Raw genomic sequence first — 223960 nt, forward strand, 5'->3', positions numbered from 1 at the left:
TTGTACAAGTGAACGTTCACACTTGTACAAGCGCAGGCTCTCGCAGCCGCAAGTGTTTTATCAGAATTACTTATACTCTTTTAATATTATAAAAAACATTTTCAGATACGTCCATTGTTCGGACTAACTTTTTTTATAACTTTGCCGCAGTTTTGGTTTCACTTCCCCTACGCTACGGGGTAAGTGATGAAAAGGGAATCAGGTGAAACTCCTGAACAGACCCGCTGCTGTAAGTTCCTTCCAAGTCTTGGAACACTCTGTGCCACTGTCCGTAAGTTGGATGGGAAGGCGTTCTAAGATGGAATAAGTCAGAAGACCTGCCAGAAACAACATAGTTTTAATGCTTTCGGGAAATAAAGCAACAAAACATCGAGTCTGGCATTCTTTATTCTGTCCATAAAGAAATCATTTCTCCTTGTACACATATTCCCGAAGGTAAGTCATAAATACCGTTAACAAGGATATAAATGAAAAAGATTGCATGTGTACTGTTGTTATTTACCTGCTTGTCACAGATAAGTATAATAGCACAGAATAAATTCACTCTATCAGGGAAAGTCACAGACCAACATGGTGCACCTTTAGCATTAGCAACCATTGCTATTGAGAATTCTTCATCCGGAACCTATACAGATGATAATGGCAGGTACTCCTTGAAAGTTTCACCTGGCAAACGCACATTGGTTGTATCCTTAGTAGGCTATCAAACTGTAAAAAACACCCTGGATATTCAGCAGGACAAAGTACTCAACTTTACATTACAAGAAAGTGCTGTTACTTTGAACTCCGTTGAGGTTTATGGAAAGACACAGACACAGAAAGTGAAAGAAGGAGTTTTTTCCGTCAATGCTCTCGATATAAAACCTATAGTAAATTCGCTAAATAACCTCAATGACCTGGTAAACCGTACAACAGGCATTAAGGTGAGAGAAGAAGGAGGTGTCGGTTCAGACTTTGATTTGTCTATAAATGGTTTATCCGGCAATTCTATTCGCTACTTTTTAGATGGAATGCCGTTGGACACTAAAGGAAGTGGAGTTTCACTTGCTAATCTTCCGGTGAATATTATAGACCGGATTGAAATATATAAAGGTGTGGTTCCTGCCAGCTTGGGAACGGATGCATTGGGTGGTGCCATCAATATTATAACCAAACAAGAAAAGAAAAATTATCTGGATGTCTCTTATGGCATCGGTTCATTCCATACGCACAAAGCAGACTTGAATGCACAATTTGTAGAACCTAAAACAGGACTGATTATCCGACCTACTGTGGGAGTAAATTATTCAAAGAATGATTATAGGATGAAAGACGTGCAAATGCGGGATGAGAGTGGTGACAATTTCATATATGGTAATCCTAAACGCTTCCACGATGACTATTTCTCCTTACTGGGGCAAATAGAGGTAGGAGTTGCCAACAAGTCATGGGCAGATGCATTCTTCGTTTCCGCTTCCTATTCCAAGACAGATAAAGAATTACAGACGGGTTCTGTTCAAGACAAAGTATATGGAATGGCAGAAAAGAACTCAGATGCCTGGAATATCTCAGCACATTACCAGAAACGTAATTTCATTCTGAAGAATATGCAGCTGAATGCTGCCCTCTCCCATACTTGGGATCACTCATTGACCGTGGACACCACCTACCGAAAATATTACTGGGATGGTGGATACATAGATGGCCAGCGTAATGAAATTATGGGCAAAGAACGATCCATGCGCCATTATAAGCGCCCACTGACTGTGGTTCGAGCCAACCTGGATTATAAACTGAACAATCATCATAACTTTAACTTGAACTATCATCTGAGTCGTACCGGCAACGACCGTTATGATGATTTGGATACCACTTTCGAGCCATCCAACGATGTTGTGACCAAACATATCCTAGGCTTTTCCTACAATCAGTCGTTATTGGATGGCAAGATAGAGAATGTGTTTTTCATAAAGGATTATATCAATCACCCGAATATCCGGCAGACCGATCAGCCTAGCGTGACCGGTTCTGAAGCGGTACAAGGTTCCACAACCAAGAACTATCTAGGCTACGGTGTCGGACTTCGGTACACTGTAGCGGAAGCTTTAGCCGTGAAAGTGTCCTATGAGCATAGTGTGAGACTTCCCATCGCACGCGAACTATTGGGAAACGGTACTAATATCTACGCCAACGTAGCACTGAAACCGGAAAACAGTGATAACTTCAATGCCGGTCTATTCGGTACGTGGCATCCGGGTACCGGACATACCTTCTACTACGAAGCAAGCGGATTCTTCCGCAAGGTTGACAACTATATCCAGAGCGAAGTTGCTGAAAAAGAAGGTACAATGAAATATACCAATGTACCCGCAGTCCACATTAAGGGTGTGGAAGGAGAGGTACGCTACGATTGGCAAGGCAAGCTGCAACTTGCCAGCAACGTCAGCTATCAAGATGCTCGCGACCAACAGAAGTACAAGAATGGCGGAAAACCATCGGCTACCTACAATAACCGTGTACCCAACCGTCCTTGGTTGTTTGGTAGTGCGGAAGCATACTATACTTTCCGTAAAGTGGCATTACCAGAAAGCAAGCTACGCCTAGGTTGCACTTATCAGTGGATACACTGGTATTACCTTTTGTGGGAGGCTTATGGTGCCACTGAAGGCAAGGCACGCATTCCGGCTCAACATATCTGCAATGCTGATATTACCTACTCATGGAAACGCGGACGCTACAACATTGCTTTAGAGTGTACCAATTTCCTCGACAAGACAGCCTATGACAACTATAAGTTGCAAAAACCCGGACGTGCTTTTTTTGCCAAGTTCCGATTATTCATTAACTAATCATTAATAATTATTCAAGATGAAAAAATTCAAATTTACACTCTTGGCCTTTATGGCAGCCATGATGGCAATCTCATTTACGGCTTGTTCTGATGATGATCCTACTCCTACTCCAGATCCGGGTATCAATGAAGGTGATTATCACTTCGACCTTTTTGTTACCGTAGGTAAGCATGGCGGTATGAGCAGTAAAAACAATACCATTGTCACCAACACCAGTACACTGACGGCTGACAAAGGTGTCATCAGCGTTGAAGGCGTAGGTTCGGAACTGGGAAATTACTCTATGGAGTCTATCTCAAAAGGGAAATACTACTATCAAATTCCTGCTACCGGCGACCGCTTCGTGAAGTATCAGATCAAGAATAATAAGATCAATGTGATTAAAGAACGCCCCTTTAAGACCAATACTTATAAGGTACGTTCCTACACACATGCTTGGATTGACGATAACACACTCGTTATCATATCTACCAACGGCGACAAGGATAAAGTTCTTTATACGAAACTGAAAGCGGACGATTTAACTATCCTTGATGAAGGTGAAGTAACTATACCCGCTCCTACCGACTGGACAAAGCTGACAAGTTCAGGTATTCTCACTTACCGCAAGTCAGACAATAAATTATATTACTTCTACTACTGGAAAGAAAAGGCAGGCCAAACTGTTGCTAGTGAACAAGAGCCTAATTTTCATGCAGCCATCATCAACCCATCAACTATGAAGGTGGAAAAAGATATTATTTCTCCCGTTGAAGGTGAAATGGCAGGAAGTGCTTACGGAGAATTGATGCAGGACTGTGTAGCGTATGACGAAGCTGGTAATCTTTATCTGGCTTGTTTCCATGAAGAAGCAAGCGGTCTTGAAAAAGGTATGTTGCTGCGTATCAAAGCGGGTGAAACAGAGTTTGATACCTCTTACAATGGTTATTCCAATGCAGATGGTAAGTTGATGACTGTTCAGTATTTAGGAAATAACAAAGCTCTGGTATATGCTCGCAACGATAATGCACCTATTAGCGACAAAGCTGCTGCTGCAGGAATAAAGAAACCTACAGCTATTGATGCATTCTCACATTACTATGCCATCATTGACCTTACTACTGGAACCAAAACTCGCCTGAGCTACAATGGCAAAGAAATTGCTTACAGCGGTGGCCGCTTCTCGCAACGTTCCGTTATCTTTAACGATAAAGCCTACATCGGTGTAGATACAGAAGAGGATGCCAATGCCATTATCTATATCTACGACATTAAGACCGGTACCGTAGAAAAGGGAGCAGAAGTGGAAGGTAAATTCTACTTCGACATGATACGTGTCGTTGAAAACGATTAATCATCATATATTCAGGTACAGGTTATACGATAACAAGAATCATTAATCTCTTTCTTGTAATTTTCGTATAATCTGTACTTAAAATATAAATTGACACATAACCTTTTTCAAAATATTTAAAAAGCATCATTTCTACCTTATGAAAAACCTATTTATCCTTTTATTTCTTTGCAACCTCACTTTCCTATGCTCTGCGCACGAGGGGGAAAACTTCGTAGCAAGCGATATGCTCGCAAGTATGAAATCCGGCGATAAAGCCGCCTTGCTGATGGTACACTTCGGTACTACGCACGACGATACCCGTGCCCTGACCATTGACGCTATCAATGCGAAAGCCCGCGAAGCATTCCCTGATCTGGAAATGCGTGAAGCCTTTACTTCCCGTATCATTATCCGTCGTCTTAAAGCACGCGGCATCGAGAAACTAACTCCGCTGGATGCTATGCTCCGTCTGCGTAGTGAAGGTTACACACATGTTATTGTGCAAAGCTCGAACATCATTGACGGCGTAGAAATGGAGTCACTTCGTCGAGATATGGAGAGTGTACAACCTTTCTTCAAGGAAATCCGTATCGGCACTCCCCTGCTCTATTCAGTGGAAGATGCAGAAAAGGTAGTTGAAATATTGAATAACAGACTCACTGATACGCAAAATCAAAAAGCATCCGTTAAGAAAGGTGAGCATTTCGTACTTGTCGGTCATGGCACCTATACTCCCAGCACCGCCATTTACAGCCAGATGGACTATATGCTGAAAGCTAACGGACTGAGTAACTTCCACGTAGGTACCATCGAAGGGTATCCTTCATTTGAAACAATGCTGGCACAGTTGAAAGTCGGAAAGGCGAAACAAGTTACCTTGGTACCATTTATGTTCGTAGCCGGAGATCACGCCAAGAATGACATCGCCGAAGATTGGAAAGAAGCACTCGAAAAAGAAGGCTACACCGTGAATGTCCGTATGGAAGGACTGGGACAAGTACCCGAAATACAGGAAATTTTCATCAACCATATCCGCTTTATGCTGAAACATCGCATACTGGATATCATGGAAAAGAAAGCCGGATATGCTGCCGGAAAAGATGTGGAATAACAGATGAATATCATTACCAAATTAATGTACTCTTTACATAGGATACTGGGCACACTGCTTTGTATCCTATTTCTTATGTGGTTCCTCTCCGCTTTTGTGATGATGTACCACCGCTTTCCACGTGTCAGTGCAAAGGAAAAACTACAAAAGCAAGAATTACTCTCCGCCTCAGGTGACTCACTGCCTGATATCACTTCTATCCTTTCACGTCTGCCCAAAGGAGAAAAAGTGAGAAAACTCACCTTAGACCGCAGCCTGGGGCAAACAATCTTCCATATCCGTACCAACAAAGGAATACATGAACTTCACCTGGACCCATCGGACACCTTGTCAATAATCGACAATGAACGTATCCGGCAAATAGCCGCCTTATGGTCCGCCTCCCCCATTGCATACCTACATACACTGGATCAGTGGATACCTTTCGGTGAACTGAAAAAGGAAATGCCCATTTATAAGATACACTTTGCTGATGATGCAAAAACACAGCTTTACATAAGTTCACAAAGCAGAGAAGTATTACAACTTTCCAACAGGAACGAACGCTTCTGGGCATGGCTGGGAGCTATTCCCCATTGGATATATTTCACTTGGCTACGGCAAGACGCCACATTGTGGAGTAAAACCGTTATTTGGTTATCCGGCATAGGTTGCCTTATGGTAATTGCAGGGATATGGGTTACAGTCGACGTATGGCACAGGACACGTAAGAGTCATCGCCAAGGGTTCTCACCTTACCGAAAAAAATGGTATCATTGGCACTATGTCAGTGGCATTTTTTTCGGAATATTCGTATTGACCTTTACTTTCAGTGGCATGATGTCCGTTGCCGACATTCCGGAATGGATTCATAAACCGGCTTTGAAGAGCAGTCCGCTACGTACACTGCAAGCAAAGGCGCCCCAACCAGAAGATTACACGCTGGATTATCGCACCATGATTACCAGTTTCCCGGAAGTGCGGCAGATAGAATGGAGCAATTTCCGGGAACATCCCTACTATACCGTTAAAGATGGAAAGGGAGAACAATATATTGATGCTACGGATAGTGTACCACATACTCTGCAACTTCAGGAAAAAGAAATTCGGGAAGGTGTGGAAAGTATATATGATACCGATAGCATTCCGGCACATCAACGTCCGGAGCTACACATGACACTATTGAACCATTTTGAAACTTATTACCGCGATATGAGTAGTATGTATCGTGGACGAAGTCAACTTCCCGTCTGGAAAATAACGGTGGATGATTCTGACCGGAGTGTTTTCTATATTCATCCAGAAACAGGTATCATCCGTTATGTCAATACCTCTTCCCGTTGGAAATACTGGAGTTATACGGCTATGCACCGGATGCGTCTGCCGGGCTTGAATTCAAATACCACTTTACGTAAGACAGTACTATGGATATTACTACTGGGTGGAACAGTAACTTCAGTAACCGGTATAGTGTTGAGCATAAATTATGTTCGAAGAAAATGTCGCAAAAAACAAAAACGCTTACTATGAACAAGAAAAGAACAGGAATAATCCTTGGCTGCATAATCGCCGTGGTCATCGCTTGCTTTGCAGCCTACAATTATTGGTGGGCACCTACCCGCATCCTCATCATCAATCCCCTGCCCGCACAAGCAGCAGACATCGCACTGAATAATGATTGCAGCCATATCCGCGTGAAGTGCATCAAGATGGAGGAAGTGAAAGACCTTTCCGGCTATGATGCCATCATGATGTACGGACGCGGATTGTTTCTGGACGAAACACAAGTAGCGGAACTGGAACGGGTAGCTGCCAAAGGTATTCCAGTTTTTACCAATGCGCTAAGACATTTCAACTTCATCGTCAACCACAATATCACCCCTGAACAACAGGAGACCCTGCAAATGTATTTCCAAAATGCTTGCAGACAGAACTACAGGAATGCTTTGCGCTATCTGCGACACATCTCCACTCCCCATCGACTGGGTGACCGTTCTTTTGAAAATCCCATAGAATTACCCAACAACCTGTTTTATCATCAGGAATACGGCCAATACTTCAAAACTCCACAAGAGTTGACTGAATATCTGAAACAAAAGCAACTCTATCACGAAGGTGGGCGCAATCTTGCTTTTATCTCAGGTATCAGTTTTCCGGTAGAAGGTACCCGCGCCCATGTAGATACCCTGATCTCCCGTCTGACACAGGCAGGTTTCAATATTTATCCCATCACCGGTAGCGGTAAGGGACGCGAAGACCTGATACGTACCCTTCATCCCGACGGATTGATTTATCTGCCTATGGGACGTCTGGGAAATGACTCGCTCATTAACTGGTTACATCAGGAAAATATTCCCCTCTTCATGCCTTTCCCACTGGTACAACCGCGTGAAGAATGGCTGAATCCCAACGTACCTGTAAGTGGAGGTACACTGACGGCACGTGTAGTAGTACCCGAAATAGACGGAGGCATGGCCCCCTTATGTATTTCCACACAAAATGAGAATGAAGAAGGATATATTCTGCACACACCGGAACCGGAACGGATGGATGCCTTAGTTGAGCATATCAGCAAATATATGTCTCTTCGCGATAAATCCAACAAGGACAAACGCGTCGCCATCTGCTACTTCAAGACACCCGGTAAAGATGCCTTGCTGGCAAGCGGCATGGAGGTGATTCCTTCTCTTTATAACTTCCTGAAACGCTTGCGCAATGAAGGATATGACGTAAGCAACCTGCCTGCCACCGTAGAAGAATTCGGAAACAGGATATATCGTGACGGCTCTGTCATGGGTTCGTATGCCAAAGGGGCACAGGAACAATTCCTGAAAACAGCACACCCTGTATGGCTGTCTACCGGACAATATGAAACCTGGGCAAAAGAAGTGATCCTGCCGGAAAAGTACAAGGAAGTGACTGACCGTTATGGAGACGCTCCCGGCAATTTATTAGCCACGGAAGACAGTATCGCCATTGCCTGCCTGCGATTCGGCAATGTGTTATTGTTTCCACAACCCCGTCCGGCATTGGGAGACGATGATTTCAAGCTGGTACATGGCATGCCCGTAGCACCGCCTCACAGTTATCTGGCACCTTATCTGTATATGCAGAAAGGTTTTAAAGCGGATGCACTGATACACTTCGGCACACATGGAAACCTGGAATATACCCCGGGAAAGAATGTGGGCTTATCACAGGCAGACTGGTCGGAAGCACTGGTAGGTAATCTGCCGCATTTCTATTTCTATACTACGGGAAACGTAGGAGAAGGTATTATAGCCAAACGGCGTACACATGCTGTACTCGTCACTCATCTGACTCCGCCTTATGCGGAAAGTGGCATGAGACAGCGATATAACCAATTACTGGAAGATATTCATAAACTTCTGGATGAAGGAACGGAAGGACATCGTATGCTGGGAATGCGCGTCAAGAAAGAGACTGTTCACCTGGGACTTCACCGGGACCTGGAACTGGATTCCGTACCGGACAACCCCTATACTGCCGAAGAACTGGAACGTCTGGATGCCTTTACCGAAGAAATAGCTAATGAGAAGATGCTGGGTGCATACTACACGATGGGTGAACCTTATTCGGAACGTGACTTACTGCAAACCACCCTTGCCGTCAGCGCAGATGCCCTGGCTTACGAAACGGCCAAAACTGACCGGGATAAAGGCAAGATTACTACGGAACAATTGCAAGACTTTACATATATAGCCCACCATTATCTGCCAACGGCAAAGAAACGACTGATGGCTATGTTACAGAATCCGCCTCGTGATACGGTTGCCATTGCCCCGGACCTTCGCCCCGCATTGCGCTATCGCGAACAACTAATAGCTTCTACCGCCAATGAATTCAACGCAATGGTGCGCGGCCTGAATGGAGGAACAGTTCTGCCTGCTCCGGGTGGAGATCCGGTATTGAACCCCAATGTATTGCCCACAGGAAGGAATATGTATAGCGTAAATGCTGAAACAACCCCTAATCCACGTGCATGGGAAGACGGAAAACGACTGGCGGAAGCAACCCTGAAACAATACACCGGCAAACATGGGGAATATCCGCGGAAAGTGAGTTATACTTTCTGGGCGGGTGAATTTATCACAACCGAAGGAGCCACGCTGGCACAAGTCTTCTGGATGTTGGGTGTGGAGCCTGTACGCGATGGACAAGGACGTGTAGTAGATTTGAGACTTGTGCCCAGCGAAGAACTGGGGCGACCACGTATTAATGTAGTGGTACAAGTCTCAGGACAGCTTCGCGACATAGCCGGATCACGTCTGAAGTTACTGACGGATGCGGTTCGCCTGGCATCGGAAGCAAAGGATGGAGCATATCCCAACTATGTGGCATCGGGAACAGTGCTACAGGAAAAGTTACTGGTGGAAAAAGGGACTTCTCCAAAACGTGCACGGGAAATGTCTGTGATGCGTGTATTCGGCCCTGTCAACAGTGGATACAGTACAGGAATCATGGGATATACCGAGCATAGCGGATCATGGGAGGATGAAAAGGAAATCGTCCAAGGGTATCTCAATAATATGGGTGCCGCTTATGGTGATGAAGATAACTGGGGTGAGGTTCAGAAAGATTTGTTTGCCTCCGCCCTCTCCGAAACGGATGTAGTGATTCAGCCGCGGCAGAGTAATACGTGGGGACCTATTTCATTGGACCACGTATATGAATTCACCGGCGGATTATCTCTTACTGTAAAAACACTGACGGGTAAAGAACCGGATGCTTATATGGCCGATTATCGTAATCGTACCAACCGCCGTATGCAGGAGACCAAAGAGGCGATTGCTGTGGAAACGCGGGCTACGATACTGAATCCGACATTCATACAGGAACGGATGAAAGGCGGTGCAGGTTCGGCACAAATGTTCGGAGAGATTTTCCGCAATATCTTTGGCTGGCATGTAATGCGTCCGTCGGCAATGGATAAGGAGATATTTAATGACCTGTACCGGATGTATATTCAGGATGAAAATAAACTCGGAATACAGGATTATTTTCTCCGGGTGAATCCGGCATCCTATCAGGCTATGACTGCGGTGATGCTGGAAAGTGCACGGAAAGGCTATTGGAAAGCAAGCCCTGAAGAGTTGAAAGCAACAGCTGCACTACATGCACAAATAACCCGTGAGAAGGGTGCCGCCTGCACGGAGTTTGTATGCGATAATGCCAAATTACAGTCGTTCGTTGCGGATAATCTGGATGCGAAAGAAAAACAGGAATTCAATCAGGATATGAAAGCAATATATGAAGCCGCTTCGGCCAATGGAAAAGATGTAGTATTGAAAGAAAAGAAGCTGACACCGGAACAGGTAGCGCAGAAACGTACAACAAACGGATTAGTGATTGGAGGCGTGGTACTGGTGGTGTTCATTGGACTGGTTGCATTAATCAAAAGAAGGAAAAGTAAATAACTTCATAATGATTAGTGTTTAGTGATAAGTGATTAGCACCATGCGGAGTAATAGCGCAGCCACTAATCACTTATCACTAAACACTAATCACTAACAATTTACCATTCACCCAATAACTATGAATTACGTCATTCCCATATTAGCAATCTTCATCACCCTCAGCTTCCTGCTGAAGGTCGGCTTCTACCCCCGTTGGGGAACGTGGCTGACAGCGTTATGTTGTGCCCTATTTGTTTTACTCATTACCCCTTGGGTAACCGAGCAATCTAAGACAGCAATAGCAGCCTTTTTTGCTTCCCGGGAGAAAATGCTAGATGTATCTGTTTGTATCACACTGGAAGCCGCCATCCTGATAACCTTTTGCTTCGACTGCTTCTCCGGAATGCGTACAAGAGACACTGCATTCAAACGAAGCGTCACCTTCCTGCTCCACCTTTACCCCGGTTTATTGATAGGTGGCGTACTATGCTATATACTGGCTGAATTATTATTCTCTTTTCCGGGCATTGATTTCAATATGCTCTCGTGGATAGTAGGCACCACCACATTCTTACTTATTGGTATCGGTGCCCGATTGCTACAAATCCTATTGGGAGATAAAGCCCTGCGCCTCGAAGTCCTTTTTATTGTAAACATATTCATAGTCGTACTGAGCATCATAGCTACCGGCTACTAAATAAACAGTAACTACTAAAATTATAAATATCATTATGGAAACCATTTCAAACTCACTTTTCTGGATATCCAACGGACTACTTGTTCCGGTCATCGTATTATTACTCCTGTTCTTCCTCCGCGCCATTATCCTTGCCGGAGGTTTCTTCGGAGAATTCTACCAACGGATGAAACTACAAAAGCAACTCTCCGAAATGTTAGAAACCATCACTCCTGAAAACATTAACGAACAGTTACAGAGCTTGCCCCAAGCCGGGAAACAACCTTTGCTCCGTTGCCTGAAAAAGCTTGCCGAACACCGCGATAACGCCGCCTACTGCGAACGCCTGCTTGCCAACTTCGAAGTAGACGCCGAAAAAGAACTGGGACGCTCGCGCACTTTCATCAAACTCGGTCCGATGCTGGGATTGATGGGAACACTGATTCCGATGGGTCCCGCCCTTGTCGGACTGGCTACAGGAGATATTTCCTCAATGGCTTACAATATGCAGATAGCCTTTGCCACCACCGTGGTCGGTATGGTGATTGCCGCAGTCGGCGTCATCACTCTGCAAGTGAAACAACGCTGGTATGCCCGTGAAATAAATGATCTGGAATATCTGGACAAGACTCTGCGAAACAAAACCAATGAATAACTCTCAGCCCCATAAAAAAATATGAAACGAAACAGACTGCTTCACAACCAAACGGACTCCGACCCGATGGGTACGGTAGCTAACCTTTTTGATGTAGCCATGGTCTTTGCCGTCGCACTGATGGTTGCCCTCGTCACCCGCTTCAACATGACGGAAATGTTTTCCAAAGAAGACTTCACTATGGTGAAGAATCCCGGAAAAGAGAATATGGAAATCATTACGAAAGAAGGACAGGAAATCAAGCGATACACTCCCAGCGAGGAACAGGAAACTTCCGGCAAGCGAGGGAAAAAAGTCGGTGTAGCCTACCAACTGGAAAGTGGAGAAATTATCTATGTTCCGGAATAATGATAGACATCCGTCACCCTTTGAATAAAAGTTAAAGAGTCCATACCTATAAACAAGGGTTTTTAACAATAGAAATACCCATCAGTGGGTATTTTCTTACCCTCATCTTCCCCATATCTTTGCATTTCCAAACAAACGATAATTTTATGATAAAGCAAAGATTCTTAACGACTCTCTTAATGGGAAGTATCGCTGCCGGTGCATGGGCACAGGCTGATAAAGGTGAAACTTCCGTAGATAAAACTGTGGATTTGAATCCTGTAGTAGTAACCGGTACGGGTACGCACCAGCGACTGAAAAATACTCCGGCACCGGTATCCGTCATCACCGCTAACGAAATAAAACGTGCCGGAATCACGGATTTCCAACAGGCCATGACCATGATGGTTCCTTCTCTCTCATTCTCCCCGAATGCCATGGGTTCGTATCTGATGATGAACGGACTTTCCAATAAATATGTACTGATACTGATTAACGGACGTAAAGTGACGGGGGATATCAGCGGTAATATCGACATCAGCCAGATAGACATGAGCCGTGTGAAGCGTATCGAAGTTTTAAACGGCGCAGCTTCTTCGCTCTATGGTTCGGATGCGATTGCCGGTGTTATCAACATCATCACCAACCAGCCGAAAGATGAAATCTCCTTCACCACCAACAGCCGTTATACAAGAAAGAATCAGTTTTCACAAGGTCTCAACCTGGACATTGCCAAAGGAAAGCTCGCCTCTTACACTGCTTATAAATACGATCACTCGGATGGCTGGCAGAACAGTGGCCTGACTGTAGACAAGAATGATGATCTGGTTGAAACCCTCGATCAGCTTTCCATCGGCTACAGCATGAATAACTTTTCGCAGCAATTCAACTATGATGCTACGGATAAACTCTCGTTCTATGCCAACGGCGGATATTATTGGCGTATGACCGACCGCCCTGCCAAACGCGACGGCATGACAGGCGGAAATGATTATAATACGCATTACGAAGGCTACAACTGGGGTACAGGAGCCAAGTACAGACTGAATAAACGTTCCTCCATCCAGTTGGATTATGTAGGCAACAATTATACTTCGCGCTACAAATACATGCTGGCAGCCGGTGATTACCAACCGGGTGACTACGCATTCACCAAAAGACAGAAGTTCCATGATGCCGAACTGAAAGGTATCTTCGGTTTCACCACCAACAGTACCACTGTCTTCGGAGTGGACTACCGCAAGGACATTCTTGTTCGTCCCGATGCCGATGTAGACAAGGGAGTATATACTTTGTCGGGCTACGGACAGCATGAGGTAAAACTGTGGGATCACTTCACGGGCATTGTCGGTGCACGCTATGACTATCATGAACAGGCAGGCGGACGTTTCACCCCGAAAGTGGCAGCCATGTACAATATTGGAAACTTCAACGTACGTGCCACGTATGCAGCAGGTTTCCGTGCTCCCGGCGTAGACGAATTGTATTACAGCATGTTCAAGAAAATGGGTAGCAAATACACTATCTCCATCGGTGATGCTGACCTGAAGCCTGAACACAGCAACTACTACTCCGTCAATATGGAATATCGCACCAACCGTTTCAGTGCCTCTGTTACGGGATATCTGAATTATCTGACAGATATGGTGTCTTCCAAAGTAACCGCATTCAATGATTTGTCCGCTGAGGCCCAGCAGCAACTGAAGGAAGAATTCCCCGAACTGGCAGACTTATCATCTACCAAGAATGTAAACCTGAAAGAATACATCAACTTTGAAAAGGCTACCGTCCGTGGTTTTGAGGTGAGTTTGTCAGGCAATCCGTTCGCCGGCTTTACGCTGAATGGTAACTATACCTACGCTTATGCCCGTGGTAAAGGTGAAGAAGGCTGGCAAAATATTCAACGCAGCATCCGCCACACTGCAACCATCAGCGGAAACTATGCACATTCATGGGGTGACTACACCATGAACCTCAACCTGAACGGTCGTCTGCAAAGCAAATGCTACTATCCGGGAGATGCCGACGGAGATGCTCCGGGTTACGGTATCTGGAACCTGAACACTCGCCACTCCTTCGACTGTTTCAGCAGTTTCTTCCTGGAACCCGGTATCGGTATCGACAATATCTTCAACAAGAGAGATATGAGACCTCTGACGAAGAACTTCACCCTGTACTCACCGGGACGTATGTTGGTGGTGAGTCTGACTTTAAAACTAAAGAATTAACGCATAACAACTTATTATTGATATGAAGCATCTTTTCATCACTTTTTGTTTACTGAGTGTGGCTCTCTTCTCCTCTGCACAGGGGGAGAAGACCGCCCTTCTCATTACCCATTACGGAAGTTCGGACCCTGATACGCGTGCACTGACGCTCGACGTAATCACCCGTGAGGCAAAAGAAACTTTTCCACAGTTTGAAGTGCGCGAAGCGTATATCTCTCCCATTGTTCGGCGCAGGCTGGAGAAGCAAGGCGTTCATAAAGACAGTCCGGTAGACGCACTGCTGAAACTCAGAAGCGAAGGATATTCGCACGTACTGATACAGAGTACAACACTGATTGAAGGAAGTGAAATGACTTCCGTCCGCCGCGATGCGGAGAGCGTGAAGCCCTTCTTTAAAGAAATAAAGGTGGGTAACCCATTGCTTTATACAGTGGAAGATTGCGAAAAGGTAATCGAAATTCTGACACAGGAACAGCCCGGAAAGAAAGAGGACGTCATCTATGTGGGACACGGCAATCAATTGCCAAGTACCGCCACTTACGCCATGCTGGACTATATGATGAAAGCCCACGGACTGAAAAACTTCCACGTCAGCACCATCGAGGGTTATCCTACACTGGACGCTACACTGGCACAGTTGAAGGAGACACGCCCGAAACAAGTGACACTGATACCGTTGTTGCTGGTATGCGGTAATCATACGAAAGAAGACATCGTCGGAGTATGGAAACCGGAAATGGAAAAAGCAGGTTATCAGGCCAATGTCCGTATGCAGGGATTGGGCGAACAACCCGCTATCCGGAAGTTATATATGGAACACATTGAGGCGTTGCTGAAATAGCTACACCCTTTCCCTCTTATGGCTACACCTTTTGCCCCGGATGGCTACACCATTCCAGGCAAAGGGTGTAGCCCTTTTTACACCCTTTTATACCCGAAATTTAGAGAATAGAATGTATCTTTGCACGATAGAAATATAAGCGATATGAAACAGCCAAAGATAATAGTTGCCGGCATCGGACCGGGCAGCGAACAAGACATTACGCCTGCGGTTCTGGAGGCGGTTCGCGAAGCGGATGTAGTAGTGGGATATAAATATTATTTCCGTTTTATCCAACCTTATCTCCACCCTGAAACAGAATGTATAGATACGGGCATGAAGCGGGAACGCACTCGTGCGGAACAGGCATTTGAATTGGCGGAACAAGGAAAAACGGTTTGTGTCATCAGTTCCGGCGACGCGGGGATTTATGGAATGACTCCGCTGATTTACGAGATGAAGCGGGAACGGAACAGCAACGTCGAAGTGATTGCTTTGCCAGGTATCAGTGCTTTTCAGAAAGCGGCTTCACTGCTGGGTGCTCCTGTGGGACATGATTTCTGTGTGATTTCCCTCTCCGACTTGATGACACCGTGGGAACGGATTGAGCGTCGCATCCGTGCGGCAGCCATGGCTGATTTCGTAACGGCTGTATACAATCCGAAAAGCGAAGGGCGGTATTGGCAACTCTATCGATTGAAAGAGCTGTTTCTCGCAGAAGGACGTGCTCCGGAGACTCCGGTAGGTTACGTACGCCAGGCTGGACGGGATGAACAGGAAGTGCATCTGACGACACTCGCCGATTTCAATCCCGAAGAAGTGGACATGTTTACGGTCATCCTGATTGGTAACTCGCAGTCTTATGCGTGGAACGGCAAGTTCATTACTCCCCGGGGATATTATAACCGTCCGGATAAAGATGAACAACCGACTAAGGGGATAGGTCAGGACATCATGATACAAAGTTTCCGGACCATTGAGTCGGAACTAAAGAATAAGAATATTCCTCTGGATCATAAATGGGCTTTGCTGCACGCCATCCATACCACGGCTGATTTTGAAATGGAAAAGCTGCTGTATACGGACAAAGGTGCTGTGGAAAAGCTTTATCAGAAAATAGCGGACGGTCGGTTGAAAACGATTGTTACGGATGTGACGATGGCTGCCAGTGGTATCCGCAAAGGAGCTTTACAACGGCTGGGGGTAGAAGTGAAATGTTATCTTTCCGATGAACGGGTAGCGGCAATGGCAGCGGAAAAAGGGATCACCCGTACACAAGCCGGTATACGTCTGGCGGTGGAGGAACATCCGGATGCCTTGTTCGTATTCGGTAATGCGCCGACGGCTTTGATGGAACTTTGTGATCTGGTACGTAAAGGAAAGGCTGTACCAAGCGGTATTATTGCTGCGCCTGTGGGTTTTGTACATGTACAGGAATCCAAGCACATGGTGAAGCCGTTCATGGAAATACCCAAACTGATAGTGGAGGGACGAAAAGGAGGAAGTAATTTGGCTGCAACGCTGGTGAATGCAATCTTGTGCTACAATGATGCGGAACAGTTAAGGCCGGGACGGGATGTTTAAATAGATACGCTATGATACGAAACTTTATCATCATAGGCATGGACGACAACCGGGAACCTTTCTTCCCGCCCGAAGTGCTGCGGCACATCCGGGAAGGAAAAGTTTTCTCCGGCGGCTTGCGGCATCGGGAGATTGTAGAGAAGTTACTTCCGGAAGGTGCGGAATGGATTTCCATAACAGTTCCACTGGATAACGTCTTTGCCCAATACGAAAATATTTTTGCAGACTTTGAGAAGAAGACTTCCGATGCATCGATTGTCGTATTTGCATCCGGAGATCCTCTGTTTTTCGGCTTCGCCAATACGGTAAAACGAAAACTGCCCGATGCAAAAATACGCCTCTACCCGGCTTTCAATTCCCTGCAAACATTAGCGCACAGACTGGTGATGCCCTACGACGATATGCGTACCGTCTCTCTGACAGGACGCCCGTGGCAGGAACTGGACAAAGCACTCATAGAACGTGCCCACAAAATAGGTGTACTGACAGATCGGGAGCATACCCCTGCCGCTATCGCCGCGCGAATGTTGGAATATGGATACAACTCCTACACCATGTACGTAGGCGAGCACCTCGGCAATCCCGAACGCGAGCGCATTCGCCGGATGAGTCTTGAAGAAGCTGAAAAAGAGACATTTGAGCATCCGAATAATTTGCTGCTCTGCTACGACACCCGTAGACGGTCAGCTACGGCACCCGTAGACGATCAGCTACGGCACCCGTATACGGTCAGCTACGACACCCATAGCAAGGAAGCTCTCCTCCCTATAGATAGTCAGCCCTCTATAACTGAACAGCCCCGCCCCTTCGGTCTTCCCGACGAACAATTTGCCCACTTGGACGGACGTGCCCGCATGATTACCAAAGCTCCGATCCGCCTCCTTACTTTGCAGGCATTGGAACTGAATCGCCGCCGTGTTTTTTGGGACATAGGTTTCTGCACAGGCTCTGTCTCCATCGAAGCCCGCCTGCAATTCCCGCATCTTACGGTTGTTTCGTTCGAGATACGTCCCGAAGGAGAAGAACTGATGCACATCAACTCCCACCGTTTCGGTGCGCCGGGAATCACATCCTTAATCGGAGATTTCCTGCAAACTGATCTGGAACCTCTCCCCCGCCCCGACGCTGTCTTTATCGGCGGACACGGTGGAAAATTAGAAAATATACTGGTACGCCTGAAAGAAGTATTGCAGCCCAACGGTTGCATCGTCTTCAACTCCGTGTCCGAAAGTAGTAAAGAGCTATTTCGTCAAGGAGTTCATGCCGCAGGAATGACCTTACATTCCTCCCTGCGTATCATCATCAACAATTTTAACCCTATAGAAATAATGAAAGCAACGATATGAAAACAGCTATCCTTTTAGTAACAGGCAACAGCCTCAGCCTGGCCGAGACACTGCACCAAGAAATGAACGACTCCGAAATATTCACACTCGAACATTTTCCCGGTTGCACTTATATCTCATCCCTTTCCGATTTCATAGAAGAGAATTTCGACGAATATGATGCATTCATCTTCATTTGTGCCATGGGCATTTGTGTCCGCACCATTGCCCCCCATGTAAAAGATAAGCACACCGACCCGGCCGTGATCTGCGTGGACAGCATGGGGCGCAATGCCATATCTGTATTGTCCGGTCACATCGGGCAAGCCAATAAAATCACCCAAGATGTCGCCCACATCTTAGGGGCGAATCCCGTCATCAGTACCTTGAGCGACAATAGCGGATTATGGGCTCTTGACACCCTCGGACAAGAGTTCGGTTGGGAGGTCTTGGTAGGTATGTCGCACGCATACTATAAAAATATAGAACTCCTCGAAGACGACGAAGAAGAAGAAAGCGATGAGGAGGAAGATTACAATGAAGAAGAAGAGGAATACGACGAAGAGGAGAAAGAGGATGACGAGGATGAGGATGAAGAGTACGATGAGGATGAGGATGAAGAGTACGACGAGGACGAGGATGAAGAGTACGACGAAGATGAAGATGAGGATGATAACAGTATCATACTTCAAATGAGGGACGGTACCAATTACAACGAGAGAACCAAGGAATTCAACGTCATCATTAACCTCTTCGTCAACAAATACCGTACCGCCCTATTACTAGAAATCCGCGATGAAGGCACTGACTACCTGGAACGTACCCGCCCCCAACACGTCGACGTCTATTACCATCGCAGCGACATGGATCTCAGCCAGTACAAACTGCTGATTATCGTCAGTCCCTTTATGTTCTTCGACCCCGCAATAGCCAACATACAGTATATTCCTAGAATATTGCATGTCGGCCTCGGGCTCGCACTCGATCCCCCCGAATTCGAAGAACTATTCGTCAACCTCGTTGTAGGCGCACCCGGTAAAAACATCTGCGCGCAAGCCATCAAAGAAGTAGCCACCATCGATGTGAAACGCAACGTAGAAGAGATAAAAATTTTACAGAAACTGGTCGACGTCCGCTTCTATACGGCCGAAGAACTGAGCCAGGTAGAAGTTCCCAATCCCAGCGCCACCGTACAAAAATACATGGGCACGCCCAGTGTATGCGAAGCAGCAGCCATACTCTCATCGCATCACGGCGTGCTATATGCCGAGAAATTCAAAGGCCTCAGCAATAAATCCACCTTCGCCATCGCCATCGAGAACGGATACCTGCGTCAAGGGCACATCGAAATCGTCGGCGCAGGTCCGGGTGATCCCGACCTCATCTCCGTGCGCGGAAGGCAAATGCTGGAAAAGGCAGATCTTATCCTCTACGCCGGCAGTCTCGTCCCCCGCGAACTGACATTCTGTGCCAAACCGGGTGCTACCGTCCGCAACTCAGCCTCTATGGACTTGGAAGAACAGTTTGCACTGATGAAGAAATTCTATGATGAAGGCAAATTCATCGTCCGCCTGCATACGGGTGATCCCTGCATCTACGGTGCCATTCAGGAACAGATGAACTATTTCGACCAGCATCACATGAGTTATCACATCACACCGGGCATTTCTTCCTTCCAGGCTGCTGCCGCTGCGCTGAAGTCTCAGTTTACCATTCCTGAGAAGGTGCAGAGTATTATCCTTACCCGCGGTGAAGGACGTACCCCCATGCCGGAACGCGAACAACTCCACCTGCTGGCACGCTCGCAAAGCACCATGTGTATCTTCCTCAGCGCCGGCATTGCCGAACAGGTTCAGGAAGAGCTCTTACAGGAATATCCCGAAACCACTCCCGTTGCCGTTTGCTACCACCTTACCTGGAAGGACGAACGCATCTATCGCGGAGAGTTGAAGGACCTTGCAAAGATTGTGAAAGAAAACAACCTAACGCTCACCACCATGATTGTCGTAGGTGAAGCCATCGACAACCGCGAAGGCCTTTCCCGGCTCTACGCCCATGAGTTCAAACATCTCTTCCGCAAATAACTGATAATTAATTGAAATATTGCAAATCATTTATACTGCCCATAAATAGAAGTATCTCAGTACTCCTCCTCCGACGGAGGAGGAGTACCCGTAAGGGGGGAGGTGGTAGATAAAGCAAAAATACCGATGAATCATAAAACAAAGGAACTCTTTTTCGCCTACCACCCCGCCCTACGGGCACCCCTTCCTTCCAGGAGGAGGGGAATTGAGATAGTCCCAATATAAACAGAACGTATCACTCAATAACTCAAAACAATGATATTAATACTAGGCGGAACCACCGAAGGACGCATCGCTGCCCGTACCCTTGAAGAAGCCGGAAAGCCATTCTACTACTCTACCAAAGGAGACGAACAGGAAGTAACTATGCACCACGGTATCCGCCTGCATGGTGCCATGGACGAACTGGACTTGGAGCGCTGTTGCCGGGAACATAACATTCAATTACTGGTAGATGCCGCCCACCCCTTTGCTATACAACTGCACCAGACCGTAGAGAAAGTAGCCCATACCCTGGATTTGTATGTCATCCGATTCGAACGTATTTATCCGCCACGCGATGAAGAACACATCACCTGGTGCGATGATTTTGAAGATGCCATTCGGCAAATCAAGAAAGAAGATATCTTCACCCTCCTGGCACTGACAGGCGTACAAAGCATCGCCAAGCTAAAGCCTCTCTGGCAGGAAAGTGCCTGTTGCTATTTCCGCATCCTTAACCGTGAGAGCTCCCGCCGTTTGGCCGAACGTGAAGGTTTTCCCGAGAAAAATCTGTATTACTACCATGCAGATGAAGACGAACGCATCCTATTACAGAAGTTGCGCCCCGAAGCCATACTGATAAAAGAAAGCGGACTGTCCGGAGGCTTCAATGAAAAAGTAAAAGCAGCCCTCGCAGAAGGCATCCGTATCTTTGCCATCCGCTGCCCGGACACGCCCGGAAGTTTCATCCCCATAGACGGCGAACACGGTCTGCGCCGAATGGTAGAAAATATTCTGCCCGACTTTTACCCCCTGCGTAGCGGACTCAGCACCGGGACTTGTGCCGCTGCTGCTGCCGTGGCCGCCACTTGGGACCTTTTCAACCTCGAACGGCGTCCACGCCCCGCAGTCTTTCCCGTTCTCCTCCCCAATGGCGAAACCATATACGTCCCCGTCGAAAAACAAAAATCCTGGCCCAACGCCGGTTTCCTGAACGGCAATTGGATGGCCGACGCTGAAGCTTCCGTCATCAAAGATGCAGGCGACGACCCCGACATCACCAACGGTATGGAAATCAGAGCCAACGTTGCCGTGCCCTTTCGCATGGACGATCCGGAACCCGAAGACACACCTGTAGATGACTATACGATCATAGTCTCCGGTGGCGAAGGTGTAGGCATCGTTACCATGCCCGGCTTGGGACTCGAAGTAGGTGGCCCCGCCATCAACAACACCCCACGCAAGATGATTGAGGACAACGTTAAGCTGTTCCTCAAGCATTTGAGAGTTCCTAAACAACCCAATCCTTTTGTTGTCACTATTTCCGTGCCGGGTGGCGAAGAGATAGCCCGGCGGACTTTTAATCCCCGTCTGGGTATAGAGGGCGGCATTTCTATCATCGGAACTTCGGGCATCGTGAAACCTTTCTCTTCCGAAGCATTTGTAGATTCCATCCGCAAATCCATGGAAGTAGGTCGGGCAACAGGAAGCCCGCGCATCGTCCTTAATTCCGGTGCAAAGAGTGAAAAGTATGTCCGGGGGTACTATCCCGAACTGCCTGCACAGGCATTCATTCATTACGGAAACTTCATTGGAGATACGATAAAGATTGCCGCAGATTTGGAAATTAAAGCGGTGACTTTGGGTATCATGATAGGAAAAGCCGTGAAGTTGGCAGAAGGCAATCTGGATACGCACAGCAAACAGGTGACGATGAATAAGGATTTCCTACGTGAAGTGGCCCTTTCTGCCGGATGCGGCGGGGAAACACTTGCAGTTATCGAAAAGATAACTTTAGCCCGTGAGCTATGGACATTGCTCTCTGCTGAAGATTTGCAAGCTTTTTGCTCCCGTTTACTCGAACTGTGCCATCAATATTGTGACCCGTTGCTGCCTGAAGGAGAACTAACGATTCTGCTCATTAGCGAAGAAGGGAAAATAATTACATAGAATAAAAAAACAAGTTTTACATGTAGTCTGTCAGGCTGAAAGCCCTACGCTATATAATGAAAGTCCTTCAGGCTATATGCGAAACTTAAATTAAAAACCTCAAATATGAAACACCCTCAAATAATCCTCGTCACCGGCGCTTCTTCCGGTTTTGGAAGAGTCATTGCTACACAGTTGGCTGCACAAGGACATATCGTTTATGGCTCCAGTCGGAAAGCAGTATCCAATAATCCCGGCTTCAAAATGTTGCAATTAGATATTACTGATCCTGCATCGGTATCCAACGCTATATCTACAATTCTAGAAGAGCAAGGCAGCATCGATGTACTTGTCAACAATGCCGGGATGGGTATCAGCGGAGCTATCGAACTCACTACCGAGGAAGAAATACAACGCCAGATGAATACGAATTTCACAGGTGCCGTCCGTATGTGTGCAGCAGTACTGCCTTTCATGCGCGAAGCCGGACACGGACGAATCATAAATATCAGTTCCATCGCAGGAGTTCTTGCCGTTCCCTTTCAGGCTTTCTACAGTGCATCCAAGTTTGCGATTGAAGGGTATAGTGAAGCACTTTATCAAGAAGTTAAGCCACTGGGTATACAAGTTTGCGTAGTCGAACCGGGAGATTTCCAGACTGGTTTCACAGCGCAGCGGCAAGTGAGCCAGACCACTCTCTCCCATCCACAATACGAAGAGAGTTTTGCAAAAGCCATGCGAAACGTAGAGCAATCTGAAAACAATGGTTGCCGACCGGAAAAGTTAGGCAAAGCAATCTGCAAACTAGTAAATAGCCGCCGCCCTACTTTCCGCACAAAAGTCGGTCCGTGGGAGCAAGTATTCTTTGCCCGCATCAAACCTATGCTGCCATTTAGTCTGGTAGATTGGTTGATCAGGAAATTCTATTAGTTAGTATAAGCTACGAGTGCCTTTCGGATATAACACAGCCACTCGTAGCCCGTAGCTTATAATATTCCCCCAACAGGAATTGTATGTAATCATATAATTTATATCTTTGCGAGCAAATAAACATCAACCCCTTACAAGGTTCAAGTAATGAAACAGACTATTCTCACTATTTTCTTTGCAATCATAGCATTGGGAGCAAATGCCCAATCCCCTATCTCCTTTCAGGTAAAAGCCGGAGTCGGTACCTCCAACTTCTATGGAGAAAATGTAGAAAGTGATACACGCATCGCCTACAAAGTAGGTGTCGGCATGAACTATGAGCTCAACCGCACATGGGTGTTTCAACCATCACTGAACTTTGTATCGATAGGTGCCCGTGAAGAAGTGGAATATGTAGGCAAAGTGAACATGAACGAGTTGTATATCCAGCTCCCCATCATGATGGCCGCCCGCCTCAACCTTGGAAAGAATTACAGTGCTTCCCTTAGTGCCGGTCCGTATATTGCCTATGGCGTAGGCGGAAAGACATCCGGTGAGATGGAGGAATATGATTACAGTAGTGAATACAACCCTAACAGAAGCTACAGATTCCGCATAGATACTTTCGGTAACCGGATAGATGACAAAATGGGAAACAAACGCTTCGACGCCGGCCTTATGTTCGGCCTCAACATAGAATATCACAAGTTTATATTCGGAGCAGAGCTTCAATTAGGAATGATCAAGGTAAACGACCAGCTGGATAACCTATTGCAATCATCCGGCATCGAGAAATTCTCTCCCAAGAATCTCGCTTCGTTCTTCACCGTAGGATACCGGTTCTGATTTACAACTGCTCCGCCTGCTTTCGTTTCATTTCGTTCAGTACACTGCATGTCAACGGTATGGCAAGAATGAACGTCAGAAGGTCAGCAACGGCCTGACACATTTCCACACCCTGCAACCCCAGATAGTGAGGCAGAATAAAAATCAGCGGAATAAAGAACAATCCTTGGCGGGCAGAAGAAATAATGGTAGCCTTTACCGGTTTACGAATCGTCTGTAACATCATATTGCTCATCACAATCCATGAACCCAACGGAAAAGTAATGAACTGCCAACGCAAAGCGGCAGCCCCTACTGCAATTACATCCGGGTCTCCTTTGCGGAACAAAGAAACAATCTCTTCTGCAAATCCCATGCCTGTCAGCGCACACACCAACAAGAAGATGAATCCCACCTTTACACAAAACCAGAATCCTTGACGGACACGCGCATACAATCCTGCACCATAATTGAAACCGCATACCGGCTGGAAACCTTGCCCAAAACCTATCAGAAATGCATTAATGAACATTGCGATACGGGTGACAATAGACATGCCTGCAATAGCCGCATCTCCATAAGCCCCGGCAGCCACATTCAGCAAAATAGTAGCTACACTCGCCAGCCCCTGACGGGCAAGCGAAGGAGTACCACCACCAATAATTTCCTTTATGAAAGCCAGTGAAGGTGTGAAGTTCCTGAAACGGATACGGATATTGCCCCCCTTTCTGCACATATACAACAACAGGGAGAAGCTACATATCTGACTGATGACCGTAGCCAACGCAGCACCCGATATCCCCATATCGAAGACAAAAATCAGAATAGGGTCCAGTATCACATTAATCACCGCGCCCGATACGATTCCTACCATCGCATACGCTGCATTTCCCTGAAAACGAATCTGATTGTTCAGTACTAACGAAGCAGTCATGAAAGGGGCACCCAGCAATATGATGCCCAGATATTTCTCCGTATAAGGCAGGATAGTAGGTGTAGAACCCAATGCTAACGACAACGGGGTAAGGAAGATAAGTCCCACCACTGCCAGAAATATACCCATAAACAACGCCCAGAAGAAACCGGTAGCCGCCATCTTCTCTGCATTCCCAGTCTCCTGCGCACCGAGTTTCCGCGAAATATAGTTCCCCGAACCGTGTCCGAAGAAAAAGCCCACCGCCTGAATTATGGACATGACCGAGAACACAATACCTACAGCCGCCGTCGACTGGGTATTGATCTTCCCCACAAAGTACGTATCCGCCATATTATAGAATGACGTAACCAACATACTGATAATCGTAGGTACAGCCAATGATACTATCAGACGGGGCACCGGGGTGGTAGTCAGATAGAGATAATTATCTTTTGTCGAATGTCTCATAGAATTTTCACAATCTCTGCAAGCAGTTCATCAATGGTTTGCACAGTCACCGCTTCGCCGTTTACCGGGTGCAGTACAAAAGTACCGTCCCCTTTCAAATTTCCCGTTTCAATATAAACGTCCGACTCCACGTTTCGGTTTGCCAGAATACCATTTCTTTGCAAAGCTTTCCGCACCATAGCATATTTTTGTCCATGCCCGACAATACGGATCTGGAAAGTATACTCATTGTTCACCCGGAATAATCCTGTCTCCAGATCAAACACAATTCCTTTACGGGCAAAGAAACTACTGAGCGTTCCATCCAGTGAAAGGTCTTCGGGAGTTCCGATAGTCACTCCGTTCACCTTATCCATCAACCAGATTTTATCCGCAATCTGCAAGGCAAGTTCCAGGTCATGTGTAGACAGGAAAATAGTCTTATCCGTCTGCCGACTCAGTTGATGGAGCAATTGCATCATTTCCACTTTACTCGGGAAATCAAGAAAGGCAGTAGGTTCGTCCAGGAAAATCACCGGAGTTTCCTGAGCCAGTGCCTTGGCAATCATCACTTTTTGTCGTTCACCATCACTCAGTGTATGCACCATGCGATGTGCCAGATGAGATATTCCGACCAGGTTGATAGCATGATCCACTACCTCTTTATCTTCTTTGGAGAGTGTTCCCCAGAAACCGGTATATGGACTGCGTCCCAGACCAATAAGTTCCACAGAAGTCATATTGCGGATGTCGCACTTCTCAGTCAGGACTACACTGATCACTTTTGAAAGTTGTTTGTCCGTATAAGAGCCAATCTCTTTTCCCTGTATACGTATTTCACCGGACAACTTCGGTTGAAATGCGGAAAGTGTACGCAACAATGTAGACTTCCCCACCCCGTTGGCACCCAACAGACAAGTCAACTCCCCGCTATTGATTCCGGCACAAATATCGCTTGCCACGACTTTCACATCTCCTTTACCGGGATAGCCAATGGATAGTTTCTCAATATGTATAGTTTCCTGTTTCAAGACCTCTTTATTTTCAATTCTCAATTATTCTTCCAGTTCCCCTTTACGCTTCCTGAAGAGCACGGATGCCACCACCGGAGCACCTACCAAAGCAGTCACCGAATTCACCGGTAAAGCTCCTTCAAATCCCGGCATACGGGCTATGAGGTTGCACACCAACGCCAACGAAGCTCCTACCAACAATGTGGCAGGCATCAGTATCCGATGATCGGATGTATGAAATATAGCCCGGCAAAGATGGGGAACAGCCAGACCGATAAACATAATCGGACCGCAATATGCCGTCACAATCGCTACCAGTACACCTGAACAGGAGATCACCAACAGGCGTGCCCGCTTGATGTTCAACCCCAGGTTCCGTGCATACCCATCGCCCAGCAGCAACAGGTTCATTGTCTTTATCAGCAGAAACGAAAGTGGCAACAAGACCGCCATGATACAGACAAACAGTATCATCTGATCCCCCGACACACGGGCAAAGCTACCCAGTCCCCAAATGACGTATGCACGAATATCTTCCTCCACACTGAAATATTTCAATACGCCGATAATGGCACTTGCCACATAACCAATCATCACACCGATAATCAGCAGCGTCACATTTCCCTTTACTTTCTGTGAAACGTATACGATAAGTGCCATTACGGACAGTGCTCCGATAATCGCTGCAATGGACAACGCCACTTCTCCCATATATCCGAGCTTGCTCAATGCCACACCGCCCATCGCTCCCGATAGCAATACCACACAGGCTACTCCCAGGCTGGCACCCGAACTGATACCCAACACTGACGGTCCTGCCAGCGGATTCCGAAAAACCGTCTGCATCTGCAAACCACTCACCGATAGCCCCGCTCCCGCCACCAATGCCGTCAATGCCTGCGGCACACGGGATTTCCAAATGATATTCTGCCAGATAATGGATTCATCCGTATTCCCCCATAAGATGTTCCAGACGGAACGAAAAGGAATATGGACAGAGCCTAACAGCAGATTCAGCAAGAAAAACAGGAATATAGATGCCAGTATCACCAACATCAGGAGCAGTGTCGGTCTTTTCATTGCAAACGTGCGTAGTATTTCGGTTGGTAATCAGGTAATAAATCGGGATGGAACGCATGGATCAGATCTTCCAGTACTATTTCCGGTTCCATCGGCATACTTTCGTAGAAAGGTTGCTCGCGCATATTGCAATAAATAACGCCTTTGTCACGGAATGCACGGAAGTCGGCATAACGGGGATCAAGGGACTTCAAAGCGTCATAAGAGAATGTACCGTCGTAACTATTCACAATACGCCAGTAATCGGCACTCTCCGCCTGACTGTATACTGTTTCAAAATCCAGTGTAACACCACCGGAACGGGGATCGTCTTTCAAGAAGTAATCGGCTCCTGCATCACGGAACAGTTCGGCCAGGAAGCTTTTACCACCTACTGCATACCAGTTTCCTCCACGTATCTCACCGCTGAATACTACCGGACGCTTCTTCACATCAGCAGCCAGTTGTTTCAGATCTTTATAATGCTTCTCTATAGCAGCAAATTTTTCATTTGCCTCCTCTTCCTGTCCAATAAACAAGCCGATGAATTTAATCCATTCCGCCTGTCCCAGCGGAGTCATTTCCTTATATCCCAGGTGCGGAACCAAAGGTATTCCGATTTCACGCATCGTATCATATCCGCCACGCTTAAAAGGGGAGATAAAGATGACATCCGGATTCACACTCATGATCACTTCATTATCAAAGTTACCTTCAATTCCTATTTTGGCAGTCTTACCCGACTTCAGGCGCTCATTCATTTCTTTGTTGAACAAATGGCGTGTACTGGTTATACCCACCACCTTATCGCAGGCTTCCAGTTTGATGAAATTGGATAATTGTAAAGAAGTCATGCAAATGGCACTGCGTACCGGTGTTTCAATCACGGTATAATCAGAAGGAATCCCTTCGGGTTTTGTTCCCCGGGGCACCAATGCATAATGGAAAGTATTACTACTTTCATTTTGAGGATCGCGCAAGTCCACCAAGCGGACATGATTGGGAAGATATTTCACCTCAAACCCTTGGGCATAGACCGGATAAATAGAGTCTGTGGCTGATGCAGAAGCTGTGGTAGCCTGTAGATCAGTAGAATTTTGTTTGTTTTTCGGGCCACAAGCTACACATAAAATACTTAAAAGGGAGACAGTTATTGCAGTAGTTCGTTTCATGACAATAAAAAGGTATAGAATTCGAGCACAATATTCGTCATTTTTGGGGAGATACGCAAATACCCGTCCTGTAATTTAACCGAATTTGTGCCCGAACACCTCTTATATAAGAATGTCTAAAAATTCATCAGATCATTCAATGCTTCGCTCATGCTGGGATGTGTAAATATATAATCACGCAAGAAAGTATATTCCTGTCCTGTTTTCATTACAATAGATACGATATTAATGATCTCACTTGTTTCCGGTCCGAACAGGGAACAGCCCAGAATCTTATTTGTATCGGCATCCACTACTACCTTAAACAACCCGTCAGTCTCACCTAAAGTACGTGCCCGCGGAATGGCTGCTACGGGAAGTGTATTCACCTTTATGTTCAGTCCTTTCTTACGGGCTTCCGTCTCACTCAACCCCACACGTGCCAAAGGAGGGTCCATAAATACCGAATAACTCACAGGCTCACGGTCATCTGTACGCCGTTCTCCTGCACCAAATAAATCCTCACGGATAATGCGGTAATCGTCCAATGAAATATAGGTGAATTGTAATCCGCCTTTTACGTCGCCAATGGCACGGATGGCCGGATTAGTAGTACGCAGCCACTCATCTACGATAATGGCCCCCCGTTCATTCACTTTCACGCCGGCAACTTCCAGATTCAACCCCGAAGTATTCGGACGACGCCCTGTTGCCAATAAGATAGCATCTCCTTCCAGATGATGGATTTCATGAGTTACAGCATCCTCATAAATCACTGTTGCACCGTCCACGGATTGTACCTTTGCGTTGAGATGGAATACAATGCCTTTCTTTTCCAACACGGTCTGTACGCTGGCGGCAATATCCCTGTCTTCGCGCCCAATCAGTTCCGGATACCCTTCGAGTACCGTCACCTTCGAACCGAAAGAGGCATACATGGAAGCAAATTCCAGGCCGATATAACCTCCACCCACAATCACGAGTCGTTCGGGAAGTTCTTCCAGTTCCATGATGGAAGTGCTGGTGTATACGCAGGGATTCTCTTTTATTCCATCAATAGGTGGTACGATGGTTTCCGCACCGGTATTTATAAAAATCTGAGAAGACTGCAATTCAATTACTTCCGTCTCCGTCCGCACTTCTACCACATCAGGACCGACAAACGATCCGACACCTGTATACACCGTCACATTAGGATTATCAGCCAGATTATGATAATTCTTATTCCGCAGGAAGGAAGTCACCTCTTCTTTACGACCAATGGCCTGACGATAATAGTCCTTCTTCTCTTCCCACGTAGCCTTTACCGGAGTTTCCTTAGCCAGATGTACCAACGTCTTTGTAGGAATACAGCCGATATTGATACACGTGCCTCCATACATACGATCTGAACGTTCTACTATGGCAACCGTCTTCTGACGTTTTGCAAATTCGGCAGCCAGGGTCTTCCCACCCTTGCCGAAACCAATGATAATGGCATCATACTTTTTCATATCTCTATTTTTTTAATTGTTCCAGTACGCTCTTCGCACTGTCTGCTAATATAACAATTGCGCCGGCCAAAATGGCTGTATCTTTTATAACTAATCTTCCTGCACCGGTCAATAAAGGGAAACCGAACTCTCCACTGCCCAGGTTGGGCACCCATACTTCGGGTGTGGTGACAAGGAAAGAAAGCGTTCCGAGAGTCATGATAATAGCAAGTCCCGCACCTACCAGTCCTACTTTCGGCCAAAATATGCCGAGGAATGTAAGGATACCGATGCTCATAATAAGAATACCCAATCCGTGAGAAAAACCATACGTATTATTCTCCTTGTGCCACTCATGCTTCGCGGCATCAAATTCTCCTTCTTTCAGCTTATACTCTTTATAGTCGGGAGCATCGTGTGTATAGAAGAAGCTCATAAAAGGGCTGTTTGCCACAAAAGGTACGATGCCTTCCGCTTCATAATTCCAGAACTTCAACCCACCGATCCAAACGAAAATAACCAGAATTGCCACACGGATAAGATTGATACCTAACTTTTGAGTAGATGCAGCCAGTGTCAGGGCTGCTACGAACATAGATTTTAATTTTGTTTCCATACGATTATTGCATTAATGAATTGTTTTGTTTTTCTGATGCAAAAATCGGGGTTTATGTCGGAGCTTGAAATGGCAATTCTGCCGTATCAGTTGGCAATATTTCCCGTTGTGTTCAATTTACGGAAATCGGATACACTTTCACCGGTCATTTTCTTGAAAAAACGGCTGAAAGTGGACAAATCCTCGAAACCCAGCAGTTCGCTGATTTCCTTGGCGCTTTTAGGGGTATAGAGCAGTAATCTCTTGGCCTCCGACTCTATCCGTTCATGGATAATGCGTAGCGGGGAAGGTACTCCGCAGGAGGCAAACAAATTGGAGAGTGTCTTTGGGGAACGGAATAACAGGTCGGCATAATCCTGTACCTGCTTCTTTTCGCGGAAGTGCTGGTCAACCAGAATATAAAAACGGCGGACGATATCAAAGGCTTTTTCCTGTTCCGGCGTGACGCCACACTTTTCACGGGCAATGCGGGTGCAGGTGATGATAAAACGTTTGAGAATGATACGTAACATTTCCTCTTGCAGATTATCGCGAACAGCGGACTCCTGCCGGAAGATACGAATAATGTCATTCAGGTTGGCGGATTGTTCCGGCGAAAGTTTCAGTTTCATCACCCGGGAAGAACCATGAAAAAGGAAACCGTTACAGGATACTTCGTCATCATGACCGAATATACAGTAGAAATTGCTGTTGAACAGGAAAGTGAGGTACTCTCCCTCCACCAATTTAATTTCAATATGCTGCAAAGGAGTAAGACTTATGATTTCGTCCTGTTCCAACTGTATGGGAATATGGTCTATCTCCAGAGTCAAATTTCCACTCCGCACCCAAATGAACTTATATAAAGTAGTATCCTGTTGCAGTGCTTTATTTTCGTGGAAACAAAAGGTCATTGCCAAGTTCCCGTTCAGGCGGGTATTTAATTGATAATCTATCATGATATGATTAGATAAAGTACGAAGAGATAGGCGACAGGCTGCGCATCAGGCCGATACGAACTTCCTGATTGGGTATATCGAGCAAGTAAAGGTCAGTCTCCTTATCGTGATTTTTGATAGTGAGATAGCCATTTTGATAAAGCAACGGAGTGGGATTATCCATTCGCCCCGTAGGAGCATCAAAATCGGAAAGAATCACCTCTTCACCCCCTATTGTGGAAGGAAGAACATTAAATTTCTTCAGCATTTCAATCAAGTAGGTAGGTGTTCCACTACCGAACCAGTAAGAGTCCATTTTACCATCGGCAAAGGCATTCAACAAGCTGAAGGGATTATAAATATCGGGCGACGGCCAGGTGAAATGATAACCGTCATAATTGCGCTTCAACTGTGCAAGAGCTTGCTCGCGGGGCAGTTCCATGCGTGTGGCCAGCCAATCGATGTCACTATCCATCTGTGTCAACATCTCTTCTTCCGTAATGCCGCAAATAGCGGAATACGAACTATCCATGCTGACATTTTTGATATTGTTCAGCTCACTGAAAATGGTCAACTGGGAGAACTTTGTGATACTGGTCAGGAAGACATAGCGCAAATAGGGATCACAGGCTTTCAGCGGGCTGTAGAAGTTACGCATCACATTCCGCAGAACAGGCAGATTCCTCTCTTCGTGAACCACATCGAGAAGGGGAGCGTCGTATTCGTCGATAAGGACGACAACCTGCCGACCGGTCTGCTCAAAAGCACGTTGTATCAAGCCGAACAGACGCTGGTTGGGTTTTATTTCATCCGCTTTCCCCACTCCATATATTTCTTCATAAATCGAGAGCTTCTGACTCAACTCCAATTCTAAATCTTCTCTATTCAGATGTTTGGCCGTACTCATGTCAAAATGCAGCACCGGATATTGCGTCCATTCCGCCTCCAGCCTCTCAATAGCCAATCCTTCGAACAAATCTTTCTGCCCATCAAAATAGCTATGAAGCGTAGACACCAGCAATGATTTGCCAAAACGGCGCGGACGGCTCAGGAATAGGTATTTAGAATCGGAATGCGTCATGCGATACATATATTCCGTCTTGTCAATATACAGGTAATTCTTTCTGCGGATTTCCGAGAAAGTCTGTATTCCTATGGGGTAAAGTCGTTGTTGCGGCATCATGTCTATCCTCCTTTTTTGTACATCGGTTCACTGGCAAAGGTACAACATCAATAAATATTTTCCTAATAAAATCCGCATAATTAGAAGTTCACGGACATAGTAAGCCATCGCCAATTACCGGTATCCCTGTTTTCCATTTTCCAGTTGAACACATAGCCTTTTAATTTCAAGCTTGTCACATTTTTTATTTTTATTAAATTTAGAAACACGACATAAATACAGAAATTAGTAGCTACTTGCAAAAGAAGGGAACTTTATTTTAAGTTCATCATCAATAATAAATCGAAACAAAAACAAGCACCCTATTAATAACCGTAAACAACGTTTTTAAAGAATAACAGGAACGTTTTTAAAGAATGTACCCAACGTTTATTAAAAACGTAAAAGCCATACTAATGAGCTAAAGAACGATAAATATCAACAAAAAAGGCGATAATCCTTATCAAGGAAGTATCGCCTTTATCGTTTTTCGCATGTTATTATTCCGGAAATGGATTTCCCTAATCCCCAATGATTAAATTATATTACTAAAACAAGAGAACCAGCAGCAATAATACATATCCGCCAAAGTCCGGGAAAGAAAAATTAGATTTTGTCATTTGCCAAGTTTTTTAGGTTTACTATTAAAGTTATGTTCTCTCCAAAGCCCTACAAATATACTACATCAGGAAGGCGAAATCAAGTCTTTCAACCGTTTTTTCCAACAGTTTTCAGACTTTACATGCTAACCTTTTCTGGTACAGGTCATTTGCTTCATTGATCGGCAGACAAGTATATTGATAGCATCAGGTTGGCAAGCAGGCTATTATTGCATTCGGTTCATTAAAAAGTACCGTTGCACCAGAGCGTTTGACTTTAGTAAGCAAGAAAAGGTAGATAAACAAGAAATCGGGTTTTATTTTGTTTTATATTCAGAAAATCCCCAATTTTGCACTCCCCATAAAAATTATTATGGGGGGGGTGCTTATCACTAAACACTAACCATTAATCACTAACAAAATGTCCAACCCCGTCATATTCGTATCCCTCGGTCCCGGCGAACCGGAACTTATCACCCTAAAAGGCTTGAAAGCCCTGCAAAATGCCGATTGTATCTTTTGTCCTGAAACTCGCACCACAAGCGGACAGATATTCTCGCGCGCTGCCGATATACTGCACGCGCTGGATATTCCAGATACCGCCCTCTCCCGCTTTGCATTGCCTATGAGCAAGAAACGGGAACAGGCTTTCGCAGCTTACGATAAAGTGTATAGCGAAGCTTCCTTTCTTCATAAAGAAAATAAAAAAGTCTGTATCGTTGCCGAAGGAGACGCAGGTTTCTATTCTTCGGTACACTATATCTTTGAGAAACTACAAGCCGACAATATTCCTGTGCAACACATTGCCGGTATCCCCGCCTTCATTGCAGCAGGTGCTTGTGCAGGACTTCACATTGCCAGCCAGGAGGAACGTCTGACCGTCATTCCCGGTATCATTACCGCCGAAGAAATAGAGAAATATATGGAGGAAAAGACTACCATTGTCATCATGAAACTTTCTCAATGTACCGAAGAAGTTCACCGTTGCATCCATCTCCATCCCGAATATAACTATCATTATTTCGAGAATATAGGCACGGAAAAAGAGAAATACCTGCATGATACAGAGCTGATTTCGGCACTTTCTTTCCCTTATTTTTCACTATTAATCATACGCCACAGCACCTTCTGAGGCGCATTTAATACTATTTCGCACATCATTGGATTAATTTTCACAAAAATGCCTTACCTTTGCCCACTGTGTAATACAAAAGATTTATAGACATGAAAAGACTTACATTGTATATGTTTATGCTCGTACTGAGCATTGGTTACGTTTCGGCACAGGGGAAAGCTGATATTAAGTTTGATAAGACCTCACATAACTTCGGTACGTTTTCTGAAAATGATCCGGTAGTAAGTTGTGTATTCACATTCACCAATGTGGGCGATGCTCCGCTGGTTATACATCAAGCCGTAGCTTCCTGTGGATGTACAGTTCCCGAATATACCCAGGAACCCGTATTACCGGGCAAAACCGGAACCGTTAAGATTACTTACAACGGAACAGGCAAGTATCCGGGACACTTCAAAAAGTCCATCACTTTGCGCACGAATGCCAAAACAGAAATGATGAGACTCTTTGTAGAAGGAGATATGACACCGAAAGATGCAAAATAAGCATCTTTATATATAAGAATAAAGGAGAATTTTTCAATTCTCCTTTTTTTTTGCTTTCTTTGAAGCTGATTTGGATAAAATAAACAATTAATTGACGACATAATAACTATAAAACATAAAAGCAATTAAGAAACTATGAAACAAGAAGAAGAGAAATTGACCGGTCTGCCGGAAAATGCATTCCGTGAACTGAAACCGGGCGAGGTCTACAACCCGTTGATGAGCCCTGACAAGAAGTACCCGGAAGTTAACCTCTGGTCTGTATTATGGGGTATCGCTATGGCTATCCTCTTTTCGGCTGCGGCAGCCTATCTGGGATTGAAAGTAGGACAAGTGTTCGAAGCAGCCATTCCTATTGCAATTATTGCCGTGGGCGTATCAGGCGCAGCCAAACGTAAGAATGCGTTGGGAGAAAATGTCATTATCCAATCCATCGGCGCCAGTTCCGGCGTTATCGTGGCAGGTGCCATCTTTACCCTGCCCGCCTTATACATTCTACAAGAAACTTATCCGGAAGAAATCACAGTTACTTTCACCCAAGTATTCATCAGCTCTCTGCTGGGAGGTGTGTTGGGTATTCTCTTCCTCATTCCATTCCGTAAATATTTTGTAAGTGATATGCATGGCAAGTATCCTTTCCCCGAAGCAACAGCTACCACACAGGTACTGGTATCGGGTGAGAAAGGCGGAAGCCAGGCCAAACCGTTGCTGCTGGCAGGTATTATCGGAGGTTTATATGACTTCATCGTTGCCACATTCGGCTGGTGGAACGAAAATTTCACCACACGTGTATGCGGCTTTGGTGAGATGTTGGCTGATAAAGCAAAACTGGTATTCAAAGTGAATACAGGTGCGGCCGTACTTGGTTTGGGCTATATTGTAGGTCTGAAATATGCTTCTATCATCTGTGCCGGTTCACTGGCTGTATGGTGGATTATCATTCCGGGAATGTCCATGATCTGGGGTGACAGTGTGTTGAACCAGTGGAATCCGTCAATTGTAGCTACCGTAGGCAGCATGGCTCCCGAAGAAATTTTCAATTATTATGCCAAGAGCATCGGTATCGGCGGTATCGCTATGGCAGGTATCATCGGTATCATCAAGTCATGGGGCATTATTAAGAGTGCTGTAGGACTGGCAGCTAAGGAGATGGGTGGAAAATCCAATGTAGAAGCCAGCATGAAGCGTACTCAGCGCGATATTTCTATGAAGATTATTGCTATCGGTTCTATTATAACGCTGTTACTGGTATTCTTATTCTTCTACTTCGATGTGATGCAAGGCAGTTTGCTGCATACTGTGGTAGCTATTCTGTTGGTGGCAGGTATCGCTTTCCTGTTTACGACTGTGGCTGCCAATGCCATTGCAATCGTAGGTACGAACCCGGTTTCCGGCATGACGCTGATGACATTGATTTTGGCATCGGTAGTGATGGTATCTGTTGGTTTGAAAGGTCCTGAAGGAATGGTAGCTGCATTGGTAATGGGTGGCGTTGTGTGTACGGCACTGTCTATGGCAGGTGGTTTCATTACTGACTTGAAAATCGGTTATTGGTTGGGTAGTACACCCGCCAAACAGGAAGCCTGGAAGTTCCTCGGAACGATTGTTTCAGCTGCAACCGTAGGTGGTGTAATGATTATCCTGAATAAAACATACGGATTTACCAGCGGACAACTGGCTGCTCCGCAAGCTAATGCGATGGCGGCAGTGATCGAACCGCTAATGAATGGCGTGGGTGCTCCTTGGTTGCTTTACGGCATTGGTGCAGTACTTGCTATCGTATTGAATGCATTCAAAATTCCCGCATTGGCATTTGCATTGGGTATGTTCATTCCGTTACAACTAAACATTCCTCTCGTTGTGGGTGGTGCTGTGAACTGGTACGTAACCAGCCGTAGCAAAGATGCTGCTCTTAATGCAGAACGTGGCGAAAAAGGTACGTTGCTGGCATCCGGTTTCATTGCCGGTGGTGCGCTTATGGGCGTAGTCAGTGCAGCAATGCGTTTCGGAGGTATCAACCTGGTGAATGATGCCTGGGTAAACAATACGTGGTCCGAAGTACTGGCATTGGGTGCTTATGCATTGCTGATAATTTACTTTATCAAGGCTTCGATGAAAACCAAATAATAAAAATACAATGAGAACAATTTTATTCATTACAGCACTGTTTATGTCAACTCTGCTATCTGCTCAGAAGCCCGTTGAGATACCCTTGTGGCCCAACGGTGCTCCTAATACGAATGGCCTGACAGGAGATCAGGAAGATTTGAACGGCGGCCGTGTGGCCAATGTCGTTAATCCCACCATCACGGTTTATCGTCCGGCAAAGCCGAACGGCATGACTATCTTGATGTGTCCGGGCGGCGGATATGCCCGCCTGGCCATGAATCACGAAGGCCATGACATGGCATCCTGGTTCAACACACAGGGAATCACGTATGCCGTCCTGAAATATCGTATGCCGAACGGGAACCGCGAAGTGCCCCTCTCAGATGCAGAACAGGCTATCCGCATTATTCGCCAGCATGCAAAAGAATGGGGTATCAATCCGAATCAGGTAGGCGTTATGGGTGCATCGGCAGGAGGACACCTGGCTGCTTCTCTCTCTACACTTTACAGTAGTGATGAAACGCGTCCGGACTTTCAGATATTACTTTATCCGGTAATCTCGATGGTACCGGGTATTACCCATGGAGGTTCGCGCAAGAACCTTCTTGGTGATAACCCGACCAAAGAACTGGAAGATGCGTATTCTCTGGAACGTCGTGTATCTCCCCGCTCTCCACAAGCTTTCATCGTACTTTCTGCTGATGATGGCGCTGTGCCGCCCATGAATAGTATTGGCTACTTCCTTGCTCTCAACCAACAGAAAGTTCCCGTTTCCATGCACATCTACCCCATTGGCGGACATGGCTGGGGCTTCCGTGATAACTTCACTTACAAACGCCAGTGGACAGAAGAACTGGAGAAGTGGTTGCGTGACGGGGTGAAATTCGAGAAAAATAATTAATATATCAACTCATGAAAAAATTGACTTTTATCACCTGTCTCGTATTACTACCCCTCGCCCTTCAGGCACAGGAAGACCGTTACGACCAGTTGACCAATCCGAAGTTGACCAGTATCAACAAGGAGGCTCCCCGGAGTACATTCACTTCTTATGCCACCGAAGAAGATGCTATCGTCAACGACCGGACGAACGGAGCCAGCCGCCTATCCCTCAACGGGAAATGGAAGTTCAACTATGTGGAAAACTTTGCCGACCGTCCCACAGACTTCATGAACGTGCGTACTGAGGTGAACCGTTGGCCGGACATCAATGTGCCGGGTAACTGGGAATTGCAGGGCTTCGGTACTCCGATCTACGTCAATCAGCCTTACGAGTTCTGTTCTAAGGGGTACGAACCTTACTGGGACAAGCCTAATCCGCCTTATGTACCCAAAGACTGGAATCCGACAGGTACGTATCGCCGTGATTTCGTTGTAGGTAATGACTGGGATGGAAAAGAAATCTTCCTCAGTGCAGACGGTGTGCGCGGTGCTGCTTTCTATTACATGAATGGCAAGTTTGTAGGTATGAGCAAGGATGCCAAAACTCCTGCCCGCTTCAACGTTACCGCCATGGTAAAAAAAGGCAAGAATATGATTGCCATTCAAGTACACCGTTTCTCGGATGCCAATTATCTGGAATGTCAGGACTTCTGGCGCATCAGCGGTATAGAGCGCGATATCTATCTCTATGCCACGCCCAAAATCCATATTGCAGACTTCAAGGTAGAGACTCCGCTGGATCCTTATTACAAGGATGGTATCCTGCAACTGAAAGTGAAGCTTACGAACGAAAGTGATATAAAGTCTCCTTATGTAGTTTCCTATCGTTTACTCGATGATCAGGATCAGCAAGTAACCCAATCCTCTACCCGTGTGGAAGGTGATCAGAATGAAGTAGAATTCACAAAGAAAACCCTCCGTGGTGTCAAGCATTGGACAGCTGAAACGCCTAATCTTTATACACTCGTCATCAGCCTGAAGCGCACCAATGGCGAAGTAATAGAAGCTACCAGTTGCAAGGTAGGTTTTCGTACGATAGAGATTAAGGATAAGCAACTGCTTGTAAATGGCGTGCCTATTCTTGTAAAAGGCGTGAATGTACATGAGCATAATGAATACACGGGACATTACGTTCCGGAAGATCTTATGATTAAGGATTTCGAACTCTGGAAAAAGTATAATGTGAACACCGTACGCACTTGCCACTACCCGCAACAGGAACGCTTCTACGAACTTTGCGACCAATATGGCATGTACGTAATTGATGAAGTAAATATTGAAAGCCACGGTATGGGTTATAACCTCAATGTAGGTGGTACTTTGGGTAACAATCCGTTATTCATGAATGCTCACCTCGACCGTACCATGAACATGTACGAACGCGATAAGAATCATCCGTCTGTAATCATCTGGTCACTGGGTAACGAAGCCGGAAACGGACTGAACTTCTACGTTACCTATAATACGCTGAAGATGCTCGATAGCCGTCCTATCCAGTACGAACGTGCCGGATTAGAATGGAATACGGATATTTACTGTCCGATGTACTCTTCTCCCCAATCTATTGAAAAGTATGCCCAGAATAAGGAAATGACTCGTCCGCTTATCCTGTGTGAATATGCTCATGCTATGGGTAACAGTCTTGGCAACTTCCAGGATTATTGGGATGTGATTGAGAAATATCCGATATTGCAGGGTGGTTGCATTTGGGACTGGGTAGATCAAGGCTTTGCCGCCAAAACCAGCGACGGACGCAAATACTGGAATTATGGTGGTGACTATGGTGATACCGGAACTCCTTCCGATGGTAACTTCTGCATCAATGGTGTAGTTTATCCCGACCGCAGTATAAAGCCCCAGACTATTGAAATGGGTAAGGTTTATCAGAACATTAAATTCATTAAGTTCGATCCGCAAACCTGCACGGTGCAGATACGCAACGACTTCTCATTTACTGATCTGAATAAATATGATTTCCATTATGTCGTTCGCGATCATGGAAAAGAGATTTATAAAGGTCAGATGGATAATATCAATGCTGCTCCGGGTAAGACAGCTACCAGTGCATTCCTGCAAGGTATTCCTAAAGAAAAGAATACTACGGGAGATGTACGCATCGAGTTCTATGCAACCATACGTAATGCAGAACCTTTCTTACCGGTTGGTACGGTAATTGCACGTGAACAAACTTATGTTCATCCGTTCTTTAAGAAAGAAGTGGTACGCATGGATCCCGCGAAAGTAGATGAAGTCTTTTCACAGGTTGTTTTCAGCGGTGATGATTTTAAGGCAACATTTGATAAACAAAGCGGCTTACTGACCTCTTATATCTATAAGAAGCAAGAGTATATCCATAACGGCCAGGGCCCGCAGCCTTTCTTCTGGCGTGCACCTACCGATAATGATTACGGAGCAAAACTTCCCACTCGCCTGAAAGCATGGCGCGAGGCCAGTTACCAGACACCTAAGGCAGAATCGTTCAATGTTTCTAAAGATGGTGACAAGTCTATTGTAAAGGTTACCTATCGTTTTCCGCAGGTAGATGCGCAGTGGGAAATTACCTATAAAGTCTTTGCCAATGGCATTATCAAAGTGGATAATCGCTTTGTAGCCGAAGGTACGGAAACTCCGATGATACCCCGTGTAGGTTTGCGCATGCAATTATCGGAAATATTAAACGACCTTACTTACTACGGCCGTGGTCCGGAAGAGAACTATCGTGATCGTCGCACTTCCCAGTTTATCGGAGAATATACTACTCCGATAAAGGACTTGTACGAACCGTATATCCGTCCGCAAGAAAATGAGCATCGTACGGATATTTACTGGTGTGCACTCACCACTAAACAAAAAGCCGGTTTACTCTTTATTGCCGACCGTACGTTTGAACTGAATGCTTCCAACTATCTGCTTGGAAGTTTGGATAGCGGCGAAACCATCGACAATGGTGCTCCACGTACCAACGAAACGAATCACCGTCACCTCACCGACCCACAACCTGTAAAACAGGTAGATATGTTTATCGACTATCGGATGATGGGTGTAGGTGGTGATAATAGTTGGGGAGCTATAGCACACGAACCGTATCTGATTCGTCCCGGTGTAGAAAATGCCATTGAATACGGATTCTCCATCGTACCATTTGACAAAAAGGCGGATTACAAAAATTTAATCTATCAATATTAAATTTAATCTGTCCAAATTAAGGATTAATGAAAAGGATGTCGTACTTTTGCGACATCCTTTTTTATTTATATTAATAAACGAAAGAACAATGAAAACAATGATTACCCTCCTGTTCAGTGCGCTTTGTGTAGCTACTGTCAGTGCTCAGACAGATGAAAAAGACAATGCCATGCTGAACAATGGAATAAATTTTCTGGATATTCCTTACGTAGCACATACGTTGGAAGTTACTGATGGCGAAGAAGAACTTATCATCAATTGTGATGAAGTAGATTGCACCACCTTTGTAGAATATACTCTTGCTATGGCCCTCTCTCCTACCGAAGACGGACAGGTAGCTGAAGGCGATTTTGCTACCAATCTGCAAAAGATCCGCTACCGTGATGGAAAAATCAACGGTTATCCTTCACGCCTGCACTACATTGCAGACTGGGTAAACAATGGTGTTCGTAACGGTTTCCTGGAAGACGTAACAACAGCTTACAGCCCATACACCCAGAAAGTTTCTCTTTCCTACATGTCTTCTCATCCGGAACTGTACAAACAGCTGAGTAATTCTCCGGAGAATGTAGCAAAAATGAAAGAGATCGAGAAGTCATTGAATGGTCAGGAATTTCATTATGTTCCCAAAGATAAGCTACCGTTTAATGGTCTGCCTTGGATAAAGAATGGTGATATCATTGCTATTACAACGAATACTCCGGGATTGGATGTGGCTCATATGGGTATTGCTTTCTATGTAAACGGCAAATTAAGTCTGCTACATGCTTCTTCTAAAGAAAAGAAAGTGGTGGTTTCGAAAGTGGCTTTAGGACAAATGCTACAGAATAATGATAACTGGACAGGAATCAGAGTACTAAGGATGAAGAAGTAAATCAGAGATGATTATACACAAAGGGAGTTCCGAATTTTTCGAACTCCCTTTTTTTTGTTACATCTTCACGCCAACCGTTCCCAGCACTAACCTCACTCCTCTTGCCGCAATAAAACAACACGGAATGCCCACCACACAAACCAATGCCAATTGCATCAATGGAGAGACCGGCAAAAGTTCCACAACAAATATGCAACCTACCACAACAACAGGATGAATAAAATAAGCCGCGTAACTATCAGTGGACAATTTCTGGACCAAAGGCATCGGTTTGTCCCAATGAGCCTTCCCGTATGCTAACAGAAAATAGCAAATACCCACACACATAACAGGTTCCCAAAGGGCATAAAATAAAGCCTGCAAATTCCATCCACCCGAGAATAAATCCATCTGTTCTGAAAAACTACTCATTACAATCAATAAAGAAGGAATGCCACAAAGAATTGCTATAAGAAACCAGGGAAGTGCATTCTTCACACAGATTTTATCCAGCCAATGATTACGATGCGCCACAATTCCCAACAAATACATACCTATATATAAAGGAAAGAACCCCAGCTGCAATCCTAAAACTTCACTTCCTACAGGAACATAAAGCCGAATGAGGAATGCTGCGGCACCCGTCATTAGCATAAATAGAAGAATACCCATTATTGCAGGATATTTCCAATTCAGTGCCAACCGCTTTGTACAAAAATGGCGATAAACAGCATAACTCAATTCAAAAATCAACAGCGTAAATACAAACCACATCGGTCCAAAACCCGGTCTACCCCATACACCGTATATCCAATATATTAATAGAGGATTGACTAGAAAACTATAAATCAAAAGAGGAATACCCAAACGGTTGAGACGATCGTATATAAAAGATTTCATTCCTTTACGATCAAAAGAAAAGGGCATCAGATAGGCAGAGATAAAAAAGAAAAGACTCATAAAATAGGATTGGTCAATGCCCATAGATGCTGAGAGCAATCCTTGAGTTAGGCCGGTAGTTGTTTCCTTCGATATGTAATACCATCCACCGGAAGCTCCGAAAGCAACCGCAGAATGATGATAGAACACCAGCATAGTAAGGAAAACCCGTAATAAGTCAAGATAATAAAAACGCGTCCGATTCATAGTATTTATATTTATGGTTAATTAAAATAGCTTGGAGATATTTTAAAGAATATCTCCAAGCCCCCAGAAAAACTAAAATAACAATCTGTTACCCTCGCATCAGCAATTCCGGGAATGTAAATCCTTGCATGGTATAGCAGATAAAGAAGATGGTAGCACTAACAATCCACAGAATGAGCAATGTCCACTTCAACCCGGAAACCATAGGTTGCCAATTGAACACCGGACGGAAGATTGCGAAAACAAGGCTAACCAGAGGAATACCCACTACGAGGATACCTGCAATATATAGTACGATGGCTGACAAAGGAGATGTAGATAATACAAAATCAATAGCCGGGAACCAAGACATCAACGCTGCCCCACCACCAATAGCAACTGCAATAGCGGCAAAGAGCAAAGCCACAAATACAATACCGAAAACAAACAGTACCGGGCTGCAAATGATAGCCACAATAATCAGACAAATCTTCAGGAACCAACCGACAATCATTAACAACGTATCACCGGTCCTTTGCATAGAAGTACGAGGTTTATCAGACTTCATATAATCGTTTACATTATTTGTAACTCTCTCAAAACCATCAGTTACAGTCTTTCCAATGTTCTCTACCGTAACAGCTTCACCACGCATGTTCAACTTCTCAGCCGCCGTACGAGCTTCAGGAATCACTATCCAGCAAATGATATAGATAGGGATCAAGAACTTGAAACCAAAAATTGCGCAAAAAACAAGAACCAAACGGAACCAAGTGGAATCCCAGCCTAAATAAACACTAAGTCCCCCTATCACGCCACCCAGCATTTTATCGTCCGGATTGCGATACAAACGGCGACGGGTTGAAGTATAAGAAGAATTATTATCACCATTCCAGGAACCGGAACCATAACCTTCACCGAAGGCGCCCTTCGTATTTCCGGAACCGGAAGCAGTATTCTCTTCCGTACCTGTTTCCATCTCTTCAGGTTTCCCCATACGATTGATTACTTCTTCTACATCGGTTATAGTGATCACTTGAGAGCCAGCAGTCAGCTTCTCTAAAAAAAGTTCAGAGATGCGAAGTTCGATGTCATTTACAATCTCGTCAGCACCGGCTTGTCTTCTAAAGTGCAGTTTCAGATTGCATAGATAGTTATCCAAAAGGCGATAGGCGTCTTCATCAATGTGGAAAACAGTTCCGCCCAAATTTACTGTTAATGTCTTTTTCATTGCTATTTGTTTTTAAAATTTATACTGATACGAGGTTTTTAATATCTTGAATCTAATAGTTGGCTATATGATTCACTGTTTCATTCAACTCACGCCAGGAGATTTCCAACTCTCCAAGAAAAACTTCCCCTTTCGGGGTGAGCTTGTAATATTTACGTGGTGGTCCTTGTGTGGACTCTATCCATTCGTAACTTAACAGATCGTCATTCTTCAGACGAGTGAGCAGCGGGTAAAGCGTTCCTTCCACTACAATCAGCTTGGCTTCTTTAAGTTTCTGGATAATATCCGAAGCGTAGGCCGGTTCTTTGTGAAGCAGTAGCATGATGCAATACTCTAACATGCCCTTACGCATTTGCGACTTTACATTATTTACGTCCATCTCTTATTGGTTTACGATTCGACAATTTTCTATTTTATAGCAAAGATAGCAACTGATTGAAATAGAGCTTTTCTTTGTATGACACAAATATATGTATTATCTTAGTACTATGCAATACAAAGTACCTTGTATTTTATTTGATTAACATTATTATCTATTCACACCTTATTAATAAAGCGCCAAGGGAGAGAATAACATATAAGAGAAAAATGTATCTTTGCGACCAAACTGTAAATACAACGAACTATGTTAACTATCAGAAAAGCAACTACAGCCGATTGTGAGCTGATTCATAAACTTGCATGGCAGATATTTCCGGAGACTTACAAGGACATACTTTCACCGGAGCAAAACGATTACATGATGGAATGGATGTACTCCATAGAGAACATCCGCAAGCAAATGGAAGAAGAAGGGCATGTATATTTCATTGGATACAAGGACAAGGAAGTGTGTGGTTATGTATCTGTGCAACAACAAGGTGAAGACCTCTTCCATTTACAGAAAATATATGTACTCCCCTCCTTTCAAGGATCACATTGCGGTAGCTTCTTATTCCATGAAGCCGTCAAATATATCAAGGAAGTACATCCCGGTCCATGCCTGATGGAATTAAATGTGAACCGCAACAACAAAGCGCTGAATTTCTATGAACGTATGGGAATGAGGAAATTGAGGGAAGGGGATTTTCCGATAGGAAACGGATATTATATGAATGATTTTATAATGGGGCTGGAGATCAATTAGAAATTGAAAATTAAAGGCTGCGCAGTTCAAAAGAGAACCTTGCGCAGCCTTTAATTTTTAATTTTTAATTTTCAACTTCTAATTATTCCGTTACTCGTTCCAACCATTTTACCATGCCGAACATAACACCCATTGACACAAGACAAATAACAAAGAACACAGTCCAGCACTGCCAGATAGGAATCTTATTATACATCATAGGACCAAGGAATAAGAATAGATTTCCTATCGCTGTTGCACCCAGCCACAAGCCTTGACACAAGCCCTGAATATGCTTGGGAGCTACCTTAGAAACAAATGAAAGACCCAGCGGCGAAATAAAAAGCTCAGCTACAGTCAGGAAGAAATAAACCACAATCAGCACCCACGGACCAGCCTTCAACCCTGCTTTGGCAGAGTCAGCCATCGCCTTAAACTCAGTGCCTGAAGGATAACCTTGCATTGCCGAATAAATGGTAAGGAATAAGAAGGCAAGTCCTGCAATACCCATACCAATGGCAATCTTCTTAGGAGTAGAAATTTGCTGACCACGACGGGAAAGCGCACCAAAGAAGAGCATGATGAGCGGAGTAAGTACTATCACAAAGAATGGATTCACAGCTTGCCAAATTTCGGGTGCAATACTATCGGTTACTACGAAGTCGCGGGCAAAAAGTGAAAGCGACTGTCCGTTCTGATGGAATGAGAACCAGAAGAAAATCACGATACCCAATACAGCAAACAGTGCATACAAACGTTGCTTTATCTCCTTTGCCATAGCTGCTTTCTCTGCAGGGGTATAAGTCACCGATTCTTGTTTTTCCTTCTTGCCCGGTGTAGGGAATACCTTCCGACATGCAATGAAGATGAAAAGAGAAATAAGCATAGCTACTACCGAAGCTATGAATGAATAGTGGATACCTGTATTGAATACGTCAAGATATTGGGTACAGAAAACGCTCAAATCAGTTGTTACCGTACCTCCTACTTTGACAACCAGCTCATTTAGGTTAGAGAGATTATCGGAAGCCATATCTCCACCTTCCTTAATATATTGATGGCACAATGCAGGCAGATCAGCATTATACATCATGCTATGAACCTTCAGCCACCATTCTCTAAGCAAGGGAGCAACAAAAGGTGCAATCAAACCACCAATATTGATAAATACATAGAATATCTGAAAACCAGAATCACGACGGCTCTTAGCCAGCTTCAAGGCTTCAGGTCCTTTTTTCTCAGCTTCTTTTTCAAGGTTGTCGTACATCTGACCTACGATAGCCTGTAAATTTCCTTTAAAAAGTCCGTTACCGAAAGCTATGAAAAACAAAGAGACACAAGTCAAAGGAAGCAACCAACCAATATTTTCAGTAGTAGACAGTACAGGAATAGATAGAATGACATAACCCAATGACATCACTATCAATCCTGACATGATTGTTCCTTTATAGTTTTGCGTCCTATCGGCAATAATACCGCCTACCAAACTCAGTACATAGATACCACAATAAAAGACCGAGTAGATAATGGAACTGGTTTCGTCACTCAGGCCGAATTTGGAGCAGAGGAACAGTACCAGTACGGCATTCATGATGTAGTAGCCGAACCTTTCGCCCATATTGGAGATAGCAGCTGCCAACAGACCTTTAGGATGATTCTTGAACATAGATATAAGTTTTTAAATTAGTAATTAGATTGATTTTCGTTTATTAAATGCAAATATATACATTTTGCTGAAATAACCTGTAAAAAAGTGAAATTAGTCATGAAAAAGGATGCAAACTTCAGCATGAACCTCCTTAATTAAATCATTTGGATCAAGTTTAAGCTGCAGGCCACGCTGACCTGCACTTATGTAGATATAAGGATAATTGAGACAAGATTCATGAATATATGTAGGAAAAGGTTTCTTCATGCCGATAGGAGTACATCCCCCACGAATATATCCCGTCAAAGGAAGTAATTCTTTCATCGGAATAAGATCACACTTCTTATTACCGGAAGCCTTAGCAGCCAGCTTCAGGTCCACTTCATGTTCGCCAGGAATGACGCAAACAAAATGACCATTCTTGTCACCATGCAGTACAAGGGTTTTGAATACTTGCTCGATATTCTCCCCCAAGCTATCAGCCACATGAATAGCACTCAAATCATTTTCATCCACTTCATAGGGAATCAGTTCGTATGCAATTTTGGCCTTGTCCAAAAGCCTTGCCGCATTTGTTTTATTGATCTTCATAATTTATCCTTTTAATTCTTCTTTCAGGAATTTAGGAGTATATCCCTTCTTACTTTTCGCCACTTCTTCCGGTGTGCCGCAGCTGAGGAGTTGCCCCCCACCCTTACCACCGTCAGGACCCATATCGATGATATAATCAGCCATCTTGATAACATCCAGATTGTGCTCGATGACAATCACTGTGTTACCTTTGTCCACCAGTTTATTAAGTACATTCATCAGTACACGAATGTCCTCAAAGTGAAGTCCGGTAGTAGGCTCATCAAGGATATAAAGGGTTTTTCCCGTATCTCGCTTGGAAAGTTCCGTAGCCAGTTTCACACGTTGGCTTTCACCACCGGAAAGTGTGGTGGAAGATTGCCCCAACTTTATATATCCCAGACCGACTTCCTGTATCACCTTAATCTTATTCAGAATCTGCGGCACATTTTCAAAGAACTCCACCGCACGGTTAATGGTCATATCCAGTACATCAGCAATAGATTTTCCCTTGAAGCGCACTTCCAATGTCTCACGATTATAGCGTTTGCCATGACAGACTTCACAGGGTACATATACATCAGGCAGAAAGTTCATTTCAATTGTTTTGTAACCATTTCCCTGGCATGCTTCACAACGTCCGCCACTCACATTAAAGGAGAAACGTCCCGGCTTATAACCGCGTATTTTGGCTTCCGGTAATCCTACAAACAAATTACGAATATCAGAAAAGACTCCCGTATAAGTGGCCGGATTAGAACGCGGTGTACGTCCCAACGGAGACTGATCCACATTTACCACCTTATCGATGTTTTCCAATCCTTCGATGCTATCGTATTCCAGAGGATCCTGAAGCGAGCGATAGAACTTCTGCGAAAGAATAGGTTGCAATGTTTCATTGATAAGCGTAGATTTTCCGCTACCGGATACACCGGTGACACAGATCAACTTACCAAGAGGAAATTCCACATCCACCCCTTTCAGGTTATTCCCCCGTGCACCACGCAACCAAAGGCTATGCCCATTACCTTCACGACGTTTTTGGGGTATTTCTATCTCACGTTCACCATTGAGATATTGTGATGTCAGCGTATGTGTCTCTAACATTTCCTTTGGAGTTCCTGCAAAAACAACCTCACCACCCAAGCGTCCGGCTTTCGGACCCATATCAATCACATAATCGGCAGCCATCATCATATCCTTATCATGCTCCACAACAATGACGGAGTTACCGATATCCCTCAGCTCCTTCAGAGAATGAATAAGCCGCTGATTATCCCGCTGATGCAAGCCAATACTCGGCTCATCAAGAATATAAAGTACATTTACCAATTGCGAACCGATTTGAGTAGCCAAACGGATACGCTGGCTCTCACCACCGGAAAGGGTTACAGAACCACGGTCAAGAGCAAGGTAATCCAGTCCCACATCCAACAGAAATTTCAAACGGGTGCGGATTTCTTTCAATATTTCGACAGCAATTTGTTTCTGTTTATTATCCAGATACTGATCGACATTCATCAGCCAGTCGTAAAGCTCATTGATATCCATACAAGACAGTTCATAGATATTCTTATCATGGATACGGAAATGAAGGGCTTCTTTATTCAACCTCGCTCCTTTACATTCAGGGCATACAGTAGTTTTAGCAAACTGTTCCGCCCACTTTTGCGCAGTAGCGGAAGCATCCTTTTCCTGTAACATCTGAATATACTTCACTACTCCCTCAAACGTTACAAAGTAATCGGAGGAAGTGCCGATAAGAGAGCTTTTAATCTTAATACGCTCATCCGAACCGTAGAGAATTTCATCAATGGCTTCATCCGGCAATTCCTTAACAGGAGTCTTCAAGGTAGCTTCATATTTTTCCAATAAAGCGGCAATCTGCCAGAAAATCATGCTATTCTTGTACTTACCCAATGGAATGACAGCTCCTTCGTATATAGACAGTTCCCGATCCGGAATCACTTTTTCCACATCAATCTGATTCACAACTCCCAATCCCTTACATTTAGGGCAAGCACCTTGCGGAGAGTTGAATGAAAAATTGTGGGGCGCCGGCTCACGGTAGGACAAGCCTGTAACGGGACACATCAACCGCTTGCTATAATGGCGCACATTTTCGGATTGCAAATCAAGTATCATTAACAAACCGTCACCTTGCTGCATCGCGGTAGCCACACTATTTTTCAGACGAACATCATCTTTATCCGTCACAATCAGTTTATCGATAACTACCTCGATATCATGGTTCTTATAACGATCCAGCTTCATGCCGGGCAATGCCTCACGTATCTCACCGTCTACACGTACATAGAGATATCCTTTTTTGCGTACTTGCTCGAACAATTCTTTATAATGTCCTTTACGGGTACGTACCAGTGGGGCGAGAATATAAATCTTCTTGCCCTTATAATCTTTCAGAATAAGATCGAGGATTTGTTCTTCAGTGTATTTCACCATTCTCTCACCCGAAAGATAAGAATAAGCTATACCGGCACGTGCATAAAGCAAACGCAAATAATCATAAATTTCTGTTGTAGTGCCGACTGTAGAACGGGGATTCTTATTCGTCGTTTTTTGTTCAATAGAAATTACCGGACTCAATCCCGTAATCTTATCGACATCGGGACGCTCCAGATTTCCCAGGAAATTACGAGCATACGCAGAAAAGGTTTCGATATACCGACGCTGTCCTTCGGCAAAAATCGTGTCGAATGCCAACGACGACTTGCCGCTTCCGCTCAGTCCCGTAATAACGGTAAGACTGTTACGGGGAATTTCCGCATCGATATTTTTTAGATTGTGCACGCGCGCACCATATACATTGATGTATTCTGTTTCTTCTGTCATTTATCTTAATATATTAATATCACTTTTAATCTTGTAATTAACTCCATCTGCTCCCTCCGCTTCTACCACTATAAAATAAACACCTTCAGGAACATTCTTTCCATGCGCAGTACCATCCCATCCTGCATCAATATTCTGTAATCCCCAGCGGTAAAGTTCCTGTCCCCAACGATTGAAAACATACGCATTGAAGCGAACCAGCGACTTATGCTTTACACGAAACACATCATTCACTCCGTCACCATTAGGTGAAAAAGCATTCGGCACTTTAAGTTCCGATTCGGTAATACGAATCATAAAAGTACCGGAGGTATTCGTTGCTTCTGTCTCAACATCCGTCATAGTCAAACGGACATAAAACATACCGGATTCCTGAAAACTATAAATAGTTTCAGCATCAAAGCGCGTCAGGAAAATATCATTGAAAGCTGCGTCGCGAGAGAAGTTCCATTCATAACGGAAGTTTGCAGTCTCATCCGATGGCTCCCCGGAGTCTTCATCTCTCCACATAAAACGAAATTCAAGAGGAGCGGCACCCGTATAGGTATCATCCGGAGAGATAGAAACGTTCTCTTCCGAAGCTGCTCCGTTTTCGGAAAGCAAAATAGCCACGGGAGCCACTTCCAAGAGTCCTGTCCTTCCCCCGTCAGCCCACACCGGTAAATACCCGAGCAACAGTATCGCCACACAACCGATATATGAAAACAATCCGCATCGCATAATACCTGCAAAAATAACGGTTTCCCAGCGAATATCAGCGGATACATAAGATTTTTCAGTTTTAAAATGCACAATATTATTTCTTAACGCATTCCTTTCGTTAAATTTAGGCAAAATCCTTACCTTTGCAGCTACTTTGGGAAATTGTAAACGTAAACCAACGATATCGAATGAGAACGATTAACCGGATTTTCTGCTCTTTGCTGCTCGCCGGTGCATGCAGTCTCGGAGCAATTGCACAAGAGAACCAGTCATATTTTCTGCATACCATTGAAAAAGGGCAAAGCCTTTATTCCATATCCAGTATGTATGGTGTCACACAGTCGGACATCGTAAAGTTGAATCCAGGAAGCGATGAAAAAATATTTGTAGGACGCACTTTACGCATTCCACGTACGGCTGCCAATACGCAAACTGAAACTTTTCATACTATAGCCCAGGGCGAAACCCTGTATCGGCTGACTGTAAAATATGGTGTATCTGCCAAAGCCATTTGTGATGCCAACCCCGGACTGAGTGCCGAGAACTTTCGCATCGGACAGGTAATACGCATTCCTTCCGCCAGCGAAGTAAGCATAGTTACTACAGAAACCGTTAATGAGCCTGCAATTCCCTTGATTCAGGGACCTGTACAATCTCGTTGCCGGGATATGCACAAAGTTAAACGGAAAGAAACAGTCTACAGTATCAGTCGCGAATATGGTATTTCCGAAGCAGAACTGATAGCAGCCAACCCGGAACTGAAAGGCGAAAACCAAATTAAGAAAGGTACTTTCCTCTGTATTCCTTATCCTACTGCGCAAGTAGAGAAGCCTACCCAACCACAGGTAGCACCCAGTGATACCGAATTATTCAGTGAGAACAAGAAAGCAACAGAACGTTTCAGCACTATTAAAGCTGCCTTGATTCTTCCTTTCCTGGATGTTTCCAAGAGCGAGGCTGCCCGTGTGATAGAATATTATGAAGGCTTCCTCATGGCAGTAGACAGTTTGAAACGCAGCGGAGTTTCCATTGATTTGTACGCTTATAATTCCGGTCCTGAGAATGCTTCTCTGAATCCAATCCTCTCTAAGAAGGAGATGAAGGATATGGATATTATCTTCGGCCCATTTTATCAACAACAAATCAAACCGTTGGCTGATTTTGCCCAAAAGAATGATATCCGTCTGGTAGTACCATTTTCATCCAAAGACAATAGTGTATTCCGTAACCCTACCATCTATCAGATTAACACTCCTCAGTCATATCTTTACTCAGAAGTATACGACCATTTTGTTCGCCAATTCCCGAATGCCAATGTTATCTTTATAGAGGCCAGTACAGGCACAAAAGATAAAGCTGAATTTATCAAAGGACTAAAGGATGAACTGAAGAATCGCTCCATTCCAATGAAATCCCTGAAAGAAGATGCAACGGCAGAATCCCTGAAAACCGTGTTACGTTCCGATCGGGAAAATATATTCATCCCTACATCGGGAAGCAATGTGACTCTACTAAAAATATTACCTCAACTAACCTTGTTGGTTCGTGAGAATCCGAAAAGTAACATTCATCTGTTTGGCTATCCGGAATGGCAAACCTACACCAAGGACCACTTGGAAACATTCTTTGAACTGGATACTTACTTCTATTCATCATTCTATACCAACAATTTATTACCTGCGGCTATCAGCTTCACCAAGAACTACCGCAGATGGTACGGTAAAGAGATGGATGAACGTTACCCCAAATACGGAATGTTAGGCTTTGATACCGGTTATTTCTTCTTGAAAGGTTTGTCACGCTATGGCTCTGAGTTAGAGAAAAATATGCAACGCATGGACCTCATTCCTATTCAAACCGGATTTAAGTTCCAACGCGTAAACAATTGGGGTGGCTTCATCAACAAGAAAGTGTTCTTTGTACGCTTCACCAAAAATTATGAGTTGGTGAAACTGGATTATGATTGATAACAGAAGTTTTTAAACTCAAAGACAATGAAGATAAAAAACATTATAGGACCCGTCCTGTTACTTACTGTATGGACTTTGCCCGGTCGTGCACAAATAGGCGAACAACGCAATAACTTAGCAGTAGGTTTCAATGGCGGTATCAATATCAATAGCGTCAGCTTCTCTCCTACTGTCCGGCAAAAAAACCTGATGGGCATCAGTGGTGGTCTAACAGCACGCTACATCTCTGAAAAGTATTTCAGTATGATTTGCGGCGCACAAGTAGAATTGAATTTCTCACAGCATGGTTGGAGTGAATTTGATGAAGACCATCCCGAACTGGAATATACACGTACAATGAATTATGTGGAAATCCCGCTTCTGGCACATTTGGCTTTCGGTAGAGATCGTGGAGTACAGTTTTTCATCCATGCAGGTCCACAGATAGGCTTCTTTATTAGCGATACCAGAAAGAAAAATGATGCGTGGGAAAATTTCACAACTCCGGAACAGCATGATAAAGATGTAGAGAATAAATTCGATTATGGTATTACGGGTGGTGCAGGACTGGAACTACGCACTAAAGCCGGAAATTTCCTCGTAGAAGGAAGATACTATTATGCCTTATCCGACTTTTATAAGAGTACAAAGAAAGACTATTTCTCACGTTCGGCACATGGCACTATAGTGGCTAAGATAACTTACCTGTTCGATCTCAAGAAATAATTCTAAGATAGATAAAAGAAAGCGTCCCGGGACTTTTATGCAGAAGTCCCGGGACGCTTTCTTTTATCTGATTTCTTTTTATCTCAATCGATCAGCTGCTTTCACCATTACCTCATCACGATAGATAGCACGGAAAGACAGATAATTTAAAATGATAGAAATAGCAGGAAGGCAAAGTGCCCAGCCTAACTGGAAAGTCATTGCATCCAAATCATCTTTTAGCATAAACATAAATACAAAAAATGCTGCATAATATCCGATCAATAAAATACTATTGAATACCGTCATACGAACCTGCAACATTCGGTTACGAAAGAGGAAGATAGTACAAAATGCCACGACTGTACTTAAAAATAAAATTCCGAATAAGCCCCATGTAGATTGAAATGCATCTTCCGTCAGCGTTACACCCAACGGCTTAAAAACATATGCAGTCACTCCGTCTGAAGCAATAAACTGTCCTACAGGCAAACACATGGCAGCTATCAGCAAGCCTGTCACTATCAATAAATAAATAGATTGAATACGTTGTATCATTGTTCTTTTCCTTATTAAAACAACAGAGGTGTGTCCAAGCAAACTTTACTTGAACACACCTCCGTAGTAATTTCATTTACTGTAATTTTTCTTTTTCCTTAGCCGGGTTACGATAGTAGATTTTACCTTCAACGTACTCTTGCGTTGCAATCAACGTCGGCTTCGGCAACTTCTCATAATAGCGTGAAATTTCAATCTGCTCCCGGTTCTCGAACACTTCTTCCAGATTGTCATTATAGGAAGCAAACTCTGCCAGTTTCTTAGAAAGATCATTCTTGATCTCTACACTGATCTGATTCGAACGCTTACCTATAATAGCTACGGTTTCATACACGTTACCGGTATCTGCACACAACTCCATCATGTCACGGGTAACCGTGGTGCCAGGAGCATTTGTCTTCTTATAATCCATAAATATCTAAATTAATATTATCCTATATCTGTTTGCTTATCCTCATTCAACATCTTCTCGGAATCCTTAAAGATTCTCTCGGCTTCCTTCATATATTTACTTTCAGGAAACTCATTCTTGAAAGCATAATATTCATCCACCGTTTCACGATAACGCTCTGCTCTCTTATCTTCCACACTATATATGGCCATTTCAAATTTGGCACGCAGAATAAGGATAGACAGATCTTCGCGAAGATTCGTATAAGGATAATCCTTCAAAGCATTTTGTGCAGTAATCACACAAGACTGATAGTTATTTCCCAAATAGTTACCCAAATTGTAATACATTCTGGCTGAAAGATACTCTTTCATCACCAACTTATCCTGCAATTTGAATATCATATCCTGAGCTTCATCTTTCTTTGAACTCTGCGGGAAGTACTCCATGAACATCTGCAACTGCTGAATAGCACTGTAAGTACCAGACTGGTCGAGACGAGGTTCCGGGGTATCCAGATACAATGCCTTACCTGCATGAAAACGTGCCAATTCTGCAAACGTACCACGGGGATATACATTATAATATTGGACAAAACTCTGAGCTGCCGTTTGGTAGTCTTTCTGGTTATAATAGCTCATACCCAGCATGTAGAGGGATTCCTCTGCTTTGTCTGTACCCTTGAGGATAGCAATTAACTCATTAAGCAACGTTGCTGCACGGTTGTACTGCCCTTTTGCGAAGTAGTTCTTTGCCGCCTCATACTTATATTCATAATCGGTGCTTTTTAACAGTTTATTGTACTCTCCACACGAGGAGAGCAATATTGCTGCAAGCAAAGTTATTAAGATATTCTTCTTCATTCTTAGCTTTTCAAATAATGTGCAAAGATAAAGGTTCGCATCGAATAAAGCAACGATACGAACCTTAATTTTTCAAAAACCAGACATTGACCGACAAACGCCCGTCTATTCACGACAAAACGGGATAATGAACGGTCGAAAATAACGGTCATTATAATTTATACAAATCACTTGCTGCAAGCAAGTCCACTTTCTTTTCAGTCAGCACACGGATGCAGTTCTCCATGTCATTGGGACGGATGATAACATTAGCAGTGTTACCATTAGCAAACGAATACATGTATTCGATGAAAACACCTTCATCGGACAAGAAGCGCAGGACTTTTGACAATGATCCCGGAATATTGGGACAACTAATGCCTACCACATCCGTTACATTCACTGCAAAATGATTATCTTTCAAAGCTTTATATGCCTTATCCGGTTCAGATACAATGCCACGAAGAATACCAAAATCAGCATTCTCGGCAATACAGAGAGCGGAAAGATTGACACCTTCTTTCGCAAGCACTTCAGTCACTTCGGTCAGACGACCGGACTTGTTTTCAAGGAAAATAGAAAGTTGTTTTGCTACCATGATCTTAATTATTAATGATGAATGATGAATGATGAATGATGAATGATAAATTACGGACATCCCACAGGTAATTAATAATTTATAATTCATAATTTATAATTAATTAAAGTTTCCGTTTATCGATAACCCGTTTAGCCTTACCAACACTGCGTTCAATGCTGCGAGGTTCTACCAGGCGTACATCTACTCCCAGTCCAAGCACACTTTGCAAGCGAGCTGCCACTTTCTTCTTTAATGCCAGCATCTTGTTAATTTCATCCGAATAGTATTCCGGGCGCACTTCAACCTGCAACTCCATAGTATCGGTATTGTTCTTGCGGTCTACAATCAGAAGGTAATGCGGCTCAAATTCCGGCATTTCAAGGATAACGGATTCTATCTGAGTCGGGAATACATTGACTCCACGAATAATAAGCATATCATCACTACGACCGAGGATGCGATCCATACGAACAAGCGTACGCCCACAAGTACATTTGTCATAATGCAGAGCGGTTAGATCCTTGGTGCGATAACGCAACAAAGGCATGCCCTCTTTAGTGAGATGCGTAAAGACCAACTCACCCGTTTCACCCGGAGCCGCAGGTTCCAGTGTATTCGGATTGATGATTTCAGGAAAATAATGATCTTCATTAAGGTGAGTGCCATGCTGACACTCACACTCATACCCCACACCAGGACCAGCTATTTCACTCAGTCCATATATGTCATAGGCTTTTATACCTAATTTTTCTTCAATTTCATTACGCATGTTCTCTGTCCAGGGTTCTGCACCAAAAGCACCAATCTTCAACTTGAACTCTTCACGTGAAAGACCGGAGTCTTTAATGGCATCCGCGAGATAAAGCGCATACGAAGGCGTGCAGCAAAGCACCGTAGAACCGAAATCATGCATCAAAGTAATCTGCTTCTCTGTGTTACCACTCGACATCGGAATAACAGAAGCTCCTATGTTTTCCGCACCTGCATGTGCACCCAGACCACCGGTAAACAAACCATATCCGTAAGCCACATGGAAAAAGTCGGAACTATCCGCACCATAAGCTGTAAACGCACGCGAAAGGCATTCTGCCCAAGAAGATAAGTCTTTACGGGTATATCCCACTACAGTAGGTTTTCCTGTTGTACCGGACGAGGCATGGATACGTACGATCTGACTCATAGGTACAGCGCAAAGTCCGAAAGGATAATTATCGCGCAGGTCGTATTTTGTAGTAAAAGGAAGTTTTACAATGTCGTCTATACTGTTAATATCGTCCGGGGTAATTCCCAGTTCCTGCATTTTTTTACGGTAGAAAGGAGTGTTGTGATAAACATGCTCCACGATCTTTCTAAGGCGAATGCTCTGGATTTTGCGAAGGCTTTCACGATCCATACATTCGATGCTTTCATTCCAAATCATGTCTTTGTTGTATTACATTGATGGTTATTATTAATTCTTATTTCCTGCAAAGGAATAAAAAAATTTTGTTTATCTCAAGTATTTTCCCGAATATTGCCGTCCATAAGGAGAGAAAATGAATAAATTTGAATTAACATCCGCCTATAAGCCAACCGGAGATCAGCCGGAAGCTATTGCAGAGCTCACTGAGGGCGTACTTCAGGGAGTTCCCGCACAAACATTACTTGGTGTCACCGGTTCGGGAAAGACGTTCACCATAGCCAATGTGATTGCCAATATCAATAAACCAACGTTAATATTGAGCCATAACAAGACATTGGCAGCGCAGCTTTACAGTGAGTTTAAAGCTTTCTTCCCCAATAATGCTGTAGAGTATTACGTTTCTTATTATGATTATTACCAACCCGAAGCTTATCTGCCATCTTCGGATACTTATATAGAAAAAGACCTTGCCATCAATGATGAGATAGACAAACTGCGGCTTGCAGCCACCTCTTCCCTACTTTCAGGTCGGAAAGATGTGGTGGTAGTGTCTTCTGTATCTTGTATATACGGTATGGGAAATCCGTCGGATTTCTATGAGAATGTGATAGAAGTACAACAAGGAAAGGCATTCAGCCGGAATGTTTTCCTGCGTCGCCTGGTAGACAGCCTCTATGTACGCAATGATATTGATCTGAACCGCGGTAACTTCCGTGTGAAGGGAGATACGGTAGACATCTATCTGGCTTATGCAGATAATCTGCTGCGCATTATTTTCTGGGGAGATGAAGTAGACAGTATCGAAGAAGTCGATCCGATAAGCGGTGTGACCATCGCTCGTTTCGATGCATACAAAATATATCCAGCCAACCTCTTCATGACCTCCAAAGAGGCCACCCTGCGGGCTATCCATGAGATAGAAGATGATCTGCATAAACAAGTGCGATGGTTTGAAAGTGAAGGACGCCCCTTTGAAGCAAAGCGCCTCCAGGAACGGGTAACATATGATATGGAAATGATACGCGAATTAGGTCATTGCTCTGGTATTGAAAACTATTCGCGCTACTTTGACGGTCGTAGTGCCGGTAGTCGCCCCTATTGTTTATTGGATTTCTTCCCGGAAGACTTTCTGATCGTTATAGATGAAAGTCATGTGAGCGTCCCTCAAATACGTGCCATGTATGGTGGTGACCGTGCCCGTAAAATCAACCTTGTAGAATATGGTTTCCGCCTTCCGGCTGCCATGGACAATCGTCCGTTGAAATTTGAAGAGTTTGAGGAGATGGCAAAACAAGTAATTTATGTAAGTGCCACACCTGCCAATTATGAATTGATTCAGTCGGAAGGTGTTGTTGTGGAACAAGTTATTCGCCCTACCGGCTTGCTCGATCCGATTATTGAAGTACGTCCCAGTCACAATCAAATAGACGACCTCATGGAGGAAATCCAGATTCGTATCGAAAAGAACGAACGTACGCTGGTTACTACGCTTACCAAACGCATGGCAGAAGAGTTGACGGAATTCCTGCTGAATAACAATGTGAAGTGTAACTACATCCATAGCGATGTAGACACATTGGAACGCGTGAAGATTATGAGTGATCTGCGTGAAGGATTATACGATGTACTTATCGGGGTCAATCTGTTGCGTGAGGGATTAGACCTGCCGGAAGTCTCACTCGTGGCAATTCTTGATGCAGACAAAGAAGGCTTCCTACGCTCACACCGCTCACTGACGCAGACTGCCGGACGTGCCGCCCGAAATGTAAATGGTATGGTTATCATGTATGCCGACCGTATCACAGAAAGCATGCAATTGACGATTGACGAAACCAACCGCCGCCGTGAAAAGCAGCTAAAGTATAATGAGGAACATGGTATCACTCCCCAACAAATCAAAAAGGCGAAGAACCTCAATGTATTTGCATCCAATACTGCACTGGAAAATGGCTTTACCGAAAAAGGAACAACTACTCCCCGTCCCTACGTCGAGCAAGAGAATTCCGCCAGTATTGCTGCCGATCCTATTGTGCAATACATGTCTCGCCCACAACTGGAAAAGAGTATCGAACGTACCAGAAAACTCATGCAGGAGGCTGCCAAGAAGCTCGACTTCATCGAAGCAGCACAATATCGTGACGAATTACTGAAAATGGAAGATCTGTTGAAAGAGAAAGCATAGCATATCAGTGTTGCTTTCTCTCTTCCTGCTTATCCGAACCGTGTCAGGTCCGTATTTACTCCGTATCTATACGCTTGGACTTGGTACGGACTTGGTACGGCGTTGATACGGAGTTGGTAGGTAGAAGATGAAAGGAAGCGTTCTTTTTCTTAAAATAAATAGAATTAGAAGCTATTTTGGCTAATAAGTGTTATTAAACATACTTTTTCTTTTGGATAATTTGCAAGTATTCCAAAAGTCCGTATCTTTGCACTGTGTTTTTCATAGTATTAGATTTAAGGTTAACAAAGGTTGGAGTACAGCGGTACTCCTTTTTTTATGTCCATACCCCTCGTTTGAATCAAAATTAACAGATAGAATTGCCATAGACATACCCTCTAATTCATGCTTTTTGCGTATGTTTGTACCAAAGTTCAATCTCGTAAGTTTACATGGAATTATTAGTATATAAAGCCTCAGCCGGTTCTGGAAAGACATTTACCCTCGCTGTAGAGTACATCAAACACTTGATACTCAACCCAAGGGCTTATCGGCAAATTCTTGCCGTAACCTTCACCAATAAAGCTACGGCAGAGATGAAAGAGCGCATCCTGCAACAACTCTACGGAATTTGGGTAAGCGATCCGGCATCCGAACCCTACCTGAACCGTATCCGAGAAGACTTACAACGGAAGAGCCTGTCTGAAGACGATATCCGCCTGGCAGCCGGAACCGCTTTACAGTACATGTTGCACGATTACAGTCGTTTCCGGGTGGAAACCATCGACTCTTTTTTCCAATCTGTGATGCGTAATTTGGCACGCGAACTGGAACTAAGCCCGAACCTCAATATCGAACTGAATAATACCGAAGTTCTGAGTGATGCAGTGGACAGTCTGATAGAGAAACTAACTCCATCCTCTCCCGTATTGGCCTGGCTACTGGACTATATCAACGAGCGTATTGCCGATGATAAACGCTGGAATGTATCCAATGAAATCAAACGCTTTGGCTGGAATATCTTCGATGAAGGTTATATAGAACAAGGTGAAGGACTCCGCCAACAACTGAAAGATCCCAATACTATCAAGCTATACCGCAACGAACTGAGGGAAATGGAAACGGAAGCCCTGGAACAAATGAAAGGTTTCTACGACCAATTCATTGGCGAACTGGAAGCACATGCCCTCACACCGGAAGATCTGAAAGGTGGGGCACGAGGTATAGGCAGCTATTTTCGCAAACTGCGGGATGGGCGTTTATCAGATAAAGATACAGTAAATGCCACACTGAAGAACAGTCTGGATGATGCCAAAAACTGGGCTACCAAAACATCTGCACAGAAAAACGAAATTATTCGGCTGGCCGAAACAAGCTTACTCCCGTTATTACAGGATGCTGAAACTTTCAGACCAAGAAACAATAAGATCGTAAATAGTTGCCGACTGTCCCTGCAACACTTGAATAAATTACAGTTACTTGCCCATATCGACGAAGAAGTGCGTGAACTGAACCGGGAACATAACCGCTTCCTATTATCAGATACGAATGCACTGCTCCATAATCTGGTACGGGATGGGGATTCTTCCTTCGTATTCGAAAAAATCGGTGCCAATATACGAAACGTAATGATCGATGAATTTCAGGACACCAGCCGGATGCAATGGGATAATTTCAAGATTCTGCTACTTGAAGGTCTTTCACAAGGAGCGGACAGTTTGATCGTAGGAGATGTGAAACAATCTATCTATCGCTGGCGAAACGGCGACTGGGGAATATTGAACACGCTGGGTACAAAAGATTCTTCTTTCCCTTTTCCGGTACGTGTAGAAACACTTAAGACCAACCGTCGAAGTGAAACGAATGTCATCCGCTTCAATAATAACTTATTTACCGCAGCCGTGGAATATCTAAATATGCTCCACCTGAAAGAGCTGCAAGAAGACTGTCATCCCCTGCAACGGGCTTATGCAGATGTTGCCCAGGAATCGCCACGAACGGAAGCTAAAGGATACATCAAAGCAACCTTTCTGGAACCGGACGAAGAACATGACTATACAGAACTCACCATTATCTCGTTAGGAGAAGAAGTGCAACGGTTACTGGAAGCAGGCGTGAAGCTAAACGATATCACCATTCTGGTACGCAAAAATAAAAATATCCCTCCCATTGCTGACTATTTTGACAAGACCATGCACCTGCCTGTCGTCTCGGACGAGGCATTCCGACTGGATGCTTCACAGGCCATCTGTATGTTGATAGATGCCTTACGCTACTTATCCAATCCGGAAGACAAGGTGGCATGCGCATCGCTCATGATGAACTATGAATTAGGAATCAAAAAACAGGGAGGCAACTGGGACAGCTTACTGACCGCGAAACCTGAAGAAGCACTGCCCGTAGCATTCGTTACAGGTATGGAAACTCTCCGATTAATGCCACTTTACGAATTGTTGGAAGAATTATTCAGCCTGTTTGATATGAAACGGATTGAAGAGCAGGATGCTTACCTTTTTTCCTTCTTCGATGCTGTCACTGAATACCTTCAAAATAATTCTTCGGACCTGGACGCATTTATCCGCTACTGGAACGAGACATTATGTAATAAGACTATCCCCAGTGGAGAAATGGACGGCATCCGTATCCTTTCCATTCATAAATCAAAAGGACTGGAATTTCATACCGTTCTCATTCCTTTCTGTGACTGGAAACTCGAGAATGAAACTAATAATCAATTGATATGGTGTTCACCTACGGAAGCACCATTCAGTACACTCGACATCGTTCCGGTAAATTATTCCTCTACCATGGCGGAATCTGTGTATCGGCAAAATTATCTGGATGAACGCCTGCAACTCTGGGTGGATAACCTGAACCTACTTTATGTAGCTTTCACCCGTGCCGGAAAGAATCTAATTTTCTGGTGCAAGAAAGGGCAAAAAGGTACCATGTCGGAATTATTGGCAAATGCTCTGCCACAAGTAGCCACCCGGGAAGGTGATGAAAACTGGGATGAAGAAGAACCTTTTGAAAATGGAGAACTCTGTCCATCAAAGCACACAGGAACAGATGAACACCTACCCGACGCCCCTAAGGTTTCTGCCAATCGCCTTGCACAAAAGCCTGACAAACTCCCGGTACACATGGAAAGCATGAGGCATGATATAGAATTCCGACAGTCGAACCGTTCTGCGGACTTTATCCAGGGAGTTGATGAAGAAGAATCCGACAATCGCTTCATAAACCGGGGACGACTTTTACATACCCTTTTCTCAGCCATTGAAACAGAGGAAGATATTGATAATGCTATTGACCAACTTGTCTTTGAAGGTATTATCGGAAAACCCGAAACGGAAGAGAAAATCCGGGAACTGACCCATCATGCATTCTCGCTTCCCCAAGTTCAAGACTGGTATTCGGGAAGCTGGCACCTGTTCAATGAATGTGATATCATCTGGCAGGAAAGAGGTGAACTACGTACCCGCCGACCCGACCGTGTAATGATGCGCGGCAATGAGATTGTCGTTATAGATTTCAAATTCGGAAAACAAAATAAAAAGTATAATAAGCAAGTGCAAGGGTATATGCAATTGCTCACTCGCATGGGGTATCTGAAAGAAAACATAGAAGGATACCTTTGGTATGTGGAAGAAGATTTAATAGAAAAAGTATAGATACAACGGTAGTATGCAAACATTTCTCCAATTAGTAGCCCAAGACCTTTACCAAAAGATAGGAAACGATCTTTCAAGAGTAGCCATCGTTTTCCCCAATAAACGTGCCAGCCTGTTCTTTAACGAATATCTGGCAATGCAAAGCGACCGCCCCATATGGTCGCCTGCCTATGTCAGTATCAGTGAACTGTTCCGGCAACTCTCCCCGTGGAAATCCGGAGACCCTATCCGGTTGGTATGCGAACTCTATAAAGTCTTCCGTGAAGAAACCCGCAGCGAAGAAACACTCGATGACTTCTACTTCTGGGGAGAATTACTTACCAGTGATTTCGACGATGTGGACAAGAATCTTGTAGATGCTGACCGGTTATTCTCTAACCTGCAGGATTTGAAAAATATAATGGACGATTACGACTTCCTTGACTCCGAGCAGGAAGAAGCCATTCGTCAGTTTTTCCAAAATTTCTCTATCGAACGCCGGACACAGCTTAAGGAGAAATTCATTTCTTTATGGGATAAATTAGGCGATATCTATCACCATTACCGCCACAATCTTGCAGAACTCGGCATTGCTTACGAAGGCATGATGTATCGCTATGTAATGGAGGAATTACAGCCGGATAAACTAAAGTATGAGCATTACGTTTTTGTTGGTTTCAACGTACTAAACAAAGTGGAAACCAAGTTCTTTGAACGCTTGCGCGAGGCCGGAAAAGCATTGTTTTATTGGGATTATGATGTCTTCTACACCCGCCTGCCCCGTGAAAATACACCTCCCTACACACACGAGGCGGGAGAATTCATTCTTCGTAATCTGAAAATATTCCCCAACGAATTGCCGGAATCAGTTTTTGACACATTGCGGAAACCTAAAAATGTACGTTTCATCTCTGCTCCGACTGAGAATGCACAAGCACGCTATCTACCGGAATGGATACGTTCCGTAACGAAAAAAGGCCTACCGGAGACTCCTGTGAAAGAGAAAGAAAATGCAGTAGTTCTTTGTAACGAAGCACTTCTGCTACCTGTACTTCACTCCATTCCATCTGAAGTAAAGAATGTAAATATAACCATGGGATTTCCTTTAGCACAAACACCCGTATACAGTTTCGTCAGTGCACTCATCGAATTGCAGACTACAGGTTATCGCAGAGATACGGGACGCTATCAATACGAAGCTGTACAGTCTGTACTAAAGCATCCCTATACACGTCAGCTCTCCACTTCTGCAGAAGGTTTAGAGAAACAATTAACGAGAGACAACCGATTCTTCCCTTTACCTTCCGAACTAAAGCAAGATACTTTTTTGGAACAAGTATTCACTCCTAAAACAGGTATTTCAGCCCTTTGTCAATACCTCACGGAGATGTTACGCGAAGTTGCTGTCCTCTATCAGCAAGAACAAGAAACAGATGATATCTTCAACCAACTTTACCGGGAGTCTCTATTTAAAAGTTATACTCTCATCAACCGTCTGCTGAACCTGATTGACAATGGAGAATTGAACATACAAATTGAAACATTGAGACGTCTGCTCTGCCGATTACTTGCCACTTCAAACATTCCTTTCCATGGCGAGCCTGCTATTGGTATGCAGGTGATGGGAGTATTGGAAACACGTAATCTCGACTTTCGTAATCTTATTATGCTTTCGCTCAACGAAGGGCAACTACCCAAAGCAGGTGGTGATTCTTCCTTTATTCCATACAATCTGAGGAAAGCTTTCGGCATGACTACTATCGAACATAAGAATGCCGTATATGCGTATTACTTCTACCGCCTGATACAACGTGCCGAAAATGTCACCTTATTATATAATACTGCTTCGGAAGGATTGAATCGCAGAGAAATGTCTCGTTTCATGTTGCAATTCCTTGTTGAATCTCCACATACCATTTCACGAGAATACCTTGAAGCCGGACAGTCTCCTCAAAGTGGTAGAGAAATTAGCGTTGAGAAAACACCGGAAATCATAACAAGAATGTACGAAAGGTATGATGTGAACCGCCATCCGCGATCCTTATTTTCACCTTCAGCACTTAATACTTACCTGGATTGCAGATTGAAATTCTATTACCGCTATGTAGCCGGTTTAAAGGCTCCCGATGAGGTAAGCGCTGAAATAGACTCTGCTCTGTTTGGTACAATCTTCCACCGTGCAGCCGAATTAGTCTATAAAGATTTGACTGCAAACGGAAAAGAAATTCGAAAAGATGATTTGGAGCAAGTATTGAGCAATGATATAAAATTGCAGAACTATGTAGATACCGCTTTCAAAGAGGAGTTCTTCCACGTAGCCCTCACCGAAAAGCCGGAGTATAACGGTACGCAGCTTATCAATGCAAAAGTAATCACATCATATCTCCGCCAACTGCTGCGCAACGATCTGCAATATGCACCTTTCTTTATGGAAGGTATGGAAAAGAAGGTAACGGAAATTATAGAAATCGAAACTCCGCAAGGAAAGTTAGCATTGAACATCGGTGGTACCATTGACCGTATAGATAGCAAAGATGACACTTTGCGTATAGTAGACTATAAAACCGGAGGTAGCCCAAAGACACCCGAAAACATCAAGCAGCTATTCACACCTGCCGACGGACGTCCGAATTACATTTTCCAGACTTTCTTGTATGCTTCTATTATGTGCCGCAAGCAGTCATTGAAAGTAGCCCCTTCCCTACTTTATATTCATCGCGCAGCGTCAGAGACGTATTCCCCTGTTATTGAAATGGGAGAAGCACGCCAACCCAAGATACCGGTCAATAACTTTGCTTTCTATGAAGATGAATTTCGTGAACGTCTGCAAACTCTTTTGCAAGAAATATACAATCCGGAAGAAGCTTTCACCCAAACTGAAGATACCAAGAAATGTGAGTTCTGTGATTTCAGAGAGCTATGCAGGCGATAAAAAAACAGACCGTCTGTTTGCATGAAACAGACGGTCTGTCTTTAATACAATATTTACTTTTTCAACGGGAGTGAGAAGCTGAATATAGAACCTTCGCCTTTTTTGGAAGTAAACCACAGCTTACCACCATTCTTCACTACAAAGTCCTGACACAAGAGTAATCCCAAACCGGAACCTTCTTCATTGTTTGTACCGAAGGTACTGAAGTGTGTATCTGTATGCAGCAGTTTCTTTTGTCCTTCTTCGTCAATACCACAACCGTGATCTTGCACACTGACTACTGCCATACCATCTTTTTCCTCCAGTTTTACCAACACTTCAGAATTTTCGTTGCTGAACTTAATAGCATTGCTTATCAAGTTGCGTACCACGGTTTTCAGCATATCTATATCTGCAGATACAGCCAGTTTCTCCGGTTTCTCTTCACGGATGGTAATCTTCTTCAGACCAGCTACCATATTAAAGATATCTATCACTCCATCCACAACTTCTACCACATCAATATCCTGATATACTACATTCAACTTACCAATCTGGCTCTTCGTCCACTTCAGCAAGTTATCCAGCAATGAGAATACATCTTCTGTCGTCTGGTTTGCCATTGTCAACAGCTCATACATCTCATCACCGATCTTCTCAGCCGGCAGATTCAGTATCAGCATGTTCAGCACCATCTTGATAGAACCCATAGGAGAACGCAAATCATGAGCAATCACCGAATAAAGTTTATCACGTCCGGCAATGGTACGTTGCAGCTCTTCGGTCTTATTTAAAATAATGCGTTTGGCGGCTACCAGCGAAATCTGGTGGGTTACACGAATAATCAGCTCTTCCTTATTGAAAGGTTTGGAGATAAAGTCATTCGCTCCCACCTGGAAACCTTTTACAATGTCCGTCGTGCTGTTTAGCGCAGTCAGGAAGATGATAGGAATATCTGCGGTCTTAGGGTTTGCTTTCAAATGCTGTGCCACCTCAAAACCACTCATGTCCGGCATCATCACGTCCAGCAACACCAAATCCGGGTTTTCCTTATCTACCTGCTCCAATGCTTGCCGACCGTTACTTGCCGTAGCGATAGCAAATTTTTCATTTGTTAAGAGTACTTTCAACAACAAAACGTTGGACATCACATCGTCAACGATGAGAATCTTGTACTCAGAAGGATTTATTTCCATATTCATCTTATACTATATTGTTTTCCCGTTTATCTATTAATTTCTATAACGATATTCCTTAAAATATTCCACTATCTTCTGCAAGCCATCTCCCAATTCAATTGTTGGCTGCCAATTCAGTTTCTCTTTTGCCAGCGTAATATCAGGTTGGCGCTGTTTCGGATCATCATGCGGAAGCGGCTTAAATACCAACTTCGATTTAGATCCTGTCAGTTGAATGACTTTCTCTGCCAGTTCAAGAATGGAAAATTCATTCGGATTTCCAAGGTTTACCGGGCCAATAAATTCATCCTCTGTATTCATCATTCGCACCATTCCTTCTATCAGGTCATCAATATACTGAAAGCTTCGAGTCTGATCCCCTGTCCCATAGATTGTTATATCATGGTTTTGCAGTGCCTGAACAACAAAATTAGAGACTACTCTACCATCATTCGGCAACATCCGTGGGCCATACGTGTTAAAGATACGAATTATTTTAATACGAATATTGTTTTGACGATGATAATCCATAAACAAAGTCTCAGAACAACGTTTTCCTTCATCATAACAAGATCTGATGCCAATCGGATTCACATTTCCCCAATAACTTTCTACCTGAGGATGTACTACCGGATCACCATATACTTCACTTGTCGAAGCTTGTAAAATCTTAGCATTTGTCTTCTTCGCCAATCCCAACATATTAATAGCTCCCAGTACGGAAGTCTTAATCGTTTTGATCGCATCATATTGGTAATGTATCGGTGATGCCGGACAAGCCAAGTTATAAATCTCATCAAGGCCTTCAATGAGATAGGGAAATTCTACATCATGATTCACAAATTCAAAATGAGAATTGTTCTTCAGATGCTCTATATTCGTTTCTGCACCGGTAAATAAGTTATCCAGGCATATGACATGATGCCCTTCATTTATTAACCTTGTGCATAAGTGCGACCCTATAAACCCAGCACCTCCGCTAACCAATATTTTTTTCATGTAAGAATTTTATAATGCCCGAAGACACATGTAACCTGTTCGTTTGTTTATGTTGGCAAAAGTAGGAGATTTGGTTAACTTATGCAAGTTTGTAACAGGATATTTCACTTGTTAAGGATAACAAAAGAACATAATAGAAACAAAAATGCCCATTTTAAGCATTTTATTCTTCGGGAACCGGTGTTTCAACCGGGTTCGGAATACTAAAACTCTTGTCCGAAAACAAATCCGCCAAACCGGAAATCTGCTTCAAACGGAGTAATTCATCCCGATCCATGCCAATATTTTTCATAATCCATTGATCGGACATGCCTGCTTTATCCAACTCAGCCACAATGTGGCACATCAACTCTATATTATGTGAGCCACGCGCACGATTATGCCGAATGGTAGACGCCATGCGGTTAGAAAGCTCTTTATCAATCACTACTACAGGCAGCAAGCCATTTTCCCGTTGATAAATACGTTTAGAACTTCTCAATACGCTATAACGATGATATCCATCAACCAATATATAACGGTCAGTTTCATTATCGTAGTAACATACACAAGGCATCGTAAAACCATCTTCCCAAATAGAAAGTTCCAATAGTTTCATTTCAGGAGGCGCCACGATGTTGGGATTATAATCATTCGCCACTATTTTTTCCAAAGGTACAGCTTTCACAGCATATACCGGACTTTGATCTACACTCATAACATCATATTTTTGAATTGTTCCATTATTTTATCTCGTTTGTATGCTTCTTCTTTGTTTAAGGCAAATCCCATATACTTGCAGGCATGATCGTTTTTCAGGATACAGACACACATTCTCTTATAAGTGGGAATCTCACGAAACTCAGAAATTTCAATATCGTCCAGATAGTCCATCTTCACAGGTTTCTTATGTGTCTTGTAATTAGTAGTATTCACTACTTCCAGCGACACACCGGCATCCCTGAGCTTTTGAATGGTCTCTTCACTAAGGCATCCGCCTTTCGTACGCCAGAATTCAATACTAACGGTCAATTTCTTCAAGTAATTACGCCGGGTACTCTCAGGCAATGTAGAAAGCAGGAACTGCATAAATTCTTTCCAGGTATACCCCTTCGGCAAGCGAACGGTTTGCCATCCCATAGCATGTGTTCCGCCATAAATTCCAGTAAAGTTCACCCCGTTCACACGCCCCACCATCTTACCCCAGGTAGCAGGATCAATCACTTTATAAAGCCGGAGACTTTCCTGAGCTTCACATAGAAATGGACTTGCTACACGTTGACGTTCAATGTTAACGCCAGCTTTATAATATAAATCATATAAATGATTATAATCCCATCCGAATTTTCCATTAGCTACCCAGATATCCGTCGTTTTCCAATCGAATATAGGATATGCATTGAAAATATCGTTTCCTATCTTAGAAGTCCAACGATAGTTGTGATACATTTGATATTTCCGCGCAAGATGAATACTGCGCCAGCGATTGAAGCTCTCCTGTGTACGAATACCGATTAGAAAACAAGAACGAACCGCATCTCTTTTTTCATGCAACCACTTGGCAAAGTGCATTTGGAATTCATAGTCCCACATTGCATCGGTATAAAAGGGAAAGCTCTTTACGTCCATACTTCCCTTTGGCATCTGCCGCACCCATATTTCTTCCATCTCCGGATCCCAGGGACGCCAGTAATTCTGATACATAGATGTACAAGTGGTGACTTTAAAAGGCACACATACCCTGTAGACTTCCAGAATATCCTTGTTTGCTTCCAGAATACGGTCTACATAATCAATTGTCATGCTATATTGGATTTCATAATCCATATGGTAAACACAAAGTTTCCGCTTGAGATTATTGCGCCGGATATAGTCGATACACAAGTTCAGTAATACACCACTGTCTTTCCCTCCGGAAAAGGACACGCAGATGTTATCGAACTCCTTAAATATAATATGTAGCCGTTCTTGTGCTAATTCATATACATTCTTTTGAGCCTCCCCCATTTTTAATTCTCCTTATTCATTTTCACATAGCGCTTCCACTCTTTCTCTACTGAAAAGCCTAATTCCTTAAATATGTCCTGATGCTCTACAAATGTAACTGAACTCAATTGTTTATCTTCATCCATTTTGGCTATGATCTTTTCCAAAAGAGCTTTTAATACTTCTGCATTATTATTCCTTATATAATAGTTATTAATAACTGCTTCCCGCTTTTTATACTCCAGCGGTATAAAACCTACAACTTCTTTTCCATCCACTGCAACAAACCACACAAAACTTTCCGACGTACGGAAAGGATAATTATAGTTCTGTTTTAAGACTTCCGGATTCATTACTAAAGGAGCTACAAGTTGATACAACCGTTTCTCCGTACCTTGTAATTCTATTATTTGTGTCATAGCTATCTGTTATTTATTATGGTTTGAGTTTAATTCCCACATAAAATAGTGCAGACAAAATTAAATAAAAAAAGAATAGAGACAATAAAGAATCAGGAAAATTAATAAAATTATATTTATTAAACACTTAATCTTAAACTACAGTATATTTCCATAAAATTACTTATTGGACTACGTATCAAGGTAGTTCCCACAAATTGACGCACTGTTGGGCACTGCAATACGTCAACAAAAGAAAATTAATAAAATATCCAATCTGTCCAAACTTTACCGAACAGTCCTTATTTAGTAAATACATTTCTCAACATTAAGCAAATTGGGCTTTAAAAACAATACTTCTATTTCGAAAAACTAATATTTCATTTAAAACGGTACGGTCATGAACTACGACAAGGACAGAATAATATCACATATTATTTACAAATAACATATGGTTAAAGAAAAGTAGTATATTGAACCTAATTCAGTCGTATAGTGAATGCCATTCAGTCGTATACTGAATAGGGCTCTGTCGTATACTGAATAGGGTCTGTCATATCAGACTAATAATCAAGGAGTTACAAAACGCCCTATTACAGTCAATAAATATCAACAAATTATCAAAATATCATTGTGCTTATGGGGCGGTAATCAGGTAAAGTGATTAAAGTTGCTTTCATCTCCCGATTCACAAACTTTTCAAGCAACACTTATTTTATGATATTACAGTATTAGGCAGGCATAATATTTACTTGCCGCAATATCTTCAAAAGAAGATTAACTCATCTGGCACAGTTAACAAAAGTTGTAACGAATACAATATTGGATAAAATTCATAAAAAGATCCCTTTTTTGATTATTTCCAGTAGAAAATAGTAACTGCATTCAAAACTTTCCTATGCAACCATTGTTGTAATGATCCCAACTAGACGTACGTAAACAAACAAAGCATTGGGAATATTTATAAACAGTTATTATTTAAAGACATGAAAATTAAACAGTTATTATTGGCAGGAGTAGCAAGTATGCTATTATTCTCTTGCAGTGACAAAGAAGATGATATCGCCATTTCACAGAATGAAATAAAATCCCTTTCAGTATCACTTGGTGGAATAGAAACAAGAGCTTCTTCTCCATCAGATATCATCATAGCAAATGCACCAAATGTAAACAGTGTATTAATCAATCTGACTGACGCCAGTGGTAAGATCATTACTTCCAAGTCAGTTACTAAAGATGCAGTTCTCAACTCAGACTGGAATAAACTGACTGATCCGGCTAAAGGATTGAAGTTTATCAATATCCCCCAGTCAGTCTCTAAAGTGTATGTTTACGGAAATCCGGGAAATGCCGTAAATAACAATGTGATAAATACCAAACTGGCAGATCAGCAAGGTAGTGGAGTACTATATTATGGTATGGACGATGATTTGACACCGATTCAAAATGAACCAATCGATCCTACTCCAACCGCAGGAAAGACCTATACTGCACAAATTACGATAGCCCCTATTGTTGCCCGCCTGCAAATCACAAAGATTTCATTTAAGAATGCCGGCAGTTTCGATTTTACCCGAAACATTGATGGAACAGACAAAAAAGCAACGATCACCTGGACAGGTTTCTCAGGAAATGTAAAAGGTATATATATGAATAACTTCTACAACACCTATAACCTTCCGGGAACAATGGATAATCTGCTCTTGAATTCTACGTTTGAGAAACACATCCAAAATGGAATGTGGACCTTCGACACCAATCCTATTATAGATGCAGCATCATTCGCCAGTTACAATATTTATAATGCAGACGGTACTTATGGTAATTTACCATTAGATCTGGCAGGCAAATGTTATGGTTTTAATTTCTTCCCGGGTACAGCTATGCCACAGCTTCATATAGATCTTTCTGATTTAAATATCACCGATTTTAAATCAAGCGATACTGAAGTGTTTAACCCCGGATTAGCAAGCAGCGTCCGCTTTGCCAACCTGACAAAGTACTATAAAGAGGTAAATACGGAAATGACTGCCGCAGATTTTAAATCCGGAACAATTTACAACATGGAAATCGAGCTTATACCAATGCTGGATAATGATTTAGGTAATATACAGTATAATGTGTTGGTACATGTTACAATCGCCCCGTGGAATGAGCAAACAATTACTCCGGGATTCGATCTGGAACAATAAGCCTCATCATCAATCTGAATAAAGAACATGAGAAAGGACATAATTCTATACATCTTGTTACTGGCAACAGTAACAGGATGCATAAAAGAAGATCTGGACGATTGTGAGACAACTCTATACTTCAGCTACCTGGGTGATGGTATAAAGGAAATCTTTCCGCAAAAAATAGATAAGGTAGATATGTATGTATACAATCAGGATAATGTGTGCATACAAAAAGCAGTACTTAACAAAAACGAACTGAACCGCCAACGCGGCACTACCTTAAACTTGCCAAGTGGGCAATATCACATAGTATGTTGGGGAAATTCACTCAACGACACGAGAATAAATGATGGTTCCACCCTACAAAACAGTATAGTCGGGGCACCTCATTATTTCACAAAAGAATTGATATCAACCAATGACAGTCTGTATTTTGGAGAAAGAGAAATAACAATCGCCAATGAAGGATATAAAACTGATACTGTTTTCTTCGGTAGTGCACATATAAAGATGCAGATAGAACTGGAAGGATTAGAAGTCAGTAATACCCGTGAGACGACTCTACCCATCAGAATGGAAATGGGTAACCTAAGTTCAACAGTGGATTTCACCAAAACGTTTTCCAACGAACATATCTCTTATTTCCCGTTGATTAACTTCGATTCAAACACACAAAAGTTTGGAGCTAAGTTCAACGTACTACGATTTAATAATGATAATGAAGTATTTCTCCGATTGAAAGATAACCAAACCGATAAGGAACTATACACCATGCAATTGAAGGACTTCATGAAAGACAATAATATTACTGTAGATGGTATCAATGAAGCTACAGTGGGTATCCGCATCCGCTTCAATGGAACCTCCATCACAGTAAAACCCTGGGACGAAGAAGTGATCAGACCGGGGCTATAATCCCCTATATATATGAAGCTAAAAACAAAATACCGGATATGCTTGCAGCTGTTTGTAATGACATTCTTGCTGTATTCATGCAGTGAAAACGAGACCTCATTACCCGATACAGGCAACGATCAAGCCCGACTAAGTTTCCTGATCAAAACAACTTCAGCAAACGCAGCCTTGATTAATGGAGACGAAGGTAGTTTTTCAAGTCTGGCTCTTTATATATTCAATAAAGCAGACGAGCGCCGTGAATATTCGGAATTGATTCCGGAATTTACTCCGCAAAAGCTACAAGAGTTTTCACGTTCTACGAATGTATCCCCACAAACGAAGGTAATTTACGCAATTGCTAATTACAATGATCCGGACAAAACATTTTCGACTCCTATCACCACTGAACTTACGTTGCAGCAAATAGAGGGCCTGACTGTATCCGGTACTATTTTTGCTGATAACAATCTTCTGATGGTTGGGAAAAAGGAAATTGCAATCAATAGTGAATATGTTGTTGCTGAAGTTCCTATGGAGCGGCTTGCAGCACGAGTAGATATCTATATGTTTAAGAACCGGGAGTTAGAGAAGACAGACGTAGCGGTCACCTCCATCGATTTTATAAACCAAGTACTCAATACCAATTGCAGTTTGGAGTCAACAACTACGCCAACACCTGCAAATTTGCGGAATAGCTCTCAGGAATTTCTTGGAGGGACACCTCTACAGCTCATGCCATCCGATTTATCAGGCATAGTACCGGCAAATGCACATGCTTCATTCTATACCTATCGGAATATGGTTCCCGGTGGTATACCAGATGCTAACACTCCTTACCTCCGTATAAAGGCAATTTTTGATGGAACAAGTTACACTTACAAAGGGTATTTAACCGACAATGGGCAGACAAACCATAAATACAGCTTGCTACATAATACGGTCTACCGTGTCATAGCCATGCTCGACCATCCGGATAACCAGTTAATAGTAAAAACAACTCCTTATCCATGGGATATCACCTATTCTGAAATCGGACAAGCAGTTACAGATGATGATTATCAGCTTCAACCCTATAATGGCAATGATACCGGAGCCACAACCGGCATCGTACAATTTCCATATATATCAAATGGAGAAGCTCATAATGAGACCTCTTATGCCAACTACAGTTTTAGCTTGACAGCCCCTGCAGGCGCTATGTGGACAGCCACTTTAAGCAATGGACTTGATTTTACGTTCAGTACCAACGACGCCATAAACGGAGTTCAGGCAGTATCCCAAGGTATATCCCGTAGTGAAGCTTATACTATAAAAATAGGAGCCACCAAACGATGGGCCGGAAATCCCAAAAGTACTTACTTCTATATAACTGTAGGAGGTGTCAAACTCAAAATTAATCCGAAGCAAAGCAACGGTACCCGCCAGTTTCCGGGCGACAGTGATACGGATATCTTAATCAGTCAAACCGAATATAAATAAGATGAATTATGAAACGAAACAAACTATATATTCTCCCGTTGATACTCTCATTATTCTGGGGTCTCACCTCTTGCGATGATGACTCCTCGATAGAATCAACAGGAATAGAACCGGCAAGAGGAATTACTCTAAAACTATCTATGCCCAGTTCCGCTATTTCACGTGCAACAGAAGAACCGGGTGAAGAGGCACTCAATGAGAATACAATAAAATCATTGGATGTTTTCATATACCGTAAAGGTGCAGATGAATGTCTGTTCTACCAGCATTTCACGTTTTCTCCCGAACTGACCGGAACGGAGGAACATGTAGCTATGTTGACTGCCCAACAGGAGAAATTCGATCTAAATACCAACCATACTATTTATGTAGTAGCCAACAGTACGGAGACGATTCCAACTACAGGTCTGTCTCTCCCACAACTGAAAGCACTTGCCGCTCCTACTCTGGATGCTGATAGGAAACAGGATGCTTTCTTAATGGATGGCAAACAAACAATGGTACTGAATGACGGAGTCGTTATCAACAAAGAAATTCCTGTCGTTCTCAAACGTGCTGCCGCAAAAATAAGAATAAGCCTGAACTACATGAACGGTTACACCTCCATAGACAATAGAATACCTTCCAAAAAGATGGTTAACTATGCCGCCAGTGGCTCATCCATTGCAGATGGAAATATAGACATTCCTAATCTGCAGAGCATGAACTCATTTACGGAACAAAATACGGGTGCAGGTAACAACAATCAATTCATTCTTTATTCCTATGCCAACGACTGGACGAAAGATACAGACCAGGAGACTTATGTGCTCATCAACGTCCCGGTAAAGGATGCCGGTGGTAATACCATAGACCAGAACTATTACAAAATTCCAGTAAACTATCGTCTACCCGACGGAAGTACAAACCAAGCGGAAAGCCTCTATAAACTGGAACGTAACCGCTTGTATGATATCCGTGTGAACATAGACAAGGACGGTGATACCGATCCGCATTCCGCAGTTCAGTTGAATGCCGGATATACTATACAAGATTGGAGTACCCATGAAGTACTTGTTTCTGTAGAAGGTATTAACTTCATCTATGTAAAAGATACCAAGATATCTATGCCCAACAGTACACAGTTTACCACTACCTTCCAGTCATCCACACCGGACGTAGTGATTAAGCAGATTACAGTGAATGGGACAGCAGTTTCCAACGGAGGAAAAGAGGTAAATATTACCGTTACCCCAAATGCAAAATCCGGCAACATAACTATAACAAGTCCACTTCCTGAAAACTTTTTAGCTAAGGATATAGCTTTTCAGGTAGCAAATGGTGCCGGACTCACTCAAAATATTACTGTCTCCCAATATCCGGCTCTTTATATCGGGGCCGATATCTCAGCTGATGCTCCCGGTGGAAGCCAGGGACAGAATAATACAAAGATGTATATAATGAACTCTTTCGTTGCTGATTTCTCTACTCTTCCCAATCCGGATGAGTTTGATGAAGACTTCGGTAGCGGATATTCCCATTATGCAGCCAATCCCACATTAGGTGCATCCTATGCTTCCTATATACGCGATAATGCCGTACTCGGTTATCCATTGACCGACAGTGAACACGCTGCCATAGATACTGAAGAAAACAACCGGAGGATTTCTCCGCATTTCATGCTTGCTTCACAACATGGTACGACAACAGCAGACACATACACCGTATCAAGAGCTAAATGCCGGGATTATGTAGAACGGGATGCCACCACCGGAGAAACCTACTCTGACTGGCGTATGCCTACGCAAGCAGAGATATATCTGATAGATGTCTTACAGAACATCCGGATATGTGAAGTAAAAGGCATCCTCGAAGGAAATTATTATTGGAGTTCAAATGCCAACGGTGCTGTTAATTTTATGGATCCCCGTGTCGGAGAAGGTGGAAAGTTCAGTCCCCTGAATGCATCTGTTCGATGCGTACGCGACATTCGATAAACAGTACTGATGAATTAAAATTAGAAAAGTATGAAAAGATTAGCCTACCTTATAGCACTCTTCGGTCTTCTTCTGACCTCATGCACCGATGAAGATAGCCTCAGCAATCCACCGACCGGAAATAACGATAAGACCGTCTTCCAATTCTCGGTAAATATGCCTGAGTATACCTCTGTACGCACTCGTGCCGCCATAAATGAAAATGCGGTTAATGACCTTTGGTTAATGACCTTCGATACCAACGGACTATTCATTGGACGGGCTCATGCCTCCCTCCTGAGCAGTAATAGCAATGGTACCGGAACATTCCAGGCAAACATTCCCGATGATTCAAGAATCATTCACCTCATTGCCAACTATTCCCAATGGGATAGTTTTGACGAACGTGCCGCCATGCAAAAAGATGAAAGGGAAATAATACCTTCATTGAGTAGCAGTAATTTAGTTTTCTGGGGAAGACAAACAATCTCTTCACCCAGCGACAGCCCCAATGTCACACTTTACCGTAACCTGGCCAAAGTAACCGTTGAGAATGAAGCAACCAACTTTGAAGTAACGGGATATGCGCTCTGTAACTATACAAGTAGCGGAACCGTAGCTCCATTCAATCCGAGTGCTCCTACCACTCCATTCACGTTAATAGACGGTAAACCGACCTTGCCACGTAATCCTATTTCCAAGACTGACCAGAACGCTGCTGATTGTAATATGGAGCCCAAATATATGTTCGAGAATGAAAACTTCTCCAACGATCAGACATATATCATCCTCAAAGGGAAATTGGCAGGAAAAACTGAGGAACTTTATTATAAGATACAACTTCTCGATACAGATAAGAACCCCTATCCGGTTATGAGGAATTATCACTATAAGATTGTGATAAAATCTTTTAGTGAAAGCGCAAACGGAAGTACTGAATTTGCAGATGCAAAAACGTCGGAACCTTCCAATAACATTTATGCCGAGATATTCAAGGAATCTCCTTCTATCTCCGACAATAACAACAATGTACTGACGGTTAGCAATCTGCATTTCCTGTTCACTCAGGCAGGTACCCTGAAAGTATCAGCCCAGTATACAGTGAACGGCGTAACCGATAATTCAAAGATCAGTGTATCTATAGCAGAAGACCAGGGAAGTATACTTCACAACCTGGCCTATGACGGAAACGGTAATATTTCTGCCGATGTATCCCGTATTATTACAGGGCAATACGAAGCGACAATCACCGTCAAGGCAGGAGTACTTTCGCGTAGTATCACAGTTATATCCAGCGCATTGTATTCGTTCGATCCCGCCGGCTTATCACCCGAAATATACACTGCCCGTGATCAGGATGTAGCACTGAGTTTTACAATACCCTCAGCAATTCCCTACTATCTGTATCCGCTGAAGTGTACCATTACTACGGCCAACCTTTATCCGGTAGAACCGAACAAGAACCTACAATTGGAATATACTAACGGTGGGTATCAATATGTTTATTGGGCTACCGGCCCCGGAACTAAAGTATTGAATTTCCGTACCAGTCTTGAGAATAGTGATGAAACAGTTCTGATTGCCAATGAAATCTTCCAGACAAAGAGTGTAGTAGTAAAAGCACGGCATTTTGCCAACGTTTCTGTCAATGGAAACAATACGGTGAACTATGGTGTGAACAATACAGCCAGCTTTATGTTTACTATTCCATCATATCCGGACTATCCGCCCACATACCCGTTAACGGTGTTTATTGCAACTCAAAATCTGCAAACCACCCAAAGCGGATGGACAGCAGTTGCAGGTGGCTATCAATATACCTACACTTCACAGCCTTCAGGAGGACAAACCGTTACGTTTACTTCAAAAAAGGCTTTAAGTAGTGAAAAACTGATAATATCTGCTCCCGGATTTAGTCCTACGACCATTGGCTTTGAGAATATCCTGGCACAGTCAGTAACTGTCGGAAATACGATACAGGTTTATCAGAATAACGGTTTGCTCAATATCCCCCGTTATACCGTAACTTCATCGGACACCGACATTGCAGCTGGTTTTACAGCCAGCCGGACCAGTACTTATTCAACTACTATATACGCCGGAGCCAAATTGAATGATGTAGTTACTTTCACTCTGAGAAACTATGGCTATTCCGCCACATACAAAGTGGAAGAGTTACTGCAAAATCCGGCTATTGTTTTACGATAATATAATATAATGAAAATATGAAAACTATTAAATTCCTTTTGTTGGCAGCCCTGATGTTCACATACACCAACAGTATGTACGGGCAAGATAAGAGCCACTACATGCCTAAATTTGCAATAAAAACCAATGCATTGTATTGGGCAACCACGACAGCCAACCTTGGTTTTGAGGTCGGACTCTCCAAAAAGTTAACCCTTGATGTATCCGGTAACTACAATCCTTGGAAATTCTCGGATCACAAACAAATCAAGCACTGGCTGGTACAGCCCGAACTACGTTATTGGCTGTGCGAACGCTTCTATGGACATTTCTTTGGCGTCCATGCCCATTATGCAGAAGCAAATATCAGCAACCTCAACATTTTAGGTTTGGGACACGAACGCTACCAAGGCAACATTTATGGAGCCGGCATTTCATACGGATACCAATGGATACTGAACAAGCGTTGGAGTATGGAAGCTGAAATTGGTGTAGGCTATGCCCGCATAGACTACGATAAGTACAACTGCGGAAAATGCGGAAGCAAACTCGATAGCGGACACAAGAACTACATTGGCCCTACCAAAGTAGCATTAAACATCATATACGTCATAAAATAATATAGTCATGAAAAAGATACTGATATACTCCGTTTTGTGCCTCATTGCCGTACTTCCGGCCCGTGCACAAAAATTCTATAAAGATGCCATCAACATCACCAATGCCTCCCTATGGCAACAGGGAGAGTCACTCTACATAAGCATGCAGATGGATATGCGGAACCTGAAAGTCGGCAACGACCGTACTTTGACATTAACTCCCGTACTGGCAGGCCCGGACAACAACGTCGTATTGCCCGAAATCGTTATCAATGGACGCAGAAGGCAAAAAGCTTATCTCCGTGCCATGGCATTGGATAAAGCAACCAATATGGAGATACCTTATAATACTCAGGAAGTTCTGAACTACACCCAGGCCATCCCTTACGAACCATGGATGGAGAATGCTTACCTCAATCTGGAAGAAGATTTATGTGGATGCGGCGGACACCAGGAAGTATTGACACAGGAAATGATCCTGAACGGAGTTTCTACGGAAGCCAAACGTCTTGCAGCCTTACAGCCTATCCCCTCTTACATTCAGCCTAAAGCTGAAGTTGTGAAAGCACGTAGCGAACAATATGAAGCGCATCTTGATTTCCCCGTAGGCAAGTCTGTCATTCTACCGGATTTTATGAATAATCAGACTGAGTTACGGAACATCCGAGAAATGTTCAACAAGATACAGAACGATAAGAAACTGACCGTAACAGGTGTCTACATTGAAGGATTCGCCTCTCCCGAAGGCCCATTGAAGCTCAATGAACAACTCTCCAAGAGCCGTGCTGAAGCCTTGAAAACCTATTTGTCCACACACGAACAGATTCCTGCCAAACTCTACAATGTTTCCTTTGGTGGTGAAAACTGGGAAGGACTGGTAAAGGCACTGGAAGCTTCCAACATGAAAGAAAAAACAGAATTCCTCAACATAATCCATAATACCTCCGACATAGCTCGCCGGAAAGAGGAAATAAAACGAGTAGGTGGCGGTATCCCCTATCGTGAAATGCTGAAAGATTTATATCCGGCACTCCGCAAGGTGAATTGCCGCATAGACTATACCATTGCTAATTTCAAGGTGGATGAAGGGAAAGAAATCATCAAAACACAGCCCCAGTATCTTAGTCTGAACGAGATGTACCTGGTAGCAAATACCTATCCCAAGGGTGGTGACGATTTTATCAAAGTCTTCGATATTGCCGTCCGTATGTATCCTGATGACGAAGTAGCCAACCTGAATGCAGCCGCTGTAGCTCTATCTAAGAAAGACTTGCCCGATGCACGTAAATACCTGGATAAATCTAATAAGCAGACTGCTGAATATGCCAACAACAATGGCATCTACTATTTACTGAGCGGCAATCAAGCACAAGCCATAGTAGAATTTACCAAAGCTGCACAGAATGGTAATGAAGCTGCCCGACAGAATTTGGAAGAAATTGAAAAAGCCATTAAAACAAAGAAGTAATTAAGAAATGAATATAAAGAAGCCCCGGAACTAACGATAAAAGTTCCGGGGCTTCTTTTTGTTATATAGCCATCATTGCATTTGTTTCCCGGCGTGAAACAAACAGTTTCATTACTTGAAACAAAGTGTTTCACACCGAGAAACAAACGGTTTCAAGGCATGAAACAAACGGTTTCCTGTGGTGAAACTTTCTAAAGACTAAGAATATCAGATTTCCTCTAATGCATAATACTGATAATCACGGAGAACTGTTTGAAGAAACTGTTCTTGATTACCATCACGGGGAGTTATAGTAAGAAGTTCCTGGACTTTCTTTGCCAATTGTGCAATGCGGTGCACACGGTCTTTCTTGCCGTCCTGCAATGTCCGGGTAATAACATTTATTTGTTCCAGCGACAAATCGGCTGCTTGTGGATAAGTGGGACGATAATCTTTCGTCAGATAATCAAACTCATCAAGGCTAACATGAATCTTGCGATAGTTCTGTTCTTTGATCACCATGGTCCCGGCTGCAAGATCCCCCATTCGCTGACTATTCTTCGTTAATAATACCACCAATAGTCCGAAACCACCGGTAAGCAGACTATCAATCGGAAAGAGAAGCCAACGAAGCAAATAAGAACTAATGCCGGGTGTAGAACCGTCTGCCTTCACTACACGAATGTTCATCAGATTTTTCCCGAAACTTCGTCCATGATTGAACATTTCACATAGAAACGAATAGCCTAATATCGGCAGATAGACTACAATCATAATAAGAATCATTATAAAATCTGACGAGATTCGGAGTGTAGAAAGCAGGGTAGCCGTTGCGTATACATAGAATCCTATCAGAATAAAATCGATCACCAACGCAATGAGTCGTTCACCAATACTCGCAGGTGTTTGGCTGATACGAACAAATTGCCCGGTAATAATTGTAGTTTCTGCCATTTCTGATTAAAGATTTTTTGTATATCGTTGCAAATATATCATTATTCTCTTACTTTTGTTATTGATTTCAGACAAAACTTATTTGAAACCTTTGGAAAAGCATGAAAGAAGTAACGTTTATCCGTCGGAATATCGATAAATGGAAAGAAGCCGAGAAGGTAGTGGAACAAGCAACAAACTTGTCTCCCGACCGGCTTGCCGATGTATATACGGACCTCACTGCCGATCTGGCGTTTGCACAAACGCACTTTCCTACTTCACGTATTTCCATTTACCTGAACAACCTTGCTTCTGCACTACATAACAAGATTTACCAGAACAAGCGTGAGAAATGGACGAGGATCATCACCTTTTGGACACAAGAAATCCCACAGATCATGTATGATGCCCATCGGGAACTATTGGTTTCATTTATCATTTTTACCGTCAGCGTGCTGATTGGAGCAGTTTCTGCTGCGGGTGATCTCGATTTTGTCCGTTTGATTCTGGGGAACGGCTATGTGGACATGACTTTGGATAACATAGCCAACGGTGAGCCAATGGCAGTGTATAACGGCTCTTCCGAAGTTCCTATGTTCCTGGGAATCACACTAAATAATATTATGGTTTCCTTCTATTGCTTTGCCATGGGAATCCTAACAAGCTTTGGTACAGGGTATATGCTTTTCAATAATGGAGTTATGATCGGCGCATTCCAGATGTTCTTTTTCCAGCATGGCTTACTTGGAGAATCCATGCTTGCCATATGGCTGCACGGGACACTTGAAATCTGGTCTATTATTGTAGCCGGAGCTGCCGGACTGGCTTTGGGCAATGGATGGCTTTTCCCCGGAACATATTCAAGACTGGAATCGTTCAAGAGAGGAGCCAAAAGAGGAGTGAAAATAGTTGTAGGTACAATCCCCATATTCATAATGGCAGGATTTATCGAAAGTTTCATCACGCGCCATACCGAATTACCGGACATACTGAGACTCGGCCTGATCCTCATTTCTCTTGCATTTATTATATTTTACTATATTTATTTACCTAATAAGAAACGACATGGAATCACAAAAGCCTAAAATTGCAATGTATGTGAAACGCTCTTTCGGAGAGAAGTTAAACGCATCTTTTGATTTTATAAGGGAGAACTGGAAGCTGATGCTGAAGTTTACCACATATCTACTTTTACCACTCTGCCTCATCCAAGCCCTGAGTCTGAATGGGATGATGAAAGGAGTGATGAGTGCAGCGGACATGGATATTTCTTCCGATACCGCTCTCTTGATTTCATTCCTCTCATACTATGGCCTTTTTGTACTCATCTGTATCATTGGGATGGTATTGCAAGCTTCCCTCATTTATGCAATGATCCGGACCTATAATGAACGTGAAGAACGTTTGCAAGGTGTGACCTTGCGAATGTTGACTCCTATGTTGTTCCACAATATCAAAAGACTATTCATCATAGCATTTTTCGGACTACTGTTAACTGTATGTGTCAGTTTTGTATTAGGTGCTTTAAGTATTGCATCCCTCCCTGTCGCATATCTGTTTGCTCTTATCATAGTACTTCTTGCCCTACCACTTGCCCTTTGGGCACCTATCTACCTATTCGAAGATATTTCCATCATGGATGCATTAAAGAAAACTTTCCGTCTGGGCTTTGCTACCTGGGGAGGTGTCTTCCTTATTTCTTTAGTTATGGGAATCATAGCTGGCATACTACAGGGAGTCACCTTGGTACCCTGGTATGCAGCTACAATTGTAAAAATGCTCTTCACTATGAGTGACGTAGGAAGTGAAGCAACCGTATCAGTAGGATATAGTTTCATGCTCTATCTACTGGCCATTGTGCAGGCATTCGGTACTTATCTGGCAATGATTTTCACATTTGTGGGATTAGCTTATCAATACGGGCATGCATCCGAAAAGATGGATAGCGTAACGATAGAAAGTGACATTGATAACTTTGACAAACTCTAAATCAATCTAAATGACTCTTTCTCCGGCTGATACATTGGTTTGTGATACTACGCAGCTTGCTGTGTGGCAATCTGACGCAGACTATAACTACAACCGTGAGTTAATAGCCCCCGAAGTGAATATATTCGAATGGCTCAACAGGTGGTTCGGAGAAATATTGCAAAGTATATTCGGCAGCCAGTTTGCTGAAGATTATTCAAAAACGATTCTGATAAGTATTGCTGTCCTCCTGCTGCTACTGATCGGCTGGTTCATTTATAAAAAAAATCCGGCAATATTCATACGCTCCCGCAAGAATGCTTTACCTTACACTGTGGGGGAAGATACCATTTATGGAGTTGATTTTACCAAAGAAATAGCCTCTGCCCTTTCCCGCCACGATTACAGGGAAGCAGTCCGACTGCTATATTTGCAGACACTGAAACAACTCAGTGACGAAAAACGTATTGACTGGCAACTCTACAAAACGCCTACACAATATATTTATGAAGTACGGATGCCTGCGTTTCAGAGGTTAACCCATCACTTTTTGCGAGTGCGTTATGGAAACTTTGAAGCAACGGAAGAATTGTTTCAGACCATGCTGTCCTTACAGGGAGAAGTCAAGAAAGGAGGCGTTGTATGAAAGGAAATCACTTGTTTATCATCTGTATTGCCGTCTTTTTACTCTTAATGTTCGCGATAGAATGTAGATTACCCAAAAAGTTTGTGTGGGCTCCCAGTTTCAGCCACTACGATAAACAACCTTTCGGATGTGCCGTTTTCGACAGTTTGCTATCTACGTCGTTACCAAAGGGGTATTCTTTATCTCGAAAAACCTTTTATGAACTGGAACAGGAAGACACAATCTCTCGTAGAGGCATATTAGTAGCCACTAATAACCTGTCTCTGACAGATGTGGATATAGAAGCAATACTAAAGATTGCAAAACGGGGAAATAAGATTATGCTGGTGAGTAACTCTTTCAACAGAAATTTAGAAGATACATTGGATTTTAATAGTAGTTATTCCTACTTTAGCCCGGCATTATTAAAGAAATATGCTGCTGCATCATTGGAGAAAGATACTCTCTTCTGGATAGGAGATTCTGCCGCATATCCTCGACAATCCTTCTATTTCTATCCTCAATTGTGTTCTTCTTACCTCGTGCCCGATTCGCTTCCGGCTAAGGTACTGGCAGAAAAGGGTATTCCAAGTGTCCCGGTTGCCTTGTCCTATCCATGGGAAAAAGGTGAAATAATCCTAGTCTCTACTCCCCTGCTCTTTACTAATTATGGAGTATTAGATGGAAAAAATGCGACTTACATTTTCCGCCTATTATCCCAAATGGGAGATTTACCCATCGTCCGCACCGAAGGTTACATGAAGCAAACGGGCCAAATACAGATGTCCCCTTTCCGGTATTTCCTTTCTCAAAGACCGCTGAGATGGGCTTTGTATTTGACGATGTTCACCATTATCCTCTTCATGGTGTTCACCGCCCGAAGAAGGCAACGGGTAATTCCTGTCATCCACCAGCCGGAAAACAAATCGCTGGAATTTACCGAACTGATAGGAACCCTTTATTTTCAAAAGAAAGATCATGCCGACTTGGTGCATAAAAAGTATATCTACTTTGCGGAAGAATTGAGGAGAGAAATTCAGGTAGATATAGAGGAAGTAGCAAATGACGAACACTCTTTCAGCAGAATAGCCCAAAAGACCGGTATGAATACAGAAGAGATCGGTGAGTTTATCCGTTCCGTCAGACCAGTGATTTATGGAGGGCGCACTATCTCTGTAGAGCAGATGAAGTATTTTATTGATAAGATGAATGAAATAATAGATCATATATAAAGAAGAAATTTATGGAAGAGAATATTGAAAAACGAGTAGATTTAACTCTCTTTTCCGAGAAGATACAAGAGTTGAAAGACCAGATTGCATCTGTCATCGTAGGTCAGGAGCAAATGGTGGACTTGGTATTGACTGCCATTTTAGCAAATGGGCATGTCTTGATAGAAGGTGTGCCGGGAGTAGCAAAAACACTGCTGGCCCGTCTGGTTGCCCGCCTGATTGATGCGGATTTCAGCCGTATTCAGTTTACTCCGGACCTAATGCCAAGCGATGTACTGGGTACAACTGTATTTAATATGAAAACCAATGATTTTGATTTCCATCGGGGCCCCATCTTTGCCGACATCGTATTGGTGGATGAAATCAATCGTGCTCCGGCCAAGACACAGGCTGCCCTGTTCGAAGTAATGGAAGAGCGTCAGGTCAGTATTGACGGAATGACTTATCCTATGGGAGAGCTTTATACAATTCTGGCTACTCAAAATCCTGTAGAGCAAGAAGGTACTTATAAACTACCCGAGGCGCAACTCGACCGTTTCCTGATGAAAATAACAATGGACTACCCAACTCTGGATGAAGAAATAAACATCCTGGAACGCCATCATAGAAATGCTGCATTCGTGAAACTGGAGGACATCGCTTCTACCATTACCAAAGAAGAGCTCTTATCTCTCCGCAAGCTGATGAACCAGGTATTTATTGATCGTACATTGCTTCAATACATTGCCATGATTGTACAGCAGACGCGCACCAGCAAAGCCGTATATCTGGGAGCTTCTCCACGTGCATCTGTCGCTATGCTGCAGACCTCTAAAGCATACGCTCTATTGCAGGGACGTGATTTCGTAACACCGGAAGATATAAAATTTGTTGCTCCATACGTACTCCAGCACCGCCTGATTCTGACTGCAGAGGCCGAAATGGAAGGATATTCACCGGTGAAAGTAACCCAACGCCTGATTGATAAGGTAGAAGTACCGAAATGATTTTAAACCGACGCTTTTATATTGCCCTCAGCCTGATTATCCTGTTACTGGGTAGCGGGTATACGTTTGCTCCGCTCTTTGTTCTCGGGCAATGGATGCTTTTTGTCATGCTCCTGGCTATATTAGCGGAAGGATACATGCTTTATCGCATCCATGGTATACGGGCATTTCGCCAATGTTCATCACGTTTTTCCAACGGAGATGAAAATACGGTGAACATTCGGGTGGAGAGCAGTTATCCGTATGCAATATCCATGGAAGTCATTGATGAAATACCTTTTATATTCCAGCAGCGAAATATAAATTTCGAGATAAAGCTCCAGGCAAATGAAGGTAAAACAATCAGCTACCAATTACGACCCACCCATCGGGGAATCTACAATTTTGGACGGATTCATGTATTTATACAAGGCCGGATGGGATTACTTTCGCGCCGCTATACCTGTGGTGATAGCCAAGATGTCAAAGTCTATCCATCCTACCTGATGTTACATCGTTATGAATTGCTGGCAATAAGTGACAATCTTACGGAATTAGGTATAAAACGTATCCGTCGCGTAGGACATCACACTGAGTTTGAGCAGATAAAGGAATATGTAAAAGGCGATGATTATCGCACGATAAACTGGAAAGCAAGTGCCCGCAAGCATGAGCTTATGGTAAATGTGTATCAAGACGAACGTTCCCAGCAAATTTATAGTGTGATAGACAAGGGACGGGTTATGCAACAGGCTTTTCGTGGAATGACTTTACTTGACTATGCGATAAATGCCTCATTAGTTCTTTCGTACGTTGCCATGCGGAAAGAAGACAAAGCCGGGCTCATAACCTTTGATGAGCATTTCGATACCTTCGTACCGGCATCAAGCCGTCCCGGACATATGCAGACATTGCTTGAAAATCTCTATAGTCAGGAAACTACTTTCAGTGAAACGGACTTTTCTTCCTTATGCGTACATCTGAACAAACATGTCAACAAACGTAGCCTTTTGGTTTTATATACCAACTTCTCCAGTATGGGAAGCATGAACAGACAGTTAGCATACTTGCAACAACTGAATCGACAGCACCGCCTGTTGGTAGTGTTCTTCGAAGATGCTGACCTGAAAGACTATATTGCTACTCCTGCCTCAGATACGGAAGGATACTATCGCCATGTCATTGCCGAAAAATTTGCCTTTGAAAAACGATTAATTGTCTCTACACTAAAACAGCATGGCATTTATTCTCTATTGACCACGCCCGAAAATCTCTCTATTGATGTAATTAATAAATATCTGGAGGTGAAATCGAGACAGTTACTCTAATCAACCTCCGAGAATATACAAGCAAATACCCAGAAATAGGGATTGCCTAACCGAATGTTTTCTTCGATCTTTGCACAAGAAATTACGATAGATGAAGAAGCTCTGTTTATTATTACTCATTCAGATAGAATGTATATTTTCCCTACCTATATATGGGCAGGATTCAATTAATATAGGAAACCGCCATTCTTTGTTTTCCAATATATTAAACGAAGAAAGATCCTATTGGATTTATAAACCAGAACAACGACCAGGAGAATCTGCTCAAGATTATCCGGTTCTTTACTTACTGGATGGGGATGTCTTTTTTCACTCTGTTGTAGGATTTACGCGTTTTTTTTCTTCCTCAAGAATATCTTCCTTGCCTCCCTGTATTGTTGTTGCCATCCTGAATACAGACCGCACAAGGGATTTTACTCCTACCTCCTCATCTGCACGACGAGATGGGAGCATTCACCCAGAAGATAAACCGCAAGGAGGAGGTGCAGAACAATTCTATCGTTTCCTGACAGAAGAACTGCGTCCGGAAGTAGAAAGAAAAGTTCCCTGTAGTGGCCGTTACTTCTTAGCAGGACACTCATATGCCGCTTTATTCACGCTACAGACATTACTTGATCATCCTGAATCTTTCGAAGCGTTTATAGCAATAGATCCCAGTCTGTGGTGGGATCGTGGCATTTTTCTAAAACAAGCGGAAATAAAAATCAGGCAAAAGAACTATTCTGGAAAACAGCTATATGTTGCTTTTGCCACGCGCCAACGCCCCGATGTAAAATTAGTGCAATTCTCGTTGGCCGACAGCTTAAATATGAAAATTATTCCGGATATGGAGAATCAACATTTACGCGTTGTATTCAAAAAGTTCCCGGAAGAGGTACATGGTACAGTTGCACTCCCAGGATTTTATGATGGCCTTAAATCACTGTTTATGCGTCAACCAGAAAGAACAGAAAGAGTAACAAAATGAAATACTATCAGTCAGATACTTACAAAACATTTGCCTTCATTACGGTGCATACTCAGAATCTCATTATGCAAAAATAGTGTTTATTTACGTAGCTGACAGCCCGATTTCAAAGTTTCTTTGTTACGATCTCTTTTATACTGTTAATTATCTGAATAGTTTAAATACCCTGCAAAACCGTATCACTAAAATATTTGTTTCTAATAAAGGGGTGTTAGTTTTGCCCGGATTCTAAAATCGAGTAAATAAAAAGATAACCATGAAAAAAGAAGTTTCTGAAGTGCTCAAAAAAGAGCAAAACAATGAAAGTTGTATCCATCTGTATCTGGAAGAATGTGGCTGGTGTGCTTATGAAGTTTCAGCTTATCTGCTTATGAACCTCTTAGGAGGAAAATGTATCGTCGAGAAAATAGAACAATGCGGATCAAAAATTGTTCGGGCACTAATGAATATAGATTTATTAGGCGACATTAATTATGGCGATTATCGCTACGCTGGGCTAAACTCATACAATTTACAACTGATAGGAAAAGATAAGGTTGATAAGCAATCATTTATCCATTGGAGAAAGAATGTATAAGGAAAAGCTGGATATAAGCCACACTTAAAAAAAAGAAAACAGACCAAGAAGGGAATTAAAATATATAATTCCCGGTAAATTAATAAAAGCGCAATTCTGCTTGTTTAGGAGTTGCGCTTTTGGTATTTTTGTAATCATTATATAAGATATGATAAACAAGAGACATAATAAAAAAGTTTTTTCTTCATAATACCAACATGAAAAGACTAAAAAAAATCATTTTGATTATTGGTGGAATACTTCTGTTTTCGTTCATAGTTTTTGGCGTGATAGGTTATTTCATAGCTCGCAATAGTTTTAAAAACCCGCCGGAACATTATGTAGCTATCGGGGGACGAGTATATACAGCTGTACCCGCTATGATGATAGATTCAGTCTATGATTCATTAAACCTTAGTGGACGTGGTATTAAGATTGGAGTATTAGATACCGGATTTGGGGGATTGCGACAACGCTCTTGGACTAAAAACTTGCATGTAACCGCCTATGCTAATTTTATAGATGGAGATACATTGGATTTTTTTAAGGAAGAGTCTGGCAGAGAAAAAGACCACGGAGCATACTCTTGTGCATGTATAGGAGGATACCTTGCAGGGGACACCATAAAAGGATTGGCATGGAATGCTGAATATTATTTAGCTGAGATAGATGATTTTGATTCCGAACCACGTCTGGAGGAAGTACGCATGATGAATGCGATACGTTGGTTACTGACTCATAATGTAGATATAATAACTTCTTCCTGTGGCTATACAATTTTTGATGATTTCGACGGATATTCTGTTCAGATGCTTGACGGACATACATCCCGCATTTCATGTTTTGTAGATAGTATTCTCAGCACCTTCTATAGCAGGATTATGTGCTACTCTATTAGAACAAAAAAAAATGAGCAGAAAAGAACTTATCCATCTTTTGCACACTTCAGCGCTTAATGCTTCCATGCCCAATCGGGAAATAGGCTACGGAATGCCGCAAACCTCCCATATGACACCATAGCAATATAAATTGCTTTCAGAAGACTTCCCCCTAAATTAAACGATATACTAACATTTAAAATAAAAAATACCCAGCTTTACATTATTGAGTGTAAAACTGGGTGATTTTCAATATTTATTGCGGTGCGTACGGGACTAACACATTTTGCTATTATACTGATAATCAATAAAATACTTATTAAAAATATATTAATGGTATCATATTTATATCATCTCCGCTTATTTTCTTCTATAATTTTATGCAGTGCTTCTATCTGCATCATCGCACCTTCATAAGCTGCTTTGTAGTTGACATTCGCATCAATATCCGTCTCAATCATATTCCCTTTGCCAGTACAAAGCCACTTCACATTCAATTCCGGGAACTTATCCACAATACGAGCTATTATATCAGTTCCAATAGCCCCCTTCCCGTTCCTTATGGAATTATAAATGTATCTATTTGATAATTCACAATAAGCCTCAAACGAGTTCTCACCTTTGACAACTCCCTTATCACGTGCATACCTTGCAAATTTTCGTAATCTGTCAATAGCCCTTTCTTCCATATCAAATAATCTTTTGACTTATTATGCGTAATGCTTGCCACATCCCCCTTATTTCTCTTCTCTCGACATCTAACTGGCCATGCTTGGGGTTATCAGCCTTTAAAGTCAGCACATTATCCAAGAAAAGACTGTTTTTCAATATCCGCTTGACTGAAAGTGTTTTCCCATACACAATACTCACAACTCCTGACGCGCTTTCCCACAAACCTTCTTCTATTTTGCGAGCAAGAATTTTAGCTCCGTCCGGTATAGTTGGCTCCATGCTGTCACCACGTACTTGAAAGACCATATAAGAATCATCAAGCACTTCACCTTCTTCCGGCATGACACCATAAGAATCAATTTCATAAGCTGTGTTATATAAGCTTTCGACAAATGAAGCCGCAGCATCTATCGGAACATATTTTACTTTTACAAGAATATCTTGAAGATAAGGAGCTACTTTACTAATCGTAGAGTCTGATTGCATTCTCGCATTTTTCAGAGCATCCCTAATATCCTTCTCCGAAGGTTCTATCTGTCCTGATGGAGTCTTTGCAAACAAACCTTCTCCAGTATATAGCCATGCTCTGCTCACATCATACTTCTCACAAAAAGCATCAATTGTTTTTTTACTTGGTAACTGAATCCCTTTTTTTATACTGGTAAGAGTTGATTCACTGGATATAATATTGTCTTTCTTCAATTTATACCCACTCAAACCACAATATGAAATTGCTTGCAAAAACCTTTTTGAGAGATCACTCAATTTTTTATCGTCAACTTCTTGCATACTTCATAAATTAAGTAGTATATTTGCATCCGTAATAGTAGCAGTATTACCACATAAATTGATTAAACATCCTATTTGGAGTTTATATATAGAAATCCGTAAATAGCTGCTACCTATTTGCGGATTTTCTTTTTCTCCACATTGTGTAATCGGCGGTAGGCCGCATAGCGGAGAGACAGAGGGTTACACTCTTACAACTCAATACTGCGAAAGGCGTGCGATATTGAGAGGCAAACGAAACCGGGATGCCTGCACAGCTACAAGTAAGCGAAAAATCCGGGAAGTCGGGTAACTTGTTAATGCCCGGCCAGCTAAGAACGGCGTACTTATACGAACGAGACATTTCTTATGCTGCATATAGCAAAAACGGGAAACCGTCTAAGGGCTAACTATGCAGCAATCCAGCACCTTACCGAATGAGATCGTCTTTTACTTCTTCAATTATTACAATACTAATAGAACGACATTACTTTTTTTTCAGAAAGCTTTCTTTTTACGCAAGCCTCACTTGTATAACATTTTATAAACCAGCAACTTATATTAAAACATGTTTTATAACATACGATATACTACAAATTTTATGAAGCATTTTATTGTACTTCTGAAAATATGAAGTATATTTGCAACGTCAAACAAACAAAGAGTGTAAGTTTGAACAACAAGAAAGCTGGCGACTTCAAAAGCCACTTACTACATATCTCATTGGCAAATGTAGTTGTTAGCTTTCTTTTATGCAAATTTTTTTGTGGAAAATTTAAGTATAAAATAGAAAATAGTATGAAAGTAACAAAGAAAGATATTCTAAGTATTAAAGCTGGTTCTTCCAAAGTAATGCAGCTGGATTCTTACAAGGATTGCGTCAATGCAAGAAGCTACGCCTATCAATTAGCTTTTACTGATCCCCGTGAAGACGTTGAAAGATATTCAACATCCATCGACAAAGATAAAAATCAGATAACCATCGAAGCGATAAAGAAATGAACCGTTCAGATGCCAGAATGATTGCAGAAGAACTGCACAAGTTTATTCGCAATGATGTGAGAAAGGCTGTAACTGAAATGGCGACTGTTGAAACCGAAGAGTATTTGAATGCCAAACAAGCAGCTGTATTTCTTGGATGGAAGTTGCAAACCTTATACAATCGAATACATGATATTCCTCACACCAAAAATGGCAAGAGTCTCATTTTTACCAAATCAGCTTTGAGAAAATTCATGGAAAGAAAATAATCCCGGACGGATTTGGCCGTCTTTCCGGGAACTAACAAAACGTTCTTTGACATATTGTATAGTCTGAACAAATAAAGACTTAAAACAAGGTTTACTGCTTATCTAAAGGGCGAAATAGACCGACAAAGTAGCCAAAGCGGATTAGTGAAAAGAGTGTGAATACGGACTGCCAATAAGAAGATGCAGCACACGAATCACTAAGTTATCAAAAACAACTTATATTATGACAAAGTAAACGTAGGGCGTTTATAAATACATTCTTAACTGAATAGATACTTTAAATGATATATATACCCGTGCTTCGCAAGAAGCGGTCACCGCTAAAAAGCTACGGCCAACAATCCATCGGAACGCGGACGGGAACACATTTTAAATGCTAAAAGTATGAAAGGATTTACAGAAATGACCGAGCAAGAGATTCTTGCGTTAACGGAGGAAGATGTACAGAAATTGATTAAACTCCGCATGATGGAGGAAGGTATCAAAATTATGGATAAGCCGGAGGTTCCCGAATTGTTTGAGATTGAACCTGCTGATTTGAAAGTGTTCACGATCCCATTCTTTGAAGGTTACGCTTTTACAGACATGGAAGAAGCGAATGCGGTAGCAGAAGCATTACGTAATGCGAAAACCCTTCGCAAAGTTGAATACGATTGGAACAAACTCGGAAGCGACTACAAATATCTCGTCAAGAAAGATAAATACAATTACTCTATCAAGCCAGACTTTGAGGTTAACTGTGGCTTTGTATATTCAAGTGAACTATACGAAAAGATTTCAAACTTTGCCGCACAGAACAAGGTTATGAAAGAACAAGCAGCGAAAGACCAAAAAGAATATGACGAAAAGATGCAAGAAGCGTCCGGTATTATCTCGGAAATAAGCGGACGGGTTAAAGAGGTCAAAGTTAAGTATGAGCGATTGAATAGGCTTACTTACAAATTCGCTACTGACTATTATCCCCTTTCCGCTCACAATGAGGATATGGCAATGAAATTTATGGCTAAAGCCTATTCTTTTACAGATAAAGAAAAAGAATACATATTACAGAATTACAAAGAATTACTATCTACAAGTGATGAATAAGTTTTTTAGTTAGTTATTGGCTCCTTGCTTGCGAAAGTAGGGAGTTTTTTGTAAAACTCCAAATTCATTATATGAGTAATATAGAAGATACAATTTACAATCTGCCAAATGAAGAATACCACCGTGGAGAAAGATTCAAAGATTTCCTAAGTAGTACGCAGATTAAAGATTATATGGTGTCCCCAAAGTTTGCCCGATACAAGGCATTGCACCCTGAAATGTTCGAGATCAGTATTGAAGCTTCTGAAAAAGGCTCGCTGTACCATGATGCAATGGAAAGTCTTGTTAATACTGGAACACTTGACAAATGGAGAAACAATCTTCTTGTATTTGAGCCACCTATAAATCCTAAAACTGGCTGTCCGTATGGACGAGACACCCAAAAATATCAGATTGCACTAATAGAGGCCAAAGAATCAAATCCCGGTAAAACATTGACAAGCACAACCGATATACAATTGGTTGAAACAATGGTTTATGAGCTTCTTAATAATTGCCGGGACACCTCCAAACAGATTAGGCAGATATTAAAATGGGGAAAAGCCGAAGTTAGCCATTTCGTTGAATACGAAGGATGCAAGTTCAAATATCGCCCTGATGTGGAAACGGCCAAAAAAATTGTTGACTGGAAAACATTGGCGGTTGATGATCTTCATGAAGAAACAGTTAACCGGACTATCGCCAAATTTCATTACGGTATTTCGGCAGCCTTCTACCAGTTTTTTGAACATGAACGTACTGGAGTATGGAAGGAGTTCTACTGGGTTATGCAACAAAAGACAGCTCCCTATGACGCAGTATTTGTCAGTGCAGCTAACTGGGCTTTCCATTTGGAAGACGGAATTGTGAAAATGGGGGCAAGCGCATTGGCATTCAAGAAATTGTTAGACCAGCATGTTTACTGTACACAAAACAATGATTTTGACGGTGCACAGATATTTATTCAGCCGGGATTCAAAGGACGAAGAATAATGATACCTGACACACCTGCATTTGAAAAGAACAAGATGTTTAACTTTTATAATAATCAAGAACAATGAGTAAAACAGAGAATCAATCCCCCCAACAAGGGAACTTGGGAATGGAACAACACAATGCTCCTTCACCAACAAAAACAGAACCGGTCTCCCCAACACCTTCCACACCACAACCGCCCGTTCCTTCTACCCCACCAGCCTTTCCAGTACAACTGAAAGGATTGGAAAGCTGTTTTATCTCCCCTAAAAAGGCATTTATAGCAGCTGGTGGCACAGAACAGCAATTTGCCCGTGAAGTCAATTTCGCTATGCAGGCAATGTTGAATAATCCTTATTTGATTGACTGTGCCCGGCAATATCCCGATCATCTTGTCGAAGCAATCAAAAACGTTTCTCTTACCGGTCTGACGCTCAATCCTGAACTAAGGTTGGGGTATCTTGTACCGTACAAAGGCAAAGTGAAGTTCCAAGCTTCATACATGGGTAAAGTTGATATTTTGATCCGCACCGGTGCTGTAAAAGATATTTATTCTGATTTGGTTTATGCTAATGACGAGTTCAGCATGACAAAAGGTACCGGTGGCACTATCATCCACAAACCCAATGTATTCGGAGAACGTGGTGATCTTCTTGGAGGCTACTATTTTGCAGTCTTGACTTCCGGTGTTGTAAAATTCGATGCAATGCCCAAAGCACGTATTGAAGAAATAAAAAGTCGTAGTGAGGCTGTCAAGAAAGGCAAGCAATCCCCGTGGGACACAGACTTTGAAGAAATGGCTCGAAAAACAATCGTGAACTGGGCTTTCAAATTCCTGCCCAAAACCGGCATTTCAGATTCCATGATTAAAGTTCTTGAAACAGAGAGCCAGTTGGATGATGAAATGTTTGAAGACTGGAAAAAGGCACAAGGTCAGAAACCGGACGATTTTGAGGAAGACGATACTCCATACGCAGAAGAAGTCAAGTAATGGATTCATGTGAAAAAATTAGTAACAGTATCACAGCGGCTAAAGAACTGATCGAAAATGAAACACGTTCTTTGGCTGCTTTACATAAAGCAAAACAGCTTGAAAAAGAGCTTCATAAATCCGGCAAGTTGTTTCGTATTCCTACAATGAACGGAATTATAGAAACAACCTGCCCGGAAAAATACATAGAATACAATAACCAGTTTAAAATCAAATTAAAATGAGAACAGTAACAGTTGAAGTGCCCGAAGGACACATGGTAAAAATCGTGAAAGAAGAAAGTATGCAATCTACCCAAAAAGTTATGGGGGGGGGTAAATTTGAGTTTGAAGGTGAGACATTCATCCCCGGTGACGTAATTATCAATCCAAATCGCGGAGGGGGCAGCATGATGATTCTCTCTGAAATTAGAGAAGAAAGGCCGCTTCCTTTTTTACCAGCAATAAAAGTACCTTTCGGCCTTGTCGCTTATGTTCCTTCCAACGATGAAGGTGACAGAGTTTTTGTAAAACTCACACCCGAAGCTGGTATCGGAGGCATGAAGGGATTCCGTAAAGCTACAGAAGAGGAAAAGGCAAAGATGCTTGCCGCCATGAAGGAAGAAAAACATTACTCCTTCAATTTTGAGAAGTTACAGCCTGAATATATCCCGACTGTCGGCGATGTTGTTATTGTATGGGATGATAACAACAAAGAAAATGCGGTAGTCGGTATTATGAATGAAGTGGATGAAACGAGCAACCCATACAAAATAAATGATGGCACTTGGTATAAGAACTGCGACAAGTTCGTTTCAGAAAAACAATATAAAAATTTGATTGATGGGAAAGAGTAAATCTAAATCGGGGGGGGCGAGAAATTACACTCCCCTTCTCACAGCTCGTCCCAAAGGAATGAGCTACCAAGAGTATCGTGAACGCAGAGCCTATCAGAACGCATGGTTGAAAGAGCGACTGAAAGGCTTTATTTGTTATGTATCGTCTGAACTGGTTGTATATGACAAAATAACGGGATTACCCCGATTATTCAATCATCGTACAGATGATATACACAAAGCAAACATAAGGACTAACCCACAGCCATTTGTCGGTTCTGCCCGATATGGCTTAAAACCGTTATGATATGGATAAAGAACTATTTAAAGACAAGAATCCATTGCTTCGCAGACAAATGTTGGAAGACAATTGCGCAGCAGTTGAAAGAATCACCTATACCTCTCCTTTCAGTGAGGAAGAAATGGGTGAACGGAAAACGGAATTGGCAAATATTGACCTTGACATGGCCGCACTGGAAGAAGAAAAGAAAGCTTTCATGCAAGCATACAAGGACAAACTGAAACCTAAAAAGGAACGTAAAAAAACGTTGCTTACCGATATAAAGCGTGGTTATGAGGAAATTACGGATGAATGCTTTAAGTTCATGGAACGTAGCACTCGTACCACTGGATATTACAACGGTAATGGTGACTTGGTTAAAGAACGTCCGATGGAAGCACAAGAGATGCAAAAAACTGTATTCGAGGACATTGAATCTACTGGTACGGAGGGATAAGCCATGAGAAAAGAAGAACTTATCAAGCAAGTAGCCGAATCAACCGGTATCGCTATTTGTGAAGTCCGAACTGTCATAGAGGCAGCACTAAAAGAGACCGTGAATGCAGTAGCTAATGGAAAGACTCTTTATATCAGAGGTTTTGGCACACTGTCACCCAAACACTATAAACGAAAAGTAGCTCGTAACATACACAAAAACGAGACTATTGTCATAGCGGAGCATTATACTCCACATTTCAAACCTGCCAAATCATTTAAAAATAAAACTAAAAATTTGTAGAACAGCATGGAAAACGAAAAGATGCAAGTGAACTTTGCTCCAGGTATGACCGAAGCAACACTTAGGGTTATTGAACTTCACGAAGAAAATGAGTTACCGGTACTGGAGCCTGATAAGGTAGAATTAGCCGGAACAATTGGAAGTGTTCATGAATTTCTCTTGAAAAGAATCTCTGAAAAAGAACAGATCAATCAGAAACGTTGCTATATTCTTGTTGATCGGGAGAAAATGACACTTTAACTTGTCACCAATGAAACTGACAGTAGGAATAAAGCTACTGTAAGAGGTGAGTTGAAATACTATCCCAAGTTTCTTGAATTTGGTATTAACACAAGCAAGACATGGGAACCGGTGCAGCTTTCAAAGTTCTTCAAAATGAATCGTGCCTTCTTCAAGGATGCACAATACAACATGGAACTGGTAACAGTCTTGAAGAACTTCAAAGCCAGCATTGACTCAAAAGTGGAAAACTCCCGACAAGACAACGGTAGTCGCACTGACAATTACAGCCAAGTTGTCAACTCCAATCTTCCGGCCTCATTCAATCTTATTGTCCCGATTTTCAAAGGTCGCCCTGCAGAAGAGATTGAAGTGGAAATCATTGCAGATGTGGACGGGCGTAATATTCGATTGTCCCTTTGCTCCCCTGGTGCAGAAGTGATAGTGGAAGAGGAACGCAACAAGGCCATTGACGAGCAATTATTGTTGATCCGTAAATTGGCGCCGGATATTGCCATTATCGAACAATAACAATGAAGACTGTAAAGAAATACTGGAAGCCGGTACTTGTCGTATCGGCTTTCTTCATTGGCAACCGCGTATTCAATCACATAAATGCGTGGTTGGGAATTTCAATAATTATGCTGACAGTAGCATTTATAGTTTATAATATCATTAAAAAAAAGTAGAAAATGAAAAGAAAGATTGATTTTTTGATTGTGGCACTATTTGCCGTTGTTTTGTTTGCTTCATGCGAAAGAGTTGCTCCCAATTATGCCGGTGTCCTTATGGAGAACTACGGCAAACAAGGGAAAGAAGATTTTAAAATCGTTGCCGGTAAGGTATCTACATGGGAATTAGGCACAGAGCTTTTTCAAGTTCCGCTATTCGATCAGCGCGGAGAATTTTCTGATCCAGTCACACTAAAGGCAGCCGACAATACAGAGTTTACAGCCCGGCCAACTTACTCTTATAAAGTAATGAAAAACAGGGCTATTGATATTGTATTTGATAACAAGCATATTGATAAGGCTGACACCCCATCGGGAAAAGATGGCTTTATGCAATCATTAGAAGATAATATTTTGGAGCCACGTATATATGATCTTATCAAAGAAGAAAGTCGCAAACATAAAACAGACAGTCTGATGGCTGACGGTGGTTCATTGGTATTTGAAAAGAGACTGGAACAGATCGTTGATAAAGAATTTGAGAAACGGGGATTGCAGTTGTTGACCTTCTCCGCACAATTGGAATTTTCAAGAGCTGTCCGCGATAAAATAGATAGCCGTAACGAGGTAAACACTAATATTTCGGTACTTGATCAGAAGATTGAAGAACAAAAGAAGCAAAACGAACTGGAGCAACTAAAAACAGAACAAGCTTTAATTGCGTCCCGTGGACTCACCCGTGAGATTTTATATAAACAATTTATAGACAAGTGGGACGGGAAGACACCTCTATATGGCATTGCTCCTGAATTTTTAAAAATGACAAAATAATATGCTGACATTTCAACAAAGAAGAGATACGATATTGTCTCAATTTGCACAAGCAAAAGCCGATTTGGAAACACTTAATAGTGATATTGATGCAGAAATCGAAAAGAATAAATCTGTTATTTCTACACTAACTTCTAAAAATACAGAATTGGCCTCTTTAAAAAGTAATAATGAAGGCTCAATCAAGACTTTTGCTAAATTCCTAAAATAATAATTATCAACCCGATTAATAATCAGCTTCTCCCGGTGTGGCTTGACCGCCTATCCGGGAACTATCATGCCTCACCTTTTTTCTTCTCTTTGCAAGTCGAGTCGAGTACGCTGCATACGCTCCACGACGGTAGATACTACAAAGAGTCTTTTTGTTCATGTAAAATGCCTCTATTGTAGAGGCAAACGGATAAGTGGCGAAATCGGAAGACGCTTAGTTTCTGTGGTAAAAATGCACGAATAGCATCACGAGTCAGGTAATATGCTATTAACACTTGACATACGTACAAACGGAAGCAGAAACGAAAATCCTGATTGCAACAGTTCCCGGTTCGAGTCCGGGCTTATCCACATAAATCAATCATTATGAAAGTTGAAATCCCCGACTATTTCCTAAAATCCTTTATCCGACATTTTGAAAGGATAACCGAGAATTGTAAAGCCTCACCTTCTGACATCAAGACCAGTGAAGCACTAAGGCTTGGAAAGAAAGATGTAATTAAGCTCAAAAGATTTATAAACAAAAAAGTATAATTTATGAAACGAAGGATCATAGGTATAGATGTTGGCAAAAACGGTGGAATTGTAGTGTACGACACCGAGAATAACAAATTATTGGAGTGTATCAAAATGCCACCAACTCCCAAAGACTTATTAGATTTTCTCTCCATATACAAAGAAAATAGCGTTTGTTATTTGGAACGAGTGAATGGCATGACCGGACAAAGTGCTTCTGCCTCTTTTGTTTTTGGAGAAGGTTACGGACAGCTGACTATGGGATTGATAGCTTGTGGGATTCCGACAGTAACAGTATCTCCACAAACTTGGCAAAAAACTATAGGATTACGAAATACAGACAAATTGGGTAAGACAGAATGGAAAAACATCTTAAAGAAGAAAGCCCAACAGCTGTTCCCGTATGCAAAAGTTACATTGGCAACTTCGGATGCTTTACTAATATGTGAATATGGTAGAATTAAAGAAAAGGAATAATGGAAAAATTAAAAAAATGTAGCAAATGTGGCCGGGAACTTCCGGTCAGTGAGTTTTGGAAAAATGCTTCAACCAAAGATGGATTGCAGACATATTGTAAAGAGTGCGGTAATGTTTATGCCAGAAACCGTAAGAAAACTCCGGGGGGGGGAAATTTGAAGAAAATATATTCCAATCCTGAATTGGCAAAATTTTCTCCACGGGAACTTATCGCAGAATTGAAAGCACGTGGATATACCGGAGAATTGAAATACACCCAAACAATATCATTATAAATGGAAAAGTTACGTCTATTGGTTACAACCAAATGTCCGAACAAATGTCCTATGTGTTGCAACAACTCATGGGATTTTTCAAAATTACCAGTTGTTGAGCACTTTAATTACAAAGAGATCATGATAACTGGTGGAGAACCACTTTTGTTTCCTGAAAAACTGGTAAATTTGGCTGAAAGTATCAAAACCGTTCAAAAATTGGCCTATGGCAATAAAGGAAAATTATTTCTATATACGGCACTGGCTGATATGCTCCCCAATTATATCAGATACTTCGATGGAGTTGTTTACACTCCACATTCTGTTAATGATGTTCATAGTTTATTGGAGGCCAATAATTTTTTGTTGGATTACAAAGATGAACTTATGGAAAGTAAATCTCTTCGGCTCAATCTTTTTCCTGATATTAAAAAGCATATTCCTGACAACACAGACCTTTCGTTATGGAAAGTAAAAGATATGCAATGGATCAAAGATTGCCCGGTTCCGGCTGATGAAGAGTTCAAAAGAGTAGCTGAATTATGGGAGGTGGAATGATGAAAGATGTAATTACCCCCCCCATACACAACATCTCTATCCTTATCGCTGGTCTTTAGAAGATGTTGTTTTTACTAAAGATAAAGGAAAGGTATTTTCTTGTTTTGCATGTGGCGGTGGCTCTACTATGGGTTACAAAATAGCAGGTTACGATGTTATTGGCTGTAATGAGATTGATCCACGAATGATGAAATGCTATGAAACAAACCATCATCCCCAGTATAGTTATTTAGAAGATATTCGTGATTTAGTGAAAAGGAATAATCTTCCCGAAGAACTATACAATTTAGATATATTGGACGGATCACCACCTTGCAGTACATTTAGCATGTCGGGATTACGTGAAGATGCGTGGGGTAAAGAAAAGAAATTCAAGGAAGGTCAAAAGACACAAGTTTTAGACACGCTCTTTTTTGATTTTATTGCACTTGCCAAACGCTTAAAACCTAAAGTCGTTATTGCTGAAAATGTGAAAGGACTTCTTTTAGGGAATGCGATTGATTATGTCAGACGTATATACAAAGACTTTGAGGAAGCTGGTTATTATTGTCAGCATTTTCTTCTTGATGCTTCTAAAATGGGAGTACCTCAAAAAAGAGAACGTGTATTCTTTATATGTATCAGGCATGATTTGGGAGTCCATTTTCTAAAAGTTTCAGACCTCTTCAATGTTGAGCCACATATTTGTATGAAGTTCAATGAAATACCCATTTTGATGAAAGAAATAACAGACTTTAAGGGGAAAGAAATTAAAAATGGTACAAAAATTCGATATGTTTGGGAACATAGAGAAATTACTGATAAAGACATGTCTGATACATGTATGCGGCTATACGGTAAAGAGTTATTCTTCTCAAAGAAATATATACTTGAAGATCGCATCTGCAATACGATAACTTCCAAGCATGATGATTTGATACACTTTACACAGCCTTTATATCTAAGTACATCTGAAATCTGTAAAGTCTCTACTTTCCCCATCGACTATAACTTTTGCAACCAATCCCCACATTATATCTGTGGAATGAGTGTACCACCCGTTATGATGGCGCATGTAGCCTCACGAGTATGGAAATATTGGTTATCTAAATTATAAATCAAATGAAATCAGAAGAATTAGCAACCCAGTGGTGTCGGGATCATCCTGATGCAACATTGGAACAAGCATTCATGGCCGGATTAGGCCATAAGATGAATATGAATAAAGATTCTCTTTCTGCAAGGAAAGACAAATTCAGAAGTGAAGTCCTCATGTACAGAGGGAAATATCCTGATGATATGTTGAAGGACTTTTTCGAGTATTGGACTGAATGCGGAGGACGGAAAATGCGCTTTGAGAAGGAACGTACATTTGAAGTTTCCAAACGTTTAGTCAGATGGTCTAATAATGATTTTAACAAGTATGGGAAACAACTTAATTCAAGTCAACAGCAATCTCCCGGCAACCGAAAAGAAAGCGTTGAAAGACTTGCTGACCTTGCAAGCGGAGTATTACAAGGGATTGCACGTAAGTTCGATTAAAGAAGCTGTTCTCAACACTCCTAACCTACCACTCTCCGTTATAAGAAAAGAAATCACATTGGCTGGCGCAAGAGCCATACTGGTAATTGCGATTAACGAGCTTGTGTCTTTTTTCAATGTCGGAAAAACGATGAATGATGTTCAAGTGGCACTTACCGCTGATCTAATAATAGACAGATTCTATTATCTCAAATTGGAGGAAATCAAATTGTGTTTCCGTAATGCTATGGCTTCCGGTAAGATTTACGATAGGCTGGACGGTAATATCATTCTCGGCTGGTTAAATGAATACGATGCACAGCGTGATGAAATTGTTTCTTCTCTTTCAATTAATGAAGCCCATGAACAAAATAATAACAGCACTGGAATGTTCTACGGAGAATATATCAAACATCTAACTGAAAGATCGGAAAATGGAGATGAAGAGGCCAAAGAATTATTGGAATCCCATCAATCATTCATACAAAGGATGAAATCAAATGATAAAGAAGCCGCTTTCAAAAAATGGAAAGAAGAATATTATGGAAGAACTAAGAGACAAACTACTTGACTGGGCGAAACAATTTGAAACACCTGATTTTATAAAAGATGATCCTATATTTTTTCCACATAAGTACAATGATAAAAAGGACATAGAAATCAGTGCCTTTCTTACTTCATGGATAGCTTTCGGGAATCGCAAACTGATAATGCAGCAAGCAGAGATTTTGGATAATCTAATGGGTAATTCTCCTTATGCCTTCATTATGAACAAAGTATGGGAACAATACAAAGAAAATACAAATACCTTCTACCGTATGTTCACCTACCATGACTTCTTCTGCATTTGCCAGCGGTTGTACAACATATATCAGGAATGGGATGATTTGGAAGTATTTTATGAGGGTTACAACAATGTTATCCGTGAAATACAAACAGATTTTGGTGGCGTAAAAGGTATTCCAAAATTGGAGCGTGATTCTCCATGCAAGCGTATTTGTCTGTTTCTACGGTGGGTAGTACGAAAATCGCCGGTGGATTTAGGTATTTGGAATATTATTCACCCGACAGAATTATACATACCATTGGATGCACATGTTGCAAAAATGGCACACCAGCTTGGGATAACAACACGCAAAACAGAGGACTGGAAAATGGTTCAACAAGTAACCAATTACATGAAAACAATTTTCCCGGATGATCCGTGCCGGGGAGATTTTGCATTATTCGGATATAGTATTAACAATAAATAATTTACATTATGTCAGAACTTAAAATCACACAAGAAAAGGTAACAGCCGCTTTTAGTGAAGCAAACGACTGTCCTAAAGCAATTAGTATTCTAACAGCCCTATTCGGAAAGCAAAAGCCGGATTATACAGATTATCACAATATTAAAACCTACGAAGATGCTTGTGAAGCAATAGGTGTAAAACCTATTGTTCGCCTACTTGTTGAGGATGAAGACGGACACAAAGAAGAAGTGGCTGATATTGCACACCTCGCCTACATCAAACTATGCACAATTGCTCGTGCATTGAACAACGATCCTGATTTTCCACGATTTACTAAAGATGAATACCGTTATACGCCGTGGTTTTATCTTTATAATCAGAAAGAAATTGATGAAATGGACGAAGAGGATCGTAATCAGCTGGTTCTTTGGGGCGGTTATGCGGATAACGGTGCGAATTGCGGCCTCGCTTCTGCGGACTCGGATCACGGTTGGTCGAACTCGGATGCGAATATCGGCTCTCGCCTTGCTGTAAAATCAAGTGAAATCGCAATTTACTTTGGAGAACAATTCAAAGAATTGTGGAAAGACTTTCTGATTGGAAAAAAGTAATCACACTGGGGAGGCCGCATCAAAGCGGCCTTTTCCATACCTTTTAAATCTATGACTCCAAAAGAATTTTTCGACAAAGTGGTGGAAATGCGCCGTTGCCAAAAAGAATATTTAAAAAATAAGAGACAGATAGATTTACGAATAAGTAAACAAATTGAGCGTGAAGTAGATGAAGAAATTGAACGTGTTCAAAAAATCCTTCACGACAAACAGAATCCGCAACTCTTTTAGACTATGGTTAATATGAAAATCCTTGACCTGCCATTAAAAGCAAAATGGTATGAAATGATCGAATCCGGAAATAAGAAAGAAGAATACAGAGAGATCAAGAAATACTGGATCGGAAGATTAGCAAAATGTGGAGGTCGCAATTCCTATGAAAAGACAGGTTTCTATTGTAAGAAAGCTATTTGTTTTTCTTGTATTACACGTGGAAACGGCTTTCACCCCAAAGAATACACTCATGTTCGCTTCCGTTTTGGCTACACCAAACGGACAATGCTTTTTGAACTTGAATCTATAACCATCGGAGTTGGTAACACCAATTGGGGAGCACCGGATAACGAATGTGTATTTATACTTAAACTGGGAAAATGTATCAAAAAAAATGAAAGTAAGGACTCAACAGAATTTCAACCGAAAAACTCGTGAAACAGTATTCGGTATCAGCATCATGCCTGACGGTGGCAGAAGATATTGTAAATACCCAATAGGCCACCAAGAATACAAAGACTATACCCAAGCACACCAAGCTATGAAAGATGTACAAAAGATATTGGATAATGGAGGCCGATTAGTGTATTCTCCCAAAGGTAGTGCCGGGATTAATAAAAATGAATATGTAAAAATTGAAATGACATAAAAATGAAAATATTAGTAAGTTTTTCAGGTGGTAAGGATTCACAAGCATGTTTGATCCAAGCCTTCAAACAATATGGGGGGGGGAATTTAACCGCTGTGTTTTGTGACACCGGCTGGGAACACCCTGACACATATAAACATGTGAATGATGTTTGTCTGCAAATGGGAGTAAGACTTATAACTCTCAAATCAAAATACGATTTTGTGTCTTTGGCAGTTCACAAGAAAAGATTTCCTTCCACGAATGCACGGTTTTGTACCAGTGAACTAAAAATGAAGCCAATGATTGATTATGTACTTTCTTTGAAAGAAAGCTGCATTATTATACAAGGTATCAGAGCCGGAGAAAGTACAGCACGTGCGGCAATGGAAGAGGAATGTATGTACTTCAAATCGTATTTTCAACCTAATAAGAAAGGAAGAACTGAAAACTACCGAAGTAAGGATGTCAAAGAATGGTGTTCCCAATTTGACGCTTCTGTTCTAAGACCGATCTTCAAATGGAGTGCACAGCAAGTTATAGATTGCATACTGGATGCAGGGCAGAAACCGAATCCATTGTATTATCGTGGATTCTCACGTGTTGGATGTTTCCCGTGTATCATGTGTCGGCATAAAGAAATTGAACTTATAGCCAAAAACGATCCAGAAATGTGTCAACGTCTGATTCAAGCAGAGAAAAACGTGGGACATTCCTTCTTTCCTCCATCATACATACCTCAAAGATTCTGTAAAAACAAACAATATCCTTATGTAGAGGAAGTTTTGGAGTACGTTAAAGAACATACCCCTGATATGTTCGAGCCGGAAGGTGGATATGCCTGCATGAGTATGTTTCATGGACTATGCGAATAAATAAAAATATTATGAAGAAAATACTACTTATCTGTACACTCCTTGTTTTGTTAACTGGATGTACTGCACCAAGAGATTATAAAAAGAATCGCTTCACAAAACAGTTTCAAGAAGCGGATTCCATGTTTAATGAAAAATATAGATTAAATGAGTAAAAAGAATATAGCTCAACAATACAATAGTATGGTTGCAAGTATTGAAGATGCTAAAATTTATGATGGCCGGGGAGAATATAACCTATATGAATGTAATAAATGCAATAATTATAAGGTAACTCTATACAAAGACAAAGGTGTAACTCCCTTCATCATGAGATGTAAATGCGGAGGGGATATGATGCATACGAAATCTTCAAAGCAGGCTCCACCGTCATACGTGAAAGTTTATAATTGGGTACGTCCCAATTTGGAGCAAACAATGTCATTGAGTGAAGGTATGCGTAATCATATTCTAAATGGAGGATTAATATTAGAAGATGAATTAAAGTGATCTGATAAAATGAAAGAAATAACTATTGGTGATAAACCTTTAATGTAAATGTTTTAAGCCTTGCTATCAATAAAGATAACAAGGCTTAAAAGAAAATGGCAGCGACCTACTCTCCCACAATTATGCAGTACCATCAGCGTGACAAGGCTTAACTTCTCTGTTCGGAATGGAAAGAGGTGGAACCCTTGTGCTATAACCACCTAAATTAAGGACTTAGCTGTACTAAATAATTTTTTCAATCAACCACTACAAAAGATCAACACAGTTTAGCACAAAGTCCCAACCTACCGTCTATTCAATTTTAAGCATTGCCATAGCCGTACGGTAGTAAAGCTATAGAATGCTTTTTCTAATTAAATTTTTCATAATTAAAAAAATTAATCATTTGCGACATTGCAAATGAGGTTCAAATATACGCATTAAAAATAAAATGGCAAAAAATCATGTAGCAAATAGTCGGGGAAATCCTTTTCAACAAGATGTCGTAGGCATTCTCCGTGCCTTAGGTCATGTGACCTATGATTTTAAATACCGTAAGTGTATGGAATAATTTTAAATTCTAAATTCATAGAATATGAAGCAGACATTAGAAGAAGCCGTAAATGAAATTGGAGGCGTACATCCTGACTGGGATAAAATAACTTGTTTTAGAATAGGATTTAAAGAAGGAGCCAGATGGCAGACAAAACAACTTCCGTGGGTATCAGTGAAAGAACGGTTGCCGGATGAAAATGAAGACATCATCATTCTATGTAAACATGGTGCGATTTTTAACGGTACATATAGCAACAATGTATGGTTTTGCATGGATGGTTATATCTATGATACGTACAAAGGTAACCCAATTTACTCTTCAATGAGTAGCATACCTCCGTCATGGGAACCGATAGCATGGATGCCAAAACCTAAATTTGAAGAATAATGAATATTGGAATTTTAGCCGTTGATAGCAATTTCCCCAATTTAGCACTTATGAAGATCAGTGCTTACCACAAAGCAAGAGGCGATCAAGTGGAATGGTATAATCCACTATGTAAATATGATAAAGTATATGCAGCTAAAGTTTTCACTTTCACACCCGACTATAACTATTATATCAATGCTAACCAAATAGAAAAAGGTGGTACTGGATATGATATTGAAAAAGTTCTTCCAATTGAGGTTGATCGTCTTCAACCTGATTACTCGATCTACAATATTGACTCCAATTTGTCCTATGGATTTCTGACACGTGGGTGTCCCAATCGGTGTAAATGGTGTGTTGTTCCTAAAAAAGAAGGAAAAATCTCACCTTATATGGATATTGAGGAAATAACAGCCGGACGGAAGAAAGCTATCCTTATGGATAATAATATACTGGCCTCAAACTATGGCTTGCAGCAAATAGAGAAAATCATCAAACTGGGTATCAAAGTGGATTTTAATCAAGGACTGGATGCTCGTTTAATCACGGATGAAATCGCTCGGCTACTTGCAAAAGTAAAATGGATTAAACGTATTCGCTTTGGATGCGATACACCGGGACAGATTGCAGAAGTTGAACGTGCTTCCGCTTTAATAGACAAGTATGGATATAAAGGGGAATATTTCTTGTATTGCATCCTTATGGACTTTGAAGAATCGTTTGCGCGCGTCAACTACTGGAAATCTAAAAGCCGCCGTTTTCTTCCACATTGTCAACCCTTTCGTGATCTGAACAATCCACACCAAATTATTCCACAGTGGCAGAAAGACATGGCACATTGGGCTGATAGGAAGGAAATATACATGAGTTGCGACTTCAAAGACTTTTCACCAAGAAAAGGTTTTTATGTAAGGAATACTTTAAAATATTGTGAGATGAAATTAAACAAAAAGACAGAGCGACTTATTAAACGTAGAGCCGCTGAATTTAAAAAATTATATGAAACTCCTAATCCCGAAGTAGATAAAATTATTTCTGAATTGAGAGCAGAAGCAACGAAACGTCCACAGAACATGAGTAAGGAAGAAGAAATTGCTTATATTCTGAAAAAGGCTGATGAAAATTGCGATCATATAGAAATTCGTAAAATCCTAAATGTAAGTAATACATGAATACATCTTTTGAACGATCTGCAAACGCTTCCGATGAATGGTACACACCACGAGAAATCATTGAAGCATTAGGTGAATTTGACCTTGATCCATGTGCTCCCATGCACCCTCTTTGGCCTACCGCAAAAATCATGTACAACAAGCAGGACAATGGTCTTATACAAAATTGGGGGGGGGCGAATTTGGCTTAACCCTCCGTACTCCAAACCGCTTATATGGCAGTTTGTAGAGAAATTGGCAGAACACGGCAACGGTATAGCACTACTTTTTAACCGGTGTGACAGCAATAAGTTTCAAGACATCATCTTCACGAAAGCAACCGGTATGATGTTTTTGAGGAATCGAATAAAATTCTTCCGTCCCGATGGAACACGTGGGGACAGCCCCGGTTGCGGTAGTGTTCTTATTGCATTTGGCCGGGAAAATGCCGAAATTTTAAGGAACTGCTCTTTACAAGGCAAATATGTTGAACTTAACAATGATAAATGATGAAAGTCTTATATTTACTCATGCTCATTGCCGGTCTTCTGTGGATCGGTGATTTCTCTATCACCTTAAAACCCTTTTCTGTATCTTTACCATGCTGGTATAAATCCGTTGGCATACTTCTATTTTGGCTGTCAATGACTATATATGTTTTAGGTGAGCATACCAAAGGCTATAAAGAAGGATTTGATACTGGAATTAAACAGTGCATTAAGATACTTGATAGAAATTGCCACTCTAAAGAAATAAATAATGATGAAACAGTACAGAATCAATAAAACGACTACCTTCGTAGAAGATAATTGCAGCGGAAACAGAGAGAAATACCTCCTTCTTGATTACAAAGTACAAGTTAAATTTGCAGGGATTTGGATAACAGTCAAGTCCTTTCATGATGAAGATGAAGAATACGCAAAGAACTGTGCGAATGAACTTCTTGAAAAACTTAACGAAAAGATTTGATTATGATTGAATTACAAGGAAAATTCGGCAAAGATTGTAAAATATTTACAAATGCAATAGAAAATGAAGCTATTGGAACGATACAAAACATTTTGAACAATCCGGTTACGACTGGTGTTCCGGTTCGTATTATGCCTGATACCCATCAGGGAGTAGATATAGTGATTGGATTCACCATGCCAGTTACAGATCGTGTCAACCCCAATCATATCGGAGTGGATATTGGTTGTGGAATGTTGTGTGTAGAAATTGAAAATGCAATAACAGAAGAGTCTTTCCCGGACATTAATCATGCAATCCGTTCCATCATACCTATGGGATTTGAGATTAACCAACAACCCTTATCCAAACAAGAAAAGGAAGATTTGTTTACCTTCTTATCTATCAGAATGGATCAGTTCTGCTCTAAATACCAACTAACCAAACCAGTTATTAATGAAGAATATGTATCACAACTTTGTAAGAAGGTGGGGATAAATGAAGGCACATTCTACAACTCTTTAGGTACATTGGGAGGTGGAAACCACTTTATAGAACTGGGGCGTGCCGAGTCAACCAATAATATATTTCTTACAATACATACCGGATCGCGCAACTTTGGTGTGAAGGTCTGTAAATACCATGCAGAAATAGCAAAATTTGATAAAAAGGCTTTTTCTAATGAAATTCAACGCTTGAAGTCCACTGTTGAGCCACAATTCATGCAAACTGAAATACTACGTTTGAAGGAAAAATTTGCCGAATATTCCGGGTATCTCACAAATGAAGCAATGCTCCACTATTTATGTGACATGGTGATCGCACAAGGATATGCCGCATTCAACCGCAAGTTGATTATACAGCGTATAATCAGAACTTTGAGCTGGAACGCTACAATATCCGTTGAGACAGTCCATAACTATATCAGCTTTGATGATATGATAATCCGTAAAGGGGCTATTGCCGCATACGCCAATGATTACGTTGTGATTCCTATGAATATGGCAGACGGTATTCTTCTTTGTCGTGGTAAGGGAAACAAAGACTGGAACTATTCTGCACCACATGGTGCAGGACGCTTATACTCCCGTTCCGAAGCTAAAGAAAGATTATCAATGGACGCATTCAAAACCCAAATGAGCAAAGTGTATTCCACTTCCGTATGTGAAGGGACATTGGATGAAAGTCCTATGGCATACAAAAATGTTCAGGAAATAAAAGAGCTTATAGAACCTACGGTAGAAATTATTGATACAATTGTGCCACTAATCAATATCAAAGCTGTATGATAGAAAAGACAGACTTCCCATATACTCTTGGCGGCTATGTTGAACAGCAAAATTATAAAGGTTTCGACATAGCCGTTTCCATTCGTAGATACAAAGGAATATCAGCTTATGTCATTTCCTCGGAGAAAAGGCTGATCCGTGAAGAATCTGCCACCTTTGCCGACAAAGAAGACATGTTCCGTTGGGGACGAGAAGCGGTTGACCGATATTTGGAACAGCAAGAACGTAGAAAAGAAGAAAATACGATCAAACGGGCAGACTATTATAAGAAGAAAGCTCGTGTGGCAGCATTGAAAGCCTTTAATGCCGCTATGTATTTCTCTGATATAAAGGACGGACTTTATGATAAGGCAAAAGGATTTTTTGAGTATGAACTGGATAAGGAACATGGAAAGATCAAATGAAAACACTTGATATTATACAAGGCTTTTGCGATCATGTTTTTCGTGATAAAAAAGGAAACCGCATCTTTCCCAATATTTTTGTCGGGAAATGGGAAGCTGACTTATTGGAAGTTACCCGGTCACGCCTGACTTATGAATATGAAGTAAAAGTAAGCAGATGTGATTTCCATAAGGATAAAAAGAAAAGTGATAAATATGGCAAGAACAAGTTTGATGTTGTCACTTCCGGCCAACGTACCAATTATTTTTATTATATAGTACCAAAAAGTTTGATAAAGCCCGATGAAGTCCCTGATTTTGCCGGGCTTATTTATGCTTATGAAGGATCAGTGCAATGTTATTCTCTTGAAAAGGGAAGGTATGCGGTAAAGAGAATTTTCTTTGAGGTAGTCAAGCCTGCCCAAAAAGTTTCTGACATGAAAGCGGATGATAATTTCATTCGTAAACTCGACTTATCCATGTACTATCGCTATCACCAAATGAGAAGAGATAATTACAAAAATAAGGAATAATATGGAATTAAGATTAGACCCTGAAATACCGGTCACACGGGTTGTCAACGGACATAATGTTTTCAATAAAGGCTATCACCACGGATTAAGAGGAAAAACCTATGAAGAATACTATGGCAAAGAGAGAGCTGTTGAAATAAGAAAAAGACACAGCGAGGCTTTGAAAGGACATAGATATTGGTCTAATGGAAACGCCCATGCCTTTGCGTGTATCGCAATCACTCCCGAAGGCAAATGGTATAGATTCGATTCAATAACCCAAGCCGCCCAAAAGCTAAATCTGAATTATGCCACAGTTCGCCGGTATATAAAACGAAAAATCAAGCCCCAAAATGGCTGGCAATGGTTTTTGGAGAAAGATAATAACTGGATAAAACATATTGATAATGGGAAAATTAAATGAGATCGCGCAGAAAGCTTATGAATGTGCCGTAAGACGTGGAAAGATTGATCCCGACAATGATAGCAACAACAATCTTCACCGCGATCTGCTTGAAGAAGTTGCCGAAGTCTTTGAGTGTACGGGTGAGAAATCTCCACATATTAAAGAGTATTTAGATGTAGAAGAAGAACTGGCAGATGTAATCATTGTTGCCCTAAGTACACTACATCATTTCAAATGTGACATTGATTCACTCATTGAAGCCAAAATGAATTATAATAAAAACAGAATGGATTGATATAGGAACCGGACAATTAATAAAGTTGATTGTTGAGACGTTTGTCCTTATCTTTGCACTACCATGTGTCTATAAAGATTTCATGAACTTATGGAAAGAAAAATAGGTGATATAAAAGACAAGAAGTTAAAAGCTGAAAATATCACACTGGCAGCAATATATAACATATTGTTCACCAATGACATAGTTTGTTCCTTAATTGTAGAAATGTTAAGTGAATTACGTAAATCAAGGCTTTGTCGTTTCCGCGTAAAGCAGCAAGGAAATAAACTGGAACAGTTGATGCTTCAATATGAAAAGAAAATCAATAAAATAGCTGGACACCGGGCTTTTTTCATGGCTGATGCTAACCAGTATATTGCAGATGAAGTACAACCTGATCTGCTTAAAATGGAATACTCCATTAAACTGGAATTTGACAAATGCCGGATTGAAAACAGTGCCTTACTTGCCAAAGTAGAACTTACAAGATGTATGGCAGAGCTTGCTTGTCTATCCCTTGACAAACGGATAGAAGAAGTCCGTCCATACAACAAAGAAGTAACCGGAATAACATATCTCCGGCTCACTGACACACTTAAAGTATTGGACGAACTTTCTGATATTTTATATAAGGGAGGGTATTGTGACCTCAATCAAAGTGATAATTGCAAAAGGGGGATGGCTATCATACAACGAAAACTTACTGATTGTGATATTATCAGCCGCGCAATCAATGAGTCAGACAAGTTAAATCCGGCTGGGGATGATGAATAAAAATGGCAAAATATCGTATAGGAATATCCGAGAATCTATTAGGAGACAAACGCTATCAGTGTCAGATTAAAAGATTTGGCATTTGGTGGAATGATGAAAGTTTCAGCACTAAAGAAAGAATGTTAGATTATGCCCGTAAACTTGAAAAGGCCGGGCATATAGTGTTTAACTATTTATAAGCGAACAATGAAATTAGAAGGAAAAATTATTGTGGCACAACCGATACAATCGGGTGTCTCAAAAAATGGTAACAACTGGCAAAGACAAGATTTCGTTTTGGAAATTCCCGGCCAATACCCTAAAAAAGTCGCTTTTTCAGTAATGAATAGCAATATTCAGAATTTTGGATTAGCAGTCGGGCAAGACGTTGATATTGAAATAGATATTAATGCGAATGAATGGCAAGGAAAATGGTTTAACTCCATTACTTGCTGGAAAGCAACACTCCGTAATCCAGGACAGCCTACCGCAGCGCAACAGCCCCAAACTTATTATCAGGGGGCATCATCCACCGCGGCACCCGTACAAACTGCCATACCTCAACCGCCAGTGGATTTTGGGGAACAAAAAGACGATTTGCCTTTCTAAAGAAAAAGGAGAAGGGAGCATTTCGGCTCCCTTCTTATTAATTAATGTTCCACCTTTACAATTTCATTATAAACGATTTTGCTTCGTGGGTTATGATTGACTATCGTTTGTTTATACCCCTTTGTCCCCCATCTCCACCATAGGAACCTGTGTTTATATATCCGGCTTATCGCACTTGAAAGACTGTCTCTCACTTCATAAGTAAATGTGCTGTCAGGAATATTTGCATAAAAATCCACCCATTTATCTGAATAATTGAAACAGCTGTCTTTCAGAACAAATACAATACTGTCTTTAGTGACAACTTTTGTGGTTGTGATATATTCGACTTCTTTTGGACGCAGATTCAATTCTTTTATTAGTTTTGCATCCGCACTCCGCAGCTCTTTCAATTCTTCTATGTTAAGCCGTAAAACATGGTTTTCAACCACATTTAGACTATCCCTAATCTTATATTCTTCAAGCCCAGTACAGAGACTTTTCATATTATCTGAAAGTCGGGCACTTTCCTTCTTCTCTTCCTGCCACAACCGGTACATCAAAAAGGTTGCCGCAAGGAGTAACACAAAGATTACTCCTATACCTATCTTCAATCTCATAATCAATCTGTATATACATTTTTACCAACTTCCGCAATAACTACCCATGCACCATTACAGAAACCATATATCTTACCGTCATTCTCCGGCATTTCAGGTATTGTATTAAGTTTTGTTTCATTGGCAGTGGCTTTGCTAAGAGCTGTTTGAGCTGTACTTTTTGCAGCATCAGCCGTTGTTTGTGCGGTCACGGCCTTTCCATCAGTAACAGCCAACATTCCAGTCAGAGTTTTTTCATTGGTTACTCCTGCAAGGAAGGTTTCAATTTCATTGAAGGTGTCAATGGCCGTAGTCGCATCAACAGTACCAACCAATTCATCCAAAGCGGTCTTCACCGCATTTATGGACTGTTCCAGTTGGGACTCTGCCAGTTGAGCACGTCCGCTTTCTGCTAAAATATCCGATTTGCTCGCACTGCTGCTACCATCAGAACTTTCCAAAAATGAAGATGAAATAGGAAGTTCATTACATCCTACCATAACATATTGTCCGGCTATCAACCCGTCGACATTCATATCACAGAACTCTCCAACCCCAAGTGCTGTTTTGTAAGGTACATAATCCTTTCCATTAGAACTTTTGTACACAACAACTCTGTTGTTTGCTGCATCTCCAAAATTGATGCTAATAGCAAATTTCCCAGTAGATAACTGTATAGGTTGGCTTTCGTACCAATCCTCTTCTTTAAGAGTAAAATTCAAGTTTGCCATATCTTCTATGTGTTTATATGTTTGTTTCCTATATCAACTCCCAACCTTTCCTTACCTCATCCATGTTTGCAGGAACACCATTCTCAACATAACTCATTGCAGCCACCACCGCAATAAGTTGTTCCCGGTTGTTTCTGTTCAGAATTGTATGACGAGATATGCCTGAACGCTTTTCGACTGTGGCAATATACACTTCAGTATTGTTCTCACATGGCGGTGCCCATCGCATAATAACATCTTCAAGTTCATTGGCCGTGCCGTCTTTGTCAGTATCATACTTATTAAGAATATAAGTTTGAAGAGTTTTAAAAGCAGCACGATAACCGTATGCCATAGTTTTAAACTGAAAGAAACTTTTATCTGTCTGTGTTGCAGACAACCCCTGCCATTTCGTATTATTTCTCCGTATATTTAACGGATTATTATTCCGTAGTCCCCGTGTCATTTTTATCCTCCTTTTCTTTTTGTGTTTCAAACAATATTTGTGCGGCCAGTCGTGCTATATCGTCCTTATTCTCAATGATTATACTCATGGTCTTTTCCGCTTTCCGAAGCTCGGCCTTTTCCCATGATTTCTCACGTACCGATTTGAACTCACAGAAAACGCAATAAACCGCCCATAACATAGCGAATACTGGAAATGGAATGACGATGCAACATATAAGGTCAATCATAACCAGTGTCAGAAACGGATTAAAATATTTCTTCGCTTTTGTCGCTGTCATTTTGTACTTCTTCGAGGTACGAAGTTCCCCACGCTGTTTGGCCTTCTGAATCCCCGAAATAAAATCTATCCCTATTGCGATTATGATAGCTGTCATACTTACCGCTATCAAAACCAAATGTAAAAACAAATGGTCGTGAATGAATGTTTCAATAATGTCGTTCATATCCTTTTGTGTTTGCGTTTATTATTTTTATTCCAATAGTAATTTGTTGATAGCATCAATAAAGGCTGGGGAACATAAACTTGCGTATTCCTTAATCATATTACACTCTTCATCGTTATACTCAATTTCTCCATTGGAGTTGAATATTTTAAATGCGAGGGCATGAGCCTCTATTCCCCTGCCAAGTTGATAAATGATATTGGCAAAATCCTTCTTGTAGTTCTCAACGGAACATCTCGTCTTATCAATATCAACAAATATCTCAATTCTTTCAAAATTTATCCTTTTCATAATCACTTCCAATCATTATCATTTGAAGCACCGAACATCAGTCCTCTTCCCAACCAGTCAGAGTTCGGTGACGGATACATAAAATTCACCAACTGCATACAATGGTGCATGGAACCGCCATTCAATGTTTGCTTTGTTCCATTCGCATATATCTGAACATTATTATAATTGTCATTTGCATTAACCACGAATATCCTTTGGGTGACGGCAAGACTCAAAAGATAACGGTAGGTTACATTCGATGTTATTCTAAATATAACCGTATCAACTGGAAAACCCGAAGTTTCACCGTTATAATCGTATCTTGGCGAATAGCAAGGAACTGTATAATAAGTTTCGTTAGCAGAGGAAGTCCCGGAAGTCAAAGGTATATAAGTACCGGTTTTATCAGCACCTTTTGTGTACACATAGGCATAGGAGCCGTAAACTACCATAATGCTTCTTTCCCTTGCGCCAAACACGCCTCTACACCATAAGTCAGAAGTGTAGAAACGTAATGACCGGTTATCCTTAGTACCTTGATGATACATATCACCATCAAACCACATTCTTCCATCACTTCCAAAGCTGATTCCTCCAACCGCATCACCAGCAGCATTCACGCAATTCAACCTTGTAAAAGAGCCTGATACACCTTTCAATGTACCTTCAAAAGTGCTGTCACCTGAAATAACCGCACCAGCCGCATAGAGTTTCCCTGCTATACTCACCTTATATGGCGCATCAGTCGGTGTTGTAGCTCCAACCCATAACGGATAGTCACCACCAACAAGACCTGCTGCAACCGTTTTATTATCGCCCTTCATTATCAAAAGCTGATTACCCTGCATGAACCGTAGAATAGCATTTTGAGCCATGATAAGCGGAGTGTACACTGGCACCAAAGAATTAAACTTCTGCCAATAAGTTGTATTTGTCACCGGAATGGAATCACTGGACGTATGAGTTTTCAGACATTTATACGCATTAAACGTATTAGCACCGGTAGTCACAATTGCAATATCCAAGTACCGGGTACCGGAAGTCAAAGCCTCGTCATTGCGATACTCTATGCCTTTAGCCCATTCGGATTGTCGGAGAATACAGCCTTGCAGCCCGTTTTTCCCCGGTTCCCCATTAGTACCGTCAATTCCATTTTTGGCCTTTCTTCGTATTAATATATGCCCTTGCGCCTCCATACCGGATTACTTCAATTTTGCTAATACTTCTTTTGCGATCTCCTTAGCCTTGATACGATAACTCTGATAATCAGTGTATTCTTTCAGATATTCGGCACGCTTACCTTCGTCAAGTTCCGAAGCCATATCACGTGCCATTTCCAAGTTGGCGAAAATGGCATCACGTTTATTCGCATCATAACGTTCCATGATAATGGCACTTACAATACTGTCATAATCATGTTCCCCTTCAACATCCACGTTTTCACAGACATACTGGTCTTCAACCACCACATCTTCCGAACCGGCCTTTTGAACAGCTTCTCTTCTCTCAAAGTCGAAGTAAATGCGTAGCAACGCACCTTCAACTACAAATTCAATACCAGTCGGCAGTTCTCCTACAAGAGTTCCATAACTTTTCATAAATTACCTCCATTTTTATAATTTTTCTTCAAAATAATAAGCACTCTTCCCGTCACCTAACGAACGCCGCTTGACAATCACATTTTCCACTGGAAAAATCTTCTGACCGTTATTCTCCGCTTCGCGAGCCTGATCCAACACATCTTTCAGATTGTAACAGTTCGTTATGAATTTGCTACGTTGTCCGTTCTGTTCAAAAAGAACACAATATCTACCTTCACCTTGCTTTGTCTTCACATTCGTTTCAAAGTCCACCACTGTTATAGGGACATTGAGAATATCCATCAATCTTGTCTCTTTTACATCGAAGAACTTCTTTCCGTCCTTTGTTCTACCACTCTGTTTGATACCTTTATCTGCAAAACTCATATCATTATTTGTTACTGTTCTCCATAAATTCTTACAATCTCCCCACTTACACCAGCCCCAGTATGAAGCTCGTATCTCGCGGTTACGTTTCCGGCTTTTTATTCGTTTCACCTTTCGGGCAAAGTTCTTTTTCATATTTTTACGCATCCGAACATTATCTTTCGTGAAGCAATAGCCCAAAAAGTTAATCCTTCTTCCTCTTACTACGTTTTCGCTTTCTATGCTTTTTGTTCCCATTTTTTGTTTCTGTTCCTATCGGAGCAATACAACTGTTTGCTTTAACTACCAACCCAACTTTTGCACTTTCCCGTTCATACGCACGAATAAGAAACAACGCTTCGGCCTTAGAACGAGCCAGCATAACATTATCATCGCAATATCTATGCAGGCATTTGACACGATATTTCTCCTTCATTGTATGATCTATCCGGCTTGCCGCAAAATTCCCGATAGGTTGGCTTGTAAATGCTCCAATCGGAACACCTCTTCTTCCGTTCAACTTCATTCTCCAATACGTCAACTAACTCTGTTCCGCTGTCATACGATAAAACAGCTATCTCGATCAATTTAATAAATCGTTCATCTTTGAATTTCCTTCTCAATGCAGCAACAATAAGCTCATGAAGAATACTTTGATAGAACTTTTTGAAATCAGTCTTTACGAACCATTTGTATTCCGGATACCGGTGAAGAAAACGTTTCATTCTCCTTACTCCAAAATGTAATCCCTTTCCCTTGATACACGCACTTGTATCATAAATCAAATTTCTATAAACATCTTCTTCAATCACCCTCATAATTGCATGGTGCAATATACGCCACGGGAAATATTTCTGTTTGACAATATCTCGAACCTTTCCTGCATCACTTTTTACTCTCATTACGCTATAATCCGGTGCCGGAAAATCCAATGTCAGGATCATCAACTGCAAAGCTCGGAGGTCTTCTTCCGGGTGTAGATTATGCCGCCTGATAAAGCGGTTTTTCTTAACCTTCCCATCTTGTGCTTCTTTGTCCGCTTCACGTAAATTATTTATCTCTGCTATACGTTCAAGAATATACCCGGCTCTTTTAGATTTCTTTCCACCGTTTGCTTCTATCCGTTTATTGTCAGCCTCTATCCTTTCCGCTATAATTCTATCAATTTCATTATGCGATAGACTCTTCCAATCAATATCACTTCTTCCAATATTCACTGCTGCTTTGTTTTAAAATTTACACCATACTTCCAATTTTGTCTTGTTCAGACTATTTTAATTATTCCGATAACTGCAAGCTGTTTTTACTTGCTTGAATAATTCGCCCGGAGCTTTCGAGAACCAACCTACTAACACCGCTTGTTGCCTTTCGCAAATTGGGCAACCTTTCCGCATTCTTGATTTTCTGACATCGTAACCAATTGATTACTACGTTGCAACGATATAAATCCTGCAAGGTCATGGCTCGGAGAACTCGCAGATTACTCTACGATAAATAAGTATGGCGAGAGCCGATATTCGCATTCGAGTTCGACCAATCGTTATTCGAGTTCGCATAAGCGAGGCCGCAATTCGCACCGTTATTCGCATTACCGCCCCAAAGAACCAGCTCTTGTTCCCCTCTGCCAACCGTCCACGCCTTTCGGCTTTCGTCCCGTTATCCGTTGCCGTAAAACGAGAAGGTGGACGGGTTTTAATTAATTGAAATTCAAAGAACTAATATTTCAAAATCTATTATGCAGCCATCAAAGATGCACCGCTAACAAATGTTAAATTCCCAAAATACGCAAGGCGAGAGCCGACCGACGCATACGAGTTCGACCAATCGTTCCTCGAGTCCGCATAAGCGAGGCCGCAACCCGCACCGTTATTCGCATTACCGCCCCAAAGAACCAGCTGCCCAGTAGTGTTTGCCCATGAATAATCAGCCCAATAAGAAGTGCTGTTTCCACCAATCTTTTTCGGGAAAATATCAAAATGCTCCCCAAGAATTATTTCCTGCACTTGACCGGAAGCTGTCTGACGGGTAGCTTGTCTGTATTCACCATTTGGATGCGCAGCTAATTCAGCAGTAGTCGGTAAACGGTTTCCTTTGTAAATGAAAATTTCCGTTCCACTTTGAGCACTATTGTTGGAACTACCGCAAAATACTCCTTGCAGAAATTCCCACTGCCACCCATAAGGATCTTCTATACCCATCATGTTCACCCGTGAACAATCCACTCCAGTATTACTTCCATTCACCACAGAAATAGCTATTTTGCCCCAATTGTCACCGAGACTCTTTGTTGCGCCAGTTTGCAATGCTGCCGCAGCAGCCCACAAGTCTTTACTGGAGCTACCACCCACACCATAACCAAGTTTGGCTTGAATATTGGTATCTCCGTACTGGGACAGCCCCAACATCATAATAAGCTTTCTCTGATCGTAATCGGTCAGTCCCCATTCCTTACCGTTCACTTGTGCAGCATTCCAAAATGCGTTGATTGTCTTGCTGCCTGCCGGTGCAACTCCTGAACGTGAAACAAGTGCGCTACCTGACATGGAGCCTTTGTATGCACCGATACAGTTATACATTCCACCATTTGCCCCACCAATAAACTCACCGCCAATAGGTAGCATCGAGAGCCATAAGACTGGTACACCACTTACACTGTCAGTCTGTACACGATAATACAAACGTGGCCCTATCCACATCACATGCCCTTTGGTTTCATCCACCGCAGTACCATCAGCAAACACCGCACTATTGGTAGGGGACATTTTAGCAGCCCTTCCATCATTCGTTACGAGATAACGGCCACAATACAACTTGTATTCTGTCCATGCGGCTGTATTACCTATCACACCATAGTTCGTGCTACTTTGGGTTGATTGTTTGATTGGAATCCCCCAAGCCACCTGCCTCAACATTTGTTCGTCACCATTATTAATAGCATTCATGAAGTTTTCCACGGTAATGCGTCTGACACTACCACCAACTTCCACCAATACTGTATTGGAACGCAGAATGGAGGTCACCAATGTTTCATTTCCTAATCCTTTAGTTGCCATAATATTATTTTGTTTTTATGTTAATTAAAATGACATTCTGCCAAAACATCAACATCATATTGAGTCCCGTTTCTGTCAGTTTCCGTTGTTGTTACAGATATAGAATTTGTTGTAGAATGTTTCAAACTCTTCCAGTTTTCCTTATCCATCACATCCATAGTCCACGATGCGGAAGTAGGAGTATAAGTTGACCCCGTAGTCATATTTACAATCTTGGCACTTACTGTAACGGGTTGTCCGGTATCAACCTCTTTGTTGGAAGAAGTTATATAACATACAATTTGAAATTCATCTGCCGTATCAATGATACGTACCCCGGCACGTGCTATCGGTTGTGAAGCACTTGAAGACTGATAAACTTCTGCTATGAATAACTGGGTACCGTCCACATCACCACGGGTAACAGTTACACTTTTCTGTCCGTTCTTATCAGTCCAAGCCGCCGTGTCCTTATACCATTTTATATAGTAATCGGTAATGGCATTGGCACCGGCATACAGCTTGGTAGTCAGAGTACAACTTGTTACTTTGCTTGTTAACTGTTCGGTACTTGCAAGAATAGCAAGATAGTAAGAGCTGGCTCCCATATTCTGAATGGCAATAGGCAGTTCCCCGGTCAAATTATACTCAACACCTGCCGTAGAAGCGACACATGAATAAGTCAATGTATCTCCTGCAATATTCGTTTTGCTTGCCAAGTTTCCGACAATTTTAATGGCACCGGTACTGGTATTCAAAGAGAATTTGCCCGTACTGTCTTTTTTCCAACCTCCACTTTCCGCACCGTTAAAATTTAAAGCCACTCCATTGTAAGCCCAACTATGACCAGACAAACTGACCGCCAACCCACGTGCCGAAGTTACTTTGGGTGTCCGTACCGGCTGATTCGCAGCTATACTCCAATCAGGAGAGACAGCCCCACTTTCTTCATCTACGGCCTGAAACAATGGAATGCCATTATTTTCAAAAGTCAGCATCAGGCTGTCATTGGAACGAAGACGTTTAATCGTGATGCTATTTTGGGCACTATAATTTTCTGCCATATTCCCAACCTCCTTCTGATATAATTTGATTCATGCTTGTATTAGTATAAACGATACCGTCCAACAACAGTATTCTATCTTCCAGTTCTCCATCAAGAGAAGGCAGGCACATTACCTCCTTTTCATTCAAGATGATGGATTCTCCCTTTACCAAGTGCCCCAACAACAGAACCCCGGCATCCAAAGCCTTTTCCTTATTTGCTACAACATACCTCATATCAATTATTTATATATATGTTCCCGTTACTGTCCGTATATTCATTTGTCCCATCAGTCAATACAGAGAAAGCCTTTTTTTGCTCGGCCTTAATGTACACGTCCAACCAATCGTCAAGATAAGTTTCACCAATACCGGTTCCATCCAACATTATCACAGTTTTTTCCCCCTCCTGCCATTGTACCCCGGTCTTATTTGCACTGTCCGTAAACCATACCATGCGGATAATCGGTGCCGGTATCGGCACAATTTCTCCATTCCACTGTACCATAGCTATATTCCTATGCAGGATTTCATCAGGATTGATGGAAGCCTGACTTGCCGGTATGCACGTAAATTTTGGATAAACACGATTGACGGAGAATTGCTGTCTTGCAACCTCCTTTCCACCAACCTTCACCAACAGCAAGTAATCCCCCTTCTCGACCAAACGCAAGTCCATTATCAGGCTGGTTAAGGACAAAGCCACTATTTCATGGTTTGCGGTAGTCAGCATTGTTTGACTTGATATGCTGTTCACCTGATAAAGTTCAATTGTATATCCGGTAGTTATTTTATTCACTCCCTTTGTTACCATAAGTGGAATGGTGCGCTCGTATGAATTTTCATCCAAAGCTGCATTCCTATTGGCCGTAGATGCGGAAATCAAATTGTTGGCTACCTTGTAATCATACAACAAAAGCTTGTCAAGAAATGGATTGTACTGGATTATCTGACTATCCCCAATAGACAAACCGTAGGTATCTTCACTCTTATCTACCGTTGTCAACATGATAGAGTCAGTCTTAACGGGAATATTCACCCCAAGCCGGGTATCAGCTATCAGACCTTCAAAATACAACTCAAAACTTTCACCCGGAGCCACATTTCTGCTTATGGTAATGGCACCGCGTGTATCTCCAACCGTATCTATACTGTACTTCCCATTCCATGAACTGATTGCAGAAATATTCTCTCCATTAGCAAACCAGTTCATTTCTGCCAACAAAGAATTAACATAAGGCATATCCCAGCTACCGTCAGCGGCATTCGCTATGACTTCCGGTAAAATCACCAGCGGAGTAACCCCACGGTCAGGATCATATTCATTTGCCACCGGATTATAGACCTGATTGGCCGGACTGTTCGGTGTCATTATCTTCAAGCTTACTGCAATCGTAAGCGGTTGAAACTCTTTTCTGATTCTTTTCTTTTCACTCTCTATCATATCGTCACAATTGCTTCTACTGATGCAGTATCATTTGTTGCCGTTATGGTAAACAAGGTACTTACCACTGTTACTGAATTATTTCCTAAATCACTAATTTCCTTTGTGTTATGTATCGTTATTGAACCGTTGAAATCTTTATGCTTGATATTCCAAGCTTCATCATCGGCGGTATCTCCACTATCCCTTCGGATAGCCCATTGTCTAACTGTGTCTGTAATATCCTCCCAACCTTTAAAGACCTTGCAAGTAATTTCCATTGATTCACCATAAGCAAGAAAATTGTCACCTTGCGTATCAATCTCAATGCGTACTGGTGCATCTATCTGTAACTGTTCGATTGTGCCGGTCATATAAATGTTATTCAGATAAGCGGAATAACCGGTCATATCCAACCCGAAGATGTTGAGATTGCTCAAATCCCCATCCTGCATTGCAACCATACTCTTTGTAAACTCCCAGTCATTTACCCCTACCAAGAAACGGCGGTATGTCCTCGTCTCATAAGCGGAAGTCTGGCGTTCCTTGTTTGTAAAGTTGCCATAAGCGACAAAATGCAAAGCCTCACACGGATGGAAAGAATATTGCCAACGATCAGAAACACCACGAAGCACATAGCGAAACCTTTTGTTTGTTCCGGCATCCAATATTTCTGTAATACGAAAATAGATTGTACAGAAACCGGCAAACATACGGTTGCCACGGCTATCATCTATATCAGATACCGCATTATTCCCCGGCGTTTCATAGTCATGGAAATACCCCATGCAAATATCATCCACAGCCACAGCACCTATTTCACCGTCTTGTAATTTCAAACTTATTGTCCCGGAACGTAGCAAGTTACCATCAGCATCATAATCAGGCTCAACACTCTCTATAATTCCAGCACCGGGAGAACGCCATTTGTCACCAAGCACAATTTCAGCACGGTTAAAACGCAATTCCGGCACCTCTAAAAACCTGCGTAACGTGAGGCTTTCCATATACCCACGTCCCATGCTGTCTATTTTCGCCCCAAAGCCGGTCAAACCCTCTGCAAAACCGCTTGCACCAAAGATAGCACCGGCTAAGAAGCCGATAAGCCCAGCTGCCGTATCATTGTGGGTGCGCGAAAGAAAAAGCTGATTGCCCAGTGAACGGATGATAGACTGTATCTGTTGGGTATTCAAGCCACCGGTTCCCTGCCCACCACCTGCAATAGAGTCTATCTGATTTTGGATTTTTTCAAGCGATCCAACAGCCTTTTCCTCCCGAAGTGTCATAGTGTACTTCGGTATCATATTTTCTCCCTCTTTGATAATAAGGGTATCAATAATGATGCTGCCTTCAATACCAAGATCGCTATCAGTGAATAGCATCAAGTCCCCTTCTTTCAAAGTATCATGTATGCTTGCTTCCCCCCTTGCAACAGCCTCATCATGTTGGCGTGCCATGAAAATATCATCCACCTTCGGTTCATACGAATAGCGCACATAGTCATTCTTTGCAAGATATTTTTTCGCGGTAGCAAGCAACCGTTGTGAAGCGGCCTGAATATAAACGTCCGGCATATCAATATAAAGCAGGACAAACTTGTCACCGGACTTTATATTGTAATCCTTGTATGGGAAATATAATTTCAGACTTTCATCATATACACGGTTACAAGTCAGCACATATTTATTGCCCTTCTTCTCACATTTGGTTATTTCAAAATCCCGGCCACCACACATGCCGTTTTTCATGCTAATGGTGGCTGTTTCAGAAGTTAGGTAATCGTTTATATTGAAACCAACATCTTTTAGCGTTATTGTAAAAGGTGGGACATCTTCACCTTCTTTCAGGCTATCCATTGTACCATCATCTGTCAGTTGTTCGGCATCAGCCACTTCGTCAAGATTGCCATTATCCCCGGCATCCAACGATACATAAATACCTGCATCTTTCAACTGTTCGGCGGTCATACCTTCCATTGAAGGACATATTTCTTCCAAATCACCGGTACCGTCAAAATAAACACTCCCTTCCCGAATGCCAAGCACAGCAATATTCTTGCTGTCAATATATGGATCAAGCGTTGTCTTAGGAAAATCAGGTAACATCAGATTTTCCACGGCCATGTTATTCGGCAAATAATTGGTAAGAGAACTGTTTGAGAGCTTATTATAATACCGGTTAGGCATATTTCTTGTACTACCGTATGCACGCAATCGCGTAATAATCTGTTGATCCGCATCGGCTGTACGTTGAATTTCGTACAAACCGTTTCCACGTCCATACTTGAAAATATTGCCCACAGCAATACCGGCAGTACCGATTGTTATTGTTCGGCCACGAATAACAAAGTTCGCACCAAATTTTGAATTGAGCAACTCCAATGCACCCCATACCTTTATATTGTTCACATCAATGTTTACATTGGTAGTGCTCACATATTCAGGGTGTACGACAACCGTCCATTTTTGTGCTCCGGTATATATACGGTCAAGATTTACTTGAACACGGTCTGCCAAATCTTGTATAGACGAAGCGAAGAAACTGAACTTTGGCAAAGAAGTGAAGTGTATCTGATTATCACTTTTCACATAATCAAGAAAATCACATCGCGTCAATTCATCTCCCGGCCAGTTAAACTTTATGTTATCATAAACAAACGCTTCTCCCGAAGTTTTTCTTGCCGCCTTTTTTAATGCCGTAGGATCATAGTTTATCTCAAACTTCTCGCCACGGTACATAACATAGTCACCTATCTCAAAAAGAATGGGCACGGCACTTTTCAGAGTGCTTGTCACAAAACATGCACCCATCCATGTACCATTATACTCCAAACTTTTCAGCGTACAACGTACCGTATTGCCAGTTTTATCATAAACCTTCCATGCCATACAGCTATACTTTTTCAACCAATGCAACTATCTTTGTCGGTTCCGCAACACTATACGAGGGGATTATTTGAGTTCGAGGATCAGTTACTCTAAATTTTACCGGGAAGGTCAAGACTTCATCCATATTGGACTTGTTAAATTCAAAATCTCCAACCTCCAGTAAGTAAAGTCCTTGTCGCCCGATACCCGTGTGCGAGTTATACATTTTCAAGGTGGCACCGTCACCATTCTCCCCCGTGAGATAGTTTTGAAAGGCCATAATTTTATCGTATGCAGTACCCAAATCCCCCTTATAACACATCTCGGCTTCCAAGTCGTATGCCTTTAATAGCAGCTTATCGGGTATGTAAGTATCTTCACCGTCTTCATCCGGCCAATCCCGTTTGGGTAAATCTTTCGTTTCCCCACCCGGCTTGAACGGAAATTCAGTGCACACAATTCCAAAATGCACCAAGCTGTCTTTGACCGGAGCATTCTCGGTAGTTTTCTGCATCAAAATAGAATACGGTTCGTTCATATACACATATAAAAAAAGAGCTTGCCGCAGAGATATTTAGTCTCCACAACAAGCTCTATGGCCTTATACTTTAATCTTATTTCAACGCAAATATAATTGTATTTTCTATATAATCATAGAAAATAATACCATAAAAGTATTTTTTAGTAGATTATTATACTCAACCCCTAACTTGCTTCCACGTGTATGTTGAAAAACATAAAAAATATCATTTGTCATAATTTTATTTATTAATACTTTTGTATTTAATTATAAAAGAGGTTATTATATGTTAGGAGTTTTAGTTTGGATAGTAGTGATTCTTCTGATCTGCTTTAGTGTTACTGGGTGGCATTGGATTATATTTTATGTAGTCATACTACCATTTTCAACATTGCTATTTTTCTTCTATGTCGATTTTCCCGAAAATCGTTTTAATATAAAAAGATTCAAGAATGACATAAAATATTTATTAAATAAATTACATAAGAAATGAAAAAAAATATATTATTCTTTTTGCTTTATACTATTATGTGTTTTACTTCCTATTCGCAGAACAAACAGATTAGTTATTCATCTGTAAATGGGCTTGTAACTTACGACAATGGTTCAGGTACGAAAGCCGATATTGGTGCAAAATTATATATTATACCATGTAAATATTTCAAACAAGATATTGAATTAAAAAATGACTCTATACAAATGGGGTATGAATCTTTGTTACAATACATCAAATGGAAAGAACTTGTTGGGCAAGAACAAGCAATAGCCAAATTAAAAGAATATGACTTTTACATTTCCGCTGAAGAACAAATTAGGAGAGAAGGTGAATTAGCTATATGTTTGGTTGATATTCTCAAATCAAATAAAGTAAAATATAGTTGTACGATTGACAATACGGGAAAATATAAAACTACAATCCCTTATGGTAATTATTATTTTATATTTAAATCCGCAAATAAAAGCGTAGATAAGTCTATACTTAATGGTCGTGGAACATATAATATCTATAAAATCAAATTATATTCTAAATATAAAGATATTAGTACGTCTTTTAACGCTGACTACCATTAAATATTGAGCTAACATAATCTGGCTAATGTTTTCGCGTATAAATTATAATTAGGCTGGCTCCAAAGTCAGCCCAATTTTATTTTGTGCATTTTGCCACTCTTAGCCAAAAGTATTCAGCTTTCGAGATATTTGTTAAGCGCATCTCTCAATTTACGAATTTCATCATTTGAAGATACTATTTCGGATATTTCATCTTCACATGCGCAATCGCACATTGAAATAAGCATACCTTTTATGCCACCTCCCTTTTCTATTTTAGCATCTTTTGAGAACATTTCTATCGGGAGAAACTCGACTACCCCTCCGCTGTCAAAACTTACCGAAGCCGCAGCGTTTTTCTTTTCCCATTCCTCCACCTCACTACATGACATATAAGCCGTTTGACAATTTTCTAATTCTGGCTTCTTTTGCTCTATCATATCTAAATAGAACTGTATAGCCATTAAACCTTTCTCTGTTACCGTATTGTCTTTTGCAATAAGACCATTTACTTTGAATGTTTCTACAACGCATTCTTTGTTGCTCATAAATTCTACTAATTCCATATTGATTTATTATTTATAGTGGATAAAATTTGTATTTTCTTGCTGTAATTGGAACACGGCAGGATAGTTCCTTTTTGAATATTGTTTTCTAAGGTATGATATTAAATTATCGAAGTTGGTAATGAATCCCTCGTTGATTAAATCAGCCACCTTCTTTTCAAGCTGCCACAGTTCGCGTTGTTTGCTTTCATCACCCTGCTTGTTGCGAAGCATTTTCTCATGTGAGTTAAACACAACCCAATTCAATGCTTCCCCAACCTTTTGCATTGCTTTCGGCATAAACTCTTTAGGAACTATCTTCTGAACGGCAGAGCCAAGTTCTTTGTAAGCATCCCCGGCATCGTTTCGATAGCGAATCATTTCATCGTACACAAACCGTAATACTTTGACTTCAAAAGCCGGATTTATCCACATAGCAAATTTGATAAACAGAAGCGGATTCATCCAAACTTTATCGGGTGTTTTGCCTTCTTTCGTATTTCTACCCTTAACTTTTATAAGTAGTTGATTTTCACCAATGAGCATTTTTGCTCTATGGCTTTCATCCTCTGCAAGAGCTTTCAAAAACTCTGATGTATTATCAGATTCTAAGAATTTACTCATTTGCCTTCTCGGATTCCCTTCTACATTATTCCACTGCCGAAGCAATTCAGTTCCGTCAAAATAACCATCACTCGTGCGCTGAACCACAGAAAAACTATCAATGTATCGCACCATTTCTTGATTTGTTTTCATATTATAAATTTAGATTTTACTTAACAAAGATTTCTCCCTTTTACGGGAAAGTTCACGCTTGTTTTCTTCAAGTTCTTCCCAACGATTAATAATTTTGGCTCGTAAGTTTGCATCATAACCACTTGCGAGAAGAAGACAATCCTTTTTGGTGAGAATGTAACAAGACACTTCTTTGCTTCCACCGTTTGGCATAGGTTGAGGTCTTGATGATAATTCAAAACTGAATTGTCGTCTATCTTCCAGTTGTTCAAGGATATTGCGAATATCTCGCATTACATTTGAATGAGTTTTGCCCGTAATTTCTGCAATCTGTAAGGAGGTCATTGTTCTTTTTTTACCTTTTCCCTCATCAATAGGTATTAACTGATTAAAATTTTCCATATCTTTGCACTATAAAGTTAATGTTTTCCCCATCAGCGGCTCGGACATCTCCGCTTTTGGGGAATTATTTTGTCCGATCTTGTAGTAGGCAGGGAATCGAACCCCAATACGCCATTACTCGTACCTACTGAACCCTCCTTAATATAATAGTCACGCTTGACATAATAGTAAAGAGAAAGGGCAAATCCCGATGAAGCTTAATGTGGTTGTCTGCCTCAAAGAGAATGCCCTATAATATTTTACTCCAGTTCATGACAACCACGTAATGAACCTTACAACATTGTTTCCAGCGCAAATATAAAGACGATATTTTCACCATACAACAACCTAAAAATCAATAAAATAAATTCGGTAAACATCAGTAACAAACGGTAAGAATCGGTAAATAAAAACAGTTATATTTACTCTAAAATTTAGACATAATATAAATAATGCGCGTATCTACCGTATTGTGGCGAGATGTTGATTGTCATTTATGATACCGTTCAAATAATATAGGAATATAAAAGGCTATAAATAAGGATGTTGCAAAACACATGTTAATCCCCATTCATTTTATATCTTACCATGACATTGCCATCGGTTTCAACTTTACAGTTTCCACCATGAACATATACATAAACTTTAGCCACATCGCTTTGCCTTACATGTAGTTTAGCCCGATCATATACACTTACAAAAACTTTGGCACAATCCTCCACTTCAAGAGTCAATTCACTATCATGCCGCAAATGGAGAGTAACAACTGTAAATTTACCGAAAGAAAGTTTGCCTGAACATTTACCGTTCAGTACATATACACCATTGTCGCCTCCGATTACTGGTTCATCAACAAAAATATGGTTTTGATGAAGCAGACTCCGGTCAAAATTGCCTTTTATATATTCCACCGTCGGATAATCGTGTTCAATACAAAAATCAATGCCCCGTATATACATTCCGATCAATTCTTGCTGGCTTTTATTGTTTTGCCAGTCACCTTGCCATTGTGTGCAGAGGCCATACGATACGGCATGGCCTCTCAATTCACTATTCAATCTGTTCATAATCATATATTAAACTTGTTTACACCGTTTATATTCCTATGTAGTATATCCCTGATTTCTTCCACAAATTCCACATTCTTTGCTGTATTTATCTGTATCATTGTCAGTTGTTGTAATTGTGCTTGTGCTATTACATTATAGGCCGGGAACAATTCTTCAACCAATCTGCGCACATACTCCCGTTTAACACTCACGTCAGCCCGGATTGCATTTATATAAGAAGCCAAAAGGTTAGCGGTATTTTCAGTAACATTCTGTATGCCTTTAGATAAACCACTTCCACTGTCTTCTTCCTCTTCCTTCATACTGATACCATATTTCTTTTCCATATAGTTATTCAGTTTGTCAAGCATGGAATAGTAATCATCGGTTTTCTCACTTACCCCCATTAGATAGTCCGCAATACTTTCCAACTCCTTTTCGTCAAGAGAGAAATCCTTGCCGAAATAACCACTCATTCCATCCTCACCGAAAAGCATCTTTTGAAGCTGTTGCATGGCCGGTTCCAAAATACTTATTTTGAGAATGGAGTTCATAACATCACCCATAATGTCGGCAACCTTATTTTTGAAAGCTTCGGCACCATCCTCGCCTTTCTGCCATGCCTCATACAAGGCATCTCCCAGCTGTGAAGCCCAGTCTTTCAAATTAATGCCATAAAGAGATTCAGCCGTTTCTTCGGCAAAATCCTTTATTTGCTGTTTCATCTCCGCAATCTGATTCTCATAATCAGCCACTTTGCTATCATCCGTCTTCTTCTTGTCAATTTCGGCTTGCCGTTGTTTCTCCAATTCTGAAAGTTGTTCTTGCATCAAGGCACGTTGATACCCGTATGCACCACCTTCATCGTATGCCGAAACACGTTTTTGAAGTTTTTCCGCTTCCTGCTTATATTTCTGCAAAGACATCAAATCGAAGATGTTGATCTTTCCCTTATTGCGTATTGCCCCAATCTGATTATTTAATTGATTCAACCGGGTACGGTCATTTTCTGCATCTACAAGTTTTAGTTCCGTGCCACTGCCCAAAAAACGTTCAAGAATACCGTCAATTTGTTCGTATATATATTGCAACTGTTGAGCACGAAGTTTACTCTTTTCAATAGCCTTATCGAGTTTCTTATCATGCGCTTGTGCTATCTTCCCAATCCAATTTACAGCTTCACCAGCAGCGGCAGCAATACCACCAACGATTCCACCTTTGGCGAATCCCTGCCCGATATTGCTTATAGAAGACATGGCATCCTGCACATTACCCATCGTGTCGGCCATACCCTCATTGCCCAAAGCATCGAACATGGAAGACATCTGTCCTGCAAAATTGCCGACAAGATCAGCACTTTCAGCGGCACTTTCTCCCAACCGTCCGATTTTCTTTTCCAGTTTGTCGCTGTCTTTTTCAGAAGTAAAAAGTTCTTTTACATTCTTCGCTAAGGTTTTGAATGGATTTACAGCCAACTGTGCATCTTGCAACTGGGGGATGGCTTTTATCAATTTATCCAACAAAGAATAAGCACCCTTAACATTTTCAATACTACCATCATCTTTCGTAAAAAAAGAAGTAAATCCATTGGGCTTTCCATCGCTATCATAGGAAACCTTTGCATTATTCTTGATTTCCCTTGCGATACGTTCAGCCTCTTTCAAATCAGAGAATGAACGTTGCTCTTTATCTCCAAATATTTTCTCCCATTCAGGTAACAATTGTAATAAGGTCGATTTTAATTCAATCAGCTTCTTATTATATTCATCAAGATAAGCCTTCTGAACATTGTTTAGACCTGACGTATCACCAACCAACTCCCCATTTTTTCCGACACTTAATCCAGTCTTTGATGCGTACTGTTCACTTAATATTCGTATCTTTTCTATCGTTGATCTTGCATTGGCAATAACCTTTGTATCATCAAGTGCAATACTTACCTTATCTTTCTCAAATGCCTCTTTAGCATCCTTCCACACCTTAAAAAATTGCTTATATAATGGGCTGTCTTTACCTCCTAATATACTTTCTGCTTCATCGTCACTCAAAGTGAATGGAAGATCAACAGCCTTTTCTTTGAGTTTCTTTTGTACTGTATCTATTAAATATTGCGCTTCATTCTCATAATCAGTCAAAAAACCAAAAGCATAAGTTGAAGCATCCTTCTTACTTGCACCGGCATTGATAAGCTGCTTGTATATATCCCATTTCTTTGAAACATCAGACACGTACCTTTCAAGTTCCTTTGTGGCCTTATCCGAAGCTTCTTTCATAGCGTTGGCATCAATATCCAAAAGCACTTTCCGTATAGAGACTTTCAATTCCCTACGCTCTTCGGTCTTATCGTCAAGCTGGTTAAGAATCTTATTCAATTCATCCCGATAATTTACAATATTCACCGGTTCTTTACCTTTAAATAAGGAATCAAAAATACCCGATTCTTTAACCTTGCTGGCAGCTTCTCCCTTTCCAACAATGTCAGTCCACTTCTTATATTCAGAATATGCCTCCTTTAGTAAGTTTACCCGTTCTTTCAATCTTTCGGCAAAGGCATCCTTTTTGCTCTTATCCTTATTTGGATCAGTGAGAGAAAAACCGATTTCTTTAGCTCCTTTCTCACCGGCTTGCATTGTGTCGAAAGCCTTTTTATAATCTGATACAATTTGCTTCTGCCAGTCGGGAAGTTTTGACAAGTCAATAGCTCCAATACCTGACAAATCTATTCCGGCTTTAATCAATACCGGCTTCAATTGATTTGTTGTCTCTTTAGCTTCCTTGTATCCTTTTTGTATTCCTTCAATGATTTTCTCTGAATCTGTGGAAACCTTTATTTGGGCTTCAAATTGCCCATCTGTGGCTTCATTGAACTTTTTCTGCAAATCAGAAAAACTTTGACTGGCTTCTGTATATTCAGCATTAATCTTGATATTGAACTCTTCTTCAAGAGTCTTCTCGTTAAAGAAGTCTCGCATATATTTCGGCATCTTCTCGAACGTATCAAAGAAAGAACTTATATCCAAACCGATAGCTATTTTCTGCGCATCACTCAAATTCTCCAAATCCCAGCCGGCAGCTTTCAGCCTCGACTTGTACCCAGATAGGAAGTCCTTCATATCCGGCAATACATCTTCCATATAAATACGCTTAGAGTTTTTCCACGCTTTCCGCAATTGAAAAATATCATCTCTATATCCTCCAGTGAAAGGCAACTCATTATTCAGGCTGGCCAATGCTTTGGGGTATTCTTTGAGAATGGATAGCTGTTCTTTCAGCGGTTTACCCGAAGCGGCTTTGGCAAAATCACCATGTTTGGCTATAACTTTCTGCATGGCGGTGGAATACTCGATATAGCTGCCTGACATGCGGCCAATAATTTTGTTTACCCGTTCCTCCGCATCAATGTAGTCATTGATATTTTCAAGAAAACTGTCATCAAAATAACCGTCAGTCGCTTCATTGGCATGTTCAGACGTACCTTTTATGGCATTCAACAATCTATAAGCCTCTTTTGTATCATTCAAAGCATTCCGAAGCAATATATATTGTTCTGCAAGGCTTTTAACCGTATTTCCTTCATCATCAGTCTTAAACGTTTCATTAAAAGTGTTTGCCCAAACTGGAGAATAATCCTTTAATGCTGTTTTCATTTCTTCAATGGAAGAAATCAGTGAGGCATCATTCGCCTTAAAAGGATCAACATCAGCAAATTTTTGAGCTTCTTTCGTTAAATTCTTGAAACCGTCTTGTGCTCTTGTTGTCAGCTCGGAAATACGCTCGTTCATTTCGTCAGCCTTTTGCCCGGACTTATACCATAATTCAGCAATGGCAGTAAGCCCAGTAAACAAAAGCATGTATGGATTAAAAAGCAAACCTTTTAATGCAACTCCTACTTGTTTTATACCATAACCCAATGAGATCATGGCTACACGCCATTTACTTGTTGAAAGTGCAGCCGACATTTCAGCACGAGATATACCAAGTACCTGCACAATATGACCGGCTTGTCCTGATTTCAATTTTCCAAGTGCCATTAACCGCAAGGCATACTCCTTAGTTAAAGCTCCACTACTTGCCAACGCTTTCCAATCTGCGGTTGTCATAGTATTACTTGAAGCTATAAGTCCTTTTTCCGCATTAGTAAGTGTACGATAACTGGATGCGACAACAAGATTGGCTGCTGCCTTTTGCTTGGCAGCAAGCGTACTTTTTATAAGAGCCGCACTTTCATTCCCAATCAAGCGGTTTGCGCCAAATGTAGCTACCTTATATACTCCAAAGGCTCCAACGGCAGCTTCGATAGCCGGTACAACTTCTTTCCAATTTTGTGCAAGGGTGGTAAGGCTTTCGGCAGTCCATTTCAATGTACTACCCGTTGACTCCGCAATATCACCAAGCATAATGTCAATCGCATCAGCCAAGTTCTTCCATTTGGACTTAACTGATTCTGAAAGAACTTCCTGCATGTTATTAAACATACCACCATCATCCGTAAGTTCCCAAAGAACATCTTTTACATCCTCAAACGTAACCTTCTTTTTCGAGATCATATCAAGCACTTCACCGGCACTGACAATGCGGCCTTCCAACTTACTGAATCGCTCGGCCAGTTTATCCACCATAGGAATGTTCGCTTCCGTCAATTGTCGTAATTCCGTTCCTTTCAAGAATTTAGCAGCCTTTATCTGACCGTAGGCCAATATGATACGTCCCATATCAACACCTACACCGGCTGATATATCAGCCAGCCTTTTCATGGTATCATACAATTCATTGTATGGTATAGAATACGCGGAAAGTTGTTTGGCATACTGATTCAAGTCCATAACCCCGAACGGAGAAGCAACAGCCAGTTTCTTAATCTGATTGAATATGGTTGTAGCTTTGCCTTCATCTTGCAAGATAGAGGCCATTGCAATTTTCTGATTCTCCAACTCACCACCAATATCAACCACTGCACGTAAGAAATTTTGTGCCGCATAAATGGAGTATAGCCCCAAAAAATCATTTCTTAATTGTCCGACAATACTCAACTGGCTGTTCATTGCTCCATTCATATTGAGAGTGGCTGTCATGTGCCGCCTTGCTGCATTGGCTGATCTCTCACGGGCATTAGCCAAATCCAGTTCCGCTTTGGCGGCACGGGCGGCTCTTTGTCGCGCAAGCTCACGTGCAGCTGCGGCAGAAGCCTCCGCTTTGGTTTGAATGGCTGCGGCTTTGGCGGCGCGTAAATCACTTGCTGTAAAGTTTGTATTCAACCCGGCGGCTTGCAAGGCGGCACGGACAGCTTGTGTGGTACTGGCCTTATCCACTACCACATTGATCTTAAACTTCTCACTTTGAAGCAAAGTCTTCATATCGCCAACCAACTTCTTCTTGTCAAAACCCACATCAAGTTTTGCCTGCAAGTCTTTGGTGATTTCCGCTTTCAATTTTTTACGTTGTTCCGCTGTCTTATCACGGAACAGTATATCAAAATATAAATTACCGAGATCAGCCATATATTATTGTGTTTGTGTTACTTATAATCATTAATGTTAATTGCTGTTTCTCCATTGCCATACTTATCTTTCCAGCGTTTGGCAGCATCCTCTATTTCGCTTACGGAAGGGGATTTGAAGTTCTTCGTATCGTGCTTCTTTTCCTTGTTGTCCTTGTCACAATCTGTAACCACAATAGACACATCCATTGCCAATAGTTCAATTTGTGCATTTGTAAGTACCCAATAAATACCAAACAAGGGCTTGCTTATTGGAATCCCAAATACTCTCAAAGGCTCTGTCAGCCACGGATAGGACTTGCCTATTTCCCACGTTTGTCCGTAGCTGGTTCGTGAAGGATATGCTCTGCTTCCTCTTTTGTCATTGTCATCATCGTGTCCTTCATCGCGGTCAGATATATGGTAGCAGTCAAGTAGTCTTCCACTGGAATTTTTTTTTTGCCGACGGCTATAACCTTCATCAGCTCATGATCTCCATATTGTTTGATATAAAAGAACCATCGCCACAAGAAAGGATAGAAGAACTTGATCTTCCAATATCCGTTCAAAATGATAGCGGCTGCACATTGGCAACTGATCTTATCATCATTTCCCGATTTCTGCATGGTACTGGTGAATTTGCGTATAGTCCCTCTTTTCAGCCATGAAATACCATATTTCTTTCCTCGGACTTCCACATAGTCCACACTGTCTTCCAACACATCATTCAATAGCCTTTCATCCTCCGGTGTAGGAAGTGTTATGTCATTCTTCTTTGTCATATTTTATCGTGTTTTATACGAAAAAAGGTGGTGGCCGGTATCAAGTAGCTCACCACCTTTTCGCTGATATGAATTTTGCAAAGTGTTATATCCTAAGTTTTTTATTCGGACACTTTTTTACGTAAAATGTAAATAGAGGCACCCTTAGCATCATTCAACGGAGAAACAGATACATTAAAGTACCCCGGCTTATCCTGCTCGCTGACGAAGTTGCTATACCCCTCAACATTCGGTAAGAACAAGGCTGTTTGACGGTCTTCACTACGCATGAAGAGTCCTCCGATTACTTTCTTCGGTTCGATATTGTAACCTTCACCTTCATAAGTCTCACCATCAATGGTAGCAGTCATAGTCACCGTTTCCGCTTTCTTGTTCAGTAACAAGTCATTGATCTTTCCTGCCACGGAAGGTACTTGAAACTGAATATCGGAATCTCCAGCATTAGCAATAGAAGTCCAAGTTGCTCCGGTTGTCAACTTGATCTTGGAAACATCGGCAGCTCCGGTATCAAATGTAACTCCGTCAGAGAGTACCGGCAGCTCCATATCAAAAGCCGCTAAAGTTGCGAGGTCACTATTGACTTTGGACACATAATAAACCTCCTTCATCTGATTAAAGAGCACCTTTAACTCTTCCAGTTTGGTAGTAATAGAAATCTCTGCCATAATCGTATCTTTTTAAGTTTGTGTCATTTGTTTATTATTAGCTTCGCTTGTATTATTAAGGAATGAAAACCGAGTCCGTCATTTCCTCCGGGAAGCAATCGTGGACTTACAGCTGAAAACAATTCCGTCACTATTGGAAATTTTGAAACCACTTCCATTTGCATTTCATCCAAACGGACTGTATTCTCAATACCGTTTGAGCGATCATGCGCAAAAACGTTTATCTGACAGTAAGTGTCTTGGTAGGTACTTCCTTTATCTTGGATAGTTTGTGGCAACCGGATAACAACAAAGTCCTTCATCGCCTTTTGTTCAGCAGCCGGACGATCTGTTATGAAAACCTTTTCACCAATGCCGGTTACTGCATCAGCGATTTGTTTTAATATATCCATACGTCTATAAACTGTCCGTCCCATCATTTCATTGGTTTAAAGTTCTTGAATAATGTATTTTGTGCCCTTTGAAATGTTCCGGTCAGAACATCTGCATTCAACACATTCTCCAAATAGGTTGAATATTCAGTACCCGTGCACATTACTATCTCAAATCCTTTACGTGATTCCGACTTATATCTTTTCAAGAAATCAAAGGAGAATGCTTCGCCATAACCTTTATCAGTTTCTATTGTTCCAGTAAAACGTCTGTTCTGATTATCATAACTGACACCTACAAATGTTTCACCTTTAGTCAGCTTTACTCTCACCGGTTGTTTCATTGAATCTCCACTACAAACGAAATAGGAAAATCTACCGTCCATGAATAATCCGCACGCATAACTGGTTATTGTATTACCCGTAAGATTCCGAAAGCCTGACTTGTTATCAAGTGCATCTTGGATAAGTTCTTCACAGCATTTAGTCAAGACATCAAAGATATATCCTGAAACAAGCTCCTTTGCCTTCCTTATTCCTTCATCAAACAATACTTCATTGCTCCGGTTATCCATGCGTTAATTTTTTGCAAGATTGAAATACACAGTTGTTCCCAAATTTCCGGCATAGCTATCAGTAACCATACATTGAGTGAAAGTGCCTTGTCTGTCCGTGACATCTATCAGATCACCGGCCAATATTCCTTCAACAATTCCGGGAAGGCTCAACAGATAATCGCTCTTTATCACATTATCGGTTTTGAATGTCCGCAAATTTGTACTACCTTCCTTTCGGCATATACCTTCATACAAGATCACCTTCTCACCATCACTGAAAGAATCCTCACCTATAATTCGGTAAACAGTACATTTGTGCGGATGCCGTGGATTATTTACTTTCATACTCAAAAATTGACTATTCTGATTTTAGTGCCCTTTACAACTTCTTCATCCCATTTCTCATACAGTTCTTTCGCCATTTCACGGAGTTGCCGCTTGTCGTATGCACTGGTCTGCCAACCACCTTCCTTATGCTTCCATCCCCCGTCACTGTCTTCGGTATCATTCTTACTGCTTGGAGTGCTTGCACACCACATGTAAATATCGGCAGTGGCAAGATCAAGCTGCCTTTCGGTCAGTTCACTTACCATTGTTCCAAAAGCGATTTTCCGCTTGACAAGAACCCTTTTGAGGGCGTTGTCCGCTATTTCATAAGCAGTTGCGCCACTCAAAAAGTCCTCAATGGTCATATCTTCCGTATGAGAAAGTTCCTCATTCATTCTTGCATGAATTTAAGAATTACACAGTTACAGTAGAGATGAACATATACTGTGGCATTCTCGGCACACACATTTGGGCGGCTTCACTTTCAATATAGATTGAATGTGTTTCAGGATTGGCTCTCTGTGTCAGTTTCAAGCGTCCACCGTCATAAGAAGCAACCTTGTTTGCCTCATATCCCAAAGTCAAAGGCTCCACACCTTGAATAGTACCGATCTGACCTACTGGTATAAAGGCAATATTGGTGGCCTTGAAGTTCTCCACTTGTTCAGTGATAAGATCAGGTTGTCCGTCCGCATCCTTACCGGGCTTGTCAACAAAAGCATAGCTGTCACGTGGCACGATTTCATCCACCTTAACCAGTTTCTTGAAAATGGCTTTCAGGCGGTCTTCATCTTCATTCTGTGCATTGGCAATAACCGTACTATCATCCGTCACAGTCGGATAGAGGGAATGGCCGATACGTTTAAGAACCGTGGTATGAGTCATTAAATCATCCCATAAGTCCTGCGCCAGCTCCATCCTGATCTTGCCCAAATAATGATATTTGCGGCGAATCTCTTTCACTCTGTTCTTTACATCCATAATCGGATCAGAGGCAGAGCCTTGATTTGCCGGAATATGTTCATCCTTAGTCCACCAGCGGCTTGTGCCGGCCAATACTTGATAATGGTTTTCAGGGATATTAAAGTCAATAGTGATACCCTTCAAACCACGTGGGTTGTTATCAGTATCAATAGTGAACTTACCCGTGGAAACAATTCTCATTCGCTGGTGAGTAAGCGCATTGTAGTACGATCCGATAAGACCGTCAGCACTTTCATCAAGCAAGCCCAAGAACACATTCTGCATCTCTTCCGTCAATGCGGACATGCCTACCCGTTGCAACAGCTGCAATTGTTGTCTCACAGTCACACGGTTCAAACGGTAGAACTTCTTTTGAGTCGGGATATTACCCGTCCTTCCTTCGAGTTCTCCCAATGCAGCTTCATAACCCGGACTTTCCGGATCAACGTAAGCTGGCAGCGTTTTCACGCCGAGGCTCGTAATAAGCTGGGAGAAAGTATAATCCAACTTGGTTGCTTCAAATTCAAAACCATCAATTTGAAGTAGGTCATACTTCTCCTTGTAACGGTCAATAAATTCTTGCCAAGTGTCCCCACCAAGCCCATACTCGATAACCTTGTACAAATCAATAGGAAGTGTATTCATACAATTGTCGTATTTTAAATGTTGTTTTCAAATTCTTTTACTGCACCCATACAATTTGAGGAAGTGTAGTAATCTTTTGCAGGATAGCGACCACTTCTTCGTCAAACATGTACTGATAAATCTCTCCGGCATAGACTACTGTCCCACTGGCCTTTGTGTTGCCACTGGCTACAAGAATATCTTCTTGCAAATAACCATTAATGCCAAGAGTGGTAATATCTGATTCAGCCGCCTTGATCTGTGCATCCGTATAAGCGGTGAATGTCTTACCTGAAAGATCAAACTTCACAGCTGTACCGGCAGGAATCTTGCCAACCGCAACCCAATCGGAAATGTTGCTCACCATACCACCGCCCGGATAACGGTGACGGATTTCACGCCACACTTTACGGGCATGTCCGTATTTCACGGTGTTCACATCAAACGTGTTACCCATTGTTCCCATACATTTATTGTTTTAGAGTTAATAATTTCAATTCTTCTTCCAGCCTTCCTTCTTGCCTTTACGTTCAAAGTATCTGCTGGCTGCATTGTGTTGTGTTCCACCTGAACCGTCAGAAGTTCTTGGGGCGGTGCCATAACCCCTGCACGCCTTATATTCTGCATCATATTTCGGCAGAAATTCAGTAACCAGTTCATCCACAGTTTTCTTGGTATCGAAAGTTACCCCTTGTAAGGTCTTGCTCAACACATAATCATCATTCGCTTGTTTGGCCTTCATTGCAGCCGTAACCTTCTTCAACAAATCAGCTTGAACCTTTTTGCTGTCTTCCGCGTCTAAACGTGCTTCCAGTTCTTTCAGTTTCTTCTCCAGTTCATCATCGTTTTTCGGTGGTACCGGTGGAGTTGGAGGTGTCGGGGGAGTCGGTTGGGGCTTATAGTTTTTCTTAAAGTCCTCAACTCTGGTTGCGACATCATGGTTGTACTGTCCTTGCATCCCTTTCAGAAAATTCACAGCCTTGTTCCAATAAGCCTCGTCAGGCTCCGAACCTTCGGCTATGGGATTAAGTTCTACATACGTCTGTAATGTCTGCGGTGAAAAACTGGTTTCTCCAAGTTTCTCACTTAATGTGGATAAGATTTTTTCTTGTTCCATCGTGTTTATTTTGTGTTTATGTTGAATAAAAAAAGAGTCAGACAATGCTTTTTGCATCAATCTGACTCTTTGGTCTTATTTTCCATTTAATAGTGGGCAGTATTGGACTCGAACCAATGAAGACGAAAGCCAATAGATTTACAGTCTATCCCGTTTGCCACTTCGGTAACTACCCGTTTTGCGGAAGCAGAAGGATTCAAACCTCCGAAGCCTTTCAGCTTGCCTCTTTAGCAAAGAGGTGGTATCGTTCACTCACCCATACTTCCAATATGCGACCTACAAGATGTCTCGGTGAAACCACCGCATTTCCCTTGTATTTCGGACGTTATTCATTCTGTGTAGCGTATCAGAGAATCGAACTCTGGTTTCCACCGTGAAAAGGTGACGACCTAACCGTTAGTCGAATACGCCATTTGTTGAGATACAAGGATTTGAACCTTGAATAGCAGAACCAAAATCTGCTGTGTTGCCATTACACCATATCTCAATATGCGCGAAGAGAAGGACTCGAACCCCCGACAATCAGGTTTGGAATCTGACGTTCTTCCAACTGAACTATCTCCGCTTCATTGCGCCCGGTGATAGAATCGAACTACCGACCTTTACATTAACAGTGTATTGCTCTACCAATTGAGCTAACCGGACAATATACCTATACTCACCTAACCTGCGATACCCCATTTCAGCGTACCTGTGGGAATTGAACCACACCGTATAGGTTTTGTGGAAAGAGATGAAATCGAATCACCTTAACCGGATTTTCAGTCCGGCGCATACACCACGTCTGCCATCTTTCCATATTCTCCCTTTATCCCCATACGCCACATCGAAGGGAGAAACAATGCGGCAACTCCAACTATTGTTGCGGAGATTCGACTCGAACGAATGACCTTTGGGCTATGATCCCAACGAGCTACCAGCTGCTCCACTCCGCGATATTATCCTGAAAACTACTTTGTACCCACAATATCCACATTTATGTAGTTCTTGCATCTACGACACTTCACTCTCAATATAACAACACCATTGACATAGCTTATATCAGTTAGTTTCTGACCGCATATCGGACATAAAACTATCTTGTTGTATATTTCCCTTTGATCTGCATCTTTATCCGCACTAATTTTTATCATACTCCATGTTTTCGTTGCAAATATATGTACTGGATTTCTTTTCTCAAAACATTTTTGATATTATTTTCTATTAAAATGTAGAAAATAATACTCTTTATGCGTATTTTTGTACTGCAATATTAGAATCAGAGCTTATAGGCCGGTCTCCACATGTGTAATGTGAGGATCGGTTTTCTTTTTATGGAGAAATATAGTGGAATAAAAACGGTTAATGCCAGTTTGGTGCTTGATTATGAATATATCCAAATGTTAAGGGACGCGGATAGGAAAATTCCTAATCCGAATAAGATAATCGCACAAGGTGGAGGGCAGGAAAACATGCTCTCCACCCCGGCTGATATTACCATCTGTGGGGGATGCCGTGGAGGAAGTAAAACTTTTACTCTTCTTATGGAAACATTGAAAGATATAAAAAATAAAAACTTCCGTTCTGTGCTTCTCCGGCATGAGATAGACGATCTCTCTGATATGGTAGAAACATCATCCACCTTATATGATGATTTTGGGGAATACAACAAGTCCAAAAACGACATGCGCTGGAATTTCTATAAAGGTGGATTTTTAAAATTCAGCTATCATGCTGACACACTTGACGATTTCAAAAAGCGTTTTCAAGGTAAACAGTTCGCATATATAGGTGTGGATGAAATAACCCACATGGAATATCTCAAATTCAAATACCTTATCACTTGTAACCGTAACGCCTTTCATATCCGTAACCGCTTTATCGGAACATGTAACCCTGATCCTGACAGCTGGGTTGCAAAATTCATTGACTGGTGGATCGGAGAAGATGGTCTTCCAATCCCGGAACGTGATGGCAGAGTCCGGTATTGTTTTATGGACGGGGACAATGTTTCAGGTATATATTGGGGAGATACCCGTGAGGAAGTATATGAGCAATGCAAGGATATTATACACGCCTACTGGAAGCCGGAGTATGAGCAATATGGCACACCACAAGAACTGTTTATCAAGTCGGTTACTTTTATTGAAGCAAAACTTTCCGATAATGTAAAACTGATGTCTTCTGATCCGACCTATTTGGCTAACCTTGTCAACCAGTCAGACGAACAACGCGCACGCGATCTTGACGGTAACTGGAAATACAAAGCTGCCGGAGATGATATAATAAAGCTGACTCACATGGAAGCCTTATACCGCAATTCCATGCAGATAGGTGATGGAATACGCCGGGTATCATGTGATGCGGCATTTGAGGGTGGCGACAGTCTTGTCATGTGGCTGTGGGAAGGATGGCATATAAGAGACATATTTGTTTGCAAACTTGACAGCAAGAAAACAGTCGATACCGTAAAAGCGATGCTGGAAGAATGGCATGTAAGAGAAGAATGCTTCACCTATGACCTTAACGGACTCGGACAAATATTCAAAGGCTTTTTCCCGAATGCAATCCCATTCAACAACAAAGAAGCCGTGGAAGAGAAATTCAAATACATCTATGCGAATTTAAAATCACAAGCGGCATATCTGTTCGCACAAAAAATTATCAACCGGGAGGTTTCTATTGAACCGACTCTTCTTGAACGCAAGTTCTCCGGCAAAGGGTTTGAAAAAGTTCCTCTTAGACAGATTCTCGACAAGGAAAGGAAAGCGATACGAAAGGATGAAGACAGTGAAGAGAAAGGCTGGACTATTATCAAGAAGATCATAATGAAAAAATTAGTGGGCCATTCTCCCGACTTCATAGAAGCATTGCTTATGCGAATGATTTTTGAAATTAAACATAAACGCAAACACATAAAAGGTTTAGGATTAATATGATAGCAGAGATTCTTACAAAAAAGCCTTTTGCAAGGGTTACTCCCGAAGGTTACTTGCAAGGCAGGATTACGAGCGATTTAAGAAACGCATCGTTCACAAACAATAGTGATAGGCTGACATGGCAGCTCATTTCGCAGGCTGATTTTATCCGTGAGTTTTATCCTTCAGGGCACAAGATCAATTCGGAATTGTTTTACCCGGATAGACTGAAATATGACGAAGAAAAGAAACGGTTCTTCCGAGAAAAAGTGTTCCGTGCCTCTTTTCCCTTTCAGATGATAATCACCATTCAACAGCTTGTACATCTATGTGGCAATGACATTCATCATGAGCTGACCGATACCAAAGTCGATGAAAGTTCACGGGAAATATTTCTCGAATTTCAAAAAGGGTGGCTGGATAAGAATATGGAGATTGCATTTTACGAATATGCCAAAAGTGTAAAAATAACGGGAGATGCAGCAATCGTATTTTATATGAATGAAGGCAAGGTGTTCACCAAGAATCTCTCCTATTTTGATGGTGACACTCTTTATCCTCACTACGACTCCATAACCGGTCAAATGACACTGTTTGCCCGGCGATACAGCGACTATGACGAAGAGGGAAAGGAACTCATTTCTTGGGTGGAAGTGTGGGACAATAAAAAAATGTACCGTTACCGTCAGGATAAAAGGGGAATAGTCGGAGCAATAAACAAAGTGAAACAGTATTTCGGTATTGAAGGATATACATTAGTGGAAGAACGCGATCATGGATTTGCCGAATGTCCGGTTGTATATTATCGGGACAAACACGGTGCCTGCTGGAGCTTTTCACAAGATAATATCGACAAGTACGAACTGGCTATTTCCCATTTGTGTCAAAACAATATGGCATACGCATTTCCGATCATGTTACTTAAAGGTGAAGATGTTGAGATTCAGGGAGATATGTATGGTGCGGTAAAAGCTATCACTATGGGGAAGGATGATGATGCAGGCTTTATGAATCGTCCCGAAGCATCGCAATCATTTGAACTTCAAATTAATACATTACTTAAAATGATTTTTATGGGGAGTTTTGTTGTCATGCCTCCCGAAGTAAAGTCAGGAGATTTGCCGGGTGTTGCTATCAAGCTGATCTATTCACCATCTTTGGAAAAAGCCATGATTGACTGCAAGGAATTTGACGAATCAATAGACAAAATGAAACAGCTGTTCCTGCACGGATATGGAACAGAAAAAGGCCAACTTACCAAATTCCTCAATTTGAAAATCTTTTCGTGGGCAGTTCCATACGTCCACCAAAATGCAGCCGAATTGGTATCGAACTTGGTACAATTAGTCGGTGCCGGTATTTTATCAAAAGAAACCGGCTCGGAAGAATCCGGTTATGGGAAAAACAATGAATGGGATCGTATCATGCGTGAATATAAGGAACAGCAACAAGCTGACTTGCTATATCAACTGAAAATCAAGAAAAATGAAAGTAAAGAGGGTAATGCAAAATGATCTGTACCAAAACGCGGAGCGCGAAAGCAATCTCGTACTCCGCGCTCCGAATCCAATGTAACTATACATCGGAAAAAGCCGCCTCTGCCTACATAAAATAGACAGAGGCTTTACTTTTTCAACAACTTGGTTGATAAGCTTGTGTTATAACAAGTCAACTTCTACATTGCAAATGTAATGAATGAATTGAATATGACACTACTTTCGATACAATTTTTTATTATAAGGCTTTCGAGGATATTTCCGGTTAAGCTTCTTTTGCAGATCATCATTGATACTTTCATTCAGAAGGATTTTAGAGTTTAGCACCCGGACTTCTCCAGTAAGTTCCATAATAGTTTTGGATTGTGTCGCATTTTGTTTTGAAAGTTCAACATTGGCAATAGCCAGTTTGCTGCATTCTGATGCAAGATGATTGAGTTTCTTTGTGCTGATTAATGATAATCCAAACATAATATTCTGATATTTAGTATGTTAAATAATTATATTGCTGATACGGGAACGGCAAAGCATTTACAATGACCGTGATACGGTGGTAATTTGTCCCATTCCACATGAAATCCGACTTCATCGTCACAAATGTTACAAGGATAGGAGCTGCCACGCATGACAAAGAACCCTACGGCTCCACAGGCTTTAGCCTGCAATTCCCAATGCTTCATCCAACCCTCTGCCACAGCATACTCCGTCAAATCTGACAGTGCAGTCCAAGAGCTTACAGTACGTCCTACTCCAAAAGACTCCTGAACACCGAGTCTTGAAATAATCGGATAACCCTTTGAAATAGCTCTCTGTACATGCTCATTAAGCAATGGCGTTTTTACCGACTGCCTGATAGATGAAAGTAGTTTGTCTTTGGAAAGGTTCAGTAGTAATCCAGCGGCAATGGCCGTTTCAACCTCCTTTGAAAACCGGTCAACATATTCTCTTGCGCGTTGCGTGAAGGTTTTGCCGTATGATTCTCGCGTTATACATGTTATGATTGCATCCTTATTATCCTCATGTGTCGCTACTGCCAAAGTATAAGTATAGTCTTCAATTATTTCAAGAAGGGATAAAATAATGGCATCCACTTCCTCCTGCAACTGTCTGTTTGCTGAAAAACGGAATAGTTCAGGGCTGATCTTGTACCGGTATGAAATATCTATAATTTGCTTTGCCGCCTCGATCATTACAATTTGAAGATTGGTACGCATGGATAGCTCCGCATCCAGACGTTGACGGAGGTATTCTTTGGCCTCTTCAATTTCCTTATCAGTCGGTACCCTCATTTTTATGTTCCTCCTTAATACCTTCCTTGATACTATTCATGTTTCTCTCTTCTTCCAGTATCTTGGCATCATCTTCCGGTGATACTGGTTGCTGCAAGCCTCGTAGCCGTTCGGTAAGATCAGAATAGCTTTTAAAAAACTCTTCCATAAACTTAACGTCAGGGGTTGCATTACTAATAAGGAAACATACTTTGATCCATGTTTCCAAATATTCACGAAGTTCCTTATTGTTGGTTAACTCCCGAATCCGGGAAAACATTCCGTTATCATCCCGAAAACGCATACTCCAAAAACCTGACACTGCCTTAATACTGATCCAGTCATGTTCACTACCATTATCCCTCGTAACAATAAAGTTACCTACCTGAATACCATTTGTTTTTTTGCTCATAATCCTATTTTTAATTTACGTTCAAATCTATCTCCAAGATTAAAAAAGTATTCCTTACCGTAAGAGTTTATACGTTCTTCATCCGATGATACTTTATTCATTTCATAAATCAAGCAACTATACCTATCATCATCAGGAAGAAGCCCTTTGCACTCTTCTCTGATATAAATATGATGCTTCCCATTTACCCAATAAAATTCAGAGAGAAATCCACCAAGAAGCATTTCAATCATTTTTTGGTGCCTGACAGACAATTCTCCTTGCACTGCTATATCCATTACAATGCTCTTACCTTCTATTGTCTTCAATTCACATGAATAGTTCAAGGCCCGAAGAATAGACATCAGCTCAACACTTAACTCTATGTGATTCATATTTTTCATACTTTTACTATTTCAAATTCATCTGCATGTTCCTTGCCAATCCAATCCCGTTTCTGATTTTCAGTTGCGCTTTCGTAGATTCTTCCTCGCTTAGACAAATGCCTTTTCCTAAAAATACCTTCTTCTCCAAGTTTGTCATAATCTCTTCTTGAAGGGGATAATCCCTTTGCCCTGCAAAAGAACAATCCCGTTTCCTTGTGTCTAAATTTTACTGCCATGCTTATTCCTCCCATGGATTTTCGTCTTCTTCCTCAACGTAAATCCGTTTTAATTTGTCTGATACTTCTTCAAGCTCACGCTTCATTTGATTTACATGAAATCCAGCTGGCATAGGGATTTCCAATGCTCCCCGTAGGTTATCTATTTTTTCAATAACCTCTGCAAATTCATCCGGTGCGATCATACTATTTGGTTCTTATTTTTAATTGTTTGATAATCTTCTCCACAGCGTCCAAGTCAAAAACAGTTGTTCTCTTCTCCATGTGGTACGTCCCCTCCAGTTTCTTCTCCCGGAACAAACGCTGGACTTGATAAATGCTCAATGACAAGCAGGCCGCAAGCCCTTCATGGGTATAAGCGTATCGTTTGCCATCTTGATAAACCGGTTTAGCGATCCTTTGCTTATAGTTACCCCGTAGGTCTTCCCGTTTCTCATAATAGAGTTTTTCCGTCAAGGCTGTTCCATACAAACCATACACCTGACCATTCGGGGTTCTTTTTTTACGATAACCGGCTTCCGAAAGAATACGTCCGAATACTGTCACATTCTCTTCTTTGGCATTATTGTCCCTACACCATTTGCAATATTTCCGGTACAGAATGGCCGAAGACATCCATTTGGGTTCAATATCGGCAATTTCCTCATAGCGGCACAGATAGTTCATTTGATACATGAACTTCATTACGGTACTACTTTCCGACTGATATTCATCCATGACATTTTCAAGCTCCTTACTGTCTGTCAACTTATAACCATTGGCGATAAAACGGTCACGTCCTTCCAATATCCAATTGAATATAGCTGGGTATTCGGCCTCCAAATCCCGTGACAGTTCTTTTTTCTGCCGGGCTTTGGGTATCTCCACCTCAAAGGGAATAATGCAAATACGCCGCCTCATTCCATAGCTCCAGTCTTTCAAATACGGCATTTGGTTGGCATTTGCCATAAGCAGAGGAATATTGTAAGCAGTGAAGTTATCGCCATAGATAGGCCGGGCTTCGGTAGGTTCACCACTGATAAGGCTCTTCAACGTGTCACTATCCTTACCAAACTCTAACGCTTGTATTTCAGAACAGTAGTTCAACCGCTTGCCATTAATGAAAGCGATATTTTTTTTTCTCTCATTTCCAGTAATCAATGCACCTATGCCGAAATTGCTGACATTCTCCCGGCCAAGTATGCCCATGATCGTTTCAAAGACTACACTTTTGCCATTGGAGCCGGAGCCACGAAGAACAAGCATAGTTTCCATTTTCGCCACACGCCGGTCAACAAAAATACTTCCAAGAAACTCCTGCAAAACTTTTTGCATGTTTTTGTCCGGCAAAACTTCATCCAGGAACATTCTCCAAAGAAAGACATGCTCTTCCGGCTTGTAGTCATAGGGAACACATGTAGTCTGTACCCAACGGCGGTTGAAAGAATGTGCACGGCGAGCATTCATATCAAGCACACAGTTATTGAACACCACAATGGCATTATCGGGCTTCAAGGCTTTTCCTGCCACCACACGCTTACAGACTTTCAGTACACCCTCCACACGGGAATAATCACCATTGGGCATTTTGCATTTACGCATCAAGTCATATATCAGATTGCCAAAATCATCCCATGCCATCTCTTCATATATCCGGCCACTGAAATAGTAAGGCGTACCATTGAACTTACAAATCGAAGATCGTATAATGGCTGCACGCATCAAGTCCTGCACAGCGTCAACACGCGCTGCACTTTTGGACTCTTGTAAGGCGGCATCCAGTTTCTCGCCTTTCATAAGCCCGAAGACCTCATTTAACAACTTCCTATACTTTCCCTTCTCCATGTACAATCTATGAATTTGAATACCCGGCACGGGTTAAGGCCTCAACCATATATACTGACAGATTATTTATAGCAACATCTCCTGAATATCCAAATCGCCACAAATCAGTACGCCAGTCCTCTAAAGATGTGTCACAAGGTATATGATATTTTTGCATAATATCTCGCATCACCGCACAATCTTCATATCTTTCCTCTTCCTGCGCTTTTCTGAACACAGAAACAAAAACGTATCGCCCATAATCAAACAATATAGACTCAAACTTATTCATACCACCGTTTTTATACCCGAAAACAAAGCATTTCTACTGTTTTTATGCTATTTTTCAAGTGTTTTATGCCACAAATATAGCTTATTTTCTACATAATTACCATATAAATACTATTATTTTCTACTTAAAATATAGAATAAACACGCTTTTTTGAAGTCTTTTTGCCATGTTTTTATTCGTTGCATCATTGAAGACCAATAATCGCAAAATATTGATAAACAAAGGATAACTACTCTATTTCAATAGGAAATACAGATGGAACATTCTCTCTGATATGTATGGTTTATGTAGGGTTTTAAAGGCAACTATACATATATAACATATTGAAATACAAATCAATGGAAAAATAGTGCATAGTATGTATAGTTTTTTATGCAAACCATATTATATATATTTTTTTCCCATACGCAATTTACATATAAACTATACATACTATACATTAAATTTCCATTGACCTAATAATGAATGATTTACACATGTATAGTTATGAAGTAAACTATACATATACTATACATTTTCAGAAGTAAAACTATACATCGGACATTCACTTTTGTAATTTATCATTGGAAAAGCCTTAAAAACATCCATTATTGGCTCCAAAAAAGAAAAAAAAATAAAAATCTTGACCGGGATTGAAACATGCTTGGTGTCTTGGGTAGCCGGGGGGGGTGCCCTCCCTGCTTTCATTATCCAGTTGACCAGCAAAGAAGGAGAAAAGCCGCGCTTTGCCTTGATTCTCTTTATATTATACCTATAATATTAAATATTATCCGGCTTTTCCGCTCCTTCTGCTTTCCGCTTTGCTCGATCAGCTATAAAAAGGCTGCATCTATAACACTGCAAAGGTAGATAATAATGTACTGTTTCCTCTTCTTCCGTGTTTTCGTCCTTCTTCATTTGCTGAAGATCGGCTATTTTCATTAATACATCCGCGCGATCTTTGCCCCTTAAATAAGGTAGGGTTTGTTCGAGGCCTGATAAAACAGCGTCTTTATCTCGGTATTGTACAACATTCCCGGCTTTTTCTTCCTCTTCTGTTTCTGTGTTTTTCTTTTTCTTCTTGCTTTTGGGGCTATCATTGTCAGGAAGGAAGGCGGCGCGGTTATCTTCAAAAGACCGTATTAGTTTATTAATGCCGGGTTTATCCTTTGCAAGTTGGGCGGCTCCGCGTTGCGCCGTTTCTATTTTGGTTGATCGTGGTCTAAATATAGTTGCGTATGCTTCGCCACGACTGGCGCCGGATGCTACAAGCATACAAAAGAAAACATCATCCGGGGTTAATTGATAAATTTGCTGTAAATCTGTTACGCGCTTACTATACACCATATAAAACGATATAAAAGGGTTTATTATATTGGCGTCTCGCGCTCTGTAACTTGCTACAAAGTTAAACAAAGGCTATAAATAAAGCAAATAAGCGTATTTAAACACCTATTTTCTATAAATATTTCCTTACTTCTTAAATACTTTATATTTATCATCATATTATTTATTAATTTATTGATAATCAATATATTATATCAATATTAATAAATGTAAAAACGGAGCATTTTCTTAAAAATAAAAGTACATTTTGTTTTGTATTACAAATATTATTCGTATCTTTGTAATACAGAAAAGGAGATAAAAGACCGGATCACCTTCCACAAATTCCGCTTTTACTTCTTCTTGGTTGAGTGTTTAATTTAAAATATAAGATCATGGAAGTATTACTAAACTTACAAAACAAAAATGTAACGCTAAACGCCGTACATGTAGCCCCAGAGGGCACAAACTGTTGCAACCGTTTGAAGGTTCATTTTGATGTGTTTCAAGAAACGGCGAAAAAAGCCGCTATTATAAGACTATCAACGGCAAATAGTTTTGAACTGATTCACTATCAAGATAAACATATAGCGTTATTAATTCCTTTTGATCGCATTCAAAAGATTTCATATTAATAAAAAACCGGGTCGAGTTTGGCGACTCTTCCCGGCCTCCCTTTAAACTTTGCGTTTATCGGATCACCTTCCACAGTGATAACGCAAAGTTAAGGGAAAAACAAAGACAAACCAAGTTTCACCCTTTAAATTTTGCGTTATGAACACAGATTTATTAATTATCTATATTCGCAATTCTCGCGATATTTACGCGCTTACTGAATGGCTGCAAAATGCACTCTTGAAAAAAGTAAACCGCGGTTTAACTCCTTCCGTTGAATATCTTGCAAACTGTTCTACTATGAAAAAGATCGTCCGGATGGCGGCTAAAATGCTTTCCGATCAGGATCATAAGACCGCAACCAAGCAAGAAAAAGAACAAGCGGCAAGAGAACACGCGGCCTATATTATCGGATGCGTGGAATATCTTTCTAAATTCTAATAATAACTATTTTTCCGGGGTTGTCATGGCTCCGGGTTACTTCTTACTTTTCATTATTCACCCTTTAAAACTTTGTATTATGACTACTACAAATAGACTTTGTTACACAGTATCAAAAAGATATATTCAAGCCGGGACAACCTTTGAAATCAATGTTAAAATATTACTGGCTGATGATTGCAAAAATAATATATGCGATTGGAGTATAACGGCGGATATTTACGAACAACGCAAAAACGGGCGTTTCGTTTGGTGTGCTGGTGGTTGCTGCCATGAAGAAATACTAAAGCGTTTCCCACAGTTTAAAATGTTCGTTGATCTTCATTTGTCTAATCATTACGGCGCGCCAATGTACCCAGTTGAAAACGGGTTTTATCATATTACAAACAGCAGCAAAGAAACTGCAATTAACTATTTGCGTATTACAGAAACGGAGTATAATTTACTTTATCAGGCAGAAGATAAACAATACTTTAAATACCTTCTTTATATGCTTGGTATCGTTGAACGCTGGAAAAGAGAATCTAACGAGGCTATAAAAAAGCTGGAAGAGTTAACCGGGCAAATATGGGAAAACCCATATAAGCCGGAAAATGAACGTTTTACTTTGAAATTAACGGATGAAGAACGTACAACTATAACTAACAGAATAAACGAGGGTTATTATCGTCCTGAAGCTGTACAAGCGCGAAAAGACGAAGAAAAGCGCAAAGCATACGAGAAAAAACGCGCTGAAATAATTAACGATTGCAAAAAGAAACAACAAAAGGCCGAAAATGAAAAGCGAGTTATGCTGGCCGTTCTTGATGCCGGGTTATCAGTTTGTAATGTGATATATTACGATCATAGTAACGAGCTTGTTTTTAATTGGAAAGACTACGAAACAAAAGTAACGGAGAACGATTTTAATAAATTCGTTTCCAGTGTTAACCGTTCTTTGTTGCCTGCTGGCATAACTTTTAAAATGAAATAGCCATGGCAAAATATACGATAACCAATCAAAAAGAGTTACGCCGATCTTTTTGGGTGTTCTGCAAAGAGTTCGGAGGCGAATTTGAAAGAGAAGCCAACAAAAAGAAACATTCTTTTAAACTGGATTTTAATATAGCTTTCGGAGAATATAAAGACGGACTTTGTAAAGATGGCATTATATCGCAAAGTTTATACGAACGTGCAACACTTTATTAATAATAAGCTATGTTTTGTTTAATGCTGCTTTTATTCGGTGCCGTGGTGTTCATCTCCGGCACCGATCCCAAGAAATTAAAAGACTTCATAAATAAAAATGATCAATCAGACAAATTTTAAATTTATGGAGAAAAAGATATTATATCATATTGGATTATACGGATTTAGAAAACTTATAGTTTATGTAATAAAGGATAACGGGGATAATACATCTATTGTTAGCCTTAACAAAGACGGTTCATTTCCTAAACACGTTTGGAAATGTAATTTGCATAACATAAACGAATAATACAAATATTCCACCGCGCCGGACGGTTTTCCGGCATTCCTTTAAACTTTTATATTATGACTACTTATATAATAGAATCCCCAAACGGAGAAACGCACAAATTAGAAGTATTCCGTACCGCAACCGGATTTAGTGTTTATGTTGATGGCTCAAATATATGTGAGAGTATAACGGAGGAAGATTTTTTGCAAGAGCTTGAAAACCCTACTTTCTAACATGGTAGGCGTAATTATTTGGCTAATAGTAGTTTTATTAATCTGCTTTAGCGTGTTTGGCGGTCTTTGGCTGCTTCCTATTTACTTGCTTTTTTGCCTTGCTTTAGGCTTTTACTTTGGTGTAAAATATCTAACTATTTAATGTTATGAATGAAAAAGAATTTAACGGTCTCATTTTGGCCGAATTGGTTAAAATAGCAAACGACGTTTTTACAAATGAAATAGAAATAGCTCCCGGCACCTATACCGCCGCGGAGCTTGCAAAACTGAAAGATGCCAACGGGAACGAGATAAATATAAAATATCTTTGCGTTGATGCCAAACTAAATATAACGGATTTTAGGACTGTACAAATAAACAGCTTTAAATGTTCCTTTCCAGTGGATCAGGTTTTTAATCTTGTTTGGCAATTTGAAAAGCTGATAAGCACCAAACAAGCCAATAAAACAAGGTTTACCAAAATAGAAGAGCGCGAAAATATTGTTTGCTCCTTTGATATGTGGATTATAAAGGAACATCTAAATATCACTAAATTAGTAACAAAAGATCCTTTAAGACCGGCATTTAATTATATTTATCTTGATCCTTACAAATCGGCTTTAGTTGCTTCTGACGGGCGTACATTAAAAGAATACCCCGTAATTATTGAAACATCCGGGCTTTTACCTGACGGTCTAAAATTATTTATCAATCCCAAACATTTAAAAGAAATGGTTGGCCGGTGTTCTGTTTGTGTTTGTAATCAGGACGGCGGCAATATTACAGAAATAACCAACGACAAGAAACAAACCTTTGTTTGTGATTTTGCCGGATATTTCCCTAATTACCGGCTTGTGTACCCCCATCTTTCAAAAGACGGATTTATAAAGATTCAGAAAAGCGAATTAAAAGCGGTTGCCGGTTTTGTAAAAGAAATAGCCAAACGAAACAAAAAAAGCGGTTTTTCACTTCGTACTATTGCCGGAGATAATAAAGTTTATTTATCTTATAATGATGCAGACAGTAACGGACACAAAGAACTTTGTGCAACATTGGAAAAAGCCGCTTTAATTGATATAAAGTTAGGTTTCTTTGCATCAAACGTTATCCCCTTGCTTTCCGGCTGGACTGGTGGCGTGTGGCTGGTTGCACCTGATCGGGCGGCGGTCTTTGATGATAAGACGGCGCGTATAGGTGTGGTTATGCCTGCATTTATAAATGATTCTATTTGCCCGAACTTAAAATGTAATATAAAGGCTTTAGATCGCGCCAAAGCTCCGATCATCCCGGAAAAAGAACCGGTAAGAGAACCGGGAACACATTTACCGGCCTTATATGTGGATGCACAAACGAAAACACCGGCGTTTGTCTTTGCTTTGGTAGCTCTGATAGATTTTATTTCCCGTTGGTTTTATCAGGATCAAATAAACAAAGCATTACAGAGGCTAACAATGTTAACCGAACTATCCGGCATTTCTTTGCCTGAACTATTAACCGAACCAGTAAGCGAAGAAACAAACGCAAATGTACCCGAACCAATAACAGAGGATGAACCAGTACGCGCATACACACCCGAACTATTGTATATTGATCGGCCTTTGGTTTTCCCGGTGCCTATCTTCATACATAAACATGAACGAACTATCAGCCGAATCGTTGTGCCCGAACTATTGAATCACCAATGTATAGCGTTACTGTTTGTTTCCATGATGTTACCCGAACTGTTACGGCGATATGTTTGGGGAACAATCCGACCAAAGACAAATACAGATGGACTATTTCGGAGTGATTTCAGACGTTTTCACACCAAAGGCAACCATCGAATCAGAGACGGAACAAAAGAAGCAAACAAGCCCGAATTACAACCATTTCAAACGAATTATTAAACACATCAATGAACCATCATGGAAGAGAATAAACAAACCAAAAGAAGTTATCGCCGAAACAAACCGGTTACGAAAAGTAAGGTCTATGCTATTAGACTGGATATTGATTTGGTTGATTTTGTCAGAGAGCAACCGAACATGAGTAAATTTATTAACGAATTGATCCGAAAGGAACAACAAAACCAAAAGTAATGAGACAGATAATTGAAATAGTAAAAGCAATCAAAGGTAAGAAATATATTATAGCGTCATGGTGCATAATAATCATTAATGGTCTTCTTCCTGAATGGATATGGGCTTATTGCGCAAGATTAATACATTGTGATATTACTGATTATTTTCAGCATGTCGTGTTTGGAATAGTCCTTATCTTATGTATAATTTATTTACACAAAAACATACAGAATGTAAGGAAAAAATAACAGCTTTGCTTGCCTTGATTACTATTAAGGCAAGCAAACATTTGAACTCTTTTAAAATCAACATAATGGAAAAATCAAAAGCTTTTGAACTGATAGAATTTGTTTGGAACAATGAAAAGACAGATTCTTATTTACGAGTCAACATAGCCATGTATGAGGCAGTAAAATTGGCTATAATTTCTCAAATGAAATTCAACAAAGAGGATTTTCATAATATATTTTCAAAATTCAGCGGTAGTTACTGGTTTGGAGTCAACGCCAATGGTAAGGGCTATGGTGAGAACTTCTATCGGGAAGCTGTTACTTCGGGAAATATTTCAGCCTGCCAAAGCTATGAAGCATTCTGCAACATTAAACCCTTTATAGACTCCAAAGGCAGAAGGTTATGCAAAGGGGCAATGTACCGGGATAATGAGAAACGTTATAGGGTGACGGGATTTGATTTAGACACTAAAAAAGTCTATTTAGTAGGTTATGCCATAAGTGATTGGGAAGAAAAAGGCAAAAGGTTTCTTTTTAACTTTTCCAATAACGAATGGAACGAATTTAGAAAACAAATAAAGCAATTTTAATCAGAAAGGAACCAACTATGAAATATAGTAAAACAGGTCAGTTTACCGCCAATCAAGAAAAGCTGTGTAAAGAGATAGCTATTCGGATTAGTAAATTGCGCAAAAGCGGTTGTTGTGTGTTCGGTAAGGGAGATGAATTACGTGTATATAAAACAAAAGATATGGAGCATGCACAACCATTACATCTTTCTACTGGTAGCGATTATAAACACGCTATTAAGTATCTTCATGCCGGACGTATAAACGATAGTGGAGCAGATGATAGCGAATATTTTGAACAAGGATATATAACAGAAGAATAATCCTAAAAACAGAATATGAATCAAAAAGCAAAAGATTATATCAGACGCAACACTTTGGATTTGGAAAGTGATAATCGAATGGATTCTACCGGCTATGTGCAATATGCCATATCAGAGGCAAAAGCCTATGCAGCAATAGCGATAGCCGAAGAAGGAATGAGACAAAAAGCCATTGAAGCATTCAAATTTGCTGTTGATGGTTACTTCATAATTGGCGGTACCGATTATTCAGCCGATAGATTAAATGAATTTATTAAAAAACTTGACTCTTAATATTTATGAGAATAATAAAATTCAGAGGCAAAAGCCTTAATACAAAGATGTGGGTATATGGTGATCTGAACCATAGAGGTAAGAGAACATTCATAGAGTATGAGGTCGATTGTAAAACAATCAGCCAATTTATAGGCAAAACAGATAAAGAAGGTACAGAAATTTACGAACATGACATTATTAGTGTTAATGGCAAATATCCCAAATTGGTTAAATACATAGATGAATATGCCTGCTTTTGCCTTGCCAATATCAGCGACTTAAATAAAGAATGGACGAACCCATGGCAACAAATTTCACCTGATTGGTGGAATGATTTCAAACGGGAAATTCGAGTCATAGGAAATGCTTTTGATAATCCTGAATTGATGAGGGGGGGGATCAACCATGAATATACCATATAGAACCAGTCGTGACTATCAGCTTCTTAAAAAGTTGCTGGATGAAGGAAAAGAAATCGTATGTTTTGCAGACTTTCCGATAGATAACCGGATTTTCCGCGATGTTTGTAAAGCAAGAAAAATAGGAGAAGGCCGATATTCCATTACTTGCCGTGGTTGTGAATATGCTTCATTTTGGGAAAATCACAATTACAAATGGACGTTTGAAGATGAAATGCAGATGGCTAATATAGAATTTATTGAACCAAATATTTAATTGACATGAAAGATTTACGTACAGCATTTTTGGCAAAATACCCCAAATATGAAATTATACTCAACATGTATAGTAAGGCGAACGATTGCCCGGCAACATGGGAAAATCTTTCAAAAGTTCGATTGCAGACTTTTGTTGATTATATGGAAGAACGGCTGGCACCAAACTCTGTTCGCCAATATGCCGCCAAATTAAAAGCTGTATTGAACTTGTACAATGAAGAGGTTGAGCTACCTAAAGACTATAATAAAATCCTTTCAGTAAAAAATGTGAGAAGCACTAATGTTTGGCTTACTGATGAAGAACTTGAACGAATTATCACCTATGTTCCCAAGAATGCCAACGAACAATTGGTACGCACACAATTTTTAATAGGAGCCTTTACCGGTTGCCGTCATAGTGACTATACACGGTTGAACAACCGTAATATAGTGGGTGGAATGATCTCTTATGTCAGCCTAAAAACTAAAACTCATGCCACAGTGCCATTGAAGCCAATCGTGCAAGAACTACTAACAAACTTGCCTAAAGAAGAAGTTAGCGATCCGACATTCAACAATAATATCCGTAATATTTGCCGGAAAGCTGGAATCACAGAAGCAGTTAAAATATTCAAGGCAGGAAAGGAAGTGGAAGGTGAAAAATGGGAATTTGTTTCAAGTCACACGGCACGCCGGAGTTTTGCAACCAATTTGTATTTACGCGGTGCCGATTTATACTCAATAAGCCAAATGATGGGACATGCAAGCGTGGAAATGACTCAAAATTATCTTTGCTGTGGTCTCCGTGAACAATCGGCACAAGTTATGGAGTATTTTAAATGAAACAAGCCACGCTAAATATCGGTAGAACTATTTTAGCGTGGCTCTCTTATACTATAACAAAATCCGTTCCAGCATCTCAAAGTCTTTTTCCACTTCGGCATTCAAGACTTTAGCATATTGTTGTGTGGTGCGTACATTTGTATGACCGAGCATTTTACTCACATTTTCCATCTTAACCCCATTATTCAGGCACATTGTCGCAAATGTGTGGCGGCTCATGTGAACGGTCAAATTTCTATCAAGCCCTGCATAATCAGCAACTATTTTAAGCCGCAAATTGTATTGTTGATTACTGATAACCGGAAGCACATAATCATATTTTCTCAATATTTCCATTGCAGGAGACAGTAATACGATAAAATAGTTTTCTTCTGTCTTTAAACGAATATCCAATATAACATACTTATTACCGCGTTTTTGTACATCACGTTTGAAATTGAATTTAGCAAGATCAGCATAGGATATTCCAGTATATGCCTGAAAAATAAAAAGGTCACGGACTCTACAGATCGTTTGCGAATCTATTTGAGCATCTTTCACTTTCTTCAATTCTTCGGCAGTCAAATATTTCCTGATGGCATGTTTGCCACGGGAAAAACGCTCACCCTTATACGGATCATTTTTTAGCAAATCAAACTTTATGGCCTCGTGGATATAACGTTTGTTACGTTTATGATAGTTATATATTGTCGGCTGTGAATAGCCCTTAGCATGTAACCAATCATCATACAATGTGATATTGGCTTTTGTGAGATCAGAAAAATATATTATTCTGTCAAATTCACGTAATGAGGCCGCAAATGTCCGATGGGAAGCTTTGGTACTTTCCGTTATATCTCCACGCTCTTCAATTCTTCTTTCTACAAAGTCAACAAAACTTTCTGATTTATTGGTATATCTCAAAAATCTATCCAGCTTATCAAAATCAAAAACTTCCTTTTTGCTGATAAGTTCATTAATCCAATTTTGGATAACCCGGAGTTGTTCATCAAGACACTGGTTCAATTGAATCATTTCAACCGAATTAATTATCTTCTTTCGATCATTCCATTGGTCGGAATAGACTTTAACGCCGGTTCCGATCCATTTTCTCTTACCTTCGCTCAAAACTTCAATTTGAACGAGTCCCTTGTGTGTCTTTGTCGCAACCTTTTTACGATCAAAGACGAATCTCATTGTCGGATATTTCATATTCTTTTGAGTTTTGGTATCTACTGATTATCGCTACAATAAAAAAATGGTATCAAAGGCGGTATCATTATAGGTGAAAATATCGGTAGAAATCGGGAAATACTGGTAAGTTTCCGGTAAATATGCACCCAATTTTTATATGTTCTCCATCTACCTCCAACGCCTTAATTGCCTGATACACAACAAAAAAGGGAGTAACTAATGTTACTCCCTTTCGCGGTGCGTACGGGACTCGAACCCGTGACCCCATGCGTGACAGGCATGTATTCTAACCAACTGAACTAACGCACCATAATTTCATTTTTAATTGCTATCTCTCTCGATTGCGGTTGCAAAGGTAGACAATTCTTTGAAATCTGCAATAGCTTGGAAGAAATATTTTTCATCTTTTTTAAACTAAGCTTGATTATAAGATATTTATATTACCTTTGTCTGACGAAAAAAAATCGAATAACAAATCAAAATGAACCAAAAGCGAGAAAAACCATGAGAAATACCCCTATTGAACGTAAACTGATTGACGAAACCATCGAAGCATTTCAGATTGCAGACTTTGGAAAAGCAACCATCCGTGAAGTAAAAGCAATTGCTGCCAAAGCAGAAGCTGAGTCAGGTATAGAATTCATAAAAATGGAAATGGGTGTACCAGGTCTGCCTCCTTCGGCAGTAGGTGTGAAAGCTGAAATCGAAGCACTACAAAAAGGCATTGCCAGTCTCTACCCCGACATCAACGGATTACCTGCCCTGAAAGAAGAAGCTTCACGTTTTATCAAAGCTTTCATTAATGTAGATTTAAAGCCCGAAGGGTGTGTACCAGTTACCGGTTCTATGCAAGGCACTTTCGCCTCATTCCTTACTTGCAGTCAATGTGATGAAAAGAAAGATACGATATTGTTTATCGACCCGGGATTTCCTGTGCAAAAACAACAGCTGGTGGTCATGGGACAAAAGTTTGAAACCTTTGATGTATATGACTTCCGTGGTGGTAAACTAAAAGAAAAGTTGGAAAGATATCTTGAGAAAGGTAATATTTCTGCTATTGTTTACTCAAACCCTAACAATCCCAGTTGGATATGTTTAAAGGAAGAAGAACTGCGTATTATCGGAGAACTTGCCACGAAGTATGATGTAATTGTCCTGGAAGATCTGGCTTACTTTGCAATGGACTTCCGCCAGGATTTGAGCAAACCATTCCAACCGCCTTATCAACCGTCAGTGGCACATTATACAGACAATTATGTATTGCTTATTTCCGGCTCTAAAGCATTCAGTTATGCCGGACAACGCATCGGAGTAAGCTGCATCTCAAACAAATTGTACCATCGCTCCTACCCTGGACTCACCAAGCGATACGGAGGTGGCACATTTGGTACAGTATTTATTCATCGGGTACTTTATGCTCTTTCTTCAGGTACCAGCCACTCTGCACAATACGCACTTGCTGCCATGTTGAAAGCTGCTAACGAAGGGCAATACAACTTCCTTGATGAGGTAAAGATATATGGTGAACGTGCACACAAATTAAAAGAAATTTTCCTTCGTCATGGTTTCCATTTGGTATATGACAATGATTTGGGTAATCCTGTTGCCGATGGTTTCTACTTTACCATTGGCTATCCAGGTATGACCAGTGGGGAACTTGCTAAAGAATTGATGTATTATGGTGTCAGTGCCATATCACTGATTACAACAGGTAGCCACCAGGAAGGTTTACGCGCTTGTACTTCTTTCGTTCAGGATCATCAATACGCGCAATTAGAAGAACGGATGGCAATCTTTGCAGAAAACCATCCGGTGAAATAAGTAAATAGAGAGAATAAATTTACCAGTTAGTGCCGGTATCCCACCACAAACGGGTACCGGCATTATCATCCCCACCCAAAGCATTGACTAATGCACGATACTGCTCCGGATTCTCCGTTTGTAAGCCTCCGGGAAAATTTAACCGGCGTATCATGATTTCCGTATCGACGCAACCGTCCTTACTGTGGTTGAAGCGTACAGGGAAAAGACGTGGGTATCCTGTTCTACGCTGTTCCGCCCAAGCTTCACATCCTTCCGGAAACATCGCTAACCACTTCTGAGTCATAATCTTTTCTAATTTTATATCCCGGTCAGCTGTTTCAATCCACTTTGGAGACACTGTACAACGTGCCTTTATATTATTTTCAGTATCATATGTATCCACAAAATCAGCAGCCAATTTATCACTATTCAAATAATCTGCTGTTTGCGATATACCATGTTGACGCAAAGATGCAGTAACCCCTCTCTCGTAACAGGTACCGGCATTTTCACTTGTCCAGTCCCGTAAAGCAGCTTCTGCTCGTAAGAACCAAACCTCAGCTGCAGTCATAAGAATAGCATCTGTTTTTTGGGTGGCTTGCAATTTAGATAAACCAAGATAAGAAGTATGAGAGAAACAAGTCCCCTGCCGGATACCACGATATTGTCCCGTATATGCCTTATCCTGACAAGTAGCAAAATAAACAGCTTTCCGGGGATCTTCGTAACCGTTCATTATAGATTCCATGGGAGCACTCATATAAGTTTCATTCCACACCAGATTAAGTTCACCCAGCGGGTTGGTATATCCACTCTGAGTTGAGACAGCTACCAGTTCATTTTCCGTTTCCAACACTCCATATTCATTATTAAATGCTTTGAGAAACTCTGAACGTGACTTTTCCTTATCCGCCAATGCAATACGCATGGCAAGTCTCATTCTCAATGAATTGGCAAACTTAATCCACGAAGTATATTTACCATCCATCAATATATCAAAACGGGAGAACTCAGTAGCTTCCGGATTCGACTCAACATAATCGGTAAGAACTGTCACAGCCGTATCTAACTCACAAAAGAATTCTTTGTATACAGCTTCCTGTGTATCGGGTGCATATCCTGCATTAGGATCAGCAAAGTGTGTATACACAATAGGACCATAATAATCCGTAACGCGGTGCATCACTTCAACTTTCAGAATCTTTGTTATTCCGAAAAAGCCGGAATGCTTGTCACGAGTTGCATTTTCCGATTGGTATATCTGCGGAAAAATATACGAATAAGTATGTCCCCACATAGCACTATTCCAACCATCCTGCAAATTATAGTCCGAATTATGACTTCCTCCATTCAGCGGTTTACCATCATGCATATATCCACTGAACATATCGGCATTCAGATTCTGTGTCAATTGAAAAGGCCAATTCTTACCTTTTCCATAATCATAATTGAAGTAAATACCTTGCTGGATAATGCCCAGACGAATACCATGTTCATTGTAATCAATCTGCAAATCTTCATCCGTCACTCCGGACAAATCCGTATTAATGTCTTTAAAGTCACCTGTACATGAGGCTAATAATAGCAGCACCCCGAATATCCAACTATATCTTTTCATTCCACTTTTCTCCTCATCCATTAAAATTCACACTTCAATGAAAAGCCCCAACTACGAGTCGTAGGCATTCCATACACATCGATACCTTGATTGTCATTGCCGGTGGACAACACCAAATCAGGATCAAAAGGAGCCTTCTTATAAAAGAAGAACAAATTACGGGCTATAAATGACAGTTGTACTTTCTTCAACACCTTAGATTTCTCCATCCAGGAGGCAGGTAACTGATATGACAACGAAAGTTCTCTCAACCGGATATTTGTAGCGTCATACATATAATATTCCGTTGTTCCCGCACGTCCACCAACTATCTTATAAAATCCCTTTACATTATCTATCCGATGTCCTTCGAGCATTACATAGCCTTCATCGCGAGCTTGCGCTGTAACTTCCGATACACCATACAAGTCCATATCTGCCTGCGTTTGTGAAAGTACTTTCCCTCCATAACGGCAATCTACCAGGAAATAAAGCGAGATGTCTTTATAAGAAAGTGTATGATTCCATCCCATCTGGAACTTCGGACTAGAGTTACCTACCTTTACCGTATTCCCATCACCTTCTATTTTAGGTAATCCGGCATTACTTCCTTCCGTCTCGTACACAATATCACCTGAAGCATCCCGAACAAAAGCTTTTCCATAAATATCACCGATAGAACCACCTTTCACCAACTTCATGGCATAACTGGAAGAGAAGCTGGTAGGTCCATAAACAAACTCTTTCAATTCTTCATGCAAAGCGACAATCTTATTCTTATTAGTTGCAAAATTAAGAGTGGTACTCCACATGAAATCTTTCGTCAACACTGGTGTTGCATCCAATGCAATTTCCCAGCCACAGTTCAGAATATTACCAGCATTCACATATCGATATGCATACTTATCACCCGCCAATGTAGGTAATTTAAAGAATTGGTTGCGAGTATTCGTTTTATAAAAAGTAAGATTAAAACCAATGCGACTATTCAAAAAACGCGCCTCAGCACCAGCCTCCCACGAATAATTCATTTCCGGTTCCATCTCTTTAAAAGGAGCTGCATCATTTGCCAAATATTCACCGCCGGCAGTTATATGAGACAGAGGATACGTCATGAATGGAGGAATATCATTACCTACCATACTATAAGCTCCACGTACCTTAGCGTATGACACCCATTCCGGCAATGTAAACAAGCGACTCAAGATCAGCGATGTTCCGATAGAAGGATAAAGATATCCCCGTTTCTCATGTTTGGTATGTGAAAGAGTGGATGCCCAGTCATTACGGGCACTCAAATCAATATAAGCACTTTCTTTGTATCCCACCTGGGCAGTGGCAAACAAGGATTGTAGCTGGCGGCGGGCATCTATCTTCTGATCAAGAGCAGCAGAACCATTCATTATTATATTTGCCAGATTGAAAACATTGGCATAATATAATGAAGCAGTCTTAGAGTCATAACGAGTAGAATTGGTGGTTTTGTCATTGATACTCGTACCCAGCGCACCGTTCACAGAGAAGTCACCCCATTGCTTCTTCATCATAAGCATCAGATCACCATAAAACTGGATATCTTGATAGTCCATTTCTATGTAACGTCCGTTCGTACCTGCTAAAGCCGGAGCTGTGGAAGCATAGAATTTCTGACGAAGCTTGTCATTAATACAATCAACATTACCACGAGTCTGTACTGTCAACCAATCATTTACTTTGAAACTTGCCGATAAGGATACTATAGCATGCAAGCGTACTTCTTTACTTTGTATACGATTCACAATCCAATAAGGATTTTGCTCAAAGTCATCATAAGAGGTATGCCAGTTTTGTATATTCAAATTTCTACTCTCATCATATATTTCAAAATTATCCTTGTAATATGTTAGGTCTTCTCCACGAGGAAAGCGATAAAGACCGACTAACGGATTCATATAAAATCCGCCCACTGTCGGTTTATTCTTAGTGACCTGCCGCATCAGGTTTACACTACCATCTAACTTCAGACGATCGTTAAACAAAGTAGAAGTTTCTCTGAAAGTAAGATTATGTTTCGACAAACGGTTTTTATCAATAATTCCTTTACCGGTAGTATTGGCATACGAGAAGTAGTTTTGCAATTTTTCGTTACCATGACTCAAGGATACAGAAGTAATAGAAGCCATTCCCGTAGAAAAGAAATCTTTCAGATTATCATTTTTTGGCAAATTTTGCCGTTCACCCCAACTATCTATAACTTCACTGACTCCATAACGGTTTTGCATCTCAGGCAAAGAAACAGCTTTATCAAACATAAGACTGGTAGAGAATGAAATACTACGCTGTCCCTGTGATTTACCTTTCTTAGTTGTAATCAAAATCACACCATTACCTGCCTGGCTTCCATAGAGTGCAGCAGCAGGAGCGCCCTTCAGGATACTTATACTTTCAATATCTTCTGAATTTAAATTTGAAATGCCATCACCACCATCGCGATTTCCTGCATTAGCTGTCCCTCCTATGGCACTGAAAGCTTGTTCCGAACTTGAATTCAGCATAGGAACACCGTCAATTACATAAAGAGGTTGATTTTCACCAGCCACCGAACGGATTCCACGAATACTTACCTTCGCAGAAGCCCCCAAACCCGATGAGACCTGATTTATTTGTACACCCGCAGCTTTACCTGTCAACGATGTTATCAAATTCGGCATTTTAACCCTCGTCAGTTCTTCATTCTTTATCTGACTCATGGCATAAGAAAGAGAGTGTTCTTTCTTCTCAATACCCAATGCAGTCACAACTATTTTATCCAGTTCCACAGCATCCTCTACCATTGTTATATTCAGGAAAGTCTTTCCGCCCACACTGATCTCCTGCGTTTTATATCCCATAAAGGAGAACCGCAACATAACATCGTCTGCAACAGTCAATTTAAACTTCCCCTCCATATCAGTAACCGTACCGTTTGAAGTACCTATTTCTAACACTGTAGCACCCGCCAAGGGCACACCATCCTCACCTACAACGCATCCTGTAAGAGTTTTCTGTGCCGAGATTACCATCAAACGACTGTCTACGTCGTTTGCAACAAAAGCATAACAAGAACTACTGCGTAAAAAAAAACAACTAAAAAACAAAAAACAGATATAACTATAGATAGTAAGTTTCATAATTTGCAATAAAGAAATAACAATCTGCAAATGTAACCAATTTCTTTTTCAATTAAAACCTGTTATATAACATATAAGTAATATATGTCAGTGAAAAAAGAACGATAATATTTGTTTTTCGAGGATTTGTATGTATATTAGGGGCATGGATACTAATGCGGACATATTTAAAATAGAAACAAACCATGTGGTACCTTCACGTGGAAAAGTGTTGATATCTGAGCCTTTCCTCTATGATGAGATGTTTGGACGTTCCGTTATTTTGTTGGTAGACCACTCCACAGATGGCACAATGGGGTTGGTACTCAATAAACCACTTCCTTTATGCCTAAATGATGTATTGAAAGAATTTAAGGATATAAGCAATATACCGATCTATAAAGGTGGCCCATTAAGCACCGACACATTGTTTTATCTTCACACTCTGAAAGATGTGGAAGATTCGTTGCAAATAGGAAAAGGAGTTTATCTGAATGGAGACTTCGATGCCATCCGCCGTTATATTTTGCAAGGTAATGATATCGACGGAAAGATACGTTTCTTCCTAGGCTATTCCGGTTGGGAACATGATCAATTATGTCAGGAAATAGAAGAAAATACCTGGCTGATAGGATCAACAAGCATCGCCTCCCTTATGAATGAAAAAGGAAGTGCAGAATTATGGAAAAATGTATTGGGACAGCTGGGAGGCAAGTATGAAATATGGTCACGCTTTCCACAAATTCCTACACTAAATTAATCATGCCGGATACGCTGCAATAATGCAACATCTTTGAAACATCCCTCGATACATAGCCAGTCTTTTAATAATCCGCAAGAAACAAAGCCACATGAAGTAAACAGGCGCATACTTGCTTCATTATCTGTAGCGATGTGAACGAATAGTTGTCGCATACGCAGAAAATCAAAGGCATATTCGCAAAGCAATGTTAATGCATCCTTTGCATAGCCTGCTCCACGAAACTCTTTCCTGATCACGATACCCACTTCTCCACGCGCGTGCATAGGAGAAAAGTCTGTTATATCAACCGTGCCAATTGTCAGACCGTCTTCAAGACGCACAATCATCATACGCAATTGCTTATCAGCAAACATATCACATTGTGAGTTCTCCATGTATTGTTTCATAACATAGCGCGAATAGGGTACTGTAAAGTTGCTGATATCCCACTGTTGAGGATCATTTTCCATCTCACAAATAAGTTCCAGATCTTCTGGCTCCATAGCACGAAGACGAATACGGTCATTTATAAAATAGGTATGTTTCATTCAGATGTAACATTTATCAGGAGTCACCAATACACGGCTCTCCGGGTTATAAATACCAAGGCTCAATCCCATTTTGCGATGATGGGACAACAAGCGAATAATAGTTGAAAAAGAAAAGGCACGGCAATCATATACTACATGCGTGAAACCTTTCAGTGAAATGAATGGACTTCCATGACCATCCACAGCAGACATTTCGCTGGATACAACAAAGTGATGCTTTCCACCTAATCCGTTACGCTTTAAAAGTACGCGCAAGCTATGAATGGTTGCTTCTTCGCCAAATATGAGAAAACGAGAAAAACGTTGTCCTTTCTGAAAAGAGATTTTCGTCTCTTTTACCGGAAAACTAAACAAACGCTGCACAAAAAGTACAAACAAGCGAACATACATCTGCAGATGAATACCCGCACGCACCAGCCAACGCCCTATAACACCATAACGTTCTCCATGTTTACAAAAGAAAATATCCATAGCCTCACAAAATACACGCACATGCCGATAAGTATCCTTCGATGTGCTTTCTCCCTTATAATGCAATATCGGATAAGGCAAATAATAATTTTTATATCCTGCTTCTTCTATCCGGCAAGACAGGTCAATATCCTCACCATACATGAAGAAATCTTCATCCAGTAATCCGGTTTTATCTAATGCAGAACGACGAAGCAACATAAATGCACCCGCCAGCACTTCCACCTGATGAACGCCATCCATATCCAAAGCAGTACAATAATAACCACCCAAACTTTTAGAGTGCGGAAACAATCGTCCCAAACCAGACAATTTACCGAAAGTTGCCGCCAAAGTAGGATATCCACGTTTAGATTCCCTCAAAAAGCGTCCGTCATGCGTTATCATTTTCACACCGGCAGCCCCAGCTTCAGGATGAGCATCCATAAAAAGTATTGCCTCTTCCAATGTCTGTTCCGACAATACAGTGTCAGGATTCAGCAGTAGCACATACTCCCCTTTCGACTCACGAATTGCTTGGTTATTGGCACGGGCAAAGCCCAGATTTTCTTTATTATAGATATAGGTGATATTCGGAAAACGCTCAGTGATATATGCTTCAGAATTGTCCATAGAGGCATTATCCACTACCAGAATCTCGGCTGAAAGATTGTCAATAGCCCTGTATAAGGAACAAAGACACTGTTCCAGGTAATACTTAACATTATAATTGACTATGACAACGGAGAGTTTCATGCTTCCTCTTCTTTATTAATATGCAATTCCTTACGCAAGCGTCCCTCACCGGGCAAACAAAACAATGAAGCCGTTAGAGCAATAAAAGCACAAAGAATTCCTTTATTACTCAACATGAGATAATAAACAGCAAAGCCCGCCAACACCGGTAACATTAAAAGTATAATGCGAATTTTACTCCAGAAAGAATACAAATGTAAGGCTTCGGGCAAACTAACCTTGTCGATCTTGCGCGTAAGCACCCATGCAAATAATTTTAAGGATACAGGCACACAGATAGCCGCCAGCAAAATAACCAATGTTTCAGCAAAATAAGTAGCACGTACATCAGCAGCGTATATGCCTACCCATTCCCCACCAGTTTCACCTACTATTATTAACAGAACCGGCAGCAACCAAAAGCTGATAAATATAACTTTTAAACGAGCTGCCACGTGTTTTATCTGATTTTCCATGTAATAATAACTTAATAACTAATAATTCAATTTGTTCCGGAAAAAGGAGTTCGATTCACAATACTACGTCCCAATGTCACCTCATCAGCATATTCCAGTTCATCACCAACAGAAATACCACGGGCTATGACACTCAACTTCACACCCAGTTTCTCCAATTTACGGTAAATATAAAAATTGGTTGTATCACCCTCCATTGTGGTACTAAGTGCCAGGATAACTTCTTTTATTCCACCTGCAGATACACGCTGCACAAGGCTTTCTATTTGTAAATCGCCTGGTCCCACCCCATCCATTGGTGAAATAACGCCACCCAACACATGGTAAAGTCCACGGAATTGCTGCGTAGCCTCCACTGCCATGACATCACGGATATTTTCCACAACGCACACAGTAGAATCATCCCGCTGTGGATTAGCACAGATACGGCAAGTTTCCGTATCCGATATATTGTGGCAGACTTTACAATATTTCACTTCGTGCTTCAGCGTAACAATGGCATTGCCAAAAGCCTCCACTACCGCCGTATCCTGTCGCAAAAGATGCAACACCAAGCGCATAGCCGTCTTTCGTCCCACTCCGGGCAGCTTGGCAAACTCACTCACTGCCTTCTCCAATAATATCGAGGAAAATTGTCCATTCATACTTAAAAATCAACTATTGGCGACAAAGATAATGCAAATTGAGTGCAGAACTTTCATGCAAGCATGAAAAAGTTCTGCCAAAATGCAGCTTATCTTCTCAAAAGATAATCAGAATTCCGTATTCTGAACACGGAATTTTGAAATAAGTGCTACCTTTGCACACGTAAAAAAAGAGAAACTGCCTGTAAGGAGTGTAAACATTTACGTACCACCGCTCATAAGTAGCTCCTGGAAGGGGGCATAACGTTTTTAAAGAATAAAGGCAACGTTTTTAAAAAACGTCCACCATATTCTTTAAAAACGTTGGGAGAGTTTTTTAAAAACATTCTCCACACAGATAAAAAGAGTAAGAAACTTTCTAAAATTGACAAGAAAAATGGAGATTACAAGCGCCGAATTCGTCATTAGTAATACAGACGTAAAAAAATGCCCCCCCGGAATATTTCCCGAATATGCTTTTATCGGACGTTCCAACGTTGGGAAATCCAGCCTCATCAATATGATGACAGGCCGTAAAGGACTTGCTATGACTTCCGCCACTCCGGGAAAAACAATGCTTATCAACCACTTCCTTATTAATAAAAGTTGGTATATAGTCGATCTGCCCGGTTACGGCTACGCCAGACGCGGACAAAAAGGAAAATCACAGATACAGCGCATCATTGAAGATTATATTCTGGAACGTGAACAGATGACAAATCTCTTTGTGCTTATCGACTCACGGCTCGATCCACAAGTCATCGACATCGAATTCATGGGATGGTTGGGCGAACATGGAATCCCTTTCTCCATCGTCTTTACCAAAGGCGATAAGCTGAAAGGAGGCAGATTGAATAGTAATATCCAACAGTATCTGAAAAAACTAAAAGAACAATGGGAAGAACTTCCCCCATATTTTGTGACCTCTTCTGAGAACAGAATGGGCAAAAAAGAGTTATTAGATTATATAGAGAGTATTAATAAAGAATTGAATACCAAATAAAGTAATAGTTATATGAAAAAGAGTGTATTTTCAGTGGCATTTATTGTCACTTTGCTTCTGGTGTCTGCCAATAGCCAGGCACAGTCGCTAAAAGATTTATTCAATAAAGAAAACGTAGAAAAGGTAGTTAGTGCCGTTACCGGCAAAAATACCGTTGATATGACAGGAACATGGTCCTATACCGGTTCTGCTATCGAATTTGAATCAGATAATTTGTTAATGAAAGCTGGTGGTGCAGTAGCCGCTACTACGGCAGAAGCCAAGCTCAACGAGCAATTAAGTAAAGTAGGCATCAAACCCGGACAAATGAGCTTTACCTTTGCGGCCGACAGTACATTCAACGTCAAATTGGGAGCCAAAACCTTGAAGGGTACCTATACATACGATGCTACCGAAAAACATGTAGTCATGAAGTTCGTCAAACTAATAAACATGAATGCCAAAGTCAATTGTACATCAAGCAATATGGATTTGCTGTTCGAATCTGATAAACTTTTAAAGCTTATTACTTTCCTTTCCAGCAAAAGCAGCAATGCAACATTAAAAACAATCAGCTCTTTGGCAAACAGCTACGATGGCATGATGCTAGGATTCTCACTCGAAAAGAAAGAATAACAATATACAGAAATTAAAAAGCCCCGTAAACTTACTGTTTACGGGGCTTTTTAATTATTAATTTCTTAGATTATTATGAGAATTGAGCGGAAAACGAGACTCGAACTCGCGACCCTAACCTTGGCAAGGTTATGCTCTACCAACTGAGCTATTTCCGCATTAGATGACTCTCTTTTCACAAAGAGTTGGTGCCCAGAACAGGACTCGAACCTGCATGCCTCTCGACACACGCACCTGAAACGTGCGCGTCTACCACTTCCGCCACCTGGGCATTGTGTCATCTATTATATGAAACAGAGCGGAAAACGAGACTCGAACTCGCGACCCTAACCTTGGCAAGGTTATGCTCTACCAACTGAGCTATTTCCGCATTATGATGACTATGTGAAGAGGAGGAGACTCGAACTCCCACAACATTTCTGTCACTACCACCTCAAAGTAGCGCGTCTACCAATTCCGCCACCTCTCCATACCATCTCATACTTTCAAAGAACTAAAATCGCCTCACCTAACGTGCCCAGAACAGGACTCGAACCTGCATGCCTCTCGACACACGCACCTGAAACGTGCGCGTCTACCAATTCCGCCACCTGGGCATTATGTCATCTATTATATGAAACAGAGCGGAAAACGAGACTCGAACTCGCGACCCTAACCTTGGCAAGGTTATGCTCTACCAACTGAGCTATTTCCGCATTATGATGACTATGTGAAGAGGAGGAGACTCGAACTCCCACAACATTTCTGTCACTACCACCTCAAAGTAGCGCGTCTACCAATTCCGCCACCTCTCCATACCATCTCATACTTTCAAAGAACTAAAATCGCCTCACCTAACGTGCCCAGAACAGGACTCGAACCTGCATGCCTCTCGACACACGCACCTGAAACGTGCGCGTCTACCAATTCCGCCACCTGGGCATTAGGTAATTGCAATCTATGTATCTGAGCGGAAAACGAGACTCGAACTCGCGACCCTAACCTTGGCAAGGTTATGCTCTACCAACTGAGCTATTTCCGCGATTGCGGATGCAAAGGTAGATATTTTCTCCAAACCTGCAAACATTCCGCCCGTTTTTTTCGCGAAGAAAACTATACATCTCCTCCACTCTGAAGACATGTTTTTGATTATCAACTCATTCTGTCCCGATAATCTTCGTAAGAAAATTGCCTGAATATTTCAGCCTTCCCATCTTTTGTCCACATAGCAATAGCAGGATGATGGATTCCATTGAACATATTTGTTTTTACCATAGTGTAATGAATCATATCCTCGAAGACTATGCGCTCTCCGATTTGCAGTTCATGATCAAAACTCCAATCTCCCATATAATCACCACTCAGGCATGAATTTCCTCCTAAACGATACACATGGCAGCCATTATTTCCCATTTCAGCACCACATACAGCAGGCTGATAAGGCATTTCAAGACAGTCGGGCATGTGACAGGTAAAGCTGACATTGAGAATGGCAGTGCGAATACCACGACTTTCTACAATATCCACTACTTCGGAAGTCAAAACACCGGTTTGCCAGGTAAAAGCAGAACCTGGTTCCAGAATAATACGCAAATGAGGATGACGGGCACGCAAATCTTTCAGTAAATGAATGAGATGCTCTACATCATAATCTTTACGTGTCATCAAATGACCACCACCCAGATTCAGCCATTTTATCTGCGGGAACCAATAAGAGAATTTTTCTTCCAAATGTTGAAGCGTACGTTCCAGTTCGTAAGAAGAAGACTCACAGTGGCAATGACAATGAAACCCTTCAATACCCTGCGGCAAGGTTTCAGTCAGTAAATCTGCCGTTATGCCGAAACGGGTTCCGGGAGCACAAGGATTATACAGCTCTGTTTCTACTTCTGAATATTCAGGATTGATACGAATACCACAGGAAATACCACTTCCTTCCTTTACCACCGCAGGATAGAAACGGCAAAATTGTGACAAAGAATTAAAAGTTATATGGCTACTACAACGCATGATTTCCGGGAAATCAGCCTCCGTATAGGCAGGAGAATAGGTATGAGCTTTACTACCGAACTCTTCCAGTGCCAATCGCGCTTCATATACGGAACTCGCCGTAGAATGCTCGACATATTCCCTAAAAATAGGAAATGAGCGCCACATAGCAAACGATTTAAAGGCCAGAATAATTTCCACCCCGGCACGATCGGCAACACTTTTTATCAGCGTGAGGTTTTTTCTCAATAATTCTTCATCCATAATATAGCATGGAGAAGGGAAACGATCAAAATCTATCATATTTTCTTTTTTATCCGATTATTTTAAAACGGGCAAAGCGCAATAAAAGTTGCTTGTCACCCGCATTCTTGAAACGAATGGTAGCTTTAGCATTATCACCCTCACCTTCCACTTTCACAACTTCTCCCAAACCAAAACGTTCGTGCTCTATCAATTGTCCCGGTTGTACTGCCATTGCAGAAGCAGGAGCCGATGCAGAAGCAGGAGTTGATGAAGTCACCCGTTTCAGGTTACGTGGAACACTCGGAGCAATTATCTGCTGCTTAGGACGCTGAGGAGTTTCTTTTTCCTTATTATAAAATGATTCGCGTACATGGGGTGAACGAGAGAAACCAGTGCTATTCTCCCTACGAAATGATCCGGACTCATCATCAATCTTATTACTAAGCCCTGCCTCCTGGGGTAAACGCAGAAAACGAATATCTATATCTTTCAGGAAGCGGCTGGGACTGCCAAATTCCATTTTTCCATAACGAAAACGGGTACGGGCATATGAAAGAAAACAATGTTCTTCTGCACGGGTAATGGCCACATAGAACAAACGTCTTTCCTCCTCTAACGCACGCGGTGAATCCCCTACCATACCACTGGGAAAAAGGTTTTCTTCCATTCCCACCACAAATACATTCCTAAATTCCAATCCTTTGGCAGAATGGACGGTCATAAGTGTGATTTTCTCATCATCTCCATCTTTATCCGAGTCCTGATCTGTCAACAGTGAGACTTCCGAAAGAAAATCAGTCAACGATATATTAGGATTACCTTCTTCCAGACGCATCGCACAAAAATCACTCATACCATTGACCAACTCCTCGATATTCTCCTTACGACTAAGGTTCTCCGGAGAATTATCCTGGCAGACATCATTAATGATACCGGATTGACGGATAATTTCCGTACCAATTTCATAAGCATTTTTATCCACTATACCTTCCAGAAATCCAGAAATCAAATCGCGGAAAATCTGTAATTTGGAATGTGTACCCTTATTGAAATTCAGCCCATATGTCAACGGTTCGCATAACACAGTCCAAAGGCTGACACCATTCTCAGTAGCTGCAGTAATGATCTTACCCACTGTCGTATCACCAATACCACGAGCCGGATAGTTAATAATACGTTTAAATGCTTCTTCATCATTCGGATTAACAACCAACCGGAAATAGGCTATCACATCCTTAATCTCCTTACGTTGATAAAAGGATAATCCACCGTAAATACGGTATGGCATGCCCCGCTTACGCATCGCTTCCTCAAAGACACGGCTTTGTGCATTGGTACGGTAAAGTATAGCAAAATCCGAATAAGGATAATGCTCCGAGCGACGAAGTTCCGCAATCTTATTGACTACAATATCCCCCTCTTCCACATCACTGTATGCCTGAAACACACCAATGGCTTCCCCTTTCTCTTTCTCCGAAAAAACCTCCTTACGTATTTGCCTCTCATTCTTCTCAATCAAACTATTCGCCGCACAAACAATAGTTTGTGTAGACCGATAATTTTGTTCCAGTTTAAAGACTTTTGTATTGGGATATATTTTAGTAAAGTATAATATATTATCAATATCAGCTCCCCGGAAAGAGTAAATACTCTGGGCATCATCTCCCACCACACAAACATGCTGATGATCTTTTGCCAACTGTAGTACAATGCTATGCTGAGCATAATTGGTATCCTGATACTCATCTACCAGAATATAGCGAAACTGTTCCTGATAACGCGCCAGCACTTCCGGATGATCCCTGAACAGTATAAAAGTATAAAAAAGTAAATCATCAAAATCCATTGCATCCGCCTGCCTGCAACGATCCCAATAGCGATGATAAATATCACGTATTGCAGGCATCTTAGCAGCACAATCACCCTCATATGCCTCTTTATTGGATGCATACGCCGCAGGTGAAACTAAATGATTTTTCGCATTGGATATACGTGCCTGTACATTCCCCGGTTTATACACTTTCTCATCCAGGCCCATTTCTTTTATAATAGAACGCACCAGACTCTTACTGTCCGCCGTATCATAAATGGTAAACTGTGAAGTAAAACCTATATTTACGGCTTCCACATGCAAAATACGCAAAAATATAGAATGGAATGTACCCATCCATAAATGACGTGCCCGCTGGTCTCCTACTTGCCGGGCAATACGCTCTTTCATTTCACGGGCAGCTTTATTGGTAAAAGTTAAAGCCAATATATTCCATGGCTGATAACCATTCTCTAACAAATAGGCTATTTTATAGGTCAGCACCCGCGTCTTCCCGGAACCGGCACCGGCTATAACCAGTGACGGGCCCTCGTTGTAGAGCACTGCTGCGCGCTGTCCTTCATTCAGTTCTTCGATATAATTCGTATTCATGTATGCAAAATTAAGGGATTCTTTTTAGATTCATACAATGTATACGAACTAAAATAATTAAGATAGCATATTACATTTCAGAAAACAGTCCGTAAGTCACTGTTTATTATGTACTTCCACAACAAGTCATTCTACATCTTCAAAAAGTTTTATAGATATGGAAGAACATTTATTGGATATCAAACGTTATATTAACAGAAACATAATTCAAGACAAATTATGAATACATTATTAACATCTTTAATGCTTATAATTATGACATACGAAATGCCTAAACTTCCATATGCAAACAATGCGTTGGAACCTGTAATCAGTCAGCAAACTATAGATTACCACTACGGTAAGCACTTACAAACATATGTAAATAACCTCAATAACCTGGTTCCGGGTACAGAGTATGAAAATAAAGATTTAGTAACCATAGTAGCCACTGCACCGGATGGGGCCATCTTCAATAATGCAGGACAAGTTCTGAACCATACTTTATACTTCCTGCAATTTTCTCCCAAACCTGCTCATAGTGAGCCAACAGGGAAATTAGCAGAAGCTATTAAACGCGATTTTGGAAGCTTTGATAACTTCAAAAAAGAGTTCACAGCTGCTGCCGTAGGATTATTCGGATCTGGTTGGGCCTGGTTATCAGTAGATAAGAACGGAAAACTTCATATAACCAAAGAAGCTAATGGCAGCAACCCTGTACGTGCAGGACTTATTCCATTGTTAGGCTTTGATGTGTGGGAACACTCCTACTATCTTGATTATCAGAATCGCCGTGCTGACCATGTAAATGCTCTTTGGAGTATTATCGACTGGGATGTAGTGGGTAATCGACTGAAATAAGCAACAACAACCTTATAAATTCTTTTTTTAATGCGCACCTATGGGAATAAGAACTTCCCATAGGTGCGTTTGTGTTTCAATCTAACATATTTTAAAGAAAAACGTTACCTACTGAAAGCATTTATCATTAACTTTGCTAAACATAAACGTTTAACAAATAAAAATGAAGCTCATCGTAGTCACAGCGCCCACATTCTTTGTGGAAGAGGACAAGATCATTACAGCACTCTTTGAAGAAGGGCTGGATATTTTGCATCTGCGGAAGCCGGAAACTCCTGCTATGTATTCCGAGCGACTTTTGACGCTAATACCTGAAAAATATCATAGACGCATTGTTACTCACGAACATTTCTATTTAAAGGAAGAGTTTGACCTCATGGGCATTCATCTGAACACACGTAATCCTAATGAACCACATGATTACTCAGGACATGTCAGCTGTACTTGCCATTCTGTAGAAGAAGTAAAAAGTAAAAAGCATTTTTATGATTATATATTTATGAGTCCCGTATATGACTGTATCACCAAAACAGGTACTCTTTCAGGTTATACTCCGGAAGAATTGCGCGCAGCTGGAAAAGAAAGAATAATAGATACTAAAGTTATGGCTTTAGGAGGAATTACTCCAGACAATATTCTGGAGATAAAAGATTTCGGATTTGGAGGTGCAGTAGTACTTGGTGATTTATGGAATAAATTCAATGTTTGTACAGACCGGGATTATTTAGGTGTCATCCGCCACTTTAAGAAACTGAAGGAAATGGCGGATTAAAAAGTTCAATTTCCATTAGAACTTCCCATATTCTTTATATTCGACCCCAGCAGGCAAAGTAAAATAGAATGTAGAGCCTTCTCCTTTTTTAGATTCTACACCGATGCCACCACCATAGTGTTCAACAATAGATTTCGTAATAGAAAGACCTAAACCTGTGCCACGAATATTATAGTTCATCTTCACAAAGCGTTCAAAAATAGCCCGGCGACTATCTTCATCAATACCGCATCCTGTATCAGCTACATAAAAATAAAAGTTATTATTGCTCAAACGGCGATATCCAATCTTCACACTACCCTGTTCTGTAAACTTCAATGCATTTTTCACCAGATTATTAATGACCTGCGCAAAACGTACCCGGTCTATCATTAAACGGCATTGCGGAAGTCTCTCTACAAACTCAATCAGAATACCCGAAGGACGGGGATGTGCATTCTCTGCAGCACACATTTCCTGAATCAAAGCATTCACATCCACATCTCCATCTTTATATTCCATTGTATTGGCCTCAATCTTTGAGAAGTCCAATAAATCATTAATCATCTGAACTAGAAAATCTTTATTGTCATTGATTTCTTTCAGAAAAATCATTCGTTCTTCCCTACTCAGATTATCAGTCTCAGCAAGTACATTTGTAAATCCGACAATCGCATTAAGTGGTGTGCGTATCTCATGGGTCATATTAGCGATAAAGGCATTCTTCAGCTGATTACTTTCTTCCGCTACTTCATTTAATTGTTGCAAAGTCTTCAACCTCTTGGTCTTGTTGATAGACACCACAATCATAATGACCAGAAGTAATAAAATAATTACTCCAAAGCATAGCAAGAGTATTTCATTCCTTTGATAAAAATCTGATGCCCCTAAAATATAAAATGTTGCAAAATCCGGCTTCATAAAGTTGGTTATTAAAAGATAAAGGTGATCCTAATTCTATATGTGGGCACAAATATACTAAAGAAAAAACAAATAACTGATCAATAGATACATGTTTTTTTCTAAAAAAGATAGGCTGTAAGCCTTTTTGAAAAAGGTTTACAGCCTATAAATATAAGATTTATGAAGTCTTTTATTTCATATCTTCAATAGCTGCCTGTGCCGCTGCCAGACGTGCAATGGGTACTCTGAACGGAGAACAACTAACGTAGTTCAAACCCACCTTATGACAGAATTTCACAGAAGAAGGCTCACCGCCATGTTCACCACAAATACCGCATTTCAAATCCGGACGGATAGCACGACCTTTTTCCGTAGCCATACGCACCAGCTGCCCTACTCCATTTTGATCGAGGACCTGGAACGGGTCTACTTTCAGAATCTTCTTTTCCAGATAAACAGGGAGGAAAGAAGCAATATCATCACGTGAATAACCGAATGTCATCTGCGTTAAGTCATTTGTACCAAATGAAAAGAACTCAGCAGAAGAAGCAATACGGTCGGCAGTCAAAGCAGCGCGAGGAATTTCAATCATCGTACCTACCTTGAAGTCAATGCTGTCACCCAGCTCAGCGAAAAGTGCAGCAGCTTCTTCGCGAATCACCTTTTCCTGTTCTTTGAACTCATACAAGATACCAGTCAACGGAACCATGATTTCCGGATGGGTTTCCACACCTTCTTTCTTCAGTTCCAGAGCAGCACCAAGGATAGCACGTGTCTGCATCTGAGTAATTTCAGGATAAGTATTGCCCAAACGACATCCGCGATGTCCCAACATCGGATTATGTTCACAAAGTGACTCTACACGTTGCTGGATATATTGCAGACTAACGCCCATAGTATCCGCCATTTCTTGTTGTCCCTTCAAATCATGCGGAACAAATTCGTGCAAAGGAGGATCGAGCAGACGAACAGTTACAGGACAACCTTCCATAGCCTGGAAGATACCCTTAAAGTCTGCTTGTTGGTAAGGCAATATCTTGGCCAAAGCTTTGCGACGTCCTTCTGCATCTTCTGCGAGGATCATCTCACGCATAGCTTTAATCTTTTCACCTTCAAAGAACATATGTTCCGTACGGCAAAGACCGATACCTACAGCACCAAAATCACGAGCCACAGCAGCATCATGAGGAGTATCTGCATTGGTACGTACCTGAAGTTTCGTGTACTTATCAGCCAGATCCATCAATTCAGCAAAATCTCCTGAAAGTTCGGCAGCCTTTGTTTCTACCTGACCTTTATAAACTACACCTGTACTACCATTCAATGAAATATAATCACCTTCTTTCAGCAGAACGCCATCTATTTCTACAGTACGAGCCTTATAATCAATATTCAAAGCACCGGCACCCGACACACAGCACTTACCCATACCACGGGCAACTACTGCTGCATGAGAAGTCATACCACCGCGGGCAGTAAGAATACCTTCTGCAACTGCCATACCCGCCAAATCTTCGGGAGAAGTCTCGATACGTACCATTATAATACGCTTACCGGCAGCATGCCATTCTGCAGCATCATCTGCAAAGAAGACAATCTGTCCTGTAGCAGCACCCGGAGATGCGGGAAGACCACGAGTTAAAACCTTGGCTTGTTTCAAAGCAGTCTTATCAAACACAGGGTGGAGCAATTCATCCAATTTATTGGGCTCGCAGCGCATCAATGCAGTTTTCTCATCAATCATACCCTGATGCAGCAAATCCATTGCAATCTTCACCATAGCTGCACCGGTACGTTTACCGTTACGCGTCTGGAGAAACCAGAGCTTACCTTCCTGAACGGTAAATTCCATATCCTGCATATCTCTATAGTGGTCTTCCAACTTAGTCTGCAGAGTATCCAGCTCTTTATAGATTTCCGGCATAGCCTCTTCCATTGACGGATATTTGGCTGCACGTTCTTCTTCGCTAACGCCTGCCAGTTCTGCCCAACGCTGTGAACCGATTTTGGTAATCTGCTGCGGTGTACGGATACCTGCCACAACGTCTTCACCTTGCGCATTAATCAAATACTCACCATTAAACAAGTCTTCACCTGTACCGGCATCGCGGCTAAAGCAAACACCTGTAGCAGAAGTCTCACCCATATTACCAAATACCATTGCCTGAACATTAACGGCTGTACCCCACTCATCGGGTATACTTTCCATCTTACGATATAGAATAGCACGTTCATTCATCCAGGAATTGAATACTGCGCAAACAGCGCCCCACAACTGCTCATAAGCACAAGCCGGGAAGTCTTTTCCGGTTTGCTCCTTTACAGCAGCTTTAAACTTCTTCACTAATTCCTTGAGGTCTTCCACTTCCAGTTCATTATCCAGCTTCACGCCTTTTGCATGCTTCACCTCTTCAATGATGGCTTCAAATGGATCGATATCCTCTTTATTAGTCGGCTTCATACCCAATACCACGTCACCATACATCTGTACGAAACGACGGTAAGAGTCCCATGCAAAACGTGCATTGCCTGTTTTACGTGTCAATCCTTCTACTACTTCATCATTCAGACCCAAATTAAGGATCGTGTCCATCATACCCGGCATAGAAGCACGAGCGCCCGAACGCACTGAAACCAGTAATGGATTTTCTATATCACCGAACTTAGAAGACATCAATTCTTCTACTTTTGCTATAGCATTTTCTACTTCGCCTTTCAACAGAGCAACCACTTTTTCCTGCCCCATCTCATTATATTCGGTACAAACCTCAGTCGTGATTGTAAAACCAGGAGGAACCGGAACCCCGATAAGGTTCATTTCGGCAAGGTTGGCACCTTTACCTCCCAAAAGATTTTTCATGTCGGCCTTTCCTTCTGCCTGACCGTTACCAAAGGTATAAACTCTTTTCTTGTCCATAATATAAATTTAAGTTTCTCGATTGTGATTTTTTTCTGTTCGCAAATCTAAGTATATTTCGCATACTAGAAAACTTTTTGAGAAAAAACTTTCTATCAAAATGCAATTTCGACATTGCAATCTTTAATATTTCACTTCATAGAGAGAATTCCCGAAAAAATGTCTATTTTTGCAGAATAATTTATTAGACTGGTGTAAAAGTGGCAAGAAATAGAAAAGAACTTCCCCTACTGGAGAAAGTGACAATAACGGATGTGGCTGCCGAAGGAAAAGCCATCGCAAAGGTCAATGATTTGGTTATTTTCGTACCTTATGTCGTTCCCGGAGATGTAGTAGACCTGCAAATTAAGAGAAAAAAGCATCATTATGCTGAAGCCGTAGCAGTGAAGTTCCACGAATATTCTCGTGAAAGAGCCGTCCCATTTTGCCAACATTATGGGGTATGTGGTGGTTGCAAATGGCAAGTTCTCCCTTATTCCGAACAGATCAAATACAAGCAAAAACAAGTAACTGACAACCTTACCCGCATCGGAAAAATTGAACTTCCGGAGATTTCCCCGATTCTCGGTTCTGAGAAAACACAGTTCTATAGAAATAAACTGGAGTACACTTTTTCTAACAAACGCTGGTTGACGGAAGAAGAGATCAAACAGAATGTGGTATATGATCAAATGAATGCTGTAGGTTTCCACATCCCCAATGCTTTTGATAAAGTACTGGCGATAGAGAAATGCTGGTTACAGGATGACATATCCAACCGTATCCGGAATGCTGTACGCGATTATGCTTACGAGCATGATTATTCATTCATCAATCTGCGCACTCAGGAAGGGATGTTGCGCAATATGATTATCCGTACCTCCACTACCGGGGAACTTATGGTGATTCTCGTTGCAAAAATAGAGGAAGAAGAAAAAGAACTGCAACTGTTCAAACAACTCCTGCAATATGTTGCTGATACATTTCCCGAAATTACTTCTCTTCTATACATTATTAATAATAAGCGCAACGATACTATTACCGACCTGGATGTATATACTTTCAAAGGTAAAGATCACATCTTTGAAGAAATGGAAGGATTACGTTTTAAAATAGGTCCTAAATCGTTCTATCAAACCAATTCCGAACAAGCATACAACCTTTATAAGATAGCGCGCAATTTTGCGGGATTAACCGGAAAAGAACTGGTATACGACCTTTATACAGGTACAGGAACCATTGCTAACTTTGTCTCCAAGCAAGCCCGCCAGGTTATCGGTATCGAATATGTACCCGAAGCTATTGAAGATGCAAAAGTAAATGCAGAAATCAACGGTATCGAGAACACCTTATTCTTTGCCGGTGATATGAAAGATATGCTAACACAGGATTTCATCAACCAATACGGTCGACCGGATGTTATTATCACCGATCCTCCTCGAGCCGGTATGCATCAGGATGTAGTAGACGTTATCTTATTTGCCGAACCGAAACGTATTGTATATGTAAGTTGTAATCCAGCCACACAGGCACGCGATCTGCAACTACTTGATGTAAAATACAAAGTAAAAGCCGTACAGCCGGTAGATATGTTCCCACATACTCACCACGTAGAAAACGTAGTGCTTCTGGAATTAAAAAATGAAGACTGAGAATTAATCACTAATCACTAACCATTAATCACTATCAACGTGGCAAGAGGAAAAATAGTAGCACGGGCCCGCACTCAATATACGGACTACACAGTAAATGAACCAATGGAACTTATGGAGTTTCTGGCAGCCAAGATGCCGGACGCCAGTCGCACCAAACTAAAATCATTACTCAGCAAACGAGTGGTGTTTGTAGACAGTGTGATAACTACTCAATACAATTTTCCGCTAAAACCGGGCATGAAAGTACAGATTAGCCGTGATAAAGGTAAAAAGGAGTTTCATAACAACTTGCTGAAGATTGTATATGAAGATGCATATATCATAGTGGTGGAAAAGATGCAAGGTTTACTGTCAGTCAGCAGTGAACGCCAGAAGGAACGTACAGCCTATCATATTCTAAATGAATATGTGCAACGCTCCAACGGACGCGGTAGCAACGTTTATATTGTCCACCGCCTCGATCGTGATACTTCCGGATTAATGATGTTTGCAAAAGATGAAAAAACACAGCGCACGCTGCGTGATAATTGGCATGAGATTGTAACCGACCGCCGCTATATAGCTGTAGTTGCGGGAGAGATGGAGAAGAATGCCGGTTGTATAATATCCTGGCTAACGGATCGCACCCTTTATGTATATTCCAGTCCGACAGATGACGGAGGACAAAAGTCAATTACACATTATCGCACCATTAAGCGTGCCAATGGTTATTCTCTTGTGGAACTAAACCTTGAAACCGGACGTAAAAACCAAATCCGGGTACACATGCAAGACTTAGGACATCCTATTGTTGGAGACGGGCGTTACGGACTCGAAGAGGTAAATCCTATCGGACGCCTGGCGCTACATGCCTTCAAATTGTGCTTCTATCACCCGGTTACAGGAGAACTGATGCAGTTTGAAACTCCTTATCCGAATGATTTTAAAAAGTTGTTTCTGAAGAAATAAGAAAGCATATAATAAAATAGGCCGCTTTTATAAAGTGGCCTATTTTATTATATATTTTCTAATCTTTTTATTCCATTCCCAGTATAAAATTAAATCCCCGAGAATCACTCGTCAAGAAGAATGTACCTCTCAACTGATTTCCTGTTACTCTAACATCATCCATATAAGATACACCTGCCCTACCATAATCTAATATTAGATTATTATTGTAATCATCCTCCCACAGCCATTTAAAACGAAAATTATCATAAGGAGCTCCATCAGATGAATAGTACTGGTATTCTTCACCAAATCCATCTCCCCAAAAAGTAAATGTACTGAAAATAGGTTCACCATTCTCAGCATACATACCTACATCTCCTGTCCATGCCCGTCCTATGATTACTGACTCTATACTATACTGATCATCATCTTCGCATGATGTCAGGCTCAGGGCAAACACCCATACAAATATAAAATATAGATATTTTTTCATCTCGCTTATTTATTTAGTTTTTCGTATAATTGGAGTCTGTCATCATCAGCACCTTTCCGTCCAGCTTACCGCTAAGGTAATGATCACGTACCCATACATTCTCAAAGTACTTTACTTTTCCATCTGAAAAAGTGAGTCTTAAAGCTTCCTTGCTATCATCTGTCCAACGCCAGGAGAATTCTCTGTCGACAGTAGTTTTCCCACCGGTATCATAGGTGGTTGTAAGTTCCTGCCCTTTATTATTATCTTTAAAGAATCTGAGTTGATAAGTACATGTTAAACCCTCATCCGTCTCATATTCATCTATCCAGGTTCTGTCACATAGCTTTTTGTCACTATTCTCCATCGTGTAATATACATCATCCCCGCAAGACAATAAACCAACAGCAAAGACGCATAGCAATAATATTTTTACGCAATTCAAAGTTTTCATAATTATCAAGTTTAGTTAATACCTGTGGACAAAAATACGAAAAGATATCGAAATGTTTTAATATTTCGCCTGATATTTCTTATAGAAGGTCAGAAACAGAATAAAACCGACCATGGCGAAAGGAACTCCTGCCAGTGCCGGATAACGATAACCGCCACTGATAGCAAGCCCACCAACATACGCACCGATTGCATTTCCCAAGTTAAATGCCACTTGCACACAAGCCGCTCCCAGCATCTCTCCACCTTTTGCCACACGGATAATCAACACTTGTTCCGGACTGGAAACCGCGAACAAACCGGCAGTACAAAGGCACATCAATAATGCTGATAACCACGGATAAGGAGACAAGAAGAATATCAATAACAGTACGACACAAATCATAGCCTGCACAGTAGTACCTACTTTTCCGGGAGTATACCGGTCAGAAAGACGCCCACTCACCAGATTACCCACCACCATACCAAAACCGGCCAATACCATCAATCCGGTAATGCTTTCGGCACTGAAACCGGATACATTCGTCAATAACGGGTTAATATAACTGTACCAACAAAAAACTCCGCCATTGCCCAGTGCCGTTGCCCCTAAAATGAGCCAGGGAGCCGGGGTTTTAAGAAAACGGAACTGTCCTTTGAAACCAGTATCCTTCAGCCCTTCCACATGGGGTACCCAACGCCAGATATAATAAAGGATAATCACTCCCCAACAACCCACCAGCAAGAATGTTACCCGCCATGAGATAGCATTACTCAATGATGTTCCCAATGGAACTCCAAAAAGATTGGCTATAGTCATTCCGGCAATCATGATAGACACGGCCTCAGAACCCTTACCCTTATCAGCCAATTTTTCGGCAACAATAGAAGCTACACCGAAATAAGCCCCATGAGGAAGTCCGGAAATAAAACGAGCCAGTAATAATACCCAATAATTAGGCGCCATTGCTGCACAGATATTCCCTACCATTATCAGAGTCACCAACGCCAACAAAATATGTTTCAGTGGATGTTTACGGGCCAAGATCAGAGTGGGTGCCCCGACACATACTCCCAAAGCATATGCAGAAATAAAATGCCCTGCCACAGGAATACTAACGCCCAAATCTTTAGCCACATCGGGCAGAATACCCATCATGACAAACTCGGCAATCCCTAATCCCAAGGTACCGAACGCTAATGCAATAAGACTCTTCTTCATACCTATTTTACCTACAAAAAACTAATCTTTTTACCGGGGTGCAAAGGTAGTGTTTTTTTTATTCCAATAATAAACTATTCATGTCTTCATTTTGTTTTTATATATAAACAGAACAGTAATATGAAAACAATTATTATAAGTCTATTTATGGCAATAACAGCAATAGCTGCCCATGCACAGCAGAAAAGTTTTTATGACTTCACAGTCAAGACGATTGATGGAGAAGATTTATCACTTTCCACCTTTAAGGGAAAGAAAGTACTGGTAGTTAACGTAGCATCCAAATGTGGCTTCACTCAGCAATATGCCAAGCTTGAAGAGCTATATAAAAAATACGGAAAAGACAATTTTGTAATAATAGGCTTTCCTGCCAATAATTTCCTGAGCCAAGAGCCAGGCAGTAATGAGGAAATCAAAGAATTCTGCACATTGAACTACGGAGTTACCTTCCCAATGATGGCAAAAATCTCTGTTAAAGGGAAAGACATTGCTCCTCTTTATAAATGGCTTACCGAAAAAAGCGAAAACGGTGTGGAAAATGCAAAAGTTGGCTGGAATTTCCATAAATTCCTGATAGATGAGAATGGAAAGTGGATAGCCTCCTATGGCTCGGCAACTGATCCGCTATCGGAGAAGATAACAGAATGGATTGAGAAATAGAACATAACAAGCCCCGAAATTTATCATTAGTTTCGGGGTTTATTATATCTTTCATTTTCGGAATCCGGAGAAAAAGTTATCTATCCAACGAACCAGATAGACTATAATAACTCCAGCTATGACCATTGCAATGATACGACCTAACATATTCTTGTAGCTTTAAATATTTTAGTAGGCAAAGATAGCTAAGATATATAAAACAGCATAGACTATTACGTAAAAATCATGTTTGCAACAGGGCTACACCCTTTCACCCGAATGGTGTAGCCTTGAGCACAAAAGGGTGTAGCCATCCGGAATAAAGGGTGTAGCCATCCCAGACAACTGATTATGAGTAAATTATACGCCATCCAACAGAATTCTTTCTTATGAGCATTACGGCGCAAACAAAATCCTTTATTTTTTGTTATATAGTATAAATCTAACAAATAATAGTTAATTTCGCGAACTCAAAAAATTTAAAAACAAACGAATATGAAATCAAAAAGAAGTTTTATGCTCATGGCTCTATGCCTAAGCACTTTAGCCGGATTGGCACAAAATACTCAATCTTCCGGGCAAGTCACAGAAGAAAGTAAAACAACATTCAAACCTCATTGGTATATGCAGGTACAGGCAGGTGCTGCAGAAACTGTTGGTGAGGCCAGTTTTAAAGACTTGATCTCTCCTGCAGCAGCTCTTTCTGTCGGATACAAGTTTACTCCTCTATGGGGAATACGTGCCGGTGCAAGTGGCTGGCAAGCAAAAGGTAAATGGGCGGCACTTGACGATTCCTATAAATTCAACTATCTGCAAGGAAACGTAGATGCCACACTTGACCTGAGCAACCTGTTCTGCCACTATAATTCAAAACGTTTCTTCAACGCTTATATGTTCGTGGGAGTAGGTCTTGCCGGTGGATTCAACAATGACGATGCTGTTGCACTGGACGCAGCAGGTTACCGCATGCAATATCTCTGGAGCGGCAAAAAAGTTTTTGTAGCCGGTCGTGGAGGATTGGGTACAAATTTGCGTCTGAGTAACCATGTATCTTTCAATCTTGAAGTGAATGCCAATGTCGTATCGGATAAATTCAACTCCAAGAAGGCTGACAATGCCGACTGGCAGCTTAATGCATTGGCCGGTTTTACATTCAAGTTCGGAAAGAGTGGCAAAAAGGCAAAACCTGTCGTTGCTTATACTCCGGAGGTCGTGGAAACAGTAGTAGAAGTTCAGCAAGAGACGAAACCAGTTTATGTTCCTGCACCAGTAGAGGAGAAAAAAGAGGAAGTGAAACCTTTGACTGAAAATATCTTCTTCAATATAAATTCTTCTGTTATACGTTCTTCTGAAGAAAGTAAAATAGCTGATCTGGTTGCATTCCTGCAAAAGAATGCAGATGTAAAAGTCTCTATTTGCGGATATGCAGACGCCGGAACCGGTACAACAGCCATTAACCTACGACTTTCCAAAGAACGTGCTTTAGCTGTTGAGAAGGCTTTGAAAGCAAAAGGTATCGCTGCCGACAGAATCATGGTAGACTTTAAGGGAGACAAGGTTCAACCTTTCTCTAACAATAATGAAAATCGTGTAGCAATTTGTATTACTGAATAGTAATCAGATAAGGTCTGATATAAAAGAAATAGAGCTGTACTGTATAATCCTGCCTTTAGGATACAGTACAGCTCTTTTTTATGCTCAATTTCGAGATAAGCCTACATGAAGATCAACTGCTTCTTAAGCAAATCTACAATATCACTCTGCAATTTCTGTGCATTGATAGGTTTAGAAGTGTACGCATCGAAACCACTATTCAGGATGCGTTCCTCATCTTCTGCATAGACATAAGCCGTTACTGCCATGATAGGAATTGTCGGCGATATTTCACGTATGATCTGTGTAGCCTCGTAGCCCGTTTTTTTAGGCATATTGATATCCATCAATATCAAATGAGGATTGTATTTCTTAAATAATTCTACCGCCTCTTCCCCATCCCAAGCATGAAGAATATTATATTTACGTTTCAGAATAGATTCAAATAACAAGAAATTGCTTTCATTATCTTCAGCTATTAAAACGGTGAGCTTCTCTACTTTACTCAACCGATGTTCTTTCTGTTCTCTCGTCGACTTGAGTTCCACAGAATGATAAGGAAGAGTAAACCAGAAAGTAGAACCCTTGCCAGGTTCCGATTCAACGCCTACGCTACCGCCCAAATTCTCGACAACACTCTGGCAGATAGACAGTCCCAATCCTGTACCTTGAGAAAAAGAATCGAGTTTCACAAAACGACCAAAAACAGTATCTTTCTTATCCTCTTCAATTCCACATCCCGTATCCGTAACATAAAAATAAAGGAAATCAGTATCCTTCAGTCGATAACCGAAAGTGATGCTTCCACTATAAGTAAACTTCATAGCATTATTAAGCATATTCGTCATAACCTGTGTCAGCCTGTTCCTCTCGATATTTACAGTACAGTCCGGCATTTCCGGTATATATCGGATGGGGACAGCTTCATTCTTCTGACGAAGTTGGGCAGATTCTTCTATCTCCTTAAACAATGCATTCAGATCTAAATCGGAAAATACAAATTCCAGTGTTCCGGACTCAATCTTAGAAAGTTCTAAAATATCTCCGACCAGTTGTAGCAATAGCGTATTATTATTCTCAATAATATTGATATATTCTTCTTTTTCTTCCGGCTCTTCCGCATCTGCCAAAATACTGGAGAAGCCGACAATAGCATTGAGTGGAGTACGTATTTCATGACTCATATTGGCCAGAAAAGCAGACTTCAGACGATTTGATTCTTCAGCTTTCTCTTTTGCCGTAATCAGATCTTCTTCCATTTTCTTTCGTCCGGTTATCACGAGAGAAGAACCTACCAAAGTTATCGGATTACCTTTTTCATCCCTCTTATCCACAGTGGCCTGAGCCTCAACCCATTCATAACGCGATATTCCATTCTTACGAACTATCACGCGATATTCTTCTCTGATCTTAGAAACATTACCTTCCGTCAACTCCTTATAAGCCCTCTTTACCCGCTCTCTGTCTTCCTTGCAAATTTTGGCAAAATATTGATAATCGGGTACGGAAAGTTGTTCCTCGTTCATCATGCTATCATCATGGCTAAGCTCTACCGGACGGTTTACGTCACAAAGCATAGTACCTTTCTCCAAATCCCATTTCCAGGGAACGATATTAGCCACGTCCAGCGACATTGATAATTTATGATTAGCAGATCGTAACATCTGTTGTGTCTCGGCTAACTCGGTATTATCCACACAGAATACATCAATGTATCCCTTATGCTTAGAGGGAGTCAGAATTACATTGAAGTAATTGCCTATATTTTCGTAATAGTATTGGTATGAAAGCTCCTTCTGAGTAGAGTTGACCATACTATAGAGGTGACACATCCTTTCAAAGCCTTTCGGATCTGCTTCACTCCCTCTTTTACCAATCACCTCCCCCATAGACTTGAAATATTTTTCGAAACGGGGATTTGCTTCCACTGTGATGTAGTCTACAATCTTTCCGGCAGAATCATAAACCAGCTGTTGCTTCAAATAAACGATGGGCATATTCTCAAACAAACTGTGATAGCTGGTCATCAGCTTTATCTGTTCGGCTTGCTTTCTTCTGCTCTTATACAACCACCACAACCACATCCACATAAATAAAATCAGAATTGTGGTAATTCCCAAAATGACACTATATTTGTGTTGCTCCCAGAAAGAAGGAGGCATCATATAAAAAACAGAATTGGGAGGGCACAACTTAGGTGATAATCCGGCTTCTGTAAGATCGTAATAGTTGAACATAGGAGCGGGAGTCCCACAATTCACCATATGAACACCTTTCACGTTATTATCAGCTAAAACGCCGGCAGTTATTTCTGTAATGTTCCTTCCGATTGTCTTCTCATCCAAAAAGTAACCACCTATCATACCATTCCGTTGCAATCCGGTATTGTCTAATGAAAAAATAGGTGAAGAAGAATAATAGCTGAGGATTCTGGAAATATTATTGGTCAATACAGCATTCCCTTTTTGAGCATTTTCCTGATACCATGAGCAAAAGAGAACACCACTATTCTCCTCTGCATGGGCCAGTGAATCAGCCAATTCATCGGTAGTCATTTCACCGGCAACATAATCTTTTATTTCAAGCTCCGGAAAGTCTTTATTCACAATCTCTTTTAAATCCGAGCGAAATTGGGCACTTATGTAACGGGCATCTGACAAGAAAATAAGTTCATCCATTTCAGGCATCAGATTCTGCATCAACAAAACAGTTTCTTTAAGATAGGCAGGCACATGAAACACGGTCAGCGACAGATTGCCTTGATAATCTGTCAAAGGTGTTCTCTCTTCCGCCGCAATGGCTCGCCTGTGCAAGTAGGCCTCTTGTGGACCTACATAATCCGTTTCGGTGCAGAGAATAACGGGAACATCTTTCCATTGCTTTTCTATACTCTCTTTCAGCAAGCCCCAGGAGGCACTACCCAAGAGGAGCAAGAGTTTCGGAGGATTGTCTGCATATTTTCCAAAGAGGTTTTCTTTGTATTCTGATAAATCTTCCGCATTTTGCAGATGCATAAATTGCCCACCCATGTGTTCCACATCCACTACATAAGGAGAGTTTTTATGTTGATAAGAATTATAAATGGGGATAATAAAATCGTTACTCCAACGGGAAGATCCACTGTATGCATTGAGAATCAATATCCTATCTTCATTTCCGGGTTTAAATGCTGAGGAGACTTCGCCAAATACATTAACAGCATTCGAAAGAAAAACAACTAATATAATAAACACTCTGATTATTATTTGCAAATATTTCATCGAAATTACAGTTTAGTCTACAAGTGTATCCATTCTTTACCACACAAGGAACAAAAGGCCTACATCATAGAGAAATTAGATTGCAAAACTAATTAAAAATCAGAGAATTCCCAGTTTTTAGTAAAGAGATTTTTAAAGAGAATTGCGTATCTTCCATATTCTACGTACTTTTGAGAGCAGAAAACAGTAAAATCATGAAAATACTTCATACCAGCGACTGGCATCTGGGACATACACTATACAACTATGACCGCAGTCGCGAGCAACAAGCATTCCTAAAGCAACTAATCCGCATTGTGGCAGAAGAAATGCCGGATGCAATGGTCGTCAGCGGAGACATCTACCACTACTCCACCCCATCGGCAAGTACACAGAAGATGTACACAGACGGTATGCTCGAAATTCACAGGGCATGCCCCGAAATGACGATTGTAGTAACTGCCGGAAACCACGACAGCAGTTCGAAATTAGAGATAGACAGTAGCCTGTGGAACCATTTCGGTGTAAAGGTAGTAGGAAACATAGAACGAAACCAGGAAGAAGTAAACCTGGAAAAACATATCGTGGAAGTGAGAAACGACAGAGGAATACTAAAAGGATATATTATCGCCGTACCTCACGTCTATCCGCAAAACTTCCCGATACTGGACACAGAAACACCTCGAGAAGAACGGCAGGCACGCTTTTTCCAGGCATTGCAGGACGAAGTAGAAAAAATGAATGCAGAAAGACTGCCTGTTGTATTGATGGCACACCTTTCCATAGAAGGCAGCGACCAAACCGGGCATGACGATACCATAGGCGGAATAGAATATGTCCCTATCAGTGCAATGGGCGAAGGATACGATTATCTGGCACTCGGTCATATCCATTGCCCACAGAACATTAAAGGAAGCAGGCATTGTGCACGGTATTGTGGCACTCCCCTGCCTGTCAGCTTCGACGAGGCTTATCCACATTCTGTTTCCATTGTTGAAATACAAGGAGAAAAAGCGCCTCAGATCAAAACAATTGAAATAGAGAATCCGATGCCGCTCATCACACTACCCAAGGAAGCTGTAGATTTTGAAGAAGCTATAAAACTGCTGGAGGAATACCCGGATGACAAACCGGCTTATATCCGCTTGAATGTTCTGATAAAAGACTATCTGGCGCCCGACTGCAACGAACGTGCATCGAACGCGGTAAAAGGGAAGAACTGCAAATTCTGCTATATCAAGCCCAATCGGGAGAAGTATACTTCAGATGATGAAACCAAGCATATCTCTATTCAGGAAATGCAGGAAATGTCCCCATTGGAAATAGCAAAACTTTATTTTAAGGAAGCAGAAGGAGAAGAAATGGATGAGGAACTCTGCGAACTGATGAATAGTGTAGTACAAAAGGTAAAAGAGAAAAGCATTCTGCATTAATTCCCTATAATCTGTAGTGAATCATGAAACTTCAAAAACTGACTATAAAAAATCTGGCATCCATAGAAGATGCTGTGATTGACTTTGAAAATGGACCACTGAGCGAAGAATCCCTGTTTCTGATTTGTGGGGAGACGGGTGCCGGCAAAACAACATTACTCGATGCCATTTGTCTGGCACTCTACAATGAAACGCCACGCATGGAACGGGCAGAAAACGAAAAGTACAGGGACATAGGGCAAACTTTTTCTTCTAAGAAAGAGGATGTGGCAATAAACGACAGCCGTCAATTGATGCGCAGAAATACCAACGAGGCGTGGACGGAACTGGAGTTCACCGGTTCAAACGAGATACCTTATACTGCCAAGTGGTACGTAGCCCGTGCACACCGAAAAGCATCGGGTGCCATTCAAGATGCAAAGTGGACATTAGAGAACCGGAAAACGAATCTCCAAATCACTAAGAAAAATGAGATAAAAGCCGAAATACAAGCAGCCGTAGGGTTAAGTTTTGAGCAATTCTGCCGTACTACTCTCCTGGCACAGGGAGATTTTACCAAATTTCTTCAGAGTAAGGAGAGTGAAAAGTCGGATATCCTGGAGAAACTGACAGGTACCGGAATCTATTCTGAAATAGGTGCAAAGATTTACGCCATCACCAAAGAGAAACGCATAGAATATGAGAATCAGAACCAAAAACTGGAAGGTATCCATGTGCTGACCAATGAAGAGATAAACAAAATCTCCGAAACTACAACTACACTAAATGCTGATATCAATGGAAATACCGTACAAAAGAATACAGCAGTACTGAAACGTGACTGGCTGAAGCGGTTTGCTGAACTGATCCTCACTCAAGAAAACCAACAAAAGAACTGGGAAAGGAAAAAGGAACAATTGCAATCGGATGACTTCCTGCAAAAAGAACTATTGATAAAAGACTGGAATAATACTGCAGATGCCCGTAACTGGTTATTTTCTCTCAAACAGCAACAACAGCAACAGGAAAAAGACAGAGAGCAAACTGAGAAGTTGAAAAAGAGTTTCATCTACCTCAGTAGTGGTTGTTCATGGTTGAAGGAAAATCTGAAAGAATTGCAAGCAAAACTAATACTTGCCGAAGAGTATCTGCAAACTCACGCCCCGCTCCTACCTATGTTCGAGCAAAGTCAATCCATCGTTACAGACCTGAATGCTGTGCTTTCTGCTCACTCACGCATCGCTGCCTACGAAAAACAAATAGCAGAATTGTCCCGGCAGCAGCCTGTCCGGGAACAGGAACGCACGAATAAAGAAAATGATTTCAATCGGAAAAATGAAGAAAATCAGATTAAGCAGCAAGAGATAAACTTATTGAATGCCCGGCTTGAATCCATGAATCAAAATGTCCTACAGGAAAAGAAGAATGTATTGGAAACGGCTAAGGAAAAGTTGCTAAAAGCTCAAAATACCCTGATACTATTAGGAGAGAAAAAGGCAGCCCTGAACATAGCAGAAGAAAGCCTGAAATCTCTGGAAATAAAGCTGCAAACCAGCAAAAAACAACACGAAGAACTGGGAAACAGGTTCGACACTAAAAAGAAAGCCTACGATGAGATCAAAATGCTCTACGACAAACAAAAAGAAGCTGTGGAAGAGTGGGCACAAGAAGCCCGTGCCCGCCTTTCTGTAGGAGATATGTGTCCGGTATGTGGTCAAAAGATAGAATCACTCAGCAAGAATGAAGATTTTCAGTCTGTACTTGCCCCTATCCGGCAATCGCTGGAGACAAAAGAGAAAGAATACAAGGAAGCAGAACAAACTTTGAATAGTAACCGGACGGAGACCAAAACCTATGAGGATATGATAGCAGGGAGTCGTCTGGCAGCAGATAAAGCCCGGAAAGGATATGAATTTATTCAAACTGAAACTGAAGAAACATGCCGTCAGTGTAATATTCTAATAATCTCAAATGATACCAGAGATATCCTGGAAAGACAAATTCAAGAAAACAAACAGCACCTTGAAGACATCAATGCCAGGTTGAACGAAGTACAAATCCTCTCCAACAATATCTCCCGATTGCAGTACTTAAAAGATGAACATCAGAAAGTGGTGGAGGTCGCCCGAAATGCTTTCGATACTGCTGACAAGAATCTGACGAAACTAAAAAATGATATCACTAATAAACATTCGCTAACCGAAAGTGAAAAGGATATCATTCGCACCACACTGGAACGTGTCAGCCCACTTATTCTTTGGGAAGGATGGCAAACAGAATGGAGTGCTGCTCCTACCTCATTTATCGAACGCTTACAAAAGTCTACAGTACATTATAAACTGGCACAGAACAGGCAATCGGAATTAAAAGCAACCATTTCCCTCATAGAGAAAGAGCTGGATAGTGTATCAGCAACGCAGGATCTGATCTACACAGCATTTCCCGAATGGAAAAACCTGCCAACAGAGGAAAGAATGGAAATCAAAAATCTAGGAATGGCATGGAATACCCTGAACTCTGAAGTCAGCGGATTGAAACAAAACATCTCATCTGTCCGAAAAAACATCAACGAGCTGCAAGCCAACCTTACAGCATTCTATACTATACATCCGGATATGAACGAAGCACGCCTCATTGCTCTTTCCTCCTACTCTAGCGAGCAAATAGAAAACTTGCGTACCGGTCAACAAAGGCTTAAAGAAGAAGAAGTAGCCGCACAAACCGCTTTCAAGCTAACAACCGGGCAACTGGAAGAACACCAAAGCAAGAAACCGAGAATGGAAGAGGAAGAAAACCTTGAAAGTCTGGACAGCCTTATCATAGCTTTAGATGAGAAAATTGCAGTAAGCAATCAGGCCCTCATACGGCTGAAAATCCAATTGGAAGAAAACACTAAGAACATCGCCCGGATAAAGGACGAGAAGAAACGTGCGGACGAATTGCGGGAAGTGTACTTGAAATGGGACCGTCTTTGCCATCACTTTGGTGACGAGAAAGGAAAGAATTTCCGAAACATCGCACAAAGTTTTGTACTGAAAGAACTGCTCAATGGAGCAAATTTCTACCTGCAACATCTCACCAAGCGCTACGAATTGGAATGCCAGGCTGGTTCACTCACTATCTTGCTGCGCGATTTTTATCAGGGAGGCACGCCACGCCCAGCCTGCACCCTGTCCGGTGGAGAGAGCTTTCTGGTATCTTTATCACTCGCCTTAGGACTCTCTGCCCTCAGCCGCCACAGCCTGTCAGTAGATACCCTGTTTATCGATGAAGGATTTGGAACACTGAGCAGCGATTATCTGAATACAGTGATGGATACTTTGGAAAAGCTACACCAGATGGGTGGCAAGAAAGTAGGCATCATCAGTCATGTAGAAGGGCTGCGCGAACGGATCAAAACCCAAATTCAGGTAAAGCGAATCGATAATTCGAGAAGTGAGATTAAAATTTCGAATTATAAATTATGAACTATAAATTATGAATGGTTGTGCAATCATCCGCACGGCAATTCATAATTTATAATTTAAAATTCATAATTACTATATTATTACCTATTTTTGTAGCAACTATTAATAGAAGAAGACAATGAAAAAGTTCATAAAAGGAGTCCGGTTTACTCCTAAAAATTATTCCGACGAAGTAGAAGAGAAAATTCAGCACTATAAAAAGGAAGGCTACAAATTACCGTCACGCCATTTATTGCGTACTGAGGAGCAATTGGCAGGTATTCGCGAAAGTGCAAAAATCAATACTGCATTGTTGGATTATATCTCGGCAAATATCCGTGAAGGGATGTCGACAGCAGAAATAGATCATATGGTATATGAATTTACAACAGATCATGATGCCATTCCGGCCCCTTTCATGTACGAAGGTTTCCCTAAAAGTGTATGTACAAGCATCAATGATGTCGTATGCCATGGTATACCGAGTACCAAAGAGTTTCTGCGTAACGGAGATATTGTGAACGTGGATGTTTCGACTATTTATAAGGGATATTTCTCGGACGCTTCACGCATGTACATGATTGGAGAAGTGAAACCGGAACTGCAACGCCTGGTACAAGTTGCAAAGGAATGTCGTAACATAGGCGTACAGACAGCACAACCTTGGGCACGCCTCGGAGATGTAGGCGCAGCCATTCAGGAGCATGCCGAGAAAAACGGATATAGTGTAGTACGCGATTTGTGCGGACACGGTGTAGGAATTAAGTTCCATGAAGAACCGGACGTAGAACACTTTGGCAAGCGCGGTACAGGAATGCTTATCGTTCCGGGAATGACTTTCACCATCGAACCGATGATAAATATGGGAACTTATGAAGTCTTCATTGATGAAGCCGACGGATGGACAGTCTGCACTGACGACGGGCTCCCCTCAGCACAGTGGGAAAGCATGATTTTGATTACTGAGAATGGCAACGAAATATTGACTGAATAAGCATGGATATTGTTTTCCTGATTATCGGACTCATCGTAGGTGCCGGCATAGGTTACTTAATAGCCGGTCGAAAAAGTGCTGCCCTATCCGCACAACTGCAAGCCACCCGCGAACGCGAGGAGTTACTGAATCGTACGGTAGAAGAACGGATTGCACGTGAAAAAGCCATAACAGCCGAACGGCTGGCAGAGCAGGAAAAATCTTTCAACCTGAGATTGGCAGAACAACAGAAACAATGGGAAGAGCGCCTAAAATTGCAAGTAGAAGAAGCGGAAGCCTTACACAAACGTATGAGCACAGAGTTCGAAAATCTCTCCAATCGGATTTTCAAGAGTAAGGCAGAGGATTTTACTAAGCTAAATTCAGAACATCTCAGCAATTTGCTCCGTCCCTTGGGAGAAAACCTGAAAGACTTCCGGGAAAAGGTGGAACAAGTGTATGACAAAGAGTCTAAACAACGTTTTTCTTTGGAAGAACGCATCAAGGATCTGGTGGAATTAAACAATCGTATCAGTGAAGATGCCAACAACCTGACCCGTGCCTTGAAAGGCGACTCCAAGATACAGGGTAACTGGGGGGAAATGATACTGGAACGCCTGTTGCAGGCCTCCGGGTTGATAGAAGGTGAACACTACTTCCGTCAGGAATTCCTAAAAAACGAGCAAGGTGAAATGCTGACCAATGAAGAAAGTGGTCAGAAAATGCAGCCGGATATTATCGTTAGGTATCCGGACGACCGGGAAATGATTATTGACTCTAAAGTGTCTCTAACTGCCTATGCTGCTTATAATTCGGCCGAAAATAAAGATGAAGAAACACGCTGGCTAAAGGCACATCTGCAATCGGTGCGGGCTCACGTCGATGAACTCAGTCAGAAGGATTATTCACATTATGACGCTAAAGCGCCGGACTTTGTAATGATGTTTATCCCTACTGAAGCAGCCTATCTGACAGCCATTAAAGCGGATACTAATTTATGGGAGTATGCTTATAAAAAGAAGGTGGTATTAATGAGCCCGACCAACCTGATCAGTGCACTCCGCCTCTCTCTCGACCTCTGGAAACGGGAGAATCAAGTAAAAAATGTGCAGGATATTATCAAACGAGGAACGTTGCTTTACGAAAAGATTGCCGGATTTACAGATACTTTCCTGCGTATCGGCGACAGTCTGAACGGAATGCAGAGAGATTATGACAAGGCGTACAACCAGCTCTCTGATGGCAACGGTAGTGTGGTAAGGCAAGCTGAACTTCTGCGTAACATGAGTCTTACTCCTAAAAAACGGATATCAGCAAGGCTGCTGCCTCAGGAAGAAGAATCAGAAGAAGAGGAAACCGAACCAATGAAATAGACATTCAAAATAAGATATATAAAACATGAAAATACTGAAAGACCGTATCCTGAAGGATGGGAAATGCTACCCGGGAGGCATACTGAAAGTAGACAATTTCATCAATCACCAAATGGACCCTATTTTGATGAAATCTATCGGTGTGGAGTTTGTCAGACGCTTTGCCTCTACCCCAATCAACAAAATTATCACAGTAGAGGCCAGTGGCATTGCTCCTGCCATCATGGTAGGTTATCTATTGGAACTACCCGTAGTTTTCGCCAAAAAGAAAAGGCCCAGTACCATGGAAAATATGTTGGTGACCTCTGTTTATTCTTTCACCAAACAACGCTCGTATGATGTATGTGTCAGTGAAGATTTTCTTCGTCCGGGCGACCGGGTACTCTTTATAGACGATTTCTTGGCTAATGGAAATGCAGCCAAAGGCATTATGGAACTTGTGAAACAGGCCGGTGCCGAACTGGTAGGTATGGGCTTCATTATAGAAAAGGCTTTTCAACATGGAGGAGATGAACTGCGTGAGCAAGGTATACATGTTGAATCCCTGGCGATTATTGAAAGTCTGGATAATTGTGAAATTAAGATCAGATAAGGTACTCTCTTTCAATATCAAAAACGTATCAAGTCCGTGTCAAGTCCATACCTGCTCCGTATCTGGTCCGAATAAAAGGGACTTTATACGGAGCAAGTACGGACTTGGTACGGACCGGACACGGACCAGACACTATAATTCCATTATCAAGTAGTATATTACTTATTATACAAGTTCTTCCGGATCACTTCTTTCACATCCTTTACTATCCCCATAGAAACATCTTTATTAAGCTTAAGACTAACTGCTATACTTTCATAATTAGTATTCGCTTTATAATCTTTCAACATCAATTCCAACTCTTGAAAAGAAGGGTTTGTAATAACCAAACTTTTACCACCTCCTTGCGGATACACAGATATTTCTATAGGTAAAATCTGATCTGAGACCGTCTTATATTTCGAACTGTAAATTTTAGGTTCTCCAAAAGATACGAATATAGGAAGCAAACTATCTAAACGAGCTTCGGAAACTCCGCCCAATTCTCCGGAAATCTCTCCACGAACCTGCAAATAAGCCTCTTTTATGGTTCGTAAATAAGAAGTGATAGCAGTAGATGATGAGCCACGGTCGTACTTTACAAGTAGCACAAACAATTGGTCTTCATCTTGCTTTACAGCTTTCTGGTATGAATTTCTCAATAAATTGGTAAGTCGAATTGACAATGTTTCTACATCATATTCCTTAATCAATTCCTGATCCAGCATCATCTTATTATTCATGTTCACAAAAAAGTTGCAAGTCCGCATCGGCTTCTCAGGCCTGTACTCCTTCTTTCCACCCATAGCGTCGTTTGCTTTACGCGTGAAGAAAGCTTCCAATTGTTGCAGTTCACCCTCTTGGACTGAATCTTGTTTCACACTCACAGGGTTGTTTATCACCTGTTCCACTGTTTTCTTAACTTCCGGCCGTGCAAAAGCATAAAGCGTTCCGGCGGCTACGGGCACAAAAAGCAATAGCTTCAAACGTGCCCAATTGTTTGTTCTTCTTTTTAACATCATAGTGATACGATTTTTAAGTTTGCTGTGATTGAATCCGCAAGCCATAGAGTAGAGCCTTGTACCTACGGATTTTTTCACTAACAAGAGTTGATATTCTGTTGCATCGATGCCATTATTAATAACGCCATTATCGGCTTCGTACTCATGTACTTCACGAAGTTCACGCATCAGGAGCCATGCGGCAGGATTGAACCAATGGAGTATCATGATACATTCCATCCAAAGTAAATCCCATGTATGCCTATGTTGCAGGTGCATTTGTTCATGTAACAATATTTCTCCGGGATTCCGTTCATAATCTTCTTGTGACAGAACAATCGTATTCCCCCAACTGAAAGAAACGATCTTCTCAGGACAGATAATCAATTTATATTTCCCATAATTACAGGCGGGGTAACTATGAATGAGACGGCGCATACGGATAGTAGAAAACAAAAGAAAGGTAAGTACAACCAAAGCTCCAATAAAATAGCAACCGCCTAACAGTAGAATCACAGGGATAGCCTGAATCACATTTGCATGATTTTCTTCTGTATCATCTCCTTTCCCTGCCATAAAAAGGTTTTCTTCTCCGGACAAATGTTTTTCACCAACGCCCCTTTCTCTTTCAATATTCACTTCTTTTTCAGTCAACAAATGCCTTACAGTAGTTATCGGCAACTGCAAAGTGGTATACTGAGGAACATCTATTTGCAATAATGGGAGTAGTGTACATACCACTGTTCCCATCAACAGTAAAAAACGGTTCGTACGAAACAGCGTATCTTTCCTGAAAAACAATCTGAACAGAAAATACAGAATTGTCAGGCATAAGGTAGACTCAAATATATAAAACAAGATAGTTCCCATGATATTTTTATTTACTGGGTATAATACTATTTCTATCTGTTAGACTTTTTACTTTCTATTTCTGCAATCAATGCCTTCAACTCATCTACAGACATGCCTTCTTCTTCAATAAATGTAGACACGACATTGGTATAGGAGTTATTATAGTATTGAACCACCACATCGTTCAGTGCAGAGCGTTTATATTCCTTATCGGAAATAGCCGCATAATACTGATACGTATTACCATAAGCCCTATATTTCACAAATCCTTTTTCCTCTAGCCCTCTCACCAAGGTAGATACGGTATTATAATGTGGTTTAGGCTCTTCATAAAAGGCCAGCAATTCACGAACAAACATCGGACCATGCTTCCAGAACATTTGCATGATCTCTTCTTCTTTAGCAGTTAATCGTTTCATAATCTTTTCAAGTTTACTTGGGTGAACGATGCAAAGATAGAAATTAGTTTTGGACAAACAACTACTATATACAGTTATTCAACTAACATAAGCAGTAGTTTAACGAATATTATTAGTAGATAATCAAGATACATTATTATATATAGAAAAAGGAAGGAAGATATAAGGGCAAGGATTGCTTGCTTTTGAAAAGGAATCAAATACATTCAGCCATGAATGTAAGTTCATTGTAAGAAACAAAGTGTTTCATGATTTGGAACGAAAAGTTTCATCGCTCGGAACTAATGGTTTCAAACAATGAAACTTCTTTTGCAATACGAAGAGATAAGTTTCGTGCCCTTATTTATGCTTTCTTTTTCTTCGGTAATACCTGATTCAATACTACATATCCCAGTATTCCGGCAATAATTGTCCCACATAGTACACCAAATTTAGCTTGATTCAGCAATTCCGGATAATCACCGGAGAAAGAAAGATTAGCAATGAATAATGATACTGTAAATCCAATGCCACCCAGCAGCGATACTCCTGCAATATTCTTCCAGTTCATACCTTCGGGCATACGGGCAAGTCCGCTTTTGATAGTCAACCAAGTGAAAAGATAAATTCCCAGGAATTTACCCAAAAGAAGACCTAATCCGACAGCAAGCCCTACATTTCCTATAACTTCTCCACCACCGCCAAGAACCACTCCCGCATTAGCAAAAGCAAATAAAGGGAGAATAATAAAATTCACAACTCCATGCAGATTATCCTCCAAAGATTGTAAAGGGCTTATCACACGATCCGAAGCTCGCTCCACCTGCTTCAATGTAGCAATCTGTTCATTTGTCAATACGATATTATCAGACTGTACCATCGGAAAAGAACTGACGATAGCCCGGATGCGCCGTATATATTTACCTGCATCCAAACGCGGGCGGGCAGGTATAACAAATGCTAGTATTACACCGGATATTGTACTATGAATACCAGATTGCAAGAATAAATACCAAATAATAATACCGAAGAAAAGAAAGAATATCTTCTGCGTCATACCAAACTTTCCCATATAATATAAGAATGCATAAAGTATGGCGGCTATAATCAAATAACCGTAAGCAACTTCGGAACTATAAAAAATGGCAATCACCAAAATACCACCAATATCATCTACTACAGCAAAAGCAGTCAGGAAAATCTTCAGGCTTAATGGTACGCGTTTACCAAGTAAACTAAGCACTCCCAATGAAAAAGCAATGTCAGTAGCCATAGGAATAGCCATACCCTGCGTTTCAGGAGTACCGGGGGTTACTAAAAGAAAATAAACCATAACCGGAAGTATCATTCCCCCGCATGCTGCAATAAATGGTAGAATTGCTTTTCGGAAAGAAGACAATTCGCCAACCAATAGTTCACGTTTTATCTCTAATCCTACAGCCAGAAAGAAGATCGTCATCAAACAATCATTGATAAACTCGATCATCGTAAGATTATGACCGCCATGCGAAAGCAGATTAAAATCGCCTATACGCAAATGCAACTCCTGCGACAGGAAACTCTGATACACAGGAGCTAATGAAGAATTGGCAACAATAGCTGCCAGAATAGCCGTCAGGAATAATAAAATACTCGCCACTACATTCAGTGCCGAAAAGTTTTTCACAGTACGTAGAATAATCATATGTTCGATTTAAGTATTAGATTTCCAAAAGGATGTCCGGCGCTGTTAATGAGCTATTCCTGATAGCTCATTAACGCTAATTTTTTAACCCAGAGTACAAATATACCTGTTAATATTAAATTTAACACAATAGTAAGTACAGAAATTACTAATGCAGGACCACCCAGATTGTAACCCAATGCAATAAAAATAACTCCTGCCCCTACTTCACCACGAGTAAACATAGCAATGGAAAGTGCCAGACGTTCACTCAACTTACGATCACGATAGAAGAATACCGGAAATAACTTACCGACATTGGAAAGTAACGATACAATAACCACATGTACAATAATTAGTGCCCAAGGCATCATTTCCTGTGAACCTGTTATAGAGGCCAGCCCTATATCGCCGGGAAGGCTGATTCCCTGAAGCGGAGGCATACTCATACCTACCAGGAACATAAAGATAAATGAAATACCTGTCGAAGCTTTACGTTCCCAGGCCGTATCAATATCTTTATGCTTCATGACCATACCCAGAACGAATGCCGGAAGCAATACCTCAATATGAATGCTGGCATCTTCGCCATATAAGTTCTTGGTAATAAGATAAAGCGATTGAGTGGCGGCAAATACCAGAACGGAATAAAATAGAATGGCTTTCCAATCCTGTCGCATATTGTATTTACTCAGTTTCTTCCAACCGAAGGAAAGCAATAGAAAGACAATAAGGATAATAACCAGCAACTGCCAGCGCGGTCCGATCATCATTATTTGCAAAGGAATCATTAAAAGGATGGTATCCAAATCATCAAATATGGCCAGCACCTGAATCTTCTTGTAGATCCAGCTGGACTTCAGTCCAATAGCAGCCAACATAGTGAACAATATACCTGCAGAAGTAGGAGCTGCAAAACGACTCAGTAACAAGTTTTCTTTCCAAGCCTCCCAACTATTCCAGTATTCCGGTGGAAGTAAAACGAAAATATAATAAATAGCAATCAGAAACCAAGGCATGGCTGCTGTAGCCATTGCGACAAAATAATCTTTTGCGTATGTTTGCCATCGGGACTTGTCCACCTCGAATTCACGTCCCACATTAATCATAATGAAGCCCAGACAAATATACAACAACACATTAGATACAGTTTTCACCGTACCATAATCACTTCCTGACCATGCAGGCAGATACTGCGCTATAAAGAGACCTACCACCAGGAAGGCCGAAAACAATAGAACTTTTCTCATTTATTATTAGTTAGAAATTTCAAAACAAAGGGATTGTCAAGACAGTCCTACAGAAAGAGAACAATCCCCGGACTAATATGAATCAGCTTTTATGCTTTTTTATATTAATCTAATTTCAACACCGCAAGGAACGCTTTCTGCGGCACTTCAACATTACCAATCTGCTTCATACGCTTCTTTCCTTTTTTCTGCTTCTCCAGCAACTTTCTTTTACGACTGACGTCACCACCGTAACACTTTGCCGTCACATCTTTGCGCACCGCTTTAATCGTCTCACGAGAAATGATTTTAGCTCCAATAGCTGCCTGGATAGCAATGTCAAATTGCTGTCTCGGAATCAGGTCTTTCAGTTTCTCGCACATGCGGTGTCCCAAATCATACGCATTGTCGAAATGTGTCAGTGTCGAAAGAGCATCTACCGGTTCGCCGTTCAGCAAGATATCCAGTTTTATTAGCTTGGATGGGCGGAAACCGCTGGCATGATAATCAAAAGAGGCATATCCTTTCGAGATACTTTTTAGTTTATCATAAAAGTCAATAACAATTTCTCCCAAAGGCATATCATAATAGATTTCCACACGATTACCGGAAATATATTCCTGTTTTACCAGTTCACCGCGTTTGCCCAGACACAATGTCATGATAGGGCCGATATAATCTGTAGTTGTAATAACAGAAGCACGAATATAAGGCTCTTCAATACGATCTATCAAAGTAGGATCGGGCATGCTTCCAGGGTTATGCACCTCTGTCATATGACCTTGTTTATCGTAGATATTATAAGAAACGTTCGGTACAGTAGTTATCACGTTCATGTCAAATTCACGGTCAAGTCGCTCCTGTACAATTTCCATATGCAATAATCCAAGGAAACCACAACGGAATCCAAAGCCCAGCGCCAATGAGGATTCAGGCTGGAAGGTCAGGGATGCATCATTCAATTGCAGTTTCTCCAAAGAAGAGCGCAAATCCTCAAAGTCTTCCGCTTCAATAGGATATACACCGGCAAAAACCATCGGCTTCACTTCCTCAAAACCTGCAATGGCTTCTTTGCACGGACGGGCAATGTGAGTAATCGTATCTCCCACTTTTACCTCTTTAGAGGTTTTAATACCGGAAATAATGTATCCCACGTCACCTGTACGCAGTTCCTGACGTGCCACCATTTCCATCTTGAGCACACCGATCTCATCAGCATCATATTCTTTACCGGTATTGAAGAATTTCACCTTATCTCCCTTACGGATCACACCGTTTACAATCTTGAAGTAAGCGATAATACCACGGAAAGAATTGAATACAGAGTCAAAAATCAAAGCCTGCAACGGTGCTTCTTCATCACCTTCGGGGTGAGGAATACGCTCGATAACCGCAGCCAAAATTTCTTCTACCCCCATACCCGTCTTACCGGAAGCACGTATAATCTCACTACGCTTGCAGCCAAGCAACTCTACGATTTCATCCTCTACCTCTTCAGGCATGGCGCTCGCCATATCACACTTATTGATGACCGGAATAATTTCCAGATCATGCTCGATTGCCATATAAAGATTAGAGATTGTTTGTGCCTGTACACCTTGCGAGGCATCTACAATCAGCAATGCACCTTCACAAGCAGCAATAGAACGGGAAACTTCATACGAAAAGTCTACGTGTCCCGGAGTATCAATCAGATTCAGAATATACTTTTCACCTTTGTACATATACTCCATCTGAATAGCATGGCTCTTAATGGTGATACCCCTCTCCTTTTCCAGATCCATATCGTCCAGCATCTGTCCTCCGGTCACCTGTATAGTATTGGTAAATTCAAGCAGACGGTCAGCTAAAGTAGACTTACCATGATCAATGTGGGCAATAATGCAAAAGTTACGTATATTCTTCATCTTCTATAATTATCTATTAAATGCGGGCGCAAAGATAATGAAAAAGATGAGGTTTTGAAAGTGATTTATTCAATATCCGAAGTTGTAAATGTCTATATATCCTAAAACTATTCCATCATTCTACTGTTATGTATGGACAATAACCTAAACCACATAACTGAAATGAAAAAATTTGTTATTCTAGCATTCTCCTTATTATTACTTGCCGGATGTTCCAAAAATGAAATAATCATTTATGAATCATCTCCCGGAAGCAATGGTTCGGACAACGGACAACCCTCACAAAATGAGAATGCTCTCATCACATTCTCCGCTTCAGTCGAAAGTCGTACTATAACCAGATCCATGTCTCCCATGCCCAAAGGATTAATAAGCCAGATATATGCTTTTGAAACAACAGACAGGAATCTCGATGACCCATTTGCAGAAGGTTTATATTCAACAGTGTCCACAGGTACATTAACGGGAGTGAAAGGATACAAGATGTATTTGAGTAACGGCTCTTATAATATGTATGCATTTTCAGAGAACTCATCTACTTATCCACCAACTCTAATAGACGGAACATCAGCTCCTCTAAAAAATGGTATCGATTATCTGTGGTGGGAAAATCTGGGCCAAGACATTATGACTTCACAAATTCACATGCCCATCGTATTCCAGCATGTAGCTACTCAAGTCGTAGTCGATTTGTCTGCCGGCGATGGATTGCAATTGGACAGTCTGATTTCAGCAAGTATACTCCCGCCTACCCCGGGTGCCAGTCTCGATTTGCAAACTGGAATTATAGAATCAACCTATACCTACGATACCACTCCTCTCACTATGGGTAAAAATGGATTTCTCACTCAAGCCATTGTTTTACCGACAAAAGCCACCACCCCTATGTCCTTGACATTAAAGGTCTTGGCAGACGGAGAAACAACTCCACGTACCTACACTGTAGGTATCCCCATTCCAGGTAAATTGGCAGGAGGATTTTCTTATGTCTTTAGCGCCATTATAGACGGGAATTCCGTCTCGTTCCCCAATGTCAGCATAAAAGACTGGACCGAAATAGACGAATCCGGTAACCCACTTTATCCGACACAGAAATAATTGAAGTAACTCTTACATCACCAGAATACAACAACAAAGTAGAAAATATGGAAACTCCAATATCCGAAATCAGAAGAGAATACAGCAAAGGCAAGCTGACACAATGCACTATCCATGACAATCCATTTGAGCAATTCGTGGAATGGCTGGATGACGCTATCATTCACAAAGAAGATGAACCCACCGCTATGATAATAGCAACAGTTTCAGCTGAAGGACACCCCTCCACGCGCACCGTTTTGTTGAAAGGGGTAGAAAACAACCAATTTATATTCTTTACTAATTACGAAAGCCGAAAGGGAAAACAATTAGCTGGCAACCCATATATTTCCCTTTCTTTTGTATGGCACAAATTGGAAAGACAGGTACACATTGAAGGCAAAGCCGAAAAATGCCCCGACAAAGTTTCGGATACTTACTTTGCCACCAGGCCATATAAAAGCAAGATAGGTGCAAGAATATCTCCACAAAGCCGGGTGATAAGCAGCCGTATGGAGATTATGCGAGCCTTCGTAAAAGAAGTCTTCAAACTGGCAGGCCGCGATATTAAACGTCCCGATAATTGGGGTGGTTTTGCTGTAACCCCTACCCGCTTCGAATTTTGGCAAGGGCGGGAAAACCGTCTGCACGACCGCATCCAATATATACTTCAGAAAGATGGCAACTGGATACAGGAAAGACTAGCTCCTTAAACATCCTTCACTGATGAAATATAGTATATAAAAAGAAGCGTTGATAACATATAAATGTATCAACGCTTCTTTTTATAAGATAAATGTCAATCTCTCTCTTAAACCAACTTGACAAACAGTTCACCTTCTACTTCCTGAGTAGAGATTTTGTCTTCTCTCAACAACCAGCCAAGACCCAAGAACAAATCTTTGTCTACCAACTTAGTTGCCTTCTTGATTTGTTTAGCAGTTAAACCTTCAGTCTCATTCAGAGCACTCCAAATTTTTCCTGCAGTTTCACCAGCTTTTTCTTTTAACATTTTCTTCTTGTTTTTAGTTATACATGCTTTAATCCAACTTCTCTCATTGATGAGGTTCAGATTTTATTTCAGCGGCAAAGATAGTTATATTTATGTTATATAACACATTATTCTCTGTTTTTTTATGTTATATGTCATAAAAAGAGCATTTTTTCAGCAGGTCAGACCAAAAATATGACCTGTTTATATCAAACAGACGGTCTGTTTTCAAGATATTCCGCCCAGATACGGGCAGCTTCTTCTACCATCCTGGCACACGGACGTTTAGCATAATATTGTTCGGTACGTTCTTCGGGGGTAGACACTCCTTCCGGTTTCTTCAGCCCTAATAGTTCAGCACAAATTGTAGAACCGTTCCGTTTCTTAAACTCAGCAGCCAACTCCTGAACTACGGCATAATTAGCACCTTTTCCTTCACGATCCTTGGGATCAGTTGCACCAGTCTCCAGCCCTGCAAGTAAAAACATACCGCATGCAGCTCCACAAGTCTGACGCATACGGCCAATACCTCCACCAAAAGAAGCTGCCATACGCGCTGCCTGTTCCTGTGTAAACCCATACATATCAGCAAAAGCAAGTACTACAGACTGAGAACAATTATAACCACTTTTAAAAAAATCTACTGCTTTTTCTATCCTTTCTTCAAACATCGTTCCTCCCCTTCCTCTTATCCTTCTATATCCAACAGCATGGGGCAATGATCAGAATGTACAGCATCATTCAATATACGCGCATCTCTCAGCAACGGGCGAACCGGCTCAGTCACCATACAATAGTCAATACGCCATCCTTTATTCTTTGCACGGGAATTAAAGCGGTAACTCCACCACGTATATTCCTGTTGTTCGGGATGCAGCAAGCGGAAAGTATCAATAAAGCCGGCATTCAGAAAACGCGTCATCCATTCCCGCTCTTCAGGCAAGAAACCACTATTTGTGGCATTCCGAATAGGATCATGGATATCTATCGGTTCATGACAAATGTTATAGTCACCACAAAGAATCAGTTTCGGACGCGATTTTCGTAATTCCGTCACATATTCCTGGAACTTCTCCAACCACACCATCTTGAATGCCTGGCGTTCGTCACCACTCGTTCCCGAAGGATGATAAACACTCACAACAGATATATCGCCAAAATCGGCACGGATAAAGCGGCCTTCATTGTCATATTCTTCCATGCCCATACCATATTCCACATGGTCCGGTTCCTGCTTGGTCAAAATGGCAACTCCACTATAGCCTTTCTTCTGTGCAGAATAAAGATAATGCTTGTATCCCAATGCACTCAGTGCTTCTTCCGGATATTGATCCGGTTGCAATTTGGTTTCCTGAATGCATACTACATCAGCTTGTTCCTGTTCCAGCCATTCCGGCAAACCCTTGCCAACAGCTGCACGCAGCCCATTCACATTATATGTAATAATCTTCATATGATTGTTTATTTGGTTTATACTAGTTCAGATATCAGCAACATAATATTCAATACGGTAACGATTCCCGCAATAGCATAGAGTACAAAACTACTCCACTTACTATTAACATACTGCCCCATTACTTTACGCGAAGACGTCAGTCCCACTTGCAGGAAAACAGTAAATGGCAACTGAATACTAAGCACCATTTGCGAAATCAACAATCCTTTGAAAGGATCACCGATGAAGAATATCAGCAACAACGCAATGCCCAATGAAAGGATTACGCCCACCTGGGAGTGGCTATCCTTGATATGATAGGATTCTCCAAAGATACCGGCAAAAATAGAACCTGCCGCCATACCACTTGTAATGGTAGATGAAATACCTGCCATCAACAAAGCCAAGGCAAACACGACTGCAGCGCTGCTTCCAAGTAAAGGTTCCAACAAAGACTTTGCCTGTTGCAGTTCTTCAACCTGAATACCACTTTTAAAGAAAGTAGCAGCAGCCAGCAATATCATGGCACTATTGATAGCCCATCCCACAATCATGGAGAAAAGCGTATCAAACAGCTCATACTTCAAGACCTTACGAATAGAACTGTCATCTTGCTTATTATACTCATGGCTCTGTATTACTTCCGAATGCAGGAATAAATTATGTGGCATTACCACTGCTCCCAGCACACTCATAATAATCAGCATACTTCCTTCCGGAAAAGCAGGTGTCACCCATCCTTCTACAGCCAATGGCCAGTCAATCTTCACCAGGAACAACTCATAAATAAAGGATAACCCAATAACTGAAACAAACGCGATGATGGAACGTTCTATCTTCTTATATGAGTTCGTAAAAAGCATGATGACGACAAAAACGGTTGTCAATATGGCTCCCCATATAATGGGAATATCAAAAAGCATTTCCAGGGCAATTGCTCCTCCCAGTATCTCGGCAAGGGAAGTCGATATAGATGCCAGCACCGCAGTACCCAGAATAGGACGGGAAACCCATTTAGGAGTATATTTCGTAGCAGCTTCCGACAAGCATAAACCTGTAACAATTCCCAAGTGAGCCACATTATGTTGCAATACAATCAACATGATCGTAGATAAAGTTACCACCCAAAGCAGGGAATATCCAAATTCGGAACCCGCCGCAAAATTAGAAGCCCAGTTTCCGGGATCAATAAAACCTACTGTAACAAGGAGTCCGGGACCAATATATTTAAAAACGTCCAGACCACCCAAATACCGCTTGTGGTCCCTACGTTTCAAGTCTTTCAGAATATTTTTCATTGTTCGTTCTTTTTATGGCGTAAAATTACGAAATAATAACAAGCAAGCCACACTTTCTGTTCAAAAAAGAAGCCCCCGGCATTGTACAATACCGAGGGCCAACCTATATTTTTTAAAGTACAGGGATTTAGTTAGAATCCCATTTCATGCAGTGCCCTACATAACTGATCCGGACAAGAAGTCGAACGTCTTCCGCAACGAATCCCTTCCAGACGGGAAATCACATCATTTACCGGCATTCCCTTTACCAAACGGGAAAGACCTTGTAAATTACCGTTACAACCTCCCCAAAACGCGATATCTGTTATTATATTATCTTCTATTTCCAATTCAATGTGAGAACTACATGTACCTTGAGTCTTATAAGTATACTTCATTACTCTTCACTTCCCTCCGGTTTCATGTTGGTATAAACCGTTTGCACATCATCAAATTCCTCAAGACGCTCTATCATCTTGTCAAGAGTCTCACGTTGCTCGGGAGTTACCTCCTTCGTATCGTTCGGGATATAAGTAAATTCACCACCGACATCCTCAAAGCCACATTCCTCCAAATGTTTCTGGATGGCAGCATAGCTCTTCGGATCACCATAGATAGTGATTGTACCTTCTTCTTCATCCTCTTCAAACTCATCATCTACATCGTAGTCAATCAAGTCAAGGATGAGTTCTTCCATATCTATGCCGTCTTTCTTCTTGAAAGTAAACATACATTTATGGTCGAACAGGAAAGCCAATGACCCCATAGTACCCAAGTTTCCACCAAACTTGTTGAACACTGAACGCACATCAGCAACTGTACGGGTAGTGTTGTCAGTCAATGTATCTACAAATACAGCAATACCATGAGGACCGTATCCTTCATAAGTCATTCCTTTGTAGTCACTCTGGTCCTTACCCATTGCGTTCTTGATAGCACGGTCAATGTTATCCTTCGGCATATTCTCGCGCTTACAAGTAGCGATAACAGAACGCAAAGTCGGATTATTTTCCGGTTCCGGGCCACCAGCCTTTACAGCAATAGCAATTTGTTTACCCAGTCTTGTAAAGGTCTTTGCCATGTGACCCCATCTTTTCAATTTGGCAGCTTTTCTATATTCAAACGCTCTTCCCATTGGTTTTATGTTTTAATTATTAATTATTTAATTATTAATTAGCGCAGCTTTGCATCCAGTTTATCTTCCAGATTCTTCACGAGTTTCGACATTATCTTATCGATCATCTTATCGTTCAGCGTCTGCGTTTCATCCTGCAACAGGAAGCTGACAGCATACGATTTTTTGCCGGCTTCAAGATTCTTGCCTTCATAAACATCGAAAAGAGATACTTCTTTCAGCAACTTCTTCTCAGTTTCATAAGCAATCTTTTCTATCTCCGCAAACTGCACCTTCTTATCGATCAACAAAGCAAGGTCACGTTTCACAGCCGGGAATTTGGAGATTTCCGTATAACTGATCTTTACAGAACGGATAGCTTTCATCAACTCTTTCCAGTTCAGATCAGCGTAATATACTTCATTATCAATATCGAAAGCTTTGAGAATCTTCTTCGTTACGATACCGAATGTAGCAAGGCGCTTTCCACCTTTAGTCTGTACAGACAAGGCAGTAGCATAAATATCGTCCACCAGATTACCTACTACCAAATTTCTCATATTCAGCCCTAAACGGAGGAAAATATTTTCTACGTAAGCTTTCAATTCATATACAGAACTTTCTTCATCAGCATGCGCCCAAGAGTTGGATACTTTCTTACCCGTTACCCACAATCCGAGATGATAATTCTCTGTATAAGCAGCTAACGACTTTTCGGGATTCTTCTTTTCCGCATCGAAATAATAGCAATTTCCGAATTCGAAGAATTTCAAGTCGGCATTCTTACGGTTGGCGTTATGAGAGATACTTTCCAGACCACCGAACAACAAAGTCTGACGCATTGCATTCAGATCTGTACTCAACGGGTTCAGTAACATTACCAGATTCTTAGAAGGATAAGTTTCCATATCATCATAATAACCGGCGCGTGTCAGAGAATTATTCAAAATTTCATTGAAACCACAACCTACCAACTGTTCAGCTACCAAATTCTGTAACTTGTTAGATTTATCATGTTCGCCTTTCGTTGTCAAGCTGGATTTCAGCGTAGATGGTATCTCTACATTATTATATCCATAAATACGGAGGATATCTTCAATAACATCACAATCACGTTGTACGTCTACACGATAAGGAGGTACAGCCAGAGTCAATCCTTCTGCAGTCTCATTGGTTATTTTCATTTCCAGACTGGTAACAATGCTCTTGATTGTCTCCACCGGAATCACCTTGCCTACCAATGAATATACCTTCTCATAAGATAATTCTACAATGAAATCCTGAGCAGGAGCAATACAAACATCTTTAACTTCAGAGGAAATAGTACCGCCGGCCAGTTCTTTCACCATCATGGCAGCCAGTTTCAGGCAATAAATAGTGCCATTAGGATCAATACCTCTTTCAAAGCGGAAAGAAGCATCTGTATTCAGCCCATGACGACGAGCCGTTTTACGGACCCATGTCGGATGGAAATAAGCACTCTCCAGAAAGACATCTTTGGTAGTTTCCGTAGAACCGGAATCCAAACCACCGAATACACCGGCAATACACATCGGTTTTTCCTTGTCACAAATCATCAGGTCGCGATCGGATAATTTACGTTCCACGCCATCCAATGTAACAAACGGAGTACCTTCAGGCATCGTCTTCACTACAACTTCACCACCTTTAATTTTATCCGCATCAAAGCAGTGCAACGGTTGACCGAATGCATGAACAATGTAATTTGTGATATCTACTACATTATTGATAGGACGCAGTCCGATGATACGTAGTTTATTCTGCAACCATTCCGGACTTTCTTTAACCGTTACGCCTTTCACTGTTACACCGGCATAGCGAGGGCAAGCCTCACTGTTTTCAACTGTAACTTTGATATCCAAATCATTATTTTCAACGGAGAAAGTATCTACAGACGGCCTCTTCAGAGAAGTCGGTTTGTTATTTTGCACCAGATAAGCATACAAGTCACGAGCTACACCATAATGCGAACAAGCATCAGCACGATTCGGAGTGATATCCACTTCCAGCACATAGTCGCTCTTTATGTTATAATAATCTTTGGCAAGAGTCCCCGGAACTGCATCAGCGGGCAGAACGATGATACCTGCATGATCCGTACCAATACCTATTTCATCTTCAGCACAAATCATACCGTTGGACTCAACACCACGGAGTTTTGACTTTTTAATCGTAAAACATTCATCCCCGTCATAGAGTTTTGCACCCAAAGTAGCAACTACCACTTTCTGACCGGCAGCCACATTCGGCGCACCGCATACTATCTGTACAGGTTCTCCCTGTCCCAGATTCACAGTAGTCACATGCATGTGGTCTGAATTCGGATGAGGAACGCATGTCAACACTTCACCTATCACGAGACCTTCCAGTCCGCCTTTAATGGTTTGCACTTCTTCTACACTACCTGTTTCCAGACCTATAGAAGTCAATGCAGCCGCAACTTCTTCCGGTGTCAAATCGAAATCGACATACTCTTTCAACCAATTATAAGAGATATTCATATCATTAATTTTTTATTGTTTCCAAAAGTGACCCGCAAAATTACAAAGTTTTTTTGGATGACAGGGAATTATCCGATAAGAAATTAATGAAAACAACCGAAACTACATGATAAACAGTAATTCCGGCTGTAATATTAAAATTCTTATATTAATTTACCGATAACCTAGAATGGCAACGGTCCATCCGACCCCACCCCACCAAACGGATTATCTGTTTGAGGAGCGAACTCAGCCGGAGGCGGTATACTGCCATCACCTACCGCATTTATTTTGGAGCCATAAGTAGCTCCGCCTCCTTCTGCCGGATGCGGAATCACCATATCATCCTCCGGATTCTGAAAACGGGTGTACTGACCGATAAAGCGCAAACGAACATCACCTACCGCACCATTACGATGCTTAGCAATAATAATTTCTGCCATACCACGCAAATCAGTACCATCTTGCGATGTATAGATTTTATAATATTCAGGACGATGAATGAAACATACCATATCGGCATCCTGCTCAATGGCTCCCGATTCACGCAAGTCACTCAATTGCGGACGTTTACCTTCTTCACCTTCACGACTCTCCACACCACGATTCAACTGCGACAAGGCTATAATAGGAATATTCAACTCCTTCGCCAAACCTTTCAACGAACGCGAAATGGTACTTACCTCTTCCTGACGACTACCAAACGACATACCACTTGCATTCATCAGCTGCAGGTAGTCGATAATAATAATCCTCACTCCATGCTCACGCACCAGACGACGGGCTTTTGTACGAAGCTCAAATACAGACAAAGAAGGAGTATCATCCACATACAACGGCGCATCCAGAAGGTCACGCAATTTATAATCCAATTGCTGCCATTCATAATCCGCCAACTGTCCACTCTTGATTTTCTCACTTGGAATTTCGCACGCATTGGATATCAAACGATTCACCAACTGTACGTTACTCATTTCAAGCGAAAACACAGCTACCGGATTGCGATAATTCACCGCAATATTCTTTGCCATAGAAAGCACGAACGCCGTCTTACCCATTGCCGGACGGGCAGCGATAATAATAAGGTCAGATCTCTGCCAACCGGAAGTCATCTTATCAAGTTTGGTAAAACCACTCTCCAAACCACTCAAACCATCGGTACGGGCAGCTGCAATCTGAATTAACTGGTATGCTTCAGCAATAACCGGATTAATCTGTGTATAGTCCTTCTTCATGTTCTGCTGAGAAATCTCAAAGAGCCTTCCCTCAGCTTCCTGCATTAAGTCGTCCACGTCCAGAGTCTCATCAAAAGCCTTGCTCTGAACATTGCTGGTAAACGTAATCAGTTCGCGTGCCAATGCTTTCTGCGCGATGATACGTGCATGATATTCAATATGTGCCGAAGAGGCAACCTTACTACTTAACTGGGTAATGTAGAACGGTCCGCCCACCTCTTCCAGATCACCACGTTTAGCAAGCTGTTCTTTTACCGTGAGGATATCCACCGGCTTCTGATTCACAGCCAGATCGGTGATAGCGGAATAAATCAACTGGTGCCGGTGTTCATAAAAAGACTCCGGGCGAAGAATTTCACTTACCAATGAATAAGCGTCTTTCTCAATCATCAATGCTCCCAACACAGCTTCTTCCAATTCCGGCGCCTGCGGCTGTATACGTCCGTAGTCAGTTACAGGCTGCACTTTTGCCTTGGAGTTACTTCGGGGAGTTCTTTTTTGTTCTGCCATTTTTAAATACTATGAATTATAAAGGGATGGCAAAGATAACGCTTATTAATCAAAATCATCCCTATTCTACCAAACAAAAAAAGAGCCATTCCCGAAATTCGAAAACAGCTCTTTACGTTTATATCAAACTTATTCTTAAATGGTCATTGCCTGACCGCCAATCACACCTGCAATGGCACTGGCTACGGCAATAATGACTTTCAATATCACATTCCAACTCGTTTTTTTCATAAGAGAAGCTTTTTTAATGATTAATATTCAGCGATCAACAGACTGCGCAGTCTTTAATTTTTAATCCTTAATTCTTTAATTTCCAAAGTTGCTGACTTTGGAAATTACCCCAGAGGATCGTCTTCTATTCCCCCATCACCCGAATTACCTCCTGAGCCACCATCTGAACCACCTCCTGATGGAACATTAGCTAAATTTTTCAGATAATCATCCAGGCTGACCAAATCCAGTTTTTCACCGGCACGGGTAGCAGTCTTGGTTATCTTCAGTTCCCTGTTGGCCTGGAAGCAAATGCGAACACTCTCCACACTCTTGGCGGTCACATCTTCAGTCTTATCTTCTCCCTTAGATTTTGCAGCCAGCATAAATACGCCCAATCCGGCAATATTTACAGTTTTACCTTCCAGCAACTGCTCTTTCAGCTTCTCCACGAAGTTCTGCATAGTACTCCGGATATCACCGATAGAAAGCGAAGAACGATCCTGCATCTTCTGGGCTATAAATGCCAAGTCCACGCTCTGTCCTAAAGTTATTAACTGAGGGAAAAACTTTTTGGGAGAATTCTCAACCCGAGGGTCAGACGGCCTCTCTACCGTTCTAAAAATTACACTCATACTTTTTCATTTAGAGATTTAAATTCTGTTTTTAATTCACTTTGTTGATCAACGTTGATGCAAAGGTGAGGATTAAATCTCTAATAAAAGCAGGAAAATGAGTGAAGAGAGTCGTTTTTCTGAGAAAAGTTGTAAGTAGTTATAAATGAATATTATACCTAAGCGTTATGAATTACTTTTTCAAACACGCTTTTATTTGCTCCACGATGTATGCCACATCTTCATCCGTCACCCAAGGTCCGGCAGGAATACATAACCCCATATTAAATAGACGTTCTGAAACACCATTCACATAACAAGGATTATTCACATAGACAGGCTGAAGATGCATAGGTTTCCACAAAGGACGGGTCTCAATACCTTTGGCATCAAGTTGCACACGAACTTCGTCATAGTTAGTACCAGTCTTCTCCGGATCAATCAGAATCGTAGATAACCAATAGTTAGCATTGAAGCGATCATCAGGATTAGATTTCAGTGTAATACCTTCCACACCTTCAAAAGCCTTTGCATAAAGATCATGTACATGGCGGTGATGGGCAATATGATCTTCCAGCACAGTCATCTGACCACGACCGATCCCCGCACAAATATTACTCATGCGATAATTGTAACCAATCTTTTCATGCTGGTAATGAGGGAAAGGCTCACGAGCCTGAGTAGCATAAAACATAGTCTGTTTCTTTGCCGCTTCATCAGGAACGATTAACGCACCACCACCCGAAGTAGTGATCATCTTATTTCCATTGAAAGACAACACACCAAAAGTACCGAACGTACCACACTTCTGTCCCTTGAACTCGGATCCTAAAGCCTCGGCAGCATCTTCCAACACTGGAATATCATATTTCGCAGCAATAGCACAAATCTCATCTATCCTGGCAGGCATACCATAAAGATGTACAGGAAGAATAGCTTTGGGCTTTTTACCTGTTTTCGCAATTCGGTCTTTGATAGCTTCTTCCAGTAAAGCAGGGTCCATATTCCAAGTATCTTCTTCACTATCGATAAATACAGGCGTAGCCCCCTGATAAGCCACCGGATTAGCTGAAGCACAGAAAGTGAATGACTGGCAAATTACCTCATCACCTGCACTGACGCCAAGCTGAATTAAACCTAAATGGATGGCTGCCGTACCTGCCGACAATGCGACTACTTCCTTATTCTGACCCACAAAATGTTTCAGGTCGTCTTCGAAAGCATTGACATTGGGTCCCAAAGGAACTACCCAGTTTGTATCGAAAGCTTCGCGTATGAAGTCTTGCTCCTTGCCGCTCATATGAGCGAGGCAAAGATAAATTCTCTTGTCCATGAAATTATATGATTAAAAGAAAACTATAATAAGTTCTTTATGATTTTACATCTATTCCCTACAGCCAGAACATTGTCCGGAATATCTTTTGTGACGACAGAGCCGGCACCGATCACACTCCATTTCCCTACTTTTATACCCGGAATAATGGTAGTACCTGCACCAATCCAACTACCCTCCCCTATCTGTACATTGCCACAAAGGGTACAATGAGGAGAGATATGTACATAATCACCTATCAGACATTCGTGATCCACAGAAGCACCAGTATTGATTATGCAATGCCTGCCAATGCAGACACCGGATTGTATGATGGCTCCCTGCATCACGACCGTACCTTCTTTTATTGCAGTTTCTTCTGATATAATGGCTGAAGGATGAAAAGCATTACCAAAGGTAACATGCAGACTTTCAGCTATCTTCCTGCGAATACCATTATTACCAATACTGATTATCAACGGTCCGCGGACTTCCGACGAACGTAAAACGGGATAATTAAGAAGACTATGAACCGCTTCATTATCATCAAACAATGCTTCAACTGCCTCATTATTCGCACGCAATATATCAATGATCACTTTCGCATGACCACTGGCACCATATAAATACATTATTTAAATTTTCAATTATTTCCGGTAAAAGCCTCCATAGTGACAGAAGTATCAGAACTGATACCTTCACGTACAAAGACTTTCTTTATTGTAAGAAATATAATTTTCAAGTCCAGTAAGAAAGAACAATGATCCACGTACCACACATCCAGTTCAAATTTCTTTGTCCAGGAAATGGCATTACGTCCATTCACCTGCGCCCAACCTGTAATGCCTGGCCGGACTTCATGCCGACGGGCCTGTTCTTTGGAATAAAGAGGAAGGTATTGGGGAAGTAAAGGGCGGGGACCTATCAAAGCCATATCGCCTTTCAATACATTAATCAACTGTGGCAATTCATCAATAGAAGTGGAACGAATGAATTTTCCTATTTTTGTCAAACGCTTCTCATCCGGCAACAAGTTGCCATCTGCATCACGTTCGTCAGTCATTGTTTTGAATTTGATGACTTTGAAAATCTTACCGCTCTTTCCCGGACGTTCCTGAGTAAAAAAAACACCGGCTTCTTTATTAGCAAAATGCAGCCAGATAGAAATGAGTAATAATATCGGCCAGATAAGCATTAATGCACAAAAGACTATGATAAAATCAATCAGACGTTTTACAAAATGTACATACATGATTTTGGTTATTGGAAATGTTTCATAATAATCCTGTATGTTCGCTCTACGGTATAATTCTCCTTCAGGTAATCATACCCTTTCTCACCCATTAACTTTAACTTTTCTCTGTCCTCGGCAACAAACTCAACCATCTCCATAAAAGTTTCCAGATTTCCACTTTCCGTCCATAAACCATATCCATTCTTTTCGGCTATTGGACCAATATCCGTATTCATATCCGTAGCCATCAGCACGGGCATTCTGTTTTCTAAATAAGATAGTAACCTGGAAGGATAATTGGGAATTGTGAAACGATTGTCCAGGAAAATCAGGCCTACGTCACAAGCACTCACCAAATCATCATATTCCTGCTTGGGAAGAGACGGAATCAAACAGGAATTATGAGGAGTATTATTCCGAAACCATTGAGAAATTTTCCCATATTCAGTACCGTTACCAACCACTACAAAATAGGTATCAGTTCGTTTCTCATTAGCAGCCAATACATTCATCAGAAAATCAACTCCTTGCGGACGTCCCAAATTACCGCCATAAATAAGTAATAATTTATCCGTTGGAATATTCAGCTTTTGAAGCAAAACGCTATTGTTATATCCTGATTTCTTTCCATGCAATTCAATGCTGTTGGGGCATATCTCCACTCTTTCTGCTGTTATCAAAGGATTATATCTCAATACATATTCCACATTCGCGGGAGACATGCAGCCAATATGATCGGAGAGCTGATAAAGTATCTCCTCCTTCTTGCGGAACAGCTTATATACAAAGCTGCCTTTTGAAAACATTCCCAAGTCAACCGCATTCTGAGGGAATATGTCCTTCAACAAAAGATACGTTTTTGCTTCACATCGTCTCTTCACAGAAGAAATCACCCGGTTGAAAGTAATGGGAGGAGTAGAATACAGTATCAGATCAAACTTTATATTTTTCCAGTATTTACGTATTGCACGCTGATACTGATATTCTAATAGCAAGGTTCCAAGACCTTTCTCTATAAGATTAGTCTTCTGAATATTCAAAGTTTTCACACTCAAGATCGTAGCTCCGTCACTTTCCTTTATTCCTGTGGGTAGATGAAAACGGCGTTCAGCAGGAACCACAATATGTATCTGATGACCATGGCGAATGAATTCACGCATCAGGTCCGTATAGATACCTCTTTCGGAAATATCAGAAAGAGGATGCAAAGTAAGAAACAGAATATTCATCCTTCCAAATCAATATTTTCTCCAAACCATCTTATCCACTACCCCGGTGTAGCTCTGAATCAGTTTCACAACCTTAACCGAAACATTCTCACCCGTATAGTCATCGACAGGGATACCCAAAGCTCCGGCACGATTCATC

At 41.4% G+C, this 223960-nt stretch carries 214 protein-coding genes, 18 tRNA genes, 1 rRNA gene, 5 pseudogenes and 1 riboswitch; of the genes and pseudogenes, 116 read left to right on the forward strand and 122 right to left on the reverse strand.

Annotated features, from left to right (window positions below; genetic code table 11):
- The first annotated feature begins 136 nt into the window (after nucleotides 1-136).
- Nucleotides 137-339, forward strand: a riboswitch (cobalamin riboswitch).
- 128 nt (nucleotides 340-467) lie between these two features.
- From DWW10_RS13600 to DWW10_RS13675, 16 genes are all read left to right on the forward strand, one after another.
- Nucleotides 468-2828, forward strand: a complete 2361-nt coding sequence (locus DWW10_RS13600) for a TonB-dependent receptor (RefSeq protein WP_118421668.1) — start codon at nucleotides 468-470, stop codon at nucleotides 2826-2828.
- Between the two features lie 19 nt (nucleotides 2829-2847).
- Nucleotides 2848-4164 (forward strand): hypothetical protein, encoded by a 1317-nt coding sequence (locus tag DWW10_RS13605; RefSeq protein WP_118421667.1) that lies wholly within the window; start codon nucleotides 2848-2850, stop codon nucleotides 4162-4164.
- Nucleotides 4165-4303: 139 nt separating this feature from the next.
- Nucleotides 4304-5257 (forward strand): sirohydrochlorin cobaltochelatase, encoded by a 954-nt coding sequence (locus tag DWW10_RS13610; protein WP_118421666.1) that lies wholly within the window; start codon nucleotides 4304-4306, stop codon nucleotides 5255-5257.
- A 3-nt stretch (nucleotides 5258-5260) separates the two neighbouring features.
- Nucleotides 5261-6766, forward strand: a complete 1506-nt coding sequence (locus tag DWW10_RS13615) for a PepSY domain-containing protein (protein ID WP_118421665.1) — start codon at nucleotides 5261-5263, stop codon at nucleotides 6764-6766.
- Nucleotides 6763-10674 (forward strand): cobaltochelatase subunit CobN, encoded by a 3912-nt coding sequence (locus DWW10_RS13620; protein WP_118421664.1) that lies wholly within the window; start codon nucleotides 6763-6765, stop codon nucleotides 10672-10674. Before DWW10_RS13615 ends, DWW10_RS13620 begins: the two co-directional genes overlap by 4 nt.
- Before the next feature lie 118 nt (nucleotides 10675-10792).
- A complete protein-coding gene (locus tag DWW10_RS13625; RefSeq protein WP_118421663.1) occupies nucleotides 10793-11350 on the forward strand; it encodes a hypothetical protein in 558 nt (185 codons plus the stop codon).
- A gap of 34 nt (nucleotides 11351-11384) precedes the next feature.
- Entirely contained in the window at nucleotides 11385-11984 is a 600-nt protein-coding gene (locus DWW10_RS13630) for a MotA/TolQ/ExbB proton channel family protein (RefSeq protein WP_118421662.1), read from the forward strand.
- A gap of 21 nt (nucleotides 11985-12005) precedes the next feature.
- On the forward strand, nucleotides 12006-12332 hold the full coding sequence (locus DWW10_RS13635; protein WP_022209155.1) for a DUF2149 domain-containing protein: 327 nt from the start codon (nucleotides 12006-12008) through the stop codon (nucleotides 12330-12332).
- A gap of 146 nt (nucleotides 12333-12478) precedes the next feature.
- Nucleotides 12479-14539 (forward strand): TonB-dependent receptor plug domain-containing protein, encoded by a 2061-nt coding sequence (locus DWW10_RS13640; protein ID WP_118421661.1) that lies wholly within the window; start codon nucleotides 12479-12481, stop codon nucleotides 14537-14539.
- 22 nt (nucleotides 14540-14561) lie between these two features.
- Nucleotides 14562-15380 (forward strand): sirohydrochlorin cobaltochelatase, encoded by an 819-nt coding sequence (locus tag DWW10_RS13645; RefSeq protein WP_118421660.1) that lies wholly within the window; start codon nucleotides 14562-14564, stop codon nucleotides 15378-15380.
- Nucleotides 15381-15524: 144 nt separating this feature from the next.
- The gene (cobJ, locus tag DWW10_RS13650) at nucleotides 15525-16943 is read left to right on the forward strand and encodes a precorrin-3B C(17)-methyltransferase (protein WP_022393296.1); all 1419 of its coding nucleotides are present in this window, start codon (nucleotides 15525-15527) and stop codon (nucleotides 16941-16943) included.
- Between the two features lie 11 nt (nucleotides 16944-16954).
- Nucleotides 16955-18289: a precorrin-6y C5,15-methyltransferase (decarboxylating) subunit CbiE gene (cbiE, locus tag DWW10_RS13655; protein ID WP_118421659.1), complete on the forward strand. Its 1335-nt coding sequence runs from the start codon at nucleotides 16955-16957 to the stop codon at nucleotides 18287-18289.
- Nucleotides 18286-20352, forward strand: coding sequence for a precorrin-4 C(11)-methyltransferase (gene cobM, locus DWW10_RS13660; protein ID WP_118421658.1), 2067 nt, complete (start codon nucleotides 18286-18288; stop codon nucleotides 20350-20352). The genes cbiE and cobM overlap by 4 nt, the downstream gene beginning before the upstream one ends.
- A gap of 255 nt (nucleotides 20353-20607) precedes the next feature.
- Nucleotides 20608-22503: a cobalt-precorrin-5B (C(1))-methyltransferase CbiD gene (cbiD, locus tag DWW10_RS13665; RefSeq protein ID WP_118421657.1), complete on the forward strand. Its 1896-nt coding sequence runs from the start codon at nucleotides 20608-20610 to the stop codon at nucleotides 22501-22503.
- A 105-nt stretch (nucleotides 22504-22608) separates the two neighbouring features.
- Nucleotides 22609-23412 carry a 3-ketodihydrosphingosine reductase gene (kdsR, locus tag DWW10_RS13670; protein ID WP_118421656.1) on the forward strand — a complete coding sequence of 268 codons (804 nt, stop codon included), beginning with the start codon at nucleotides 22609-22611 and terminating at the stop codon, nucleotides 23410-23412.
- 147 nt (nucleotides 23413-23559) lie between these two features.
- Nucleotides 23560-24237: a porin family protein gene (locus tag DWW10_RS13675; protein WP_022209146.1), complete on the forward strand. Its 678-nt coding sequence runs from the start codon at nucleotides 23560-23562 to the stop codon at nucleotides 24235-24237.
- A 1-nt stretch (nucleotide 24238) separates the two neighbouring features.
- Here the strand turns inward: DWW10_RS13675 and DWW10_RS13680 are convergent, their stop codons facing one another.
- The 8 genes and pseudogenes from DWW10_RS13680 to DWW10_RS13715 all read right to left on the reverse strand — a co-directional run.
- A complete protein-coding gene (locus DWW10_RS13680; protein ID WP_118421655.1) occupies nucleotides 24239-25600 on the reverse strand; it encodes an MATE family efflux transporter in 1362 nt (453 codons plus the stop codon).
- Nucleotides 25597-26610: an ABC transporter ATP-binding protein gene (locus tag DWW10_RS13685; protein WP_118421679.1), complete on the reverse strand. Its 1014-nt coding sequence runs from the start codon at nucleotides 26608-26610 to the stop codon at nucleotides 25597-25599. Before DWW10_RS13685 ends, DWW10_RS13680 begins: the two co-directional genes overlap by 4 nt.
- A gap of 24 nt (nucleotides 26611-26634) precedes the next feature.
- Nucleotides 26635-27672 (reverse strand): iron ABC transporter permease, encoded by a 1038-nt coding sequence (locus DWW10_RS13690; RefSeq protein WP_007213911.1) that lies wholly within the window; start codon nucleotides 27670-27672, stop codon nucleotides 26635-26637.
- Nucleotides 27669-28823: an ABC transporter substrate-binding protein gene (locus DWW10_RS13695; protein ID WP_118421654.1), complete on the reverse strand. Its 1155-nt coding sequence runs from the start codon at nucleotides 28821-28823 to the stop codon at nucleotides 27669-27671. The genes DWW10_RS13690 and DWW10_RS13695 overlap by 4 nt, the downstream gene beginning before the upstream one ends.
- 116 nt (nucleotides 28824-28939) lie before the next feature.
- Nucleotides 28940-30295, reverse strand: coding sequence for an FAD-dependent oxidoreductase (locus DWW10_RS13700; protein WP_022391865.1), 1356 nt, complete (start codon nucleotides 30293-30295; stop codon nucleotides 28940-28942).
- 4 nt (nucleotides 30296-30299) lie between these two features.
- Nucleotides 30300-30890 carry a DUF417 family protein gene (locus tag DWW10_RS13705; protein ID WP_022391864.1) on the reverse strand — a complete coding sequence of 197 codons (591 nt, stop codon included), beginning with the start codon at nucleotides 30888-30890 and terminating at the stop codon, nucleotides 30300-30302.
- An 86-nt stretch (nucleotides 30891-30976) separates the two neighbouring features.
- Entirely contained in the window at nucleotides 30977-31825 is an 849-nt protein-coding gene (locus tag DWW10_RS13710) for an AraC family transcriptional regulator (protein ID WP_182021417.1), read from the reverse strand.
- 31 nt (nucleotides 31826-31856) lie between these two features.
- A pseudogene (locus DWW10_RS13715) lies at nucleotides 31857-32990 on the reverse strand (ATP-binding protein); the annotation flags it as partial.
- 999 nt (nucleotides 32991-33989) lie between these two features.
- Here DWW10_RS13715 and DWW10_RS13720 point away from each other — a divergent pair.
- The 6 genes from DWW10_RS13720 (at nucleotide 33990) to DWW10_RS13745 (ending at nucleotide 42299) form a co-directional block, all read left to right on the forward strand.
- Nucleotides 33990-34700, forward strand: a complete 711-nt coding sequence (locus DWW10_RS13720) for a precorrin-2 C(20)-methyltransferase (protein ID WP_118421652.1) — start codon at nucleotides 33990-33992, stop codon at nucleotides 34698-34700.
- 92 nt (nucleotides 34701-34792) lie between these two features.
- Complete coding sequence (locus tag DWW10_RS13725) at nucleotides 34793-35188, forward strand: DUF1573 domain-containing protein (RefSeq protein ID WP_007213899.1); 396 nt, start codon at nucleotides 34793-34795, stop codon at nucleotides 35186-35188.
- 135 nt (nucleotides 35189-35323) lie between these two features.
- Nucleotides 35324-37315: an OPT family oligopeptide transporter gene (locus tag DWW10_RS13730; RefSeq protein ID WP_007213898.1), complete on the forward strand. Its 1992-nt coding sequence runs from the start codon at nucleotides 35324-35326 to the stop codon at nucleotides 37313-37315.
- A 10-nt stretch (nucleotides 37316-37325) separates the two neighbouring features.
- Nucleotides 37326-38198 (forward strand): alpha/beta hydrolase, encoded by an 873-nt coding sequence (locus DWW10_RS13735; RefSeq protein ID WP_007663019.1) that lies wholly within the window; start codon nucleotides 37326-37328, stop codon nucleotides 38196-38198.
- Between the two features lie 11 nt (nucleotides 38199-38209).
- The gene (locus DWW10_RS13740) at nucleotides 38210-41425 is read left to right on the forward strand and encodes a glycoside hydrolase family 2 TIM barrel-domain containing protein (protein WP_118421651.1); all 3216 of its coding nucleotides are present in this window, start codon (nucleotides 38210-38212) and stop codon (nucleotides 41423-41425) included.
- A gap of 88 nt (nucleotides 41426-41513) precedes the next feature.
- The gene (locus DWW10_RS13745; RefSeq protein ID WP_118421650.1) at nucleotides 41514-42299 is read left to right on the forward strand and encodes an N-acetylmuramoyl-L-alanine amidase-like domain-containing protein; all 786 of its coding nucleotides are present in this window, start codon (nucleotides 41514-41516) and stop codon (nucleotides 42297-42299) included.
- Between the two features lie 57 nt (nucleotides 42300-42356).
- Here DWW10_RS13745 and DWW10_RS13750 read toward each other — a convergent pair whose 3' ends face one another.
- The 3 genes from DWW10_RS13750 to DWW10_RS13760 all read right to left on the reverse strand — a co-directional run bounded on the left by DWW10_RS13750 (nucleotide 42357) and on the right by DWW10_RS13760 (nucleotide 45013).
- Nucleotides 42357-43424 carry an acyltransferase family protein gene (locus DWW10_RS13750; protein ID WP_118421649.1) on the reverse strand — a complete coding sequence of 356 codons (1068 nt, stop codon included), beginning with the start codon at nucleotides 43422-43424 and terminating at the stop codon, nucleotides 42357-42359.
- Nucleotides 43425-43512: 88 nt separating this feature from the next.
- On the reverse strand, nucleotides 43513-44634 hold the full coding sequence (locus DWW10_RS13755) for a PspC domain-containing protein (protein WP_118421648.1): 1122 nt from the start codon (nucleotides 44632-44634) through the stop codon (nucleotides 43513-43515).
- Nucleotides 44635-44686: 52 nt separating this feature from the next.
- Complete coding sequence (locus DWW10_RS13760; protein WP_007213892.1) at nucleotides 44687-45013, reverse strand: PadR family transcriptional regulator; 327 nt, start codon at nucleotides 45011-45013, stop codon at nucleotides 44687-44689.
- Nucleotides 45014-45259: 246 nt separating this feature from the next.
- On the opposite strand from DWW10_RS13760, the gene DWW10_RS13765 reads away from it, so the two are divergent.
- Entirely contained in the window at nucleotides 45260-45760 is a 501-nt protein-coding gene (locus DWW10_RS13765) for a GNAT family N-acetyltransferase (protein WP_118421647.1), read from the forward strand.
- A gap of 82 nt (nucleotides 45761-45842) precedes the next feature.
- On the opposite strand, the gene DWW10_RS13770 is transcribed toward DWW10_RS13765, so the two are convergent.
- From DWW10_RS13770 to DWW10_RS13785, 4 genes are all read right to left on the reverse strand, one after another.
- Nucleotides 45843-47405 (reverse strand): peptide MFS transporter, encoded by a 1563-nt coding sequence (locus DWW10_RS13770; protein ID WP_118421646.1) that lies wholly within the window; start codon nucleotides 47403-47405, stop codon nucleotides 45843-45845.
- A 93-nt stretch (nucleotides 47406-47498) separates the two neighbouring features.
- Nucleotides 47499-47978, reverse strand: a complete 480-nt coding sequence (gene ybaK, locus DWW10_RS13775; RefSeq protein WP_007213889.1) for a Cys-tRNA(Pro) deacylase — start codon at nucleotides 47976-47978, stop codon at nucleotides 47499-47501.
- 3 nt (nucleotides 47979-47981) lie between these two features.
- On the reverse strand, nucleotides 47982-50810 hold the full coding sequence (uvrA, locus tag DWW10_RS13780; protein WP_118421645.1) for an excinuclease ABC subunit UvrA: 2829 nt from the start codon (nucleotides 50808-50810) through the stop codon (nucleotides 47982-47984).
- The gene (locus DWW10_RS13785; protein WP_259320487.1) at nucleotides 50811-51602 is read right to left on the reverse strand and encodes a T9SS type B sorting domain-containing protein; all 792 of its coding nucleotides are present in this window, start codon (nucleotides 51600-51602) and stop codon (nucleotides 50811-50813) included.
- A gap of 98 nt (nucleotides 51603-51700) precedes the next feature.
- Here DWW10_RS13785 and DWW10_RS13790 point away from each other — a divergent pair, with 98 nt between their 5' ends.
- Together DWW10_RS13790 and DWW10_RS13795 are read left to right on the forward strand one after the other, a co-directional pair.
- A complete protein-coding gene (locus tag DWW10_RS13790) occupies nucleotides 51701-53479 on the forward strand; it encodes a LysM peptidoglycan-binding domain-containing protein (RefSeq protein ID WP_118421643.1) in 1779 nt (592 codons plus the stop codon).
- A gap of 27 nt (nucleotides 53480-53506) precedes the next feature.
- Complete coding sequence (locus DWW10_RS13795; RefSeq protein ID WP_118421642.1) at nucleotides 53507-54187, forward strand: porin family protein; 681 nt, start codon at nucleotides 53507-53509, stop codon at nucleotides 54185-54187.
- Between the two features lie 78 nt (nucleotides 54188-54265).
- On the opposite strand, the gene DWW10_RS13800 is transcribed toward DWW10_RS13795, so the two are convergent.
- The 5 genes from DWW10_RS13800 to DWW10_RS13820 form a co-directional block, all read right to left on the reverse strand.
- Complete coding sequence (locus DWW10_RS13800; protein WP_118223613.1) at nucleotides 54266-54724, reverse strand: DUF4293 domain-containing protein; 459 nt, start codon at nucleotides 54722-54724, stop codon at nucleotides 54266-54268.
- 76 nt (nucleotides 54725-54800) lie between these two features.
- Nucleotides 54801-55136, reverse strand: coding sequence for a DNA-directed RNA polymerase subunit omega (locus tag DWW10_RS13805; protein ID WP_022393490.1), 336 nt, complete (start codon nucleotides 55134-55136; stop codon nucleotides 54801-54803).
- Between the two features lie 17 nt (nucleotides 55137-55153).
- Nucleotides 55154-55978: an outer membrane protein assembly factor BamD gene (locus tag DWW10_RS13810; protein ID WP_118223612.1), complete on the reverse strand. Its 825-nt coding sequence runs from the start codon at nucleotides 55976-55978 to the stop codon at nucleotides 55154-55156.
- Between the two features lie 151 nt (nucleotides 55979-56129).
- Nucleotides 56130-56555: an amino acid-binding protein gene (locus tag DWW10_RS13815; protein WP_007663046.1), complete on the reverse strand. Its 426-nt coding sequence runs from the start codon at nucleotides 56553-56555 to the stop codon at nucleotides 56130-56132.
- A 103-nt stretch (nucleotides 56556-56658) separates the two neighbouring features.
- Nucleotides 56659-57957 carry a phenylacetate--CoA ligase family protein gene (locus tag DWW10_RS13820; RefSeq protein WP_118421678.1) on the reverse strand — a complete coding sequence of 433 codons (1299 nt, stop codon included), beginning with the start codon at nucleotides 57955-57957 and terminating at the stop codon, nucleotides 56659-56661.
- Nucleotides 57958-58072: 115 nt separating this feature from the next.
- Here DWW10_RS13820 and uvrB point away from each other — a divergent pair, with 115 nt between their 5' ends.
- The 3 genes from uvrB (at nucleotide 58073) to DWW10_RS13845 (ending at nucleotide 66685) form a co-directional block, all read left to right on the forward strand.
- Nucleotides 58073-60121, forward strand: a complete 2049-nt coding sequence (gene uvrB / locus DWW10_RS13830) for an excinuclease ABC subunit UvrB (protein WP_118421641.1) — start codon at nucleotides 58073-58075, stop codon at nucleotides 60119-60121.
- A gap of 431 nt (nucleotides 60122-60552) precedes the next feature.
- Nucleotides 60553-63774: a UvrD-helicase domain-containing protein gene (locus DWW10_RS13840; RefSeq protein WP_022393821.1), complete on the forward strand. Its 3222-nt coding sequence runs from the start codon at nucleotides 60553-60555 to the stop codon at nucleotides 63772-63774.
- 13 nt (nucleotides 63775-63787) lie between these two features.
- Entirely contained in the window at nucleotides 63788-66685 is a 2898-nt protein-coding gene (locus DWW10_RS13845) for a PD-(D/E)XK nuclease family protein (RefSeq protein ID WP_022393820.1), read from the forward strand.
- 53 nt (nucleotides 66686-66738) lie between these two features.
- Here the strand turns inward: DWW10_RS13845 and DWW10_RS13850 are convergent, their stop codons facing one another.
- The 5 genes from DWW10_RS13850 to DWW10_RS13870 form a co-directional block, all read right to left on the reverse strand.
- The gene (locus DWW10_RS13850) at nucleotides 66739-67866 is read right to left on the reverse strand and encodes an ATP-binding response regulator (protein WP_022393819.1); all 1128 of its coding nucleotides are present in this window, start codon (nucleotides 67864-67866) and stop codon (nucleotides 66739-66741) included.
- 30 nt (nucleotides 67867-67896) lie between these two features.
- Nucleotides 67897-68841, reverse strand: coding sequence for a UDP-glucuronic acid decarboxylase family protein (locus DWW10_RS13855; protein WP_022393818.1), 945 nt, complete (start codon nucleotides 68839-68841; stop codon nucleotides 67897-67899).
- A gap of 163 nt (nucleotides 68842-69004) precedes the next feature.
- Entirely contained in the window at nucleotides 69005-69538 is a 534-nt protein-coding gene (locus tag DWW10_RS13860; RefSeq protein ID WP_007213864.1) for an IbrB-like domain-containing protein, read from the reverse strand.
- On the reverse strand, nucleotides 69535-70827 hold the full coding sequence (locus DWW10_RS13865; protein ID WP_118421640.1) for a DUF3440 domain-containing protein: 1293 nt from the start codon (nucleotides 70825-70827) through the stop codon (nucleotides 69535-69537). Before DWW10_RS13865 ends, DWW10_RS13860 begins: the two co-directional genes overlap by 4 nt.
- 2 nt (nucleotides 70828-70829) lie before the next feature.
- Nucleotides 70830-71225 (reverse strand): hypothetical protein, encoded by a 396-nt coding sequence (locus DWW10_RS13870; RefSeq protein WP_115501857.1) that lies wholly within the window; start codon nucleotides 71223-71225, stop codon nucleotides 70830-70832.
- 965 nt (nucleotides 71226-72190) lie between these two features.
- Between DWW10_RS13870 and DWW10_RS13875 the strand changes: the two genes are divergently transcribed.
- From DWW10_RS13875 to DWW10_RS13905, 7 genes are read left to right on the forward strand one after another with little or no spacing between them, the layout of a single operon-like run.
- Nucleotides 72191-73396 carry a hypothetical protein gene (locus tag DWW10_RS13875; RefSeq protein ID WP_118421639.1) on the forward strand — a complete coding sequence of 402 codons (1206 nt, stop codon included), beginning with the start codon at nucleotides 72191-72193 and terminating at the stop codon, nucleotides 73394-73396.
- A gap of 27 nt (nucleotides 73397-73423) precedes the next feature.
- Complete coding sequence (locus DWW10_RS13880) at nucleotides 73424-74296, forward strand: FimB/Mfa2 family fimbrial subunit (RefSeq protein WP_118421638.1); 873 nt, start codon at nucleotides 73424-73426, stop codon at nucleotides 74294-74296.
- A 12-nt stretch (nucleotides 74297-74308) separates the two neighbouring features.
- The gene (locus DWW10_RS13885) at nucleotides 74309-75757 is read left to right on the forward strand and encodes a DUF4906 domain-containing protein (protein ID WP_118421637.1); all 1449 of its coding nucleotides are present in this window, start codon (nucleotides 74309-74311) and stop codon (nucleotides 75755-75757) included.
- A gap of 8 nt (nucleotides 75758-75765) precedes the next feature.
- Nucleotides 75766-77733 (forward strand): fimbrial tip adhesin FimD, encoded by a 1968-nt coding sequence (gene fimD, locus DWW10_RS13890; RefSeq protein ID WP_118421636.1) that lies wholly within the window; start codon nucleotides 75766-75768, stop codon nucleotides 77731-77733.
- A gap of 30 nt (nucleotides 77734-77763) precedes the next feature.
- The gene (locus tag DWW10_RS13895) at nucleotides 77764-79920 is read left to right on the forward strand and encodes a hypothetical protein (RefSeq protein ID WP_118421635.1); all 2157 of its coding nucleotides are present in this window, start codon (nucleotides 77764-77766) and stop codon (nucleotides 79918-79920) included.
- 17 nt (nucleotides 79921-79937) lie between these two features.
- On the forward strand, nucleotides 79938-80519 hold the full coding sequence (locus tag DWW10_RS13900) for a DUF3575 domain-containing protein (protein WP_118223601.1): 582 nt from the start codon (nucleotides 79938-79940) through the stop codon (nucleotides 80517-80519).
- Between the two features lie 7 nt (nucleotides 80520-80526).
- On the forward strand, nucleotides 80527-81966 hold the full coding sequence (locus DWW10_RS13905; RefSeq protein ID WP_118421634.1) for a DUF3868 domain-containing protein: 1440 nt from the start codon (nucleotides 80527-80529) through the stop codon (nucleotides 81964-81966).
- Between the two features lie 207 nt (nucleotides 81967-82173).
- On the opposite strand, the gene DWW10_RS13910 is transcribed toward DWW10_RS13905, so the two are convergent.
- Nucleotides 82174-82899, reverse strand: a complete 726-nt coding sequence (locus DWW10_RS13910; RefSeq protein ID WP_022394111.1) for an RDD family protein — start codon at nucleotides 82897-82899, stop codon at nucleotides 82174-82176.
- 101 nt (nucleotides 82900-83000) lie between these two features.
- On the opposite strand from DWW10_RS13910, the gene DWW10_RS13915 reads away from it, so the two are divergent.
- The 9 genes from DWW10_RS13915 (at nucleotide 83001) to DWW10_RS13955 (ending at nucleotide 91475) form a co-directional block, all read left to right on the forward strand.
- Nucleotides 83001-83963 (forward strand): stage II sporulation protein M, encoded by a 963-nt coding sequence (locus DWW10_RS13915; RefSeq protein WP_022394110.1) that lies wholly within the window; start codon nucleotides 83001-83003, stop codon nucleotides 83961-83963.
- A complete protein-coding gene (locus DWW10_RS13920) occupies nucleotides 83944-84867 on the forward strand; it encodes a hypothetical protein (protein WP_118421633.1) in 924 nt (307 codons plus the stop codon). The genes DWW10_RS13915 and DWW10_RS13920 overlap by 20 nt, the downstream gene beginning before the upstream one ends.
- Nucleotides 84868-84877: 10 nt before the next feature.
- A complete protein-coding gene (locus tag DWW10_RS13925) occupies nucleotides 84878-85492 on the forward strand; it encodes a DUF4129 domain-containing protein (RefSeq protein ID WP_118421632.1) in 615 nt (204 codons plus the stop codon).
- Complete coding sequence (locus DWW10_RS13930) at nucleotides 85489-86703, forward strand: DUF4350 domain-containing protein (protein WP_022393378.1); 1215 nt, start codon at nucleotides 85489-85491, stop codon at nucleotides 86701-86703. Before DWW10_RS13925 ends, DWW10_RS13930 begins: the two co-directional genes overlap by 4 nt.
- Nucleotides 86704-86714: 11 nt before the next feature.
- The gene (locus DWW10_RS13935) at nucleotides 86715-87689 is read left to right on the forward strand and encodes an AAA family ATPase (protein ID WP_022393377.1); all 975 of its coding nucleotides are present in this window, start codon (nucleotides 86715-86717) and stop codon (nucleotides 87687-87689) included.
- Nucleotides 87686-88996: a DUF58 domain-containing protein gene (locus DWW10_RS13940; protein WP_022393376.1), complete on the forward strand. Its 1311-nt coding sequence runs from the start codon at nucleotides 87686-87688 to the stop codon at nucleotides 88994-88996. Before DWW10_RS13935 ends, DWW10_RS13940 begins: the two co-directional genes overlap by 4 nt.
- 91 nt (nucleotides 88997-89087) lie before the next feature.
- Entirely contained in the window at nucleotides 89088-89963 is an 876-nt protein-coding gene (locus DWW10_RS13945) for an alpha/beta hydrolase (protein ID WP_118421631.1), read from the forward strand.
- 256 nt (nucleotides 89964-90219) lie between these two features.
- Nucleotides 90220-90540 carry a hypothetical protein gene (locus DWW10_RS13950; RefSeq protein ID WP_118223592.1) on the forward strand — a complete coding sequence of 107 codons (321 nt, stop codon included), beginning with the start codon at nucleotides 90220-90222 and terminating at the stop codon, nucleotides 90538-90540.
- A gap of 197 nt (nucleotides 90541-90737) precedes the next feature.
- Complete coding sequence (locus tag DWW10_RS13955; RefSeq protein ID WP_118421630.1) at nucleotides 90738-91475, forward strand: S8 family serine peptidase; 738 nt, start codon at nucleotides 90738-90740, stop codon at nucleotides 91473-91475.
- 272 nt (nucleotides 91476-91747) lie between these two features.
- Here the strand turns inward: DWW10_RS13955 and DWW10_RS13960 are convergent, their stop codons facing one another.
- Together DWW10_RS13960 and DWW10_RS13965 are read right to left on the reverse strand one after the other, a co-directional pair.
- Complete coding sequence (locus DWW10_RS13960; RefSeq protein WP_004326694.1) at nucleotides 91748-92086, reverse strand: hypothetical protein; 339 nt, start codon at nucleotides 92084-92086, stop codon at nucleotides 91748-91750.
- A 1-nt stretch (nucleotide 92087) separates the two neighbouring features.
- Complete coding sequence (locus DWW10_RS13965) at nucleotides 92088-92858, reverse strand: S24 family peptidase (RefSeq protein WP_004326695.1); 771 nt, start codon at nucleotides 92856-92858, stop codon at nucleotides 92088-92090.
- Between the two features lie 777 nt (nucleotides 92859-93635).
- Between DWW10_RS13965 and DWW10_RS13970 the strand changes: the two genes are divergently transcribed.
- The 13 genes and pseudogenes from DWW10_RS13970 to DWW10_RS14030 all read left to right on the forward strand — a co-directional run bounded on the left by DWW10_RS13970 (nucleotide 93636) and on the right by DWW10_RS14030 (nucleotide 100883).
- The gene (locus tag DWW10_RS13970; protein WP_005794293.1) at nucleotides 93636-93839 is read left to right on the forward strand and encodes a hypothetical protein; all 204 of its coding nucleotides are present in this window, start codon (nucleotides 93636-93638) and stop codon (nucleotides 93837-93839) included.
- Nucleotides 93836-94087, forward strand: coding sequence for a helix-turn-helix domain-containing protein (locus DWW10_RS13975; RefSeq protein WP_009132293.1), 252 nt, complete (start codon nucleotides 93836-93838; stop codon nucleotides 94085-94087). The genes DWW10_RS13970 and DWW10_RS13975 overlap by 4 nt, the downstream gene beginning before the upstream one ends.
- Before the next feature lie 384 nt (nucleotides 94088-94471).
- The gene (locus DWW10_RS13980) at nucleotides 94472-95173 is read left to right on the forward strand and encodes a hypothetical protein (RefSeq protein WP_117928594.1); all 702 of its coding nucleotides are present in this window, start codon (nucleotides 94472-94474) and stop codon (nucleotides 95171-95173) included.
- Nucleotides 95174-95244: 71 nt separating this feature from the next.
- The gene (locus DWW10_RS13985) at nucleotides 95245-96213 is read left to right on the forward strand and encodes a PD-(D/E)XK nuclease-like domain-containing protein (RefSeq protein WP_009132291.1); all 969 of its coding nucleotides are present in this window, start codon (nucleotides 95245-95247) and stop codon (nucleotides 96211-96213) included.
- Nucleotides 96210-97118, forward strand: a complete 909-nt coding sequence (locus DWW10_RS13990) for a recombinase RecT (RefSeq protein ID WP_118487089.1) — start codon at nucleotides 96210-96212, stop codon at nucleotides 97116-97118. Before DWW10_RS13985 ends, DWW10_RS13990 begins: the two co-directional genes overlap by 4 nt.
- Nucleotides 97118-97342, forward strand: coding sequence for a hypothetical protein (locus DWW10_RS13995; RefSeq protein WP_004326701.1), 225 nt, complete (start codon nucleotides 97118-97120; stop codon nucleotides 97340-97342). Before DWW10_RS13990 ends, DWW10_RS13995 begins: the two co-directional genes overlap by 1 nt.
- Nucleotides 97339-97953 (forward strand): hypothetical protein, encoded by a 615-nt coding sequence (locus DWW10_RS14000; RefSeq protein ID WP_009132289.1) that lies wholly within the window; start codon nucleotides 97339-97341, stop codon nucleotides 97951-97953. The genes DWW10_RS13995 and DWW10_RS14000 overlap by 4 nt, the downstream gene beginning before the upstream one ends.
- Nucleotides 97940-98239, forward strand: a complete 300-nt coding sequence (locus DWW10_RS14005) for a hypothetical protein (protein WP_007854448.1) — start codon at nucleotides 97940-97942, stop codon at nucleotides 98237-98239. Before DWW10_RS14000 ends, DWW10_RS14005 begins: the two co-directional genes overlap by 14 nt.
- A 1-nt stretch (nucleotide 98240) precedes the next feature.
- The gene (locus DWW10_RS14010) at nucleotides 98241-98669 is read left to right on the forward strand and encodes a hypothetical protein (protein ID WP_057087798.1); all 429 of its coding nucleotides are present in this window, start codon (nucleotides 98241-98243) and stop codon (nucleotides 98667-98669) included.
- A 3-nt stretch (nucleotides 98670-98672) separates the two neighbouring features.
- Nucleotides 98673-98951: an HU family DNA-binding protein gene (locus DWW10_RS14015; protein ID WP_005794310.1), complete on the forward strand. Its 279-nt coding sequence runs from the start codon at nucleotides 98673-98675 to the stop codon at nucleotides 98949-98951.
- Nucleotides 98952-98957: 6 nt separating this feature from the next.
- Nucleotides 98958-99701: pseudogene (locus tag DWW10_RS26595) on the forward strand (hypothetical protein).
- Nucleotides 99702-99862: 161 nt separating this feature from the next.
- Nucleotides 99863-100672, forward strand: coding sequence for an SPFH domain-containing protein (locus DWW10_RS14025; protein WP_004326706.1), 810 nt, complete (start codon nucleotides 99863-99865; stop codon nucleotides 100670-100672).
- A 1-nt stretch (nucleotide 100673) separates the two neighbouring features.
- Nucleotides 100674-100883 (forward strand): hypothetical protein, encoded by a 210-nt coding sequence (locus DWW10_RS14030; protein WP_004326707.1) that lies wholly within the window; start codon nucleotides 100674-100676, stop codon nucleotides 100881-100883.
- A gap of 15 nt (nucleotides 100884-100898) precedes the next feature.
- On the opposite strand, the gene DWW10_RS26055 is transcribed toward DWW10_RS14030, so the two are convergent.
- Nucleotides 100899-101042, reverse strand: a complete 144-nt coding sequence (locus tag DWW10_RS26055; RefSeq protein ID WP_155520064.1) for a hypothetical protein — start codon at nucleotides 101040-101042, stop codon at nucleotides 100899-100901.
- A gap of 377 nt (nucleotides 101043-101419) precedes the next feature.
- Between DWW10_RS26055 and DWW10_RS14035 the strand changes: the two genes are divergently transcribed.
- The 14 genes from DWW10_RS14035 to DWW10_RS14095 all read left to right on the forward strand — a co-directional run bounded on the left by DWW10_RS14035 (nucleotide 101420) and on the right by DWW10_RS14095 (nucleotide 108238).
- Nucleotides 101420-101875, forward strand: coding sequence for a RuvC family protein (locus DWW10_RS14035; protein WP_005794319.1), 456 nt, complete (start codon nucleotides 101420-101422; stop codon nucleotides 101873-101875).
- Nucleotides 101875-102150 (forward strand): hypothetical protein, encoded by a 276-nt coding sequence (locus DWW10_RS14040; protein WP_118487091.1) that lies wholly within the window; start codon nucleotides 101875-101877, stop codon nucleotides 102148-102150. Before DWW10_RS14035 ends, DWW10_RS14040 begins: the two co-directional genes overlap by 1 nt.
- Nucleotides 102151-102687 carry a hypothetical protein gene (locus tag DWW10_RS14045; protein WP_117928590.1) on the forward strand — a complete coding sequence of 179 codons (537 nt, stop codon included), beginning with the start codon at nucleotides 102151-102153 and terminating at the stop codon, nucleotides 102685-102687. It abuts the gene before it with no gap.
- A gap of 127 nt (nucleotides 102688-102814) precedes the next feature.
- The gene (locus DWW10_RS14050; protein ID WP_259318635.1) at nucleotides 102815-103783 is read left to right on the forward strand and encodes a DNA cytosine methyltransferase; all 969 of its coding nucleotides are present in this window, start codon (nucleotides 102815-102817) and stop codon (nucleotides 103781-103783) included.
- A 5-nt stretch (nucleotides 103784-103788) separates the two neighbouring features.
- Nucleotides 103789-104208, forward strand: a complete 420-nt coding sequence (locus DWW10_RS14055) for a hypothetical protein (protein ID WP_007846640.1) — start codon at nucleotides 103789-103791, stop codon at nucleotides 104206-104208.
- Nucleotides 104090-104758: a hypothetical protein gene (locus tag DWW10_RS14060; protein ID WP_117700611.1), complete on the forward strand. Its 669-nt coding sequence runs from the start codon at nucleotides 104090-104092 to the stop codon at nucleotides 104756-104758. Before DWW10_RS14055 ends, DWW10_RS14060 begins: the two co-directional genes overlap by 119 nt.
- Nucleotides 104730-105440 carry a TIGR02757 family protein gene (locus DWW10_RS14065; RefSeq protein WP_007846638.1) on the forward strand — a complete coding sequence of 237 codons (711 nt, stop codon included), beginning with the start codon at nucleotides 104730-104732 and terminating at the stop codon, nucleotides 105438-105440. The genes DWW10_RS14060 and DWW10_RS14065 overlap by 29 nt, the downstream gene beginning before the upstream one ends.
- Nucleotides 105441-105448: 8 nt before the next feature.
- Nucleotides 105449-106033 (forward strand): hypothetical protein, encoded by a 585-nt coding sequence (locus tag DWW10_RS14070; protein ID WP_117928588.1) that lies wholly within the window; start codon nucleotides 105449-105451, stop codon nucleotides 106031-106033.
- Between the two features lie 51 nt (nucleotides 106034-106084).
- Complete coding sequence (locus tag DWW10_RS14075) at nucleotides 106085-106264, forward strand: hypothetical protein (protein WP_007846636.1); 180 nt, start codon at nucleotides 106085-106087, stop codon at nucleotides 106262-106264.
- Nucleotides 106265-106318: 54 nt separating this feature from the next.
- Complete coding sequence (locus tag DWW10_RS14080) at nucleotides 106319-106684, forward strand: hypothetical protein (RefSeq protein ID WP_117928600.1); 366 nt, start codon at nucleotides 106319-106321, stop codon at nucleotides 106682-106684.
- A complete protein-coding gene (locus DWW10_RS14085) occupies nucleotides 106641-106895 on the forward strand; it encodes a hypothetical protein (protein ID WP_007846633.1) in 255 nt (84 codons plus the stop codon). Before DWW10_RS14080 ends, DWW10_RS14085 begins: the two co-directional genes overlap by 44 nt.
- Nucleotides 106896-106897: 2 nt before the next feature.
- Nucleotides 106898-107749, forward strand: a complete 852-nt coding sequence (locus DWW10_RS14090) for a phosphoadenosine phosphosulfate reductase family protein (RefSeq protein ID WP_117928587.1) — start codon at nucleotides 106898-106900, stop codon at nucleotides 107747-107749.
- Nucleotides 107750-107760: 11 nt separating this feature from the next.
- The gene (locus DWW10_RS26060) at nucleotides 107761-107904 is read left to right on the forward strand and encodes a hypothetical protein (RefSeq protein ID WP_165859467.1); all 144 of its coding nucleotides are present in this window, start codon (nucleotides 107761-107763) and stop codon (nucleotides 107902-107904) included.
- Nucleotides 107897-108238, forward strand: coding sequence for a hypothetical protein (locus tag DWW10_RS14095; RefSeq protein WP_117928586.1), 342 nt, complete (start codon nucleotides 107897-107899; stop codon nucleotides 108236-108238). The genes DWW10_RS26060 and DWW10_RS14095 overlap by 8 nt, the downstream gene beginning before the upstream one ends.
- 93 nt (nucleotides 108239-108331) lie before the next feature.
- Here the strand turns inward: DWW10_RS14095 and rrf are convergent.
- Nucleotides 108332-108442, reverse strand: a 5S ribosomal RNA gene (rrf, locus tag DWW10_RS14100).
- 370 nt (nucleotides 108443-108812) lie between these two features.
- Between rrf and DWW10_RS14105 the strand changes: the two genes are divergently transcribed.
- From DWW10_RS14105 to DWW10_RS14165, 13 genes and pseudogenes are all read left to right on the forward strand, one after another.
- A complete protein-coding gene (locus tag DWW10_RS14105; RefSeq protein WP_007846625.1) occupies nucleotides 108813-109160 on the forward strand; it encodes a DUF551 domain-containing protein in 348 nt (115 codons plus the stop codon).
- Nucleotides 109160-110076, forward strand: a pseudogene (locus tag DWW10_RS14110) (radical SAM protein). The gene DWW10_RS14105 and the pseudogene DWW10_RS14110 overlap by 1 nt, the downstream one beginning before the upstream one ends.
- Nucleotide 110077: 1 nt before the next feature.
- Nucleotides 110078-110314 (forward strand): hypothetical protein, encoded by a 237-nt coding sequence (locus DWW10_RS14115; RefSeq protein WP_007846621.1) that lies wholly within the window; start codon nucleotides 110078-110080, stop codon nucleotides 110312-110314.
- Nucleotides 110311-110803: pseudogene (locus tag DWW10_RS14120) on the forward strand (DNA N-6-adenine-methyltransferase). The gene DWW10_RS14115 and the pseudogene DWW10_RS14120 overlap by 4 nt, the downstream one beginning before the upstream one ends.
- Nucleotides 110803-111078 (forward strand): hypothetical protein, encoded by a 276-nt coding sequence (locus tag DWW10_RS26600; RefSeq protein WP_007846615.1) that lies wholly within the window; start codon nucleotides 110803-110805, stop codon nucleotides 111076-111078. Before DWW10_RS14120 ends, DWW10_RS26600 begins: the two are co-directional and overlap by 1 nt.
- Nucleotides 111053-111262, forward strand: a complete 210-nt coding sequence (locus tag DWW10_RS14130) for a hypothetical protein (protein ID WP_007857030.1) — start codon at nucleotides 111053-111055, stop codon at nucleotides 111260-111262. Before DWW10_RS26600 ends, DWW10_RS14130 begins: the two co-directional genes overlap by 26 nt.
- A gap of 2 nt (nucleotides 111263-111264) precedes the next feature.
- A complete protein-coding gene (locus DWW10_RS14135) occupies nucleotides 111265-112530 on the forward strand; it encodes an RtcB family protein (RefSeq protein ID WP_007846611.1) in 1266 nt (421 codons plus the stop codon).
- Entirely contained in the window at nucleotides 112527-112934 is a 408-nt protein-coding gene (locus tag DWW10_RS14140) for a hypothetical protein (protein ID WP_005794352.1), read from the forward strand. Before DWW10_RS14135 ends, DWW10_RS14140 begins: the two co-directional genes overlap by 4 nt.
- Nucleotides 112931-113446, forward strand: a complete 516-nt coding sequence (locus tag DWW10_RS14145; protein WP_004326731.1) for a hypothetical protein — start codon at nucleotides 112931-112933, stop codon at nucleotides 113444-113446. Before DWW10_RS14140 ends, DWW10_RS14145 begins: the two co-directional genes overlap by 4 nt.
- 1 nt (nucleotide 113447) lies before the next feature.
- The gene (locus DWW10_RS14150) at nucleotides 113448-113849 is read left to right on the forward strand and encodes a hypothetical protein (protein ID WP_005794355.1); all 402 of its coding nucleotides are present in this window, start codon (nucleotides 113448-113450) and stop codon (nucleotides 113847-113849) included.
- Complete coding sequence (locus DWW10_RS14155; RefSeq protein ID WP_004326733.1) at nucleotides 113833-114126, forward strand: nucleoside triphosphate pyrophosphohydrolase family protein; 294 nt, start codon at nucleotides 113833-113835, stop codon at nucleotides 114124-114126. The genes DWW10_RS14150 and DWW10_RS14155 overlap by 17 nt, the downstream gene beginning before the upstream one ends.
- A gap of 90 nt (nucleotides 114127-114216) precedes the next feature.
- Nucleotides 114217-114882, forward strand: coding sequence for a hypothetical protein (locus DWW10_RS14160; RefSeq protein ID WP_004326734.1), 666 nt, complete (start codon nucleotides 114217-114219; stop codon nucleotides 114880-114882).
- Between the two features lie 186 nt (nucleotides 114883-115068).
- The gene (locus DWW10_RS14165) at nucleotides 115069-115470 is read left to right on the forward strand and encodes a DUF3127 domain-containing protein (RefSeq protein ID WP_004326735.1); all 402 of its coding nucleotides are present in this window, start codon (nucleotides 115069-115071) and stop codon (nucleotides 115468-115470) included.
- Between the two features lie 41 nt (nucleotides 115471-115511).
- Here the strand turns inward: DWW10_RS14165 and DWW10_RS14170 are convergent, their stop codons facing one another.
- From DWW10_RS14170 to DWW10_RS14250, 15 genes are all read right to left on the reverse strand, one after another.
- Nucleotides 115512-116075 (reverse strand): DUF6549 family protein, encoded by a 564-nt coding sequence (locus tag DWW10_RS14170; RefSeq protein WP_005794364.1) that lies wholly within the window; start codon nucleotides 116073-116075, stop codon nucleotides 115512-115514.
- Nucleotides 116072-116779 (reverse strand): hypothetical protein, encoded by a 708-nt coding sequence (locus tag DWW10_RS14175; protein WP_005794365.1) that lies wholly within the window; start codon nucleotides 116777-116779, stop codon nucleotides 116072-116074. Before DWW10_RS14175 ends, DWW10_RS14170 begins: the two co-directional genes overlap by 4 nt.
- 28 nt (nucleotides 116780-116807) lie before the next feature.
- Nucleotides 116808-117224 (reverse strand): hypothetical protein, encoded by a 417-nt coding sequence (locus DWW10_RS14180; protein ID WP_005794367.1) that lies wholly within the window; start codon nucleotides 117222-117224, stop codon nucleotides 116808-116810.
- Nucleotides 117202-117669: a hypothetical protein gene (locus DWW10_RS14185; RefSeq protein WP_118487093.1), complete on the reverse strand. Its 468-nt coding sequence runs from the start codon at nucleotides 117667-117669 to the stop codon at nucleotides 117202-117204. Before DWW10_RS14185 ends, DWW10_RS14180 begins: the two co-directional genes overlap by 23 nt.
- Before the next feature lie 27 nt (nucleotides 117670-117696).
- The gene (locus tag DWW10_RS14190) at nucleotides 117697-117960 is read right to left on the reverse strand and encodes a hypothetical protein (protein ID WP_004326738.1); all 264 of its coding nucleotides are present in this window, start codon (nucleotides 117958-117960) and stop codon (nucleotides 117697-117699) included.
- Between the two features lie 2 nt (nucleotides 117961-117962).
- Nucleotides 117963-119138, reverse strand: a complete 1176-nt coding sequence (locus tag DWW10_RS14195) for a hypothetical protein (RefSeq protein WP_118038030.1) — start codon at nucleotides 119136-119138, stop codon at nucleotides 117963-117965.
- 6 nt (nucleotides 119139-119144) lie between these two features.
- Entirely contained in the window at nucleotides 119145-119540 is a 396-nt protein-coding gene (locus DWW10_RS14200; protein ID WP_005794372.1) for a hypothetical protein, read from the reverse strand.
- Between the two features lie 15 nt (nucleotides 119541-119555).
- A complete protein-coding gene (locus DWW10_RS14205; RefSeq protein ID WP_259320491.1) occupies nucleotides 119556-120044 on the reverse strand; it encodes a hypothetical protein in 489 nt (162 codons plus the stop codon).
- Nucleotides 120045-120289: 245 nt separating this feature from the next.
- Nucleotides 120290-121105 carry an RNA-dependent RNA polymerase family protein gene (locus DWW10_RS14215; RefSeq protein WP_005794376.1) on the reverse strand — a complete coding sequence of 272 codons (816 nt, stop codon included), beginning with the start codon at nucleotides 121103-121105 and terminating at the stop codon, nucleotides 120290-120292.
- Nucleotides 121106-121621: 516 nt separating this feature from the next.
- Nucleotides 121622-122941 carry a hypothetical protein gene (locus DWW10_RS14225; RefSeq protein ID WP_118487095.1) on the reverse strand — a complete coding sequence of 440 codons (1320 nt, stop codon included), beginning with the start codon at nucleotides 122939-122941 and terminating at the stop codon, nucleotides 121622-121624.
- Between the two features lie 20 nt (nucleotides 122942-122961).
- Nucleotides 122962-123984, reverse strand: a complete 1023-nt coding sequence (locus DWW10_RS14230) for a hypothetical protein (protein ID WP_005794381.1) — start codon at nucleotides 123982-123984, stop codon at nucleotides 122962-122964.
- On the reverse strand, nucleotides 123968-124201 hold the full coding sequence (locus DWW10_RS14235; protein ID WP_005794383.1) for a hypothetical protein: 234 nt from the start codon (nucleotides 124199-124201) through the stop codon (nucleotides 123968-123970). The genes DWW10_RS14230 and DWW10_RS14235 overlap by 17 nt, the downstream gene beginning before the upstream one ends.
- A 1-nt stretch (nucleotide 124202) precedes the next feature.
- Nucleotides 124203-125408 (reverse strand): hypothetical protein, encoded by a 1206-nt coding sequence (locus DWW10_RS14240; protein ID WP_005794386.1) that lies wholly within the window; start codon nucleotides 125406-125408, stop codon nucleotides 124203-124205.
- Nucleotides 125405-128275 carry a hypothetical protein gene (locus tag DWW10_RS14245; protein WP_005794390.1) on the reverse strand — a complete coding sequence of 957 codons (2871 nt, stop codon included), beginning with the start codon at nucleotides 128273-128275 and terminating at the stop codon, nucleotides 125405-125407. Before DWW10_RS14245 ends, DWW10_RS14240 begins: the two co-directional genes overlap by 4 nt.
- 4 nt (nucleotides 128276-128279) lie before the next feature.
- The gene (locus tag DWW10_RS14250; RefSeq protein ID WP_005794392.1) at nucleotides 128280-128792 is read right to left on the reverse strand and encodes a hypothetical protein; all 513 of its coding nucleotides are present in this window, start codon (nucleotides 128790-128792) and stop codon (nucleotides 128280-128282) included.
- Nucleotides 128793-129263: 471 nt separating this feature from the next.
- Here DWW10_RS14250 and DWW10_RS14260 point away from each other — a divergent pair, with 471 nt between their 5' ends.
- Nucleotides 129264-129845: a hypothetical protein gene (locus DWW10_RS14260; RefSeq protein ID WP_005794395.1), complete on the forward strand. Its 582-nt coding sequence runs from the start codon at nucleotides 129264-129266 to the stop codon at nucleotides 129843-129845.
- Between the two features lie 113 nt (nucleotides 129846-129958).
- On the opposite strand, the gene DWW10_RS14265 is transcribed toward DWW10_RS14260, so the two are convergent.
- The 23 genes from DWW10_RS14265 to DWW10_RS14365 form a co-directional block, all read right to left on the reverse strand.
- Complete coding sequence (locus DWW10_RS14265; protein ID WP_004326765.1) at nucleotides 129959-130390, reverse strand: hypothetical protein; 432 nt, start codon at nucleotides 130388-130390, stop codon at nucleotides 129959-129961.
- A 9-nt stretch (nucleotides 130391-130399) separates the two neighbouring features.
- Nucleotides 130400-131125 carry a KilA-N domain-containing protein gene (locus DWW10_RS14270; protein WP_004326766.1) on the reverse strand — a complete coding sequence of 242 codons (726 nt, stop codon included), beginning with the start codon at nucleotides 131123-131125 and terminating at the stop codon, nucleotides 130400-130402.
- A 9-nt stretch (nucleotides 131126-131134) separates the two neighbouring features.
- Nucleotides 131135-131449 (reverse strand): Rha family transcriptional regulator, encoded by a 315-nt coding sequence (locus tag DWW10_RS14275; RefSeq protein ID WP_005794398.1) that lies wholly within the window; start codon nucleotides 131447-131449, stop codon nucleotides 131135-131137.
- A 596-nt stretch (nucleotides 131450-132045) separates the two neighbouring features.
- Nucleotides 132046-132558: a hypothetical protein gene (locus DWW10_RS14280; RefSeq protein ID WP_005794401.1), complete on the reverse strand. Its 513-nt coding sequence runs from the start codon at nucleotides 132556-132558 to the stop codon at nucleotides 132046-132048.
- Nucleotides 132555-138032, reverse strand: a complete 5478-nt coding sequence (locus tag DWW10_RS14285) for a tape measure protein (RefSeq protein ID WP_118487097.1) — start codon at nucleotides 138030-138032, stop codon at nucleotides 132555-132557. Before DWW10_RS14285 ends, DWW10_RS14280 begins: the two co-directional genes overlap by 4 nt.
- A 17-nt stretch (nucleotides 138033-138049) precedes the next feature.
- The gene (locus tag DWW10_RS14290; protein WP_008775833.1) at nucleotides 138050-138271 is read right to left on the reverse strand and encodes a hypothetical protein; all 222 of its coding nucleotides are present in this window, start codon (nucleotides 138269-138271) and stop codon (nucleotides 138050-138052) included.
- A gap of 62 nt (nucleotides 138272-138333) precedes the next feature.
- Nucleotides 138334-138792 (reverse strand): hypothetical protein, encoded by a 459-nt coding sequence (locus DWW10_RS14295; RefSeq protein WP_004326772.1) that lies wholly within the window; start codon nucleotides 138790-138792, stop codon nucleotides 138334-138336.
- 101 nt (nucleotides 138793-138893) lie between these two features.
- Nucleotides 138894-139457, reverse strand: a complete 564-nt coding sequence (locus tag DWW10_RS14300) for a hypothetical protein (RefSeq protein WP_004326773.1) — start codon at nucleotides 139455-139457, stop codon at nucleotides 138894-138896.
- Between the two features lie 23 nt (nucleotides 139458-139480).
- Nucleotides 139481-139876, reverse strand: coding sequence for a hypothetical protein (locus tag DWW10_RS14305; protein WP_008775834.1), 396 nt, complete (start codon nucleotides 139874-139876; stop codon nucleotides 139481-139483).
- Nucleotides 139873-140403 (reverse strand): hypothetical protein, encoded by a 531-nt coding sequence (locus DWW10_RS14310; RefSeq protein WP_004326776.1) that lies wholly within the window; start codon nucleotides 140401-140403, stop codon nucleotides 139873-139875. The genes DWW10_RS14305 and DWW10_RS14310 overlap by 4 nt, the downstream gene beginning before the upstream one ends.
- A 3-nt stretch (nucleotides 140404-140406) precedes the next feature.
- Nucleotides 140407-140730, reverse strand: coding sequence for a hypothetical protein (locus DWW10_RS14315; RefSeq protein ID WP_004326777.1), 324 nt, complete (start codon nucleotides 140728-140730; stop codon nucleotides 140407-140409).
- A 2-nt stretch (nucleotides 140731-140732) separates the two neighbouring features.
- Complete coding sequence (locus DWW10_RS14320; RefSeq protein ID WP_005794411.1) at nucleotides 140733-141107, reverse strand: hypothetical protein; 375 nt, start codon at nucleotides 141105-141107, stop codon at nucleotides 140733-140735.
- Nucleotides 141108-141126: 19 nt separating this feature from the next.
- Entirely contained in the window at nucleotides 141127-142320 is a 1194-nt protein-coding gene (locus DWW10_RS14325; RefSeq protein ID WP_005794414.1) for a major capsid protein, read from the reverse strand.
- Nucleotides 142321-142357: 37 nt separating this feature from the next.
- Nucleotides 142358-142765: a hypothetical protein gene (locus DWW10_RS14330; RefSeq protein ID WP_004327383.1), complete on the reverse strand. Its 408-nt coding sequence runs from the start codon at nucleotides 142763-142765 to the stop codon at nucleotides 142358-142360.
- Between the two features lie 27 nt (nucleotides 142766-142792).
- Nucleotides 142793-143416: a hypothetical protein gene (locus DWW10_RS14335; protein WP_005794419.1), complete on the reverse strand. Its 624-nt coding sequence runs from the start codon at nucleotides 143414-143416 to the stop codon at nucleotides 142793-142795.
- 93 nt (nucleotides 143417-143509) lie between these two features.
- Nucleotides 143510-143591: transfer RNA gene (locus DWW10_RS14340), tRNA-Tyr, on the reverse strand.
- Between the two features lie 6 nt (nucleotides 143592-143597).
- Nucleotides 143598-143682, reverse strand: a tRNA-Ser gene (locus DWW10_RS26065).
- A gap of 73 nt (nucleotides 143683-143755) precedes the next feature.
- Nucleotides 143756-143827 (reverse strand) — tRNA-Glu (locus DWW10_RS14345).
- A 5-nt stretch (nucleotides 143828-143832) separates the two neighbouring features.
- Nucleotides 143833-143903 (reverse strand) — tRNA-Gln (locus DWW10_RS14350).
- Between the two features lie 5 nt (nucleotides 143904-143908).
- Nucleotides 143909-143981: transfer RNA gene (locus DWW10_RS14355), tRNA-Trp, on the reverse strand.
- Between the two features lie 7 nt (nucleotides 143982-143988).
- Nucleotides 143989-144061, reverse strand: a tRNA-Asn gene (locus DWW10_RS14360).
- A 79-nt stretch (nucleotides 144062-144140) separates the two neighbouring features.
- Nucleotides 144141-144213, reverse strand: a tRNA-Phe gene (locus DWW10_RS26070).
- 65 nt (nucleotides 144214-144278) lie between these two features.
- A tRNA-Met gene (locus DWW10_RS14365) sits at nucleotides 144279-144351 on the reverse strand.
- 348 nt (nucleotides 144352-144699) lie between these two features.
- Between DWW10_RS14365 and DWW10_RS14375 the strand changes: the two genes are divergently transcribed.
- Nucleotides 144700-146334, forward strand: coding sequence for a terminase large subunit domain-containing protein (locus DWW10_RS14375; RefSeq protein WP_117928582.1), 1635 nt, complete (start codon nucleotides 144700-144702; stop codon nucleotides 146332-146334).
- On the forward strand, nucleotides 146331-147827 hold the full coding sequence (locus DWW10_RS14380; RefSeq protein WP_117928581.1) for a phage portal protein: 1497 nt from the start codon (nucleotides 146331-146333) through the stop codon (nucleotides 147825-147827). Before DWW10_RS14375 ends, DWW10_RS14380 begins: the two co-directional genes overlap by 4 nt.
- Before the next feature lie 198 nt (nucleotides 147828-148025).
- Here the strand turns inward: DWW10_RS14380 and DWW10_RS14385 are convergent, their stop codons facing one another.
- The 9 genes from DWW10_RS14385 to DWW10_RS14430 form a co-directional block, all read right to left on the reverse strand.
- Nucleotides 148026-148280: a hypothetical protein gene (locus DWW10_RS14385; RefSeq protein ID WP_005794429.1), complete on the reverse strand. Its 255-nt coding sequence runs from the start codon at nucleotides 148278-148280 to the stop codon at nucleotides 148026-148028.
- 29 nt (nucleotides 148281-148309) lie between these two features.
- Nucleotides 148310-149098, reverse strand: coding sequence for a hypothetical protein (locus DWW10_RS14390; RefSeq protein ID WP_005794430.1), 789 nt, complete (start codon nucleotides 149096-149098; stop codon nucleotides 148310-148312).
- Nucleotides 149082-149489, reverse strand: coding sequence for a hypothetical protein (locus tag DWW10_RS14395; RefSeq protein ID WP_005794432.1), 408 nt, complete (start codon nucleotides 149487-149489; stop codon nucleotides 149082-149084). The genes DWW10_RS14390 and DWW10_RS14395 overlap by 17 nt, the downstream gene beginning before the upstream one ends.
- On the reverse strand, nucleotides 149486-149863 hold the full coding sequence (locus DWW10_RS14400; RefSeq protein WP_005794434.1) for a hypothetical protein: 378 nt from the start codon (nucleotides 149861-149863) through the stop codon (nucleotides 149486-149488). The genes DWW10_RS14395 and DWW10_RS14400 overlap by 4 nt, the downstream gene beginning before the upstream one ends.
- A gap of 5 nt (nucleotides 149864-149868) precedes the next feature.
- Nucleotides 149869-150090, reverse strand: coding sequence for a hypothetical protein (locus DWW10_RS14405; RefSeq protein WP_032535098.1), 222 nt, complete (start codon nucleotides 150088-150090; stop codon nucleotides 149869-149871).
- Nucleotides 150091-150092: 2 nt separating this feature from the next.
- The gene (locus tag DWW10_RS14410) at nucleotides 150093-150275 is read right to left on the reverse strand and encodes a hypothetical protein (RefSeq protein WP_005794436.1); all 183 of its coding nucleotides are present in this window, start codon (nucleotides 150273-150275) and stop codon (nucleotides 150093-150095) included.
- Nucleotide 150276: 1 nt separating this feature from the next.
- Nucleotides 150277-151914, reverse strand: a complete 1638-nt coding sequence (locus tag DWW10_RS14415) for a DNA primase family protein (RefSeq protein WP_182021411.1) — start codon at nucleotides 151912-151914, stop codon at nucleotides 150277-150279.
- Between the two features lie 7 nt (nucleotides 151915-151921).
- On the reverse strand, nucleotides 151922-152185 hold the full coding sequence (locus tag DWW10_RS14420; RefSeq protein WP_005794441.1) for a hypothetical protein: 264 nt from the start codon (nucleotides 152183-152185) through the stop codon (nucleotides 151922-151924).
- Between the two features lie 759 nt (nucleotides 152186-152944).
- Nucleotides 152945-153511, reverse strand: a complete 567-nt coding sequence (locus DWW10_RS14430) for a hypothetical protein (protein ID WP_004327397.1) — start codon at nucleotides 153509-153511, stop codon at nucleotides 152945-152947.
- Nucleotides 153512-153885: 374 nt separating this feature from the next.
- On the opposite strand from DWW10_RS14430, the gene DWW10_RS14435 reads away from it, so the two are divergent.
- From DWW10_RS14435 to DWW10_RS14490, 12 genes are all read left to right on the forward strand, one after another.
- Entirely contained in the window at nucleotides 153886-154125 is a 240-nt protein-coding gene (locus DWW10_RS14435) for a hypothetical protein (RefSeq protein ID WP_004327398.1), read from the forward strand.
- Between the two features lie 139 nt (nucleotides 154126-154264).
- Nucleotides 154265-154546 carry a hypothetical protein gene (locus DWW10_RS14440; protein WP_004327399.1) on the forward strand — a complete coding sequence of 94 codons (282 nt, stop codon included), beginning with the start codon at nucleotides 154265-154267 and terminating at the stop codon, nucleotides 154544-154546.
- Between the two features lie 79 nt (nucleotides 154547-154625).
- Nucleotides 154626-155519 carry a hypothetical protein gene (locus DWW10_RS14445; protein WP_117928599.1) on the forward strand — a complete coding sequence of 298 codons (894 nt, stop codon included), beginning with the start codon at nucleotides 154626-154628 and terminating at the stop codon, nucleotides 155517-155519.
- 2 nt (nucleotides 155520-155521) lie between these two features.
- Nucleotides 155522-155734, forward strand: a complete 213-nt coding sequence (locus tag DWW10_RS14450) for a hypothetical protein (RefSeq protein WP_005794446.1) — start codon at nucleotides 155522-155524, stop codon at nucleotides 155732-155734.
- Between the two features lie 345 nt (nucleotides 155735-156079).
- Nucleotides 156080-156238, forward strand: coding sequence for a hypothetical protein (locus DWW10_RS26260; RefSeq protein ID WP_007846560.1), 159 nt, complete (start codon nucleotides 156080-156082; stop codon nucleotides 156236-156238).
- 146 nt (nucleotides 156239-156384) lie between these two features.
- Nucleotides 156385-158103 carry a hypothetical protein gene (locus DWW10_RS14460; RefSeq protein WP_117928580.1) on the forward strand — a complete coding sequence of 573 codons (1719 nt, stop codon included), beginning with the start codon at nucleotides 156385-156387 and terminating at the stop codon, nucleotides 158101-158103.
- A gap of 373 nt (nucleotides 158104-158476) precedes the next feature.
- Nucleotides 158477-159097, forward strand: coding sequence for a hypothetical protein (locus DWW10_RS14465; protein WP_229104621.1), 621 nt, complete (start codon nucleotides 158477-158479; stop codon nucleotides 159095-159097).
- A 17-nt stretch (nucleotides 159098-159114) separates the two neighbouring features.
- Nucleotides 159115-159399 (forward strand): hypothetical protein, encoded by a 285-nt coding sequence (locus tag DWW10_RS14470; RefSeq protein ID WP_100263450.1) that lies wholly within the window; start codon nucleotides 159115-159117, stop codon nucleotides 159397-159399.
- Between the two features lie 15 nt (nucleotides 159400-159414).
- On the forward strand, nucleotides 159415-159672 hold the full coding sequence (locus tag DWW10_RS14475; protein ID WP_100263451.1) for a hypothetical protein: 258 nt from the start codon (nucleotides 159415-159417) through the stop codon (nucleotides 159670-159672).
- A 5-nt stretch (nucleotides 159673-159677) separates the two neighbouring features.
- Complete coding sequence (locus DWW10_RS14480) at nucleotides 159678-160076, forward strand: YopX family protein (RefSeq protein ID WP_117928579.1); 399 nt, start codon at nucleotides 159678-159680, stop codon at nucleotides 160074-160076.
- On the forward strand, nucleotides 160060-160329 hold the full coding sequence (locus tag DWW10_RS14485; protein ID WP_100263453.1) for a hypothetical protein: 270 nt from the start codon (nucleotides 160060-160062) through the stop codon (nucleotides 160327-160329). The genes DWW10_RS14480 and DWW10_RS14485 overlap by 17 nt, the downstream gene beginning before the upstream one ends.
- 5 nt (nucleotides 160330-160334) lie before the next feature.
- Nucleotides 160335-161153: a site-specific integrase gene (locus DWW10_RS14490; RefSeq protein ID WP_100263454.1), complete on the forward strand. Its 819-nt coding sequence runs from the start codon at nucleotides 160335-160337 to the stop codon at nucleotides 161151-161153.
- Between the two features lie 51 nt (nucleotides 161154-161204).
- Here the strand turns inward: DWW10_RS14490 and DWW10_RS14495 are convergent, their stop codons facing one another.
- Complete coding sequence (locus tag DWW10_RS14495; protein ID WP_117928578.1) at nucleotides 161205-162344, reverse strand: site-specific integrase; 1140 nt, start codon at nucleotides 162342-162344, stop codon at nucleotides 161205-161207.
- Between the two features lie 217 nt (nucleotides 162345-162561).
- A tRNA-Asp gene (locus DWW10_RS14500) sits at nucleotides 162562-162635 on the reverse strand.
- Nucleotides 162636-162830: 195 nt separating this feature from the next.
- Between DWW10_RS14500 and DWW10_RS14505 the strand changes: the two genes are divergently transcribed.
- Nucleotides 162831-164147: an aminotransferase class I/II-fold pyridoxal phosphate-dependent enzyme gene (locus DWW10_RS14505; protein WP_022391689.1), complete on the forward strand. Its 1317-nt coding sequence runs from the start codon at nucleotides 162831-162833 to the stop codon at nucleotides 164145-164147.
- A 19-nt stretch (nucleotides 164148-164166) separates the two neighbouring features.
- On the opposite strand, the gene DWW10_RS14510 is transcribed toward DWW10_RS14505, so the two are convergent.
- Both DWW10_RS14510 and DWW10_RS14515 read right to left on the reverse strand, forming a co-directional pair.
- On the reverse strand, nucleotides 164167-165747 hold the full coding sequence (locus DWW10_RS14510) for a SusD/RagB family nutrient-binding outer membrane lipoprotein (protein ID WP_118421676.1): 1581 nt from the start codon (nucleotides 165745-165747) through the stop codon (nucleotides 164167-164169).
- Nucleotides 165748-165767: 20 nt separating this feature from the next.
- A complete protein-coding gene (locus DWW10_RS14515) occupies nucleotides 165768-168767 on the reverse strand; it encodes a SusC/RagA family TonB-linked outer membrane protein (protein ID WP_118421675.1) in 3000 nt (999 codons plus the stop codon).
- A gap of 253 nt (nucleotides 168768-169020) precedes the next feature.
- On the opposite strand from DWW10_RS14515, the gene DWW10_RS14520 reads away from it, so the two are divergent.
- On the forward strand, nucleotides 169021-169614 hold the full coding sequence (locus DWW10_RS14520) for a YqgE/AlgH family protein (RefSeq protein WP_118421674.1): 594 nt from the start codon (nucleotides 169021-169023) through the stop codon (nucleotides 169612-169614).
- On the opposite strand, the gene DWW10_RS14525 is transcribed toward DWW10_RS14520, so the two are convergent.
- The 4 genes from DWW10_RS14525 to recR are packed head-to-tail and all read right to left on the reverse strand — an operon-like array spanning nucleotide 169611 to nucleotide 172452.
- Nucleotides 169611-170144: a GNAT family N-acetyltransferase gene (locus tag DWW10_RS14525; protein WP_007663107.1), complete on the reverse strand. Its 534-nt coding sequence runs from the start codon at nucleotides 170142-170144 to the stop codon at nucleotides 169611-169613. The two genes, DWW10_RS14520 and DWW10_RS14525, sit on opposite strands and share 4 nt — an antisense overlap.
- A complete protein-coding gene (locus tag DWW10_RS14530; protein ID WP_118421629.1) occupies nucleotides 170145-171353 on the reverse strand; it encodes a glycosyltransferase family 2 protein in 1209 nt (402 codons plus the stop codon).
- On the reverse strand, nucleotides 171350-171808 hold the full coding sequence (locus DWW10_RS14535; RefSeq protein WP_022391694.1) for a hypothetical protein: 459 nt from the start codon (nucleotides 171806-171808) through the stop codon (nucleotides 171350-171352). The genes DWW10_RS14530 and DWW10_RS14535 overlap by 4 nt, the downstream gene beginning before the upstream one ends.
- A gap of 26 nt (nucleotides 171809-171834) precedes the next feature.
- Nucleotides 171835-172452, reverse strand: coding sequence for a recombination mediator RecR (recR, locus tag DWW10_RS14540; RefSeq protein WP_007663114.1), 618 nt, complete (start codon nucleotides 172450-172452; stop codon nucleotides 171835-171837).
- A gap of 376 nt (nucleotides 172453-172828) precedes the next feature.
- On the opposite strand from recR, the gene yihA reads away from it, so the two are divergent.
- Nucleotides 172829-173434 carry a ribosome biogenesis GTP-binding protein YihA/YsxC gene (yihA, locus tag DWW10_RS14545; protein ID WP_007663115.1) on the forward strand — a complete coding sequence of 202 codons (606 nt, stop codon included), beginning with the start codon at nucleotides 172829-172831 and terminating at the stop codon, nucleotides 173432-173434.
- 12 nt (nucleotides 173435-173446) lie between these two features.
- On the forward strand, nucleotides 173447-174049 hold the full coding sequence (locus tag DWW10_RS14550) for a DUF4923 family protein (RefSeq protein ID WP_022391695.1): 603 nt from the start codon (nucleotides 173447-173449) through the stop codon (nucleotides 174047-174049).
- A gap of 85 nt (nucleotides 174050-174134) precedes the next feature.
- On the opposite strand, the gene DWW10_RS14555 is transcribed toward DWW10_RS14550, so the two are convergent.
- From DWW10_RS14555 to DWW10_RS14610, 11 genes are all read right to left on the reverse strand, one after another.
- A tRNA-Gly gene (locus tag DWW10_RS14555) sits at nucleotides 174135-174207 on the reverse strand.
- A 28-nt stretch (nucleotides 174208-174235) separates the two neighbouring features.
- Nucleotides 174236-174320 (reverse strand) — tRNA-Leu (locus DWW10_RS14560).
- Between the two features lie 26 nt (nucleotides 174321-174346).
- Nucleotides 174347-174419 (reverse strand) — tRNA-Gly (locus DWW10_RS14565).
- Between the two features lie 15 nt (nucleotides 174420-174434).
- Nucleotides 174435-174518: transfer RNA gene (locus tag DWW10_RS14570), tRNA-Leu, on the reverse strand.
- A gap of 45 nt (nucleotides 174519-174563) precedes the next feature.
- Nucleotides 174564-174645 (reverse strand) — tRNA-Leu (locus DWW10_RS14575).
- 26 nt (nucleotides 174646-174671) lie between these two features.
- Nucleotides 174672-174744: transfer RNA gene (locus DWW10_RS14580), tRNA-Gly, on the reverse strand.
- A gap of 15 nt (nucleotides 174745-174759) precedes the next feature.
- Nucleotides 174760-174843: transfer RNA gene (locus DWW10_RS14585), tRNA-Leu, on the reverse strand.
- Between the two features lie 45 nt (nucleotides 174844-174888).
- Nucleotides 174889-174970 (reverse strand) — tRNA-Leu (locus tag DWW10_RS14590).
- Between the two features lie 27 nt (nucleotides 174971-174997).
- Nucleotides 174998-175070 (reverse strand) — tRNA-Gly (locus DWW10_RS14595).
- A 110-nt stretch (nucleotides 175071-175180) separates the two neighbouring features.
- Nucleotides 175181-176320, reverse strand: coding sequence for a carboxynorspermidine decarboxylase (nspC, locus tag DWW10_RS14605; RefSeq protein WP_118421628.1), 1140 nt, complete (start codon nucleotides 176318-176320; stop codon nucleotides 175181-175183).
- Between the two features lie 10 nt (nucleotides 176321-176330).
- Entirely contained in the window at nucleotides 176331-178685 is a 2355-nt protein-coding gene (locus tag DWW10_RS14610; protein ID WP_118421627.1) for an ATP-dependent helicase, read from the reverse strand.
- A 243-nt stretch (nucleotides 178686-178928) separates the two neighbouring features.
- Between DWW10_RS14610 and DWW10_RS14615 the strand changes: the two genes are divergently transcribed.
- Nucleotides 178929-179525 carry a superoxide dismutase gene (locus tag DWW10_RS14615; protein WP_007663121.1) on the forward strand — a complete coding sequence of 199 codons (597 nt, stop codon included), beginning with the start codon at nucleotides 178929-178931 and terminating at the stop codon, nucleotides 179523-179525.
- A gap of 163 nt (nucleotides 179526-179688) precedes the next feature.
- Nucleotides 179689-180297 carry a thiamine phosphate synthase gene (locus DWW10_RS14620; protein WP_022393816.1) on the forward strand — a complete coding sequence of 203 codons (609 nt, stop codon included), beginning with the start codon at nucleotides 179689-179691 and terminating at the stop codon, nucleotides 180295-180297.
- A gap of 15 nt (nucleotides 180298-180312) precedes the next feature.
- On the opposite strand, the gene DWW10_RS14625 is transcribed toward DWW10_RS14620, so the two are convergent.
- Together DWW10_RS14625 and ppdK are read right to left on the reverse strand one after the other, a co-directional pair.
- Complete coding sequence (locus DWW10_RS14625; protein ID WP_118223582.1) at nucleotides 180313-181197, reverse strand: sensor histidine kinase; 885 nt, start codon at nucleotides 181195-181197, stop codon at nucleotides 180313-180315.
- A gap of 172 nt (nucleotides 181198-181369) precedes the next feature.
- Nucleotides 181370-184096 carry a pyruvate, phosphate dikinase gene (gene ppdK, locus DWW10_RS14630; RefSeq protein ID WP_118421626.1) on the reverse strand — a complete coding sequence of 909 codons (2727 nt, stop codon included), beginning with the start codon at nucleotides 184094-184096 and terminating at the stop codon, nucleotides 181370-181372.
- Between the two features lie 200 nt (nucleotides 184097-184296).
- Between ppdK and rlmD the strand changes: the two genes are divergently transcribed.
- A complete protein-coding gene (rlmD, locus tag DWW10_RS14635) occupies nucleotides 184297-185727 on the forward strand; it encodes a 23S rRNA (uracil(1939)-C(5))-methyltransferase RlmD (protein ID WP_118421625.1) in 1431 nt (476 codons plus the stop codon).
- Between the two features lie 39 nt (nucleotides 185728-185766).
- A complete protein-coding gene (locus DWW10_RS14640; protein ID WP_022391362.1) occupies nucleotides 185767-186678 on the forward strand; it encodes an RluA family pseudouridine synthase in 912 nt (303 codons plus the stop codon).
- A gap of 67 nt (nucleotides 186679-186745) precedes the next feature.
- On the opposite strand, the gene DWW10_RS14645 is transcribed toward DWW10_RS14640, so the two are convergent.
- Genes DWW10_RS14645 through araJ form a run of 3 tightly spaced genes read right to left on the reverse strand, consistent with a single transcriptional unit; the run spans nucleotide 186746 to nucleotide 188786 of the window.
- Nucleotides 186746-187153, reverse strand: a complete 408-nt coding sequence (locus tag DWW10_RS14645) for a hypothetical protein (protein ID WP_022391363.1) — start codon at nucleotides 187151-187153, stop codon at nucleotides 186746-186748.
- Nucleotides 187154-187166: 13 nt separating this feature from the next.
- Nucleotides 187167-187586: a hypothetical protein gene (locus DWW10_RS14650; protein WP_022391364.1), complete on the reverse strand. Its 420-nt coding sequence runs from the start codon at nucleotides 187584-187586 to the stop codon at nucleotides 187167-187169.
- 57 nt (nucleotides 187587-187643) lie between these two features.
- The gene (gene araJ, locus DWW10_RS14655; protein WP_022391365.1) at nucleotides 187644-188786 is read right to left on the reverse strand and encodes an MFS transporter AraJ; all 1143 of its coding nucleotides are present in this window, start codon (nucleotides 188784-188786) and stop codon (nucleotides 187644-187646) included.
- 120 nt (nucleotides 188787-188906) lie between these two features.
- Between araJ and DWW10_RS14660 the strand changes: the two genes are divergently transcribed.
- On the forward strand, nucleotides 188907-189446 hold the full coding sequence (locus DWW10_RS14660; RefSeq protein ID WP_022391366.1) for a glutathione peroxidase: 540 nt from the start codon (nucleotides 188907-188909) through the stop codon (nucleotides 189444-189446).
- A gap of 474 nt (nucleotides 189447-189920) precedes the next feature.
- Complete coding sequence (locus DWW10_RS14665; RefSeq protein ID WP_022391368.1) at nucleotides 189921-191039, forward strand: OmpA family protein; 1119 nt, start codon at nucleotides 189921-189923, stop codon at nucleotides 191037-191039.
- Between the two features lie 101 nt (nucleotides 191040-191140).
- On the opposite strand, the gene DWW10_RS14670 is transcribed toward DWW10_RS14665, so the two are convergent.
- Nucleotides 191141-194251, reverse strand: coding sequence for an ATP-binding protein (locus tag DWW10_RS14670; RefSeq protein ID WP_259320492.1), 3111 nt, complete (start codon nucleotides 194249-194251; stop codon nucleotides 191141-191143).
- A gap of 221 nt (nucleotides 194252-194472) precedes the next feature.
- On the opposite strand from DWW10_RS14670, the gene DWW10_RS14675 reads away from it, so the two are divergent.
- From DWW10_RS14675 to xpt, 5 genes are all read left to right on the forward strand, one after another.
- Entirely contained in the window at nucleotides 194473-195690 is a 1218-nt protein-coding gene (locus DWW10_RS14675) for an exonuclease SbcCD subunit D (protein ID WP_118421623.1), read from the forward strand.
- 23 nt (nucleotides 195691-195713) lie between these two features.
- A complete protein-coding gene (locus tag DWW10_RS14680) occupies nucleotides 195714-199136 on the forward strand; it encodes an AAA family ATPase (RefSeq protein WP_118421622.1) in 3423 nt (1140 codons plus the stop codon).
- Between the two features lie 118 nt (nucleotides 199137-199254).
- Nucleotides 199255-200109 (forward strand): type I methionyl aminopeptidase, encoded by an 855-nt coding sequence (map, locus tag DWW10_RS14685; protein ID WP_118421621.1) that lies wholly within the window; start codon nucleotides 199255-199257, stop codon nucleotides 200107-200109.
- 2 nt (nucleotides 200110-200111) lie between these two features.
- Nucleotides 200112-201461 (forward strand): DNA recombination protein RmuC, encoded by a 1350-nt coding sequence (locus DWW10_RS14690; protein ID WP_118421620.1) that lies wholly within the window; start codon nucleotides 200112-200114, stop codon nucleotides 201459-201461.
- Between the two features lie 25 nt (nucleotides 201462-201486).
- Complete coding sequence (gene xpt, locus DWW10_RS14695) at nucleotides 201487-202053, forward strand: xanthine phosphoribosyltransferase (protein ID WP_118421619.1); 567 nt, start codon at nucleotides 201487-201489, stop codon at nucleotides 202051-202053.
- Between the two features lie 158 nt (nucleotides 202054-202211).
- Here xpt and DWW10_RS14700 read toward each other — a convergent pair whose 3' ends face one another.
- From DWW10_RS14700 to lepA, 5 genes are all read right to left on the reverse strand, one after another.
- Nucleotides 202212-203903: a M56 family metallopeptidase gene (locus tag DWW10_RS14700; RefSeq protein ID WP_118421618.1), complete on the reverse strand. Its 1692-nt coding sequence runs from the start codon at nucleotides 203901-203903 to the stop codon at nucleotides 202212-202214.
- Between the two features lie 32 nt (nucleotides 203904-203935).
- Complete coding sequence (locus DWW10_RS14705; RefSeq protein WP_118421617.1) at nucleotides 203936-204304, reverse strand: BlaI/MecI/CopY family transcriptional regulator; 369 nt, start codon at nucleotides 204302-204304, stop codon at nucleotides 203936-203938.
- A 343-nt stretch (nucleotides 204305-204647) separates the two neighbouring features.
- Complete coding sequence (gene nhaA / locus DWW10_RS14710; protein WP_118487103.1) at nucleotides 204648-205967, reverse strand: Na+/H+ antiporter NhaA; 1320 nt, start codon at nucleotides 205965-205967, stop codon at nucleotides 204648-204650.
- A 53-nt stretch (nucleotides 205968-206020) separates the two neighbouring features.
- Nucleotides 206021-207196 (reverse strand): cation:proton antiporter family protein, encoded by a 1176-nt coding sequence (locus tag DWW10_RS14715; protein WP_118421615.1) that lies wholly within the window; start codon nucleotides 207194-207196, stop codon nucleotides 206021-206023.
- Nucleotides 207197-207300: 104 nt separating this feature from the next.
- Entirely contained in the window at nucleotides 207301-209082 is a 1782-nt protein-coding gene (gene lepA, locus DWW10_RS14720; protein WP_118421614.1) for a translation elongation factor 4, read from the reverse strand.
- A gap of 162 nt (nucleotides 209083-209244) precedes the next feature.
- Here lepA and DWW10_RS14725 point away from each other — a divergent pair, with 162 nt between their 5' ends.
- Both DWW10_RS14725 and pdxH read left to right on the forward strand, forming a co-directional pair.
- Nucleotides 209245-210180 (forward strand): fimbrillin family protein, encoded by a 936-nt coding sequence (locus DWW10_RS14725; protein WP_182021415.1) that lies wholly within the window; start codon nucleotides 209245-209247, stop codon nucleotides 210178-210180.
- Nucleotides 210181-210227: 47 nt separating this feature from the next.
- The gene (gene pdxH / locus DWW10_RS14730) at nucleotides 210228-210872 is read left to right on the forward strand and encodes a pyridoxamine 5'-phosphate oxidase (RefSeq protein ID WP_022391381.1); all 645 of its coding nucleotides are present in this window, start codon (nucleotides 210228-210230) and stop codon (nucleotides 210870-210872) included.
- Nucleotides 210873-210970: 98 nt separating this feature from the next.
- Here the strand turns inward: pdxH and DWW10_RS14735 are convergent, their stop codons facing one another.
- From DWW10_RS14735 to DWW10_RS14800, 15 genes and pseudogenes are all read right to left on the reverse strand, one after another.
- The gene (locus DWW10_RS14735; RefSeq protein WP_007213746.1) at nucleotides 210971-211171 is read right to left on the reverse strand and encodes a winged helix-turn-helix domain-containing protein; all 201 of its coding nucleotides are present in this window, start codon (nucleotides 211169-211171) and stop codon (nucleotides 210971-210973) included.
- A gap of 188 nt (nucleotides 211172-211359) precedes the next feature.
- Nucleotides 211360-211821 carry a C-GCAxxG-C-C family protein gene (locus DWW10_RS14740; RefSeq protein WP_021968104.1) on the reverse strand — a complete coding sequence of 154 codons (462 nt, stop codon included), beginning with the start codon at nucleotides 211819-211821 and terminating at the stop codon, nucleotides 211360-211362.
- Between the two features lie 17 nt (nucleotides 211822-211838).
- Complete coding sequence (locus DWW10_RS14745) at nucleotides 211839-212603, reverse strand: exodeoxyribonuclease III (RefSeq protein WP_022391382.1); 765 nt, start codon at nucleotides 212601-212603, stop codon at nucleotides 211839-211841.
- 17 nt (nucleotides 212604-212620) lie between these two features.
- On the reverse strand, nucleotides 212621-213883 hold the full coding sequence (locus tag DWW10_RS14750; RefSeq protein ID WP_022391383.1) for an Nramp family divalent metal transporter: 1263 nt from the start codon (nucleotides 213881-213883) through the stop codon (nucleotides 212621-212623).
- 131 nt (nucleotides 213884-214014) lie between these two features.
- Nucleotides 214015-214260 carry a TIGR03905 family TSCPD domain-containing protein gene (locus tag DWW10_RS14755; protein WP_022391384.1) on the reverse strand — a complete coding sequence of 82 codons (246 nt, stop codon included), beginning with the start codon at nucleotides 214258-214260 and terminating at the stop codon, nucleotides 214015-214017.
- A complete protein-coding gene (locus DWW10_RS14760) occupies nucleotides 214260-214997 on the reverse strand; it encodes a YebC/PmpR family DNA-binding transcriptional regulator (protein WP_007213739.1) in 738 nt (245 codons plus the stop codon). Before DWW10_RS14760 ends, DWW10_RS14755 begins: the two co-directional genes overlap by 1 nt.
- A gap of 38 nt (nucleotides 214998-215035) precedes the next feature.
- Nucleotides 215036-217498 (reverse strand): phenylalanine--tRNA ligase subunit beta, encoded by a 2463-nt coding sequence (pheT, locus tag DWW10_RS14765; protein ID WP_118487105.1) that lies wholly within the window; start codon nucleotides 217496-217498, stop codon nucleotides 215036-215038.
- Between the two features lie 164 nt (nucleotides 217499-217662).
- Nucleotides 217663-219222, reverse strand: a complete 1560-nt coding sequence (dnaB, locus tag DWW10_RS14770) for a replicative DNA helicase (protein WP_022391386.1) — start codon at nucleotides 219220-219222, stop codon at nucleotides 217663-217665.
- 135 nt (nucleotides 219223-219357) lie between these two features.
- Nucleotides 219358-219453 (reverse strand): smalltalk protein, encoded by a 96-nt coding sequence (locus tag DWW10_RS26075; RefSeq protein ID WP_021968105.1) that lies wholly within the window; start codon nucleotides 219451-219453, stop codon nucleotides 219358-219360.
- A 104-nt stretch (nucleotides 219454-219557) separates the two neighbouring features.
- Nucleotides 219558-220067 (reverse strand): HU family DNA-binding protein, encoded by a 510-nt coding sequence (locus DWW10_RS14775; RefSeq protein WP_007663183.1) that lies wholly within the window; start codon nucleotides 220065-220067, stop codon nucleotides 219558-219560.
- Nucleotides 220068-220239: 172 nt separating this feature from the next.
- The gene (locus DWW10_RS14780) at nucleotides 220240-221379 is read right to left on the reverse strand and encodes a DegT/DnrJ/EryC1/StrS family aminotransferase (RefSeq protein ID WP_118487107.1); all 1140 of its coding nucleotides are present in this window, start codon (nucleotides 221377-221379) and stop codon (nucleotides 220240-220242) included.
- Between the two features lie 23 nt (nucleotides 221380-221402).
- Nucleotides 221403-221990, reverse strand: a complete 588-nt coding sequence (locus DWW10_RS14785; protein ID WP_118487109.1) for an acetyltransferase — start codon at nucleotides 221988-221990, stop codon at nucleotides 221403-221405.
- Between the two features lie 11 nt (nucleotides 221991-222001).
- The gene (locus DWW10_RS14790; RefSeq protein ID WP_118487111.1) at nucleotides 222002-222610 is read right to left on the reverse strand and encodes a sugar transferase; all 609 of its coding nucleotides are present in this window, start codon (nucleotides 222608-222610) and stop codon (nucleotides 222002-222004) included.
- Nucleotides 222611-222618: 8 nt separating this feature from the next.
- Nucleotides 222619-223821: a glycosyltransferase family 4 protein gene (locus DWW10_RS14795; RefSeq protein WP_118487113.1), complete on the reverse strand. Its 1203-nt coding sequence runs from the start codon at nucleotides 223819-223821 to the stop codon at nucleotides 222619-222621.
- Between the two features lie 9 nt (nucleotides 223822-223830).
- Nucleotides 223831-223960, reverse strand: a pseudogene (locus tag DWW10_RS14800) (UDP-N-acetylglucosamine 2-epimerase (non-hydrolyzing)); the annotation flags it as partial.

Source organism: Bacteroides intestinalis, from assembly GCF_003464595.1.
GTDB lineage: Bacteria > Bacteroidota > Bacteroidia > Bacteroidales > Bacteroidaceae > Bacteroides > Bacteroides intestinalis_A.

Bases quoted from the DNA above. Each gene is read 5' to 3' on its own strand.
- DWW10_RS14780 (WP_118487107.1), bottom strand. From the start codon at position 221,379: ATGGACAAGAGAATTTATCTTTGCCTCGCTCATATGAGCGGCAAGGAG.
- DWW10_RS14435 (WP_004327398.1), top strand. From the start codon at position 153,886: ATGGAAGTATTACTAAACTTACAAAACAAAAATGTAACGCTAAACGCC.
- DWW10_RS14180 (WP_005794367.1), bottom strand. From the start codon at position 117,224: ATGACACGGGGACTACGGAATAATAATCCGTTAAATATACGGAGAAAT.
- DWW10_RS14650 (WP_022391364.1), bottom strand. From the start codon at position 187,586: ATGAAAACTTTGAATTGCGTAAAAATATTATTGCTATGCGTCTTTGCT.
- DWW10_RS13925 (WP_118421632.1), top strand. From the start codon at position 84,878: ATGACTCTTTCTCCGGCTGATACATTGGTTTGTGATACTACGCAGCTT.
- DWW10_RS14320 (WP_005794411.1), bottom strand. From the start codon at position 141,107: ATGAATGAGGAACTTTCTCATACGGAAGATATGACCATTGAGGACTTT.
- DWW10_RS13635 (WP_022209155.1), top strand. From the start codon at position 12,006: ATGAAACGAAACAGACTGCTTCACAACCAAACGGACTCCGACCCGATG.
- DWW10_RS14520 (WP_118421674.1), top strand. From the start codon at position 169,021: ATGGATACTAATGCGGACATATTTAAAATAGAAACAAACCATGTGGTA.
- DWW10_RS14490 (WP_100263454.1), top strand. From the start codon at position 160,335: ATGAAAGATTTACGTACAGCATTTTTGGCAAAATACCCCAAATATGAA.
- DWW10_RS14075 (WP_007846636.1), top strand. From the start codon at position 106,085: ATGACTCCAAAAGAATTTTTCGACAAAGTGGTGGAAATGCGCCGTTGC.
- uvrA (WP_118421645.1), bottom strand. From the start codon at position 50,810: ATGACAGAAGAAACAGAATACATCAATGTATATGGTGCGCGCGTGCAC.
- DWW10_RS26055 (WP_155520064.1), bottom strand. From the start codon at position 101,042: ATGAACAAAAAGACTCTTTGTAGTATCTACCGTCGTGGAGCGTATGCA.
- DWW10_RS13605 (WP_118421667.1), top strand. From the start codon at position 2,848: ATGAAAAAATTCAAATTTACACTCTTGGCCTTTATGGCAGCCATGATG.
- DWW10_RS14265 (WP_004326765.1), bottom strand. From the start codon at position 130,390: ATGGAATTAGTAGAATTTATGAGCAACAAAGAATGCGTTGTAGAAACA.
- DWW10_RS14295 (WP_004326772.1), bottom strand. From the start codon at position 138,792: ATGACAAAGAAGAATGACATAACACTTCCTACACCGGAGGATGAAAGG.
- DWW10_RS26260 (WP_007846560.1), top strand. From the start codon at position 156,080: ATGACTACTTATATAATAGAATCCCCAAACGGAGAAACGCACAAATTA.
- DWW10_RS13965 (WP_004326695.1), bottom strand. From the start codon at position 92,858: ATGCAAGAAGTTGACGATAAAAAATTGAGTGATCTCTCAAAAAGGTTT.
- DWW10_RS14465 (WP_229104621.1), top strand. From the start codon at position 158,477: ATGTATAATTTATTTACACAAAAACATACAGAATGTAAGGAAAAAATA.
- DWW10_RS13875 (WP_118421639.1), top strand. From the start codon at position 72,191: ATGAAAATTAAACAGTTATTATTGGCAGGAGTAGCAAGTATGCTATTA.
- lepA (WP_118421614.1), bottom strand. From the start codon at position 209,082: ATGAAGAATATACGTAACTTTTGCATTATTGCCCACATTGATCATGGT.
- DWW10_RS13820 (WP_118421678.1), bottom strand. From the start codon at position 57,957: ATGATTTGGAATGAAAGCATCGAATGTATGGATCGTGAAAGCCTTCGC.
- DWW10_RS14195 (WP_118038030.1), bottom strand. From the start codon at position 119,138: ATGGAGGCGCAAGGGCATATATTAATACGAAGAAAGGCCAAAAATGGA.
- DWW10_RS14065 (WP_007846638.1), top strand. From the start codon at position 104,730: ATGGAAGAACTAAGAGACAAACTACTTGACTGGGCGAAACAATTTGAA.
- pheT (WP_118487105.1), bottom strand. From the start codon at position 217,498: ATGAATATCTCTTATAATTGGTTGAAAGAGTATGTCGATTTCGATTTG.
- DWW10_RS14785 (WP_118487109.1), bottom strand. From the start codon at position 221,990: ATGTATTTATATGGTGCCAGTGGTCATGCGAAAGTGATCATTGATATA.
- DWW10_RS13755 (WP_118421648.1), bottom strand. From the start codon at position 44,634: ATGAAAAAGACATTAACAGTAAATTTGGGCGGAACTGTTTTCCACATT.
- DWW10_RS14700 (WP_118421618.1), bottom strand. From the start codon at position 203,903: ATGGGAACTATCTTGTTTTATATATTTGAGTCTACCTTATGCCTGACA.
- DWW10_RS14335 (WP_005794419.1), bottom strand. From the start codon at position 143,416: ATGGAACAAGAAAAAATCTTATCCACATTAAGTGAGAAACTTGGAGAA.
- DWW10_RS14795 (WP_118487113.1), bottom strand. From the start codon at position 223,821: ATGAATATTCTGTTTCTTACTTTGCATCCTCTTTCTGATATTTCCGAA.
- DWW10_RS14755 (WP_022391384.1), bottom strand. From the start codon at position 214,260: ATGAAGTATACTTATAAGACTCAAGGTACATGTAGTTCTCACATTGAA.
- DWW10_RS14330 (WP_004327383.1), bottom strand. From the start codon at position 142,765: ATGGGAACAATGGGTAACACGTTTGATGTGAACACCGTGAAATACGGA.
- DWW10_RS14225 (WP_118487095.1), bottom strand. From the start codon at position 122,941: ATGGCAACTAAAGGATTAGGAAATGAAACATTGGTGACCTCCATTCTG.
- DWW10_RS13705 (WP_022391864.1), bottom strand. From the start codon at position 30,890: ATGGAAACAAAATTAAAATCTATGTTCGTAGCAGCCCTGACACTGGCT.
- DWW10_RS14715 (WP_118421615.1), bottom strand. From the start codon at position 207,196: ATGAGAAAAGTTCTATTGTTTTCGGCCTTCCTGGTGGTAGGTCTCTTT.
- DWW10_RS14445 (WP_117928599.1), top strand. From the start codon at position 154,626: ATGACTACTACAAATAGACTTTGTTACACAGTATCAAAAAGATATATT.
- DWW10_RS14510 (WP_118421676.1), bottom strand. From the start codon at position 165,747: ATGAAAAGATATAGTTGGATATTCGGGGTGCTGCTATTATTAGCCTCA.
- DWW10_RS13795 (WP_118421642.1), top strand. From the start codon at position 53,507: ATGAAGATAAAAAACATTATAGGACCCGTCCTGTTACTTACTGTATGG.
- DWW10_RS14550 (WP_022391695.1), top strand. From the start codon at position 173,447: ATGAAAAAGAGTGTATTTTCAGTGGCATTTATTGTCACTTTGCTTCTG.
- DWW10_RS14420 (WP_005794441.1), bottom strand. From the start codon at position 152,185: ATGAATAAGTTTGAGTCTATATTGTTTGATTATGGGCGATACGTTTTT.
- DWW10_RS14095 (WP_117928586.1), top strand. From the start codon at position 107,897: ATGAGTAAAAAGAATATAGCTCAACAATACAATAGTATGGTTGCAAGT.
- DWW10_RS14745 (WP_022391382.1), bottom strand. From the start codon at position 212,603: ATGAAGATTATTACATATAATGTGAATGGGCTGCGTGCAGCTGTTGGC.
- DWW10_RS14645 (WP_022391363.1), bottom strand. From the start codon at position 187,153: ATGAAAAAATATCTATATTTTATATTTGTATGGGTGTTTGCCCTGAGC.
- DWW10_RS14410 (WP_005794436.1), bottom strand. From the start codon at position 150,275: ATGATCGCACCGGATGAATTTGCAGAGGTTATTGAAAAAATAGATAAC.
- DWW10_RS13945 (WP_118421631.1), top strand. From the start codon at position 89,088: ATGAAGAAGCTCTGTTTATTATTACTCATTCAGATAGAATGTATATTT.
- cbiE (WP_118421659.1), top strand. From the start codon at position 16,955: ATGATACGAAACTTTATCATCATAGGCATGGACGACAACCGGGAACCT.
- DWW10_RS14610 (WP_118421627.1), bottom strand. From the start codon at position 178,685: ATGAATACGAATTATATCGAAGAACTGAATGAAGGACAGCGCGCAGCA.
- map (WP_118421621.1), top strand. From the start codon at position 199,255: ATGAAAAAGTTCATAAAAGGAGTCCGGTTTACTCCTAAAAATTATTCC.
- DWW10_RS14135 (WP_007846611.1), top strand. From the start codon at position 111,265: ATGATTGAATTACAAGGAAAATTCGGCAAAGATTGTAAAATATTTACA.
- DWW10_RS13620 (WP_118421664.1), top strand. From the start codon at position 6,763: ATGAACAAGAAAAGAACAGGAATAATCCTTGGCTGCATAATCGCCGTG.
- DWW10_RS13980 (WP_117928594.1), top strand. From the start codon at position 94,472: ATGAAAGGATTTACAGAAATGACCGAGCAAGAGATTCTTGCGTTAACG.
- DWW10_RS13815 (WP_007663046.1), bottom strand. From the start codon at position 56,555: ATGGTAGCAAAACAACTTTCTATTTTCCTTGAAAACAAGTCCGGTCGT.
- DWW10_RS14625 (WP_118223582.1), bottom strand. From the start codon at position 181,197: ATGAAGCCGGATTTTGCAACATTTTATATTTTAGGGGCATCAGATTTT.
- DWW10_RS13975 (WP_009132293.1), top strand. From the start codon at position 93,836: ATGAACCGTTCAGATGCCAGAATGATTGCAGAAGAACTGCACAAGTTT.
- DWW10_RS14080 (WP_117928600.1), top strand. From the start codon at position 106,319: ATGATCGAATCCGGAAATAAGAAAGAAGAATACAGAGAGATCAAGAAA.
- DWW10_RS14070 (WP_117928588.1), top strand. From the start codon at position 105,449: ATGTCAGAACTTAAAATCACACAAGAAAAGGTAACAGCCGCTTTTAGT.
- DWW10_RS13735 (WP_007663019.1), top strand. From the start codon at position 37,326: ATGAGAACAATTTTATTCATTACAGCACTGTTTATGTCAACTCTGCTA.
- DWW10_RS14005 (WP_007854448.1), top strand. From the start codon at position 97,940: ATGGGAAAGAGTAAATCTAAATCGGGGGGGGCGAGAAATTACACTCCC.
- DWW10_RS14030 (WP_004326707.1), top strand. From the start codon at position 100,674: ATGCTGACATTTCAACAAAGAAGAGATACGATATTGTCTCAATTTGCA.
- DWW10_RS26600 (WP_007846615.1), top strand. From the start codon at position 110,803: ATGAAAGTCTTATATTTACTCATGCTCATTGCCGGTCTTCTGTGGATC.
- DWW10_RS14085 (WP_007846633.1), top strand. From the start codon at position 106,641: ATGAAAGTAAGGACTCAACAGAATTTCAACCGAAAAACTCGTGAAACA.
- DWW10_RS14230 (WP_005794381.1), bottom strand. From the start codon at position 123,984: ATGGCAGAAAATTATAGTGCCCAAAATAGCATCACGATTAAACGTCTT.
- DWW10_RS14525 (WP_007663107.1), bottom strand. From the start codon at position 170,144: ATGAAACATACCTATTTTATAAATGACCGTATTCGTCTTCGTGCTATG.
- DWW10_RS14280 (WP_005794401.1), bottom strand. From the start codon at position 132,558: ATGATTATGAACAGATTGAATAGTGAATTGAGAGGCCATGCCGTATCG.
- DWW10_RS13700 (WP_022391865.1), bottom strand. From the start codon at position 30,295: ATGAAAAAGTATGATGCCATTATCATTGGTTTCGGCAAGGGTGGGAAG.
- DWW10_RS14390 (WP_005794430.1), bottom strand. From the start codon at position 149,098: ATGAGGGTACCGACTGATAAGGAAATTGAAGAGGCCAAAGAATACCTC.
- pdxH (WP_022391381.1), top strand. From the start codon at position 210,228: ATGGAAACTCCAATATCCGAAATCAGAAGAGAATACAGCAAAGGCAAG.
- DWW10_RS13955 (WP_118421630.1), top strand. From the start codon at position 90,738: ATGAAAAGACTAAAAAAAATCATTTTGATTATTGGTGGAATACTTCTG.
- DWW10_RS14775 (WP_007663183.1), bottom strand. From the start codon at position 220,067: ATGAGTGTAATTTTTAGAACGGTAGAGAGGCCGTCTGACCCTCGGGTT.
- DWW10_RS14305 (WP_008775834.1), bottom strand. From the start codon at position 139,876: ATGATGGGACGGACAGTTTATAGACGTATGGATATATTAAAACAAATC.
- DWW10_RS14395 (WP_005794432.1), bottom strand. From the start codon at position 149,489: ATGAGCAAAAAAACAAATGGTATTCAGGTAGGTAACTTTATTGTTACG.
- DWW10_RS14175 (WP_005794365.1), bottom strand. From the start codon at position 116,779: ATGGCAAACTTGAATTTTACTCTTAAAGAAGAGGATTGGTACGAAAGC.
- DWW10_RS14380 (WP_117928581.1), top strand. From the start codon at position 146,331: ATGATAGCAGAGATTCTTACAAAAAAGCCTTTTGCAAGGGTTACTCCC.
- DWW10_RS13610 (WP_118421666.1), top strand. From the start codon at position 4,304: ATGAAAAACCTATTTATCCTTTTATTTCTTTGCAACCTCACTTTCCTA.
- DWW10_RS13860 (WP_007213864.1), bottom strand. From the start codon at position 69,538: ATGAGTGTAGATCAAAGTCCGGTATATGCTGTGAAAGCTGTACCTTTG.
- fimD (WP_118421636.1), top strand. From the start codon at position 75,766: ATGAAACGAAACAAACTATATATTCTCCCGTTGATACTCTCATTATTC.
- DWW10_RS14245 (WP_005794390.1), bottom strand. From the start codon at position 128,275: ATGGCATGGAAGGTTTATGATAAAACTGGCAATACGGTACGTTGTACG.
- cobM (WP_118421658.1), top strand. From the start codon at position 18,286: ATGAAAACAGCTATCCTTTTAGTAACAGGCAACAGCCTCAGCCTGGCC.
- DWW10_RS14665 (WP_022391368.1), top strand. From the start codon at position 189,921: ATGAAATCAAAAAGAAGTTTTATGCTCATGGCTCTATGCCTAAGCACT.
- DWW10_RS14450 (WP_005794446.1), top strand. From the start codon at position 155,522: ATGGCAAAATATACGATAACCAATCAAAAAGAGTTACGCCGATCTTTT.
- DWW10_RS13745 (WP_118421650.1), top strand. From the start codon at position 41,514: ATGAAAACAATGATTACCCTCCTGTTCAGTGCGCTTTGTGTAGCTACT.
- kdsR (WP_118421656.1), top strand. From the start codon at position 22,609: ATGAAACACCCTCAAATAATCCTCGTCACCGGCGCTTCTTCCGGTTTT.
- DWW10_RS13750 (WP_118421649.1), bottom strand. From the start codon at position 43,424: ATGAATCGGACGCGTTTTTATTATCTTGACTTATTACGGGTTTTCCTT.
- DWW10_RS14235 (WP_005794383.1), bottom strand. From the start codon at position 124,201: ATGAGGTATGTTGTAGCAAATAAGGAAAAGGCTTTGGATGCCGGGGTT.
- xpt (WP_118421619.1), top strand. From the start codon at position 201,487: ATGAAAATACTGAAAGACCGTATCCTGAAGGATGGGAAATGCTACCCG.
- nspC (WP_118421628.1), bottom strand. From the start codon at position 176,320: ATGATAGATTTTGATCGTTTCCCTTCTCCATGCTATATTATGGATGAA.
- DWW10_RS14620 (WP_022393816.1), top strand. From the start codon at position 179,689: ATGAAGCTCATCGTAGTCACAGCGCCCACATTCTTTGTGGAAGAGGAC.
- DWW10_RS13950 (WP_118223592.1), top strand. From the start codon at position 90,220: ATGAAAAAAGAAGTTTCTGAAGTGCTCAAAAAAGAGCAAAACAATGAA.
- DWW10_RS14725 (WP_182021415.1), top strand. From the start codon at position 209,245: ATGAAAAAATTTGTTATTCTAGCATTCTCCTTATTATTACTTGCCGGA.
- DWW10_RS14470 (WP_100263450.1), top strand. From the start codon at position 159,115: ATGAAATATAGTAAAACAGGTCAGTTTACCGCCAATCAAGAAAAGCTG.
- DWW10_RS13960 (WP_004326694.1), bottom strand. From the start codon at position 92,086: ATGGAAGAAAGGGCTATTGACAGATTACGAAAATTTGCAAGGTATGCA.
- DWW10_RS13630 (WP_118421662.1), top strand. From the start codon at position 11,385: ATGGAAACCATTTCAAACTCACTTTTCTGGATATCCAACGGACTACTT.
- DWW10_RS13770 (WP_118421646.1), bottom strand. From the start codon at position 47,405: ATGTTCAAGAATCATCCTAAAGGTCTGTTGGCAGCTGCTATCTCCAAT.
- DWW10_RS13885 (WP_118421637.1), top strand. From the start codon at position 74,309: ATGAAGCTAAAAACAAAATACCGGATATGCTTGCAGCTGTTTGTAATG.
- DWW10_RS14145 (WP_004326731.1), top strand. From the start codon at position 112,931: ATGAAAACACTTGATATTATACAAGGCTTTTGCGATCATGTTTTTCGT.
- DWW10_RS13850 (WP_022393819.1), bottom strand. From the start codon at position 67,866: ATGAATATGGAAATAAATCCTTCTGAGTACAAGATTCTCATCGTTGAC.
- DWW10_RS13855 (WP_022393818.1), bottom strand. From the start codon at position 68,841: ATGAAAAAAATATTGGTTAGCGGAGGTGCTGGGTTTATAGGGTCGCAC.
- DWW10_RS14405 (WP_032535098.1), bottom strand. From the start codon at position 150,090: ATGGCAGTAAAATTTAGACACAAGGAAACGGGATTGTTCTTTTGCAGG.
- DWW10_RS14035 (WP_005794319.1), top strand. From the start codon at position 101,420: ATGAAACGAAGGATCATAGGTATAGATGTTGGCAAAAACGGTGGAATT.
- DWW10_RS14040 (WP_118487091.1), top strand. From the start codon at position 101,875: ATGGAAAAATTAAAAAAATGTAGCAAATGTGGCCGGGAACTTCCGGTC.
- DWW10_RS14150 (WP_005794355.1), top strand. From the start codon at position 113,448: ATGGAATTAAGATTAGACCCTGAAATACCGGTCACACGGGTTGTCAAC.
- DWW10_RS26060 (WP_165859467.1), top strand. From the start codon at position 107,761: ATGAAGAAAATACTACTTATCTGTACACTCCTTGTTTTGTTAACTGGA.
- DWW10_RS14165 (WP_004326735.1), top strand. From the start codon at position 115,069: ATGAAATTAGAAGGAAAAATTATTGTGGCACAACCGATACAATCGGGT.
- DWW10_RS13845 (WP_022393820.1), top strand. From the start codon at position 63,788: ATGCAAACATTTCTCCAATTAGTAGCCCAAGACCTTTACCAAAAGATA.
- DWW10_RS14015 (WP_005794310.1), top strand. From the start codon at position 98,673: ATGAGAAAAGAAGAACTTATCAAGCAAGTAGCCGAATCAACCGGTATC.
- DWW10_RS13725 (WP_007213899.1), top strand. From the start codon at position 34,793: ATGAAAAGACTTACATTGTATATGTTTATGCTCGTACTGAGCATTGGT.
- DWW10_RS14790 (WP_118487111.1), bottom strand. From the start codon at position 222,610: ATGTATGTACATTTTGTAAAACGTCTGATTGATTTTATCATAGTCTTT.
- DWW10_RS13695 (WP_118421654.1), bottom strand. From the start codon at position 28,823: ATGAAACGAACTACTGCAATAACTGTCTCCCTTTTAAGTATTTTATGT.
- DWW10_RS14260 (WP_005794395.1), top strand. From the start codon at position 129,264: ATGAAAAAAAATATATTATTCTTTTTGCTTTATACTATTATGTGTTTT.
- DWW10_RS14010 (WP_057087798.1), top strand. From the start codon at position 98,241: ATGGATAAAGAACTATTTAAAGACAAGAATCCATTGCTTCGCAGACAA.
- DWW10_RS14050 (WP_259318635.1), top strand. From the start codon at position 102,815: ATGGGTTACAAAATAGCAGGTTACGATGTTATTGGCTGTAATGAGATT.
- DWW10_RS14615 (WP_007663121.1), top strand. From the start codon at position 178,929: ATGCTTATAATTATGACATACGAAATGCCTAAACTTCCATATGCAAAC.
- dnaB (WP_022391386.1), bottom strand. From the start codon at position 219,222: ATGGCAGAACAAAAAAGAACTCCCCGAAGTAACTCCAAGGCAAAAGTG.
- DWW10_RS13800 (WP_118223613.1), bottom strand. From the start codon at position 54,724: ATGATACAACGTATTCAATCTATTTATTTATTGATAGTGACAGGCTTG.
- DWW10_RS13760 (WP_007213892.1), bottom strand. From the start codon at position 45,013: ATGGACGTAAATAATGTAAAGTCGCAAATGCGTAAGGGCATGTTAGAG.
- DWW10_RS14105 (WP_007846625.1), top strand. From the start codon at position 108,813: ATGAAGCAGACATTAGAAGAAGCCGTAAATGAAATTGGAGGCGTACAT.
- DWW10_RS13990 (WP_118487089.1), top strand. From the start codon at position 96,210: ATGAGTAAAACAGAGAATCAATCCCCCCAACAAGGGAACTTGGGAATG.
- DWW10_RS14275 (WP_005794398.1), bottom strand. From the start codon at position 131,449: ATGACCTCCTTACAGATTGCAGAAATTACGGGCAAAACTCATTCAAAT.
- DWW10_RS13690 (WP_007213911.1), bottom strand. From the start codon at position 27,672: ATGAAAAGACCGACACTGCTCCTGATGTTGGTGATACTGGCATCTATA.
- DWW10_RS14250 (WP_005794392.1), bottom strand. From the start codon at position 128,792: ATGAACGAACCGTATTCTATTTTGATGCAGAAAACTACCGAGAATGCT.
- DWW10_RS13675 (WP_022209146.1), top strand. From the start codon at position 23,560: ATGAAACAGACTATTCTCACTATTTTCTTTGCAATCATAGCATTGGGA.
- nhaA (WP_118487103.1), bottom strand. From the start codon at position 205,967: ATGATTATTCTACGTACTGTGAAAAACTTTTCGGCACTGAATGTAGTG.
- DWW10_RS14185 (WP_118487093.1), bottom strand. From the start codon at position 117,669: ATGAACGACATTATTGAAACATTCATTCACGACCATTTGTTTTTACAT.
- DWW10_RS13765 (WP_118421647.1), top strand. From the start codon at position 45,260: ATGTTAACTATCAGAAAAGCAACTACAGCCGATTGTGAGCTGATTCAT.
- DWW10_RS14285 (WP_118487097.1), bottom strand. From the start codon at position 138,032: ATGGCTGATCTCGGTAATTTATATTTTGATATACTGTTCCGTGATAAG.
- araJ (WP_022391365.1), bottom strand. From the start codon at position 188,786: ATGAAGAAGAGTCTTATTGCATTAGCGTTCGGTACCTTGGGATTAGGG.
- DWW10_RS13790 (WP_118421643.1), top strand. From the start codon at position 51,701: ATGAGAACGATTAACCGGATTTTCTGCTCTTTGCTGCTCGCCGGTGCA.
- DWW10_RS14315 (WP_004326777.1), bottom strand. From the start codon at position 140,730: ATGAAAGTAAATAATCCACGGCATCCGCACAAATGTACTGTTTACCGA.
- DWW10_RS13805 (WP_022393490.1), bottom strand. From the start codon at position 55,136: ATGGATTATAAGAAGACAAATGCTCCTGGCACCACGGTTACCCGTGAC.
- DWW10_RS14660 (WP_022391366.1), top strand. From the start codon at position 188,907: ATGAAAACAATTATTATAAGTCTATTTATGGCAATAACAGCAATAGCT.
- DWW10_RS14310 (WP_004326776.1), bottom strand. From the start codon at position 140,403: ATGGATAACCGGAGCAATGAAGTATTGTTTGATGAAGGAATAAGGAAG.
- DWW10_RS14025 (WP_004326706.1), top strand. From the start codon at position 99,863: ATGAAAAGAAAGATTGATTTTTTGATTGTGGCACTATTTGCCGTTGTT.
- DWW10_RS14115 (WP_007846621.1), top strand. From the start codon at position 110,078: ATGAAATTAAACAAAAAGACAGAGCGACTTATTAAACGTAGAGCCGCT.
- DWW10_RS14325 (WP_005794414.1), bottom strand. From the start codon at position 142,320: ATGAATACACTTCCTATTGATTTGTACAAGGTTATCGAGTATGGGCTT.
- DWW10_RS13880 (WP_118421638.1), top strand. From the start codon at position 73,424: ATGAGAAAGGACATAATTCTATACATCTTGTTACTGGCAACAGTAACA.
- DWW10_RS13995 (WP_004326701.1), top strand. From the start codon at position 97,118: ATGGATTCATGTGAAAAAATTAGTAACAGTATCACAGCGGCTAAAGAA.
- DWW10_RS14535 (WP_022391694.1), bottom strand. From the start codon at position 171,808: ATGGAAAATCAGATAAAACACGTGGCAGCTCGTTTAAAAGTTATATTT.
- DWW10_RS13930 (WP_022393378.1), top strand. From the start codon at position 85,489: ATGAAAGGAAATCACTTGTTTATCATCTGTATTGCCGTCTTTTTACTC.
- DWW10_RS14055 (WP_007846640.1), top strand. From the start codon at position 103,789: ATGAAATCAGAAGAATTAGCAACCCAGTGGTGTCGGGATCATCCTGAT.
- DWW10_RS13870 (WP_115501857.1), bottom strand. From the start codon at position 71,225: ATGACACAAATAATAGAATTACAAGGTACGGAGAAACGGTTGTATCAA.
- DWW10_RS14735 (WP_007213746.1), bottom strand. From the start codon at position 211,171: ATGTTAAAAGAAAAAGCTGGTGAAACTGCAGGAAAAATTTGGAGTGCT.
- DWW10_RS14060 (WP_117700611.1), top strand. From the start codon at position 104,090: ATGGGAAACAACTTAATTCAAGTCAACAGCAATCTCCCGGCAACCGAA.
- DWW10_RS14750 (WP_022391383.1), bottom strand. From the start codon at position 213,883: ATGAAAAATATTCTGAAAGACTTGAAACGTAGGGACCACAAGCGGTAT.
- DWW10_RS13915 (WP_022394110.1), top strand. From the start codon at position 83,001: ATGAAAGAAGTAACGTTTATCCGTCGGAATATCGATAAATGGAAAGAA.
- DWW10_RS13810 (WP_118223612.1), bottom strand. From the start codon at position 55,978: ATGAAGAAGAATATCTTAATAACTTTGCTTGCAGCAATATTGCTCTCC.
- DWW10_RS13900 (WP_118223601.1), top strand. From the start codon at position 79,938: ATGAAAACTATTAAATTCCTTTTGTTGGCAGCCCTGATGTTCACATAC.
- DWW10_RS13865 (WP_118421640.1), bottom strand. From the start codon at position 70,827: ATGGGGGAGGCTCAAAAGAATGTATATGAATTAGCACAAGAACGGCTA.
- DWW10_RS13625 (WP_118421663.1), top strand. From the start codon at position 10,793: ATGAATTACGTCATTCCCATATTAGCAATCTTCATCACCCTCAGCTTC.
- DWW10_RS13940 (WP_022393376.1), top strand. From the start codon at position 87,686: ATGATTTTAAACCGACGCTTTTATATTGCCCTCAGCCTGATTATCCTG.
- DWW10_RS13840 (WP_022393821.1), top strand. From the start codon at position 60,553: ATGGAATTATTAGTATATAAAGCCTCAGCCGGTTCTGGAAAGACATTT.
- DWW10_RS14205 (WP_259320491.1), bottom strand. From the start codon at position 120,044: ATGAAAAAGAACTTTGCCCGAAAGGTGAAACGAATAAAAAGCCGGAAA.
- DWW10_RS14375 (WP_117928582.1), top strand. From the start codon at position 144,700: ATGTGTAATGTGAGGATCGGTTTTCTTTTTATGGAGAAATATAGTGGA.
- DWW10_RS14300 (WP_004326773.1), bottom strand. From the start codon at position 139,457: ATGGCAGAGATTTCTATTACTACCAAACTGGAAGAGTTAAAGGTGCTC.
- DWW10_RS13720 (WP_118421652.1), top strand. From the start codon at position 33,990: ATGTCCAACCCCGTCATATTCGTATCCCTCGGTCCCGGCGAACCGGAA.
- cobJ (WP_022393296.1), top strand. From the start codon at position 15,525: ATGAAACAGCCAAAGATAATAGTTGCCGGCATCGGACCGGGCAGCGAA.
- DWW10_RS13680 (WP_118421655.1), bottom strand. From the start codon at position 25,600: ATGAGACATTCGACAAAAGATAATTATCTCTATCTGACTACCACCCCG.
- DWW10_RS13730 (WP_007213898.1), top strand. From the start codon at position 35,324: ATGAAACAAGAAGAAGAGAAATTGACCGGTCTGCCGGAAAATGCATTC.
- DWW10_RS26075 (WP_021968105.1), bottom strand. From the start codon at position 219,453: ATGAAAAAAACGAGTTGGAATGTGATATTGAAAGTCATTATTGCCGTA.
- DWW10_RS14400 (WP_005794434.1), bottom strand. From the start codon at position 149,863: ATGAATCACATAGAGTTAAGTGTTGAGCTGATGTCTATTCTTCGGGCC.
- DWW10_RS14155 (WP_004326733.1), top strand. From the start codon at position 113,833: ATGGGAAAATTAAATGAGATCGCGCAGAAAGCTTATGAATGTGCCGTA.
- DWW10_RS13935 (WP_022393377.1), top strand. From the start codon at position 86,715: ATGGAAGAGAATATTGAAAAACGAGTAGATTTAACTCTCTTTTCCGAG.
- yihA (WP_007663115.1), top strand. From the start codon at position 172,829: ATGGAGATTACAAGCGCCGAATTCGTCATTAGTAATACAGACGTAAAA.
- DWW10_RS14440 (WP_004327399.1), top strand. From the start codon at position 154,265: ATGAACACAGATTTATTAATTATCTATATTCGCAATTCTCGCGATATT.
- DWW10_RS14415 (WP_182021411.1), bottom strand. From the start codon at position 151,914: ATGGAGAAGGGAAAGTATAGGAAGTTGTTAAATGAGGTCTTCGGGCTT.
- DWW10_RS14485 (WP_100263453.1), top strand. From the start codon at position 160,060: ATGAATATACCATATAGAACCAGTCGTGACTATCAGCTTCTTAAAAAG.
- DWW10_RS14140 (WP_005794352.1), top strand. From the start codon at position 112,527: ATGATAGAAAAGACAGACTTCCCATATACTCTTGGCGGCTATGTTGAA.
- DWW10_RS14130 (WP_007857030.1), top strand. From the start codon at position 111,053: ATGATGAAACAGTACAGAATCAATAAAACGACTACCTTCGTAGAAGAT.
- DWW10_RS14240 (WP_005794386.1), bottom strand. From the start codon at position 125,408: ATGATAGAGAGTGAAAAGAAAAGAATCAGAAAAGAGTTTCAACCGCTT.
- DWW10_RS13740 (WP_118421651.1), top strand. From the start codon at position 38,210: ATGAAAAAATTGACTTTTATCACCTGTCTCGTATTACTACCCCTCGCC.
- DWW10_RS13600 (WP_118421668.1), top strand. From the start codon at position 468: ATGAAAAAGATTGCATGTGTACTGTTGTTATTTACCTGCTTGTCACAG.
- DWW10_RS13640 (WP_118421661.1), top strand. From the start codon at position 12,479: ATGATAAAGCAAAGATTCTTAACGACTCTCTTAATGGGAAGTATCGCT.
- DWW10_RS14675 (WP_118421623.1), top strand. From the start codon at position 194,473: ATGAAAATACTTCATACCAGCGACTGGCATCTGGGACATACACTATAC.
- DWW10_RS14505 (WP_022391689.1), top strand. From the start codon at position 162,831: ATGAGAAATACCCCTATTGAACGTAAACTGATTGACGAAACCATCGAA.
- DWW10_RS14430 (WP_004327397.1), bottom strand. From the start codon at position 153,511: ATGGTGTATAGTAAGCGCGTAACAGATTTACAGCAAATTTATCAATTA.
- DWW10_RS14495 (WP_117928578.1), bottom strand. From the start codon at position 162,344: ATGAAATATCCGACAATGAGATTCGTCTTTGATCGTAAAAAGGTTGCG.
- DWW10_RS14200 (WP_005794372.1), bottom strand. From the start codon at position 119,540: ATGAAAAGTTATGGAACTCTTGTAGGAGAACTGCCGACTGGTATTGAA.
- DWW10_RS14090 (WP_117928587.1), top strand. From the start codon at position 106,898: ATGAAAATATTAGTAAGTTTTTCAGGTGGTAAGGATTCACAAGCATGT.
- DWW10_RS14160 (WP_004326734.1), top strand. From the start codon at position 114,217: ATGGAAAGAAAAATAGGTGATATAAAAGACAAGAAGTTAAAAGCTGAA.
- DWW10_RS13905 (WP_118421634.1), top strand. From the start codon at position 80,527: ATGAAAAAGATACTGATATACTCCGTTTTGTGCCTCATTGCCGTACTT.
- ybaK (WP_007213889.1), bottom strand. From the start codon at position 47,978: ATGAAGATCAATAAAACAAATGCGGCAAGGCTTTTGGACAAGGCCAAA.
- DWW10_RS14530 (WP_118421629.1), bottom strand. From the start codon at position 171,353: ATGAAACTCTCCGTTGTCATAGTCAATTATAATGTTAAGTATTACCTG.
- DWW10_RS13920 (WP_118421633.1), top strand. From the start codon at position 83,944: ATGGAATCACAAAAGCCTAAAATTGCAATGTATGTGAAACGCTCTTTC.
- DWW10_RS14690 (WP_118421620.1), top strand. From the start codon at position 200,112: ATGGATATTGTTTTCCTGATTATCGGACTCATCGTAGGTGCCGGCATA.
- recR (WP_007663114.1), bottom strand. From the start codon at position 172,452: ATGAATGGACAATTTTCCTCGATATTATTGGAGAAGGCAGTGAGTGAG.
- DWW10_RS13895 (WP_118421635.1), top strand. From the start codon at position 77,764: ATGAAAAGATTAGCCTACCTTATAGCACTCTTCGGTCTTCTTCTGACC.
- DWW10_RS14705 (WP_118421617.1), bottom strand. From the start codon at position 204,304: ATGAAACGATTAACTGCTAAAGAAGAAGAGATCATGCAAATGTTCTGG.
- DWW10_RS13910 (WP_022394111.1), bottom strand. From the start codon at position 82,899: ATGGCAGAAACTACAATTATTACCGGGCAATTTGTTCGTATCAGCCAA.
- DWW10_RS14515 (WP_118421675.1), bottom strand. From the start codon at position 168,767: ATGGTAATCTCGGCACAGAAAACTCTTACAGGATGCGTTGTAGGTGAG.
- uvrB (WP_118421641.1), top strand. From the start codon at position 58,073: ATGAATAAATTTGAATTAACATCCGCCTATAAGCCAACCGGAGATCAG.
- DWW10_RS14045 (WP_117928590.1), top strand. From the start codon at position 102,151: ATGGAAAAGTTACGTCTATTGGTTACAACCAAATGTCCGAACAAATGT.
- DWW10_RS14475 (WP_100263451.1), top strand. From the start codon at position 159,415: ATGAATCAAAAAGCAAAAGATTATATCAGACGCAACACTTTGGATTTG.
- DWW10_RS14480 (WP_117928579.1), top strand. From the start codon at position 159,678: ATGAGAATAATAAAATTCAGAGGCAAAAGCCTTAATACAAAGATGTGG.
- DWW10_RS14740 (WP_021968104.1), bottom strand. From the start codon at position 211,821: ATGTTTGAAGAAAGGATAGAAAAAGCAGTAGATTTTTTTAAAAGTGGT.
- DWW10_RS13645 (WP_118421660.1), top strand. From the start codon at position 14,562: ATGAAGCATCTTTTCATCACTTTTTGTTTACTGAGTGTGGCTCTCTTC.
- ppdK (WP_118421626.1), bottom strand. From the start codon at position 184,096: ATGGACAAGAAAAGAGTTTATACCTTTGGTAACGGTCAGGCAGAAGGA.
- DWW10_RS14680 (WP_118421622.1), top strand. From the start codon at position 195,714: ATGAAACTTCAAAAACTGACTATAAAAAATCTGGCATCCATAGAAGAT.
- DWW10_RS14760 (WP_007213739.1), bottom strand. From the start codon at position 214,997: ATGGGAAGAGCGTTTGAATATAGAAAAGCTGCCAAATTGAAAAGATGG.
- DWW10_RS14385 (WP_005794429.1), bottom strand. From the start codon at position 148,280: ATGTTTGGATTATCATTAATCAGCACAAAGAAACTCAATCATCTTGCA.
- DWW10_RS13615 (WP_118421665.1), top strand. From the start codon at position 5,261: ATGAATATCATTACCAAATTAATGTACTCTTTACATAGGATACTGGGC.
- DWW10_RS13970 (WP_005794293.1), top strand. From the start codon at position 93,636: ATGAAAGTAACAAAGAAAGATATTCTAAGTATTAAAGCTGGTTCTTCC.
- DWW10_RS13985 (WP_009132291.1), top strand. From the start codon at position 95,245: ATGAGTAATATAGAAGATACAATTTACAATCTGCCAAATGAAGAATAC.
- DWW10_RS14460 (WP_117928580.1), top strand. From the start codon at position 156,385: ATGAATGAAAAAGAATTTAACGGTCTCATTTTGGCCGAATTGGTTAAA.
- cbiD (WP_118421657.1), top strand. From the start codon at position 20,608: ATGATATTAATACTAGGCGGAACCACCGAAGGACGCATCGCTGCCCGT.
- DWW10_RS14190 (WP_004326738.1), bottom strand. From the start codon at position 117,960: ATGAAAAGGATAAATTTTGAAAGAATTGAGATATTTGTTGATATTGAT.
- DWW10_RS14270 (WP_004326766.1), bottom strand. From the start codon at position 131,125: ATGAAAACAAATCAAGAAATGGTGCGATACATTGATAGTTTTTCTGTG.
- DWW10_RS14000 (WP_009132289.1), top strand. From the start codon at position 97,339: ATGAGAACAGTAACAGTTGAAGTGCCCGAAGGACACATGGTAAAAATC.